This is a genomic window from Bacillus sp. ISL-7 (assembly GCF_018613065.1).
On the sequence record NZ_JAGGQW010000035.1, the window covers coordinates 115,343 to 300,973 of the forward strand.

The following is a 185,631-nucleotide window of genomic DNA, read 5'->3' on the forward strand; positions in this document are numbered from 1 at the left end:
GATCTTGTGGTTTTGCGAGTATCAATAACTCACTGAGAATGAGTTCAATTCTATCAATTTCCGATTGGATAATATCAAAGTAAGATTTATGGTCATTTAGCTTTGTTTCTATTAATTGAAGAAACCCTTTAATCGCAGTGAGTGGATTTCGTACTTCATGTGCAATCCCTGCTGCCAATTGGCCAGCTACATTTAATTTCTCAGCATTTAGTAATAGTTCTAGTGTTTTTTTTCGATCAGTTATATCCCTGATAATAACATGCCTTGCTCGTTTATTTTGAAATATCGTGGGAATTCCTTTTACTTCCGCCTCAAACACAGTGCCATCCAACCTGATCAATTTATATTCAAAAAAGTCTGTTGCATCCCCACGCGTTACTATTTCCACCCGTTCTTTAATACGCCCATGATAATCAGGATGGATGAGATCGACTATTTTCTTTTGTTGAATTTCTTCTTTGTTTGATGCTCCAAATAATCTTGCACCCGTTTCATTTATAAAAAGAATGTCATCTTCACAGGCAATGATTACGGCGTCAGGTGAATTGTCAACTAAATCCCGATAGGATTCTTCACGTTTTTCTAATTCTTCTTCTATATTCGTTTGAATTGATCCATTATAAGTTGCTTTTATTGAACTGCCCATCTTTATTTATCTATTCCTTCCCCAATAAAATAAAAGCCAAGATAGGAGTCATCCCATCCTGGCTTATGTCTAGCTCAATTGAAATTGTCTAGTTCACTTCCGCCTTTATGCTGTTGGTGATAATATTAGTACGATTACACTTTTATCGCGATAAAAATCCCAATCCACAAATATATCATTCACTTTCGTTTGTAGAATCGATTCAAAATTACCGCTATTATGTAATAATCGCTTCTCTAGATTCCGTTTCGCAATCCTTAATATCTCAAAGTTCCCTAAACGAATTAACTCCTTCTCAATTGGCACAAGAATTCCATTTCTAATAACTACCAGCGTTCTTTCATTTAATAAATAGGAAACGACCTCTTCAGGCGTTTTTTCCGCTTGAAGGCTTATTCTATTAATTTCTTGGTGAAGAGATTCTTGACCATGATAATTACAGGTTTTTTCATTATTAATTTCGATTTCGGTCGAGGTAGAGCCAATACAAACAAATAATCCACTTTTATTATGTAAATCCCAATCATAATAAAACTCATTAACTTCCATACTTGTCAAAATTTTAATATAGGCTTTAAACTCAGGGATTAATTTTTGCATCAACAAATCTCTTGTTGTTTGGATCATCGCTTCTTGGTGCTGCCCTAACAAAACACTTTCAGAAGGCGAAATAAAGTTTCGTAAATAAACAGTCAGTATCGTGTGATTATAGGAAACATAAACAGATTCGGGACCTTTGCCGAAGTTTTCACGGAGTGTTCTCCCAATATAACCCGCCAGTTCTGTTTGCACTTGTTTGTATTCCAAGAAAAACATCCTTTGATGAGATAAAAGCATTATTTCTTTTATCCTAGGTTTATTTTAAATGTCTATAACTAGATTATCAATTTATTTATAAAGATTTATTCGCAATTTTTGTAACAAATTCTTTTCGTTGACAATTTCGCACTGAATTCGTGGTTGTTATCACACACAACCTGAATAAAATTATTTCCTAGATTAACAATAACCTTAGTGTTACTTTTTAACACGAATCTTCAATGTGGAGGGATATGCTTTGAATATTCTCTTTAGCTTATTCTCAACCTTAATTATTATGGGGGTTAGAGCAGCCTTCTTATTTAGTCATACCACTTCCCGGCTAAAATTGTGGTTTAGAATGCCTGCTTTCAAGTAAGCATAAAAGTATTTTTCAAGTATCGCTGATCTGCATTGTAGACAAAAGGGTAAGCATTTTGTTTGCTTCCCTTTTTTATGGCTATCTATTCAAAATTAAACCGGCCTCCCCAAGAGGATGCCGGTCATAATTAAAGTTCTAGCTCTCCCATTCGAAGGAGCTCTACAACTGCTTGTGAACGCCCCTTTACACCAAGCTTTTGCATGGCATTTGAAATGTGATTCCGAACCGTTTTTTCGCTTATAAATAATTCACCAGCGATTTCTTTCGTTGTTTTGTCTTGTACTAATAACTCGAATACTTCTCTTTCTCGTTTGGTGAGTAACGGCTTGTGATTATAAACATTCTCCTTCAAGTACTGTAACCCTCCTTGCCTTCGCCAGTATGAACACGGGGTGGGTATATATTTAGTCAACATATCTTATGTGAACAGTTCTAATGTAGTGACTATATTTACAAACAGATGATTGGTTTTTATAAAAAAAACTCCTAGCGATTAGGAGTTTTTGGGCTTTGCATAAATAATGTATCGTTTTGGGGCATTTCCTATATAACTAAACGGGTAACAGGTTGTTAAGATTAATTCCTCTTTATTATGTTGGAGCGTAATAATGCTCGTATCATCAGACTTAACAATTTTGGTATCAATTATTTCATAAGTATAGGATCCATACGGCATTTCCATCTTCAGTGAATCGCCAATCTCAAGTTCCCCTAATTTACGAAAAACGGTGTCTCGATGTCCTGAAAGAACAATTTGTCCTTGATCACCAGGATAATAGGCTCCTTTATAATGGCCGACACCTTTTTCGAGATCATCGGGGTAGGTTCCTTCGATGATTGCTAACTCTGCTTTGATTTTTGGAATGGCTAAAAGACCAACTGTCTCCCCCATTTTTGGCGGCTTGCTGTTTACTTCCCTCTTTTTAGGGGCATCTTCAGGCTGGTCTGCAATTAGTTCCTTAGCTTGCTTGAGTGAAGCATGTGTTTGCGTTTTCACATCTATAAATTGCCAAAGCCCAATACCTACTAATATTAATCCTGTAAGAATAATTAACAGCGGAAATTTAGATTTCACCTGTATGTACCTTCCTTTTTCAACGAACTAACGTTATTAATAAGAGTATAACAAATCACTACTGAAAGAACCATTGCAATTGTAGCCCATAGACGACAAAAAACCTTCTTTTCAATGATAGAAAAGAAGGTTTTTTGAATCACATTTTAATTAAACGAAAAGTCTTCCGCCATTCTATGCGTGGTCGCTTCCAAAGAAGCTTCTGAAGGCTTGAATGGTTGTATCACGATTTAATGCAGCAATTGAGGTAGTCAACGGAATACCTTTCGGACAAGATTGAACACAGTTCTGTGAGTTACCACAGTTTGCAAGTCCGCCGTCGCCCATTATCGCTTCAAGTCTTTCTGCCTTATTCATTGCACCAGTTGGATGGGCATTGAAAAGACGAACTTGAGAAAGCGGCTGTGCCCCAATAAAGTTTGATTGGCTGTTTACGTTCGGGCATGCCTCAAGGCAAACCCCACATGTCATACATTTAGAAAGCTCATAAGCCCATTGACGCTTTGTCTCAGGCATACGTGGTCCTGGGCCCAAATCATAGGTACCATCGATTGGGATCCATGCTTTCACTTTCTTTAAGGCATCAAACATTCTACTCCGGTCAACCTGCAAGTCACGAACCACTGGGAAAGTTTTCATCGGAGCTAATCGAATCGGCTGCTCCAATTGGTCGACAAGTGCTGAACAGGCTTGACGAGGCTTCCCGTTGATCACCATGGAACATGCACCGCAAACTTCTTCAAGACAGTTCATATCCCAGGCAACAGGACTAGAATCTTGTCCTTTTGCGTTTAATGGGTTCTTACGGATTTCCATTAACGCCGAGATGACATTCATATTCGGACGGTAAGGAACCTCAAATTCCTCCTGATAAGGAGTAGTATTTTCGTTATCTTGACGTGAAATAATAAATTTAACCATTTTAGTTTCAGACATTCTTCCTACTCCCCCTTAACTTTTTGCGTAATTGCGTTCGCGTGGCTTGATCAATGAAACATCAACATCTTCATAATGGAAAGCCGGTGCTGATGAACTGTCAACAAATTTCGCCATTGTTGTTTTTAAGAATTCCTCATCATTACGTGTAGGGAAGTCAGGCTTATAATGAGCACCACGGCTCTCATTCCGGTTGTATGCACCAATTGTAATAACACGAGCCAATTGCAGCATGTTTTGAAGTTGACGAGTAAAGGCTGCCCCTTGGTTGCTCCATTTGGATGTATCATTAATATTGATGTTTTGGTAACGTTCTAGAAGTTCCTGAATTTTCTCATCTGTCTTTAATAGCCTGTCGTTATGACGAACAACCGTTACATTATCTGTCATCCATTCCCCAAGCTCTTTATGAAGAACGTAAGCATTTTCATTTCCATTTAGGGACATAATTGAATTCCACTTATCTTCTTGTTCTTTCACATGTCGGTCAAATACGGTAGAAGAAACTGCATCGGAACTCTTCTCCAAGCCTTTGATATATTTAACTACGTTTGGTCCTACAACCATTCCGCCATAAATGGCTGAAAGCAAGGAATTGGCGCCTAAACGGTTCGCACCATGCTGAGAATAATCACATTCACCCGCTGCAAATAGACCAGGGATGCTTGTCATTTGGTCATAATCAACCCAAAGACCACCCATTGAATAGTGAACAGCAGGGAAGATTTTCATTGGAACTTTACGAGGATCATCACCCATAAATTTTTCATAAATTTCAATAATCCCGCCAAGTTTAATATCTAATTCATGTGGATCCTTATGAGAAAGATCGAGGTATACCATGTTTTCGCCATTGACTCCGAGTTTTTGATTAACACAAACGTCAAAAATTTCGCGAGTAGCGATATCACGTGGTACCAGGTTTCCGTAAGCAGGATATTTCTCCTCTAAGAAATACCATGGTTTCCCATCTTTATATGTCCAGATACGGCCGCCTTCACCACGAGCCGATTCACTCATGAGGCGAAGCTTATCGTCACCAGGAATGGCCGTTGGATGGATTTGGATCATTTCACCGTTAGCGTAATAAGCACCTTGCTGATACACAATCGATGCTGCTGAACCTGTATTAATAACTGAGTTTGTAGATTTTCCAAAGATAATACCAGGGCCGCCGGTAGCCATGATTACAGCATCCCCTGAGAACGATTTAATTTCCATGGTTTTTAAATTTTGAGCAACGATACCGCGGCACACACCATCGTCATCAACGACTGCACCTAGGAATTCCCAGCCTTCGTATTTGGTTACAAGACCGGCAACTTCCTCACGACGAACTTGTTCATCCAAAGCATAAAGTAACTGTTGACCAGTAGTCGCACCTGCAAATGCTGTCCGGTGAAACTGTGTTCCCCCGAAACGACGGAAGTCCAATAGTCCTTCTGGAGTACGGTTAAACATAACTCCCATACGGTCCATTAAGTGAATAATACCAGGCGCTGCGTCACACATTGCTTTTACTGGAGGCTGGTTTGCTAAGAAGTCTCCGCCATAAACGGTGTCATCAAAGTGAATATATGTTGAATCGCCTTCACCTTTTGTATTTACAGCTCCATTAATACCACCCTGGGCACAAACAGAGTGAGAACGTTTAACGGGAACAAGAGAAAACAACTCTACAGGTGTTCCTGTTTCTGCAACCTTAATCGTTGCCATTAAGCCAGCTAAACCACCGCCGACAATAATTACCTTACCTTTACTCATTCGTGACTCACTCCCTTAATCCAAAATCCAATATTTTTCCGATCAATCATTAATTTGTTATACAAAAGCTAATAAAGTCGTTACTCCAACATAGGATAGAGCTAAGAAAATAACGATTGTCACGTATGTAGAAATAACTTGAGAACGTGGAGATACTGTGATGCCCCAGCTAACAAAGAATGACCACAATCCGTTTGCAAAGTGGAAAATTGCTGAAATAATCCCAATGACATAAAACGCAAACATAAACGGTGAGGAAAGAATATCTTGCATCATTTGAAAGTTAACTTCATTTCCAAACGCCGCTGCTACTCGTGTTTCCCATACATGCCATGTGATAAAAATAAGTGTAATCACACCAGACACACGTTGAAGCATAAACATCCAATTTCTAAAGAATCCATATTGGCTTGCATTGTTTTTGGCTGTAAAAGCAATATACAGCCCGTAGATTGCATGGAATAAAATTGGTAAATAAATAATTACAGTTTCTAACACGTAGCGAAAAGGAAGATTTCCCATAAAATTCGCAGCTTTGTTGAAGGATTCTACCCCAACTGTCGCATAGTGGTTCACAATCAGATGCTGGATGACAAAGATCCCGATTGGAATAACCCCTAGCAACGAATGCAATCTCCGATAAACAAACTCTCGATTACCTGCCATAAATTTACCCCCCTATAATGTTTAAAAAAATGATGTTCAGTTTCTAGCATTTAAGTTTCCTTATATGAAACCTAGCATCAGTGTGACAATAATGTGACATGTCCATTTTACTCCCATCATCTTAGAGCGTCAAGAAAACGGATACACATAACTCGCATAAAACTAAAATTTTTTAAATATATTGATATTATAATAATTTATATATTCTCGCTAAAAAAATGGGTTTTTTCTCAACATTTCTTGAATTCCTTCAATTAATTACCAAGAAATAACGGTTGTTATTATTTCTTTATCGGGAATGATAATTATCATGGAAAACAAGGTAAGATATTGCAAAATACTAAAAAAAATAAGCTATTTTTCATCCTATTTTCTAGAAAAACTGTACTGACACCTAACAAAAAGCGTATATAATAGAATGATAGAAAGAGGGGAAGCTTGTGAACGATAGTACAGTTGTTGTTGAGACTATAGATACCGATGAACCAAAAACCATATCTATTTTCGGGTATGAATTAATCAGAGAAATTCTTTTACCTGAGATTTTAGGAAAAGATACACCTGAAATTTTATATTGGGCCGGAAAACGCCTCGCACGTAAATTTCCACTAACTGATATTGCTCAGATTATGGATTTTTTCACCAAAGCCTCTTGGGGCCAACTTGAAATTAAAAAAGAAAATAAAACTGAAATCCAATTTGAACTAATGAGTCCAGTTATTGTCCCGCGTGTGAAATCAAAAGCTGAGCACTTTTTCCAACTCGAAGCCGGCTTCCTTGCCCAACAAATTGAACTTCAAAAAGAAGCCAATGCAGAAACCTTTGAACATCCTGTAAAGAAATCAAATAAAGTCCTTTTCACTGTTAAATGGGAAAAGAACTAAACGTGGGAAAAGGGTGTCAGGCACCGCTTCGGTGCCTGACACCCTTTTTTTATTTGTTTGCCAGTCCGAAGGCTTCGTGCAAGGCTTCTACTGCTTTTAACATATTTCTTTCTTCTACTACTGCTGATACTTTGATTTCGGATGTGCTGACCATTTTAATTTGGATGTTGTTAGCAGCGAGTACCTCAAACATTTTTGCTGCTACACCAGGATTAGAAATCATTCCTGAGCCAACAATTGACACCTTAGCTAATTTATTTTCTGCATCAATCTGCTCATAAGCAAGCACTGCTTTATTGTCTTCTAATACCTTTAATGTTTCTAATAAATCATTAGTATGGATAGAGAAAGACAAATTAGCCGTATCGCCCTCAGTAGTACTTTGAATAATAATGTCAACATTCAGGTGATTTTCCGCTAGTGTTGAAAAGATGGTAGATAGACTTGTTAATGAATTCGCCAATCCTAATACTGTTACTTTTGTTATTTCGTCTTCAAATGCGACACCGCGGACTACTAAGTTTTGTTCCATTGCTGCTTCCTCCTCAATAACTGTTCCTTCTACTCTCTCCATGCTCGAGCGAACCTCAAGCCGCACCTGATAGTTTTTAGCAAATTCTACTGCTCTTGGATGGAGCACACCAGCACCTAAATTAGCTAACTCTAGCATTTCATCGTACGATACTGATAATAATTTGCGAGCATTCTTGATATATCTTGGATCTGTGGTGAAAACCCCAGTAACATCGGTATAAATATCGCATTTATCTGCCTTTAAGGCTGCCGCTAATGCCACAGCTGTCGTATCAGAACCACCACGACCGAGTGTCGTAATTGCGCCTTCTTCCGTGATTCCTTGGAATCCTGCCACAATGACAACCTTACCCGTTGCGAGCTCCGTTTCAATTGCAGACGTTTTAATATTCGAAATGCGGGCATTTCCATGGACAGGTTCTGTGATGATTCCTGCCTGCCAGCCTGTAAAAGAGACGGCATCAAGCCCTTGCTGATTTAAAGCCATTGATAATAACGCAATGGTTACCTGTTCTCCTGTTGATAACAGCATGTCCATTTCCCGCTTATTTGGCTGTGCGGAAATTTCTTTTGCTAATCCGACCAGTGTATCCGTTGATTTTCCCATCGCAGAAACAACAACGACTACATTATTGCCACGGTCTGTCTCCTCTTTTACACAGGATGCAACATTTAGTATTCTTTCTACATTCGCAACGGAGGTGCCTCCGAATTTTTGTACAATAATCCCCATGTTTGTTTCTCCTTCTTTTAAGTGAATACCTTATTTATCCCCCAAAAAACAAAAAAGCAATGAGAAGGGCATCTCATTGCTTTAGAACACGAAAAAATATTCTCGCACCTACAATGTAAGATAGCTCTCCAAGACATTCGTCCTGACAATCCGGCATTTATTCAATACAGGACCAGCAAAGAAAGAAATGAGACTTTCTTTACTTCGGCGAACATTCCCTTTCATGATCCGTCTTAGAAGCCCATCCTTCTCAGAACCATTACTCTTGAAGCTCGCACCTCTACCTTCACTTTAATACGTAAAAGTGATAGTAAATTAAATTTTCACTTATTATAGCATGTTCTATTTTTTCTTACAATCACTAGGATTGAAGTTTTTTAATTAATTCTTCGGCTACATTCATAGGAATTCCGATATTTGTAAATTCCTCCATACTAGCCTCTTTCATTTTTTTCACAGAGCCAAATTGTTTTAGCAATAGCTTTTTTCGTTTCTCCCCGATTCCTGGAATATCGTCGAGCAAGGATTGAAAGGCACTTTTTCCACGAAGCTGACGATGAAACGTAATGGCAAAGCGATGGACCTCATCTTGAATTCTTTGCAGTAAATAAAACTCCTGGCTGTTTCGGCCTAATGGAACAATTCCCAAAGGATTGCCGTACAGCAGTTGGGAAGTTTTGTGTTTATCATCTTTGACGAGTCCCGAGAGTGGAATATCCAGTCCTAGCTCATTTTCCAACACATCTCTTACGGCTTCAACATGACCTTTACCACCATCGATGATGATTAAATCAGGGAGGGGAAGTTCTTCTTTTAAGGCGCGTGAATACCTTCTTCTTGTCACTTCACGCATGGATTCATAATCATCAGGTCCTTGTACGGTTTTAATTTTATATTTCCGGTACTCCCGATGATTTGCCTTCCCATCAATGAAAACGACCATGGCTGATACTGGGTCTGTCCCTTGAATGTTGGAGTTATCAAATGCTTCAATCCGGTGCGGAGTATAAATTTCGAGTAATTCCCCCAAGTTCTCGACCGCCTTAATGGTGCGGTCTTCATCCTTTTCGATCAAGGAAAACTTTTCATTTAAGGCAATTTTCGCATTTTTGATTGCCAATTGGACAATATCCTTTTTCTGCCCCCGTTGTGGCTGGAGCACTTTTACTTCAAGCAGTTGTTCCGCCAGACTCAAATCGACTTCATCTTGAATCAGGATTTCCTTCGGCTTGAAGTGATTAGCTTTCGAATAAAATTGTCCGAGGAAAGTTAGTATTTCTTCCTCAGGCTCATTATAGAAGGGGAACATGGAGACGTCCCTCTCAATTAGTTTCCCTTGGCGGACAAAAAAGACTTGCACACACATCCAGCCTTTATCGACTGCATAGCCAAAAACATCACGATCCGTAAAATCGTTCATGGTAATTTTCTGTTTTTCCATGATGGTTTCGATATGAATGATTTTATCACGGAACTCCTTCGCTCGTTCGAAGTCTAACTCTTCAGCAGCAGCTGACATTTTTGCCTGAAGCTCTTTTTTTATTTCCTTATAACCGCCATTCAAAAAGCGGGTAATTTCATCCGTCATTTGTTTATACTGTTGTTCCTGAATTTCATTGACACATGGTGCCAGGCACTGCCCTAAATGGTAGTATAAGCAGACCCGATCAGGCAGGGTTGAGCATTTCCGCAGCGGATAAATTCGGTCAAGAAGCTTTTTCGTTTCATTGGCAGCCGTCGCATTTGGGTACGGACCAAAGTATTTACCTTTGTCCTTTTTTACTTTTCTTGTAATGATGAGTTTCGGATGCTTTTCAGCTGTCAGCTTAATAAATGGATAGGTTTTATCATCCTTCAGCATGATATTGTATTTTGGATCGTATTTTTTTATTAGGTTGAGTTCAAGTAGAAGTGCTTCAATATTTGAAGAGGTTACAATATATTCAAAGTCCTCAATCTCATTGACTAGTCTAAGCGTCTTTCCATCGTGTGACCCAGTGAAATAAGAACGTACGCGATTCTTTAATACTTTTGCCTTCCCCACATAAATAATCGTACCCTGACGGTCTTTCATTAAGTAGCAGCCAGGTTGATCCGGCAGCAGCGTCAGTTTTTGCTTGATTATTTCATTCATTCCGGCCACTTCACTCCCGTATATATATAGTGTCTGTTAAAATTTTAAAGGAAAAGGCTCATAAATGAAAGTGGTAGTCATTTGCAAAAAAGAAAAACCTTAGCTGGATTGGCTCCAGCTAAGGTTTTGTCTTTCTATACTTACACGTGTTTTTCTAAAACACTTGCTAATGCATCTTTTGGTTGGAAACCGACTACTTTGTCTACCACTTCGCCATTTTTCATTACTAATAATGTTGGAATGCTCATAACACCGAAATTTGCTGCAGTTTGCGGGTTATCATCCACATCAAGTTTAGTGATTTTAACTTTTTCGCCCATTTCTAAGTCAAGTTCTTCAAGAACTGGAGCTATCATTTTACAAGGTCCGCACCATGGTGCCCAAAAATCTACGAGAACAAGGCCTGAACCTGTTTCTGCAGAAAAGTTTTGATCTGTTAAGTGTGAAATTGCCATTTATATTGCCCTCCTAATGATTACTGAATTTCTTACCGAAAGTATAACATCGTTTGGAAAATCAAGCTAATAAATTGCTTCATCGATCATTTTCCCCCGATTTACTTCAATTTATCCTTAAATAAAGGCGAGCGGAACCCTTCCGCTCGCCTTTATATTATGAGTGCACTTTCAGTTTTTTAAACTCTTCAGTTAGTAATGGCACCACATCAAACAAGTCGCCTACGATTCCGTAATCAGCTATTTTGAAGATATTAGCCTCTGGATCTTTGTTAATGGCCACAATTACTTTTGAGTTAGACATGCCGGCTAAGTGCTGAATTGCTCCAGAAATACCACAAGCAATGTAAAGGTCTGGTGTGACTACCTTGCCAGTTTGACCAATTTGTAAAGAGTAATCGCAATAGTCGGCATCACAGGCACCACGTGAAGCTCCTACCGCTCCGCCAAGGACATTCGCAAGTTCTTTAAGCGGTTCAAAACCATCTGCGCTCTTAACCCCGCGTCCTCCTGAGATAACCACTTTTGCTTCACTTAGGTCCACACCTTCGCTTGCTTTTCTAACCACTTCTTTAATAATGGCACGTAAGTCTTTGATGTCTACAGAAAGGGTAGAAACCTCGCCGCTTCTGCTTTCATCTTTTTCCAAAGGCGCAATATTATTTGGACGGACTGTTGCAAAGATTATGCCATCCGTTACAATTTTCTTTTCAAATGCTTTCCCAGAATAGATGGGTCTTGTGAACACGACATTTCCACCTGCAACCTCAACAGCAGTCGCATCTGATATTAAACCTGATGCTAATTTTCCAGCAATTCTTGGAGATAGGTCTTTGCCTAGTGAGGTATGACCTAACACTAACCCTTCTGGTTTTTCCTGGTCAAGCACGGCTAACAGCGCCTGAGCGTATCCATCTGAAGTATATAGATTTAATTTTTCATCTTCAACTACTACTACGCGGTCGGCACCGTTGTGGATCAACTCCGTACCTAAAGCGCTTACAGAAGCACCTACTAAAACACCAACCACTTCTCCGCCCTCAGCAACCGTTTTTGCTGCTGCAATCGCTTCGAAAGAAACATTACGTAATGAACCGTCACGAGCTTCTCCTAATACTAAAACTTTTCTTGACATTCCATATACCTCCTGAAAACATATTTGTAAAAAGTCGATTAAATTACTTTTGCTTCGGTATGAAGTAGCTGAACAAGTTCTTTTACTTGATCATTCAAATCGCCGGCTAATACTCTGCCTGCTTCTTTTTTAGGCGGCAAATAAATTTCGATTGTTTTTGTTTTTGCTTCCACATCGTCTTCTTCAAGATCAAGGTCGTCTAATTCTAATTCCTCAAGCGGCTTTTTCTTTGCCTTCATGATCCCAGGTAATGAAGGATAGCGCGGCTCATTTAGACCTTGTTGTGCAGTTACTAATAGGGGAAGGCTCGTTTCTATAACTTCGGAATCGCCTTCAACATCTCTGGTAACGGTTACATTTGTACCGTCGATTTCTAACTTTGTGATTGTTGTTACGTAAGGGATATTAAGTAGTTCCGCGACACGTGGTCCGACCTGACCTGTACCACCGTCAATCGCCACATTTCCGCCAATGATTAAATCAGCATCTTTATCCTTTAAATATTCAGCAAGGATTTTTGCTGTAGTAAATTGATCCCCATTTTCCACATCATCTTCTGTATTAATAAGGACGGCTTTGTCAGCGCCCATCGCAAGTGCTGTACGTAATTGCTTTTCAGACTCTTCCGTACCAACAGTAATGACAGTTACTTCTCCGCCCTTAGCATCGCGAACTTGGATGGCTTCTTCAATCGCATATTCGTCATAAGGATTGATAATAAATTCAGCACCGTCCTCATTGATTTTTCCGCCGCTAATCGTAATTTTTTCTTCAGTATCAAAGGTTCTTTTCAGTAATACATAAATATTCATGGTTTCCCTCCTAATAAAATTTCGAGCATTCGCTCAGTTTGAAAGATTAAGAAAATTTCCTAGAAAAAAAAGGGCTTCCTTTACAATTATACTACAAAGATACGTTTATTCACCTTTAAATTGTGGTTCCCTTTTTTCAATAAAAGCTTGAATGCCTTCTTTACCATCGCTAGAGACAAAAACTTGACCAAATAACTCAGATTCTCTTTTCGAACCTTCATAGAACTCTTCTGTTTTTGCATAATTTAATAATTCGATGGCTGCTTTAATAGAGCCTGGACTTTTCTTAGCAATTTTTCCAGCGAGCTTATACGCCTGCTCTAATACTTCTGCCTCTACATAGGCATGATTCGCTAAGCCATATTTTACGGCCTCAATACCTGTAATTGGCTCGGATGTGAACAGCATTTCAGCAGCTCTTGCCACACCTACATATTTCGGCAGACGCTGCGAACCGGCAAATCCAGGAATTAAGCCCAGTTGCAGCTCCGGAAGACCGAGTTTTGCGGTTTCACTGACAAGGCGAATGTGACAAGCCATAGCAAGTTCGAGACCACCGCCAAGCGCCGCACCATGGATTGCCGCAATGATCGGTTTTGGAAATTTTTCCATCCGGTCAAATAAATCCTGTCCAAACTTACCAAGATTAGAAAAACCTTCAGCTGAAGAAACCGTTGTAAATTCTTTAATATCTGCCCCAGCCGAGAAGAACCGCCCTTCCCCATGAATGACAAGGGCTCTAATTTCACGGTTTGATTCGATTTCATCAAGCACTGTCGACAATTCCCTTAAAAGACCTGAAGAAAGGGCATTTGCCGGTGGACGATCAATCGTGATCGTGGCAATACTGTCTTGATAGGACCATTTTAAATATTCCAAAATAACTCCCCCCTATTTTAAATTCTACCTGCTTCCGCAGCCATTGATCAAGAGGCGATGGACTGGAGACGCCAGTGCAAGCAAATCATACTTTTCCTCATTCATCACCCACGATGTAACGGTTTCATCAATTGTACCGAATATCATTTGCCGGGCCAGACGAATATCGAGGTCGATTGAAAACTCTCCTGTTTCTTTACCTTCAATAACAATCTTTTCGATTACCTTTAGGTAACCTTTTAGAACATCATTAATTCGGAGTCGCAATTCTATATTGGATTGCCGTAACTCCAATTGCGTTACGATCGCCATGTGATGGTCGTCAGAAAGCATACTAAAGTGAGCTTCTATCATCATTAATAATTTCTCTGCCGCCGTCCCTTTTCCTGCTATCATTGTATCTATTTTTTCAATGAAACTTCCCATTTTTTCTTCAAAGAGAGAGATAAGGATGTCTTCCTTGTTTTTAAAGTATAGATAAATGGTTCCATCAGCCACTCCTGCCTGTTTGGCAATTTTTGAAACCTGGGCTTGGTGATAGCCATTTTCTGCGATTACAATCACCGCAGCATCAATAATTTGCATGTATTTTGGTTTATTTTTTTTCAACTATATCCCTCCTTTGAAGAAAATTCTGTTACAGTTTATACTGTTGATCTTGACTAAATAAAAGAAAATATGAATGAATAATCATTCATATTTTCATAATAATTATTATTCGTTTATCTGTCAAGATATACTCTATACCTTTTTCATATTCCCAACAAAGGGACAGGCTTAATCTGTCAAAAAAAAGAGGAAGCAATTATGCGTGTTTTTGGTTTTCTGCTTCTATTTTTTGTTTTTCTTCTTCTACAAGCATCCTTCTTAAAATTTTCCCTACAGCTGTTTTAGGCAATTCTTTTCTAAATTCATATAATCTCGGGGCTTTATATGCAGCAAGATATTTTCTTGAAAATTGGTTCATTTCATCTGCGGTAACCGATGAACCTTCTTTTAAGACAATATATGCTTTTACCGTTTCTCCGCGGTACTGGTCAGGAATACCTGCTGCGACCGCTTCAAGAACATCTGGATGTTCATATAATACTTCCTCTATCTCTCTAGGATAAATATTGTAACCTCCTGCAATAATCATATCCTTTTTGCGGTCCACCACATAAAAGTATCCTTGTTCATCCATATAACCAAGGTCACCCGTATACAGCCATCCATCATGTAAGACTTCCTTAGTATCTTCTGGACGATTCCAATAGCCTTTCATGATTTGCGGACCTTTTATGGCAAATTCGCCTATTTCCTTTACTGGGACGGGTTCACCTGTTTCAATCGATACGATCTTTACCTCAGTATCAGGCCAAGGCACACCAATACTTCCCTTCACCCTTGGTACGTCCCATAAAAAGTTCGAATGTGTTACAGGAGATGCTTCCGTTAAACCATATCCTTCAACTAATTTCCCTCCTGTTACGGCCTCAAACTGCTCTTGTACTTCAATTGGCAACGCAGCTGAACCACTTATACAAGAATGAATGGATGATAAATCATATTTTCTTAGATCAGGATAATTCAATATTCCAATATAAATCGTCGGTGCACCAGGAAACAGAGTCGGGCGCTGTTTTTGAATGGTTTTTAATGTGGTCTCAACATCAAATTTAGGTAATAATATCATTTTATTTGCCTGCATCACAGAGAAAATAAGAACGGTTGTCATTCCATAGACGTGAAAAAACGGGATAATCCCGAGAACTGATTCCTCTCCTGGCTTGGATTTGTAAAGCCATGCCTGGCACATCTTTGTATTGGCTATTAAATTTTTATGTGTTAACATCACGCCTTTTGGAAATCCTGTTGTCCCTCCTGTATATTGGAGGAGTGCTACGTCTTCCTCAGGGTTGAAATCATAATTTCTTACTTTTTGAGGCTCCATTTTTAATATTTCCGAAAGTAAATGCGTGCTTCCTTTGTGTTGAACATTAACGACAATTCCATATTGTTTTTTCTGGATGTAGGGATAAATTAGATTTTTAGGGAATGGTAAGTAGCTCTTGATAGCGGTTACAATTACATGCTGTAATTCTGTTTGCGGCATCACTTTAGATACGCGTGGGTAGAGGATGTCGAGTGTGATGATGGCCTTTGCTCCCGAATCTTTCATCTGGTATTCAAGTTCACGTTCCGTATATAATGGGTTTGTTTGAACGACAATTCCGCCTGCCATTAATATGGCAAAATAACTAATTACAGCCTGAGGTGTGTTTGGAAGCATAATAGCAACGCGGTCACCTTTTGAAATGCCTAGGTTTCCTTGTAAATAACCAGCAAAATTCATTACTTCATTATAAAGTTTCTTATAGGTAATTACTTTCCCCATAAAATGAATGGCCACTTTTTCTGGATATTTTCGAACAGAATTCACTAAGTATTGCTGTACTGGCTCTGAGGAGTATTCCAGTGTGGCAGGAATTTCTTTTGGGTACAGAGCCAGCCACGGTTTTGATTCATACATAAGATCCCCCTTTTCTTTATGGATAATTTTAAAAATTCACACTTTTCTTTTATTATAGTACAGTATTTTACAATTAACAATTGAAGTTGTAAGAAAAGCGGAGGACTTATTTGTAAACCCTAGTTGTCCTCTCATCTAAAGACATCTGCGGACTTAACGTAATTGTTTAATCTTTATGTTCCATTTTCTGATATGCATACCTATTCAGTGGATAAATTTTTTAGATGTGACAGGAGTATACCAGAGGACTCCTTATAGAAAAATCCCCAATTTCGCAGTTGTAATCATTACAACTGCGAAATTGGGGATTAAGCCTTTTTGAGTTATTCTCTTGCTTTTGGATTAAAATAATAATTGTTAACTATGCTGATTGAACTTTATCTTTTTCAGATAATTGTTCTCCAAAGCTTCGTGTTAATAGACTTACAACAATCGTAACAAACACGTTTAAAATGAGGGCAATAATTCCTGTGTTTAATTCTTGTACCCCTTGAGGCAAAGACGGGAACAACGTGCCAATTGATGCTTTGGTAAGTGTTATATACCCTACTACGAACATTCCGACAATCATACCGGCAGCGGCTCCTTGTTTCGTTACAAAGGTTTTCTTCACTAAACAAGCGAGTAGCGCCGGGAATATTTGTGTAACAAAACTATAGGCCATCAAGAGTAAAGTAACAATTCCCTCTCCGCCATTTAAGGTAAAATATACTGAAATTAGTGCGATCACAGGGACTAACAATTTTGAAAGAGTTAATACTTGCTTATCCGTTGCTGATGGAATCATCACTTTATAAACATTTTTTGCTAGTGCACTAGAGGAAGTCATTAACATCATCGATCCAGGGACTAATGCTGTTAATAAACCCGCTGCCCCGATTACACCGACAAACCATGGATCAAATGTTTGAATAGAAACGCGGAGCAGAGCAAGATCGATTGCAGCTCCCTCTAAACCAGGAACTTGACCGATTGCGGCAAAACCGACTAAGAAAACAAAAAGCAGCATCACAACATAAAGCGGTGTGAATATAGCGTTCTTTCTAATGGCTTTTGCGCTCTTTGCCGAATACGCGGAAACGAATATATGAGGCCACATTATCGCACCAAGTACAGTCATAATAACGGTAGAGATCAACCAAGACATGCTTAATCCTTTATCAGGTATCGTTAAAAATCCTGGATTAGCCTCATTAATTTGCTCAAACATTGGCTGTATTCCTCCATAATAGTGAAAAGGAATATATAATCCGATAAAAATAACGATTCCAAAAATCATAATATCCTTAATAACAGCTGTCCAAGCCGAGCCGTGAATACCAGAAATCATTACATAAATGGTCACGGAAATTGCTGCAATCCAAATCGCAATAGTTGGAGAAATCGTTCCATATGAAGCTTCTGAAACAATAATCCCAAGCCCTTTTAACTGAAGGACGATATAAGGGATCATCGATATCACACCGATAAAGGTTACAAGTACTCCAAGATATTTACTTTTGTACTTACTAACAAAGTAGTCAGATTGCGAAACTAAATTATGGTCTTTTGCATATTTCCAAACGGTAGGAAATACCCAGTAGATTAAGACATATAAAAGACTTAAATAAGCGAGAATGTATAGAGCAGGCCCACCTTTTCCGTAGGCCCAAGAACTTGCACCAAGGAACGTAAAAGTCGTGAATGATTCACCCGCCATTAAAAGGAAGACAAAGATTGCACCAAAACCTCGTCCACCCACAGTCCACTGTTCAAGGTTCATTTCTTTTCCTTTCTTTGCCTTTATTCCTAAATAAAGTGCAAAAATTAAAAAACCAAAGATAACTAAAAGGGCAGAATTCATCCTATATCACCTTCCTTATTCGCAGGGTCAAGTTTATAAACGATTGCTAATATGATCGATGTCAAAATAACCCAGACCATAACCCAAAAAAATATAAATGGTAATCCTAAAATATATGGTTCTACCTTATTTACAAATGGCAGAACCCCTAACATACCAATAAACGGAAGCAATGAAAGCAGCGCAATTACAGGCTTCATTAATATTCCCCCTCGTATAAAGTTGAACGCCGCTCCCTCCCCAGTATGTTTTAACCTAAGAGGGAGCACTTATAACTTTTTTGTTAATTTAATTTACATAGGATTTACCTTGATTTACATTTGAATGTTCAGATAAATAATCAAAAACAGCACTTATAAATAGTTTTCCAATATTAATCATAGCCCGTTCATCAACATCAAATCTTGGATGGTGATGTGGGTATGTCGCATTGATTTCGGGGTTTGCTCCGCCAACCCAAATAAAAGTTCCAGGTACTTCTTTTACATAGTAGGCGAAATCCTCCATTCCCATCATCGCTTCTATATGCTGAACATTGTTTTCTCCAAACAATGCTGTGGCTAATTTTTCAATTCGTTTCGTTTCCTCAGGATGGTTCCATACAGCTGGGTAGCCTCGAGTATATTTAAAGTCGGCAGCTGCTCCAACCCCTTTGCATGCATTTTCGACAACTTGTCCCATTTGTTCCTCAATCATATCCCTAACATCTTCATCAAATGTCCGAACTGTCCCAATAATTCTCGCTTTATCCGGGATCACATTAAAACCGCTGCCGCTATTAAATGCTCCAACTGTAACAACTGCTGTTTTAATAGGATCAACTCGTCTGCTTACAATTTGCTGCAAATTCATGACGATCTGGCTGCCAGTTACAATCGGATCAATCGTTAAATGAGGAGTCGCTCCATGACCGCCTCTACCTTGAATTTCAATTTCAAATGTATCTCCACAAGCGCAGATGTACCCTTCTTTAATACCAATTGATCCGTACGGTTGCATAGAAGATACGTGTGCTCCGAAAATCACATCTACTCCATCTAAACAGCCATCCTCAATCATCGATTTCGCCCCGCCAGGTATCACCTCCTCGGCAAACTGATGAATAAACACAACATTTCCTTCTATTTCGTCTCTTACTTTACTTAGTACTTTTGCAACACCAAGTAAAGAGGCAGTGTGGATATCATGTCCACATGCATGCATTACACCTGGAACCTTAGATTTGTATTCAACATCTTTTTCGTCTTGAATCGGCAATGCGTCAAAATCAGCCCGCAAAGCAACAGTTTTCCCTGGCTTTCCTCCCCGAATCAATCCCGTAACACCTCTGCCGCCAATTCCTGTTTTCACTTCCAAACCTAAGTTAGTTAAAAACTCTGCTACTTTCTTCGGTGTATTCACCTCATGAAAAGATAGTTCAGGATGCATATGCAGATCTCTCCGAATTGCAACCATTTCTGAGTACAGTTTTTCCAAATCATCAAAAAGTTGTTGTTGCATTAGATAACCTCCTTTTATTGATAACAAAATATAAATTTTCTAACTTTTCTAATACTTGTAAAAATTATAAATTCACTATACAATTATTACAATGTAGGCTTTCACAATATATTGCCGAAATAATGTATGTTTTTACACTTGGGGGTTGTGATGGGACATGATAGAATCGGTCTTGTTTTTTTTAGAAAACAATTTCATTGATTCTTCTTTTCAAATTTGGGCAGGTCAGCAGCATGAGCAAAAACATATTTATAGTAGAGGCGTAAATGCACCATTATCACCACCTAGTTTTTCACTTTTAAAACCACTTAAAACTTATAAGATTCATAGGCAAAATGGGATGACCTTCCTCTTTTTTTACTATCCGGAAGATTTTCATATTTGTGTATGTATTTTCAAAGAAAATTTGCTAATTACCGATGAATCACTTGATCAGCTGCACTTTTTTTTCTATCCATTATATAGTCAGGAAATACTTCAAAAAAGAGATCATGAGTGGAAAATAGTGATGGAAACAACAAGATCCATTAATTCATCAATTAATACCGACGAGTTGTTAACGAATATCGTCCGAAATGCTATAAAGGTGATCCCTGCCGCAGATGCAGGGTATTTACAGCTATATGACGAGAATCGGGAACGACTTGTTCTAAAGGCCTCTGTTGGTTTCAATGAAAACATTAACTACTTCCAGCCAAAATGCGGCGAGTCCATTACCGGAATGACTTTTCTTGATGAAAAAACGAGAATTTACTATTCTAGAAAAGAAATATTGGATGCGATGAGCGAACAAAAGATTACGGAGGAAAATTACCGTTATATTATTTCTTCTATTGATGACCATTTTCTTAGAGGAGGTATTTGCGTAGCTGTTTCAATTGGAGAGAAACGAATTGGTGTCATGATGGTACACCAATTTTCCGCAAAAGGTAGGTTAACGAAGCGAGATATCATTTTACTACAAGGGTTTGCAGCACAGGCAGCGATTGCCATTCAAAATGCGGCTCTTTTTTCAGAAGTAAAGAAAAATGTAGCTGAGTTGACAGATCTAAGTAAGCAATTGAAAGAAAAGAATGCTGTGTTACAAATGCGTAATCAAGTTCATGAAACGTTAACGCAAATTTCACTAAAAAATAAAGGGGCAAAAACAATTATTTCAGAATTAAGCAAAATGATTGAAATCCCCATTTCTTTTTATGATTGTATCCAAGATGAGTTTTTCTGCAGCCACCAAAACCAGTATCATATTTTCAATACTGAAGAAGTGAGGAAAAGAATTAGTACGTATCAGTCCCCACAGTACGTTGAATTACATAAAGATAAGAATACCCATTATTATCTTTATCCAATCAAGAATGGAACAGCTTATTTCGGTTGCTTAATTGCTGCTACAAATCCGCTTAATAAAATGGATATTGTTACGATTGAACAAGGAGGGGCTGTCCTTGCGTTAGAATTAGTAAAAAAACATACACTCACAGATATTTATTATAAGAAAACGCATGAGTATTTTTCTGCACTCATTAAAAATACGAATCCACAATCGCTTTATCAACAAGGATCAGTTCTTGGGTTAATTCCAACGTCCTATATATGCGCTGGGGTATTTGAAATAAAAACATATCATGACTTGCAGCAGTTAGAGGCAAACATTCATCGCCTAGTATCGTTTATTAGAAAAAGCTTTTCAGCGACAAACTTATTAATCTATGGCTTTCATAATAAAGTCAATCTTCTCATCTCTTCTGATAATCCAATTACACAAACTAAAATAACAGAAAAACTCGGACATTTAATCACATTGTGGAAAAATAATGGAGGCCCGGACTTAACGGCTGGCATTGGTTTAACTTATAAAGGGATTGAAAATATTTCAAAGAGCTATGATGAAGCGGAAAAAGCGCTCGCCTATTTAAGGAATCGAAACAGCCCGAATATTATTCATTATGAAAACATTGGAGTAAACCGTTTATTTATCCACCAACAACCACAGGAAATCGATCAATTTTTACAGGAAACATTCGCACCGCTCTTGTCAGATAAGAACACTCGTGAACTCGAACATACACTCCTTACATTTATTCAATTGAACAGGTCAGCTGCTGAAACGGCAAAACAGCTTCATATTCATATTAATACCCTATACAAACGGTTAAAAAGGATTGAGGAACTATTATCGATAAGTTTTAACAACCCCGAAGATAACTTACAAATACAATTAGCATGCCATCTCAAAGGTTCATACAAAACAAATACTGCGTTTTAGGCCTAGTGACAGGGTTGCTGCTGCAATCCGCTAAGTATTTTACAATATATGGGGTGCTACCAGCGAAATTACTATAGTCCGCAATCAGCGAATTAATACCTGTCAAATGCTTTTGTTTTCGGTCAAGATTACTCTGGAAAACGATCTGAATGTATTTTCCAATAACCGTCAAAGTGGTCCTTTAATATTTGTTTGATGATTCCACTCTTTTAAACGACAAAAAAATCACCGCTGATATCTCTCAGCGATGATTTTGAGTTAAGCAAAAAACAACATATAGATCAAGCCGATTAGCAAAAATAAGCCGCATAATCCAAGAAGTACTTTAGCTAAGGTCTCCACTTTTTTATTCTCCCTTTACGTAATTCCTGCACCGATTACAATCGATAAGCCAATAGAAATAACCATCGAAATAAAACCAACTGCGCGGTTATCCTTTTGGATTTCTTCGTCAATTTTGAATTTTGGCGTTAAAAATTCAAAGATAAAATAACCGACTATTAATAGTATAAAGCCATAGATTCCCCAACCAACCATTGCAAGCAGCGAATTATTCTGCTCAATTGTATAGCGAAAGATATTGGCAACGCCCAAAATTTTCCCTCCGGTTGCCATCGCCACAGCTACATTACCTTTTTTGATTTCTTCCCAATTTTTATATTTGGTTACCATTTCAAAAATCGCTAAAAAGACAACCAAGCATAAAATCACGACGCTATAATTAGCAGCTATTTGGATATATTCATTCTCCCAAAACTGGTCCATTGCCAAAACTCCCCGGACATTATTTAAACTCCACGATGGTTACGCCAGACCCGCCTTCCCCCGCTTCTCCAAAGCGAATTTTTTTAACTTGACGATGGTTTCTTAAGTATTCCTGAACTCCCTGTCTTAATGCACCAGTCCCTTTCCCGTGGATAATCGAAACACGCGGATAACTGGATAGCAGAGCATCATCAATATATTTTTCCACCTTAAGGAGCGCATCTTCATACCTTTCCCCGCGTAGATCTAACTCCAGTTTAACAAATGAATCCCGACCTTTTACAATCGCCATCGGCTTGGTTTCTACTTGTTTCGGGGTACTCATATATTCGATGTCTTTTTCTTTTACTTTCATTTTGAGAATTCCGATTTGAACCTGCCATTCATTCGAAGAAACTCTGTCAACCAGCGTGCCTTTTTGACCAAAGGTAAGCACTTTCACCTCATCACCAGGCATATACGTATGTTTTTTCACTTTCTTATTTGCGAGCTTGGCTGATTTTGGGACTTCCGGTGCTGCTCCTTCTAGACGCCGCTTTGCATCAATTAATTCATGCTCCTTAATTTCTGCGTGCTTTTCTGTTCTCAGTTTACGCAGGTCGCGGATTACCTTGTCGGCCTCACTTTTCGCCTCTTCCACGATTTCTCCAGCTTTTTCTGCTGCTTTTTCGAGCATAGAGTCTTTTTTCTCGTAAAACTCCATCAGTTGGTTTTGCAGGTCTTGATGCAGCTTTTCAGCAGATTTTAAATAATCGCGGGCTTCCTCCTGCTCTTTTTCTGCCAGCCGTTTGCTGTCTTCCAAGGATGCGATCATCTTATCGATTTGGTTCGTATCTTCACTCACATGGGAACGTGCAGCCAGAATGACCCGTTCATTTAAGCCCAGCCGTTTCGAGATTTCAAAGGCATTACTCCGGCCTGGGACTCCTAGCAGTAGTTTATATGTAGGGCTTAATGTTTCAACATTAAACTCGACACTCGCATTTAACACACCCTCACGATTATAACCATATGCCTTTAACTCCGGATAGTGGGTCGTAGCAATCACCCTTGCCCCGCGTTTGTGGACCTCATCTAATATAGAAATAGCTAAGGCAGCGCCTTCCTGTGGATCCGTTCCCGCACCTAGCTCGTCAAATAACACAAGGCTATTAAAATCCACTCTATTTAAGATTTCGACGATATTGACCATATGGGAGGAAAATGTACTTAAGCTTTGTTCAATCGACTGTTCATCGCCAATATCAGCATACACAGCATCAAAGACGGCAAGCTCAGATCCGTCATAGGCTGGAACCTGCAATCCCGCCTGAGCCATTAATGTACATAAGCCCAGTGTTTTTAAGGTAACTGTTTTACCGCCCGTATTCGGGCCAGTAATCACAATAGTAGTGAAGTCTTTCCCAAGCATGATATCGTTAGCAACCACTTCATCGATCGGAATGAGCGGGTGTCTTGCCTTATATAAAGCAATTCTCCCCTCATTATTCATAATCGGCATCGATGCTTTTATTCGTTTCCCATATCTTGCTTTTGCAAAAATAAAGTCCAAATTAGCCAGGACTTCCACGATCACTTTGAGTTCGCTCTCATGCTCGGCTGCTTCAGCTGATAGTGCTGTTAGAATTCGATCGATCTCCAGCTGTTCCTTGACACGAATATCCTGCAGTTGATTATTTAACTGGACAATGACCTGAGGCTCGATAAACAGTGTTTGTCCGGATGCACTCTGGTCATGAATAATTCCGCCGTAGTGACCGCGATACTCCTGTTTAACAGGAATAACAAAGCGGTCATTACGAATAGTGACTATGGCATCGGAAAGCATTTTGCTGGCATTTGATGACCGAATCATACTTTCAAGTTTTTCCCGAACCCGTGACTCATTGGTCCTGAGTTGATGCCTTAATGAACGAAGCAGGTCACTTGCGCTGTCTAACACCTCGCCGCTTTCATCAATCGCTTGTTTGATCGATTGCTCGAGATTGGTGAGCGGAATAATCCGCTCTGCTTGTTCAGATAAAATCGGAATTTCTGTTCTTTCGTCAGCGAAATCCTCAATAAATCGTTTCATTTGCCGGCTGGCATGGATGGTGCTAGCAATTTGGACCAGTTCATGCGGACTTAATACACCGCCAATTACGGAACGTTTGATGTGTGCAAGAATATCATGGACACCTGAGAGTGGAACATTTCCTTTTACACGAAACACGGTTGCCGCCTCATCTGTTTCTGCTTGAAGTTTGACCACTTCATCAAAATCAGTGGAGGGGACTAAGTCCTTTATTTTTTTTCTACCAAGTGACGATGCAGCATTTTCTAAAAGCTGCTCTTTTACTTTAGTAAATTCTAATACCTTTAAAGCTTTTTCTTGCATGGAGATAACCTCCTTATCCTCGATTATGCAAAAATTCTAGCAGGTCATTTTTATCAAGTGCATTTATTACGGATGATTTTTTGATCCAGCCCTTTTTGGCTGCAGAAACACCGATTTCCATATGCTTTAATGTATCCATTTTATGTGCATCGGTATTGATGAGAATTTTCACCCCTGCTTCCTGTGCTCTTCGTAAATATTCAGCTGCAAGGTCAAGCCGGTTGGGATTGGCGTTTAATTCTAGCGCCGTATTGGTTTCTTTGGCGAGTTGGATAAGTAAATCAATATCGACATCGTACCCTTCGCGGCGGCCGATTTTTCTGCCGGTAGGATGGGCAATTAAATCCACATGAGCATTCGTCAACGCGTTTTTAAGCCGCTCCATAATTTTTTCCTTTGATTGGGAAAAAGCAGAATGTATGGAGGCAATAACGAAATCCATATCAGCTAGGAATTCGTCGTCATAATCAAGCGTGCCATCAGGAAGAATATCCATTTCCACACCGGCTAGAATAAGAAAATCGTCGAACTTTTCATTTAATTTTTTAATTTCTTCTCTTTGTTTTAAAAGTCTTTCACGAGTTAGACCATTCGCCACCTTTAAATACTGTGAATGGTCAGTAATCGCCATATATTGATAACCTCTAGCTCGACAGACTTGAGCCATTTGTTCGATCGAATGGGCACCATCACTCCAAGTGGAATGCATATGAAGGTCACCCTTGATATCTTCGAGCTCAATTAATTCCTCAGTAGCAGAGAACGTTTCTACTTCCCTACCGTCCTCTCTAATTTCCGGAGGAATGAATGGAAGATCAAAATGCTTGAAAAATTCCTCTTCAGAAGAAAACGTGCGAATTTCTCCCGTCTCCACGTTTTCCACGCCATACTCACTGATTTTTTCACCGCGTTCCTTCGCCAATTGTCGCATCCGTACATTATGTTCTTTTGATCCGGTAAAGTGGTGCAAGGTAGTTGTAAATTCTTCCGGCTTAACCAGACGGAAATCGACGGAAATATCATAATCATATCCAAAAACTACCGAAACCTTGGTATCGCCCGCACCAATCACTTCTTTTATATTTGGCAATTGTAATAGATGCTCGCGCACTCGTTCCGGTTCTTTAGTGGCGATAATAAAATCAAGGTCTTTGATCGTCTCTCTCATCCGGCGCAAACTTCCCGCACGTGAAAACCGATAAATATCAGGTAATTCGGTTAAGATTGCTTCAATTTGCTCTGCAATCGGAAGCATGTATGCTAACGGTAATCGATCCGGTCTTGAGCCGACATTGGCAATCGCACTTAGGATTTTTTCTTCTGTTTTTTTACCAAAACCAGCGAGCGCTTGTACTTGCCCTGCTTCACATGCTTCTTTTAAACTGGAAACATCAACGACCTTTAATTCTTTGTATAGTTTAGCAATTTTCTTTCCGCCAAGCCCCGGAAGCTGCAATAACGGGATTAGACCTGTTGGGACTTCCTCCTTCAACTCCTTTAATACCGAAGAAGTACCATCCTTTATGTATTCATCAATGACAGCGGCCGTGCCTTTACCGATTCCAGAAATAGCGGTAAAGTCTTCAATCTCTGTTACGTCGCGTTCGTCGGCTTCCAAAGCGTTAGCCGCTTTCCGAAAGGCTGAAACCTTGAAAGGGTTTTCCCCCTTTAACTCCATATAGACCGCAATCGTTTCTAGCAAACGAATGATTTCTTTTTTATTAACTTCCATTTAATTATCCACCTACCTATTATTTAGCATTTTCATTTTATCCTACTTTAAGGCATGAATAGAAAAACTTCTCTGCTACAGAGAAGTTAAAGCAGCTGTATATTCAATCCACATGCTCTTTATTTGCTGTGAAAGGATAGGAGTGTGATTCACAATTGCTTTTGCCATAATCGAATGATCCAAAGCATTTTGTAAAAATTCAATTGGTACCAGGGCTGAAATATATAATAAAATAAAAATAACTAAATATACTTCAATGAAACCAAAAAGGCCTCCTGCCCAAACATTTAACTGCCTAAGTACTGGTAAATGGGCAATAAAGTCAAGCATTGAACCAATAATTTGCAATAACACTTTTACAGCAACAAAGATAATAACAAAGGCGATCGCTCGGTAAAAAGCTGCCTCCATATTACTGCTATCAGTTAGAAGTTTTAATGTAGCAATATTTCCAAAGTTTGGATAAGGAATCCATAATGTTAACTTGGGGGCTAACTGTTCGTAGTATGAATTTGCCACTACATATGCAATAATAAAACCTATTAAATGAACAAGCTGCAGTATTAAGCCTCTTTTTAGGCCTATAAAGAATCCAATAATTAAAAAGATGATAATTGCTAAATCCAACATATTTTTTAGTCCTTTTCTTTTAGTTGTTCTGATTGAAGCCGATCCAATTGGTCTTTCATTTTGAGATAATCATTGACTGCGTTTACGGCTGTTAAAACGGCGAGTTTACTTGCGTCTAAATTTGGATTCTTAGAACTGATTTCGCGCATTTTATTGTCAACTAATGAAGCCACATGCCGGATGTGGCTTGGACTTTCCGTGCCCATAATAACGTAAGCTTGACCGTATATATCTACGGTTGTTCTATTTTTTTGATTATTCGACAACGTCCTGCCTCCATTCAGAGAATCCTACTCTATATCATAACATGAACCGTTATCTGTGGAAAAGTTAAAGCATATTTTATATTATTTAGAAATGTGGTGTTTGTAGTATGGGTAATGTTGTATTGAATTTAGAAATGAATAAGATAATGGAAATGAGAAACTTTTACGGGAAAAATTTATTAGATAAAAACATCCCTGGAAGTGTGTTTGCAGCGAAAACGGCTGCTTGTATGATCACAGCTTATAAATCAGGTAAAGTTTTATTTCAAGGAAATGATAGTGAAAAAGAGGCAGGTCGATGGGGCAGTGCAAGCGCCTCCTCAAAGAAGCCGAGCTCTTCCCATTCGAAATCTGTTGCGAAGGGTGACCTTCCAACTGGCATCGGACAAATGTCTGCTATTGGTTCCGATGAAGTCGGTACGGGAGACTTCTTCGGGCCGATTACAGTGGTGGCAGCCTACGTGAAAAAGGAAAATATCCCTTTATTAAAAGAATTAGGTGTCCGCGACTCGAAGGATTTAAACGATGAAAAAATCATTGCGATCGCAAAGGTCATTAAAGATATTATTCCCTTTAGTTTGATGACGTTAAAAAACGAAAAATATAATCAGGTTCAGCAGTCAGGCATGTCGCAAGGGAAAATGAAGGCAATTTTACATAATCAAGCGATCTTAAATGTGTTAGACAAAATTTCACCTGAGAAACCTGAGGCGATTCTCATCGACCAATTTGTTCAAGCTAGTACCTATTTTCAGCATTTAAAAAGCCAAAAAGCGATTGCCAAAGAGAATGTTTATTTTAGTACGAAAGCTGAAGGTATCCATTTGGCTGTCGCTGCTGCAAGTATTCTCGCCCGCTATGCCTTTATCCAATATATCGATAAACTTAGCGAGGCGGCCGGCTTTAAGATCCCAAAAGGTGCCGGGGCACAGGTGGATGTAGCAGCAGCCAAGCTGATTATGAGCAAAGGCCGCGACATCCTCCCATCTTTTGTTAAGCTCCACTTCGCTAATACCGACAAAGCGACGGCACTTGTTAATAAAAAACGAAAATGACATGTTTTTTGGAGTTGATGCGAATAGATTTAATAGAAACGGTGTTTGGAGGGATTATGGTGGCCAATCGACTAAGTGAAGCGGAGATTACTTCCGCTGTTGCGGGATTATCAGGCTGGAAACTGGACGGAAAATTGATCGTGAAAAAGTACCGCTTCCGTGAGTTTTTACAAGGCGTGGCGTTCGTGAATGTCATTGCCCAGCTCTCGGAAGAAAAAAATCATCACCCATTTATTGCGATCGATTATAAATTAGTGACACTAAGACTAACCTCATGGAACGCAGGCGGATTAACCGATTTAGACATGGTCTTAGCGAAAAACTATGACTCCATTTTTGAGAAAATATAATTTAATGCGGAATTTGAAGGAGGTTGTACTTTGGTGCAACCTTTTTTTGTGATTTTTAGCGATTTTTCTTAAAAATATGATATTTACTCTTTTTAAAAAGAACAATTTAAATAAAAAATGCACAAATTTACTACCATAATAGAAATTTTTAATTATATCAGCGCAAAATAGAGTTTTATCAGCGATTCCGAACCATTTATCAGCGATTATATATTTTTATCAGCGAAATCGAAGTTTACCATGGTAAAGTCTTCGGAAAGTAAATGCGTCCCTTTTTTGTTCCCGAAAAATTCAGATTTACAGAAAGCAGTAATCTTTTTGCTGTATCATGTGATTTTATTTGAGCAAACTCCCGAAACTGCTGATTTGTAATTTTCGAATCAAAGAGGAGAAAGTAATCTCTCAGGGTATTAATATGAGCATCTTTTGAAAATTTATCGCATGAAGAGCAGTACCATTTCTTTTTCACTCGAATAAGTGGAACATAATTGCAGTCAGGGCAGCAGACACCGGTTAATAAATCCGCTTTTTTAATTCCATACTTATTCAAAATATAACTTGTCGGTACCTTATTCAACTTTACAAGGAGTCGGCTCAGTTTTCGGAGATCTTTCGCATAAAGGAGAGGATTAGTATATTGTTTTTCAAAAAACTGAATTTTATTTATGAATGCATCTGACTTACATATTCGCGGCTTCACTTTATGAGCATTTTTCCCGGTGATGACATATGAAGCATATCCATTGCTGATAACTACTAGATAATCAACTGGAACCTTAGGAAATTTATGTTCTGCCATCAGTTTTTCTATATACACTTTATGCCTTTCTGATTGAGCAATCGGATCAGGGTACCCTTTTTCCTTGTCATTGATTATTTGGGTAAACTGCTCATTATCTGTATCAAATATTAATTTACCAGTCATATTTTTCACTTCAATTATTAGGGCGAATTCTGGTGTGAGGAGAAGGGTATCAATTTGGCAGTTGTAGTCTCCATCAGGAAGGTTTAAATCGTGAAGGATCTGGTATTTATCAATGGAAAGGAGACGTAAATAATAATCAAGACTCACCTCACCTTTGTATCCGGCATGCCTCCCCCCAAGCTCCTCTAAAATTTGCTGATACTTTGGGTAATTCAGAGGGAGACGCCGGCATAATGCCTCTAAAATTAGAATTACTAATGGAATTGTCCTTGCTTTTATGATCAAACCTAACACCCCTTTCATTTTACTACTATAATTCTGATCAAAGAATGAAATCCCTGCCGAATTTTAGCGAAATTTGTTAATAATATTTGTCTATTTATTTTTTCAGCGCGAATGATTAATTTATCAGCGAAGCTAGCCAATATATCAGCGATAACCCACCATATATCAGCGATAAATGCTATTTTATCAGCGAAGCGAAATTTCCCCCTCAGAAATACAAAAAAAGCCAGCCCGAAAATCTACACATTCGGGCTGGCTTCTATTAATTTAACCTCTTAGAACGGCTCCTGCCTTTTCTTTCAAGGTATTAAGCACTTTCTCATGAACCTTCGTTACCTCTTCATCAGTCAACGTACGCACTGGATCAACATATTTCAAAGAGAACGCGATCGATTTCATGCCCTCTTCCATCTTGTCTCCCTCATATAAATCAAACACGTTAACCTCTTTCAAGAGCGGTGCACCATTTGTTAAAATAATTTCCTTTAGGGTGCCTGACACCGTTTCTCTGTTTACCACAAGGGCAATGTCTCTTGTGATCGAAGGGAAGCGCGGGATGGCTTCGTACTGTAATGCTGGTGTTTCTGCTTCAAGTACTGCTTTTAATGAAAGTTCAAATACGTAGGTATCTTTCAAATCCAGCTCTTTTTGAACCGTTGGGTGGACTTGCCCGATAAAGCCGATTTTCTCACCGTTTAGGTGAATTTCCGCTGTACGGCCAGGGTGCATACCATCTATCTGTGCTTGAACAAATTGAACCTGTTCAAGAAGGCCAAGCTTAGCAAACATTCCTTCTAAAATACCTTTAACAACGAAGAAGTCAACAGTTTTCTTCTCCCCTTGCCAAGAATGACTGGACCAAATCCCGGTAACGGCTGCTGCTAAATGTTCTTTTTCAGTTGGAAGAGTGTCTGTGCCATTTGCTAAGAACACCGCACCTGTTTCATATACACCCAAACTATCATTTTGGCGAGCACTGTTATATTTTAATACTTCCAAAAGTTGTGGCATGATGCTCAAACGAAGGATGCTGCGCTCTTCACTCATTGGCATCGAAAGACGAATTGTATCCCGCTTTTCAAGCGCAAATTGTGCTGCTTTCTCCTCACTTGTCAGTGAATACGTAACAGCTTGGTATAAGCCTGCTCCCTCAAGATATTGACGAACCACACGGCGCTTTTTCTGATACTCAGACAAACCACCTGGTGTAGTTGATCCAATCGGCAACGTTTTTGGAATATTATCATAACCAAAAAGGCGAGCTACTTCTTCCAGTAAATCTTCTTCTATCTTAATATCTCCGCGGCGTGTCGGTGCCGTTACGGTGATGGTATCTTCTTCGATACTTACACCGAATTGAAGACGATCAAAGATTTCCTTCACGTCCTTCATCACAAGGTCTGTGCCAAGGACACGATTGATTTTTTCTAAAGTAATCGAAACAACTGCCGGCTCAACCGTCATTGTGTCTGCTTCAGCAGCACCTTCCAATACTTCACCGCCCGCGTATTTTGCCATTAGATAGGCGGCACGCTCTCCAGCAGCACGAACACGATTCGGGTCGACACCTTTTTCAAATCGAGCGCTCGCTTCACTTCTTAAACCATGATCTTTCGAAGCTTTTCTGATCGTAGCCCCGTTAAAGTAAGCTGATTCAAGTAAAACAGTCGTAGTGTCTGAAATTACTTCTGAATTTGCTCCCCCCATAACACCAGCTAGGGCAACAGGTTCAGTTCCATTTGTAATGACTAAATGATCAGCTGTAAGTGTACGTTCTGCATCATCGAGCGTGACAAATTTCTCCCCATCTGCTGCACGGCGGACAAGGATTTCTTTTGAACCTAAGCGGTCATAATCAAACGCATGGAGCGGCTGACCGTATTCAAGAAGAATATAGTTAGTAATATCAACCACGTTATTGTGCGGACGAATTCCTGCTGACATCAAGCGCGTTTGCATCCATAAAGGTGATGGACCGATTTTTACATTTTTAATGATTTTTGCCACATATAATGGGTTATCTTCTTTTGCCTCAACGACAATTTTCACATAATCAGATGCTTTTTCAGTTGCAGACTGAAGGTTCGTTTCCGGAAGTTTAACCTCTCTCCCAAGGATCGCCGCCACTTCATAGGCAACTCCTAACATGCTTAAGCAATCAGCGCGGTTTGGAGTCAAGCTCAGCTCAAGGATCTCATCGTCACGATTTAACATGGCAAGTGCATCAACACCCACTTCAGCATCCGCTGGAAAAACAAAGATTCCCTCAGAATATTCTTTCGGTACAACTTTTCCTTCCATCCCTAACTCAGTAAGCGAACAAATCATTCCGTTCGATTCTTCGCCGCGTAGTTTCGCCCGTTTAATTTTAAAATTACCTGGAAGAACTGCACCAACTGTGGCCACTGCAACCTTTTGACCTTGGGCCACATTCGGAGCACCGCAAATAATTTGGACCGGTTGTTCTCCGCCGACATCAACAAGACACTTACTTAATTTATCAGCATTTGGGTGCTGCTCGCGTTCAAGGACATGACCAACGACTACGCCTTGGATGCCGTCGTTAAGGATTTCTACTCCTTCGACCTCAATACCGCTTTTTGTAATTTTTTCAGCTAATTCAGATGCAGTTACTCCAGTTAAATCAATATAATCCTGGAGCCATTTATATGAAACGAACATGTCGTCATCCTCCTTTATTTTTATCAAACTTCAACGGCTTGGGTTGAAGCATTCAGTTTCACTCGTGTTTTGAAAATTGTTTTAAGAAACGAACATCATTTGTATAGAAATGTCTGATATCATCCACACCGTACTTTAACATCGCAATCCGCTCTGGTCCCATACCGAAAGCAAAGCCAGTGTATTTTTTAGAGTCATATCCAGCCATCTCCAGAACGTTAGGATGGACCATACCGGCACCAAGAATTTCGATCCAGCCTGTTCGCTTACAAACGCTGCAGCCATGACCACCGCAGATTTTACAAGAAATATCCATTTCTACTGAAGGTTCAGTAAATGGGAAAAAGCTTGGACGCAGGCGGATTTCACGATCTTCGCCGAACATTTTTTTCGCAAAAACTTCTAATGTTCCTTTTAGGTCACTCATGCGGATGTTCTCACCGACCACAAGACCTTCGATTTGCATAAATTGATGGGAGTGTGTCGCATCATCATTATCACGACGGTACACCTTTCCTGGGCAGATAATTTTGATAGGACCCTTGCCTTGGTGCTTTTCCATCGTACGAGCTTGAACAGGTGATGTATGGGTACGGAGCAGGATATCTTCTGTGATATAGAAAGAGTCCTGCATGTCGCGGGCCGGGTGCCCCTTCGGTAAATTAAGCGCTTCGAAGTTATAATAATCCTGCTCTACTTCAGGACCTTCCGCTACCTGATACCCCATGCCAATGAATAAATCCTCAATTTCTTCGATGATTCTTGTCAGTGGATGGTGGTTTCCAACCTTAACTGGTCGTCCTGGGAGGGTAACATCGATGCTTTCAGAAGCTAATTTTTCTAAAACAGCCGCCTCTTCTAACCCCGTATGTTTGGCTTCAATTTTAACGGCAATCGTTTCACGGACTTCGTTTGCTAATGCCCCCATAACTGGACGCTCCTCAGCAGAAAGCTTTCCCATTCCGCGTAGTACTTCCGTGATTGGGCCCTTTTTACCTAGGTAGGCAACACGAATGTCATTTAATTCTTTTAAGCTTACCGACTGTTCAATTTTTTGAATAGCCTCTTCCTGCAATTCCTTTAAACGTTCTTGCATGTCAATTCCTCCTTAATATTAATCAGTTGATCGGTGTCAGGCACCAATGAAAAAACAAAAAAACCCCATCCCTGGAAAGGGACGAGGTTTATAGTTCGCGGTACCACCCTTGTAAACACGTTATGTAAAGAAACATTGTGTTCGCTTCATTCGGATAACGGCATCTGCCGGTGCATCTTTACATTTTCGTTAGCGAAAATGGTCCCGATGCCAACTCAGGAGGTGAACTTCGCTTATCATTTCCATAAAAGTGCTTTCAGTCGCGGCACTTTCTCCCTAAATGGTCACTAAATAAGGTACTTTTCTCCGTCATCGTTCTTTAATATTCAATATTGTTCATTATTATATAATAATTTCCCTGTAAAGGTCAAACTAGTTTCCGCCTATTTTTTCAAATAATAGAGTAGAATCCCTGTTGCAACAGCAACATTCAAGGATTCACTTTTGCCGTAAATCGGGATATACAGGTTGGCTGTGGTGCTTGAGAGTATGTCTTTCCCGACGCCATTCCCTTCGTTTCCAACGATCAGGGCAAACGAATCACCAGTGGAAATGTCAGTATATGCAGATGCCCCTTCAAGTGCTGTACCGTATACAGGAATATTTTTTTCCTGAAGTTTGTCCATCCATTCATGAAGGTCGCCTCTTATTATCGGAAGGTGAAAATGGCTTCCTTGTGCCGACCTAAGGACCTTTGAGTTGTAAATATCCACACTTCCCCGTCCTACCACAACGGCGTCGATCCCTGCTGCATCTGCTGTGCGAATCATTGTTCCGAGATTTCCTGGGTCCTGAACGGCATCAATAAATAGGAAGGTCTTGGCATCTACCACTTCAGCATTTGCTATTCGGCAAACCCCATAAACTCCTTGTGGTGCCTCTGTATCTGTTAATGCATTCGATATCTCTTCCGTGACTTGTATTACTGGCGTCGAACCAGTATCGAAGCGGGAAGGTAAATCTACTTTTTCAGAAACGATGATTTCTACAATTTGCTCTCCTTGTTTTAGCGCTTCCTCCACTAAATGAAAGCCTTCAACTAAAAACGTTCCTGACTTATCCCGTTCTTTTTTGGTTAAAAGCTTTTTCCACTGTTTTACTTTAGGGTTATTTATCGATTCAATATATTTCAAAACCCGCTCTCCTTTTACAATTACGATGATTTTTTAATTATAGCCTAATAAAAATACATAATAAAACCAAAAGTAGAAAAACTATTTAAGAAATACAGGATAAAAAGGAGTGCATATACATGAATTTAAATTTACGTAATGCCATTGTTCACAATGTTTCGGGAAATACACAAGATCAATTAGAAGATACCATTGTTGATGCCATTCAAAATGGGGAAGAAAAAATGCTCCCAGGTCTTGGTGTTTTATTTGAAATCATTTGGAAAAATTCATCCGAAGATGAGAAAAAAGAAATGCTTACAACCCTTGAAAGCGGGTTAAAGTAATCATTTGTTGAAGCTGCCGATTACCCATCGGCAGTTTTTTATTTAAAAAAATCCCCGGCAAAGTTCATCCGGGGACCCCACAAAAAGTTATTCAAACGTAATTTTGTCAACAGTCTCTCGGTCTAAGCGCTTAATAACTTCGACAATCAACTTCACTGCGTTTTCATAATCATCACGATGGAGCATAGCCGCATGTGAATGAATATAGCGCGTCGCAATCGTAATCGGAAGCGCCGGAACCCCATGATGTGTCAAGTGGATTGACCCTGCATCTGTACCGCCGCCAGGAATGGACTCGAATTGATAAGGGATGTTCAATTCATCGGCTGTATCGGTCACTAAATCACGTAAACCTTTATGCGCTACTAGTGAGGCATCATAGATAACAACTTGTGGTCCCTTCCCCATCTTACTCATTGCTTCTCTTTCCGAAATTCCAGGTGTATCTCCGGCAATACCGACATCAACAGCAAAGCCGATATCCGGTTTGATTTTTGCAGTGGCTGTCTTAGCACCGCGCAACCCTACCTCTTCTTGAACATTACCTACCCCATAAACAACGTTCGGATGATCTACACCCTTTAATTGTTTCAGGACATCAATGGCAATTGCACAGCCAATCCGGTTATCCCAAGCCTTGGCTAATAGCATTTTTTCATTGTTCATCACTGTAAATTCAAAATATGGCACAACCATATCACCTGGACGAACGCCCCATTCAGTGGCTTCCTCACGGCTAGATGCACCAATATCAATAAACATGTCTTTAATTTCAACCGGTTTTTTGCGAGCTTCCGGTGATAAAATATGCGGAGGCTTAGAACCGATAATCCCGGTTACATCTCCTTTTCTTGTAACAATCGTCACACGCTGTGCAAGCATGACCTGCCCCCACCAGCCGCCAACCGTTTGAAAACGAAGGAAACCTTTGTCATCGATTTGAGTAATCATAAACCCGACTTCATCTAAGTGACCAGCCACCATGATTTTCGGGCCGCCCTCTTTACCTACCTTTTGAGCAATCAAACTGCCAAGTCCATCGGTTGTGATTTCATCAGCGAATGGAGCTATGTATTTTTCCATGACCTCGCGAACTTCACGCTCATTGCCGGGAATACCCTTGGCATCAGTTAACTCTTTTAACATCGTCAAGGTTTCATCTAGTTTTTCCATTATTTCGCCCCCTTTGTATAGGTACAATTTTATTATACAGAAGTAAATTGTAAAGTTACAAATTTCGCTCTGATTGGTTTAAATAACTCAGCATCCTTTGATTCTTTAAGAGGTTCACGGAATCTAGTCTTCATGGATAACATGTATCTTTATGGAGAATATTAAGTAAAAAGGAATACTTTGTTAAGGACGGGTTTGCTTTTGTATGTCATAAGCTTTTCTTACTGCAAAAGGGAGATAAATTAATGATTAAGGAAAAAATCAGTGCAATCCAGCTTTTTTATTTAATGGCAGGCTATGTATTAGGCACCGCGATGATTTTGGGATTAGGGGCAGACACGAAGCAGGATGCATGGATCTATATCTTAATCGGAATGGTATCCAGTCTATTATTAATGGTTGTTTATACGCAATTATCAACCTATTATTCAGGGGATACACTCGTTCAGATGCTTCCAAAGATAATCGGAAGGTTTCTTTCCTATCCCATTATCCTGCTTTATATTGCGCATTTTACCTATTCTGCTGCAAGAGCTTGCAGAGAATTGGGGGATCTGATTGTCTCAACCATCCTAACTAAAACCCCAATCTTAGTGGTAATAGGAAGCTTTATGGTGTTAATGATATATTGCTTGCTGGGCGGAGTAGAGACTTTGGGGCGAATGGCGGAAATCGTCTTTCCTATATATATTTTTGCTCTTATCCTGATTTGGCTTCTATTACTAAGTGTTGATCCATTTGATGTAAAAAATCTAACTCCTGTATTAGGTAATGGTGTAACGCCCCTATTGAAAAAAGCAGTTCCAACAGCCATAAACTTCCCATTTGGCGAAACCGTTGTCATTATGATGTTTTTTCCTTTTCTAAGTAATAAACAAAATATAAGAAAGATAGGATTGTTCAGTCTAATTATCGGAGGAATCCTGTTAACAGTTAATACTATTATGATGATTTCTACATTAGGACCGGAAATTTACAGCCAGGACCTTTTTACACTGCTTGCTGCAACTCAAATGGTTTCTGTTGCAGACTTTCTTGAGCGGTTTGATGCCCTAGTTATTTTAATGATGGTAGCAGGAGTATTTTTTAAGGTGGGAGGATTTACATTCGGTGCTTCCATTGCTATTTCTCAATTATTCAAGTTAAAACAAACTCGTTCCGTATTGATTGCACTAGGGTTAATTATTACCCCCTTATCGCTCATAAGCTCACCTAATTATGTTGAACATTTAGTTTTTGGATTTAAGTTTTATGTTCCATATTTTATGACTCTATTACAAATCATGGTGCCAATTTTATTACTTTTCATCGCAATGATTCGTAAAAAATTGGGCCTTCTATAGTCTCATTTAATCAATAAGGGTGGTACGTTCATTGAGAAATTTAAGACGGATTAAAAAATTAAATTCGACTATCCAAAATCAAAACCGAGACAAAATTCAGGAGGAAAAAGGAAACGATCAATTATCAGGGTTTCTTCAGGAAGATTTTTTACAGGTAAGGAAGTATTTTGAAGGGGCTTCAGATTTTAGATATCGTGAGCTTGAAATAAGCTCTACATACTCGGCTATGATTCTTTATCTCGATGGACTAGTGGGTATAGAAAGAATTGAATTAAATGTCATAACTCCTTTAGTCAAAAACAATGATGCATTCCTAAATAACCCTAAACCGACAATTGGTACCATAGTAGAAGAACTAAGTTCAGCTCAAGTAAAACAAGGAGAAACAATTCAGGAAGTGATTAATCATATTTTGTTAGGTGACACCGTTTTACTAATTGATGGTTTTAAACAATTCCTTTTTATTAGTGAACAAGCATGGGAAAAGCGCTCAATTGAAGAACCTTTATCCGAAGCAGTCGTTTTAGGACCAAGAGAAGGCTTTACTGAAAATATCCGAACCAATACAAGCATGATTCGAAGACGCTTAAAAACAACTAAACTTAAATTCGAAAGTATAAAAATCGGGAACCTTTCCCAAACCGAAGTAGTCATTTCCTATCTTGATGGGATTGCACAGCATTCAATCGTAGAAGAAGTTCGCAGTAGATTAAACCAGATTAATATCGATGCGATTGAGGACAGCGGCTACATTGTAGAGCTTATTGAGGATCATCCTTTCTCAGTGTTTCCGCAAATATTGCAAACTGAACGACCAGATCGAGTGGTCGGTAACCTTCTTGAAGGCAGGATTGGGATTATCGTTGAAAATAGCCCTTTTGCTCTTGTTGTTCCTGTGACTTTTTTTCAAATGATGAGTTCTCCTGAAGACTATTATGGAAAGTTTATCATGGCAACATTTATTCGATTCATCCGTTATCTATTTTTATTGGTTGCACTATTATTTCCCTCCATTTATATTGCTGTGACTACCTTCCATCAGGAATTACTGCCAACCAATCTTTTGTTTAGTGTTGCGGCTTCACGGGAAACGGTGCCCTTTCCAGCGGTTATCGAAGCCCTATTAATGGAAATAACCTTTGAAGCATTGCGTGAAGCAGGGTTACGATTGCCGCGTCCAATTGGATCAACCGTTAGTATTGTTGGGGCATTAGTAATCGGCCAAGCAGCTGTTGAGGCAGGAATTGTTTCTGCTCCATTAGTCATCGTTGTATCCACTACAGGCATTGCATCATTTATGTTTCCTAGTTATACCTTAACAGGAGCTATTCGGATCCTTCGGTTTTTAATGATTTTTTTATCCGCAACGTTAGGGTTTTATGGGATCTTATTAGGAGTTTTCTTTATTTTAGTTCACCTTGTTCAACTTCGTTCCTTTGGTGTTCCTTATTTGGCCCCTGTTGCCCCACTTAATTTTAACAACCTTAAAGACGTTTTTATTCGTGCTCCTTGGTGGATGATGAATGAACGCCCAGAACAAACAGGAAAAAGGAATTTGAAGAGATTAGGTCCCCGGAACCGTAAATACTAGTTCGTTTTAAAAGGACGGGATGTGCTTATGAAAGCGATTAGAAAGCTGCTAATAGTCGGCATAAACGTTTTTTTGCTTACAGGTTGTTGGAACCGGATTGAAGTGAATGATATTGCCATTGTAACCGCGATTGGATTAGACCTTGTTGAAGACGATATGATTCGCTTAACCCTTCAAGTAGCCATACCATCTAAGTTAGGACCCTCTGGAGGAAGTAATGGAGGAGGAAAAGAACGCAGTACATTTGTCATTTCAGAGAAAGGTGTGACCGTTTCTGAAGCTTACCGAAATTTACAACTGAAGCTATCAAGACGTGTATTTTTTTCTCAAAGCAGGATCTTATTGATCGGTGAGGCTTTAGCTAGGAAGGGAGTATCTAATATTATTGATTTTTATAAAAGGTTCCATCAATCTCGAATGAACAGTTTTATCATGTTTACAAAAGGAGAGGCTTCCGATGTTATTAAAAACATACCAAATTTAGAAAGTATTTCGGCAGAAGAAACAAAGGAACTTGCAAAGCTAAGTGTAGGTTTAAAGGTTTATGTCAGAGACTTTTTGAACATGCTTCTTACAGATGGATTAGAACCATATGCCCCTCAGTATAAATTAACTTCATTAGAAGTAGATACAAAAAATGAATCAGGAAAAACACAGGCTATTAATGGGGCTGCTGTATTTAAAAAAGACAAGCTAATAGGCTGGATGGATGAAACTGAAACCCGTGGAATTTTATGGCTTCGTAATGAAATAGAAGGAGGAGTCATTTCCATTGAAGTCCCAAAGGAAAAAGGCGGGGGAAATATTAGTTTTGATATTATTAGATCAAAAACCAAAATTCTTCCCCATCTTGAACATGGACAAATGAAACTTACTGTAAATGTTACCTCAGAACTGAGTGCAATTGAAAATTCTTCAAAGCTAGTATTATTTAATCCAAAAGTAATCGAAGAGACCCAAAAAAATATTGAAAAGGAGATAAAAGCCCGAATTCAATTGGTAGTAAATGGGGCTCAAAAAGACTTTCAATCAGACATATTTGGATTTGGCCATGCCGTTTACAGAGAATATCCAAAAGCATGGAATACGTTTTATAAGAAGAATTGGAACCAGGAGTTTTCACAAGTAGACGTAAGCATCCATTCAAAAGTTTTTATAAGAAGAATCGGCTTAAGTAAGTGAAGAAATACTTCATAAAAAAAATAGAAAATGTTCTAATCTTTTTTGGTATAAAAGGGGAACCATACCTATTTTTATTCTCAGAAGATTATCGATTAAAATAGTATGAAAAGGGACATTCTCACCTTATTGAAGAAATTTGATGCTGCAAAGCCCAAATTCTAATTAAGGAACGAATGTCCAATAATACTTTTATTGACCGGAAGAACCGAATCCACCTTCTGATCTACCCGTATCCGATAATATTTCTGTTTCTATAAGGTTAACTTTTAATACTGGGGCAATAACCATTTGGGCAATTCTCATTTGTTTTTCAATTGTAAAATCCTCTTTCCCATGATTAATAAGGATAATTTTTATTTCCCCTCGGTACCCTTCATCAATAGTCCCAGGACTATTAAGCACAGTTATGGAGTGATTTAAGGCTAGACCGCTTCTAGGCCTAATCTGCGCCTCGGTTCCTTTAGGTAATTCAATTTGTATACCCGTTCTTATTAAACCAGCTTCCCCTGCTTTGATTATTTTTTCCTCTATAGAAAATAAATCTAATCCAGCATCACCTTCATGCGCTCGATAGGGTAATAAAGCATCATCGTTTATTAATTTAACTTTCAATTTATATTCCATTTCGAACCTCGTTTCAAGAAATTTTTATGTAGCTTAATTGTTGATTAATATATTGTCTTGTTTTTACTATTGTTTAATAATCAAGCCCGCCAATTTCCATAAATGATAAAAGTGAAACTTTTTTCCTGATGAATCGTATTAGAAGGAAAAAAGGTGTAGGAGGCTTAGCCATGATATGGTTGTTGCGCTTCGTATTGTTGTTTTTCCTATTCTTCTTATTTAGCTATGTGTTAAAATCCCTTTTTACATCGAAACGAAAACTAGAAGCTGCCCGTAAACATAAACGTTTTTTATTAATTGATGATCAGGATGTCAGAAAAAATTTCTTACTTACTTATAAAGGTGCTATATTTGCTGGTGAGAAATACATGGGTGCTGCTGACAACACCTTTGACGTCGTCTCGATCATCATCTCGCCTGAAAATGCAGTCTCGCTAAAAGGGCTAGTTAAGGATGACTTTTTTTATATGGATAAAAAAATCCTTGAGTGTTATCCGAATGCTGAAATCCATTGGAAAAGTCCGGTGAAGGAATTTTTGCAGGATTAGCCGCCATTCATGCTCTTTTTAGAGCAGAAACTTAATGAGAAGAACGAGTTCGATTACTGCTAGGACAGGAAAACCAATTTTAAACGATGTATGCTTCGTTTTATGGCGGTAAAGCTGCATCCCTGCCGTCGTACCGACAGCGCCCCCAAATAATGCCACCAGCCACAAGGTCCTCTCTCGGATTCGGTACTCATGTTTTTTTGCCCGCTTCTTATCCTCCCACATAATCACGAGTCCTGCGATATTCATGATTAGATAGGCCAATAACCATATTTTCATATCCAATACCCCCTTATAGAAAAAGCCATCCTCATCAAAGAGAATGGCCTTTACATATGTCTAGCTCCAGCGCCTAAGCGCGCTTTTAGCTTTTCTAATTACTTGTTAATGTTTTGTTTTGCAGCGTTTGCTAATTCAGCAAATGCGTTTGCATCGCTTACTGCTAATTCAGCAAGCATCTTGCGGTTTACTTCGATACCAGCAAGCTTTAAGCCATGCATTAAACGGCTGTAAGAAAGACCGTTGATACGAGCTGCTGCATTGATACGAGTAATCCATAATTTGCGGAAGTCGCGTTTTTTCTGACGACGATCGCGGAAAGCATACATTAATGATTTCATAACCTGTTGGTTAGCAACTTTGTATAATGTATGTTTTGAACCGTAATAACCTTTTGCTAATTTAAGAACTTTTTTACGACGCTTGCGCGTAACTGTACCGCCTTTTACACGTGGCATGTAATTTCCCTCCAATATATAAATCGATCACTAAATTTTTACTTCATGTAAGTTAACATTTGACGAATGCGTTTGAAATCACCTTTAGAAACAAGGGATGCTTTGCGAAGCTTACGCTTTGCTTTTGTAGATTTGTTAGCAAATAAGTGGCTTGTATAAGCGTGGTCACGTTTAAGTTGACCTGAACCAGTTTTCTTGAAACGCTTTGCAGCGCCACGGTGAGTTTTCATTTTTGGCATTTGGGATATCCTCCTTATTACTTGTCGATTTTAGGTGCTAAAACCAGGAACATGCTCCGGCCATCCATTTTAGGATGGGATTCGATCGTTGCAACTTCCTTGCACGCTTCTGAAAAACGGTCTAACACACGTTGACCAATTTCTTTATGGGTAATCGCCCGGCCCTTGAAACGGATTGAAGCTTTTACCTTGTCGCCTTTTTCCAAGAACTTAATCGCATTACGTAACTTTGTATTAAAGTCATGCTCATCAATCGTTGGGCTGAGACGAACTTCTTTAGTAGTAATGATTTTTTGATTCTTCCGAGCTTCTTTTTCTTTCTTTTGCTGCTCGAATTTAAACTTGCCATAGTCCATAATTCTGCCGACTGGAGGCTTTGCATTTGGTGCTACTAGTACCAAATCAAGATTCACTCTTCCGGCAATCTCTAAGGCTTCAGTTTTGGTTTTAATCCCTAACTGTTCGCCATTTTGATCAATTAGGCGGATTTCGCGAGCGCGAATGCCCTCATTTAACAACATGTCTTTGCTAATAATTAGCCACCTCCAAGGTTTTATCACGAATACAACGTTTTGGTCAAGAAAATCATAAGGAACCCTTTTCAACCTAAACGTCTGACACCCTATTGAATCAACAGGTAGTAAAGCTTTTTAGCAGTGCTATTAAGTGAACAAACAAAAAAGTGCGGATGAATGCACCCACACTTTACAGAACATAAGTAATAAAACCAAAAAGTTCACGTAAACCTGCCAACTGCCAATTGCGTCAATCAGGTGAGAAGCGGGTGCTTCTTCTTTTCCCAAAAACAAGTATTCAATTTTCCACCTTAGTTAATATAACATAAGCAAAGACGTAATGTCAAACAAACTATTTCCTTTGACAACGAAATTTATTTTAGCAAGAAACTGAAAATTATTCAATATATTTTTTTATTATAAAAAAAGAAAGAGAGATTACTCCCTCTTCCGAATAAAAATTATCCTCTTTTCACTTCAGCAACGATTGCTGCTAAAAACTCTGAAAATGGCTTTGTTTCTGAGTTTTGTTCACCATATTTACGGACATTGACAGCTTGGTCTTCGACTTCTTTATCACCAACAACCAGCATATATGGTATTTTTTGCATTTGAGCTTCGCGAATTTTATAGCCGATTTTTTCATCACGGCCATCTAATTCGACACGTAATCCTTCATTTTGAAGTTGCTCCTGTACTTGCTTAGCATAATCATAGTGTGCACCAGGAGATACTGGAATAACCTGTACCTGTACTGGAGCCAGCCAAGTAGGGAAAGCGCCTTTGTATTCTTCAATTAAGAAGGCAACAAATCGTTCCATTGTTGACACAACGCCACGGTGGATAACGACTGGACGATGCTGCTTGCCGTCCTCACCAACATATGTTAAATCAAAACGTTCTGGTAATAAGAAGTCTAATTGAACAGTGGAAAGTGTTTCTTCTTTCCCTAGAGCTGTCTTAACTTGAACGTCAAGCTTAGGACCGTAGAATGCTGCTTCTCCTTCTGCCTCATAGTAGTTAAGACCAAGATCATCCATGGCATCCTTCAGCATCGATTGTGCTTTTTCCCACATCGCGTCATCGTCAAAATACTTTTCAGTATCTTGCGGGTCACGGTAAGATAAACGGAAGGAATAGTCATTAATATCAAAGTCTTTATAGACCGCTAAGATTAGGTTAACAACCCGTTTGAATTCATCTTTAATTTGGTCAGGACGAACAAAAATATGTGCATCATTTAAAGTCATTCCACGAACACGCTGTAGTCCTGAAAGGGCACCAGACATTTCATAGCGATGCATTGTTCCAAGTTCGGCAATTCGGATTGGAAGTTCACGATAGCTGTGAATGCTGTTCTTGTACACCATCATATGATGTGGACAGTTCATTGGACGAAGAACTAATTGTTCATTGTCCATTTCCATGATCGGGAACATATCTTCCTGGTAATGATCCCAGTGACCTGAAGTCTTATATAAATCAACACTGCCCATGACCGGAGTGTACACATGGTCATAACCTAGACGCTGTTCTTTATCAACAATATAACGTTCAACCACACGACGAATTGTTGCGCCTTTCGGAAGCCATAATGGTAATCCCTGTCCTACCAATTGGTTACTAGTGAAAAGGTTTAACTCTTTACCAATTTTACGGTGGTCACGTTCTTTCGCTTCTTCAAGCAAGCGAAGATGCTCAGCTAAATCCTCTTTCTTAAAAAAGGCTGTTCCGTAGATACGTTGTAACATTTTATTTTTGCTGTCACCGCGCCAGTATGCACCCGCAATGCTTAACAATTTAAATTCTTTAATTTTTCCTGTCGATGGAACATGGACACCACGGCAAAGGTCAAAAAAGTCACCTTGCTCATAGATTGTCACTGTTTCCTCATCAGGAATGGCCTCGATTAGTTCCAGCTTATAAGGGTCACCCGCTTCTTTAAATAGCTGAACAGCGTCCGCACGGCTTACTTCCTTGCGAACAATTTCAATATTTTCATTGACGATTTTCGCCATTTCTTTTTCAATCCTTGGCAGATCTTCAGGAGTTAATGATTCCTCAAGGTCCATATCATAATAAAAACCACCCTCAATAACAGGACCAACTCCTAAATTCACACCAGGATAAAGCCTTTTAATAGCCTGTGCCATTAAGTGTGCTGTACTGTGCCGTAAAATCTCTAAAGCATCATTGGAATCAGGGACGACGATTTCTATTGAACCGTCTTCATTAATTGGACGGCGAAGATCATAAAGTTGACCGTTCCATTTACCGGCAATCGCTTTTTTCTTTAGGCCGGGGCTGATGGAAGCGGCGATATCTTCCGTTGTTGTTCCACGTGGGAACTCCTTTACTGCCCCATCTGGAAACGAAATCTTAACAACGTCTGACATGGTAATTCCTCCTTTGTAATGAAGCGTCTTCGGGTCATTTTTGCCCAGAAAATTCGCTTTTGAAAAATAAAAAAACCCGTCCCTGGAATAGGGACGAGTTTTGATAAACACGTGGTTCCACCCAATTTTTCATTTTCGAATGGCACACATTGAAAATGACTTTGGTCAGTTAACGGCTGTAGCCGTCAACAATTACTGACTTCATAGAAAACATGAAGTGTTCACTGCTGAAGTTTAAAGGTGGTAAGTATTATTTTCGTGTTAGGAGGCTTTCAGCCCTGTCCTCCCTCTCTAGAAACCGTAAAAAATACTGTTATCCTTATCATTACTTTTGCTATGAATATTCTATGTACGTTATTATAATGACTAATTCCCTAAAAATCAAGGGACATCAACCTACAAAAACAAATTATTACAAAAATTCCTGTATCTCAAGCATGGTTTTCCGAAGAATTATTATCTGCCGCCCATTTTTTAACTTCACGGAGGGACGCAAACGATTTCACAGTTACTCTTTCTTCAAAGATGTTTTTGATTGTTCGAACTAAGGGTTCTTCTGGGTCTTTTGTATACAGAAAAATAGTTGTAGGCGCAAGCGATAAAAGTGGTGCAATGGAAGCAGAATCGACATAAACAGGATGATTAACAAGTAACTTTCGGTCAATCAATCTAATTAATTCAGCTCTTTTCATCTCTACAAACTGGTCGTTATAAAAAGTAATTTCCTCGTCAAACAATAAATGAAGAACGTCCATTTTGGGTTCCCTGTTCATTAAAAAGTCCCTGAGCATTTGCACAAACATTTGATACTCCTGCTCCATTTTATATTCATCAATGGCAATCTCAACATAACCTTCCAGTAACTGGAGGTATGGCCGCAAACGAAATTTATGAAAGGAGTCAAACGAAAAAGAAATATCATCCTGAAAGATATACTCGATAGCTGCTCTAATATTAGGCTCTTCATTTCTATCCTTCAAAAAGACAATCAGATCTTCTCTTTGACCTTCAAGAATGGAATAGATAATTTCCATTATTTGTTGCTGCACTTCTAGATCCTCATAAAAATAACGGTTTTTTAATATTTCCCTGAACCAATCGTCACGTTTTATGTTCGTAATAAATTCGTAAAATGCATTTTTAACCATAGTAGAAATTTCAATGGATAAGAAGCTACCTAAAAATTTTACTATATGTTGATCTTCTATTAGAAGAATAGTTTCTTTATCATAATTATTTGGTAAGTACTCCAGCAAGTGGTAATAAAACTTTTGAGCATCCAGCTTGCTTTGGAAGATGATTTCCGCCAACCAAATCCCCCCTTTAAGCCAATCTTTGTTAATATATATGGGGGACTTGGCTAAAATAGAAGTTAGCTGACAGTTGCTTTTGTTATTTACAGAAAAAAATCCCAAAAAAAGACTGCTGACCTGTTTCAGCAATCCGGAAAACACGTTTTATTCCCGTCTGTTTGGACCATCGACCATCACTGGCACACTCAGGGAGCGGATTCTCTCCATGATTCGTCGGGCTTTCATTTTCTCTTCTTCGCCCCGCTGGCTGTAGGTTAAATGATGCTCTAGCTCCCCAAAATTAAAGTTTGAGGTAAAAAATGTCGGCAGGCTTTCAAGCATACGGAACTGTAAAATTGGCCCTAAAACTTCATCCCTTGTCCAACTTGAGACAGCTTCTGCACCAATATCATCAAGCATTAGGATCGGTTCTCTTTTTAATGCTTCAATTTTTTCATTCAAAGTCGAATCAGCAATCGAACTTTTCATTTCCCTTAATAGTTCAGGGACATAGACAATCATCGAAGAAATCTGTTTTTTTGCCAATTCATTGGCGATTGCCCCTAATAGATAGGACTTTCCGACACCGAATTTCCCGTAAAGAAAGAGGCCCTTTGGTTTTTTACCTGCCTCATAATTCATTAAAAAGGTTGCGGCCTTATCTCCGGCATCCAGCCTACCTGAGTCTCCTTCAAAGTCTTCAAAGGTGGCCTCAAGTATGTCTCTTGGCACATATAGACTTTTGATTAGTTTTTCATTTTTCTTTTTTTCATCTGCCATGATTTTTCGAGGACAGCGTTTATAAACAACATCAATGGAGTTTCGGGATAATACCAATTCTGGGTGAAATCCCTTCATGAAATTGATGCAGCTATCCAGACTTTCACATTTGTGGCATTCCTTGCTTTGGTTCGTATACTCGTACAGTTTACTCATGCTTTTATCAATCATGGATTGATCAATCTCATTTTGATGTTGTTCTAAAAAGGCTTGAATATCCGGATTTTCAAGGACTTGCCTGCGTTGTTGCTCATATCGTTTTTGAAAGCTTTCATTAGAAGCTAATCTTTTCAATGTTCGATTGATTTTTTCCAATTTTGGTCACCTCCTATTTGCGAAACGCTTTTAACTTTTCTTCAATCGCACGCTTTTTCGCTTCAACTTCACTGTTGTTTCCTTGCGCGGGATCTTTGCCCGCATCTTTTGTACTTTCATCAAACCAGTCAGGAATTAATTCTGTCCGTATTGGTTTTTTATTAGTCGATCTTGTAGTTTTTTTACTTTCTGTTACCTTGTGTTCCTCATTCTTCGCGAGCTCCATCGCTTCTTTCACCGTTTTCACTTGTTTCCTTGCCCAATGACTAGCGATTGTCTCGACAAAACCCTTTGTAAATTTCATGTCCGTTTTTCTCATAACCACTTCAATTAGGACATTTACCACACCTGGGGGAAGTTTATATTTAATCATGATCTCTTCTAAGGTTTTCAAATTGGCATTCGAAGGTTCAACGCCGCCCGAGATTTCTTTAAAAACGATGAGTGGCGGGGTCGTCTCATACGAGCGAATTAATTTTTCTTCCTGTGTTTTAGGTTCGGTGATTTGAGTTTGATGAACAATTGGTTGTGTTCGGTTAATAAGACTCGGAAGCTGGTCGTAATTGACAAATTGATACCAATCACGAGCCCCCTTTCTCAAGTCCTCTATATCAATTTCTTCATGCTCATTAATAGCACCTAAGATGAAATTTTTCATTTCGATTGCATCTATTTGGTACAGAAATGCAAGATTACTAATTACACTTTTTACTTTTGGCGTTAGCGCTTTTTTGGGAACAAGTGATTCATTCAGCCCTGCAGTTAACAAATCAAAATCAAACGTGTCCACACCAATTTGGATCGGACTCGGCTCATTTCGACCGATAAACTGTTGATTTTCTTCCTCTTGTAATTCTTCGGAAAGGGCTTGAATATATTGCATACTGCCAGGTGCTGCTGATGCAAACACGTCCTGAAAGGCTCTTGTAACATCTACATACTCGTCTTCCCTTGGCTTTTGTTGATCACTAAAAAAGCGCTTCAGACGAGAGAAATGGTTTTTTCCAATTTTTCGATAAAGATAAATATTTAACATCCCATCTAAAAAGAATTGCTCAGGACTTAAAGGTGGATGCAGTTCATAGATGAAGGACCGTCCCCCTTCATCTGTTTTGACACGAGTCTTTAATAAACCAATGCCTTCTAGCTTCAATCTGGCTTCGTAAATATCCTTTAAGTTCATCTCTAAGAGATTCATCAATAAATGATGAGTGGAAGACTCAGACCAGAGCCGATTTTCCTCTAACTCCGCCCAGAGCGTCATATACAAACTAAAGCAAGTTGACCCAATCAAGGGCTGATATAAAAACGTCAGCACTTTACGGTCATACTCATGCAGCAGCCCATCAGCCGCAACTATATAACGGTCGATAGGGAGAATTTCCTGCCAATGCTGCGCCATATCACTCCAACCTTTCTTGTTATAAAATCAAAAAGAGCCAAAAACTCTTTAGCTCTTAAGATTTTTCTTTTTTGATTAATTCTTTTAATTCATCAATAAAAACATTAATATCTTTAAACTGACGGTAAACGGATGCAAACCGTACATAGGCGACTTCGTCCACGTGTGCCAGCCTGTCCATGACCATTTCACCGACTGCTTCACTTTTTATTTCAGAAATCCCCTGACTCCGCAGATCCTTTTCAACACCATGCGTTATATCTTCTAATTCCTTTAAGGCTACCGGCCGCTTCTCACATGCCTTAATCAAGCCACGTAATATTTTATCACGGCTAAACTCTTCTCGGGTCCCTTCTTTCTTGACTACAATCAGCGGGATCTCTTCAATCTTCTCAAACGTAGTAAAACGATACCCACATTCTTCACATTCGCGTCTCCTCCGTGTTGCTCGACCTTCATCAACTGGGCGAGAGTCGAGGACGCGTGTACCATAATTTTGACAAGATGGGCATTTCATTGTAATCAACTCCAAATCTACACTTTACTCCCGAACAAAAACGCTTACTTTCATCTTATAAAAAAGACTATCTTTATACAAGTAGTAGTACTAGGAGTTTTTTATTCCTATAAAGGTATGTAATTGATTAATTCGCTCGTAATAAGAATTAATCCGCTTTTTTAAATCGGGATAGGTGCCGAGTAAGGAAAATTTTTCAGATGAAATATTAAAGTCTACCGCTGTTTCCATTGGCTTTACTCCCACAATTGTAACAATTAGAAAGCAGGGGATGGGTTTACTGATTTCAACAGCAATTTCTCCATGTTCTTTAGAAACAGTGGTGACCCGGCAATCAGCATCTTCATGGAATAACTTTTCAACAGATGCAAATAATTGATTAAACATCGCCTTATAATAATGCGTTTTTAAGGAATCATCCTTAATCTGATCTGAAGTCTCAATTTGCTTTTTAAAACGAACAAATAGGTTACCTAACATAGCCATACTATTCCTCCCATGATGTAGCTTTGTTCTTATTGTACAACATTAGTCTAGAAAATATAAAAAGAGGTGTATGTATAAATACACCTCTACGTTGATTATTTTTATAGTGATTATAAAACCTTTGCCTGTTTTACATGAACAGGACCCATGCCACGCGGAATTTCAATATTTTCACGTGTTTGTGCATTTAATGCTTCAGCAATATAATCGGCCGCAACATTAGGATTCAAATCGCCGCAAGTGTATACATCTATGCTGGCATATCCATGTTCAGGGAAGCTGTGAATGGTAAGATGTGATTCAGAGATAATAACCACACCACTTACACCTTGTGGGGCAAATTTATGAAATGCTACTTCACGGATTTCCGCACCTGATCTAAGAGCTGCTTCAACAAAAGTTGTTTCAATAAAATTCATATCATTTAATTTTTCAAAGTCGCATCCCCAAAGCTCAGAGATTACGTGACGTCCCATTGTTTCCATATTCATTTTTCCCCCTCTAACCTTTTATGTTCTTTCTTGAAATCCTGTTATTGACGGTATCCGAGTAACTACCACGGGGGAAAGTTAGTCCAGAGAGGTCCTAACCCTTTAAGTAATTAATAGCTACCTGATTTCAAGAAGTTCACGATGACTAGTATACTTTGTTTATATTTTTTTTGCAACCTATCAATATAAAAAACTTTATATGTTAATTTTGTAACAAGGTTAATGGGCATGTTCCATTTTTCATTCGATAAAAAAACACTAAATCAAAGCTATTTTATGCAAAAAACACCCAAATGGCTCAAGCAAGGCAAAAAAAATGCTGTCTATCGACAGCATTTTATCCAACCTTTATTTGTGATGATTTTGCTATTTCCTCTGCAACATACATGGTGAGATCCACGACACGTGAAGAATACCCCCACTCATTATCATACCATGCTAAAACCTTTACTTTTCTTGTTCCCATCACCATTGTGGAAAGACCATCAATGATGGCAGAATGTTCATTAGTATTAAAGTCAACGGATACTAATGGTTCCATCGTCAAATCCAAAATGCCTTTTAATGGGCCATTTGCCGCTTCAATAAATGCGTTATTGACATCATCAAGGGTCACATCATGATTAAGATCAACTACTAAGTCAACAAGTGAAACGTTTGGTGTTGGCACACGAAGTGACATCCCATGTAATTTACCTTTTAAGTGTGGTAACACAAGTGAAATTGCCTTGGCCGCTCCTGTTGTTGTTGGTATGATAGATTGTCCACATGCACGAGCCCTTCGTAAATCTTTATGAGGGTTATCGATATTTTTTTGATCATTTGTATAGGCATGAATCGTTGTCATTAATCCGCTTTCAATGCCAAATTTTTCATCTAACACCTTTGCAACAGGTGCAAGGCAGTTGGTGGTACATGATGCATTTGAGATAATGTCATGATGATTGATATCAAGCATTTCTTCATTAACACCCATTACAATTGTGACATCCTCATTTTTCCCTGGTGCAGTTAAGATCACTTTCCTGGCTCCTGCTTCTAAGTGCAGTGCAGCCGCTTCACGAGCATTAAACTTTCCTGTCGCTTCTATAACAATATCAATACCAAACTCTCTCCAGGGAAGTTCCTCTGGATTACGACTGCTTAATAGTTTAATTCTTTTGCCATTGACGATTAACTCATCATCTAAAGGGATAACTTCTCCCTGAAATGGTCCATGATTTGTATCATATTTAAGTAAATGTGCTAATGTTTCCGCTGGATAGCTTGCATTTATGGCAACAACCTCAAGCTTATTTTCAAGGATCGCTTTTCTAAAAACCATCCTGCCAATTCTCCCAAATCCGTTTATTGCAACTCTCGTCTTCATTTTACATCCCCTTTTTTGCATTAATGTCATACTTAATACTTGTATTGTTGTAATTAGTATAACATATTTAGGTTTAATTGTGATGAATAAAATGCGGATTTTTAAAATGTTTTATAATTCAGGCAACTTAGAAACAGAAAAAAGAGAAGGTTGCCCTTCTCTCCCATTACTTATGATTATTTATATCGATGCCAAACTGGGCTAAAATTTCAAGAAGTTGTTTTTTTGTATCTGCGATCGAACCATTATTATCAATTACAGCATCCGCGAGCTTTATTTTTTCAGACAGGGGCATCTGAGAACGAACCCTTGCTTCGGCATCCTCTACTGATAGATTATTTCTCTTGATTAATCTTTTTAATTGTGTTTCATCGTCAACATAAACAAGTAACGTTTTATCCACCATATACGTAAGTTTACTTTCAAATAATAAAGGAATATCAAGAACAACCACTTCTTCACTGTTTTTTATTGCCTGATCGACTTGGTCCCTCATTCTTTTTCTAACCTCAGGGTGGACGATTTCGTTTAAAATTTGCCGTTTTTCAGCGTGATGGAAAATAATTGCGCCAAGCTTTTGCCTGTCAATTTCACCATCTTCCAATAAAATATCACGGCCAAACTCTTCAATAATCTTAAAATAAGCGGATTCACCTTGCATTACCGCTAGGCGTGATTCTATATCAGCATCGACTACAGTGATATCCATTTCTTTGAAAAAGTTTGAGACTGTGCTTTTTCCACTGGCGATTCCGCCTGTTAAACCGATAACTAATGACATGATCTTTTCCTTTCTAGATTCATAACTTCCATATTCCAATTATGATTAATAAAATCCCTGGCAAAAACGTGAACTTTTGGATCCAATCAAACTTATGAAAAAAAGTTCCGCTTTTTATCCCTAATAGAACAAATAATGAGCTCATAATCGCGACAGTAAATGCTAAATAAAAAGGAGAGAAACCAAGCATCGCTGCACCAATCCCGGCTCCAAAGGCATCCAGCGACAAAGCAAAGCCTAACATTAAAGCTTCGATCCCCGTAATCGTACCCGATTGGTCAAAGTCAGCCGACATCGGCTTTTTCAAGATGTTGATGGCTAATCCTAGGGATTTAATTTCAAAATTTACGATTGTTTTTTCATGTTCTAGTACGTCTTTTTCCTTTTCTGGTTTGAAAAATTGAAACAAAACCCATGCACCAAGAGCAATTAGAATGATTCCTCCTAGGCTTGCCGTAATACTTGGAGATAGAACTTTTTCAAGTCCATGCCCAATTGACACGGCAATCATTAGAGAAATAGCCGAGCAACTTGCAATAATAATCACTGATCGGATCGGCATGACCATTTTCCTTAGTCCATAGGTAAAACCCACGCTAAAGCTATCAAGGCTGAGAGCAAAAGCAAGTATGAGAAGTGAGAACAACTGAACCATGATGTCTAGGGCTCCTTCCTCCAAAATCATTACGATAGTATATGGCAGGAGCCTATCAAAGGTTAATATTATTCAATTCTCACTTTTTTTACTTTTTTCCCACTTAAATCTTTTGGCACTGCGGGCAGTAATGGGTTCCTCTGCCCCCTACGGTCGTTTTTTCTAATGGTGTTCCACATCGTTTACACTCTTCTCCTTTACGACCATAAGCGTATAATTCAAGCTGAAACATACCTATTTCCCCTTGGGAGTTAACATATGAGCGGATCGTACTTCCGCCCTTTTTGACGGCTTCGCTTAAGGTCGCAACAATTTCACGGTGAAGAAGGGCAAGTTCATTTTTATTTAATGTATTAGCAATACGTTCTGGGTGTATTCCTGCCCGAAAAAGTGCCTCATCCACATAGATATTACCGAGCCCCACAAAAAGTTTTTGGTCCAATAGAGCTGTTTTAATTTTTCGATTCGTTTTTTCAACCTTCTTAGTCAAGTACTCTACCGTAAATTCATCTGAAAAAGGTTCAGGACCAAGCCCTATGAGCGGTTCCGTTAAGAATTCGTCCCCTTTTTTGTATAAGTGCATCGTTCCAAATTTCCGAACGTCCCTATACCTTAATTCTGTTCCATCTGTAAAGTGAAAGAGTACATGTGTATGTTTATCAAAGGGTTCTTCCTTAGGATAAAGCCCATACTTTCCTTCCATTCTCAAATGCGATACTATCGCGAAATGATCCGTATAAATGATTAAAAATTTCCCTCTTCTGCCTACATCAACAATGGTCTCCCCTGCTAAAGCATCAACAAATTGTTCCACTTCAAGTGGGCTTTTAATGATTTTTGGCCAAAAGACGGTTATATCTTTGATGGTTTTATTGACAACTAATCTTTTTAACGTTTTCCTTATGGTTTCTACTTCTGGAAGCTCCGGCATTGCTGAGGGGTCCCCCTTTTATTTGGCGTCAAACCATGTTGGTCCATAGGCATAGTCCACTTTCAACGGCACCTTCAATTCGAGGGCATTTTCCATCACGTCTGGGACTAACTTCTTTAAAATTTCCAATTCGTCCTCAGGTGCTTCAAATATCAATTCATCGTGCACTTGAAGTAAGAGGCGCGTCTTTAAACCCTTGTCCTTTAAAGCATCGTCCATATCAATCATTGCTTTTTTTATGATATCAGCGGCACTGCCCTGAATTGGTGTATTCATGGCTGTCCTTTCTGCAAAGCTTCTGATGTTAAAATTACGAGCTGTAATTTCAGGAAGGTATCTTCTTCGCTGCATCAAAGTGGAGACATAGCCCTTTTGTTTTGCCGAGTGAATAATATCATCCATGTATTCTTTGACACCTGGATAGGTATCTAGATAACGATTAATGAATTGACCAGCTTCCTTCCTTGTAATTCCTAAGGATTGGGACAGACCATAATCACTGATTCCATAAACAATTCCAAAGTTAACAGCCTTTGCCTGACGCCTCATATTGGAAGTTACCTCATCTTTATTGACATGAAAAACTTCCATTGCTGTTTTTGTATGAATATCCATATCTTCTTTGAAGGCCTGAATCAGCTTTTCATCACCAGCAATATCCGCAAGGACACGCAGTTCGATCTGTGAATAGTCGGCTGCAAAAATGATCCAGCCTTCCTCTGATGGAACAAAGGCTTGGCGGATTTTACGTCCCTCTTCAAGGCGAATCGGTATATTTTGCAAATTAGGATCAATTGAACTTAATCTGCCAGTCGCAGTTAAAGTTTGTTGATACCTGGTATGGACTTTTCCCGTTTTAGGATTAATAACCTTCAGTAATCCTTCTATATAGGTAGATTGAAGCTTACCTAATTGTCTGTATAGAAGAATATGCTCGATGATTTCATGATCTTCTGCTAATTTTTCCAATACATCTGCTGAAGTTGAATGACCTGTTTTCGTTTTCTTAAACGAAGGAAGGTTTAATTTTTCAAATAAAATTACACCTAGTTGCTTCGGTGAATTGATATTAAACTTTTCACCTGCTAATTCACAAATCTTCTCTTCAATCTCGACGAGTCTCTCATTTAGCTCCTTACCCATTGCCTGAAGACGTTCCTGTTCCACCTTGATCCCGCACGATTCCATATCAGCCAAAATCAGCGATAAAGGCATTTCAAGCTCAGTAAATAATTCATATTGTTCATTTTTTCTTAATTCATCTTCTAGTTTTTCTTTAATATCAGACATTGCAAGGCTTTTCCGAACTAGATGTTCAGCGAGCTTAGACACTTCAGGGACTTTTCGTTTCGCCCCTTTCCCATAAAACGATTCATCAGATTGAATATTATGTAGATCGAATCTTTTCGTTATTGCAGCGAGGTCTTCAATGTTTTCTGAAGGATTTATGATATAGGAAGCCATTAGAATATCAAAATTGGCCCCTTTTAGATGAATATCATGTCTTCTTAATGAAACTTCAGATCGCTTGGCATCATAAACTATTTTCTTTTTACTCTCATCTTCCGCCCATTTTTTAAAAGCTTTTGACTGTAATGCCAAGTCAGTTGGCAAGTAGAAATGTCCTATTTCATTGACAAGAGAGAAACCGATAATCTCTGCATAATGATAATTATCATCCAGCATTTCAACGTAAAAATAATTAGTGTCTGCAAACAGTTCTTCTGTTATTTCAGTTGGAATATGAAAATCAATATCTTCAAGTTCCTGCTCTTCAATAGTGTCTGGACCTTCTCCAAGCTTGCCCAATAATGAATGAAAGCCTAATTCTTTAAATAAGGCTACTAATTTTTCGCGCGTAAAGCCCTCGTATGCGACGTTTTCTAAATCCACTTCGACAGGTGCTTGTCTTTCAATCGTAGCAAGTTCTTTACTCATTAATGCTTGGTTCTTAAATTCTTCAAGCTTCTCTTTCAGTTTGTTCCCAGTTACTTGTTCAACGGAGTTTAATAAATTTTCGAGGGTTGAAAACTCCTTCAACAATTTGATCGCTGTCTTTTCACCTACCCCAGGAACACCAGGAATATTATCGGAAGGGTCCCCCATTAACCCTTTCATATCAATGATTTGTTCTGGTGTAAGTCCATACTTTTCGGCTACATGTTCAGGGGTATATTCTTCAATATCTGTAATACCCTTTCGAGTAATTCCGACGGTTGTAGTGGCGGAAGAGAGTTGGGTTAAATCTTTGTCTCCTGAAATCACTTTTACTTCGTACCCATCCTTTTCTGCAGTTAATGAAAGGGTACCAATGATATCATCGGCCTCATAATTTTCAAGCTCATATCTGGAAATTCCATAAGCATCAAGAAGATCACGGATAAACGGAAATTGTTCGGATAGTTCGGGTGGGGTTTTTTGCCTTCCACCTTTATACTCACTAAAGGTTTTATGGCGAAAAGTAGTTTTTCCAGCATCAAATGCGACAAGTAAATGTGTTGGCTTTTCATCTTCAAGAATTTTCATCAACATCATCGTAAAGCCATATACCGCATTCGTGTGGATTCCTTTATCGTTATTAAGCAGGGGTAATGCAAAAAATGCTCGGTAAGCAATACTATTACCGTCAATCAGGACAAGTTTCCTTTTTTCCATTTATATCCACCTTCCAAAAATCATATCAAATATTTATGTAGTTCAATAATAAAGTCGCTTCCTTCACCCAAATTACTTCTAACACTTATGTTACCATGATGCGCTTCTATTAAGTGTTTTACGATTGCTAATCCAAGGCCTGTCCCACCCGAGTTACGACTTCTGGCACGGTCCACTCGGTAAAATCGTTCAAAAATACGTGGAATCTCTTCTTTACTAATTCCTACCCCTGAGTCTTTCACATGGATCCGTACGTTCTCACCATGTTCGAGAAGGATAATTTTTACGTCCCCTTCTGGCGGGGTATAGTTAATTGCGTTGCCGATTAAATTGATAAATACTTGTTTTAAACGGTCCGAATCGCCATTGATTAACACTTGATTTTGCTTGCTGTAAAATTCAAGCTTGATATTCTTTGCTTCTGCTTTTCCTGTAAGAATCGTGATTACTTCTTTTAATAACATATGCAAATCTATTTCTTGAATGTTTAATCTGAAGCCTTGCTGCTCTATTTTTGAAAGCTCTAACAGGTCTTGTATAAGTGTTTGCAGGCGATCACTCTCTTTTAAAATGATCGAAAGAAACGCTTCTAATGTTTCTTTATTGTTCATGGCACCGTCCAGCAATGTTTCAGTAAATCCTTTAATAGACGTTACTGGGGTTTTTAATTCATGCGAAACATTGGCGACAAAATCCTTCCGCATTTGCTCGAGTTTTTTTATTTCGGTTATATCATGAAAAACAAGCAGTACCCCTTTCCAAACATTATTTGTTCCAATTATCGGGACACCATACACAACAAAATACCTTCGTTCGATCAAAAAAGGCACAAGTAATTGTTCACTTACCTTCTTTTCAGTCCGAAAAACCTCTGCTACTAAATGACAAATTCCTTCATATTCAATCACTTCATAGTAGAGTTTATTTAAATAATCACTTGGATTCACCTGAAAAATATCAATAAACCCTTTATTAATGAGATTAATGTAACCGCGACTGTCTATTAAGACTAATCCTGCTCCCATATTTTCAATTAAAGCACTTAACCGGTCCTGTTGCATTTCTTGTGCTTTAACAAGTTCTTGGAGGTTTTCGGCAAGCATATTGATCGATGACCCAAGCATGCCGGTTTCATCCAATCGATCTACTTTTGTTCGTGCCCGGTAGTTTCCGTTTGCCAGTTCAACCGCTACATTTGTGGCGGCTTCAATTGGTTTTGTATACTTTGAGGTGATTCTAATGGATAGAAAAATAATTATTATTATTGCAATCCCTAGACAGATGGAAAGGACCCACAAGATTTCAACTTTAAAATGTTCATTTAGAGACTCTAGGTAATAGCTTTTAAAAAATTGGCCCAGCAATATTCCTAATCCAACTAAAACAGCCATAATTAATAAGATTAGTGTAATTAGCAGACCTTTTCGGTATTTGGTCATTCTCCTTTCGGCTCCTCCAATTTATAGCCCAAGCCCCGTAACGTTTTAATATAGGCCGGCTTTTTCGTATCCACTTCAACTTTCTCTCTTAAATGTGATATATGTACATCCACAATTCTAGTATCTCCAGCAAAGTCATAATTCCAAACAGCACTTAGTAATTGATCACGCGTCAAGACGCGGCCTTTATTTTGCGCGAGATAAAGAAGTAATTCAAATTCCTTTAAGGTTAACTCCAAAAGTTTTTCGTTAAAATAAGCCTCATATTTTTCAGGATCGATTCTTAAATTAGCGATCACTAGTTGACCCGTCTCTTTTTCACCTACGTCAATTGCCTCCGTTTGGACTTGTGTCCTCCTAAGAATTGCTTTCACGCGGGCGATCACTTCTCTAGGACTGAAAGGCTTAACCATATAATCATCTGCACCAAGCTCTAAACCTAATATTTTATCGAGCTCATCATCTTTTGCAGTTAACATTAAAATCGGAGTCATTATACTCTTTTGACGGAGCTGCTTACATACTTCCATTCCATCCAACTTCGGTAACATGAGGTCTAATACAATGATATTAGGGTCTTGTGTCTCTGCAAGATGTTTCCCCTCTTCACCATCCATTGCAGTAATCACTTCATACCCGGCCTGCTCCAAATTATATTGAAGCAAAGTAACAATTGACTGTTCATCATCGACAACAAGTATTTTATTTTTCATAATATCCCCCACTAAATAAGTTACCTCCATTATAATAATAAAAATTACATATTATCTAGTTTTACAAAAATTTAACATTAAAGGAATGTTCACATACCCATCGAAACGAGTTTGAATTTATTTAAAATAATTAACAAAATATCCACTTTTGGTGTCAAATTTCGCCATAATTTTTTATAAAATTAACTATGAAAGGGAGTGGAATATGGCTTACAAACCACGTTTTGAAACAAGTGAATTATTGATCCTAAGAATTTTGAATAAACGAATGAATTTAACAACTGAGGAGCAGCTGCATTATAAAAACAAGGAAAAAGGCTTTGAAGGTGAAGTTCAGTTTGATTTATTAACAGAGAAGCTTCAATGTGAGTGCTTCATTTTAAACGATCTGCTGCTTGAGGTTAACAATTCTAAATTCCAAATTGATACCACTATTATTTTTCAAGAAACGATTTACCCTTTTGAGGTAAAAAATTATGAATGCGACTTCATTTTCAAACCTGACAGGCTTAAGAGGATTTCCGGTAAAGATTATAAAAATCCACTAGACCAATTGAAACGCACCAAATTCATGCTCCGCCAGTTACTGCAAAATCTAGGATATAATATCCCCATTGAGGGAACCGTTGTGTTTATTAACCCCGAGTTTACATTATATCAAGCGCCCCTAAACGAACCCATTGTTTATCATTCACAACTACATCGATTCATGAAAAAATTAGATATGCAGCGCTCAAAACTAACTAGTCGGCATAAGAAGCTAGCTGACAAGCTTATTTCCTTACATCAAGTTGAATCACCTTATAAAAGGCTACCACCATATAAGTATGAGCATCTAAGAAAGGGGTTTACTTGTGCGAAATGTAATTCATTTTCACTTTTTGTAAATGGAAATCATTTAGCGTGTAACCAATGTGGGCACCAGAAAGGGATAGAGTCGGCTGTTTTGTGCAGCGTGGAGGAAATTAAACTACTATTTCCGGAAAAGAAGATTTCCACCAATTGTGTTTATGATTGGTGTGGGGAGGTTGTGTCTAAAAAGAAAATCAATAGGATATTAACAAGATATTATAAAAGAATGGGGCGAGGTAGGTTTTCTTACTATGTTGATAAATGAATGTAAGCGACTAGACCCACTGTTTTCCTTTAGGGTTATGTTTTTTAATTAATTACAACTCATGAGGACAACTTTGGCTCTTCTCTTGCGGTATTTGTCCTCATGAACCCCTCATGAGGACAACTTTAGCTCTTCTCTTACATTTTTTGTCCTCATGAACTCCTCATGAGGACAACTTTAGCTCTTTCCAAACCTTTTTTGTCCTCATGGACCACTATTGAACACAGGTATTACTTAGTGATCCAGTTTTCCAGCATCATTTCAGTAAAAATACTGGATCCTTATCAACTTTATTAAAAATTATCCAGAGTCCTACCATGTATTTCCTCCAAACGATGTGGAGGACAAACTTTAACCCTTCCCAGTATGACAGTTTCATTTTTTTCATTCATTCCAATGACACTGATCACAATGGTATGCTCATCTCTTACAACCTCAATCACTTCAAACAAAAACTCGACGGTTCCATAATGATATACCGGCTTAGGAAACTCAATTTCTTGGCTTAAGATATGGCTCCCAGGACCGGGTAAATATTTTGAGATGGCAGAGGTTATCATTCCCGTAAGCATAATACTAGGAACGATTGGTTTTTCAAAAGGAGTCTGTGAAGCATAATCATGTTGAATATAGAGAGGATTGGCATCGTCTGTTAATCCTAAATAAAGAAGGATATCCTTGTCTTCTATCTTTTCAGACATAGACAATTTTTCACCGACAGTAATTTCTTCAATCCTTCTGCCTAACTTTCTTTTTTTACCTAAAAGCATATAACTCCACCCCTGTTGTAAGCGATTTCATTTGAATGCAAAGAAATTCGGGGAAACCCTTGCAGCCCCGAATTTCTCTATTATAATTTTTTATGCTAACACTTGCATTACATTGCGAACGGATTCCGCTGATTTATCTAATGCAGCTTTTTCGTCAGCAGTTAACTCAAGCTCAATTATTTTTTCAATACCATTTGCACCAAGGATCGTTGGTACTCCGAGGTAAATGCCATCGTAACCAAATTCGCCTTCAAGATAAGCAATGGAAGGAATCACTCGACGTTGATCTTTAAGGATTGCTTCACACATTTCTACTAAAGAAGCTGCAGGCGCATAATAAGCACTTCCATTACCTAGAAGGTTTACAATTTCACCGCCGCCTTTTCTTGTGCGTTCTACAATTGCTTCTAGACGGTCTTTAGGAATTAATGTTTCTAATGGAATACCACCAGCATAGGAGTAGCGTACAAGAGGAACCATATCATCTCCATGTCCACCCAATACAAATCCTGTAATGTCTTTAACAGAAAGATTTAATTCTTGAGCAACAAATGTGCGGAAACGAGCACTATCTAGAACCCCAGATTGACCAATTACACGGTTTTTAGGGAATCCTGATTCTTTAAATACAGTATATGTCATTGCATCTACTGGGTTGGTTAGAACAAGAATCGTACAGTTTGGAGAATACTTTACAATCTCCTGTGTAACACTTCTCATTACCTTCTGGTTTGTCTGGACTAAATCATCGCGGCTCATTCCAGGTTTGCGGGCAATACCAGCAGTGATAACGACAATATCAGAATCCCGAGTATCTTCATAATTTGAAGTACCTGTAATATTAGAATCAAAGCCTTGTACTGGACTCGCTTCAAGCATATCTAACGCTTTACCTTTTGTTGGGTTTTCCATTTGCGGGATATCAACTAGAACTACATCGCCAAGTTCCTTTTGTGCCAGTAAAAATGCAGTGGTTGCTCCTGTAAATCCGCCGCCGATAACAGATACCTTTTTACGTTTTAATGACATTTTAATTCTCCCCCTTGAACTTTTTAATGTTTCACTTGAATCTAGAAAAGGCAGAAGGGGCTATTTTTATTATTAACAGCCCGCATCTGCTCTCCACTTTCCCTTCTTATTCCATGTTCTTAATTAGCTCGTCACCGAATTCAGAAGTTTTTACTTCAGTTGCTCCGTCCATTAAACGAGCAAAATCATAAGTTACAACTTTAGAAGCAATTGTTTTTTCAACAGATTTAATAACCATTGTAGCCGCTTCATTCCAGCCTAAGTGCTCAAGTAATAACACACCTGATAAAATGACAGAAGAAGGGTTTACTTTATCAAGACCCGCATACTTAGGTGCAGTACCATGTGTTGCTTCAAAAATTGCATGTCCTGTTTCATAGTTGATGTTGGCGCCTGGTGCAATACCAATACCGCCTACTTGCGCTGCAAGTGCATCAGAAATGAAATCTCCGTTCAAGTTCATTGTTGCAACCACATCAAACTCACGTGGACGTGTAAGGATTTGCTGTAAGAAGATATCAGCAATAGCATCTTTTACGATGATTTTGCCTGAAGCTTCTGCATCAGTCTGAGCCTTATTAGCAGCTTCAGAACCTTGTTCCGCTTTAATGCGGTCATACTGTAACCATGTAAATACTTTGTCGCCGAATTCCTTCTCAGCAAGCTCATAACCCCAGTTTTTAAACGCGCCTTCAGTGAATTTCATGATATTTCCTTTATGCACGAGTGTAACGGATTTACGGCCTTCTTTAATAGCATAATTGATCGCTGCACGTACTAGACGGCTTGTTCCTTCTTCCGAAACTGGTTTAATACCGATACCTGAAGTTTCAGGGAATCTGATTTTCTTAACACCCATTTCGTTTTGTAGGAAGTCAATAACCTTTTTAACTGCTTCAGTACCTTTTTCATATTCAATACCCGCATAAATATCTTCAGTGTTTTCACGGAAAATAACCATATCCGTATCTTGTGGGCGCTTAACAGGGGAAGGAACACCTTCGAACCATCTAACTGGACGTAAGCAGACAAACAAATCTAATTCTTGTCTAAGAGCAACATTTAATGAACGAATTCCTCCGCCAACAGGAGTGGTTAATGGACCTTTAATGGCAATTAAATACTCTCTGATCACGTCAAGCGTTTCACTTGGAAGCCATTCACCTGTTTTGTTAAATGCCTTTTCTCCAGCTAAAACTTCTTTCCAAATCAATTTACGCTCGCCTTTATAGGCTTTTTCAACTGCTGCATTTAAAACTCGCTCGGAAGCTGCCCAAATATCTGGACCGATACCATCACCTTCAATAAATGGGATGATTGGATTATTTGGTACATTTAATACTCCGTTTGTAACCGTGATTTTTTCGCCTGACATAGTTGATTCACCCTCCTATTATGTAAAAGAAAACTAAAAAACTTACACCCTTTGTCTTATCAAAGGTTAGAGAGGTTAGTCTCTAACCTTTTCATACATATCTATTAGACCAATTATTCTAACAAAAGTAAAATATTAGCCTCGTTGCTCGATTGGAACATATTTTTGCATTCCAGGACCAATATAATCTGCACGCGGTCGAATTAACCGGTTGTTCTCATATTGTTCAAGAATATGTGCAAGCCATCCTGATACCCTGCTGACAGCAAAGATTGGTGTCATTAAGTCATGATCAATCCCTAAACTGTGATAAACAGAGGCTGAATAGAAATCCACGTTAGGTGGCAAATTCTTTTCACCTGTGACAATGCTTTCAATTTTTTCAGACATATCATACCAATGTGGTTCGCCCGTTAGTTCAGTTAATTTTTTAGACATTGCTCTTAAGTGCTTGGCACGTGGGTCACCTTGTCGATATACACGGTGGCCAAAGCCCATGATTTTTTCTTTCTTCTCAAGTTTACCACGGACGAATGGCTCTACATTTTCAAGCGTGCCAATTTCTTTTAGCATTTTCATTACAGCTTCATTTGCCCCACCGTGAAGTGGTCCTTTTAGGGCTCCAATTGCGGCAGTTACTCCAGAATAAACATCTGATAACGTAGCTACACAAACACGTGCTGTGAATGTAGATGCATTCAATTCATGGTCCGCATGTAATACGAGCGCTTTATTTATTGCTTCTTCAGCAATTGGTTCTGGTTCCTTGCCAGTTAACATGTATAAGAAATTCGCTGCAAAGCTTAATTCCTTTTTAGGAGGAATTGGCTCAAGTCCTTTTCTAACACGTGCAAATGTTGCAACAATGGCTGGCATTTTTGCTTGAAGGCGAATTGCTTTTCGGTAATTTGATTCTGTGTCCATTAAATCAGCTTCTTCGTCATATAAACCTAAAAGGGAAACGGCTGAACGAAGGGCTGCCATTGGGTGGACCTTTTGGATTGGGTACATTTTAAAATGCTCAATTACTTCCTGTGGAAGTGCTGCATTCTCAGAAAGTTGTTTTTTCAATTCTGTTAACTGCTCTGCATTTGGCAGCTTTAAGTGCCATAATAAATAAATTACCTCTTCAAAACTAGCATTCACAGCTAGATCATCAATGTCATAGCCAACATATGTTAGCGTGTCATCAATAATTGAACTGATTGAGGAAGTTGTTGCCACTACCCCTTCTAAACCGCGTGTTACTGTCATAGTATATCTCTCCTTCACATTCTAAATTTCCCCACACCTTTTTAAAAAATTATTCCCCTTATTCCATCCTTTAAGTTGACTGAGCGATTGCTCGGGTAAAAAGCAAATAGTTAAAATGAGATTCCTTTTAGAGGCACAAATTGATTTATAAACAATTCAGCATATCTATTTGGTTTATGTAAAAAAGGATACGCTTACAAGCCTATTATAAACAATTATCAGATTTTTGTGAATGAAAAGGAACCGAAAAATGCAAAAAAATATTATTTTACAAAAAATCTAGGTAAAAAAACTAAAAATTCTCATTGCTGTATAGGCAATTCCAGCTCCAATTAGAGGGCCAACTGCGACCCCTTTAAAAATTGACACAGATAAAATAGTGCCAAGAACTAGTGCTGTTGTAATCTGTGGATCATCTGCTAGTAACTTAACCCCTCCTTTTGCCAGCATAGCGACAATCATGCCCGAGATCAGGGCAATCCAAGCATATGATGATTTAAATGCTCCTGTTAAGTCTTTAAAACCAATTTCTCCACTTGCAATCGGGACTAATACCGCAATTGTAATAATTGTGACACCCCAATTAATACCTTTGGACTGTATAAATGAGAATGCCTTTGTATCCAATCCTACTACCTTTAAGGTAATGAGCACTGCAATGGCAACCAGTAAGGAACTGTTTTTCGCAATAAAACCAATAACGAGCAATAACAGTAAAAATAAAAATGACTCATTTAGCATGTTCTCACCATCCCATTTCCAAATTATCGTAACATAATACCTGCTAAAGCATGAAATTAATGATTACAATAAGTTTCTGTTCAATCTCCTTGCGAATCCTTCAAATAAAATGTTCGTAATATTTTTAAGACTATTATATTTATCTGGAAAAGTTATGCAGTTTATTTCATAAAATGTTAAACTAGAACTACCAAACATACATATAAAGGAGGTTTGTCTTTGAATCTAAAGTACTTATACCGGACAATACGATTCTTAATTGTAATAGGTGCTATTGTTTTGGCGCTTTACTCTTTTTACTTTCTGTCAAAAGTGACCTATCCATTTTTAATTGGACTAATTATTGCGTTTATGATTAATCCACTTGTAGATATTTTTGAAAAAAAGGCTAGAATGCCTCGTGTATTAGCTGTTTTTATTGCACTTATTCTTATTTTTGCCTTATTTGCAGGTTTAATTACACTACTAATAGCCGAGATTGTCTCTGGTGCAAATTATTTGTCTACGGTAGTCCCCGAACATCTAGATACGTTAATTGAATATATAGAGAAATATTTTACTGCTCAAATTCTTCCGATATATGATCAATTAACAAGTGTGTTTAATAAACTTGAATCAGGGCAGCAGGATACGATTATTGGAAATATACAGAATGTTGGGACGAGAATTGGCTCAACCGTTGGCAATTTTATTCAGAACCTATTTGGTATTATCCCAAATATCATCGCTTGGCTTCCAAATGCAGCTACCGTATTAATCTTTTCCTTATTGGCTACTTTTTTTATCAGTAAGGATTGGTACCGTTTATCGACATTGGGCGGCAGACTCTTACCTGAGAAAGCAAAAACAAGCAGCCGGTCAGTTTTTGTTGATTTAAAAAAGGCGCTGTTTGGTTTTATTAAAGCCCAATTAACACTGATATCGATTACCACGGTTATTATTCTAATTGGCCTACTTATTCTTCGTGTTGATTACGCGATAACTATCGCTTTAGTAACAGGAGTAGTGGATGTTATTCCTTACCTGGGTACGGGTGCTGTTTTTGTCCCATGGATTATTTATGTGGCGATTGGAGGCAATACAGGTCTTGCCATTGGCTTAGGGGTTCTTTATATTGTTGTCATCGTTCAACGGCAAGTCATGGAGCCCAAAATCCTTTCTTCTAATATTGGACTTGATCCATTAGCCACACTGATTGCGTTATTTGTCGGTTTTAAAATGATTGGTCTTTTAGGATTAATTGTTGGCCCCGTCACCCTTGTCATTATTAGCACCTTGTATCGTGCGAATGTTTTTAATGATTTATGGGTTTTTATTAAAGGAAAAGAGGTTTGAGACTTCTTAATAAGAAAAGTCAGCCCCAATTGGATGCTGACTTTTCTTATTTTATGATTTTAATATTTCCTTTATTAATCCGTCTTCGCCACGCTTTGAGGATTAGAAATTTTATCGGCTTTCTGGTTGGCGGGAAAAGAAATAGGAACCCAGTAACATCAGTGATAAATCCTGGCGTTAATAAAAGTGTTCCGCCAATTAAGATACAAATTCCATCTAATAGAGCTTCGCCTGGAATCTGACCGTAGCTTAGTTGTTCCTGCACCCTTCTGATTGTCTGGAGTCCCTCTCTTTTAGCTAAATACGCCCCAATGATTCCTGTTAATAAAATTAGGGCAATGGTTGGCCAAACACCGATAGCTTTACCTGAAAAAAGTAAAACACCAATATCCATAGCAGGAATTACAATGATCAATAAAAATAAATAACGCATAGATTGTCCCCTTTCAAACGGCTTATTCTTATTATATTACCAATGGGGATGATTTTGTGGTTATTAAAAAAAGAAGGGGTCTCCCCTTCTTTTTTCCTTATCTCTTATAGGACACTAGCATGACCGTTGTAGATAACTCCACTAGTAGCATCTACGGTTATTTCTTGGCCATCTTTAAACAATTCTAAGGCATTATCTACCCCAACAACAACTGGGATGCTTAGGTTTAGTCCAACCACTGCTGCATGGCTCGTTAATCCACCCTCTTGGGTAATAACGGCCGCACATTTTTCAAGTGCTGGCACCATATCACGGTCCGTACCAATTGTCACAAGAATCGAACCTTGCTTTACTTTTTCTAAAGCTTCTTTCGCATCATGGGCAACTACCACTTTCCCAAAGGCTGACCTACGGCCAATTCCTTGCGCTTTTGTAATAATATCGCCGACAACATGGATTTTCATTAGGTTTGTTGTACCGGCTTCACCCACTGGCACACCAGCTGTAATGACAACTAAATCACCACGGTTAACGATACCGCTATTTAAGCTTTCTTCAACGGCAATATCTAACATTTCGTCTATTGAGGTAGCGACTCTCCCAAATTGCGGGTAAACACCCCAAACAAGGGATAAACGGCGGCATACATGTTCAACGGAAGTTACCGCAACGATGGAAGCTTTTGGACGATATTTAGAAATCATTCTAGCAGTATGGCCGCTTTCAGTAGGGGTAATAATTGAATTTACTTCAAGATTTAAAGCAGTATGTGCAACAGATTGTCCAATCGCATCTGTAAGATTATGTTCTGTATCTTTACTGCGGCTTGAGAGTATTTCTTTATGATCTAAAGCTGATTCTGCTCTGGAAGCAATATTGTGCATCGTTTGGACTGCTTCAACAGGATATTGTCCAGCAGCAGTTTCACCAGAAAGCATAATTGCGTCAGTCCCATCAAAAATCGCATTCGCTACATCACTAGCTTCTGCACGAGTTGGTCTAGGATTTCTCTGCATGGAATCAAGCATTTGAGTCGCAGTAATAACTGGTTTGCCCTGCGCATTACATTTCTTAATTAACATCTTTTGGACAAGTGGAACTTCTTCAGCAGGGATTTCTACGCCAAGATCTCCACGAGCAACCATTAAGCCATCAGAAATTTCTAAGATTTCGTCAATGTTATCGACGCCTTCCTGGTTTTCAATCTTAGGAATAATGTGGATATGTGTAGCATTATTTTCTTCTAATAACTGACGGATTTCTAAAACATCCTTTGCACGTCGAACGAAAGAGGCAGCAATAAAATCAACACCTTGTTCAATTCCGAAAAGAATATCTTGAGTATCTTTTTCTGTAATTCCAGGCAGGTTCACTGATACACCTGGAACGTTAACACCTTTTTTATTTTTCAATGTACCGCTATTTAAAATTTTGGTATGGATTTCATTTGCCGATTTATCCACATTCGTTACTTCTAAGCCAATTAAGCCATCATCTAAAAGAATCTTTGAGCCTACATGGACATCTTCAATTAGCCCTGGATATGTAACTGAAAACTTTTGAAGCGTTCCTTCTACTTCGGTCATGGAAACGATAATATTTTCTCCAGCCGTTAGCTCAAGTGCACCGTTTTCCATGTTGTTTGTCCGAATTTCAGGACCTTTTGTATCTAATAGTATGGCAACGATTTTGCCAGTTTGTCTGGATGCTTCGCGAATATTTTGGATTCGTGCACCATGTTCTGCAAAATCTCCATGTGAAAAATTTAATCGAGCTACGTTCATACCCGAATTGATTAATTGTGTTAATTTTTCAACGCTCTCACTAGCTGGACCAATTGTACAAACGATTTTTGTTTTTCGTAACATTCTTATTTTTCCTCCCGTATTAGAAAAGCAATTTTGCCATTTCTTAAATTCATAATTCCTTAAATCGATAATTCCATAGAAAGTTTGTAAAGATCATGATCTAAAGTATGGTGTCGGCCAAGCGCTTCAATAATGTCATAATCTACAAGCTGATTCTTTTCAATCCCTACTGCTCGGCCGCCTTTCCCTTCAATAAGGAGCTCAACTGCTCTTGCTCCTAATCTGCTTGCAAGAACTCTGTCAGCTGCAGTTGGTGAGCCGCCGCGTTGAATATGACCTAAGACAGAAACTCTCGTATCAAAGTTTGTTGCCTCCTGAACTTGCTTCCCAAGCTCAACACCACTGCACACACCTTCAGCAACAACAATAATACTATGCTTTTTACCGCGTTCCTGCCCTTTTCGAAGTTTTTCAACGATATCATTCATGTCATAGCCTTCTTCAGGTATTAATATCGTTTCTGCGCCGCCAGCAAGCCCTGCCCAAAGAGCAATATCCCCAGCGTTTCGCCCCATTACTTCAATAATAAAAGTTCTTTCATGAGAAGTCGCAGTGTCACGAATTTTATCTAATGAATCTATAACTGTATTTAAAGCTGTGTCAAACCCAATCGTAAGTTCTGTCCCAGGAATATCATTATCAATCGTACCCGGAACCCCAACGCACGGATAGCCATGTTCTGTTAACGCTTTTGCCCCACGGTAAGAACCATCTCCACCGATAACCACTAGGCCTTCAATTCCATGTGCTTTTAGCTGCTCGATCCCCTTTTGCTGTCCTTCTTTTGTTTTAAATTCTGGGCAGCGTGCCGATTGGAGCATTGTCCCGCCGCGCTGAATAATATCTCCAACAGAACCAAGTTCAAGCTTTTTAATATTTCCAGAAATTAATCCCGTATAACCACCATAAATACCATAAACCTCAAGATTGTGATAAATTGCTTTCCGAACCACAGCACGAATGGCTGGATTCATCCCTGGGGAATCTCCACCACTTGTAAGTACTCCTATTTTTTTCATGGTTACCACCTCAATTTTTAATTTAAAAAAATATGTATATCCTCATTTGAAAGAGAAAATAAAGTTACGAACTTATTAAAAATTACTTCTTTTATTATTTACTTAAAACCCTCGAATATTTATAAAATAACATGAAGAAATAACTATAACAACCTTCTGGTATTAGTAATTGTAATAGGCAGAATAGTCTATTAACTGGAAACGCTTTATTCACTCTTGTAAGCGTCATCAACAAACTTTTTATGGATTTCTGGTGAACATTTTGTGAATTAAACAAAAAAAAGTGCCCATCGTTATGAGCACGTTAAATTAATTAACCCCGATGTATTCATTGGCAATTGCAAACTCACCAATAGTCCTGAAACGGTTGTAACGATCAGCAATTAATTCATCTTCTGAAAGCTTAAGCAGCTGCTGCAACGCTGTCTTAAGTACATTATCAATTTCTTCTGCTTGCTTGATTGCGTCTCTTTGGGCACCGCCCTTAATTTCGGGAATGATCCCATCAATGACGCCTAGTACTTTTAAGTCCGGTGCGGTTATTTTCATTGTTTCGGCTGCATTTTTAGCCAGAGCTGCATCTTTCCATAATATTGCCGCAGCACCCTCCGGTGAAATAACCGAGTAGGTTGAATTCTCCAGCATATAGATACGATTACCAACTCCAAGTGCAAGAGCGCCGCCACTCCCGCCTTCACCAATCACTATACAAACCACTGGAACCCTAAGACCAGCCATTTCAAACAAATTACGAGCAATTGCTTCACTTTGCCCGCGTTCTTCTGCTGCCTTTCCAGGATAGGCACCCTTTGTATCAATGAAACAGATAATCGGTCGATTAAATTTATCTGCTTGTTTCATTAATCGAAGTGCTTTTCTGTAGCCTTCTGGATGTGGCATTCCAAAGTTTCTGCGAATATTCTCTTTCGTGTCTCTTCCGCGCTGATGACCAATCACTGTTACAGGTAATCCTTTATATTTAGCAATTCCGCCCACTATTGCCTCATCATCAGCAAAGGTTCGGTCGCCATGACATTCAAAGAAATTCTCAAACAGATAGGGAATATAATCTAGCGTTGTCGGCCTGTTCGGAAGACGAGCAATTTGTACCCGATCCCAAGGCTTAATGTTTTCATAGATACTCTGCTCAAGCTTTTCAAGCCTAGTCTCTAATTTGCTAATTTCTGAACTTAAGTCAACATCAGCGGTTTTGGTGAACTCTTTTAAATCAGTGATTTTCTTTCTCAGCTCGATGACCGGGCGTTCAAATTCTAATTCTCCTACCATCTGAGCACACCTCCAGGTTGATGGATTTCTAGAATGTTTGTGACTTTCTCAACTAAGTCATTTCGAACGATAATTGCATCCAACTGACCGTGTTTTAACAGAAACTCTGACGTTTGAAAATCCTCAGGCAATTCTTCGCGGATGGATTGTTCAATAACTCTCCGTCCAGCAAATGCAATAAGCGCACCTGGTTCAGCTAGGTTGAAATCTCCCAATGATGCGAAGCTCGCAGATACACCACCAGTTGTCGGATGCGTCATAATCGAAATGATTAATCCACCATTATTACTAAACCTTTTTAAGGCAACACTTGTTTTTGCCATTTGCATTAAGCTTAAGGCACCCTCTTGCATCCTCGCTCCACCTGATGCGGTAAAAATAATAAACGGAACATTTAACTCATCCGCTTTTTCAATAGCTAGCGTAATTTTTTCGCCAACAACTGAGCCCATGCTTCCCATTCGGAACGATGCATCCATAATGGCGAGAACAATTTTATGACCGTTAACTGTTCCAATTCCAGTGACAACAGCCTCGTTCAATTTACTCTTTTGTCGGTCTTTTTCAAGCTTTTCAAGGTAGTCAGGAAAGTTTAATGGATTTTTTGAAATCATATTATCATTCATTTCCATGAAACTTCCTTCATCTATGAAAGTGTCAATCCGTTCTTTTGAATTCATTGGAAAATGATGACCGCAATTCAAACATATTTTTAAATTTTTCATTAATTCTTTTGTATACATAATCTTCTTACATGAAGGGCACTTTGACATAATTCCTTCAGGAACATCATTTTTTGCAGTTTCCGTCGGTATTTGAGCATATTTCTTCTTTTTTGTAGGATTTTTTGAAAAAAGATCTTTTAGCGCCAAAAATTAAACCTCCCTTGTGTTACGATAACTCTGGCAAGTTTCTCCAATTAATACTATTTAGAAGTTTTTCTATTCATACTAAACTTCATACATCCATTGTGGTCAGACCACCATTGAAATAAAAATACCCTATCTTAGGGCTTGGTTAACCTACACTATAAATTAAAATGGGTTCAAAATCTGTTAGTATTTGTCGTTAAAAACAGACAAATTCCGTAGATTGTAATATGCAGATAGTGTTTTGACTTCATTCTTTTCAGACAGGGCCTCAATTAGTAATAGATAGTCTTGACGAGGATTGACGATTTTTTTTGATTCAAGCGATTGGTAATACTCTTTTAAAATAGACCAAATTCTAGAGAAAAGATGGTTATCAGCGATCTCAATAATTTGATAAAAAAACTCATCATCATTTACGTTGTTATCTTGATTTGCCCATTCTTTCAAATTCACTATATTTTTGTTATCTATTTTTTGCAAAGCTAATCTTAGGCAGTCCATCTCAATATAACACTTTGTCTCAAATACATCACGTTTCGCTTTTTCATCCTGTAAAATAAATGTACTAAGAAGCTGGACGAGATGATTGCCCCGAAAGTCGCGAATAAACGTCCCTTCGCCCCTCCGTGTTTCAATTAACCCAAGCAATTCTAATGCCCTAAGTGCCTCTCTAACGGAAGAGCGCCCGAAATTCAGGCGCTCCGACAACTCTCGTTCAGATGGGATCTTATCTCCGGATTGTAATCCATCGATTGTAATCATTTCTCGTAACTGCTTAACAATCTCTAAATATACCTTAGTATTGTTTCCCACTAACGTATCACTCACTTTTGCCAATAATTGCGAGCCTCTTTGTTTTTTCCTTTATTTCTTCAGGATCAACCTTAATGCGGGCAACCCCGGTTTCCATTGCTGCTTTTGCGACTGCTGCTGCAACATCTGGAGCAACTCTCGGGTCAAAAGGTCCGGGAATGACATAATCGGCATTCAGCTCATCTAGACTGATTAAGTTGGCAATAGCTTCTACAGCCGCGACTTTCATTTTTTCATTTATATGGGTGGCACGAACATCGAGTGCCCCACGGAAAATTCCTGGGAATGCGAGAACATTGTTTACTTGGTTTGGAAAATCTGAACGGCCTGTTCCAACCACTTTTGCTCCTGCTGCTTTTGCCTCATCAGGCATAATTTCAGGGTCCGGATTGGCCATAGCAAAAATAATAGAATCTGGATTCATTGATGCTACCATTTCTTTTGTAAGTGCACCTGCAACTGAAACTCCGATAAAAACATCCGCACCCTTAATTACATCTGCAAGGCTGCCTGTTAGGTTATCTCGGTTTGTATATTTCGCTACTTCAGCTTTAACTGCATTCATACCCTGTGGACGCCCTTCGTAGATGGCGCCTTTTGTATCACACATAATTATGTCCCTAACACCGTAACTATATAACAATTTAATAATGGCAATTCCCGCTGCACCAGCACCGTTTGCGACCACTTTAATTTCTGTCATTTTTTTGCCGATAAGCTTAAGTGCATTGACAAGACCTGCAACCGTAACAATTGCTGTCCCATGCTGATCATCATGAAATATTGGAATATTTGCTTCCTTTTTTAATCTTTCCTCAATCACGAAACAATTTGGAGCAGCAATATCTTCAAGATTTACGCCTCCAAAAGTAGGTTCAAGTAATTTTACAGTTTCAACAATTTTGTCAACATCAGTTGTGTTCAAACAGATGGGAAAAGCATCAACACCAGCAAAGCTTTTAAATAGTACTGCTTTACCTTCCATAACAGGGAGAGCTGCCTCAGGTCCAATATTACCAAGTCCAAGAACAGCGGTGCCATCGGATACAACTGCAACCATGTTCCCTTTCATGGTATATTCGTAAACCAATTCTGGTTTCTCATAAATATCTTTGCATGGCTCTGCAACACCTGGTGAATAAGCTAAACTTAAATCATGTGCATTTCGGACTAAAACTTTTGATTTCGACTCTAACTTTCCCTTATTAATTCGATGCATATGTAATGCTTCTTCCCGTAAAGTCAAGATAGTTCACCCCTCAAATTTTTACAAAAGATTATTTAACATCCCGCTATATGTAGTACGATTTTTTTGGTGGTCAGACCACACTTGTCTCATTATCACTATAACATATCTTCGAAAGTTGTAAAGAATTATTCCTTCAAAACAACATTTTTTGGACCTAGCACATTTCTTAATAATTGCAGTAATTCAGTGGTAGGATTGATATTATTTTCTGACCCCAGTCTAATTGTTTTCCGGTTTTTTTCATAGTGTAAGATCACCGCTGCTGTTCCTTGATGTTCGTTTAGCAGCTGATTTAATTGCTGAAGAGAAGATTCATCCTGTTTATCCTCAACTATTTTCAAATATAAGACTGACTGTTTAACAGTTTTAGTTTGTAACCACTCTTCTAAGTTTGAAACTTGTTGAATGATAAATTGCTGCTTCCCTTCACGTTCTTCTATTTTCCCTTCAATCAATAAAAATTTCCCGTGCCCTAATAGATGCGAATATTTTTTGTAAACATTCGGGAATGCCACTGCTTCCATTTCGCCGCTTGCATCACTTACCGTTAAAAAGGCCATTGAATCGCCTTTCCTGGTACGAATGGATTTCATAGAGGTGATATAAACGCCTGATGAAATCCTTTGGGTTTGATTTTTGATCCCAAAAAGGGCGTGTGCCCCTGCATGTTTGAGTTGCTCTTCATAAATAGAGACCGGATGGTCCGATAAATAAAAGCCAAGTGCTTCTTTTTCAAATGTCAGCTTATTCTCCAGACTTATGGGATCGACTTGCATATAGTTAGGCTTTGGTATGAATTCTTCTTCGAATAAATCAAATTGGTTATTTTCAGATGGTTTAAATATTTGTGCATGCTCCATCGCAACATCTAAACTAGCGAGCAGAACGGCACGATCCTCACCAAATTCATCAAAGCAGCCAGAATGGACCAGGAACTCAAGTGTTTTTCGATTGATGGCTTTTGAGGAAACCCGAATGCAAAAATCAAATAAGTCTACAAATCTTTTCTTTTTTCTTGCCTGAAAGATCTCTTTTAAGGCGGCAGCCCCTACGCTTTTAATGGCTGCTAAGCTGTAACGTATTCCTTCCTGTTCTACTTGAAAGGAGTAACCACTATTATTGATTGATGGAGGCAGGACCTTGATGTCCTTTTGTTTTGTTTCCATGATGTATTGAGCTATTTTCGTATCATTTCCGATTGCCGATGTAAGCAGGCCGGCCATAAAATAAACCGGATAATTTGCTTTTAAAAAAGCTAACTGGTATGCAATCATACTATAGGCAACAGCGTGGCTTCGGTTAAAGCCATAATTAGCAAAACGAACAATTAAATCGTAGATGTCATTGGCTAGTGTTTGTTCATACCCTTTTCTTAGCGCTCCCTGGACAAAATGACTCCGCTCTTTATCAAGAATCTCCTTTTTCTTTTTCCCGACCGCTCTTCTTAAAAGGTCGGCTTCACCAAGTGAAAAACCAGCCATTTTCGAAGCAATTTGCATGATTTGCTCTTGGTAAACAATGACGCCATATGTATTCTCAAGGATAGGCTCCAAATCAGGGTGTGGATATTCTACTTTCTTTACGCCGTGTTTTCTATCAATAAAGAGTGGGATATTTTCCATTGGTCCTGGACGGTACAAAGCATTGACTGCCACAATATCTTCAAATCGGGAAGGTTTTAAGCGGGTTAGAACTTTGCGCATCCCTTCAGATTCCAGCTGAAATATACCTGTCGTTTCTCCGTCTGCTAACAGGTTGAAGGTCACAGTGTCCTCTAATGGAATCGAGTTGATGTTTACTTTCTTACCAGTTTTTCGATAGATAGAAGATAAAATTGAATCGATTAATGTAAGGTTCCGTAAGCCTAGAAAGTCCATTTTCAAAAGGCCGATTTCTTCGAGATGTTCCATTGAAAATTGCGTTAAATATACATCGTTAGACCCGTGTTGAATGGGGATTAAATCAATTAGCTGCTTCTCACTTATCACCACCCCAGCTGCATGGGTGGAAGTGTGGCGCGGTAGACCTTCTAGTTTTAAAGCCGTTTCAAAAAGCCGTTGATTCATCGGGCTTTCCTTAATAAATCTTCTAAGTGGTTCCGATTCTTTATAGGCTACTTGCAGGTTTATTCCTAATCGCGACGGAATCGTCCTTGATAAATGTTCTAGTTCCTTTGAATTTAACCCGAATACCTTACCGACATCCCTTAATGCAGCTTTTGCTGCGAGGGTTCCAAATGTTACGATTTGTGCGACATGTAGTTCACCGTATTTCGCCGCAACGTAATTAATCACCTCATCGCGCCGATGATCTGGAAAATCAATATCAATATCTGGCATCGAAATTCGCTCAGGATTTAGAAATCGTTCAAACAATAGATTATGCTTTAATGGGTCCACATCAGTTATGTATAAAACATAAGCAACAAGCGACCCTGCTGCCGAGCCCCTTCCTGGACCTGTTAGAATTCCCTGCGCGCGGGCATATCTCATAAAATCCCAAACAATTAAAAAGTAGTTGCTAAATTCCATTCGCTTAATAACTGATAGTTCATAGGACAAACGATCAAAATATTCCTGAGATGGGGCAGAAAAACGTTCGCTTAATCCCTGTTTGCATAACAATTCCAAATACTCCGAAGCTTGCATTCCATTCTCCGTTGGGAATGCTGGCAGATAAGTCTTATTTAGTTCAATGTTAAAGTCGCATCTGTTTGCAATCCTGAGTGTATTTTCTAATGCATCCGGGACATCAGAAAAGCAATCCACCATTTCACTTGCAGTTTTTAAATAGAACTGATCGTTTTCCAACTTTTCTCTGTGATCGTCCTGCAATTTATCGCCATTTTTTATGGCTAACAAACACTCTTGGGCAAACATATCTTCTTTTTCTAAATAATAGACCTGATTTGTCGCTACCAGCGGGACATTCATTTCTTTTGAAATCAAGTTAAACTGATTTCTGATGGTTGTTTCTTGTTCGAGTTGATGATTTTGAATCGCTAGAAAAAAGCAGTCTCTGCTGAAGATGGTATCTAGTTTTCTTATTATATTTCTGGCAATTTCTTCTTCACCATTTAAGATGGACTGCTCAATTTCACCTTCTAGTCCAGGTGTGATTGCTATAAGCCCTTCCGAATAATGTTTCAACCATCTGAGCGGAATCCCATGATCCGTTTTTGTTTGAACCGTACTAGATATCTTTAATAGATTTTTATAGCCATGATCATTTTCTGCGAGTAAGACCAATGGATAAGACTCGTTATTGTTGTTTTCACTTTCTACATCCACAGTTAACCCGATGATGGGTTTAAGATTATTTTTCTTACACAACTTATAAAATTCAATTGTTCCGTACATGACGTTTCTGTCGGTTAAGGCGATCGCAGAAAAGCCTTTTTTTTGTGCATTTTCAATTAAATCCGGGACAGATGCCGTACTTGTTAATAAACTATATGCACTATATACATGTAGGTGAATAAAAGACATATTGTCACACCCTTAATTCCATAATCTCTCCCTTTATTATAGAACGTTATTGATAAAAAAGAAAATATGTTCTCATTTTTAAAAAACATATTTGTAAATGTTTGTCCATATAAATGAGTATTGGGATTGATTATGGGTAAGGGCGGTTGACGAGATGAAAGAAATTGGTTTTTTTCCTGCTTTTATAGAAAGTTACTTTATTGCCTTAGGTGTGGTACTTGGTGGTTCGCTTATTGGTGGGATAGCCTCATTTCTAACCGGACAGCCACCGCTAACGACCGTTTACCGCTTATCATCAGCGCTTCGAATTTGGGCGATTGTTTCGGCGATTGGCGGGACATTTGACGCGGTTTATACGTTTGAAAGAGGCTTATTTGATGCGAATACAAAGGATCTTTTTAAACAATTTTTATTAATACTCTCTGCCTTAGGCGGGGCCCAGACTGGTGCCCTCCTGATTAATTGGTTAACCCAGGAGCATATCTCATCATGAGAATCCCGCCATTATATCGAAGACCTTCCTGGCAGCGTTTTTTTGGAGGAATGGCCGTAGGCGGTGTGATTAGCTGGTGTATTTTTTTATATATTTATGGGGTTTGGCAGGAAAAGAACACCGAATTAATTCGGACACAAGCGAAGGAAATTATTGACCTAAACGGAGAGAAAAAAATTTGGCAGGAAGAATATAAAGAAATTAATAAGCGAAATATTGAACAGCTTACAGTCCAGAAAATCAACATTAGAATTGCAAACTGGGAAAAATATAAACTTGATTCTTTAAGTGTATTAGAGACAGAAGACTCGGTTAGAGATGATATTAGCATGATGATTGCAAAAGATATCGAAACCGTCTACAAAAGTAAGGACCTTTTGAAAAAAATTATTGAAAATAAACCGATTAAAATAAATGATAAAAGGTATAAACTAAAGGTTAAAGAAATGGTTTTTTATACAAACCTATCGATCCAATTAGAGATTCATTTTGAATAATAAAAAATCGACCCTCACTCTCACAAGGGCCGATTTTTCTATTTATTAAAAGAATAATTTTCACATACTTCGTCAAGTGCTTTTAATACATCGTCCACTTCGTTCCAAGAATAGATGGATGCTCCTGATGCCAGTGGATGTCCCCCACCTTTAAACTGCCTTGCAACTCCATTGATTACAGGACCCTTTGAACGCAGACGTACCCTTATCTGTTCTGCTTCCTCGATAAAGAATACCCATGCCTTTATTCCTTTTACATTTCCTAATGTTCCAACTAAGAGGGATGCCTCTGCGGGTTTTGCATTGTATTCTTGTAATAGTTCTTTTGTTAGCTTAACGGAGGCAACACCGTTATTCTGTAACTCAAAATTTTGGAGTATAAAACCGTTTAACTTAATGATATTGGTATCCAATTCATACATCTTGTCAAATAGCTCAGTCCGTGAAAAATTATAATGAATTAGTTCCCCAGCATACCCCAGTGTTTTTTCCGTCGTACTCGGGAAAAGAAATCTTCCAGTATCACCGACAATGCCAGCGTATAACAATCTCGCTGCTGCATCATTCATTTTTAGCCCTTTGTCTTTTCCGTTTAAATAAAATTCATAAATCATTTCGCTGCAAGAGCTAGCGCTTGTATCCACCCATAATAAATCACCATACGGGTCCTCATTTGGATGATGATCAATTTTTATTAACTTTTCACCCAGAGAATAACGCTTGTCACAAATCCTTTCAGCATTTGCGGTATCACAAACGATCACTAATGCACCCTTATATACTTCATCTTCAATCACATCAAGCCTGCGCATGTAATGAAGGGTTGGTTCCTCTAGACCAACGGCATAAATCTTTTTATTTGGGTAGGATTCTTGGAGAATCGCTGCCAATCCACCTTGTGAACCGTAGGCATCGGGGTCTGGACGGACGTGACGATGAATAATGATGGTTTCAAATTGTTCAATCTCTGCTAAAATCTGCTCAATCATGTGCAATGCTCCTTTACCAACTAATAAACCAAATGTGGTATTTTTTTGTTTTTACAGTTACAATAATAGAAGATTTTCTATGCTTGGAGGAAATAATATGTTTGTACTTGTTGTATTAATTGCTATACTATTTGCTTTCTATCTATTTTATAAAACAAAATACATCAGAAGCAACCGTTTAGTAGAAAAGAAATGGCTTGCTGCTAAATCAAATATTGCCCTAGGGCTTTTTGTCTTTTTATTTGGAGTTAATCACTTGTTATTTATTTCCGAAACAACGGTTATGTATATAGTTGCCGCTGTATTTATTGTTTATGGAGCATTATTCAGCTGGATCGGTTTCAAAAAATATAAACATTACCTTCCATTCGCAATCGAGGAAGCAAAAAATTTTGAACTGCAAAAATAATTATTGAAGCCGCTTCTCCATTAGTGAAGCGGCTTTTTTTATTGATATAAATTTGATAGCTGTCTAATTTCTATCAAGCAATTGACACATCATCATTGCTTTTCCAACTAATATTCCTTCATTGAAAACTTCTACATCCACTTTTCCAAATTTACGTCCGACTTCAAGTACTTTCGGATAAATTTCTAATATACTCTCCATTTGAACAGGTTTAATAAAGTAAATAGTCATATTTTCAACGACAAGATCGCCTTTTTTATAACTCCGTAATACACGGTTTGCTGCATCAGAGACAATCGTTGTAAACACACCGTAAGAGATTGTTCCAAGTTGGTTGGTCATTTGCGGGGTTACTTCGCAAGAGTAAACCTCTTCTCCTTTTGCTTTTCCCTGCATTAATACCATTTGATTTGTAACGATATCGTCGAGAGTTTCCCCGACCTGTGGCTGCCGCTGGTTCATTTGTAATGCTTTTAAAACATCCTGCCTGCTAATAATACCTTCCAAACGGTTTGAGTCATTTGTAACAGGAAGTACTTCAATTCCTTCCCAGACCATGGTATGTGCAGTTGAAGCCACACTTGTCTTCCCATTTACCGACATGGGGTGCTTGGTCATAATTTTATCGATGGATGCTTCTAAATCCTGACCTAAAATGTCCTTACTTGTCACCATCCCTTGAATCTTCATGTTTTGGTCAACTACTGGGTAGCGGCTGTGTGCAGTTTGTTGGTTAAATTCATGCCATTTTGACACCTTATCCGTCGTTTTTAGATAAAAAGTATCAGCAAGAGGGGTTAAAATATCTTCGACTAAAATAATTTCTTTTTTGATTAATTGGTCATAAATCGCCCGGTTAATCATGGTTGCGACCGTAAACGTATCATAGCTCGTTGAGATGACCGGTATTTCTAGTTTATCTGCTAGCTTTTTGATATAATCGTCAGCATCAAATCCACCGGTTATGAGCACAGCGGCTCCAGCTTTTAAAGCAAGTTCATGCGCCTGAGTCCGGTTCCCGACTATTAATAGGTTACCAGCCTCAGTGTAGCGCATCATGGCTTCTAATTTCATGGCACCAATAACAAATTTATTTAGGGTTTTATGCAAGCCCGTTCTTCCGCCCAATACCTGACCATCAACAATATTTACTACCTCAGCAAAAGTGAGTTTTTCAATATTCTCTTTCTTTTTCCGTTCTATTCTAATCGTTCCAACTCGTTCGATGGTACTTACATATCCTTTATTTTCCGCTTCTTTAATCGCACGGTAGGCTGTACCTTCACTAACGGACATCGCCTTGGCAATTTGTCTGACAGATATCTTTTCCCCAATAGGGAGACCATCAATATATTGTAAAATTTGTTCATGCTTAGTTGCCAAGACCTTCACCCTTTATAGTCAAATTCCAATTATTCCATTTAGAATAACCCGGATTACATATAATTTTTATTATAGAGTGTTGAAAGCCTTGATTCAATGCGGATTCTTACATTACTCTTAATTCTCAATGATAGAACCTAGATTTCTTCCTAGATCGTCGCTCCGATTGAAGTTTATGTCCTTGCTTTTTGGGGCTATAAAGAAGGCCAGTAAGATTTCCAGCGATAACGATTAAGGCAAATGAGAGCCAGGCTAATGAAAATATCCCTTGAGCCCCATCAGCATAAATAGATAATCTTGGTGCTCCATAATAAAGCAAGATGCCACAGAGTAACAGGCAAAGTAAATATCTGTTCTTTTTCAATTTTATTTCCTCCTCCTAAAAGACTGCTTGTTCCATATTTATGCATAGTGGAAGGAAAAAAGTATGTAAATCGACTAAGAACAATTAAATTTCGATGGCTTCGCCTGGTTGGAGTACTTTACCGTTTTTATCTTCCAGCATCTCAATAAACTTAAACGGGTCTTGTTTGATTGGCGGGAAGGTATTGTAGTGGATCGGCACAACTGTATTAGCTTTTAACAGCTTTGCTGCGTATGCTGCATCTTCAGGCCCCATTGTAAAATTATCACCTATGGGCAGGAAGGCTACTTCAATCGGATGGCGCTCACCAATCAACTTCATATCTGAAAATAACCCCGTATCACCAGCATGATAAATCGTCTTTCCTTCATTCATAAATAAGATTCCAGCAGGCATGCCGCAATAGATGAGTTCATTATTTTCTGTTGTAAAGCTTGATCCATGGAAGGCTTGCGTTAGTTTAACTTTGCCAAACTCAAATTGATGGGCACCACCGATGTGCATACCATGGGTATGAACTCCCTGCCAGCTTAAGTAAGTAGAAATTTCGTGGTTAGCAACGACAAGGGAGTTATTTTTCTTTGCCAGCTCAACCGTATCCCCGACATGGTCATTGTGACCATGCGATAAAATAATGACATCTGGTCTTAGTTCCTCCACCTTCAAGTCCGTCAATTGATTGCCATTAATGAAGGGGTCAATTAAGATGGTTTTCCCGTTTGTTTGAATTTGTACAACTGAATGTCCATGATACGAAATTTTCATTCGACTTGCTCCTCTCGGTTTTCATATAGTATATACTTCCATACGATAACTGGAATTCCTTCCATATCTCTAGTTTAATCCTAATATATTGATTTTAAGCAAGGAGAAGTATAAGGTGGTCAGTTAGTTTACATTTCAAGTTTTAATTGATAATCTCATCATAGGACATGAATTACATAGGGGGAGTAAAAATGAATCAGCGATTAAATAAGCTTCAAACATGGATGAGAGAAAACGATATTGAAGTTAGCTTCCTAACCTCATCAGAGAATGTATTTTATTTAAGCGGATATTACACCAATCCACATGAACGCTTGCTCGCACTAGCAGTCTTTCAAACAGACGAGCCCTTCCTTGTTTGCCCAGGGATGGAAGTCCACGATGCCAAACGTTCTGGCTGGGACTATGAAATTCTCGGTTATAGCGACATTGACAATCCGTGGGAAATGATTCTAAATTCCATCAATAAAAGAATAAACGGCGTGTCAAAAGCAGCTATTGAAAAAGAACATATGAATGTAGAACGTTTTGAACAACTCTCAAAGTTATTCCCGCAGGCATCATTTGTTTCTGCTGAAGAAAAATTACGAATGCTTCGAATGATTAAGGATGCCAAGGAGTTAAAAACTATTGAAGAGGCCTGTGCCCTTGCCGATTACGCAGTTGAATTCGGTGCTAATGAAATCAAGGAAGGCAAAACGGAGTTGGAAATACTTAATGCCTTAGAATACGCCCTAAAACAAAAGGGTGTGACCGAAATGTCGTTTTCGACAATGGTGCTTACCGGAGCAAATGCAGCTTCTCCACATGGAAACCCTGGAGAAACAAAAATTCAAAAAGGCGATCTAGTTTTATTTGATTTGGGTGTGGTCGTTGACAGGTATTGTTCTGATATCACTAGAACGGTTGCTTATGGGGACATTAATGACAAGCAAAAGGACATCTATGACACCGTATTAAAAGCCCAGCTTGCTGCCATTGAAGCAAGCATTCCAGGGGTTCGTGCGGCCGAAGTGGACTTAACTGCCCGTCGAATCATTGCTGAAGCCGGATTCGGAGAGTATTTTCCACACCGCCTTGGGCATGGTCTCGGGATAAGCGTGCATGAATACCCATCATTAACTGAGACAAATGACCTTATTATTGAAGAAGGTATGGTATACACGATTGAACCAGGTATCTATGTACCAAATGTGGCTGGCGTTCGAATTGAAGACGATGTGTTTATTACCTCAGACGGGGCAAAAGTCCTCACAAAATTCCCAAAAGAGTTACAGATCATTAAATAATTTCTTTTGGACTTTTTTTACATTGAAATCTGTGAAGAGTTGGTATATTATATAAATACAAGCTGCGTTGTTCGTAGTCATAATAAAGTTTTAACCTTTAAGCTGTAAAAGGGAGTTTAACCATTGGAGCTCGAATGACAAGCCTCTGTCTATAAGACCTGGAGGACATGCAGAAAAGTTTCTGAGAACACCCACTTTGAGGAGTGGTGGTTTAAAACTTTCTTATATTAATACGGCAAATGCGGCTACATATTTAGTTTTATTAAACCAGTTCCTTTTTAGGAGCTGGTTTTTTTTTGAACAAACATGCGCGATTTCGGGTAACCAATACCACAGATTACAGACACACATACATATGAAGAACAAAACTTAATAAAATTGCGGAAGAATTGTCTATTATACCGCCGATAAAGGACAAAACTCATAAAAAAACCGAAAAATTGTCCTTCATAACGCCTATAAAGGACAAAACTCACTAAAGACCGGAAAAATTGTCCTTCATAACGCCGATGAAGCGTGAATGAACAAACCCCTCTTCTTTTCTATTTTTCCAGCAATGTTTTGGTATCTAAAAATTCAAGTCCATGTGCGTCTGCGACTGCTTCGTAAGTTACATACCCGCCTAGTGTGTTGATACCCTTCAATAATGCTTCATTGCTAAGACATGCTTGTTTGTATCCTTTATTTGCAATTTGAACCGCATACGGTACGGTTACGTTTGTTAACGCAATGGTTGATGTTCTTGGTACCGCACCTGGCATATTGGCAACAGCATAATGGACAACATCATGCTTCACATAGGTTGGATTATCATGAGTAGTAATCCGATCAGTCGTATCAAAAATACCGCCTTGGTCGATTGCAATATCGACAACGACACTGCCAGGTTTCATTGATTGAATCATCGCTTCCGTTACAAGTTTCGGTGCTTTGGCCCCCGGAATAAGAACAGCACCAATGACCAAATCCGACTCCCTTACTGCTTCGGCAATATTATAAGGATTGGACATTAAGGTTGTCACATCGGATCCAAAAATATCATCTAATTGACGAAGCCGATCTGGATTTAAATCAATAATGGTCACTTTTGCCCCTAAACCAATCGCCATTTTAGCCGCATTCGTTCCAGCCACACCTCCGCCAATAATAGTTACCGTTCCTCTTTGGACTCCTGGGACACCGGAAAGAAGAATACCCATCCCTCCATGAACCTTCTCAAGAAATTGAGCACCAATTTGAGCAGCCATTCTTCCAGCGACCTCACTCATCGGTGTTAATAATGGTAAACTTCTATTAGGTAACTGAACCGTTTCATAGGCTATACCCACTACTTTTTTATCAATCAATGCTTTGGTTAATTCTGGTTCAGGTGCAAGATGTAAGTATGTAAATAATATTAAGCCTTCTCGGAAGTATTTATATTCACTAGGAAGCGGCTCTTTAACCTTCATTACCATTTCCATGGACCATGCTTCTTCTGCTGTATCTACTAATTTTGCACCAGCAGTTTCATAATCCTCATTTAAAAAACCAGAGCCTAGCCCTGCTCCTTTTTCAATAAAAACCTCATGACCAAATTTCACTAGGTTGACCACTCCAGCAGGTGTCATGGCCACACGGTTTTCATTATTTTTGATTTCCGTAGGTACTCCGATCCGCATGTGTTTTCCTCCAAGTATTATTATTCATAGAAAAATAGACCAAGCCAATTTTATTATAACCTTTTTCATAAGTTAGATGTATTCTCATTGATGATAACAAATACACATTTTAATTCCATAAAAAATATAGTAAAAGCTTTGCCGATTATGGCAAAGCCTTTGTTTTAATGATTCATTAATACCAAGGATAATAAGGGTATGGGTACAGGTATGGGTACGGTGGATAGTACGGATATCCGTAACCGTAACCGTATCCGAAACCTGGAGCTAATAAGGCACCTGCTGCTAACCCAGTTAAGAATGGGAACCCAAATCCAAAACCAAATGGTCTGCCGAAGCCAAAACCAAATGGTCTTCCAAACCCAAATCCAAATGGTCTGCCGAAGCCACCAAATCCAAATCCTGGACGGCCAAATCCACCAAATCCAAATCCTGGACGGCCAAATCCACCAAAGTGTCCGAATCCTCCATGGCCGAATCCACCAAAGTGTCCGAATCCTCCGTGGCCGAATCCCCCATGAATTCTTTCATCTTCTGGGTTCATCACATCATATTGCACATCAATGTTATTAGGCATTCCATACATTTCTGTACTCATAATTCTCCTCCTCAATTCTAATTTATTGGCACATTAAAGAATATGCAAGTGTATATGCATATTCTTGGGTATTTGCCTGTAACCTTAAAAATTCCCAAGACACATGTCCAGAAAAAAAGACTGCCCAATATTGGACAGTCCCTCAGTTTCTATACATTTTTTACTTAGCGCTCTGTACCAGAAAAATCTTCACTATCAGCAATCGCTGTTCCTTCCTCAATAAAACCACTAGTATACGAATTCATAATTTGTTGACTTACTTCAATCGTACCCTGTTCGTCAAACTCAAACAAAAACTTTTTATTCTGGTCATGGTTTACCATCCGACAATCTCCTTTCCTTTGTAAACTACCTCTTTATTGTTCGAAAAATTGCAACAGTTATTCCTTGTTAAATAATGTATAATTTAAGTAAGGAGATGATAAATCACGGGACTTAAATATCAGAATATTTTAGTCGCTATTGATGGATCAAAAGAAGCAGATTGGGCTTTTAAAAAGGGCATTGAAATTGCCAAAAGAAATGACGCCACCCTATTATTAGTCCATGTTATTGACACTAGGACGTTTGCTTTAATTGAGGCTTACGATACAGTTATTGGTGATCGGGCAGATAAGCTTGCAAAAGATATGCTTGAAAATTATCTAAAACAAGCGGAGGATGCAGGATTAACAAAAGTGCAATATGAAATAGACTACGGCTCTCCTAAAATAAGAATTCCTAGAGATTTGGCTAAAAAGCACAATGTTGATTTAATTCTCTGCGGTGCTACTAGATTAAATGTAGTGGAAAGGTTCTTTATCGGCAGTGTTTCTGAACATATCACCCGATATGCAGCTTGTGACGTTCTCGTCGTACGCACAGACAAAGATTCCGAATAAATATGAAATTTTCAAAAGCACGCAGCCATGATGCTTCGTGCTTTTTTATACACTAAATTGACCTTAAAAATAGGTTTGTAGAGAATGGTTTATACATGTATAGTATAATAAAATACTAATAAATAGATTGGAGGCAACTATATGAAAGAATATTTTTCATTTGATGATCGTCTTGGTATCCAGCTCCCCGATTTAACAATGGAATTGGCTGATTACTGCATAGAAACACAGGAAGAGATTCTCTTATATTGGGAACAAGTTCGCGGCTCTATCCCGGACCGGATTGGAGAACTAGAAAATCAAATTAATCAGAAACAAGCACTTCTTTCGAATGAAAGTAATTTCCCTCGCTCCTGTCAACTGAACACCGAAATTGCGGAACTAGCTTCGATTATTAATGATTTATGGCTATGGTACCGAGCAAACGAAGTTCTTTCAACAAAAGTCCATCAATAAAAAACTCCCTTTCCATCGAAAAAGGGAGTTTTCTCTATTAAAGGTCTTTTTGTATTTCTCTCACTACATGGCCAAGTTCAGGTAAAATTAATTTATTCATCGCTAGTTTCACTGCACCAGTAGAGCCTGGGGTGGAGAATACAGCTTTATTTTTTATCACCCCCGCAATGGCCCTTGAAAGAATTGCAGCGCTGCCAATATCGTCTTGATAGCTCAACATCCTGAACAATTCTCCAAATCCAACAATTTCTTTATCTAGTAAATTTTGGACAGTTTCTATCGTTACGTCTCGCTTTGCAATCCCTGTGCCGCCATTTGTTAAAATGACATCAATTTCTTCTCTTGAACAGCCCTTTACTAATTCATCATGAATTGGTGCGGCCTCATCTTTTACTATCACGTAATCTATAATTTTGTGACCTGCTTGTTCAAGCAGTTCCATCATCAGTTTACCACTTTTGTCTGTTTCGCTATTTCTTGTATCACTAACGGTGATTACTTTACAATTTACCGTTTTTGGGGCTTCCTTTTTATGTTCATGAGTACTCATCCAATATACTCCTCTTTTTCTTTTAGGTAACGAAGTTGATAATATTTATGCGCTAAATCAGTTACCTTTCTCGTTAACTGATAATTGGCGCCTGCACCAATCGCCATACTGACAAGCGGGATACCTTGTATCACCTTTTTTCGGAACAATGTAATAACCAACGCTTTCAATAGTTGCTGTACTGGTTGTTCAATCCATGTAATATCAATAATTTCTTCATTTCCTTTATAAAAATAATAGTCATCCCGATTCTCCAATTCATCCATCAACAAGGTCCATCCCTCTAGTTGAAGCCTTGGCGGCAATGTTGCCGTATGAAACACCTTCAGAGAGGTCATCATTTCAAACGGGGTATTAACCTCAATCCCATAGGTCATTGCAATTAATTGGACGGCCCTTAAATTAATAACGGCTATTGCTGGTATGTCTGTGCTTAGAAGAAGTGGACCACCAGTCCCAGCTAAACCACCTTGAGCAAAAGAGTATAGACGATGCCTCGCAATTTGCTGCTCTGCAATGTATTGTAATTGCTCAATTTTTAATTGGCGTAAGTCTTCTACTTTTTCTAAGTCTTTATGAAATATCCGCCCCGCAGAAAGAATTCTCTCCTTTGCATCCATCTGTAGCTGCGAGCCTTGTATCATACTATGTAAATGAAACAGCCAACTATCAATAACAGTAAAGAAATGCCGTTGAACCTTTTTGGGTAATAATAAGAATGATTGTTGCAGATATTTTTCATAAGTTAATTGGAAATCATTGGGCTCAAATTCACGTAAATTTCTTTCCCAATCCTGTATTTCATTCAAGACCTTTACTTCACGGTCTGTTAATGGCATGATCGATTCCCCTCCACAGCAAGGCTTTCTATTTCCAGTATATCACAATGAAATAAAAGGATAAAAAGGCAAAAGCCATTAAATTAGCTTTTGCCTTCTGTTTATTAAAGAGTATTTGCTAAGCGAACGACGTCTCTAGCAATCATTACTTCTTCATTAGTCGGTATAATTAATACTTTAACTGGTGAGTGTGGATAGTTGATGAATGTTTCTTCGCCTCTCACTTTGTTCAAAGCAGGGTCCCAATAAACACCCATAAATTCAAGGCCTCTTAAGATTTTCTCCCTAATCGTATCACTATTTTCACCGATACCAGCTGTGAAAATAATTGCATCTACACCATTCATTCTTGAAGCATAGGAACCAATGTATTTATGGATACGGTTTGCAAATACATCTAGAGCAAGTTGAGCGCGGTCATTACCCTTTTTTGCTTCAATTTCAATATCCCTTAAATCACTAGAGAAGCCTGACATAGCGAGCATACCACTCTTTTTATTCAAAACATCAAGGACTTCATCCGCTGTTTTATTTGTTTTCTCCATAATATAAGGAATGAGTGCAGGGTCAATATTACCTGAGCGAGTTCCCATCGTTACCCCTGCAAGTGGTGTGAAGCCCATAGATGTATCAATCGACATACCGCTTTCAATCGCAGCAATACTTGCTCCATTCCCTAAATGACACGAAATAAGGCGAAGTTGTTCTACGGGTCGACCTAGTAACTCTGCAGCACGTTGTGAAACATATTTATGTGATGTTCCATGAAAGCCATACTTACGAATGCCATACTTTTCGTAATACTCCATTGGCAGGCTATACAGGTAAGAACTTTCTGGCATCGTTTGGTGGAAAGCCGTATCAAAAACAGCTACCGCAGGAACATTTGGGAGCACACTCATGAAAGCTTTAATTCCTGTAAGATTTGCTGGGTTATGCAAAGGTGCAAGTTCTGATAATTCATCAATTTTCTTTAATACTTCATCTGTGATAAGCACTGAGTCATTAAATGTTTCACCACCATGGACTACTCGGTGTCCCATTCCAACAATCTCATCAAGTGATTTGATAATCCCTAAAGTGGTTAGTTTATCCAAAAGCATTTTAACCGCGACTTCATGATCAGGAATATCACTGATTTCTTGGATTTTCTCTCCATTTACTGTAATATTAAAAATCGAATCATTCAATCCGATTCTTTCAATTAATCCTTTTGTAATAACATCTTCGCTTGGCATTTCAAACAATTGAAACTTCAAGGAAGAGCTTCCTGCATTAATTGCAATAATTTTTGCCATTTTTGTTACCGCTCCTTTTATATAACAACACTGGTTTGGAGTAATTTTTGTTAGTACAACATTATTTTGCTCAAACCGCTCTTGATTATTTCCTTCCTCATTTAATCATTGTGTATATTATATTTCAAGGTATAATTCGCATGGCAACGTTTACATTACGAATGTTAATATATTCACATATTTCGGTAATTTTATAAGATTTATAACACTCAGAAAAAAAGAATGAGCAGGGTTTAAACCCTGTTCATCCTTTGTTCTCTTGGAACCATTTTTCCATTTTAGATAGTATTTTATCCATTTCTACTGCATTCGAAAGGCTAGGCAAATCGACAAGTAATGCCTGCTTTGGCGGTTGCACGCCTAAACCCTTTTTTTGGAGGATAATGATACTCTTAGCTGTATTTTTATTATTAAACATGCTCGTGGGTAATTGTAACAATCCTTGCACAATGACATGCTCTTTAAAGAATTCACTTAGTTGAGAGGCTTGTTCACTTTCAAATAAACCATTAGGAATAATAAAGAATAAATACCCACCAGGTGCTGTATACATGACACTTTGCTCAATGAATAAATGATGGGAATAGGTATGTCCCTCATCTGCCTTTACTTGATACTCCGCTGCTCTGACATCATTCGGATAATACCCAACAGGTAAATCACCGATGACCGCATCTACGGGGTCGATAAGCAGTGGCTCAAGGCTGTCTTGATTGAAGAGTTGAATAGGGTGCTCTTGTAAATTTGCATTAACATAGGCAAGCTTAATTAACAGGTCATCAATCTCCACACCGACAGAATCTACTTTTTTTTGCAGGTGATTTAATACAGTTGTTAACAAATTACCGGTTCCTACTGCTGGGTCAAGCAAGCGGAATGTTGACTGTTTCATAAATCTATTTACTAAATAACCGACAAGCATCCCCACTGTATCAGGTGTCATTTGATGGTTAGGCTGAACACTTTCTTTCATCCCTTTTAAAATGACAAGCTGATATGCCTTTCGAAGTTCTTCGTTTGAAAATTTGTTTAAATTGATCTGTTCATATTGTTTCTTAATCCTTTTTTCTGTTAGTTCGCTGACCTCAGCCTGAAGGATAGAGCCATGAAATAAATTCTCGCCAGTTTCTGCAAGTGCCTCTAAATATGTACAATTAAGTTCTTCCTGTAAAAGAAGTGCTGTTTCATTAAATAACGTAAAAAGTTGTTCTACTGGAGAAACGTTCATCTTTTCCCCTCCCTCTTTAAATTCCTTATCCATTTTAATCGAGTATAGCTATTTTATACAAGTTTTAACCAAACAAAAAGGCCTCGTAATACCGAGGCCTTCTGCTTTACTATTTTGCAGCCTTTGCAGCTTCAATTGCTGCTTCGTAGTTAGGGTGGTTTGTTGCTTCACTAACATACTCAACATATGTCACTGTATCACTTGAATCAACAACAAATACAGCACGAGCCAATAGTCTTAATTCTTGGATAGCAACCCCATATGCTTCTCCAAAAGAAAGGTCACGGTGATCAGATAACGTTTGAACGTTTTCTATTCCGCTTGCAGCACACCAGCGCTTTTGTGCAAATGGTAAGTCCATGCTTACAGTTAAAATTTTCACGTTGCCTAAGCTATTTGCTTCTTCATTAAACCGGCGTGTTTCTGCATCACACACACCCGTATCCAAAGATGGGACGGAAGTAATTAAACGCACTTGACCCTTTGTATTCTCTAATGTTACTGCTGATAAGTCATTCGCTAGGACTGTGAAGTTAGGTGCTTTGTCCCCTACCTTTACTTCATTGCCTAATAGAGTAATTGGGTTTCCTTTAAATGTTACATTTGCCATAATACATCCTCCTTTGTCGTATCCAAGTTCAAGCGATTGTTGTAAACCACTTCACTTCAAATATGTACAGTGTAAATATATCTTTTCAATATCTATTTTGCAATTATTTAGACTTATGAAAATTGCTAGCGCCCCGTTTAGCGACATGAAAAAAGTTAATCTTCCTAGTCTTTTGGAAGATTAACCTTTCCTACTATAATTCAAGCTCTTCTTTTGGTTTATGCTCGTTTTTAGATCCTTGCGAACTATTTTGCTGTTGCCCTTGGTCCTTTTTTGAGAACATTTGCTGAACTTTATCAATCGCTGAAGGAGCAAGTTCAAGTATTTTCTCATACAAATGGGTGCTTTCATCTAAATGCAGCATTTTTACTCCATGAGAGTTGACAATTAAAAAAGCAATTGGGGTAATAGAAACACCGCCCCCGCTCCCTCCCCCAAATGGATGGGATGAACCTTGACTTTGTCCTTGACCTTGTTCTTTTCCTTGTCCTTGACCTTGACTTTGAGACCCTTGGAGCTTAAATTCACTACCACCTGCAGCAAATCCAAAGCCTACTTTCGATACTGTCAAAATAACACTGCCGTCTGGGGTCTCAACTGGGTCCCCTATAATCGTATTAACGTCAATCATTTCTTTCAAACTTTCCATTGCAGTTGTCATCAAACCTTGAATTGGGTGGTCAGACACGGCTGTTTCCTCCTTTTTCAAACGGATTTTGTTTTATCATTTGCAAAATTAGTTTTCTTTTTAAAGTGCGGAAGTCCGCCCTTCCAGAATCTAAACAGTTTTAATCCTGCTAGAATAGCATACCCGATACGAAACTGAATAATACATGTAAATCTTGTTTGAATTACGGCAGCTTGAAAGTGTGGGGTAACCGATATTTTGGGCATTTCTTTAAGTTTGAAATAATGACTGAGAAGCCCTATGATGCTCCCCTTAAAGGCCCATATTGCTCCGGTTATTGTCCCAGTGTGCGCCGCATCTCCGAGACCAATCAGCGTATTCCATTCTAAGCCTTTCATTGTGACCTTCCGAAAAAACTTCCTGACAATACGATGTAATCCGAACACATGATTGAATAATTTTTTGGCATTTGATGCATTAGTCTCCACCTCATCTGTTGTAATATGATTCGTGTCTTGTTTAGTTGATTCTCGTGCGGAATCTCCCATTTTAGTATTACTTTCTACAACTATGCTAGGAGAATTATCATCCACTTTTATTAACGGAACTTTTATTGTATATTTTATTAACCCGAACCAAATCTTTAATTTTATCTTTAGATCGTCATTGTCATTATGATGATAATAATTAATAAGGATTGTTAATTTAGTAAAAAGAATGAGAATGAATAAGAGCAATAGAATGGACAAAATCAGGAGCACCCAAAACAATTTCAATCACAACCTTTCAGCGGGTAGTATTTGCTTTTATATAAAAAAATAAACCTACCAACAATTGTTGATAGGTTTATTTTCACCGTTCCACATGGATAACTGTTGTGTCAGTGAAGAGATCATGCAAGCCCTGTTTTTTTGGTAAAAAAGCGACTATGATATATCCGAAGATAATCGTTGCTGATATAAATCGGCCGATCCATTCACGAAAGAGTATGGTTCCCCAGGTCAATTGATCATTCTTTAAATCGACTACCTTCAATCCAAACACCATTTTCCCAAGGGTTTGATTAAGATATTTTGTCATCAAGACGAAATATAAATAAAAGATGACCGCCGATGAAATGGAGACTGGCGCAAACATATTGGTTTCTGATAAAGGAATATCCAATAATCGAAATATAGGTTTAATTAGCAGCCGAATAATGCTTCCCACAACCACTAAATCAAGCAGATACGCCCAAAAGCGCATCCAGAAGCCCGCATAACGAACGGTATAATTTTCCTTTCTGTCAGTCGTGGTTTCTTGATATTCATTTATTTCCATTAATTAGCCCCCCTATTCTGCATACAGATACATGAGACGTGGAGAATTCGGCTTCGAAAGTATTTGCATTAATCCAGCCATTTCAACGTTTTCACCCATTAATTTCTTTGCCTGCATAGTAAATAAGGAACCCAAACCAAGAGAATCTGAATAACGAACCACCTGCGCCCCTTTGAGCTTTTCTTGTTTTTTCATAAGATTCACTACATCGTCTAAGTAGCCGAACCCATCGATTAGGTGTAAATCCTTCGCTTGTCTTCCATCGTAAACACGGCCGTCAGCAATTTTTTTCACCTGGGCGATGGGCAAGTTACGCCCTTCTGAAATCACTTTGACAAATCCTTCATAGGAATTATTGATCATCGACTGTAATATTTGCCGTTCTTCATCTGTCATTTTTCTTGTTGGGCTCATAATGTCCTTATGCTTGCCACTTTTTATGGTGACAAAATCTACCCCATACTTATCGGCAAGACCTTCATAATTGATGCCTTCCATAATAACCCCAAGGCTGCCCGTCATCGTCTCAGGACTTGCATAGATCTTTTTTGCTGCAGTTGAAATATAATATCCTCCTGATGCTGCCATTGAACCCATCGAGATATAGACTGGTTTTTTACTGTTTTTTTGAATTTCAACGAGTCTATCGTGAATTTCTGCACTTTCAACGACACCACCGCCTGGTGAGTTGACCTTTATTATTATCCCTTTTACAGAATCATCTTTTTTTATATAGTTTAACTTTTTCATAAAATCCTGATGATTGTAGCCTGCACTTTGTAGGAAGGAACCAGTTTCACCAGTGTCCTGTATGACACCATTGACATCGAGAATCACAATTTTCTTTAATTCGTTCCCTTCATTGACAACCTCTTCTGTAAAAGGTTGCTCAGCTGATGCCATAAAGTCGGTAAAATCAGTTTGAATCCCTTTAAAAGTAGTAGCTGATAAAAAATTAATTACCACAGAAACAAAAAATAACGCTGCCGCAATCCCTAAAGCAGCCCACCGTTTTCCATTCATAGATAAGTAAGTCCCCCTTTTTCTTTTAGTCTAAAAGTTATCCTGCTTTTATATTGTTTCAATAAAATGCTAAACTAATTTCAGACTAACATTATTTTAGCAAAGATTATTTTTGGGGTGGGTAATCATGTTACAATTATCTCATCTTTTTCCAGGGGGTACATAAAATGGAAAACAGGCGCAATATTTACTTTTATCATAAACGGGATGAGGATATGCTTTCAAAAATCGCTCCTCTTTTTGATGTGGCCGACCGTTATGGTTTTACGATTGTCACTGATTACCGAAATGCTAATATCATTGCCAGTGTTGGAGATGACGGAACATTTCTACAAGCCGTCAGGAAAACCGGCTTCCGTGATGATTGCCTTTACATGGGGATTTCAACTAAAGATAGCTTGAATATGTATTGTGATTTCCGAATTAATGATATTTCAAAAATGATTGACGCTATTATTACAAATGAAAATTTAAAAGTCCGTCGTTATCCATTAATTGACGTATCCGTTGATGGTCAGGGTACTTTTACTTGTTTAAACGAATTCAGCATACGTTCTTCGATCATAAAAACACTAGTTGTAGATGTCTTTATTAATAAGCTCCATTTAGAAACCTTTCGCGGGGATGGGTTGATTGTTGCGACACCAACCGGAAGTACTGCTTATAATAAATCGGTGAAGGGTTCGATTGTTGACCCTCTTATCCCCTGCATGCAGGTGAGTGAAGTAGCATCCCTAAATACAAATCTTTACCGAACACTAGATTCCTCCTTTATTGTTGGAAGTGAACGAACACTTACATTCAATGTAATATCCGAAGGCAATGATTATCCTACCATGGGGATGGATAATGAAGCATTAAGTATTCGTCCGTTGAGAAAATCAGCATAAGAATAAGTGATAAAAAGTTAAAAACACTAAAGCTTAAGGACAACTCCTTCTGGGAAAAAGTGAAACGGACTTTTTTATAAAAAAAGCGGAAGCGCCCGTTTAGCGAAGTAATAAGTTTTTCTTAAGAATAGAAAAACCTTATCCTATTAAAGGGATAAGGTTTTTGCTTATATGCTCGTGCTCTTTTCTTTTCGCAAATGTAACCATTGTGGAGACAATAGTTTTGTTTTTGAAAGGGAATAAATTGTTAACGCAGACCAGATGAACATAAAGGATAGAAGTTGTATTTTTGAAAAATGTTCATGATAGATAAATACCCCTAATAATAAGGTTAATGTAGGTGCAATATATTGGAGAAATCCTAATAAAGATAAGGGAATTTTTTGTGCTCCTTTTGCAAAATATAGAAGCGGCACTGCTGTTGCAACTCCTGCACCGATTAAAAGCAGATCGGTTTGGATCCCTGATGTTATAAAGGAATTGGATCCATTCATAAATAAGTAACCAATATAAATGGCGGCAACAGGTGTAACAACAAGTGTTTCTAATGTTAATCCGACTGCAGAATCAACGTTTATTAACTTTTTCGCTAAACCATACACTCCAAAGGATAGGGCCAAAGAAATGGCAATCCACGGAAACTGCCCATGCGAAATAGAAATAATCAATACCCCTATTGCAGCTAAAATGAAAGAGACGTATTGATAAATAGTTAATTTTTCCTTAAGAACAATCATTCCTAATAAAATACTAATTAATGGATTGATATAATATCCAAGGCTAGCTTCAATCATATGACCACTATTAACCGCCCAAATATAAATGAACCAATTCACACTTATTAATAAGGAGGCAATCGTCAGGGCATACATTTGTTTTTTATTCTTAGTAAACCCTTTAATGGTTTGGAGAAATAGTCCTAATTTTTTTGTTAGGAAGAGAATGATGATCATAAAAATAAACGACCATAAAACACGGCTCGCTAAAATTTCCTTTGCATTAACATTGTCTAAAAGCTTCCAATAAATCGGCAATAATCCCCACAGCAAGTAAGAAAAGCCGGCATAAATGACTCCTTTTTGCGTTTCAGTCTTTTTCATCTGTTTTCGAGCCCCTATTCTTTCTAGTTTCGAAATAATTTCTATTATAACTCGAAACATCGTGAAATGGGGAATTTTTTGCTTCCAATAAAAAGCAGACGGAATTCCGCCTGCTTCCTTGAAATATTAAACTAAACTTGTTTAGCCGCCTCGAGTTCCTTTTTGCGGAGTTCAATTCGACGGATTTTCCCTGAGGTTGTTTTTGGAAGTTCACTCAAATATTCTATTTTTCTAGGGTACTTATATGGAGCTGTAAGTGTTTTGACATGCTCCTGCAAGTTCTTTGTTAATTCTGGGTCCGTTGAATCAATATCCTCTTGTAAGACCACAAATGCTTTGACAATAAAGCCACGAATTTCATCCGGGCTTGCCACGACGGCACATTCCTTTACAAATGGATGTTTAACGAGCGCATCCTCCACTTCAAATGGTCCAATTGTATAGCCCGAGCTAATGATAATATCATCACCGCGGCCTTCAAACCAGAAATAGCCATCTTGATCCATTTTGGCTTTATCGCCTGTTACATAATAGTCACCTCGGAACTGCATTGCCGTTCTTTCTGGATCTTTATAATAATTTTTGAAAAGAGCTGGAGTTTCTACATGGACGGCAATATCGCCCACTTCTCCGACAGCACAAACTTGGCCTTCTTCGTTAATGATTTCAACTCTATTTCCAGGTGTCGGCTTGCCCATGGATCCAGACTTCAATTCCATCCCTTTTGTAACCCCTACTAGCAAGGTATTTTCGGTTTGTCCATAACCGTCACGGACATCAATATTAAAATGCTTTCTAAACGTATCAATAACCTCTCTATTTAAAGGTTCACCTGCTGAAACCGCACTATGAAGATTTGGCAATTGATAATCAGCTAAATTATCTACCTTCGCCATTAATCGATATTCGGTAGGTGTACAACAAAGGACATTGACATCATATTTTTGAAGAAGGCTCAAATATTTTTTCGGATCAAATTGTCCGTTGTAGACTAATCCTGTTCCTCCTGAGCCAAGTACCGATAGGAAGGGACTCCAAATCCATTTTTGCCAGCCTGGACCTGCAGTTGCCCAAACCGTATCACCGTCTTCAATGCAAAGCCACTTTGATGCAGCTGTTTTTAAATGAGCATAGGCCCAGCCGTGCGTATGAACAACACCTTTAGGATTCCCTGTTGTGCCGGAGGTATAGGACAAAAATGCCATATCGTCTCTAAACGTATCTGCGAGAACCAATTCTTCTGATGCAGCTTTCATCTCTTCGTCCAAATGAACCCAGCCATCTTCAGACCCTCCGATAGTAAATTTAACCAAAGCTTGTGGTGCCGATATATTTTTAAATTGATCAACGAATGGATAATAACTAATGATTCCCTTAACATCACCGTGTGTAATACGATACTTCAAGTCTTTTTCCTTTAACATTTCAGAGCTTGGAATGACAACCATTCCAGCTTTTAATGCCGCTAAATAAACAACATATGCTTCAATCAGACGGGGCACGATAACAAGGACTACGTCACCCCTGTTTAAACCATTCTTGGCGAAAACATTCCCCGCTTGGTTAACCTTCTTCATTAATTGCTGATATGTAACTTGTTTTGTCTCTCCAGTCTCATTCTCCCACTTCAATGCGACTCTGTTCGGTTCTTTGGCAAAACGCTCCATTTCAGAAACAAGATTATACTTTTCTGGCGCAATTAAATCTTCCCGCTTCATACTTCTCCCCCTTAACTTTTTCGTATTTATCCCACCAAATTAATTATACAAAATTATTTAAAAATTTTAAATTGTTTTTATTTTAAAAACATATTTCACTATCTTGAGCATAAAAAAGAGAGCGGGGGAAGCCCCACGCTCTCTGTAGCCATCGTATTTATTTTTTATTAACGAGAGAATCCGCCGCCTAATTGAGATTCAGCCATTGCTACTAGACGCTTTGTGATTTCACCACCAACAGATCCGTTGGCACGTGAAGTAGTATCAGCTCCAAGATTTACACCAAATTCAGAAGCAATTTCATATTTCATTTGGCTTAGAGCTTGTTCAACACCAGGAACCAATAATTGATTTGAGTTGTTGTTGTTTGCCATGTGATATCACCTCCTTGTGAGTATAGAATGTGTAGAACTTAAAAGCTTCATTCTATTTTACAATTGGTAATTGTTCACAAAATATTCTAATTTTACCTTTTTAAAATAATTCACTAAATTCTGAGTGCTGCTTGTCATCAGGCTTAATTACAAGTGTCTCTGTCTCTTGCACCGCTTCATGAATGAGTGGCTCGAAATCAAAGAAGCTTTCATAATGCTGAACCTTTTCCCTTTTTGGCTTTGTTTTTGGAGAAGCTGGGACAAAGATGGTACAGCAATCCTCAAACGGCCTATTCGAAATTTCTAGTGTATCAATTTCAATTGCGATTTTAATGATATCCGTTTTATCCATCGTAATCAATGGCCTCAAAAGAGGCGTATTTGTTACATCATTGATTGCGTACATACTCTCAAGCGTCTGGCTCGCAACCTGCCCCAGGCTTTCACCGGTAATTATAGCAAGACCTTCATGTTTTTTCCTAATCTCATCCGTGATTCGAAGCATCATCCTTCTCGTAGATGTCATCGAATAATTTTCAGGTACTTGTTCGCGAATTGTTTGCTGAATATCAGTAAACGGGACAATATGCAAGGTCATCGATCCATATATTTCAGCCAGTTTTTTTGAAAGGTCAATGACCTTTTCCTTCGATCTTTCACTTGTAAATGGGGGGCTGAAAAAATGAACCGCTTCGATTTCTAGTCCCCTCTTCATTGCCATATAGCCGGCAACAGGGCTGTCAATTCCACCTGAAAGCATGAGCATGGCTTTTCCACTTGATCCAATCGGTAGTCCACCGGCACCCTGTATGGTTTCGCATGATAGGTAAATGGCTTCCTTTCTGACTTCAATCCGTAAATTAATATCCGGATTTTTCACATCCACTTTGAGTCCAGAGATTTGTTGCAACAAATGACCGCCAAGGGTGTGGTTAATTCCGTCCGTATCCAACTCAAATGTTTTATCAGATCTTTTCGGAGTAATTTTGAAGGTTTGACCCTTCTTGTATAGGGAGCGCATCATATCTAGTGAAGTCTGTTTTAATACCTCAATATCTCTTTCCAGCTTAATGGCCGGACTAAAGGATTGGATACCAAATATATTCTTCAATTTTCCAATAATTGCTTCGCTGCTTTCACCATTTAATAAGACATACATCCGATCACGGCTTGCTTCTACTTTAATTTTTGGAAAGGGAGCAAGAGCAATTCTAACACTTTTTCTTAATTTTTCTACAAATTGATTGCGATTTCTTCCTTTTGTCGATATTTCACCGTAGCGAATGAGTATACGATCATATTCCATTTATTTCATAACCTTTCGTAATTGGTTTGCGGATTCTTGAAATGTAACTAGAGCTGTCACTGCCTCTTCTCTGGTATTCTCAAATGAGAGACTAATCCGGATGGCACTTTCAGCTTGCGTTTCATGAACGCCCATTGCGAGAAGCGTTTTACTTGGTGATTTCTTTTTTGAGGAACATGCACTTGTGGTGGATACAAAGATACCTTTCCGCTCAAGTGAATGAATGAATACTTCTGATTTTATTCCCTTTAATGAGAAATTTAAAATATGGGGTGCTGCATGTTCAGTAGGTGTATGAATTTGAACACCTTCTATTTCTGCTAACCCCTTCCTGAGCAGGCTGTGGATATTCTTCATTCGTTCCATCTCTGCTTCGCCTTTCATTAATGTCATCCTAAGTGCCTTTGCCATCGAAACGGCGCCTGCCACATTTTCTGTACCGCTTCGAATCTTCCGTTCCTGATTGCCGCCAGAAAATAATGGAGCAAGTCTCACACCCTCACGGATAAAAAGGGCACCGGTGCCTTTTAAACCATGAAATTTATGACCGGATATCGAACAAAGATCCACTCTGTTTTTATAGAGAGAAAGGGGAATCTTTCCTATTCCTTGAACTGCATCAACATGAAATAAAATTGTTGGATGTTTTTTTAATAGGTCTCCAATTTCTTTAATTGGCTGAACCGTCCCCACTTCATTATTCACCTGCATAATGGATATTAAAATGGTATCTTTTCTTATCGCTTTTTCAAGATCCGAAACATTAATTCTTCCAAACCTGTCAACAGGCAAGTAAGTTATCTCAAAACCCTCCTGTTCAAGCTGTTCCATTGCGGCTCTTACTGATGGATGTTCAACACTTGATGTAATCAAGTGCCGACCTTTATTTTTATGTAATAAAGCAGATCCTTTTATCGCTATATTATTACCTTCCGTTCCCCCGGAAGTAAAATAAATTTCAGATGGCTTTACTTTTAAGAGCTTGCTTACTTGTTCCCGCGCCTGGGATAGCAGCTTCTCTGCCAGTCCCCCCATACTGTGTAGTGAGGATGGGTTCCCATAATATTCACTAGACACCGTAACAAACGAATCTATAACGTCTTTAAACGGTTTTGTCGTTGCACTATTATCAAAATAAATCATTTTTTCTCCTCCGAACTCTTACAAAAATAAATCTTATCATAAAGACAAAAAAAAGAATAACAAAAAACCGATTCAGCGAAAATGGCACTGATCGGTTTTTTGTTATTTATTCTGTTACAAATGTGGCTTTTATTTTTTTCAATGCATCTGGGTCAATAACATCAAGTGTTGCAGCCGCTTGTTCTAAAGCCTCTTGATATTCATAGTGTCTAAATGCCATTTCTGCTTCCAATAATCCTTTGGCTACATTTGGATATTGGCTTTTATAACGATTTCCATATTGAATGGCTTTTTCCGCTAACATCACATTTTCTAGCAGTTCTATCGTTGAATTGGTAAGTTTCTCCACCGTTAATACAGCAATTTCTAAATATTGATTGAGAGCAGAAATGTTAAGTGGCTTTTCTTCAAGCTGGTATCTCACATTTTGAATACTTTCATTTGTATCCTCAAATAAATACCTATAATCTTCTGGTAAGCCAGGGACATTACTCTTAGTGACGAGACGAACCGTCTCTCCAACTTTCTTGGTAAGTTCTTTAAGCTTTTCTCTTGCTTCAAATTCATCTTTCCTAAGGGCTTGAAGTTTTAAAGCAAAATCTTGCTGCCCTTCTCGAATGATATCCAACTGTTCTTTTACTTGAGCTAACTCTTTACTAATCACCGATTGTGCTGTTTCGTTTAACTTTAGTTTTTCAATCAGAATCTCAAAATGTTTATAAACAATGGAAAGTTCTTTTTCGAGCTGTCGCTGAGTTTCAAAGTCACCTTCAGATAGCTGATAACTTTCTTGAACATGAATGACTTCACTGGAAAGATGACTATTTTCCTCATAGGCAGAAATGAGAAGTTCACTTGCTATTTTTTCATTTTTTTGGACAAAATGCTTGGCGTGTACTTCTTTTTCCAATAAATCGAAAAGGACATCAATTCTTTCCTTTATTTCTTTTATACATTCTACTGCCTCATCAATCTTCGCTGCTTCGATAAGCTCTAGATTCTCAGCCAGTTTCTCTTCTAAGCGTTTGATTTCTTTTTCCAAATTAATATGTTCTAAATAGTATTCTTGACCAGACATTTCACGGTATCCGTCAAGCATATCTGAAAGCTGATTTGGCAGAAGTGATTGACATTCAATTAACAGCTGCGGAATCAAGTCCATATCTTTTTTAATCATTCCAAGCTGACTATGAATCATTAAAACTACTTCACGGGCTTCAAGATAATTACCATGTTCAGTTTTCTCATCAAATTCCTGAAATTTTAGTGAAACGCCGTTGAGTTGTTCCTCTAAGCACTTTTCTGAACTGCCAAAGCTGTGACGATGGGCAAGCAGCATTTTTTTTGATTCCCGATACTGCTCTTTTAGCTCTTCAATTTCAACTCGGTTCTTTTCCTCGCTGCCAACCAATTCATGTAACTCTTCTAATATACTTTTTATTTGATCCTCAGTTTCTTGTAACTTTGCTCCAATAGCTTGCTGGACACCTTTCGCTTTGCTAAATCGGTACTTATCTATGTACTCTTCGGCATCAAAAAGCATTTCCTCTAAATCAGGCAGCTGTACCGTTACCACATCGTCCCATTGATTTCGCCAACGTTCGAATAGTTCTTCAGTTTGCCCTGTCATATTAAGCAGCTTCACTTTTGACATTTCATCCAGTACTGGACGATTCATTAAATCGATTTTCCATCCTTCCAATCGATCCATTTCCTTAAAGTACTTTTTCTTTATTAAATACCCAATTACAAATAAGGCTAGTAAAAGGATAAAAAATCCAATGAAATATTTCACAAGTAAGCCCCCTATTTCCCAAAACATTCTTTCAAATTCCAGTTTTCATGCATCTATTATAAAAAAATCTCTTAATGTTCGATTCAATGCTATTATGATACCATGTTAACGACATTTTTTGACTATTATTTTCAATTTTTTTGTAAAATAAATGAAAACTCACCAATTGGCGAGTCTGATAGGACGGTTCATGAGGCGCAGTTGAATTTATGCTTTCCTATTAACTAAAAAAAAATAGCGATTGCCGCTATTTTATGACTGCACTCATTTTCATTGGTACATCCGAGCATAGTGTTTTATCAATCCACAAATTAATATCCTTTAAATATTTCTGCTCAAAAAATGGTTCATTTGGAAAGACATACAAGACTTCCCTCATATAATGTGTATTCATAAATGGCATCATCAATAATCCTTTAAGTTGAATAATTAAATAAGGAATCGAGTGGGGGCGGAATTCATTCCATTCAAAACCACGCTCAAATACTAATTGAAAATAGTATTTTTCCTTAAGTAAATAGGTTGACATGATTTCGCGAACCACTTGCGAATCCATGGACATTTCCCGATAGACAAGACTGGCTAATTTACTATTTTCACATTGATAATGAAGTAAATCAGTGACAATTCGCTTTAAACACTCCTTTGCTCCCTTGTCTATCGATGCGTAGGCTTCTTCCATTTTACTAATATACTGTTCAAAAAAATGCGTAAAGCAATATTCTAGCAGACCTGGTTTATTTTCGAAATGGTAGGCAATCGTTGCCGTATTTACTTTTGCCAGTCGGGCGATATCCCGAATTGATGTTCCAGAGTATCCATTGGACTTAAACAATGTTATAGCGGCCTTAACAATTGCTTCTTTAGCATTTTTCTTCATAAATTGTCCCCCCTTCTGGTATACCCAAAAATCCCCTTACATTATAATTCTTTGTTATAACACAGATTCCTTTATGAAAAAATCGACAAAGTCTGCTCATTTTCTTGTAAATTTGATAAAATAATAAATAAAATTGTTGAAACAAAGGGGAAATACCATGTTTAACGTCGAAATGTATACTGCGAGCCGCGAGGAAAATTATAATCTTGTTAAAAAACAACTGCATGCTCTTATTCACGATGAGAACAATCAGATTGCAAATCTCAGCAATGCCAGTGCCCTTTTGAATCAATTTCTAGACCGAATTAATTGGGTCGGATTTTATTTAATGGATACGAATCAACAACTAGTATTAGGACCATTCCAAGGTCTTCCTGCATGTGTACGTATTCATTTGGGTAAGGGTGTATGCGGGACATCTGCTTTGAAAAAAGAGACCGTTCTTGTAGCAGATGTTCATCAGTTTCCCGGCCACATTGCTTGTGATGCAGCCTCCCAATCCGAGATTGTTATCCCTCTCATTAAAAATGAGCAGCTAATTGGAGTTTTGGATATTGATTCACCTGAAAAAAATCGTTTTGATGCACTTGATCAACAAATGTTGGAAGAATTTGTTGCAATTCTAGTTGAACATATATAGAAAATAGCACAGAGAAATTCTCTCTGTGCTTTTTCTCTTTAAATCCTTTCCAGTGCCTGATCCAGGTCTTCTTGAATGTCCTCCCATGCTTCTAAACCAACAGATAGACGCAGCAAGTTATCTTCAATCCCCATTTTTTTTCGTTCCTCCTCTGGAACCACGGCATGGGTCATCGTTGCAGGATGCTGAATCAATGTTTCTGCGTCTCCAAGACTTACCGCAATTTTTATTAATTGTAATTGATTCATAAACTGTTGTGCCGATTCCTTGGATCCCTTTATCGTGAATGATATGAGACCGCCTGATTGTTTCATTTGTTTTTTCGCGATCGAATAATCTTGGTGTTCTGGATCGCCAGGGAAATACACTGATTCAATTTTCGGATGACTTTTCATAAATTCAAATAACCTCTGGGCATTTTCACAATGGCGGTCCATGCGCACTGGAAGTGTTTTAATCCCCCTTAACAACAGCCATGCATCAAAAGGCGAGATAATCCCCCCAATATCTTTTTGGGTCGTCCGTGACACCTGCCTAATAAACTCCTTCTCCCCAATGACAAGACCCGCTATAACATCGCCATGTCCACAGATATATTTTGTTGCACTATGAATGACAACATTGCATCCGAGAGTAAGAGGAGTTTGTATATATGGGGAACAAAATGTGTTATCCACAACAACGGGAATCCCTTTTTTATTTGCCACCCTCGCCACCAATTCCAAATCTACCAGCTTCATTGTAGGGTTTATTGGCGTTTCAATATAGATACAAGCCGTATTAGGGAGGATTTCTTGATCTAATGCTTCTGCCGATTCCATTAATGAAAAGTCGTGTTCAATCCCATATTTCCCTTTTAATAGTTCCAACAATCCGAAGGTACAGCCGTATACTCCTTGTGAACAAAGGATATGATCACCTGTTTTTGTTAAGGCCACTAGCACTGCACTCACGGCCGCCATTCCTGACGAAAAAGCCAAGCCTGCCTCACCTTGTTCAAGGACTGCCATCCGTTCTTCCAGTATTTTCACCGTTGGATTTCCCAAGCGTGAATAAATAAATCCCTCTTCTTGCCCAGCAAACCTTCTTTCCCCTTGTTCCGCACTGGTAAATGTAAAGGTAGATGTTTGATATAACGGGGGAACTAAACTGTCTTGATGTTCGTCTGGCCGGTAGCCTGAATGAATAACTTCCGTTTCAAACCGTGATTTCTTTTTCCCCATTTTGGATTCCTCCTGTTTGAAAACGTTTTCATACTTATAATATATTATGTTGATTGGGGGAATATCGTTAGAGAATTCATAAATGAATGTCCTAACTAACCATTATATTGTTTCCTTGAATGACCACTTTGTTCTTCCCAGTTCCTTTAGCAATATACAAAGCTTCATCTGCTCGTTTAAATAAGAAATTATAGGCATCGATCCGTTCCTTATGCCAATAAGAAACACCACAGGACACTGTAATATGCGGGTCGGAGCATTCGGATACCTTTTTAACTAATCTTTCAGCGATGGCTGCTCCTCTTTCTAAAGGGACACCAGGAAGATAAAGGGCGAGTTCTTCCCCACCCCAGCGGGCGCCTATATCTTGCCCGCGAATATTTCGTTTAATAAGGTTTGCAACCTGAACCAGAACTTTATCTCCAACCTGATGGCCGTATGTATCATTTAATTCTTTAAAATTATCAATATCGAGAAGAATAAAGGTACCTTCTTCACTCTCTTTCATTGACCACTGGATTTTTTCATCCAAAAATTTGCGGGAATGGAGCTTTGTAAGGTGGTCTGTGATTACCATATGCTCTAACTCTTCTCTGAGCATTGAATTGGTAAGCGCTAGCGATGAATGATGAACTAGTGACTGCAGGAGCTTAAATGTGTCAAAGGAAAAGAAATAAGGCTTTTGATGCATCACAATGGAGAAACCTTTTAATTTTTCGCTCTGAATCATCGGAATCGCAAGAATCGAATGAAAGCTTGTCATACTTTTTATGTTTTGGAGATTGATATCTCCTATAAATAAAGGATTTTTTTCCTTTTCGATCTTTTCCTTTATATAATCAATGTAGAGTCGGGCCTGTTTAGTGTAAAAGTATGAAGTGGAACCTGGGAGTATTTTTACATTTGCTTGTTCATTTGAGAATAAGAAAAAGCCAACTTCTTGTGCATCAATGGAAGTGATGATTTGTTCTGACATATATGTCATCGTATCAACCATGCGTAGGTTAGAATTTAAACAATGGGAAGTTTCGTTGATTAATTGTAAGTTGGAGATTTCCCTCTTTGACTGTTGATAGAGGTGGGCATTCTCCAAAGAACCTCCCGCAGAATCTGCCAATAATGTAAGAAACTCCACCTCATATGCCGTAAATTCAGTCGTATCTGCTGCAATTATCTGCAAGACTCCATAGGTTACCTTCTTCCCTTTTAATGGGGCATAAATAAGTGCATGTTTATCAGGGGGGGAATATTCAAATTGAATCTCCCCGGTTGCATAAGCATTGATAGCAGCAATATTTTCACTATCATATTCACGCTCAATAATCGGAAGGTCGCTGTGGCTTTGAGTATCCTGTGAAAGCAATAAGGAAAATGAGTAGTCAGGGTACACTTCCTTAAGCGCTACGCATAATTCTCCCAAGATGAAATTCACATCAAGGAACGAATGAAGTTTTTCTGTAATTTGTATTAATTGTTTATATCTATTAACTTGCATGTGTAAATCACATTCGAGAATATCCATATAGGTTTCACCCGATCTAATTCCAGATATATACATAGTACCCTAATTATAGTTAATTTTCAGACACTTTGGCGACAGTTATTTGTATAATTTATTAACTTTATTAAAATAATCTTTCCGATAATTTTCTCCTGTATCATCATCCCCAAAAAATATTCTTGACTTTACAGGAATAAAAATTATATAATACTCCTTGTGTAAAATATTGCAGCCTATGTGAAAACTTTATTCGTCTCATTTTATTCCTCTTAAAGGTAGATTGCCTTTAAATGATGGTGTATCTTGTAACCCTTAGCTGCTAGGGCGAAGGTGCATGAAAATAAAATGGCTTTAAAGCGTCTCATAACGGTTTTTATTTTACCAAAATAAAAACACTAAGGAGGAGTCATTCATGGCTCGTTATACTGGCTCTAGCTGGAAAATTTCCCGTCGTCTTGGAATCTCTCTAAGCGGCACAGGTAAAGAATTAGAAAAGCGTCCGTACGCTCCTGGACAACATGGTCCAAACCAACGCAAAAAGCTTTCTGAATACGGATTACAATTACAAGAGAAGCAAAAGCTTCGTCATATGTATGGCGTAACTGAGCGTCAATTCCGTAATCTTTTTGATAGAGCTGGCAAATTAAGCGGCGTACACGGTGAAAACTTCATGATTCTTCTTGAATCACGTCTTGACAACGTTGTTTACCGTTTAGGTCTTGCTCGCACTCGTCGTGCAGCTCGTCAATTAGTAAACCATGGCCACATCTTAGTTGATGGCGCTCGTGTAGATATCCCATCATACCGCTTAAAAGCTGGTCAAACAATCAGCCTACGCGAAAAATCTCGCAATCTTGATGTTGTAAAAGAAGCTGTCGAAGTTAATAACTTCGTTCCTGATTTCTTAACATTTGATGCGGACAAATTAGAAGGTACTTTCACTCGCTTACCAGAGCGTTCTGAATTACCTGCTGAAATCAACGAAACTCTTATCGTCGAGTTCTACTCACGTTAATTGATTTGCTTATTAAATAGCAATCACAAAAACCCTAGAAACAGCGTTATATCAGCGCTTCTAGGGTTTTTTGTTTTTACTATGTTTAGTAGAATTTTGTATTCTCCCCCAAAGAGATGGGGGCAATTTTGGTGGAAGTTTTAACAAAATTATTCAAGTGGACAGACCCATACTATTTTGTAAAAATCCTACTAACAATAGTCATCAATAACGATGTTCTATGAAGGGATCGAACCGGTGAGCAAAAGACAGGCTATTTGCTTAGGACAACTTCCTCCCGTTATACATACGATGCAGTGTAGTTAATAACTTAATTTAAGGGGGAGAATTTTTTTTATGGGTAAAGACCTCACGAAATATTTTCAAGATAGAGTAATCAAGGTTGATCGAGGCGGACCAGAATCCAGAGTTGGGATGTTTATGCATGCAAGTGAAGATTACCTCTGCCTTCTCACGGAAGAAGATGGGATCGTCTACCACAACACTAAACATATTAAAAATTTTACAGATAATCTGAAAGAGCAGTTTAAATTCGACGTTGATGTTCCGAAGGATTTCGAATTTAAAAAAGCTAAAAATTTCAAAGACCTGCTTAAATCATTGGAATATCGTTGGGTAATTATCAATCGTGGCAGTACTGAGACGGTAGAGGGGGTACTCTGTGAGGTAAAAAATGATTTAGTTCATTTGGTCAATAATGGGGAAATCGTTCGCATTGCCATGTCCCACATTAAAAATGTTAGTTATGGAGTAAAAATTAAAAAGGCGAAATCGGAAAAACATGAGTCACGTCAAAAATCAAACGATAAGAGTGGAAATAACAAAGATAACACCAATAATAGCCCTAAGAGAACTTCACAAAAATTACATCAAAAATCAAACGATAAGAGTGAAAATAACTACAATAACATCTATTGTAGCCCTCAGGTAACTTCGCAAATATTATGTCAAGAATCAAACGTTGAGAGTGAAAATTACAACAATAACACCAATAATAGCCCCCAGGGAACTTCGCAAATATTACGTCAGGAATCAAACGTTGCGAGTGAAAATTACAACAATAACACCAATAGTAGCCCTCAGGGAATTTCCCAAATATTACATCAAGAATCAAACGTTGCGAGTGAAAATTACAACAATAACACCAATAATAGCCTTCAGGGAACTTCCCAAATATTACGTCAAGAATCAAACGTTGCGAGTGAAAATAACATCAATAACACCAATAATAGCCCTCAGGGAACTTCGCAAAAAACATCTTTTGAAAATGAACTTGATGTGTCAGTTCTTTTATCCTCATTAATCTCATTGGAAAAGATTTTACGAAGATTAAATTTTTAAAGTTTCTCACTCATAGTGGTTCGCAGAGTAGTTGAAAATGAAGGGACACTGTCAACAAAAACGCTTGATAGTATCCACTCATTAAATAAGTTATTTCTTCATGGAATTTTGTTTTTGCCCAAGCCTTTTTAGTTTTAATAATATTTAGTGCGAGTGTCAATTTTCACACTTTCCTCTGATTGAAGCGTCTAACGCTTCTTTTTTCTTCTTCTTTTTGACTATTAAGACATAAAGAGACATTATCGCTCTCCTCTTTTTTAACGATTGAGCAGGGTCTTCTTAAGTATTGTCATTTTTCTAATCTTGAAGATACTTATTTTCATGGTAAAAGATGAAAAAGACAAACAATTTAAAGACAGGCCATTTGCTTAGGACAAGTTCCTCCCGTTAAACATATGATGCAGTGTAATTAAATTACTTTAAGGGGAGATTTTTTATATGAGTGAAAACCTAATGAAATATTTTAAAGATACAGTAATCAAGGTTAATCGAGACGGATCGGAATCCAAAATTGGGAAGTTATTGGATGAAAGAGACGATTATATCGTCGTTCTTACAGAAGAGGATGGAGTCGTTTATTACAAAACTCAATACATTAAAAGTTTTACAGAAAATGTGAAAGGGAAGTGGGAATTCGACGTTGAAATTCCTGAGAATTTTAAAAATGCTGATAAATTCAAAGACCTACTTAAATCACTGAAATATCATTGGGTAAAAATTAATCGTGGAAGTTCTGAAATGGTTAAGGGGGTACTTTGTGAGGTAAAAGATGATTTTGTTCATTTGGTTGCTAAAGAGGAACTCGTTCGCATTCCCATCTTCCACATTAATAATGTTAGTTATAAGAGTAAAAATTGAAAAGATGAATCCGAAGAACATAAGTCACGAGGACATGAGTCACGTTAATAAGGTTAAAGCCCTCATACCCATTGGTATCAGGGCTTTTTCTATCTTCGATTGACCCATTTGATAGATTTCCTATATAAAAAGGCAAGTATTATATAAATGACAACTACGATAGCCGCAGTCGATAATCTTTCTTGTAATATCCCGTCTGCATATAAAACAGGACCAAGTCCGAAAAATGTAACAAGTGCGATGAGAATAATAAATACGGCGTGTAATGAAAATTTCAATATATTCACCCCCATTTTCGTTCCTTTTATATTAGACGAAATAAATTAACCCGTTGTTACACCGATATCCTTATAGCAAAAAAAGGGCTTTGATTTCCAAAGCCCTTCTTTTATTAGTATTTAATTAAGGTATACTTCTTTTTACCTCTTCTAATAATCGTAAACTTTCCTTCAATTCGATCGGATTCTGCTAAGATATAAGCGTTGTCCGTAATTTTTTCACCATTAACAGTAACAGCACCATTTGAGATGTCTTCACGTGCTTGACGCTTGGATGGAGAAATTTTCGCTGCAACCAAAAGATCGACCAAATTCTCCTCATTTTGTGATGTATAAGCTGGTACATCTTTAAAGCCCTGCTCGATTTCCGCACCTGAAAGACTTCTTACATCCCCGCTAAATAACGCCAGGGAAATTTTAATTGCCTGTTGCAAGGAATCTTCACCATGTATCAAACGAGTCAGTTCTTCAGCTAATACCTTTTGTGCCTTACGAAGATGCGGCTCTTCCTGAACAGCTTTTTCTAATTGTTCAATTTCCTCATGCGAAAGGAATGTAAAAATCTTTAAGTATTTCACCACATCCGCATCAGCTGTATTAATCCAGAACTGGTAGAACTCATACGGGGTAGTTTTTGCAGGATCTAACCAAACTGCACCACTTTCCGTTTTCCCAAACTTTGTACCATCTGCTTTTGTCACAAGCGGAATGGTTAACCCAAATGCCTTCGAGCCTTCTGGCTGAACTTTGCGGATTAATTCCAATCCTGAAGTTATGTTCCCCCACTGGTCACTTCCGCCAATTTGTAATTTACAGTTGTGATGCTCATATAAATGAAGAAAATCCATCGCTTGTAAAATGGTATAGGTGAATTCTGTAAACGAAATACCCGTCTCAAGCCTTGATGCAATGGTATCCTTCGCCAGCATGTAATTGACACCGATATGTTTGCCGATATCACGCAAGAAGGTAACGACATCCATTGAGCCAGCCCAATCATAGTTATTAACCATGATTGCTCCGTTTTCACCTTCAAATTCGAAAATAGATTCAAGTTGCTTTTTGATACCTGCTACATTATCCTGCACTGTTTCTAGTGTTAACAACTTTCGTTCTTCACTTTTACCACTCGGATCACCAATCAAGCCTGTTGCTCCTCCGACTAACACAATCGGACGATGTCCATGCTGCTGAAATCTTCTAAGTGTTAAAAATGGCAGCAAATGGCCGATATGCATACTATCAGCAGTTGGGTCAACACCACAGTATAAAGAAATTTGCCCCTTGTTTAATGAATCCTTCAGACCTTCTTCATCCGTTTGCTGGTAGATGATTCCTCTCCATGCCAAATCCTGTAATAAATCCATCCTATTCCCTCCAATTTGGTAAAAAAATAAAAACGCCCCTGCAAAAATGCAGGGACGTAAATTTACGCGGTACCACCCAGCTTGAGGAAAATTCCTCCAACTCAAAAAATTAACGGTTTAGACCGTTCTCCGCTACAAAAAAATCATTTTCACAGAGAAAGCTCAGGGGAGTAATTCATTCTTCTATATGTATCAGCTTTCACCACCGCTGACTCTCTTGAAACAGGGATAGAAGAACTACAGTTGGTTCCCTTCACAGCTTTTTTATTAAATTAATGTATAGCTTTTTTTACCATATTTCAAGTTCCCTGTCAAACTTAACTGGAAATTTCAGATAAATGTAGAACTTTGTCAGTTTTTATACCTTTGGTATGCTATAATGTACTTGATTTTAGATGAGGTGATACTATAGATGGTTGAAAAATTACAAGCATTGATAGAAAAAGCAAAATCCGTGCTGAACATATTTACCCATAAAAGAACGGTTAAAAGTGCACGAATCACATATCAAGTAGTTTGGAATCTGTTACTCCTTGTATTAACAGTCGTCATTCTTGGCGGATCATTTGCGACAGGTGTTGGTGCGGGTTATTTTGCTTCACTTGTAAAAGATGAACTTGTTCGCTCGTATGACAGCATGAAAAAAGATATTTATAACTATACGGAAACTTCTGAGTTATATTTTTCGGATAATGTTTATCTTGGTAAACTTCACACCGACTTGGAACGGGAAGAAGTAAAATTGGACGATGTATCAAATGATTTAGTCAATGCGGTTGTTGCAACCGAAGACGAATACTTTTACAAGCATAAAGGTGTTGTCCCAAAAGCAGTATTTCGGGCCGTCTTTCAGGAAGTGACAAATTCTGCTGTTCAATCCGGCGGCAGTACGTTAACACAGCAATTAATAAAAAATCAAATCTTAACAAATGAGGTCTCGTTTCAAAGGAAAGCCAATGAAATTTTACTTGCTCTTCGTTTAGAGAAATTTTTTGATAAAAAAGACATTCTCGAAGCTTATCTTAATGTGTCTACCTTAGGAAGAAATTCGTCTGGACGAAACATTGCGGGTGTCCAAGCAGCTGCAAAAGGGATTTTTGGTAAAAAGGCGAGTGATTTAACACTCCCGCAAGCTGCATTCATTGCAGGATTGCCTCAAAGCCCGTTTGGATATACCCCGTTTACACGGGAAGGGACGATAAAAGAACCTCAATATCTGGAACCCGGTCTCACACGGATGAAAACCGTCCTAAAGAGAATGTTTGACGGCGGCTATATTAACGAGCATGAATATGCGCAAGCCTCTGCCTACGATATTAAAAAAGATTTTATCAAACCGGTTGCAAATCCACTGGAAAAATACCCATGGCTAACAGTCGAAATTGAAAAGCGGTCGATTGAAGTCCTGACCACTGTCTTAGCAAAAAATGATGGGATTTCAGAAAAAGAGTTAAAAAACGATGACAACCTTGCTTATAAATATCAAATATTAGCTAGAAATGCTTTGCGTCAAAATGGATACCAAATTCATTCGACAATAGATAAAAAAATATACGATGCGATGCAAAAAGTTAAGGACAATTATCAATATTACGGACCCGATAAGCCACAAGAAAAAAAGGATCCTGAAACTGGAGAAATAAGAACAGTTATGGAACCTGCTGAGGTTGGGGCGGAACTGATCGAAAACAAGACTGGAAAAATTATCAGTTTTGTCGCTGGAAGGAATTATGACGACCAACAGCTTAATCACGCAACCAGTGCCATCAGACAAAACGGTTCTACCATGAAACCACTTCTTGTCTATGCACCAGCGATTGAGTTAGGAAAAGCAGCTCCGGGAACACCGCTGCCAAATGTAGCGTTAAGTCTTGCCCCCGGCAGAAGTGATCCTTGGCCGCAAAACTATGACTATCGGTATAGCGGACTAGTTTCAGCAAGATATGCATTAGCGAAATCCTATAACGTACCAGCGGTTAAGCTTTACAAGAGTATCGTTGATCAACGTCCCGCCACGTATCTTGAAAAAATGGGATTTACCTCTTTAAGAAAAGATGATTATACCAATCTAGCTACTTCGATTGGATCGATGACAAATGGGGTAACCATCGAAGAAAATACGAACGCATTTAGTACCTTTGCTAATGATGGGAAATTTATTGATGCCTATATGATTGATAAAATTGTCGATAAAAATGGCAAGGTTATCTATCAGCACGAAGTGAAACCTGTTAATGTCTTTAAGCCGCAAACAGCCTATTTAACGATTGATATGATGCGTGACGTGGTAAAGATGGGAACGGCAGCAGGAGTTAGAAGCAAACTAAATTTCAGTGCGGACTGGGCTGGGAAAACGGGGACAGGAAATCAATATATTGACTCTTGGTTCGTTGCTTCAAACCCTAATGTCACCTTTGGTCTTTGGAGAGGGTATGATACACCAAAATCGCTCCAGACATCCGGTATGTCTTATAGTTCACGGACCAATAATTTATGGGCTCAGTTAATGAACGCTGCCTATAAAATTAAACCTGATCTAATTGCTCCAAAGAAGACATTTAAAATGCCAAAAGGAATCGTGCAACGTTCTTATTGTGCAGTTTCCGGAATGCTGCCTTCTGAGGCATGTTCAAAAGCAGGGTTAATCGAATCAGATTACTTTAATGTCAATAATGTACCAACAAGAGTTGATGATAGCTTAATTGAAGGAAAATATGTTATGGTTGGCGACAAAAAATATTTGGCCTTGGATTCTACACCAAAAGAGTTTGCCCAATTTGGTCTCATTTTAAATCCTGATTTTATCAAACGCATTGTTGGAAGTAACTTCCATAATTATAGACAACTAATTCCACAGAAAGAGCGCTGGGGGAAAATTCTCGTATCAAGTGCAAAAATGTCCGATAACGGGAAGAACCCCGACAGTGTCAGCTTAAAAGTAGAAGGAAATACATTAACATGGTCAGCATCTGGTGATAATGATGTTGTCGGTTACCGAGTCTATCAAGGTGGATTAGTTTCAGCAAAGGTAGGAAGTGTGATCAATGGCTCAAAACGATCATTTCAAACTGGTACTGGTACCTATTATGTAACGGCGGTCGATATTGCTGGTAGAGAGTCTGCCCCATCGAATCTGGTTGAGGCTGGAGTAATAGTAACACCACCACCTGTAGATCCTACTAAACCTGCGGTACCGAAAGATCCTGCTAAACCTGGTGTACCGAATGGCCCCGCTAAACCTGGTGTACCGAATAGCCCTGCTAAACCTGGTGTACCGAATGGCCCTAATGTTCCAACTAAACCGACTGATCCAACAACAACACCGTAAATATTTAAAACCGCACCGATAGTTGGTGCGGTTTTTTCTGTTCTTGAACACTAAAAAGCCAGGCATCTGCCTGGCTCTAGTCATTGTTTTTTCCCTATGAAAAACGGGTCTTTAATCTTCCATTGTAGAAAGGTCACCTGTTGGCAGGTTTAGTTCCCATGCCTTTAACACACGTCTCATGATTTTCCCGCTTCTTGTTTTCGGCAGCTTATCACGGAAATCAATTTCCCTTGGTGCTGCATGAGCGGCAAGACCTCTTTTCACAAATTGCCTAATTTCTTCTTTTAGTTCGTCAGTTGGAGCATAGCCGTCTCTGAGTGCAATGAAGGCTTTAATAATTTCACCACGAACTGGATCTGGTTTACCGATGACACCGGCTTCAGCAACGGCAGGATGCTCAACAAGCTTGCTTTCTACTTCAAAAGGTCCTACGCGCTCCCCTGAGGTCATAATAACGTCATCGACACGGCCCTGGAACCAGAAATAGCCCTCTTCATCCATGTAAGCAGAATCGCCTGAAACGTACCAGTCGCCTGGCATAAAGTAAGATTCATATTTCTCTGGATTATTCCAAATTGTATTCATCATGGAAGGCCAGCCTTTTTTAATCGCGAGGTTCCCCATCCGATACGGCGGAAGTTCATTCCCTTGATTATCAACAATCGCTGCTTCAACACCTGGAATCGGTTTCCCCATTGAACCTGGTTTAATTTCCATACAAGGATAGTTACTAATCAATTGCGCACCAGTTTCTGTCATCCACCAGTTATCATGAATTCGCTTATTGAATACTTTTACCCCCCATTTAACAACTTCAGGGTTTAATGGTTCCCCGACGCTTAGAACATGACGGAGACTGCTTAGATCAAATTTCTTAACCAATTCATCACCTGCACCCATTAACATTCGGAATGCTGTAGGAGCACTGTACCAAACGGTTACACCAAAGTCCTCAATCATTTGATACCAGGATTCTGGACTAAATCGACCGCCTACAATTACGTTCGATGTCCCTGTTAACCACGGCCCAAAGATACCGTAAGAAGTACCAGTTACCCAGCCTGGGTCAGCAGTACACCAATAAACATCATCCTCTTTTAGATCGAGCACCCATCTAGCTGTTTGGTAATGCTGAAGCATGGCATTATGTACATGCAATACGCCTTTTGGTTTTCCTGTTGAGCCTGATGTATAGTGCAGGATCAAGCCGTCCGTTCTGTCAACCCATTCAATTCGAAGATCCTTGCTAGCGGCTTCAAATTTTTTCAAAAAGTCAATATATCGGCCTTGTTCATCAACTTTATTACCGATAAGGAAAATATGCTTCAGTGCAGGCAGGTCTTGAACAGGTACCCGGTCCAACAGTTCAGGTGTCGTGACTAAAACTTTCGCTTCACTATCTTGCAGACGGTCCCTGACAGCCCCTTCCATGAATGCTTCAAATAAAGGACCAACAATAGCCCCAAGCTTGATTGCACCCAAAACGGTAAAGTAAAGTTCTGGAGAGCGCGGCATAAAAATAAATACACGGTCACCTTTCTCTACATCCCCGTAAGTTTTTAACACATTGCCCGCTTTGTTTGATAGATCTTTCATTTCTTTAAAGGTGTACTTCTCATTTCTTGAACCATCACGATAGTATAGTGCAACTTTATTTTTCCGGAAGGTTTTCGCGTGACGGTCAATGGCCTCATACGCCATATTGACAAGCCCCGTTTCACTCCATGTAAATTCCTTTTCTGTTTCCTTCCAGTCGAAATGCTTGTACATTTCTTGATAATTACCCAGATTATGATCCCCTTGCACAACTGGCAACGCTTCCACTTTCATTCAATCTCCCCCTTTGACCTTATTTTAAATTATTATAGTACAAATAATAACTATTCACAATTTTAAAAAAAGTACTATATTATTATTTTTTATATTTATACATAAAATGTCAATATTTTTTTACTATAAGACAGAAAATTTTGTAAAGTTACTTTTCTGTAATAGATTTTATGTATAATAGAATTATATTAGAAAGATTTTTCCAGGGTAGGTGACCGTATGGAACACAAAATGACATACAATGCCAAACAATTAAAAACACCTCACGGGTCTATAATTGTTGAAGGGCCTATTACTTCAGATAAACTTGCTGGCTATGAATTTCACGAAGACCTCACTGCCTTCCGCCCTTCTGTACAGCAGCATCAGGCTTTAATTGGTATTGCTGAGCTTCCAGAAGGTAGAATTATTATTGCAAGGAACAGAAACACCATTGTCGGATATGTTACTTTTCTATATCCTGACCCGCTTGAACGATGGTCAGAAGGCAAAATGGATAATTTAATCGAATTAGGTGCCATCGAGGTGATTCCTCAATTTAGGGGATGTGCAGTCGGGAAAAGCCTATTAATTGTCTCCATGATGGATGATGCGATGGAAGATTATCTTACCATCACAACTGAGTACTATTGGCACTGGGATTTAAAAGGTACCAAACTAAATGTGTGGGAGTATCGGAAGATCATGGAAAAAATGATGAATGCGGGCGGCCTTGAGTGGTATGCAACCGATGATCCTGAAATTTGTTCACACCCTGCTAATTGTCTCATGGCTAGGATGGGAAAAAGAATCGATATGGAAACCATCCAAAAATTTGACCGTCTAAGATTTATGAACCGGTTTATGTATTAATCATTTTCCTGATATTTGGTTAGGTAAGGGGGATTTTCTTATGATAGTAGAACAAATCATGAAAATAGATGTTGCAGTACTTCTGCCAACAGATACCATTGCAGATGCAATCCAATTAATGGAGTCAAGAAAAATCCGCCATATTCCTATAATTAATGAGGAGAAACATTTAGTTGGTCTTGTCACTGTTTCGAAAATACATGAAGCAACTCCATCTATTTTTCATGCCAATGAGCATCCAGAGGATATGAAAAAGCCACTTGAGGCGATTATGGAACGAAATGTCATTACAGGCCATCCTCTTGATTTCGTCGAGGAAGTGGCAGGTCTCTTCTATGAGCATAAAATCAGTTGTCTGCCGATCATAAATAACCGGGAATTGGTTGGAATTTTGACCGAAACAGATTTGCTGCGGACATTAGTTGAATTAACAGGGGCCCATCAGCCAGGATCACAAATTGAAATTAAGATTCCTAATCTTGCGGGTAAACTCAGTGAAATCACTGCTGTTATTAAGAACCGGAAAGCAAATATATTGAGTGTATTAGTTTACCCTGATAAAACAGATGAGCAATATAAAATACTTGTGATAAGATTGCAAACTATGAATCCCACTGTATTAATTCAAGACCTTAAACAGGCTGGCTTTCATGTATTATGGCCAAACCTTCCGGGGATTTCAATATGAGCGATAAGTGTTCCTTTATTTTTTCAGACGAGCTGCTGAAATATAAATTTAGCAATCAGCATCCTTTTGACCAATTCCGGCTTAAGTTAACAGTAGACCTACTAGAGAAGATTAATGCTCTTAATCCAGACGATGTCATCCCGCCAAGAATGGCATCTACGGAAGAGTTAGCCTTAATACACGACCTAAGTTACATAGAAGCAGTAAAAAAGGCGGGGAATGGCCAATTGCCACAAGAGATAGCAGAAAACTATGGCCTTGGGACGGAAGACACTCCTATATTCCCTAGCATGCATGAAGCGAGCGCCTCAATTGTTGGGGGGACATTAACGGCCGTCGATCAGGTTATGACTGGAAAGGCACTTCACGCTCTTCATCTTGGCGGAGGATTGCATCACGGATTCAGAGGAAAAGCATCTGGATTTTGTGTTTATAATGATAGCTCGGTCGCCATCAAATATCTTCAAGAAAAATATAATGCTCGTGTCTTATATGTGGACACCGATGCACATCATGGAGACGGGGTTCAATGGTCCTTCTATGATGATCCAAATGTATGCACCCTTTCGATCCATGAGACAGGAAGATATTTATTTCCAGGTACAGGCAATGTAAATGAGCGCGGTCAAGGGTTAGGCTATGGCTATTCCTTTAACATCCCCGTGGATGCTTTTACCGAAGATGAATCGTGGCTGCAGGTCTACACACATGCGTTTAGAGAAGTGGCTGAGTTTTTTAAACCGGATGTGATTCTAACCCAAAATGGTGCAGACTCCCATTATTTGGACCCCTTAACACACCTTTCTTCAACAATGAAAATCTATCGAGAGATACCAAGGCTTGCTCATGAAATTGCCCATCAGTATTGTAAAGGGAAGTGGATTGCAGTCGGCGGCGGCGGTTATGATATCTGGAGGGTAGTTCCAAGAGCATGGGCCCTTATTTGGCTGGAGATGATAGAAAACTCGAACTGTTATGGCAGTTTACCTAAGGAGTGGTTAGCTTCCTGGCGGAAGGAAGCTCCTGTTTCGTTACCAAAGGAATGGGACGATCCAGACAACTTTTATACTCCCATCCCTAGAAAAGCAGAAATTACCGAAAAGAATTTATTAACCCTCGAAAAAGCACTTTATCCGATTCGAAGTCAGCAAAAGAGCGAATCCGTATAAAAAAGTGGGGTGGCCAACATGTGGCCACCCCATTATTTTATTTTGTAGATTGTCGCTGTTCAATCCGATGTGGGAGAACCACAATTTGTTCTGACACCTTTTCTTTGTTCATTAATTTGGTTAAGAGCCGCATTGCAACCGCGCCAATATCATATAATGGCTGAACAATGGTTGTAAGCTGCGGGCGCACCATTAGTGATAGCCTTGTATTGTCAGATGTGATAACCTCAAAATCTTCAGGGACCTTATAGCCTTTGTCCTCTGCACCATGGACAACGCCTAATGCCATTTCATCAGAACCCACTAAGATGGCTGTAGGTCGGTCTGCCACTTCAAGTAGTTTTTCTATTGCTTCAATCCCAGAATCGTACGTATAATCACCTTCAACCACAAGTTCTTCATTATAAGGAATGCCGGAATCTTGTAATGCCCTTTGATACCCTCTCAACTTCTTGAACGTATTTTTAGGTTCATGAAGTGGTCCAACTACAAAGGCAATATTCTTATGACCTTTTTCTATAAATTCCTTGATTGAGTCATATACCGCTTCTTCATAATCAATATTTACTGAAGGTATCTTGTTTGATTCTTCAATCGATCCTGCCAACACAATCGGTACCGGTGATTTTTCAAATTCCTCCACATGTTCGGCTGTAATATTACCACCCATGAAGACTAATCCATCCACTTGTTTACCGAGCATCGTATTAAGCAAATGTAATTCTTTATCTTTGTTTTGGTCGGAATTACTTAAAATGATATTGTACTTATACATCGTTGCAATATCTTCAATCCCACGGGCTAATTCGGCAAAAAAGATATTTGAAATATCTGGAATAATAACTCCAACTGTAGTAGTTTTTTTGCTTGCCAATCCTCTAGCGACAGCATTTGGACGGTAGCCTAATCTGTCAATTACTTCTAACACCTTTTTGCGGGTCACCGGCTTTACATTCGGATTTCCGTTAACCACACGGGAAACGGTTGCCATTGAAACACTGGCTTCTCTTGCTACATCATAAATAGTAATATTCACTTAACACACTCTCCTAAAACGAACATCGTTTTCTTTATTTTACATCAGCTTGTATAAACTTAAACATTTAGTTTTTGTTTTTGTTTGTGAGAACGTAAACAATCTTTAATATGTATTTTAATGATACGACAAGAAGATTAAAGCCGCAATTGCATTTGTCAACATTTTTGCTAAATAGCTAAATATTATCAAAAAAACCTCCTGCAAAGGAGTTGCAGAAGGTTTTTCATAAAACTATCTACTTGAAATTAGAGTCGAACATAATTGGATGCAAGCAGTTCATTATAGAATTTATCAAACTGATTAAGATCCATTTGCTGCTTTTGATCCGAAAGTGCCACTGCTGGATCTGGATGAACCTCTGCCATAACACCATCTGCACCAATTGCTATCGCGGCTTTCGCACATGGCAATAATAAGTCTCTTCTACCTGTAGAATGCGTTACGTCAACCATTACAGGTAAATGTGTTTCTTGCTTTAAAATAGGTACTGCTGAAATATCTAGAGTGTTTCTTGTAGCACGTTCGTAAGTCCTTATGCCACGCTCACAAAGGATGATTTGCCCATTCCCTTGTGCCGCAATGTACTCAGCAGCATTGATAAATTCTTCGATTGTAGCCGCAATCCCTCTTTTTAACAGAACAGGTTTTTTGACGGAACCTGCTGCTTTTAACAGTTCAAAGTTCTGCATATTACGTGCCCCAATTTGAATGACATCGATATAGTCACAAGCCATTTCAAGATCAGCTGGGTTAACAATTTCACTAATAACAGCCATATCAAATTCCGTTGCAACACGTTTCAAGATTTTTAATCCCTCAACACCTAGCCCTTGAAAATCGTAAGGAGATGTTCTAGGTTTGTAAGCTCCGCCACGTAATAGGTTTAATCCTTTTTCTTTCATTGCTTTTGCTACAGTTGCCACTTGCTCATATGACTCGACTGCACATGGACCAAAAACGAAGTGTGGTTTACCATCGCCAATATTTTCACCCTTTAAGGTAACAATGGTGTCTTCAGGCTGCTTTTTTCTTGAGACGAGTAAGGCTTTACTATGGTCATCCTGTTGCAGGTCAAGACCAGCTTTAAAAATCTCTTTAAAAATATGATCAATGGTCGAATTTTCAAAAGGGCCATCATTATTCTCTTTGATAATATCAAGCATTTTTCTTTCACGGACTGGATCGTAACGGTAAACCCCTTGGTTTTCTTTAACCCGCCCTATATCCTGAACGAGCTGTGCTCTTTCATTAATTAACCTCAACAATTCTAAGTTTAGTTCATCGACACGCGACCTCAATTGTTCTAATTCAATTTTTTTGCCCATCCTTCGTCCCCGTCCTTCCTTTGCTAATCAGAACTCTTTAAAATAAAGCTCTGAATGCCTTTTTTTCTTCTGTCATTATAATATCGGCTCAAGTTTAAGAATTTAAATATTATAACAATTTAATAATTAGGACTTATTATAGCGGATAAATATTTGTTTGTCACTTGTTTTTTCTTTAATGATTAAACGCTTTTAAGCACTAAAGCATTTGTAATATATTATGATTGATTTTCACCAAAAGCACCTGTCAAAGAACGACTTGTTATTTTCCAGTGTGAAGCATTCCATAAAGGCTCTCCGTTTGAAAACAAGATGGTTTGTGGCGATTCATGTTTGATTTGGAATTTCTCTGCTACTTCATTGGACAAGGGGCGAGAATCCTGAACAGCTAAGAAATAAGTGGGTACAGCTTGATTTTCATTTGCAAATTTTTCATATTCTTTATATGCAGCATGGCTAATCGGACACGTTAGGCTATGCTTTAAGAGAAAAAACGAACTCTCCTTTTTTAATACTTCATCAAATTGTTCAATTGAATCAATTTTCTCTAACATGTGTACATACCTCCAGAAAATAAATAAACGGTGAAGTAATTTTATCACTCCACCGTTTTTATAACAAATAAACAGATTTAGCTTGCGACTAATTTTTATACTTTAACCTTATTTTCTTCCTCATCAAAGGCTTTTTCTGCTTCTTCCAGCTTTTTTCTTATTTCTGAGCTATCAAGTGGTCCAATTTCGATTGACTTCTTCGATTCTATCTTTTCTTTTGGAGTATGAAGAGGAATATAGTTTAATTCTCCTTCTTCTTTCAATTCGTCTTGGCTCGTTATTTTTCCTTTTACCTTGTTCAATAGTTCTTGGGATTGTAGGACAATTCCTTGGGAAAGGCTGGATCCTTTGGACGCTAATTCATTGCTTTTTGTCATTACATTTTCACGCATGGCAGCTGTTTTATCGAAGATCGTTCCAGCTTGGTTATTAAACTTATTGCGAAGATCCTTTCCGGACTTGGGAGCCAAAAGCAGTGCCGCAGCTGCACCAACCACTCCTCCGATAATTGCTCCCAGCAAAAAGCTATTGGAAGACTCCTCATTTCGAGTTTGATTCGTATCCCGTGAATCATATTCTCTATTAGGCATTTAATTTCCTCCTCTTTATTCTAATGGGATCTAACCTTCTTGCCCTCGTCTAAGCTTACCCTGTTTTTTTGTTGCTTCCTAGCTTGCCACTTATCCTTTAATTCAAGAATGATATGACTCCATTGAACAATTTGCGAGACCTTTTCTTTACTTTCCTCTATTTGTTTATCTACAGATTGAGTAATGTTTTGTAAAGTCCCATTAAATTTAGTGACGGTTGTACCTACGTCTTTTACGGCTCCAACCACACTATTTAAACTATCGGATTTCTCCTTAATATCGTCAGCTAGAGCGTTTGTTTTTTGTAAAAGAATCGTGGTTTCTGCTGTAACACCCTCCAACTGTTTTTCTAATCCAGATAATGTCTTCGAAACGTTTGTAAGTGTAACTTGAAATGATTTAAGTGTTGTCGATAAAAATATGACAAGTACAAAAAACGCAATCGCTATCAAGGCTACGCTTAAGTATAAAATAATTTGCATCGTGCACCTCCGCCTTAATCCTATCAATATGTATTACCCATCAAGTATAGATATAAACCTCGCTAATTATCTTATACTACTTCCATAAAATTGTCTTCATTTCCTGCCGCTTCTAATAAAAATTTAATCTCGGATTGGGAGCAGAATTTTATTTTTCAACTTTCGGCCTTTATTCGGTTACAATATGTGTGTACTTACTTAATTCTGTTGGAGGCGTAAAAATATGAAAGATCCACGTATTGAGAAACTGGCAAAAAATCTAATTAATTACTCGGTACAGCTTCAGAAGGGAGAAAAAGTTTTAATTGAAAACTTTGGACTTCAGCGTGAACTTGTGACTGCCCTCGTGAAGGAAGCCTATCTAGCAGGGGGATACCCTTTTGTGCTCTTAAAGGACCACCAAGTGGATCGCTCTCTTTTATTAGGTGCACAGGAAGAGCAATTTAACATGATGGCAGAATTTGAAGCAAATGTGATGAGCAAAATGGATGCATACATAGGTCTTCGTTCGGGTGATAACATCAGTGAACAATCAGATGTTCCTGATGATAAAATGAAAGTCCATGGAAATACCATTGGTAAAAAGGTTCATCGTGACATCCGTGTTCCTAAGACCAAATGGGTTGTACTTAGATATCCTACTTCGTCCATGGCCCAATTAGCAAAGATGAGTACGGAAGCATTTGAAAACTTTTACTTTGATGTTTGTAACCTTGATTATGGAAAAATGGATAAAGCAATGGATAGTCTTAAGGAGCTTATGGATCGTACTGACAAAGTACGAATTACTGGTCCAGGAACGGATCTAAGCTTTTCCATTAAGGATATCCCAGCCATTAAATGTGCAGGACGGTTAAACATTCCTGATGGTGAAGTTTATACTGCGCCTGTTAAGGACTCCGTTAATGGGGTTATCACTTATAACACTCCATCTCCGTATCAAGGCTTTACATTTGAAAATGTGAAGCTGACTTTTAAAGACGGGAAAATTGTAGAAGCTGAGTCTAACGATTCTAGCCGTATCAATAAAATATTTGATACGGATGAAGGGGCCCGCTATATAGGGGAATTTGCCATTGGGGTAAATCCTTTTATCCTCAATCCAATGCAAGATATCTTGTTTGATGAAAAGATTGCTGGCAGCTTCCATTTTACACCTGGACAATGCTATGATGATGCCTTTAATGGAAACCATTCAAATATCCACTGGGATATGGTTAATATCCAACGTCCTGAGTATGGCGGTGGGGAGATGTATTTTGATGAGGTATTAATCCGCAAAGATGGTCTGTTCGTTATTCCTGAATTAGAAGTGTTAAATCCTGAAAACCTTAAATAAAAGAAAGGATGCCAACATTTGCTGGCATCCTTCTTTTTATTTAGTTAATTGTTTTTCGTAAGATTCTTGGAATTTTTGAATATCTCCAGCACCCATGAAAATAATTACACTGTTTTCATGTTCATTTAGTACGGATGTATTTTCTTCGGTAATTATTTCGGAACCTTCAATTCGGTCCTGGAGATCCTTGATTGATAGTTTTCCATGATTTTCACGAGCAGAGCCGAAAATCTCACACAAATAGGCTTTGTCCGCCTCACGTAAACTTTTCGCAAAGTCTTCTAAGAACGCTTGAGTGCGTGAAAAAGTATGTGGCTGGAAGACCGCCACAATTTTCCGATCCGGATATTTTTGCTTTGCTGCATCGATAGTTGCTTTAATTTCAGTTGGATGATGGGCGTAATCATCAATTAAAATCTGTGTCCCAATTCTTTTTTCGGAAAATCTTCTTTTTACACCTTGGAAGGTAGTTAATTGGTCCTTGACTATCTCTACATTTGTTTCTTCATAATGGCACAATCCAATAACAGCAAGTGCGTTTAACACACTATGATCACCAAAGGTTGGGATGGAAAAATTATCATAGAATGTATTACGAATAAATACATCAAAGCTCGTTCCACTTGTTGTTTTCACAATATTTTTGGCTTGATAGTCATTCTCCTCGCCAAAACCATAAAACAAGACAGGGACCTTTGCTTGGATTTTTTGAAGCTGTTCATCATCGCCATAAGCGAATATTCCTTTTTTCACCTGAATGGCCATCTCCTGAAATGCCGAAAAGACATCATCAATATTAGCAAAGTAATCGGGATGATCAAAATCGATATTTGTCATAATCGCATAGTCAGGAAAATAAGACAAGAAGTGCCTTCTGTATTCACAGGCTTCAAATACAAAGTATTCCGAGCCCTCTTTACCTTTACCAGTTCCGTCACCAATTAAAAACGAGGTAGGTTTAGCCCCTTCAATCACATGGGCGAGTAAACCTGTTGTAGACGTCTTACCGTGCGCACCGGTGACCGCAACACTAGTAAAGTTCTGCATAAAGTCACCCAAAAACCGATGGTATCGCACAATAGGGAGACCTAGCTTCATCGCCTCTTGAATTTCCTCATGGGTATCTGGAAAAGCATTTCCTGCAATAATCGTCATTCCTGGCTTGATATTCTCCTTTTGAAAGGGAAGGATCGTTATCCCTGATTGTTCAAGGGCCAGTTGTGTAAAAAAGCGCTTTTCGACATCGGAGCCTTGCACTTTAAATTTCATATCATGTAGAACTTGTGCGAGTGCACTCATTCCAGACCCCTTTATACCTACAAAATGGTAAATAGTCATAGAAGAACCTCCAACAACGTCTATCTGTATAACAGTATATGACATCTGTCTGTATTTGCTAATAAGAAAAACTGAGTGCTATTGCACCCTAAAAAATTCAGTTACTTGTAAAAACATATTTAATAATTATAACATTGTTCATCCTGAAAAACTATTTGCGGACCTAAAATCTTGACAGCCGCACTAGTCAGTCCACTATATATTATTTGTTCCTGTCATTAAAGAATACTATAAACTAATTATTTGCACTAGCATCTTGAATTGACTCTAAATCGGCTAAGGTAATTAAAACCTCACGTGCCTTGCTTCCATTTGCGCTGGTAATATACCCATGGGTCTCAAGCATATCCATTAACCTTGCCGCTCGGTTGTATCCTATTTTAAACCGCCTTTGCAGGCTTGAAGTGGAAGCACCGCCTTGGTCAATAATAAATTCACAGGCTTCATAAAAAAGTTCATCTTCATTTTCGGTTACTTGTGCTTTTTTTAATAGTTCTTCTTGCTCGAACAAGTACTCTGGCTCCCGCTGCTCTCTCACATGACCCACCACTAGATCAATCTCTTCATCCGATACAAACGTTCCTTGCAGACGGACGGGTTTAGAGGAGCCGTTTTCTAAAAATAACATATCGCCGCGTCCTAGCAACTTTTCAGCACCGCTAATATCAATAATCGTCCGCGAATCGACCTGAGAAGAAACAGAGAAGGCGACTCGTGTCGGAATATTGGCTTTAATTAATCCAGTTATCACATCCACCGAAGGTCTTTGTGTTGCCACGATGAGATGTATACCGCAGGCTCTAGCCTTTTGAGCAATCCTGCATATTGCTTCTTCCACATCTGCTGGGGACATCATCATTAAATCGGCTAACTCATCTATGACAATAACAATGAATGGAAGTTTATCTGAATACTGTTTATGTTTTATAGCCAATTCATTAAAGCGGTTAATGTCACGAACGCCTGTATGGGCGAATAGTTCGTAACGTCTTTCCATTTCATCTACAGCCCATTTTAATGCAGCTGTTGCCGCCTTTACATCTGTTATAACTGGACTAACAAGATGTGGAATACGGTTATATGGAGCAAGTTCCACCATTTTTGGATCAATCAGCAAAAGCTTTACATCTTCTGGGCTCGCCTTAAATAGCAAGCTAACCAAAATCGTGTTAATACAAACGCTCTTTCCTGACCCGGTCGCTCCTGCGATCAATCCGTGGGGCATCTTCTTTAAGTCAGTTACAATCGGTTTTCCGGCAATATCAAGGCCAAGTACCGCTGTTAATGGTGACGTTGATTCTTTAAAGATGCTGCTTTGAATAATTTCGTTAATGAATACAGGTCGCGACTTTTGGTTTGGAACTTCGATTCCAATGGTATGTTTTCCGGGAATAGGTGCTTCAATCCGAATATCTCTTGCGGCAAGGCTTAACTTGATATCATCACTTAAGTTAGTTATTTTATTTACCTTTACACCCGGCTCCGGCTGAACTTCAAAGCGGGTGACGGAAGGACCTTGTGTCACATTAACAACACTTGCACCTACATTAAAGTTTTGTAAGGTTTCGTTTAAAATCTCCTCTTGCTCTAGTAACCATTTGGTATCATTCACCACCGTAACAGGAGGGTTAAGTAAACTATCTGTTGGGAATACATAATAGCCATCATCCGTAGGTATCAGACTCTCTTTTTCCTTGATTGGGAAGAGGTCAATTACTTGACTAACCTTCTCTGCCTGCTTATTCTCAGTGGGGACCTCAGACGGCTGTTCGAGCCCTCTTTTTCGTTTTCGCTCTTCCCATTTCTGTTTATCTTGTTTTAACATCATCACATTAAATGGCAAATTAGATCGCTTCGGTGCGGGCGGTTCAGATAAAGCCTCAACTACTTCCGCTTCCTCAATGGATTCTGTTGAAACTGCAATTAATTCTTTTACTTCCTCTATTGAATCTTCTTCCTGTGTTACTTCTTCTGTTGATTCCTCTTCCTGTGTTACTTCCTCTGTCGCTTCTTCTTGTGTTACTTCCTCTTCAACTTCAACCAATTCTATCTGAATTTCTGCCATTGGAATTGGAACAATCTCTTCGATCGTGTGTTCCAGCAGTTCAGATGAAGGCTTTTCTTTGTTAAGGCCCACTTGTTCTACTTGATTAATTTCTAACCAAGTTGTTTCCACCTCTAGCTCTTCATCGTTTACAAATGGTGCAGTTTTCTCCGTTTCGATCGTCGTTTCTTTTGAAACAACTAAACTATCAAACCGATTTTCAACATCATCGTTTAAAAAATGGCTTAATTCATGCTCGACTATGATATCCGTATTCTTAGGCCGCTGATTAAATCCAAAAACAGGCGAAGGAATTTCTGTTGGTTGGAAGGGACCCCTCTTTTTAGGCAGCGGCTCTTGTTTGCTTTTAGGCACTTCCTTTTTGACTGTTTGAACCACAGACTTTTCCGTCATTTTTCTTTTTTCCGGAAGCCGCTCTGTTCGTTTTTGACGCAATGTTTCTTCCTTCACTTTCTGAGTTACCTTAGGAATGGGTGTATAAGAAGGACGATTGCTTCCCTTTGGGTATTGATAGGATATTTTTGTATCCAAATCCTTTAGATTTTCATATTTGTTTAGTAACGGCGGACCTTCATGTTTATGTATAATATAACTGTCAAATTCTTCATCATCTTCCTCTTTTTTTAATCTTTGAAAAAAGTTTTGGAACCAGCTCAAAACTATCACTCTTTCTACTTTCAACTTTCACTATCACTCTATTTTATCAGTTTTTCATATTTTTTCGACATAATTCTTTGAAATGAGTCAAAATACATAAAGACTAAATATCGTGCAATGAAAAAAGATCACCTTTCTTGATGTGATCCTTCTTCTATTTTAATTATTTATTTTTTCCTAAAATAAAAATAGGTTCTAATTCACCATTTTCATATAAAAATGAAAGGGCAGTGATTGGTACATGACCGTTTGCGAAAAAGCTCATTGCCATTTGCGCTAGAACATCGTAGCCTCTGTCATTACGAATATCAGCGATAATTAATACATCCTGATGTGGAACAGCAAGTACCATCGTACCAGTAATTTGCTTCTCCATTTCATTTAAGAATCCCTTATTTAGGATCCTGCTTGCATCGTATCCATCATTGGTATTGAGGAAGTAAAAACTATTGCCAGCCACTTGGTCTTCTTTTAAAGGAGTCGAAAGGGATCTTACATTAAATAAGGCAATTTCCTTAATCCTTTTAGCTTCCCAGCCCTCTTTAGCCATGATACGTGAGTCAATTAGCCGATACGTACTGCCTTGATCATACGCATAATAAATTTTTGTTTCCGCTGTGTGGTCGTCAACTAAGAATGGCACACCCTCTTCTGCTTCTGATGGGAAAGAAGTGGAGCGGATAACGGGAAAGATTTTTTTCTCATGATTGGTTAATTGAATGTCGTCCTCCATCGCACGGAGCCCTTCTTCGATATAATAAACGACTTCATCAATGGCTTTTTCCTTTTCACTATGCCATTTGGCAATAATCCCAGGTAATGCTACTGTTATACCTTTACCGGACACTTTACTTTCAAATCGAAGTTGGTCCTTCTCACGGTCATAAGTTATTAAACGATCTTTTCTAGCCAAGCGCTGTTCTAATTCACTTTTCATTTTTCTGCTATCCATTTTCATCTTTTAATCCCTCCATTTTAGGAGCTGCACAGCTTATTTTACAATAAAAACCCTCCATCTCAAAAGGTGATGGAGGGTTTCGGACTTTTTTATTTCAAACCCGAAATAAAACCTTCAATTTCTTCCTGCGTTTTTCGGTCCTTACTTACGAATCGACCCAGCTCTTTCCCATTTTCAAAGGCAATAAAGCTCGGGATCCCAAAGACGTCTAATTGCTGACATATATCAATAAACTGATCACGGTCTACATGGATGAATGTATACTCATTAAATTTGGACTCTACTTCCGGTAGAACCGGCTCAATCACGCGACAATCGGGGCACCAGCCTGCAGAAAACATGAAGATCGTTTTCCCATGATCGCGCAGCTGTTCAAATTGTTCAACTGATTCTAAATTCTTCAAATTCAACACCTCCATTTGAATATATGACCTTTTTCGTAACATCTTCACAAATCATATCAGTCCTGCAGCATTTCAGTCCAATTATTTGCTCCTTTGATATTGTCCCACTAAAAGGTTCATAACATGAGTAAACATTTCAGAACGATTCACTATTCCATTTGTAAAAATCCCGACTGCACCTTCTTGTTTCCTTACATTTTCCTTTTTCGCATAATCTTCCATAACCGGTCCGAGTTCTTCACCCGCCCTTAATCGAATGGCTATTTCTTCAGGCAGCAGGAGTCTTGCTCCACCTGCAATAATCGGCTCCCTCCCAATTGATACAAGAGCCCCCCAGTTACAAATAAGCAAACCGTAACTCGTTTCCTGGACGCCTCCCTCAAGTCCAATCCCAATATCCCCATTTCCCTGCTTTAAGGCAGTTGCCGCTCGATTAATGGCTCCTCTAATCGTTTCTTCGTCGGAAAAAGGCTGCTCGCTGACACCCGATGGGATATCTAAGGAAACATACTCATCTTCATGAGAAAAACTGTTTTTTACTGCAGTAATTTTAGCTGGGTTCTTTGAACCAATGATAATTTTCATTCTAGTAACTCCTTTAGACATAGTAAAAGGAGGCATATTGTAAAATGCCCCCCATTAAATTCAGCTGTTGGCTTTAATGGAATCGACCGTTGTTTGGTCACAAGCCTTGACTAATTTAACAATTAACTCTTTAGCCGCTGCATAATCATCAACATGAACAATGGAGGCATGCGTATGAATATACCGAGAACAAATACCAACAACAGCACTTGGAACGCCCTCATTTGATTGATGAACACGACCGGCATCTGTTCCACCCTGTGAAACAAAATATTGGTAACGGATATTATGTGTTTCCGCTGTATCTAGTACAAACTCTCTCATCCCGCGATGGGTGACCATAGACCGGTCAAGGATCCTGAGCAAGGCCCCTTTGCCTAATTGGCCAAACTCTTGTTTATCTCCTGTCATATCATTGGCAGGACTTGCATCCAGTGCAAAGAAGAGGTCAGGTTTAATCATATTGGCGGCAGTTTGGGCACCACGTAAGCCTACTTCTTCTTGCACCGTTGCACCTGAATAGAGAGTATTTGGCAAGGTTTCGTCTTTAAGTTCTTGAAGCAATTCAATCGCTAAACCACAGCCGTAGCGATTATCCCATGCTTTAGCTAATATTTTTTTCGGATTAGCCATTGGAGTAAATGGACAAATAGGCAAAATCGCCTGTCCTGGCTTAATCCCAATTCGTTTTGCATCTTCACGGTCATCTGCGCCGATATCGATCAGCATATTTTTAATTTCCATTGGTTTGTTGCGTTTTGCATCGTCCAATAGATGTGGTGGAATGGAACCAACGACACCAATCACCGGACCATTATTTGTCATTACTTGAACCCGCTGAGCAAGAATAACCTGACTCCACCATCCGCCAAGCGGCTGAAAACGAAGCATTCCATTATCCGTTATAGAAGTAACCATGAAGCCCACTTCATCCATATGACCGGCCACCATAACAGTTGGACCAGTCACCGTACCTCTTTTCACCCCAAAGATGCTGCCAAGATTGTCTTGAACAATTTCATCTGAGTATTGTGACAGTTGTTCTCTCATGAATTTTCTTACTAAGTGTTCATTTCCAGAGGCACCTGGAAGCTCTGTTAACGTTTGAAAAAGCTTTAAGGTTTGTTCATTCATTTTTTTGAGGCTCCTTTGGATTTCTTTGGTAGTTTATGTAGATATTTTTATATTACAGAACTTCGATTTCTCTTTCCAACAATTGAATTTAATATTTGTCATATTATGTTCCTCATAGCAAATACGATATACTAAAGAAGAGAATTCTCGATAGTAATCTTTTCCAAATTTATTTTTTTGGAGGTCCTGTTATGAATTGGAAGTCGTTTTTCCTCGGTGCAGCAGTTGGTATTATCGGTGGGTTTGCTGCTAAAGAAATGGTTAACTGTAAGACCCCTGTTTCACCTGAAAAAGTATTAGAGCAAGTCAAAAAACAATTTAAGCAGAATGGTCCGATTAGCGGGTCATGGATACATATGGAAGCAGAGCCGTATGAAAAGCAGCAGATTAATTATCGTGTTTACAAAGGTGGTATTTCTAAAAACAACAATGGCACAAACGAACAATTTGAATTCATTGCAGATGCCCGAACGGGAACTTTATTAGATGTGCGTAATTTATCAGTGGAACTTGTATCATAAGATTAAGCGTAAACGCGCCTTGTACAGAGGCAAGGACATTAGGACATTTTTGCTTTCCCATCCCAATTTTTGTCCTCATGAACCCCTCATGAGGACAGTTTTCGCTTTCCCGTTCCTATTCTTGTCTTCATGAATCTCTTATGAGGAATCTAAAAGCATTTCCGTTCTCATGAATGGTACCTTCGGCTATTTTCACCCTACCTTTCCCTCTTGATGCTCTCCACTATTTGCTTTCCGTTAGCGTCCCACTTCACTACCCGGTAATAGGCATCATGATAAAAGCTAAACCATGCATTTTTTTTAAAGCCGTATGGCAGCCATTTTTCCTTTGCCGCTATTGAGGTCATTGGGTAATCATCATAGGCCATTACCCATAATACCGGTTGGTGGGCATGTGTTGCCATCAGATCTGCCATATGAATTAACATTTCCCCCTCGTCCTCTACGACAAGGATAGAATGTCCATCACTATGGCCCCCCGTATGGACCATTGTAATCGCCCCTAAATTCCAGTTTTCCTTGAAAGGAACCACCTGTGATTCAATGGCTTCCCAGTTTTCTTTCCAGTATGTATTTTTCGAACGAATATTGGGGTTACGCATTTCGTCCCATTCTACTTGTGAGGTAATAATTTGTGCATTGGGAAATGCGGAAACATATTGATCATTTTCAAACTTGGTTAGGCCGCCGGCATGGTCAAAGTGCATATGGGTCATCAGGATGTAATCGATCTCCTCTGCTTTTAACCCTAATTTTATTAATGATTCATCAAGCTCCGATTCCTTGGTGACTCCAAAATTTCTTAATTGCTTTTCCGATAACTTTCCTTTTCCAATACCGGTTTCTACTAAGAAATTCTTTCCATCCATTTGAAGTAACATGGGATCTGTTGGCAATTCAATTTGATTTTTCTCATTGGGTGGATATTTCTTGGACCATAACCCTTTTGGAACAACCCCAAACATGGCACCACCGTCTAAATTGGTTACCCCTCCAGATAACCACTTCAATGATACGCCGCCTATTTTTAATGTTTCCAACTTTCCATCCCCCTTTGTACCTTTTTCTATATATTAACATTGACTAACTATTTAGAGAAACGAAAAAGGACAGTTCAAAATTGAACTGTCCCTAAAATTTAGTTTTGATACTTTACTTCACAACGATAAATGCGACTTCCTTTTTCTGAAAATTTCTCTTCATACTCTGTCATGATGTTACCTTCATAATCACTTTTATGAAGATCTAGACTAATGTACTTTAATAATAAACCGTACTCCGAAAAGCTCATTAAAGAATTTTCAAATAACCCTTGGTTGTCGGTTTTGAAATGGATTTCTCCACCATCAACCATAATATCCTCATAAAGCTTCAAGAAATCCTTATATGTTAATCTTCTTTTTCTATGACGATATTTTGGCCATGGGTCAGAAAAGTTTAAATAGACCTGATTCACATCATTCTTTGTAAAGTATTTTGCTAAATCATTTGCATCTACGTTAAGAAGCCTGAGGTTCGGTAAATCGGCTTCAATTAAGCGGTCCAATGCTGTAATGATGACACTGTCGTATATTTCAATCCCAATATAATTAATCCCCGGATTTGCTTTCGCCATTTCCGTAATAAATTGACCTTTTCCTGTGCCCACTTCAATATGAAGTGGATGATCGTTTTCAAATACTTCATGCCATTTTCCTTTATATTGTTCTGGATTGGCAACTATATATTGGGGATGCTGTTCTATTTTTTCCTTTGCCCAAGGTTTATGTCTGACTCTCATTTATGACACTCCTAAAAATAATATTGTTTACTACATATCATGCACCATTTGTCCTTACAAGTTTAACTATATGGAAATAAGATGATGCATAAACAAAAAAAGAATTCACAACCTAACAGTGTGAATTCTTGTTTTTAAATAACACTTGAGAGGGTGTACATTCATGCCATTAAGTCATGGTGACCAAGTTACATTATTAAAAGATATATTAAACAATCATCAAACAGATTGCTGCGGGTCCGTTTCAGAATGTGAACAACTGGAACGCTTAGTAAAATCCCTAATGGTTAATACACAGGTTGATCAAAATGTTAAAAATATCTTACAGGAAGTATATCAGTACAGCCAACATGGTGTTGGCACAGCAGATTTAGATCAACACATCTTATCAAACCAAGAAAATTTATCCAATTGGGTTAGCGATATTGGTCAGTTTTCTTAACTAGAGAATTCCATCTAAGAACTTTATCCATTTGTTCATTTCTTCCAAGCGATTTTTATTTTTATACCATTGGATAGAAGAAAGAGTTTGAATGGTCACATACCATTTCATGCGCAGTTTTAGGTTATCTGTCAGCTTTTTTCCGTATAGCTTAAGCCAATCCTGCCAATTTTCTTCGGGAATATACCAATAAAGGAGCAGCCCTAGGTCAATGGCGGGGTCGGCAATCATTGCCCCGTCCCAATCAATCAAGTACAACTGGTTGTCTTCTGCAAGCAGCCAATTGTTATGGTTGACATCACCATGACAAACCACCTTTTCATCGCAATAAACATTTAAAGCTTCTTTTTTTAAAAAGTTCATTGCTTTTTGCGATTCAGGCATTAGGAGTACCTCTTCATCTAACTCGTTTGCAACTCTTTGCAATAACGGTTCAGGATGCATTGGAGAGCTCTCTAATCGACTTAACATTCCTAACATTGGCTCGGAGCAATGAATTTTCTTAAGCAGTTTCGCCACGAGTTCTTGGTTCATTTCAGACGGCTTTAACTCTCTGCCGGGAAGCCACTGCTGTGCAGTTATGACGTCTCCACTTTCCAACCGTTTTGTCCAAACAAGCTTTGGGACGATGCCTTCTGCTGAGAGTACAGCAAGGAACGGAGAAGAATTCCGCTTTAAAAAAAGCCTTTGGTCTTTATATTTCGCATAAAAGGCTTCACCTGTTTTGCCTCCAGCAGGGGTAATTTCCCATTCTTGTCCTAGTATATGATCCAAAATTGCTCACCTTCAATTTATGCCGTTCTAATGGGCTTATTCCCCTTATTTCTAAGAGGTAAAACCTGCGCTGCCGGAAGGTCCTATATTACCACAGTTTCATTAACAGCTTTTTATTTTTTTAGAAATAAAAAAAAGCTATTGAAACCATTGCACACAATAGCCATCTTAATAAATTTTATCTCGGATTACCTTTTTTCGTCAAGTAAATCTGAAGAAACTATTTTTTTAGCAAAACATTTATGGAAACTGGCTCCATCAAAACTTCGCCACCATGCAAAATCTTTTTAGAGGAAATTTCAGCTTGTTCATGGTCAACTAAAACAGCCCAGTCCCCTTCTGGTATCGAAATTGCTTGCTTCTTTGACGAAGGGTTAATTAATAAGATTACATCATCTTCCCTATTAAACAAATACCCCAACATCGGTGCAGCTAATGGTAATTGTCGTATATTTGCACGGATTTCAGCAGAAGTTCTCATTCGGAAAGAATAAAGAGATTTACGGATTTGAATAAGTCCTTTAATATATTTTACGTTTTCTTTATATATTATCTTTCTATCCCAATCAAGTTGATTGATTGGATCAGGAGAACGATAACTATTTCCATCACCCTTTTTTGTTCGCAAAAACTCTTGGCCGCTGTGGAGAAATGGAATTCCTTGTGATAATAAGACAATACTCGTTGCGAGACGATGATATTTTATTCGTAAAGAATCCTCTGCATCAGGGAGACAAGCAATAAGTTTATCCCACATTGTATGATTATCATGGCACTCAACATAGTTCACTGATTGGAAGGGTTCATTAAAAAGGGCCACCCCCTGTTTCGTAAAACCGATACTGCCCGTTATAACCTCATTTGCGGCTTCAACGTAGTGCTCATTTCCTAAGGCAAAACCTTTATCAAACAAGTTAAATGAACTACCTTTTATACAATCACGATATTTATCATTGAATTGAGCTATTTTTGGCATTTTTGCCTGATTTGCTATTGTTGCTTTCCGCTCAACTGGAAGAGGTGTGTTGAGACTCCAGCCTTCACCGATGATGATTGTTCCTTTTGACAGACTGTCGCACACTTTCCTTACTTCGTTCATAGTCTCTACATCCAATATCCCCATCAAATCAAAGCGAAAACCATCGATATGATATTCCTTCAGCCAATAACGAATCGAATCAACAATATATTTTCTGACCATTTTTCGTTCTGATGCAATGTCATTCCCAACCCCTGTACCATTGGAAGGGAGTCCAATTTCGTTATGACGGAAATAATAACCCGGGACCACCTTTTCAAAGGAGGAATTCTCACGGATGTAAACATGATTATAAACCACATCCATAATCACTCGAAGTCCAAGACTATGAACTTGATCAATTAACTGTTTTAACTCCATGATTCTTGAATAGGGATTGGCAGGATTCGTTGAATAGCTTCCTTCGGGAGCATTGAAATGGAGAGGATTATATCCCCAATTATATTCATTATTTGGTTGCAGTTCATCGACGCCAGCAAAATCATGGAAGGGGAGGAATTCTATATGGGTAATACCAAGGTCTTTTATATAAGATAATCCTGTAGGTTCATCGTCGATCCCTTTTGTATTTAGCTCACCTGCACCTAGATAAAGTCCTTTATTCTTTACACCACTTTTAGGGTGGATCGTTAAGTCTCTGATATGTGTTTCATAAATGATTGCATCTACGGCATTTTCAATAGCGGGTAAGTTTGGACGCGGCCTATGTGTTTTCTCAAGCCTCACAATCACTCCAAACTCGCCATTGACCGTCACAGCCTTAGCATAAGGATCTGTAGCCTCTCGCCATTCTTGATTAACAAGGATGAGGAAACTATATTGATAGAATTCTAATTCACGGTTGACAGTAACAGACCATATGCCGCGATCCTCTCGTTTCATTTTTACAATTTCTGAAAAGCTGCTATTAGCAGGACGTAACTTTAATTTAACTTGGGTGGCGGTTGGGGCCCATAGCTTAAAACAGGTTTGGCCAGCATGAAACGTAACACCAAGGTCATTACCGTCATAATAGAATTTCTCGTCAAAGGCGTCCGTTCGAATCACTGCACCAATATGCAGGTCTGTTTTCCCGCCATGTTCATCTATAATCACATATTGTTTTTCAAAGGAATAGTCTTTTGAAAATTCACAAATATATTTCATATTATTATCTATTTGACTCTTCTCGATGATTTTCAAGGGATGTTCTTGAAAATCACTAGAAATTAAGAAAGCGGATGACAAACCGTGATGATAGGAAAGTGGTAGAAGAATCGTAATGATCTTCATCTCATCTAGATAGGCAAAGAAATTTCGGTCAGTAGCAATCATTCGAGTCCCTCTCTTTCAACTCCACTTCTTCCGGACGTTTTATTCTCGACAACACTTCCAAAGCTCTTGCTTGAAGATGTATATTCAAAGGAGTAAATCCAATATGCTCCCCATCTGCGTGAACAAAAAGGGCTGAAGGGGATTGGATAGAAACATCCTTTCCTGTATAAGTTTTCACTTCTTTAAAATAGATGTGCTTCCCCCAAAACACACTGATAAAAACGAGTAAAAGCTTCCACCTTGATAATCGTTTAACAACGGTTATATCAAAAAGTCCATCATCAGGCTCGGCCACAGGGGCAATTTTCATTCCACCGCCATAATATGGTTGGTTGGAAACCGTTACAAACCATGTTTGTTCAAATATATGCTTTTCTCCGTCAATTGATAAATCAATTGTTGAGGTTTTATAAGTAAATAATTTTTTTAATAGAAAATAAACATAAACCAACCTGCCCAACGAAAGTTTATTGAGTAATGCCTTCATCCGGGATTGATTAACTTCATAAGAAATGATTGCATCAAACCCAGCACCCACATTGTTAATAAAATAGTGCTGATTCGAATCATCTATGGTAATTTTCCCAATATCAATAGGCAGACCTTTATGTTTCGCGAGGCGGAGAATCACTGCTAATGCTTCCACGGGGTCGACAGGAATTTGAAATCCTCTGGAAAAATCATTTCCAGACCCACCAGGGATAAATCCCAGTGTAATATTATTATCCTTCACTGCTCCATTTACCACTTCATGCATCGTTCCATCTCCGCCAACAGCGATGATCATCTTTTGCTCAGGGTTCTTTAACGTAATTTGGCTGGCAAGGATATTTGCATGGCCTGGATATTCGGTAAAGAATGCAAGGTAGGAAACCTGTTCAACTTTGAGTTGCTGTTCTACCCGTTCCCAAATCTTAAAGCAGTGGCCATTTCCAGCTTTTGGATTAATAATAAAGTAAATTTGTTTCATATTACCAACCCTTATTTTAATTTTATGTTTTTGTGTAATTTAAAGGAAATACTTTTAGGGCTTCATACTTGGGTGTTTTATTAAGGTTTGTCCGATATAATACTACTTCACTTGCTTCAAATGAGAGAGGGTTAGGCTGAAGATCTTCCCATAAATCAAGCATTGCCTTTTGGAAAGGATGGACCCCGCCCCACTTTCTAGCAAGTGTTATATGAGGTCGAAAGGGTCTGGTTTCAAGTTGAAACCCTGCATTCTCACAAGCAGAAAACACCTTTTTTCTGATGGCTTGTAAATGTTTGCTTTCATCGGTATCTGCCCAAAAAACACGAGGAGAATCAGCACTTCCGAAAAATCCAAGTTTGTTGATTTTCAGGGTGAAAGCTTTCTCATCTTTAAGGGCATCCTTAACATTATTTTCTGCAAGTGCAAGTTTATCAGGTGGAGCACTGCCTAGAAATGCTAGGGTTATATGCAAATCTTGATAATGAACCCAGCGGCTAAATGGGATTCGTTCCTTTATTTTTTCCATATGTTCTTGCATCGTTAATTTTGTTTGTTCTGGTATTCTTACGGCAAAGAAAAAATGAGATCGATGTTCCATTGTTATCTTCCTTTCTTTAGTTAATTTTAGTCTATTTTGTCCTAAATGTATCTATTAGCAAACAGACAATTACCCGATATTTTTTACATAGAGCATAAATTTATTTATTATTAGATAGGAAACTATAATTTTAGAACTTATTTCAAGGTATTGAAAGGAAGGTCCCTATGAAAGTAGTCAACAATATCGCTGAATTAATCGGAGATACACCATTAGTGAAACTAAATCGATTAGCACCAAAGGACGGGGCCTCGGTTTATTTAAAACTGGAGTACTTTAATCCCAGCAAGAGCGTTAAAGACCGGGCAGCTTTTAATATGATTATCGAAGCAGAAAAGGCTGGAAAATTAACAGCAGGTTCAACGATTATTGAGCCGACCAGTGGAAATACAGGGATTGGCCTTGCCATGAATGCTGCTGCTCGCGGCTATAAATCGATTATCGTGATGCCCGATACGATGACACAAGAACGAATCAGCATCCTAAGGGCATACGGGGCTGAGGTTGTCCTTACACCTGGGGCTGAAAAAATGCCAGGAGCCATCCAAAAAGCACTTGAATTAGCAAGTGAGATTCCAAATAGTTTTGTCCCTATGCAATTTGAAAATCACGCAAATTCAGATGCGCACCGCTTCACTACTGCTGTTGAAATTATCAAAGCGATGAAGGAAATCGGTAAACCGCTGGCAGCTTTTGTCGCAACAGCTGGAACTGGAGGAACCATCACTGGCACAGGGGAAACATTAAAAGAGCATTATGAAAATTTATCGGTCCATGTTGTCGAACCGAAAGGCTCGCCTGTTTTATCAGGCGGAAAACCAGGTAAACACAAGCTGGTTGGGACAAGCCCAGGTTTTATCCCAGTTATTCTTAATCAAAATGTCTATGATGAAATCCATCAAATCAATGATGAAGATGCCTATGATATCGCACGTCGGTTGGCTGTCGAAGAAGGAATTCTAGTCGGACCATCCTCTGGCGGTGCTTGCTTCGCCGCATTAGAAGTTGCCAGACGGTTAACTCCAGATGATGTGGTCGTTTGTATTGCATGTGATACGGGGGAACGATACTTATCCAGTGATTTGTTTCAATATTAATTAGAAAAGACGTGGACACTCCTGTGTTCACGTCTTTTTTCTAATTAAGGGTTTTATCTTTAAGTGCTCCGCATTGTTTTTCAATTTCTTGCTCAAATGCTTCTTGCAGCCTTCGTGTAACAGTGCCTGGTAAACCATCCGCAACTCTCTTACCATCCACTTCAATAATCGGCATCACCTCTGAAGTAGTACTTGATAGGAATACTTCATCAGCATTGGCCAATTCATCAAGTGTAAATGTTCGTTCCTTCACCACAATATTATTACTAGTACAAATCTGCAATATTACATCCTTTGTAATCCCTTTTAAAATTAAATTATCCGACGGATGCGTAATAACAAAACCATTTTTGACAATATAGATATTCGACGAACTTCCTTCCGTAACATTGCCGTTGCGATGTTGGACCGCCTCAAAGCAACCTTCAACAGCCGCTTTTTGTTTTGCTAATAGATTGCCAAGCAAATTCAAACTTTTTATGTCACAACGCAGCCAACGAATATCTTCTGTTACGATTGTTTTTACTCCCTTCTTCAAACTTTCCAAAGGTCTGAGCGCTTCCTTTGTATAAGCTACAAGGCTGGGAGTTATATTTTCCGCCGGAAAAGCATGATTACGGGGTGCGACTCCTCTCGTAATTTGCATATATATGGTCCCTAACTGAAGATTATTTTTTGCAACAAGTTCTTCTAGCAATTTCGTTAATTGCTCCATAGTATAAGGAAGTACAATCCCAATACTATCCAAGCTTTTCACAAAACGATTCATGTGTTCAGTTCCTGTGAACATTTTTCCGTTGTAGACACGGATAACTTCGTATACACCATCACCAAATTGATAACCGCGATCTTCCACATCAACCTTTGCTTCTGAACGCTCAATAATTTCCCCATTCAAGATTGCAAATTTCATTCTTCTATATCCCCTTTTTATTTGTTATTCATTCATGGCCAAATCAAAATAAATCCTGTGTGTCCGTAATCAGGGACTGATTTCTTTTTTCAACTTCACTCATCCAATCAATCTTCGTCAGATGTAAATCCCCCTATCGTTGATGAACTCACTTCCACCATAACAATATCATTATTGTAAATATTTTATCAATTTTGCTTCAATAAACGTTGTTTTTTTATTATACAAAAAATAAATCAACCAATTTAACTAAAAATTCAAATAATTAGTCATAATCCATACATTATCGCCCATAACCTATAGTAAGAGTATGGTAAGGGAGGGCGATAATCCGAACAATTTTTGTAAATTTTAGATGTTTATTTTGTAAAATTAAGTATATTGGTGGAAATTTTTTGATTTTGTGGTTACAATAAAGTTAGATGTATGACATCTAAGTATCCACATTAATCATCCACAAAAAGGAGATGTCTGCGCGGAAAAGAAAACTACATATTCTTGAAGAGGAATCTTCAAATAGGCTGTCGGTAGCAGGGTATTGCCATGGGTTTGAAAAAAGGATAGGGAGTGGTTCTTTGAAACCTTCAACTAACCGGATGTTAAACCGCATCAAATGTATCTACATGTTTATCCGCAATAACGGCACTGTTTCTACGCAAGAACTTGTAGAGGAATTTGGTATCACTCCTCGCACCATACAACGAGATTTAAATGTCTTAGCCTATAATGACTTGGTAATTAGCCCAAGCCGTGGAAAATGGACGACAACACAAAAGAGAGTAAAAATGTCTTCTTAATAAAAAAATAAATTAGCATAATTTCATAAAAAAGCACGCGAGCCCATCTCGCGTGCTTTTTGTTTGTCTAAAATCAATGGTGCTCATGTACTTGGTTCGTGATTTTTTGATATTCCTGTTCACTTAGGATCCCTAGTTTTCTAAAAACATAGGAATAAATGAAAATCCTCCGTTGCAATCGAGGGGTTACGAACATATTAATCATCTCCTGCCTTAATTAATTATATTCGCCATTTCAAACAATGTTTCCTTCAACCAAAAAAAATTCTTATGGATAATATTTTAACCCCATAGCAAGAACACGCTGGGAGGGAGCTGAGCCACTATACTTGTGTAGAAACAGTAATATGGGTTGATCTAAAATCTTCAACACTAATTGACAGTTTTCAATAGTATGGTAGTATATTAATATCAAAAAATACTTTAGCGCTTAAAAGCGTCTAAGCAAAAAAGATAAGTGGGTAGGAATAACATGAAAAATAATCATCAGAACTTACAAAAAGGATTATTACCGAGGCATGTCCAGTTTATAGCCTTAGCTGGTATGATTGGTACGGGGATTTTTAAAGGGAGTTCCGACACTTTGGCGATTGCAGGACCGAGTGTTGTAATTGCTTATTTAATTGGCGGTCTTTTACTATTTATCATAATGGCTGCCTTAGGGGAAATGGCGCTTGCTTTTCCAAATTTAAATGTACAGCATTTAGTAAACAAAGCATTTGGATTCCAAGTTTCGTATATCGTGGGATGGCTTTACTGGATCAACTGGATTCTTGTTACGGTTGTTGAATTATTAGCAGCGGGAAGTTTCCTACAATTTTGGTTTCCTACAATACCATTATGGGTGTTAAGTTTCCTTTGCGCAGTTATAATCGTAGGAATTAATTTAACTCAAGTAAAAAATTATGGGGAACTTGAATTTTGGTTTGCTGGAATTAAAATCATAGCGCTGATAGCGTTTATTATTTTAGGCTTTTCACTCCTATTAGGAATTATTCCAAGCTCGATCCAGGATCCGCTCGCTAACTACACAGCACACGGCGGATTTTTCCCGCACGGAATGGGTGGAACTTTCAGCGCCTTTTTAGTGGTCATGTTTTCGTATGGTGGTGCGGAGTTAATTGGGATCGCTGTTACCGAGACAAAGGATGCTGAACGAGTATTGCCAAAGATTATTAAAGGGGCAGTTTGGCGTGTTATTATTTTTTATATATTACCAATACTAATCATTTGTGGACTCATGCCTTGGGACAAGGTTACGGGTGCAGACAGTCCCTTCGTTCAGGTCTTCAGTACAACAGGGTTACCCGGAGCAGCACATATTATGAATTTTGTCCTGCTGACAGCCGTACTGTCCGCTGCAAATTCAGGTATTTATGCGACATCCAGAACGCTGTTTTCTATGGCACAAAGTGGCGTTGCGCCTAGGGGGTTAGCAAAACTCTCTGCAAAGGGAATTCCATTAACAGGAATAATGCTAACAAGTATATGTATACTAGCAGGTGTTTACCTAGCCTATCTAACACCTAGTGAGGTAATCGGCTATCTCATGACCATTCCAGGGTTTACAGTCATGCTCCTCTGGATTAGTATTTGTGCTGCACAGTTAAAACTAAGACCACTTTACAAAAGTCAACCGGCATTTAACGTAAAATGGTTTCCATATACGACCATCTTCGCCATTGTATCTTTAAGTATTATCTTTATTGGATTTGTGTTTAATCCAAATAATCTAATTGGTACGACCGTTAGCTTGGTAACAATTGGCTTTCTAATCATTCTCTCTTTTATTGTTAGACGAAATGGTACGAATGAAATCATCGCTTAAAAAATAATACAGAAAAGGCCATCAATTCACTTGCTGGCCTTTTTTGCTTTTTCAAAGAGAAAGCTTTGAAAAGTACTCGATCACATACTGACGAAATTCTTGTCCCGCCTCAGATAAATAACGCCTCTTTGACCAGCCTAACCCAATGGTCCTTTGGCATTTTGGTTCAATGATTCTCAGTTTGTTTGGAAAGGGATTCGTATGATGGAGCCACGAAATTTCTGGAATAAAAGCAATCCCTAAACCTTGTTTAACTAAATCCCCTATCACCCCCGGCTCATCTCCTTCAAAAGCAATGTTTGGAACAAATCCTGCCTTACGACAAAATTCATCTGTTAAGTTTCTAAATCCGAAACCAGCATTCATACCGATAATAGGCTCGTCCTTTACTTCATTAAGAAAAATTTCTTTTCTCCTTGATAAACGATGTTCTGGGGGAACAATTAAGTAGATTTCTTCAGTCATTAGCGGTTCCCAGACGATATCCGTCCCCTCAATAGGCACGGATGAAATACCAAAATCAATCTCCGCCTTTTCCAGCCGGCTTTTCATTGAGGAGGTTGACTCTAGGACTTGTTGAAATTTAATTTCAGGAAAAAGCTTTAAAAAAGAACTCAATAACTCAGGAAGGACTCTTGGAATACTGACCGCTAAAGTAATTTGCGTTTGCCTTTGATGAGATCTTTCCGCAATTTCTCTTTTCCCTTCATTTAATTCTAAAAATATCCGATTCACTCGATCTAAAAAGAGTTTTCCGTAGTCGTTTAACCGGAGCTGTCGATTTTTCCGATCAAATAATGGAACACCCAAATCTTCCTCTAATCGTGCTATGGTTTTACTTAAAGAGGGTTGGGCAATTTGAAGTTCTTCTGCGGCTTTGGTCATATGCTCAAGTCTGGCAACTGTTTGAAAATACTGTAATTGTAAAAACTCCATCAATTATGCCCCCTTATCAATAGCTTGAAAGCTACTAAATAATAACTAATTATATATTATACAATATACGTAAAAGTATTTATCATTGTGGTTATGTAAAAAACTTAAATGTAAAGGGGTCATTATGAAAGGAATTCACTTAGTATTTAGGGATTTAAAGATGATGTGGCATCATAAGCACGGAAGGATTGCCTTAGTGTTCCTATTAATCGTTCCGTTAATTTATTCTGGTTTCTTTCTTGCTGGTTATTGGAATCCCTATGGACGGTTAGATCAACTTCCTGTCGCTGTCGTCAATCTAGATCATGGATCGATGATGGATAACAAGTCGATTGAGGCAGGTCAGGAATTTGTCAAAAACTTAAAAGAAAACAAGGATCTCAAATTCTATTTCCTCTCTGCAAAGACCGCAAACCAAGGTTTGAAAGACGGGAAATATTATATGGTTCTGACGATTCCAAAAGATTTTTCACAAATAGTTAGTACATTAATGGATGAACATCCCGAGCAGGCAAAACTAAATTTTAAAATAAATCCAGGAAAAAACTTTGTTGCCTCACAAATTAGTACGACCGCAACGGAAGAAATGAAGACAAAAATAGCAGCTAGCATCACGAAATCCTACGCAGATGGCGTATTTTCAAAGTTTGTTGAATTAGCAGAAGGCTTACGTGATGCCGGCGATGGTGCTTCAAAAATTAATCAAGGAACAATCGATGCTAAGAATGGAATGATCCAGCTGTCAGATGGTGTCGACCGCTTAAATGATGGTGCAAAAAAGTTAGAGGATGGAAGTCAGCGGCTTTCAAACGGTCAACAAAAATTGACTCATGGGCTTGCCGGTTTAAAAGAGGGCTCACTAGCACTTTCTAATGGCATGGAAAAGCTTTCTGAAGGTCATGCAAGTGTAGAAGTTGGGATGGAACAATTAACAGAAGGCATGCAATCTTTGGCTTTGAATAGTGAAAGGTTATCTCAAGGTCAAGCAGGGGTGAAAAACACGACAGATGAATTATCGAAAGCAGTAGAACTATTTTTACAAAATCACCCTGATATGAAAAATGATCCTACCTTCCAACAAATTGCTGCCATGTCAACCGGCCTATCAAAAGCAGCTGATTCATTGAGAAGTGGTCAAGTCCAACTTGCTCAAGGGGCAAACAAATTAGTTCAAGGACAAACAAAAGTTCAAGATGGTATGACAAAGCTTGGCGATAAAATGGATGATGCTGCCACCGGGGCAAACAAATTATCTGAGGGAACCGTACAATTTTCCAATGGTTTCGTTCAATGGAAAAATGGTTTTTCCTCTTTAAATAATGGAATAGTTGATTTAGCAAACGGTGGAAGTAAATTAAATAACGGCACCAATCAGTTAGTAGATGGTTTGGATCAATTGAGCGTTGGTTCAGACGAGTTAGCCACAAAATTAAATGATGCTGCTATGCAAACGTCTAGTATCCATAATAATAACCAATTAACCTCGATGTTCTCAGAACTTCCGAATTATGGGACTGGAATTACCCCCTATTTTCTATCTTTAGCATTTTATGTAGGTGGAATAATGGCAGCTAACATCCTTCCATTAGGACGCAGACAAGATCTTAAGGTTAATGGAACAGAGCATTTTATTAATAAACTCGGACTTAAGTACTTAATCGCATTAATACAAGTGTTATTTGTCGATTTGGTAGTCCTTTTCGGATTCAAAGTACATGTGGTAAGTGTTCCCTTGTTTATTGTATCCAGTGTCATTGTCTCCTTAACCTTCATGACGGTCATCCTTATGTTAGTGACATTGTTTGGTGTTGCAGGGAAATTTATGGCTGTCACACTATTGGTTTTACAATTAGCTACATGTGGTGGAACATTCCCGGGTGAATTGAGTAATCCTATCCTAAGCAAGATCGGTAATGTTTTACCAATTGCCCATTCATTACGGAGCTTTCAAGATGTTATCTCCCTAGGGGATTGGTCCCAACTACAACAGCAAATACTAATCTTACTTTTCTACCTAGTAATAGCGGGGGGGATTGGATGGGTGACAAGTCATCTGCAACATTCCAAGACTGCCGTGGAGACCTCTCATTAAAAACTAAAAAAGTGATACCCAAAATTTACATGGGTATCACTTTTTTATTCTTTTTTGTCTTCTGGCTTTTCAATTGCCGGATGGAGATGTTTGATTTCCTTCACATCCGACTCAACAAATAGCCGAAGTGCTGAGAGCTTATTTTCCCAGAATAACTCAAAATATTGGAGCCAATCCTTTAGTTCGTTTAAAGGCTCCGGCTCAAGTTTGTACCTTGTTTCCCTGCCGGCTTTCCGTTCCTTAACCAGCCCGGCATCAGCTAATACACGTAAATGCTTGGACACAGCGGTTCGGCTTATCGGAAAGTGTTCACTTATCGCCGTGACAGGCATCTCTTCCTTGCTAAGAAGTTTTAACAGCTTTCGCCTTGTTGGATCAGCGATGGCTTGAAAAACATCATGCTTTGCCGATGAAGCCGCCATTTATGCCTCAACATATGCTTGCAATTTTTTCACAAGACCTGCCCAGCCCTGATTCATGTTATCGCGGATCGGAGTATGCGGAGCACCGAATTCTGTAACTTTGTTAGCGTCCCAGCCACCATGGATAAGAGTTAACTCTGTTTTATCATCCAGTTCTTTTAATTCAAAAGTTAGTGTCCAATCTTTTCCCCAATTAAATGAAAGTTTGTTAGGCGGATCGACATGTGTTACCTTACATGGCGACATACCAAATTGCGCTGCATTTAAGTGAAATTCATGACCTTCAACTGGTTGAAGGTCATTAGGCATGAACCACGCACCCAGACCTTCTGCTGTAGCTACTGCATCCCATACTTTAGCAATTGGAGCATTGTAAACGACTGTATACTTTATATCTTCTAATGTTGCCTGTGACTCATTTCCCATTTTAATTGCCTCCCCGAATTGTGCTGCGATTATTACTTCATTACGAAACCATTTGGTTTCACATTAAGACTATATAACACCATTTGGTTGCACGTCAAGCATTTCTTTTTTAAAAGAAAAACGGTGACTTCACATTAAGTAAAGTCACCGTAATTTTCATTCAATATACTTTCATCCCATAATTATTACAAATCAAAATATAGGATAAGCAGTAAAATATGCTACTTTTAATATTAATCAATCTGCTAACTTTCCATATTAAAATAAAAATTGGGGTAATAAATATGATAAATACTCAATATTTACGAAGAATTAATCTGAAAAGAGATGAAATTTCTTCTTTTAATAAATATCCCTTTAACCTGCCCAGTTTGCGAGGCTTAGACGAACTAGCTTTTCATCCGAATGTTACTTTCCTGATCGGGGAGAACGGCATGGGTAAATCCACCCTGCTTGAAGCGATTGCGGTTGCTCTTGGTTTTAATCCAGAAGGCGGCTCTTTTAATTTCAATTTTTCAACCTATGATTCACATTCTCCTCTTGCAGACTATCTCAAAGTAATAAAGGGTATCGAAAAACCTAAGGATGGATTTTTTCTGCGCGCTGAAAGTTTTTATAATGTTGCTTCTAATATTGAGGATCTGGATAAAGGAGGCGGCGGAAGAAGGGTCATTGAATCATTCGGAGGTGTTTCCCTGCATGGACAGTAGCATGGTGAGGCCTTCTTTGCCACGTTTCTTCATCGGTTTGGCGGTAATGGGATATACATTTTAGATGAACCAGAAGCAGCCCTCTCCCCACTGCGGCAGATGTCGATGCTGACAAGGATTCATGATTTGGTGAAAGAGAACTCCCAATTTATTATTGCTACCCATTCGCCAATCATCATGGCTTATCCTAGTGCGAAAATCTTTGAATTTACAGAAGAAGGAATTATTGAAAATACACTTGAGGAAACGAATCATTATCGGATTATGAAACAATTTTTTGATGATAAAAATAGAATGCTGCATCATCTGTTAGATGATTAAAAATTTGACTTTGAAAGGCTGCTTTCTCAATCACCATTCGTTTCGGTCACGTAGACACCTTCTACGTGACCCTTTTTGCTTCAACCACTGTTTCGGTCACGTAGACGCCTTCTATGTGACCCTATCCTTGGCTAGACACCTGGTTCGGTCACGTAGACACCTCCTACGTTACCCTATCCTTGGTTAGACCCCTGGCTCGGTCACGTAGACACTTCCTACGTTACCCTATCCTTGGTTAGACCCCTGGTTCGGTCACGTAGACACCTTCTACGTGACCTATTCTTAGTTAGACCCCTGGTTCGGTCACGTAGACACCTTCTACGTGACCCTATTCTTGGTTAGACCCCTGGTTCGGTCACGTAGACACCTTCTACGTGACCCTATTCTTAGCTAGACCCCTGATTCGGTCACGTAGACACCTTCTACGTTACCCTATCCTTGGTTAGACACCTGATTCGGTCGTAGACGCCTTCTATGTGACCCTATCCTTGGTTAGACACCTGGTTCGGTCACGTAGACACCTCCTACGTTACCCTATCCTTAGTTAGACACCTGGTTCGGTCACGTAGACACTTCCTACGTTACCCTATTCTTGCTTCAACCACTGTTTCGGTCACGTAGATACTCCTACGTGACCCATTATGACTCTGTTCCAGTAACATAGATCCTTAATTAATGACTTTTCCTTCGGCTCCATTACTATTGGATAATATTTTTCCCATAAAAGATTTCATCCATCTCAATCTTTAATCGCTCCGTGATTTCAATATGTTCATCAGGTGAAAGCTTATCTTTTGTATATCCAAACAAATAGTTATTTAAATCGAATTCACGCAGCTTGCATTTTGTGTGAAAAATATGTTCCTGATAGACATTAACGTCAATCATATCGAATAATTCGCCGACATCTTCAGGGATGTAATTCTGAATCGAATTTATTTCATGATCAATAAAGAGCTTATGCCCTATCTTATCCCTTGTAAAGCCGCGGACCCGATAATCAATTGTCATCACATCTGTTTCAAATGATCGAATTAAATAATGAAGGGCCTTAAGGGGCGAAATTTCCCCGCATGTCGAAACATCAATATCTGCCCGAAATGTGCTTATTCCTTCATCAGGGTGGAATTCCGGATATGTATGAACCGTGATATGACTCTTATCTAACTGAATCACCACCGATTCCGGCAGCGGTCCAGGAGATTCCTCAAAGGACTCAGACGGCGCATTCGCAACTGGACCCTCTGATACCAATAGAGTCACGCTCGCCCCGGCTGGTTCAAAGTCCTGACTCGCCACATTTAACACATGGGCACCGATTATATCTGATACGTGGGTTAAAATTTTTTGCAGCCTGTCTGCACTGTATTGTTCATCTATATACTTCAGATAGGCTTCACGTTCTTCCCTCGTTTTTGTAAAACAAATATCATACATATTAAAACTTAACGATTTCGTCAAGTTATTAAAGCCGTGTAACTCAATAGCCTGCTCGTGTGTAAGTCTCATGACAGTTCCCCCTTAAAATTAAGGTATCCTTTGCAAGTAAATATTATTAAGATACCCAGAGTTCTACCTAGTTACTAATTTTTTAAAAAAGTTCCCTTTCTTAATTATAATTATTATCATTTAATATTTACTTTTAAATAATATGTGATATAATTAATTCAGATAAGAAATTAGGAGGAATGCTAAAATGACCGTTGAACAAGTAATCAACCAACAAATTGCAAACTGGAATATACTATATACTAAATTACATCGTTTTCACTGGTATGTGAAAGGTCCTCACTTCTTTACCTTACATGCCAAATTTGAAGAATTATATGAGGAAGCAGCAGCGACAATTGATGAGTTTGCTGAGCAATTATTAACCATTGGCGGCAGTCCCAGTTCTACCCTTAAAGAATATCTTCAACTTGCAACCATTGAAGAAACCAGTGAAACATTAACTGCTGAAGAAATGGTTCAGACAATTGTCCATGACTTTTCCTTAATCATTGATGAATTAAAAGCTGGGATGGAAGTTGCTGAACAAAACAATGACGAGGTAACCAGTGATATGTTTTTAGGCTTACTCGGTAAACTCAATAAACATAACTGGATGTTACAATCTTTCCTACAGGCTTAATTGAAAATAAACGTTATATCTAGGACAAGCTGATTGCTTGTCCTTTTTTTCATGCGATTGAGTTTAATTTTTCCAAAATGAAAGGTCTTTGCTATTATTAAATCAAGAATAGATTAAATAAAATATGGGAAGTGAAACCCCTAATGAAGTTGTTAACACCTATCTTGACAGTCATTTTCTCTTTTTCTACACTATTAACTGCTTGTGATTCGGAACAGATTCATCCAAGTAATAATGTACAGCAAAAGCAAAATGGCCTACAGCCTAAGGAAATAAACCAATCCTATTTAAAAAAGCTCGATAATATTAAGGATTTGGCTCAAAAAGGAATGGTGAAGGATTGTCCATTTAATGCGCTTGATCGCACAATCGAACAAGTTAACTCTGAATGGGGTGAACCCGACAAGGTTGATCAGGCAGGTTCTGGCACCTATGCCACCTATGACAATAAAAACATCGTTTTAGGCTATAACAAGGCAGGAGAAATTTTCGACGTTCGTTCCTATGATGCTGACCTCAAAGAAATTACAGACAAGATGGTGATCAGATCATTCGGGCAGCCTACGGAAATACGAGACAATAATAATGAAAATATTTATGTTTATGAATTGAATCAGGAAATTCAGCTTAAGTTGATTTTTCCGAAAAGTAGTAATGTGATTGATCATATTTCTGTTTTTAACCCAAAAAGATCTACCATCACAGCATCAAATAACGAATACATCCTTGATGTAAAAGGAAACTCCAATCAGTTATCAGAATCAGCTTGGGCTTCGATGCAAAAATGGCGGAAAGATATCGTCCTCTTTGCTAAAAACCAAGAGGGTGTTTATATTAATGGCCCTGATAAAAAACAGGTGGCCCTAACGTTTGATGATGGACCTGATGAAGTAATCACACCGGCAATCATTGAGATTTTGGCAAACCACCATGTAAAAGGAAACTTCTTTTTTATTGGCAGTAAGGTTAATAAGCATCCTGATGTTGTAAGGGATGCCTTTAAAAATGGAAACCTAGTCTTAAGCCATAGCTTTAATCATGTGGAATTAACCAAATTAGGCTTAAGCGCTACTAGACTCGAAATTGATCAAGCTGGGAAAGCAATTAAATCAGTTATTGGCAAGGAGCCGGCTATTCTTCGTACACCATATGGAGATACAAATGTACAGGTGGCAGAGGTTGCAAAACAAGAGGGCTATTCCATTGTCCTCTGGTCCATTGATACCCTGGATTGGTCCCAAATGGATTCAAAAAATATCATTCGCAATGTGATCGATAATCTTCGAAACGGTGACATTATCTTAATGCACTCCGATTCCGATAAGAGTGAGACCAAAAAAGCCTTACCACTCCTCATAGAAGAATTGCAAAAAAGAAATGTTGAAATTGTCGATTTAGAAACAATGTTGAATGTGAAGGCCTATCAATAATCAACCAATAAATGAGAATATGGATTCGCTGATTGAACTTATTAAAGGCAAGAAAATTTCATATTCACGCTTTAATAACGTTATTTCATAGCGAAATTTTTTATTAAAAGGAAAAAGCAGCTATTTTTTTAGCTGCTTTTTCCTTTTTAAGATTATTTTACTTGATATTCTCGCAATAATTCTACTTCTTCGTCTGTCAGTTCCCGATATTCACCTAACTCCAGTGTCTCATCCAACGGCAAGGGGCCCATTGAAATCCGTTGGAGATAAACCACTCTTTTACCAACAGCTTCAAACATTCTTTTCACTTGATGAAATTTACCTTCCGTGATGGTTAGCTCAATGTCAGAACGGATAGCGGATTTTATTATTTTCAACTCACCTGGCTTTGTTTCGTAGCCATCATCTAAGGTAACTCCATTAGCAAACGCCACAACATCTTCTTCCGTCACTTCACCATCGATGACAGCAAAATACGTTTTCGGAACATGCTTTTTCGGTGAAAGTAATCGATGTGCCAACTGACCGTCATTGGTGATCAGTAGTAAGCCTTCTGTGTCCTTATCCAATCTGCCAACAGGAAACGGTTCATAGACCTGATCCTCAAGTTCTAATAAATCGATAACCGTTTCAGTAGAGCTATCTTCTGTCGCTGATAAGACCCCTTGAGGCTTGTTCATCATTAGATAGATAAATTCTTTATATTCAATAACCTCACCATTTAAAGTCACGGTTTGTTTGGTCGTATCCACATGCTGTTTTGCATCCTTGACTACCACATCATCAACCTTGACCGCACTACTTTTTAAAAGCTGCTTCACTTCTTTTCGGCTGCCATAGCCAAGATTAGCTAGCATTTTATCAATTCTCAACTGTCCCATCTCCTTTTTAAGAAGATTTTTAAAATCTTAACCTTAGTTTTTGCTTGATTCGATCGACCCTGTCACCAAATAAACGGTTCACTAGTCCTGATTTCAGGCCCAAGTAAAAATAGATGACGGCGCCCACTCCGGCACTTATCACGATAAGCAAGACGGATTGACCCTTTGATGCAGGAGAAAGGAATAGTAATAGTAATTTATAAACAATTTCTGTTCCTGCCCACATCAATCCTGCGAAGATGATAATTAATAAACTCCTCCGCCATACCAGCCGGAAACGATAGCCGGAGAATGTCTTAATCACAATTAAATTAATGACAATCGCTGCCGTATAACCAAGCGCGGTGGCGAGAACGGCCCCTCTTGTTTCAAACATTTTAATTAATGGAATGTTTAGCGCAAATTTTATTAATAAACCCACAAGCAAGCTTAAGATGGTAAAGCGCTGTTCGTTAATTCCCTGCAATATGGCTGCTGTGACAGAATAGAGTGAAAAAAGAATCGCAACAGGTGCATAGGCGCCTAATACTTGTGTCCCTAGATTATCATGCTCATAAAAAGCTGTGTAAACCGGTTCGGCCAATAACGAAAGACCGATAGCAGCCGGTAATGTTAAATAGAGCAAAACTTGAAAGGTTTGGTTTAATTGCCGGTCCATGTTTTTCTGATCATTCTCTACAAATGCCTTTGTAATACTCGGTATGAGTGTTAAAGAAAAGGCCGTTGCAAGTGATACAGGAATGATGACAATTTTATGTGACTCGAAATTTAATATACCAAAGGCCGCATCAGCCACCTGCTTTGCATTGCCCATTACGGACATCGCCCGGTTGAAGGTAATTTGATCGATAAATTGAAATAACGGATTGGCAATCCCGACAAAAACGAAGGGCGCTGCGTATAAAAGAATTTCTTTATAGATTTCCTTTAAAGAAATTTGGCTGGTCCCTTTATCATGTTCAAGTAGCTCGTCCAAATAGGGTTTTCTTTTATACCAATACCAAAATAAAACAACTAATCCTCCGATAGCACCGACAAATGCTGCAAAGGTGGCAACGCTAACTGCCGAAACAATAGTGCCATGTAAAAATTTCAGAACAACATAGGCTCCTGCAAGTGTAAAAATAATTCGTACGATTTGTTCAACAACCTGTGAAACAGCCGAAGGTCCCATTGATTGATGTCCCTGAAAGTAACCTCTGATTAAGCTCATAATTGGCACAACGATCAATGCAAAACTAACAGCCCGAATAACCGTCGTAACATTGGCCAGTTGTCCTTTACCAGGATGACTTAATTCAGCTAACATAGGTGCAGCGGAATACATCACTAAGAATGCCACAACCCCAGTCAACAACATAACCACTAGTCCCGATTTAAAAAGCTTTCGGCCAACGGCATACTCTTCAAGTGCATTATATTTTGCAATGAATTTTGAAACAGCCAGCGGTACACCCGCCGTTGCAATACTGATAAAAATGGTATATGGGACATATGAAAATGAATAAAGCTGCGTCCCGTGTTTCCCAACAATTTGATAAAACGGAATAACATAAATTAATCCAATAACCTTAGATAGTATTGTTCCAAACGTTAAAATAAATGTTCCTCTTAAAAGCTTTGACTGCATAGAATCCCTTCCTACCCGAAGAAATACGTGCGCTTCTTCACAAATAATTCGACTTTTTTTGCACACTATTAGTAGTTTACAACTTCTTTCTCTCAGACGCTACTAACTTCCAAGTTAAATTTATGAAAAAAGGTCACATTCGTTTTATTTTGATGATAAATGTTTATAATGGAGTGACGGATTAAAGTAAAGTTGGTGGAAATATGGATTATGATGTAATTGTCATCGGCGGCGGACCTTCTGGGTTAATGGCGGCCATTGCAGCTGGTGAAAAAGGCGCAAAAGTACTATTAATTGATAAAGGAGACAAACTCGGCAGAAAGTTGGCTATTTCTGGAGGTGGTCGCTGTAATGTGACCAATCGCCTGCCAATCGAGGAAATCATCAAGCACCTGCCGGGGAACGGTAAGTTTTTATATAGTGCTTTTTCAATCTTTAGTAATGAAGATATTATTAAGTTCTTTGAAAAATTAGGTATCGAATTAAAGGAAGAGGATCACGGGCGGATGTTCCCCGTTTCCAATAAGGCTCAATCTGTCGTTGACGCCCTATTAAATCAGTTAGAAAAGCTTCGTGTCAGGATTTTCAAAAATAGCCCTGTAGAGGACCTTTTCTATGAAAATGGAACCGTTTCTGCCCTCTTGTTGAAAGATGGTCAAAAATTATCAGCTAAATCGATCGTGATTGCCGTTGGGGGAAAATCAGTTCCACATACAGGTTCAACTGGTGATGGGTATGCCTGGGCGAAGAAAGCCGGTCATACGATTACGGATTTATTTCCAACTGAAGTCCCTGTCACCTCGAGCGAACCATTTATTAAAAATAAAGCCCTTCAAGGTTTATCACTAAGAGACATTGACTTAAGTGTTTTGAATCCGAAAAGTAAGCCGATTATCTCGCACCGCATGGATATGATTTTTACCCATTTTGGAATCAGCGGACCTGCCGTGCTACGCTGCAGTCAGTTCGTAGTCAAAGCTATGAAAAAGTGGAATTTAAAAGAAGTAACCATGAGCCTTGATGCCTTACCAGACAAAAAAGAGGAAGAAGTTTTTCAAGAAATTCTTGCGCTTGTTAAAAGTGAGCCTAAGAAAAGCATTAAAAATACACTAAAAGGGCTAGTCCCTGAACGATATCTTCTATTTCTATTAGAACAAAATGGGATTGACCCATCTGAGCAAGGCGGCACGATTTCCAATGAAAAAATTCGTAGTTTTTCTAAGAGCTGCAAGCAATTCCTGATAAAAGTAAATGGCACCTTGCCTCTTGAAAAAGCTTTTGTCACTGGCGGCGGTGTGTCTGTTAAAGAAATCGAGCCACAAACGATGGGCTCAAAATTAATGAACGGTTTATATTTTTGCGGTGAAATCCTTGATGTACATGGTTATACAGGCGGGTATAATATTACCTCTGCCCTTGTAACTGGAAGATTAGCTGGTACCAATGCAGCCCTGTCTGCAAAAAACAAAAAGGTCTGACTATTTGTCAGGCCTTGTAAATTATCATCGCGGAAAAACAATAAATCTGCTCCTCTTCTTCTTCCTCCGGCATTGCTGCCACATTATATTTAATATCGAGCAGGCTTGTTTCATCTATCCCTCTTAAAAACCGATTCATTTCCTTTTCTAAATCCTTCTCATGCTCCCGATCAAACAATTTAACCTGTATCACTTTTCTCTCTCCCTCTCTTTTTTACTATCATTATTAACAACTTATCTGAATTTTAAAAATAAGCAGACTGAAAAATTAAGGTTATTTTAAGATTCAACTTGTAAACTCCTTTTTAGAAAGACAGTTTCACCTATAGGAAGGAGCATTAAAAATGGATAAAAAACAAAAAATCTCTTGGGGCGTTAGTTTTGGGAGTTTGGCATTAGTAGCTGGAATGGTATCCTATCTTAGTCTATCAAATGGCGATCAAGCGAGCAATCAAGTCTCACTTACTCAAGGGCAATCCTCAAATAATAATTCTAATCAGCAATCACAGGATAGCTTTAATACACAACAACGTACTGACCATGGCAGCGACTTTGATCAATCCTTTGATGACAGTAACTCATCGCAATACAATCAAAATGATGATTCTAGTGATCAGTACTCGAATAATAATGATCAATTCAATGGAAACAGTAATCAACAGGATCAATTTTCAAATGGCGGCGGACCTGAAATGGGACATCAAGGCGGCTTTGACACGACTACAGGTGGAACCTGATGTTTACCTACCAGTTCCCCTCCATGAGTACTATTGTGAATATCTCTATTAATCATGAGTTATTTGCCAACGATATGATGCCCATCTACAAGCTATTTGAATTGATAGAGGGTACGTGCAGCCGTTTCCGCTCCGATAGTGAACTATCAGGATTAAATCAACAAGTTGAAAAAGAAGTCATCGTTAGCGATGAGATGTTTTCAATCTTATCAGACGCTCTTCGATTTTTTGAAGAAACGGAAGGTATTTTTAATCCTAGCATTCTATCGACGCTTGAAAACCACGGCTATTCAAAATCGATTGAAATGATAAAGGGGAAAGAGTTAGCAGTAACTCCCCCTTCATCAATGGCTGCGATAAGTTCGCAACCTTTTATACTAAATGAAAGTAAACGGTCCGTAACCCTATTATCAAAAATCGATCTTGGGGGAATGGCCAAAGGCTGGGTGATTGATCGTGCCGCACTGCTTTTAGATAGGTTGAGCTATGGCTTTATCAACGTGGGTGGTGATATACGCATTTTCGGCACGTTGCCACGACCATTAAATATCGGGATCGAGAGTCCATTTGCCGAACCAACGATGATTTCTTCGATTCAGGTTCAAAATGGGGCGCTTGCGACGTCCACAACCATGAAAAGAACATGGCGGATCAATGGAGAGTGGACGCATCATTTGATTGATACTCGAACAGGAAAACCTAGTAAAAGTAAGATTGTATCGGCAACAGTGACAGCCCCTACTGCTTTGGAAGCTGACGTTTGGGCAAAAACGGTTCTTTTACTTGGTAAACAGGCTGGTCAAGAGTGGATAAATAGAAAAAGTGTCCAGGCTGTGTTAATTACTAAAGACGGAGATATTTGGGGAGGAGGAGAGTAACTTGGAAATGTTTGAATGGTATATGATCCGCGCTACAGGTTTGGTAGCTTACCTTTTACTTTACTTGTCTGTCATCATTGGACTATACTCTCAAGTTCAGAAAAAGCGAAAACAAAAGGTCACTTCTTCCCTATTTTTGCATGAATCACTGTCTAATTGGGCCCTTTATCTTGTGGGTGGCCACGTTGGATTTTTACTAATCGATTCATATATCTCGTTACAATGGGTAGAGATACTCATTCCGTTTAATACGGACTATAAACCCTTGCCAATGGCGCTTGGCACACTATCCCTTTATTTCTTAATTATGACGATCGTTACCTCCAAAGCACGAAAAAAAATAGGATATCAAAAATGGCGGAAATTACATGCATTGAATCCGATTCTATATATATTCGTTACGATACATGGTTTATTGATTGGTACAGACATTCAAGGAGCCGTACTTGCTGCAGTCAATATCCTGCCGCTTATCCTTTTAGGAGGCATGTTGATGAGAGATAAACCTAAGGTTGAGGTCACGCACTAACAAAGAAAAGGGCTTATTTTCAAAAAAAAAACCGATTCCAACGTGGAATCGGTTATTCTGTATATTCTGTTTCTCCAGTCCATGCGAGCATGCCGCCAACCATATTTCTTACCTTATAGCCCTGTTCCTGTAGATAATAGCAAACATTCCCACTGCGGGCACTTGAGCGGCAAATAAAAATATATTCCTTATCCTTGTCAAAATAGTCGAGATTAGCAGGAATGTCGCCCATGCGAATATGCTTAGCCCCTGGTACCATCCCGAATACTACTTCTTCATTTTCCCTTACGTCTACAAGCTCAAGTTTTTCCCCTGCCTCAAGCTTCTTTTCTAATTCTTCTGGTGTAATCGTTTGAATTTCTTCCATCTAGTCCATCCCCTTCAGGAAAACAGCCCCAAGAAAGGGGCCGTTCTTTTAATTTGCAACAATATTAACAAGCTTTCCTGGAACTGTAATTACCTTGCGAATTGTTTTTCCTTCAATTTGTTCCTTTATATGCGCATCTTCCATCGCAATGCCTTCAAGTGACTCTTTGCTTGCATCTGTTGGTACCATAAGTTTTGTCTTTACTTTACCATTTACCTGGATGACAATTTCAACTTCTTCATCCACTAGTTTTGCCTCATCATATGCAGGCCATGCTTCGTAAGTTATCGTTTCACTGTGTCCCAACTTCTCCCAAAGCTCCTCAGCGATATGCGGGCAAACAGGTGCAAGCAATTTAACGAATCCTTCAATATTCTCTTTTGGAAGTACAGTTGCCTTATAGGCTTCATTAATGAATACCATCATTTGTGAAATGGCCGTGTTAAACCTCAAACCTTCATAATCCTCAGTCACTTTTTTCACGGTTTGATGATACACTTTTTCCAAACTAGAGGTTTCTTCATTTGCTTGAATCTTTGGATTTAATTCTCCATTTTCCTCAACCAATAAACGCCAGATCCGATCTAAGAAGCGACGGGAACCATCCAACCCATTGGTCGACCAAGCAATCGATGCATCAAGCGGTCCCATGAACATTTCATACAAGCGAAGGGTATCAGCACCGTGGCTGCCAACGATATCATCAGGGTTTACTACATTCCCTTTTGATTTACTCATTTTTTCATTTCCTTCACCTAAAATCATTCCTTGGTTAAATAGCTTTTGGAATGGTTCTTTGGTAGGAACCACACCGATATCATACAAGAATTTGTGCCAGAAACGCGCATAAAGTAAATGTAATACCGCATGTTCGGCACCGCCAATGTAGATATCAACAGGAAGCCAATGATTTAACTTTTCCTGTGAAGCAAGTGCTTGATCATTTTTCGGATCAATATAACGTAAATAATACCAGCAGCTGCCTGCCCATTGTGGCATTGTGTTCGTTTCGCGGCGTCCCTTTTTACCTGTTTCCGGATCCACAACATTCACGAAATCAGAAATAACTGCAAGTGGTGATTCTCCTGTCCCTGAAGGACGAATTTCAGTGGTTTTTGGTAACATCAGTGGAAGCTGGTCTTCCGGAACTGCTGTCATTGAACCATCTTCCCAATGGATAATCGGAATTGGTTCACCCCAATAACGTTGACGGCTGAACAACCAATCTCTTAGGCGGAAGGTTACTTTCTTCGTTCCTATCCCTTTTTCTTCTAACCAAGCAATCATTTTTTGAATGCCTTCCGTTTTATCCAAGCCATTTAAAAATTCAGAGTTAATATGTTCACCATCGCCTGTGTAGGCTTCTTTGTCAATATCACCACCAGCGACAACTGCTTTAATAGGAAGGTTAAATTCTTTTGCGAATTCATAGTCACGCTCGTCGTGTGCAGGAACCGCCATAATCGCACCAGTTCCATAGCTTCCTAACACATAATCAGCAATCCAAATTGGCATTTTCTCCCCATTGGCAGGATTGATGGCATAGGCGCCAGTAAATACGCCTGTTTTCTCTTTGGCAAGATCCGTACGTTCTAAATCGCTCTTCGTTTTAACTTTGTCTAAATAGGCGTCAACCGCAGCACGCTGTTCAGCTGCTGTTATTTTTTCAACAAAGGAATGTTCAGGTGCAAGCACGGCATACGTAGCACCAAATAAAGTATCAGGGCGAGTAGTGAAGACAGTGAATGTCTCCTCATGTCCTTCGATTGAGAAGGTAACTTCCGCACCTTCTGAACGGCCGATCCAGTTGCGCTGCATTTCCTTCAAGCTTTCAGGCCAATCAAGTTCTTCAAGGTCTTCCAGTAAACGGTCTCCGTATGCGGTGATTCTTAACATCCACTGCTTCATCGGACGACGTTCAACTGGGTGCCCTCCGCGTTCACTTTTGCCATCAATGACCTCTTCATTTGCTAGTACCGTTCCAAGTGCAGGGCACCAGTTTACCGCTACTTCATCAATGTAAGCTAGGCCTTTTTCAAATAGTTTTAAGAAAATCCATTGGGTCCATTTGTAGTATTCAGGGTCAGTCGTATTGACTTCACGATCCCAATCATACGAGAATCCTAATGATTTAATTTGCCGGCGGAATGTATTGATATTCTGTTTTGTAAATTCCGCTGGATCGTTACCCGTATCCAATGCGTATTGTTCCGCTGGTAGGCCGAACGCATCCCAGCCCATTGGATGAAGAACATTGTATCCCTGCATCCGCTTTAAGCGGGAAAGAATGTCGGTTGCTGTGTAGCCTTCAGGGTGTCCAACGTGCAGTCCTGCCCCTGACGGATATGGAAACATATCTAAAGCGTAAAATTTTCTTTTATCAAATTCTTCGCTTGTTTTAAATGTTTTTTCTTCTTCCCATTTCTTTTGCCACTTTTGTTCGATTTGATTATGGTCGAAACTCATAATGCTCTTCCTCCTAAAAAAAAATAAAAAACCCCTCATCCCTAAAAGGGACGAGAGGATTGTATGTATCTTCCCGCGGTACCACCCACATTAGTGCTGACTGCACTCGCTTCATTCATCCTTAACGCGGAAAACGGCAAGCCTTACTATTCCTTCACGCTTGCAACTCAAAGGCGAGTTCATGATGTACCCGGTTGACTTCCACCAGCCGTCAACTCTCTATTTGCGGGTATGAATCATTACTACTCCTGATCACTGTCTTTTCAATATTAATATAAAGTATTACGGTTATTGTATTAAATTTTCAGTAAGTATGCAACCCAAACAATCGCCTAGATTCAGGATAGACAAAATTTCCACCTTTTAAACAAAAAAACAGTGGGAGCATATGAACCCCCACCGTCCTCCCCACACGGACAAATCCTATATTTGTCCATGGATGGTGCCTGACACCATTTTCGTTTTTAAACTTCGATCATATAGTAATGTTGTTATGATTGCGATTAGGAATAACACAATCAAAACTATGAATAGTGCTGACATGTTATACATGTCGACGATCATTCCTCCCATTAAGGGTCCAACCATTCTTCCACCTGTTGCTGTACTGTTGACGATTCCTTGGTAGAAGCCTTCACGGCCCTTTGGGGCTAAGTCGAAAGCAACTGTAGGCACAGCCGGCCAGATGAACATTTCACCGATTGTTAGGATGATCATCCCGACAAGAAATCCTGAGAATACCGTTGCCTTCCCTGCGACTAAAAATGAAACAATAAAAATACCAATGCCAATAATCATTTGTAGTTTGAGTGAGGCGGTTAGATGTTTCAACACACTATTTAAAAGCGGTTGACCAACGACAATGAGGGCTCCGTTTATCGACCATAATAAACTATATTGCGTTAAAGAGATATGGATTTCCTGTGTATACGACGCAATCGTCGTTGGCCATTGTACATAGGCCACCCAGCACAGCAAATAACCTGTACACAGTATCAATAAGGCATACAGATTTTTTCTGTTCGTAACGGTTGGAACATTTATATCGATCGTTCCTTGTTTTCCTGAATCCACTAAGATTCCCTTATAGCCAAATACCGCTATGAGTAAAAAGAGGACGTACATGACAGTATTTGCAAGGAAAATTAGTTGAAAGGAATGAGCTGCAACAATCCCTCCAAGAGATGCACCCAAGGCTACTCCAAGGTTTTGGGCAACATAAATGGCGTTAAAGGCTTTACGCCCGCCTTCTTTCCAAACTGATCCTGCCATGGCATACATCGATGGAAAAATAATTCCCGTACCAAATCCAATAATGATTTGGAAGACAATATATGCTAGCCAGCCGTGCCAGAATGTTAAGCCAACAAGGGCTGCAAGCGTAATACTAATTCCTAAAATAATAGATTTGTAACCGCCAATTTTATCGAATAGGCTTCCGCCATAAAGGTTTCCGATCACACTAGCGGCGGAATTTAACATTAAAACAATTCCAGCTACGGATAAGGACTTCCCTAAATGGTCGTGAATATAGATTGTATTTAAAGGCCATAAAAATGAAGAGCCTGTTACATTAACGATCATTCCAATTATTAAGAGCCATAAGGCACGTGGCATAAAAAACGCCCCTTCACATTTCACTTTTCAATTTCCAAAGATTTATTCTAATGCTTTTTCAAGTGGGGTGCAATTCTTTTTCTTTTCCATATAAAGGAGGCTATGATACGGCGTATAAGATAGAAAATTCGTGAAATATGGAATAACTCTGTAGATTCTAAAGCTGATTCTGAAGCTAGTATAAAAAGTGGACACCGGTAGTGGCGTCATGTTTAAATCATATACAACTATAAAAAGGGCGGGTAAAACATGGCGAAAAATCAGAAAAAATATCCAATTGAATTTAAAGAGTATGTTTCTAAATTGGTGGTGCTAGATGGTCGGAAACAGGTAGATATTTGTAATGAACTGAAAATCCCTTATGACACTCTTCAAAAATGGGTCAGTGCTTTCCGTAAGAAACAACAGGAAGCGGAGAAAGCAAACCAGAAACAGTTACTCACAGCTTCCGAATACAAGGAATTGTTTGAAGCAGAGAGATTAAAAAGACTTGAGATGGAAGAGGAAAACGCCATCTTAAAAAAGGCCATGCACATCTTCACGCAAGAAAAGAGTTAAGGTTTGTTTTCATTCAGTCCCATAAGAATGAACATACCATTGTGAAGATGTGTAAAGTAGTGGGTGTATCAACCTCCGGTTATTATGTGTGGGAAAAGCGCCAGGGTCGGGATGAAACCGAAAAAGAAAAGTGGAATTTTTTATTAGATGAGCGCATTAAGTTTCATTTTTATGATAATCTATCTTCATTTGGTAGTCCCAGGATCCATGATGAAAGGCTTGTAAATCGGGACAATATGATCGTTTCCCAAAAGACAGTAGCTAACCGCATGAGAGATTTAGGTTTGTTCGCTACCAAGCCAAAGAAGTATATCAATACAACCGATTCAGATCATGAAAAGCCGGTGTATCCAAATGTTTTAAATCGGAATTTCAAACCTAAGGCTCCTAACCGTGTTTGGGTAACAGATATCACCTACATCCACACTGGTGAAGGGTTTATTTACCTTAATCCAGTTTTAGACTTGTTTTCTCGTCGTGTCATTAGTTATGCCATTGATGACTGTATGGACAAAACATTGCCACTTCGTGCCCTAAAGGAAGCGGTCGCTTTGCGTAATCCAGCTAAGGGATGGATTCATCATTCAGATCGTGGGTCTCAGTATTGTTCAAACAAATATATAGAAGAATTAATGGCTGCTAAAGCTACAATCAGTATGAGCAGGAAGGCTACACCTTATGATAATGCTTGTGTTGAATCATTTTTTGCGTCATTGAAGAAAGAGTATCTTTATAAGTTTGTGTTTCATACAAAAGCTGAGGCTATCGCAGCTGTAGAATTTTATATCCATTTCTATAACAGGAAACGAACACACTCCACGCTTGGATACGCCACTCCTATGGAGTACGAACTGGCGTATGAACTGGCGCAAAATAAAGATGCCAGTGAGAACCAAGTATCTTCTGCCTGAAGGGAACAATTGTTTTTTTAATTGTTCCTTCAGGCAGAGGTCTCCAAGCGAAGTGAATACGAAGCGCGGAAGAAAAGAATACGCCACTTACTGGTTAAAAAATGTCTTTTTTATTGACAGAAGTCCAGATTCCGCCATCCGTTCCATATATTCCGCCAAATCCACGTTTATTCCGCCAAACCCTATAATTCAATTCCGACATTACTTGAATCGATAATTCCTCCCACACTTAAAATGCTGCTATTTTCAGCAAAGCTCTTAGCGGGAAATAGAAAGGCAAGGATTATACTGACAATCAATATGTATTTATTCATATAATTACTTCCTTTCACCACAAGGTAAAAAATGTGAATTCGATCACATAAAGTTCAAAAAAGGGAGGTTTTAGGCGAACCATTCTTATGCCGTATTTATCGAACAAAAAGTAAGATTTTGAGATAAATTTTGTTAATCCATACCTTATTTAAACCATGATATAAAAGGGGAAACTGTGACGGCACATCACAAATTAAACAACACTTGTTACCAAATTATGAACGAGGTTTTCCTTCTATTTTCAAGGTGCTTTTGTTGAAAAATTAGTATTTCAAGTGATTTTTAACACTTTTTAGTAATTTTCCGGTATATTATTCGCGAAAAAAAAAGACCCCTCAACGAAAAAAAATGAAGGGTCCTTCCTTATATTAAGATGATTGATCTTTTTCTTGGTGAAATTTGGATTTCACCGGCTGCCCGCCTGTTTTTTCATAGTTCTTCTTTGCTTGTTTTACAAGATCGAAATCTTGTCCGAGTTCCAGATCTTGATTATTAATTCCATTCCGTGTTTTCTGTTCAGGGTTTTGTTGCTTGGAACGCTTTTTCAAAGGTTTTCCCCCTCTAGAATCATTGTGTTCTGAAGCTGCTGAAGCTGGAGTCTCATTCTATGGAGTTGGTCCCTTTGCTGCGAATTAGCACTTTGGGCCATTTTAGCAATGTCCAGATAAGTATCTTCAAGCTGTTGCAGTGCCTTTGTGTAATCATCATCATTATAATGCTCTTGAAGGCTGCTTTGTTTGTACTGTTCCTCGGCATAGCGAATTGCATCCTCAACCTGCTGCATTAAGTTGTCCATTGAGTCGCGAGTAGCCATCTTTAGAACCCCCTTCTGTAATAACTCAATCCCCTTGAATCTATAGAAGCATAATGCTTCATTTCTTATTGTGTTCTCCATTCTTTTTCCTATAACATAAACAGTTGGATAAATTTTACCAACCCTGTCCGTTAATAATTACATTTGGATAAGCTTGTCACATCGTGATAAAATTGATGTTATGTCTTTTACTTTTTATAAAGGAGGTTTTCTGATTGATTCAGACTAGACCTTTTCCATATGCTTCTGATGATAAACGTTACCATACATGGAATTACCACCTTCGTGGGCAATTTGGTCATAAGGTGTTTAAGGTTGCACTCGACGGGGGTTTTGACTGCCCGAACCGTGACGGCACTGTGGCACACGGGGGATGCACATTTTGTAGTGCTTCCGGATCAGGTGATTTTGCTGGTAATCGCGTGGAAACCTTGGAAACACAATTTAACGAAATAAAAGAAAAAATGCACACGAAATGGAAAGATGGCAAATATATGGCCTACTTTCAGGCATTTACAAATACCCATGCACCTGTAGATGTTCTCCGCGAAAAATACGAATCAGTTCTAAATCAGGAAGGCGTAGTGGGTTTATCAATCGCCACTCGTCCTGATTGTCTGCCCGATGATGTGGTCGAGTATTTAGCGGAATTAAACCAACGCACCTATTTATGGGTTGAATTAGGGCTTCAAACGGTTCATGAGCGGACTGCCTCACTTATTAATCGTGCCCATGACTTTCAGTGCTATAAAGACGGCGTTACTAAGCTTAGGAAACATGGCATTCGCATCTGCTCTCACATCATTAATGGTCTGCCGCTTGAATCATATGACATGATGATGGAAACAGCGCATGAAGTTGCCAAGTTAGACGTGCAAGGAATAAAGATTCATTTGCTTCATTTGTTAAAAGGAACGCCCATGGTCAAGCAATATGAAAAAGGAATACTTGAGTTTCTGTCCCAGGAAGACTATGTAAACTTAGTATGTGACCAATTAGAAATTTTACCACCAGAAATGATTGTTCACCGAATCACAGGAGACGGACCAATTGACTTAATGGTTGGACCCATGTGGAGTGTAAACAAGTGGGAAGTCTTAAATGCGATTGATGCTAAAATGAAAGAAAGGAACAGTTGGCAGGGTAAATTTTATCAGGGGAACTTGGTGTAGTAACAATGAACATAGATAAGATTCTTCCATTTGCGAAAAGTCTACTCATTAAAGCGGTTAAACCTGGGGATGTCGTTATTGATGCGACAGTAGGAAATGGCTATGATACTGTTTTCTTAGCAGAGCTTGTTGGTGAATCAGGGCAAGTATTTGGATTTGATATTCAGAATGAAGCCATTGTTGCCAGCAAGGAACGTCTGAAACAGAAGTGCATGTTAGAGCGAGTCACGATTTTTCATTCAGGTCATGAACATCTATCCCAATTGATTCCCGACATCCATCACGGTAAGATTTCAGGTGCAATTTTTAACTTAGGTTATCTTCCTGGCAGTGATAAAGCAATTGTAACCCGTCCTAAAACAACGATTGCTGCCATTCAACAACTATTAGAGATCATGGCACCTGAAGGAATCATCGTGCTTGTTATTTATCATGGTCACAAAGGCGGTGCCGAGGAGCGTGATTCTTTGCTTGCCTATTGCCAGCAAATGGACCAGAAAACGGCACATGTGCTCCAATACCAATTTATTAATCAACAAAATCATCCAGCATTTATTATTGCGATTGAAAAAATATAACTAACCAGGCTCGCGCCTGGTTTATTTTGTCATTAACCTTGTTACAAATGCCGGTACTGATTTTTGCACAGAACGGTAGGCAAGACCATTGAAATAAAAGAAATAGCTAATCCAGCCGCCCGACTTGATAATGCCTTTTGCCAGTTTACGGACGTTTTTCTGTTTGCGGACCTTGGCATCTGATAAATAAATTCCTAACAGACCACGATTAATCAGGCGATGGAAGTTCTTATGCGGAAGGTATTCCGTGTGCCGGTCAGCTTCAACCACAAAATGCTTCAACCGCTGAAAAAGTTTTTCCTCACTTTGATAATAGGAACAAAAATTCAAGTCCCCTCCCGCGATGTCCTCCTCTTGATCAATAAAATAATCCAATAAAATATGTAAGCCCTGAATATATGGAAAGTACCCATTCCTGATATTTTCTGCATCACTCAGCTGAAAATCATCACGAAGCGCATAGGATATGAGGCAAAAAATTCCTAAGGTAGAACCGGAACATGCCGAGAATTCATACCATTCCATTTCAGGCAGCTGGTATTGGTTGGTTTGAAACCATTTTTCAAGACGAGGGACTCTCTCCTCTTGAGTTACATGCTTGTGAATTTGTAAATCACAATAGTATTGGCAAAGCTCAAGCAAGTAATCTTTGATTCCATCATAATTATTTACTTCTCTTAAGACAGAACGACAGGTTTCCGATAAATCATACAAATAATTATCATCATCCTGATCCACGCGGAGCCGGTAATAGTTTTTTTTGCCAGCCTGTAGAACAAATGCATCTGACATCGATTCATGGAGTGCTGCAAAATCCTCAGGATCAAGGGAGGTACTTCTGTCACAAAGATTATCTAGATAATCACTGATGGTTTGATAGGCAACGATAAATTTTATGGCTTTTTTATAGTCCTCTTTAGCAGTTAGTGCGAGGATGGCTCCACCTTCACAATGGAATGTTTTATGCTCAATGCTTGCGAGAGCTTGGGTTCTTAGCTCCGCATTCGGAATGTTTTCAGCACGGCTTTTCCAATAAGCCAATTCTTTGTGTACTGCTGGAAGTATTTTGCGATATACCCTAGACATAAGGGTGATTGGCATCATTGAAACCGACAACCTTTCTAAACAATATAACCTATTGCTTTTAATTGACTTAAAACAAAATCCTTTGCATACTCAAATACCTCTTCCCGCTCTGGTTCATTAAAGATTTCATGGTAACATTTCGGCCATTCCTTAAATCTTTTTTCAGATAATGGAACATGATTGAACCATTCTTTTACGGTGCCTTTATTTACAATTTTGTCATCTCCACCTTGCATGACAAGCATGGGAATATCCTGTATTTTTTCAAGGTCTTGAAATGCCTCTTTTATCGCCCCTACCAGTTCCCGATACCATCTGATCGATACCTTGGTAATATAGAGAGTATCATTTGAATCGGCTTCCCTTACTTCTTCGTTTCTTGTCGCCATTTGGACCGTCAATCCGGAATTCATCCGTAGTGAAGGGAAAACCACATTCAGACCATGCGATAGAATATCTAAAAATTTTGAAGGGGTATGAACTAACCCTAAACATGGGGAAGAAAGAATGACTCCAGCAATATTCAATCTTTCTTCCTGTAATAGACGGATTGAGATCAAGCCGCCCATACTGTGACCAAGTAAAAAGACAGGTAAATCATAACGATAAGCAGCCTGTATCCAATCTTTCACCTCGAAAATATATTCATCGAAGGAATTAATATGGCCGCGGTTTGCTCTTGTTGTCATCCCTTGCCCCGGAAGATCTGCCATAATGATATGGAATCCAGCCGAACGCCACATTTCAATCAGCCAGCCATAACGGCGATGATGTTCCATAGCTCCATGGACGATCACGATTACAGCCTTCGCTTCTCCTTCTGCTTCCCACTTCCACATAGTTTTCCCCCCTGGAATTAGTAATTACCTATTGTTGGAAAGTTTCAAACTATCTTTAGTCCTTTTTTAATAAAAAAGACAAATTTTTTGTGAATCACTTCATACTTCCGATAAAATAGAATCATCATGTAAAAGGAGCGAGAATAATGATTTATCCATTTAAAGGGAAGTATCCCCGCATAGCTGATACTGCTTATATTGCCGACTATGTAACGATTACCGGTGATGTTGAGATTGGCGATGAATCAAGTGTTTGGTTTAACACCGTTATCAGAGGGGACGTAGCCCCAACCATTATTGGTAAGAAAGTAAATATACAAGATAATTCTATCTTACACCAAAGCCCCAATAACCCGCTAATTTTAGAAGATGAAGTAACGATTGGTCATCAGGTTATTCTACACAGTTGTATCATTCGAAAAAAAGCGTTAATAGGAATGGGTTCCATCATTCTTGATAATGCTGAAATCGGCGAGGGTGCTTTTATTGGAGCCGGCAGTCTGGTTCCGCAAGGGAAAAAAATTCCCCCTAATACCTTAGCATTTGGCAGACCGGCAAAAGTTATTAGAGAATTAACACCAGAAGACATAAAAGATATGGTAAGAATCTCTACAGAATATGCAGAAAAGGGACAATATTATAAGTCACTTCAAAAATAAAAAAAGCAAAAGCACCCAAGAAATTTGGGTGCTTTTACGATTAATTTTTCGATGTTTGCAGGGCCTTTTCTAGTGCGTAATCACGTTGAAAGGAATAGATATCTTCAACATATACTTGATGCCATACCATGAACATCAGCACAGTCCAAATCTTCCTGCTGTTATCGGCTTTACCTTGGCAATGGTCTTCAAGCAATTGAAGCACATATGATTTATTGATCAAATGATCCGTATTGCTTTCGCGGATGATCTTCTTCGCCCATTCGTTCATTTCATCCTTTAACCAATGACGGATTGGTACAGGGAACCCTAGTTTCTTCCGATCAAGTACATGGGCAGGTACAACACCTTCGGCTGCTTTACGTAAGATATACTTCGTCGTTCCATGCACTGTTTTCAGGCTGGTCGGAATTTTTGATGCCACTTCGAAGACCGCTTTATCAAGGAATGGCACACGAAGTTCTAAGGAATGAGCCATCGTCATTTTATCGGCCTTCAGCAAAATATCGCCGCGCATCCATGTATGGATATCAATATACTGCATCCGGTCAACAGGATCATAACCACGCGATTCAGCGTAAAGCGGCTTAGTTATATCAGTGTAATCTAATCCCTCACGATAGACATTTAGTAGTTCGCGCTTTTCTTCTTCGGTAAACATTTTCGCATTACCAATGTAACGTTCTTCCATTGGAGTTACACCGCGTTCGATAAAGCTTTTTCCTCTCATTCCCTCAGGCATCATACCCGCTATCCCTTTTAAAAGCACTTTTCCTGCTCTCGGAATTTTATTAAACACCTCTAAGGATTGCGGCTCGTGATAAATATTGTAGCCGCCAAATAATTCATCTGCACCTTCACCTGAAAGAACAACGGTTACGTGCTTTCTCGCTTCACGGGCAACAAAATAAAGCGGGACACAAGCAGGGTCTGCCAGCGGATCATCCATATGCCACATAATTTTTGGAATTTCATTCATATATTCCTGCGGTGAAATCACATAGCTGATATTTTCGACACCAAGCTTCTCAGCTGTCTCTTTTGCGACATCAATTTCACTGAATCCATTATGCTCAAAACCTACCGAAAAGGTTTTAATCGCAGGGTGATATTCTTTTGCAATCGATGCAATAATCGAAGAATCAATCCCGCCAGAAAGGAATGAGCCTACTGGAACATCACTGCGCATGTGCATTTTTACAGAATCGAACAGGACATCTTTAATTTCCTTGATAAAGTCAGGCTCTGATTTGTGAACTGGTTTAAAGTGTGCTTTCCAATATCTTTTGATTTCCATTGGTGAGCCAATCTTTTTGGTAAAAAAATGACCTGGCTCTAATTTCTTAATACCATCAGACATGGTGGTTGGTTCAGGAACAAATTGGTAGGTCAAATAATGCTGCAAGGAATCATAGTTAATAACATCATTTTCGAGCCCCAATAGAATACTCTTTTTCTCAGAGGCAAAAAATGTTCTTTCACCATCTTCAAAATAAAAAAACGGTTTAATCCCGAACGGATCACGCGCGCCATAAAGAGTTTGTTCTTGTTTATCCCAGATGACAAAGGAGAACATTCCGCGTAGTTTTTCGACGGCTTTTTCCTTCAAATGGCTGTAGAGTGCAATAATAACCTCGGTATCAGAGCTAGTTGAAAAGGTTAATCCTTCGCTCAATAGTTCCTCGCGCAGTTCCACATAGTTATAAACTTCACCATTAAAGATAATCCAATATCGTTCATTTTCATACGTAAGCGGTTGATGACCACTCTCAATATCAATGATACTTAAACGGCGGAACCCAAATTGGATATGATCATCATAATAAAAACCATCATCATCCGGCCCGCGATGAGTTATAATATCGTTCATATTTTTAAATTGTTGTTTTTGCTCATCACTATAGTTTTGTGTTTTGTCGTGTACACAACCGATAAAACCACACATTATGTACTTCACCTCATTCTAAATATCCTTTAAAAGGACGTATTGCTCCAATGCGCAAACGCCTTGCGCTGGTGCTAGACAGAAAAACATACTCTCTAATACTACCACTTTTTTTATTAAAATTGCACTGTGAACAATAGGCAAATTAATTATCATCATTTTTTACTTCTTTTGACCTGCCTAAACATTACATTTTATTCACTAATTGAATTACTATACAGGTAAATAGACGGAGAAATAAAAACGGGAGCTACATGTAGAATGTAACCCCCATAACGTTTTATAGATTTGCTTGTTGGCGTAATGTATCTACTTTATCTGTGCGCTCCCAAGGAAGATCCACATCTGTACGGCCAAAATGACCATAAGCTGCTGTTTGTTGGTAAATTGGGCGACGAAGATCCAACATATTAATGATACCTGCAGGACGAAGGTCGAAGTTTTCACTTACTAAATCAACTAACACGTCCTCGCTCACTTTACCTGTCCCAAACGTATCAACTGCAATCGAAACGGGTCTAGCAACTCCAATTGCATAGGCAAGTTGAACTTCTACCTTATCAGCAAGGCCAGCAGCAACGATATTTTTGGCAACATAACGTGCGGCGTAGGCAGCTGAACGGTCCACTTTTGTAGGATCCTTACCAGAGAATGCACCACCGCCATGGCGAGCATATCCACCATACGTATCTACGATGATTTTACGGCCTGTTAAGCCAGCATCCCCTTGTGGTCCGCCAATAACGAAACGGCCGGTTGGATTAATAAAGTATTTTGTCTTTTCATCGATTAATTCTTTTGGAACTACCGGATTAATAACATATTCCTTCAAGTTACGTTGAATTTGCTCTAATTCAACTTCAGGATTGTGTTGAGTGGAAATAACAATCGTATCAATGCGTACTGGTTTATCGTTCTCATCATATTCAACCGTTACTTGTGTTTTTCCGTCTGGACGTAAGTAATCAAGAACCTTATCTTTACGTACTTCTGTTAAACGGCGAGCAAGTTTGTGCGCTAGTGAAATAGGAAGAGGCATAAGCTCTTTTGTTTCATTACAAGCAAAACCAAACATTAAACCTTGGTCCCCTGCACCAATTGCTTCGATTTGTTCATCAGACATTTGACCTTCACGCGCTTCCAAAGCTTGGTCAACACCCATGGCGATATCTGGAGACTGTTCATCAATAGATGTTAAAACAGCACAGGTTTCTGAGTCAAAACCGAATTTCGCGCGATTGTAGCCGATGTTTTTAATCGTTTCACGCACAATTTTTGGAATATCCACGTAGGTAGATGTGGTGATTTCTCCTGCTACTAGCACTAGTCCTGTTGTTACTGAAGTTTCAGCCGCAACACGGGCATTAGCATCCCTTGCTAAAATAGCATCTAAAATGGAATCAGAAATTTGGTCACAGATCTTATCAGGATGACCCTCAGTAACTGATTCAGAAGTGAACAAACGACGTTTTGTTGACATCTGAATTCCTCCTATAATATGAGATAATCGAGGTTTTAGAAAGGTTACAGGAATACTTCCTTAAACATCGAGAATTTGATACGGTACTCATTCCCTTAGTATGTAATTAACAAAGGATTTTTATTAGAGACTCTTTTCATAAAGGACTTATACAAAACAAAAAACCTTACCAGAGAGGAAAGGTTGTTCCGGGCCTTTCGCTCTTATCGTTCAAGGTCAAAGCCTTGCGTCAGATTAGCACCTTCGCATCCTGAAAAGGACCTTTTAAGTGGTCAATCTTTTCATACTGCAGGTTGCTGGGTTTCATTGGGCCTGTCCCTCCACCAGCTCAGGATAAGAGAGTATCCGTTCAAATTAGAATAATATCACACTGCCCAACAATGTCAATGAATTTTTTAAGAAATGTTTTTCAACAAAATGGGAAATATACGAAATATGTTAGTTTCTTTTATAAATTTTTTTTATATCTTCAATTAAAGTTTTATAATATATAAATCCAGTTAAATAGGATACATCAATTCAGCTAATGTGTTATACTTTTTATATTATTAACAATCTAAAAACAAATAAAGGAAGGTCTCATTAAATGAATTCTGTTGATACTCCTAATGAATTAAATCAATTGTTAAATGAAAGTCATGTTCATGTGCAATTATCTGTTCCTCAATTAGTTGAGAAAGTCTTAACCCGTCATGAAGGAGCATTAACTTCTACGGGAGCAATTAGTGTCGCTACTGGAAAGTATACTGGCCGGTCTCCACAGGATAAATTCATTGTTTTAGAAGATTCAACTAAAGACAAAATTGAATGGGGCACGACCAATCAACCAATTTCAGAACCGGTTTTTACAAAGCTTTATCAAAAGGTCATTAATTATTTACAACAGAAAAATGAGATCTTTGTTTTTAAAGGATTTGCGGGTGCTGATAAAAAATCACGTTTATCCATCCAGGTGGTAAATGAATTAGCGTGGCAAAATTTATTTGTACACCAGTTATTTATTCGCCCGTCGGATGCTGAACTACTTACCCATGATGCTGGATTTACCGTTATTTCTGCACCTAATTTCAAGGCAGATCCGGCTATCGATGGTACCAACTCGGAAGCATTTATTATGATTTCTTTTGAAAAAAGAATTGTTTTAATAGGTGGTACAGAATACGCAGGGGAAATGAAAAAGTCAATTTTTTCTGTAATGAATTATTTACTGCCTGAAAACAATATTTTTTCGATGCACTGTTCTGCCAATGTTGGGATTGAAGGCGATGTTGCTTTATTCTTTGGCTTGTCTGGAACTGGCAAAACAACCTTATCAGCGGATTCCAATCGTCGATTAATTGGTGATGATGAGCACGGTTGGTCCTCTAATGGTGTCTTTAATATCGAGGGGGGCTGCTACGCAAAATGTATCAATCTTTCTCGTGAAAAGGAGCCACAAATCTTTGATGCCATCCGCTTTGGAACTGTCCTAGAAAATGTAACATTGAATCAGGAATCAAGAATCCCTGATTATGATGATGGAACGTTGACCGAAAATACACGTGCCGCTTATCCGATTCACGCAATTGATAATATTGTTCAACCAAGCGTCGCTGGCCATCCAAATACGATTGTCTTTTTAACCGCTGATGCATTCGGAGTATTGCCTCCAATTTCAAAATTAACAAAGGAACAAGCAATGTATCACTTTTTAAGTGGCTACACCTCAAAACTAGCCGGAACAGAGCGTGGAATAACGTCACCACAAGCTACCTTCTCCACTTGCTTTGGTGCTCCATTCCTGCCTCTGCCTGCGACTCGTTACGCAGATATGCTCGGTGAAAAAATACTTGAACACAATGCCAATGTTTTTCTAGTCAATACTGGCTGGACCGGCGGCGAATATGGGGTCGGTAATCGAATGAAACTTACCTACACGCGCGCTATGGTTCAAGCTGCTCTTGAGGGAGAATTAAACCATGTGGAGACGGTCAAGGACGAGATCTTTGGATTAAATATTCCGCTCCATATTGCAGGTGTACCAGACGAAGTCCTACAGCCGATTAAAACTTGGTCGGATTCGCAAGCATATGAAAAGAAAGCAAAAGAATTAGCCGCAAAGTTCCGCGAAAACTTTAAAAAATTCACTAATGTTTCACGTGATATTGAAGAAAAAGGCGGACCAATAGCATAATATAGAAAAGCCCATATCGATTCGATATGGGCTTTCTTACCAGATAAGAAGGTATAAATTTCGACTTTGAAAATTGTCCAGCTCCAGCGCCCTAGCGGCTAGTGTCCTTCGCTCTCCGCCCTACGATAAGTAAACATCGAATCTCCTTCGGCTCTTCGTGTTTCCTTTATCTCAGTTGGAGCGCTCCAGGCCATACGCCGCTGAACAGGGCGCCTGCGCTTTTCTTACATTAGTTAGTCGAATTTAATGATATTAATTGATAGGTTATGGTCGTGCTGTTATTTTGCAACTCGACTTTTTTTATCAATGCGGTACCACTTGAATCACTATCGATTGTTTTTCTTACATCAATCGGAATCTCGATTGGATAAAGTCTGTACCCTTCTTTTTCTAGCAAAAAGACGTTTTCTTCCACTCGTTTCTCTCTACCTTTAGTTACTATCATCGTATTTAACTCAAGAGGCATACCCATAAACATCCGCTCCTCTACTTGTAATACCTATATATTATCATCTTTTACGGTGACTTTTCATCCACTTCGTTAAATCATTCACGACTTTTCTATTTACTGCTGGTGGGAAGTAATGTGTAAATTCGTTAAAATACCATGCTTCGACTGGTTTTTCTACTAACCTCAGCCTTCTTTCAAGACGATACGCGTGCTCCACCGAAACATTTCCGTCTTTAGCACCATGGATAATCAGGACAGGGGCTTTGATTTTTTCTATTTGATAAAGAGGGGTCCTGTCTTGATACCGTTCCGGAAATTTCTGAGGGGTTCCGCCAATGACCCTCTTCATCATTCTCCGTAAATCTTTACGTTCCAAATAGGTGAGAGACATATCACTGACCCCGCCCCAGCTGACAACAGACGCGGTCTCAGGGAATTCAATTCCTGTCAAAAGCGCCATTACACCACCCCGCGAGAACCCAAATATATGTATTTCACGTACTCTGGGAATAGATTTTAACAGCAAAAAGGCGGAAAAGGCGTCTTCCCTGTCGTCCCCGGCAAAATCCTCATTGCCTTCCCCACCTTGATTTCCACGATAATAAGGTGCAAAAACAACAAAGCCCTCAGCTGCGAACTGGGCAATCCTTGCTGGTCGAACTTTACCAACATTTTTAATGCCGCCGCGTAAATAAAGGAATCCATCATACTCACCTTCCCCAATCGGTTCCGCAAGCATGCCTTTCACTCGTAATCCATTGGAAAGGTAAGTGATTACTTTTAATTCAATATTTGGATTTGGAGAAGGAAAGCGCGTGATATCAACAATCTTTCCGTCATTGTATTGGCTCATCAGCAAAACTTCCCTTTTTTTATAAAATTTATTCTCTCTAGGCATTCACACATTTTTCTCCTCTTCATACGATATCTTAGGCAATTAGCCCAGATTTTTTATGATAAATAAGGAGGCTCGCTTCATGAAAAAATCGTTAAAGTTCAGTTTCTCCTTTCTGCTCATCACTATACTTATGTTTTCACTTGTCGCTTGTAATAGCTCCACAAAAAATGAAACAAAGAAACTTGAGAAAGTTCGAATCGCTGAAGTTACCCGGTCCATTTTCTATGCCCCGCAGTATGTTGCCCTAGCCAAAGGATTTTTCAAAGCTGAAGGTTTAGACGTCACGCTAACAACAACACCCGGCGGCGACAAAACCATGACCACTCTGATTTCTGGGGGGGCCGACGTTGCCCTAGTTGGTTCAGAAACATCGATTTACGTTTATGCCCAAGGAGCAAACGACCCCGTCATCAATTTTGCACAATTAACCCAGACCGATGGTACTTTCCTCGTTGCTAGAGAAAAGATTGATAATTTCTCATGGGACCTCTTAAAAGGAAAAACCTTCTTAGGGCAACGTAAAGGCGGCATGCCACAGATGGTCGGTGAATTTGTTTTAAAGAAGCATGGGATTGATCCTCAAAAGGATTTGAACCTAATCCAGAACATTGATTTCGCCAATATTGCCAATGCCTTTGCTTCTGGAACGGGCGAATTTGTGCAATTATTTGAGCCAACGGCAAGTATTTTTGAAAAAGAAGGAAAAGGTCATATTGTTGCTTCCTTCGGTAAAGAGTCTGGCCACGTACCATATACTACGTTTATGTCCAAGGAAAGCTATATGAAAGAAAATAAGGGAACGATTGAAAAGTTCACACGAGCAATTTACAAAGCTCAACAATGGGTAGAGTCGCACAGTGCTGAGGAAATTGCAAAAGCGGTGGAACCGTTTTTTCCAGATACAGATTTAGAAATTATGACCACTGTTGTTGAGCGTTATAAAAATCAAGGATCTTTTGCAACAGATCCTATCCTTGACCAAGAGGAGTGGAACAATCTACAAAACATCATGAACGAAGCAGGAGTACTGCCAAAAGAAGTAGATCATCAAACACTTGTAAATACAGAGATAGCTGAAAAGATAATAAAAGAATAAAGGAAAGGGAGGCCGTCCTTATGAGCTTTTTGACCGTTCAAAATATTCATCACACCTATTTTACTAAAGCCTCTGCCACCACGGCCCTCTCCGACATTTCATTAACAGTGGAGGAGGGCGAGTTTGTCTCCCTCCTCGGCCCAAGCGGCTGTGGTAAGACGACTCTGCTTTCCATTATTTCTAGTTTGCTTAAACCAACGCAAGGTACTGTCTTGTTAGAAAAAAAGCCGGTAACTACCGCAAAAAACCAAATCGGTTATATGCTCCAACAAGATTATTTGTTCCCTTGGAAAACGATTGAAGAGAATATCCTGATCGGTTTGAAGTTATCAAAGCAGTTGAACCAAAAAACAAGATTGGCTGCCCTTGGCCTGTTAAGCCAAATCGGATTAACAGGGGTGGAAAAACAGCTTCCTAGGCAGTTATCTGGGGGTATGAGGCAGCGGGTGGCTCTCGTCCGGACGCTTGCCACAGAACCAAAACTGCTTATGCTTGATGAACCTTTTTCCGCTCTCGATTATCAAACTAAGCTTAAATTGGAGGATTTAGTATCACAAACATTAGATGAATTTGGAAAAACAGCTATTCTCGTTACTCACGATATTGGTGAGGCTATTGCCATGAGCGATCGCGTTTTTCTGCTTTCACCAAGTCCAGGGAGAATCTATAAAACATTTACGATGCCGGAGGAACTAAGAAATATATCCCCATTTGAAGCAAGGAATCACGAGGCATTTTCAAGTATCTTTCAAACCATATGGAAGGAGTTGGAGTCTCTTGAGCCAGAAAAAGAATAAGCTGGAACTCCTCCATAAAAATTATATTCAATCACTGCAGGTTGAAAAAAGATGGGTCGGATTTTATCAGGCGATCATTTTTATCGTCTTTTTCTCTAGTTGGGAATTGTTTAGTCAAAAACAGTGGATTGACCCGCTTCTTTTCAGTTCTCCCTCAAAGATATGGAACTTACTCCTGGAAAAAATCCAGGATGGTACTTTAGTTAGCAATATTGGGGTAACCTTAACGGAAACCGTCCTGGGATTTATTCTAGGCACACTACTGGGTACGATATTAGCTGCTATCCTCTGGTGGTCACCAATGATTTCAAGGGTGCTTGATCCTTATCTTGTTATTTTAAATGCCATGCCGAAAGTCGCATTAGGGCCCATTTTGATTGTGGTGCTAGGTCCTGGGTACTCATCGATTATTGCCATGGGCGCGATTATCTCAATTATCATTACCACCATTGTGGTATACACCTCATTTAAAGAGGTGGATCCGAATTATCTTAAAGTACTCCAAACTTTCGGAGCTACTCGTTGGCAATGCTTCAAAGAAGCTATCCTCCCTGCGAGTTTTCCAACGATTATTTCTACTCTTAAGGTAAATGTCGGTCTGTCTTGGGTCGGTGTGATCGTAGGTGAATTCCTAGTATCCTCTAGAGGACTTGGATACATGATCATTTATGGCTTCCAAGTATTTAATTTTACACTTGTTTTCTTATCACTTTTGGTTATCGCGGTATTTGCTACCATTATGTACCAGCTTGTTGAATTATTAGAGAAAAAAATTATCAAAGAATAGTGGATTGTCATGTACTTTCTGCTATTCTTTTTCGTGCTTTTGAATGAGTTTAACGCATTGCTCGACGACTTGGTCTTTCATAATAAAGCTGTAATCATCCCCAAATCGCTGTTGCAATATATCTCCTTTAACAACAACAGGACCATTGGTTTCGTGGTAACTAGTCGTTTCTTCAACCCTAGCGACCTTTCCCCAAAAGACAGCCTTCACATAAGACCTCATCGGGTCGGTAAATTTATACTCAGCAATAAATTTTAGCTCACCTAGGATTGCACCTGTCTCTTCATAAGTTTCTCGGTGGGCTGCCTCCTCAAGAGTTTCCCCTGATTCCATTTTTCCACCCGGAAATTCAAGTCCTCTTTTTTTATGGTTCGTCAATAGCCACTCTTCCCCATATTGGCAAATAACTAACACATGTTTTGCTGCCTCTTCGAAAGCATTTGGTAAAAACGACAATTCTACTGGATTCCCATTTTCATCTAAAAATCGCATCATCTAATTTCCGCCTCAACTATTTTATACTTAATTATAATAAAAAAAAGAAAAATCCTAAAGTTAGGATTTTTCTTACAGGTGAAAATTTTATTTTGGTAGAATATTCATACTTTCAATATGATTTTTTGCTTCCTCGTCACCAAGTTTATGCAACATCCCATATACTTGCTGAATCGTACTGTCATATGCATCGTTTTCACGGTCATAATGATACTCAACATAAGGCACATGGGCTCTAATGAAGTTTTTCCACTCGGTGGAATAGTTTTGGTCAAAAAGCTCGCGCAGCTGGGTTATTTCTTCATTATCTGCCTGTATTTTATAGCTCCAGGTTGAACTTGTTGCACTTTGAGATATTTCACCGCTTCCAACATCTATATAATAGGTCTTCTTTTGCTGATCCATTATGTCATCCCCTTTTACTCATTAGTAATTTGCAAATAGAAAAAATTTATTCTTTGTCAAATTTCGATTATTTTTTTAGAAATGAATACGCTATAATAAACATACAATCAAAGAAACAGATTTTTCTGTTAATTTACAAACGGTTAAGGTAGAATTATTTTATACTTATAAGGGAAAAGAATAACTAGGAGGTGTATCGAAATGAAATTAGTTGATGAGTTGTACGAAATGTACCGAAACAAGCTAACCGGTGATGAAGAGGATATCGACATGCTGGCATTTGCCTTTTTAGAAGAGATGTCACATGAGGATCTACTTGCTTTAATCCAAGAAATGGATAAGCAGGAATTATACAATTTAATGGGTATTTATTTAATTGAAAGTTTGAAAGGTAAATTTGCCCAAGAAGAGTACGGACAACATCGCACAAATACTTATCATCCTCGAAATATTCATTGATTGTACATAAAAACATAAGGAAGGAAGTTCAAACACGGGCTTCCCTTTTTCTTTTCTCAAGAAAGCATCCATTTATGCTACAATAAAGAAAAAAGGAGGCATTCACACGAATGTATGTAGTAGCTGTTATTTGTATTATTATTGTTATCATTGTCCTTCTTCTAGCCGTGGGCACCACTTCTAAAGCCTACACATATAAACATACTGTGGACCCAATAGAAAATAATCCATATCTTGACCAAGAGAAGGACCAAGAACATAATCAGGATCAAAATAAAGCTTAAAAAAATTCCTATTCAAGTAGAATAGGAATTTTTATTATTTGTCTAGCTTCAGCTTATCTAATTAAGCAAATACCTGTTTAAGGTCTTCCTTGCTTTGTTCAAGCCAGAAACGCATTAAACGTTTAGCGCCTTCCAAATCATGCAGTTTTGCTTGGCCGCATTGTCGTTCATTTGCAGCAGGAATTTCGACGATTTTAACTGCAGCCTTCATTGTATCCTCAAGAAGATCAATGATTTCCTCCACAGTCGGCTCGCCGCTGACAACAAGGTAATAGCCGGTTTGGCAGCCCATTGGTGAAATATCGATAATATCAAAGTGATCATACTTCTCGGAGTGCTCACGAAGATTAAAGGCAAGCAAGTGCTCTAGTGTATGAATGACATCAGGTTTCATCGCCTGTTTATTGGGCTGGCAAAAGCGAATATCATATTTATTAACAACACCGTCACTTCCAACTTTGTGGACCCCGCAATGTCTCACATAAGGGGCTTTAACAGCGTTATGATCTAAATCAAAGCTTTCAACTGAAGGCATCGATATCACTCCTTTTTTTATCTACCATTTATCATACAATAAATTCCGAGTTTTTTCATCCACTTACATACAATTAACAATTTAGACGATATTATTTATTTATGGTATCTTGTAGTTAATTGTAGTTAAGGAGAGATTGGCATGTTAAAAAAAGCCTTCCTAGCGATTATACGTTTTTATCAAATTGTTATCTCACCTATAAAACCGCCGACCTGCCGTTTTTATCCTACTTGTTCCCATTATGGGCTGGAAGCGATTGGGCGGTTTGGTGCTTTAAAAGGCGGCTGGCTCACTATCAAAAGGATATCAAAATGTCATCCCTTTCATCCTGGTGGCTTGGATCCTGTTCCTGAAAAAGAGAAGCTTTAATTCTTATTGCCATCAACAATTAAATCAAGCTTTCCTGTCTTTGGGTCGATGACCAATCCATGAACAGGAACACCCTTTGGCATTAATGGATGATTTTTTATGATATCTACACTGTGCTCAACACTCTCGGTCACATTATCAAATCCATGAAGCCATTTTTTAATGTTGATGCCAGAATATGTAAGCGTATCAATCGTTTCTTCTGATATTCCACGCTCCATCATACTCTCGATCACTGGTTCAGCTTTAAGACCGCTCATGCCGCAATCATAATGGGCAATGACTAAAACCTCTTGAGCCTTCAATTGATAAACAGCAATCAGTATACTTCTCATCACACTTCCAAAAGGGTGTGACACTAGGCCGCCGGCGTCTTTTATGAGCTTCGCATCACCATTTCCCAAATTCAATGCTTTCGGCAATAATTCCAATAGTCTGGTATCCATACATGTAAGAATCACCATACGTTTATTAGGAAATTTAGTTGTTTCATACTTTTCATATTCGTGGTTCTCCACAAATTTTTTATTATAGTCTAAGAGCTCATTCAATAATGTAGGGTTACTCATGATAACCATCCTTTCTATTGTTTCTTTCTAAGCATACCTAATTTTTAATGATGAAACAAAATTTTTTACTTGCTTTTAAGGAATTTTTTTTGTAAGATACAAATGGAAATCGGAATCGTTCCGTATTATACATTCGTAATCATTCAGAATTCAAAAAAAATTTCGATATTAAATCGTAATTAATCCGATTTAATAATATATTGAAGGAGTCTTTATGAAAAAAATCATCCTTTTCCTTTCTTTTCTGTTACCATTAAGTCTTCTGTTGTCCGCGTGTTCAAATAGTAAAGACCATGTACAAAAAAAGAAGGACCAGTTAACTATTTATACAACAGTATTCCCACTTCAATATTTTACTGCACAAATTGGTGGAAAATATGTAAATGTAAAAACGATCTATCCCCCTGGGGCAGATGAACACACATTTGAACCATCCCAAAAGGATATGATGAATTTAGCCGATTCCGACTTATTTTTCTACATTGGACTTGGACTTGAAGGATTTGTGGAAAAAGCAAAGGGAACATTGAAAAATGAACATGTAACATTAGTCCCAACGGCTGAGGAACTAAAACTCCCAAAAAGCGACGATTCACATGAAGAAGAACATGACCATAGCAATTCGGATGTCAACCCACATGTATGGCTTGACCCCATTTATTCAAAGGAAATGGCTGCTGTCATCCGTGATTCATTAATTAAACAAATGCCGCAGCACAAAGAACTATTCAATGAGAATTTTAAACAACTTGCCCAAAAGTTAGATGAACTAAATACTAAATATAAGCAGACGCTTACACATGCGAAGCATAAAAAGATTATCGTTACACATGCGGCGTTCAGTTATTGGGAAAAACGTTATGGGATTGAACAAATCAGCATATCTGGTCTTTCGACTGCTAATGAGCCAACCCAAAAGGAATTAGAAAAAATTATTTCTGTAGCTGAACATGATGGTATACACTATATGCTTTTCGAACAAAATGTCCAATCAAAACTTGGAAAAATTGTTCAAAAAGAAATTGGGGCAAAGGCATTACACATTCATAATCTTGCTGTTTTGTCTACCGACAACATCAAAAACAAAGAAACCTATTTTTCATTAATGAATAAAAATCTTGAATCATTAGAAATAGCCTTAAATAACTAAATTTAAAGATGAAATGAACCAGGCAGCTTTTGACCTGGTTCATTTTTATATATTCTCTTTTAAATTTGGATGTTGATTTCCGCTTCAGACGCTTCGCTTTCCGCGGGCGGTCCGGGGAGCCTCCTCGGCGCTAAGCGGAGGGCACTGAAAAACTTACGTTTTTATTTTTTATGGTTGAACAAAAGACAAAAAAAGCAACTTTCTTCCGAAATAGAAGATAAAGTTGCTTGTT

180 protein-coding genes, 1 other RNA gene, 2 pseudogenes, 2 riboswitches and 5 other annotated features (1 of these 190 running past the window's edge) are annotated in these 185,631 nt (G+C 38.7%); of the genes and pseudogenes, 54 read left to right on the top strand and 129 right to left on the bottom strand.

Annotated features, from left to right (window positions below; all coding sequences use genetic code 11):
- The 7 genes from J7E66_RS13835 to J7E66_RS13865 form a co-directional block, all read right to left on the bottom strand.
- Positions 1-646 carry the 5' portion of an ATP-binding protein gene (locus J7E66_RS13835; protein ID WP_215000927.1) on the bottom strand. The gene continues 500 nt to the left of window position 1, outside the view, so 646 of the gene's 1,146 nt are visible here — the first part of the coding sequence; the start codon lies at positions 644-646; the stop codon falls past the left edge of the window.
- Between the two features lie 105 nt (positions 647-751).
- Complete coding sequence (locus tag J7E66_RS13840) at positions 752-1,453, bottom strand: Na-translocating system protein MpsC family protein (RefSeq protein WP_251032918.1); 702 nt, start codon at positions 1,451-1,453, stop codon at positions 752-754.
- 500 nt (positions 1,454-1,953) lie between these two features.
- Positions 1,954-2,178 carry a spore germination transcription factor GerE gene (gerE, locus tag J7E66_RS13845; protein ID WP_026563391.1) on the bottom strand — a complete coding sequence of 75 codons (225 nt, stop codon included), beginning with the start codon at positions 2,176-2,178 and terminating at the stop codon, positions 1,954-1,956.
- 141 nt (positions 2,179-2,319) lie between these two features.
- Complete coding sequence (locus J7E66_RS13850) at positions 2,320-2,901, bottom strand: class D sortase (RefSeq protein ID WP_215000930.1); 582 nt, start codon at positions 2,899-2,901, stop codon at positions 2,320-2,322.
- Positions 2,902-3,075: 174 nt separating this feature from the next.
- Entirely contained in the window at positions 3,076-3,837 is a 762-nt protein-coding gene (gene sdhB / locus J7E66_RS13855) for a succinate dehydrogenase iron-sulfur subunit (protein WP_215000932.1), read from the bottom strand.
- A gap of 15 nt (positions 3,838-3,852) precedes the next feature.
- Positions 3,853-5,601: a succinate dehydrogenase flavoprotein subunit gene (gene sdhA / locus J7E66_RS13860; protein ID WP_168245261.1), complete on the bottom strand. Its 1,749-nt coding sequence runs from the start codon at positions 5,599-5,601 to the stop codon at positions 3,853-3,855.
- A 57-nt stretch (positions 5,602-5,658) separates the two neighbouring features.
- Complete coding sequence (locus tag J7E66_RS13865) at positions 5,659-6,267, bottom strand: succinate dehydrogenase cytochrome b558 subunit (RefSeq protein ID WP_088089182.1); 609 nt, start codon at positions 6,265-6,267, stop codon at positions 5,659-5,661.
- A gap of 440 nt (positions 6,268-6,707) precedes the next feature.
- On the opposite strand from J7E66_RS13865, the gene J7E66_RS13870 reads away from it, so the two are divergent.
- Positions 6,708-7,151: a YslB family protein gene (locus J7E66_RS13870; RefSeq protein ID WP_215000934.1), complete on the top strand. Its 444-nt coding sequence runs from the start codon at positions 6,708-6,710 to the stop codon at positions 7,149-7,151.
- A gap of 49 nt (positions 7,152-7,200) precedes the next feature.
- On the opposite strand, the gene J7E66_RS13875 is transcribed toward J7E66_RS13870, so the two are convergent.
- The 11 genes from J7E66_RS13875 to J7E66_RS13925 all read right to left on the bottom strand — a co-directional run bounded on the left by J7E66_RS13875 (position 7,201) and on the right by J7E66_RS13925 (position 19,688).
- Complete coding sequence (locus tag J7E66_RS13875) at positions 7,201-8,418, bottom strand: aspartate kinase (protein ID WP_215000936.1); 1,218 nt, start codon at positions 8,416-8,418, stop codon at positions 7,201-7,203.
- A 113-nt stretch (positions 8,419-8,531) separates the two neighbouring features.
- A riboswitch (Lysine riboswitch) is annotated at positions 8,532-8,709 on the bottom strand.
- Positions 8,710-8,779: 70 nt separating this feature from the next.
- Positions 8,780-10,552, bottom strand: a complete 1,773-nt coding sequence (gene uvrC / locus J7E66_RS13880; protein ID WP_215000939.1) for an excinuclease ABC subunit UvrC — start codon at positions 10,550-10,552, stop codon at positions 8,780-8,782.
- A gap of 140 nt (positions 10,553-10,692) precedes the next feature.
- Positions 10,693-11,007 carry a thioredoxin gene (gene trxA / locus J7E66_RS13885; protein WP_088089186.1) on the bottom strand — a complete coding sequence of 105 codons (315 nt, stop codon included), beginning with the start codon at positions 11,005-11,007 and terminating at the stop codon, positions 10,693-10,695.
- Between the two features lie 157 nt (positions 11,008-11,164).
- Positions 11,165-12,142: an electron transfer flavoprotein subunit alpha/FixB family protein gene (locus tag J7E66_RS13890; RefSeq protein WP_215000942.1), complete on the bottom strand. Its 978-nt coding sequence runs from the start codon at positions 12,140-12,142 to the stop codon at positions 11,165-11,167.
- Between the two features lie 38 nt (positions 12,143-12,180).
- Complete coding sequence (locus tag J7E66_RS13895; protein ID WP_168245266.1) at positions 12,181-12,954, bottom strand: electron transfer flavoprotein subunit beta/FixA family protein; 774 nt, start codon at positions 12,952-12,954, stop codon at positions 12,181-12,183.
- 105 nt (positions 12,955-13,059) lie between these two features.
- A complete protein-coding gene (locus J7E66_RS13900) occupies positions 13,060-13,833 on the bottom strand; it encodes an enoyl-CoA hydratase (protein WP_215000944.1) in 774 nt (257 codons plus the stop codon).
- 24 nt (positions 13,834-13,857) lie between these two features.
- Positions 13,858-14,442, bottom strand: a complete 585-nt coding sequence (locus J7E66_RS13905; RefSeq protein WP_215000947.1) for a fatty acid metabolism transcriptional regulator FadR — start codon at positions 14,440-14,442, stop codon at positions 13,858-13,860.
- 196 nt (positions 14,443-14,638) lie between these two features.
- The gene (locus J7E66_RS13910) at positions 14,639-16,345 is read right to left on the bottom strand and encodes an AMP-binding protein (protein ID WP_215000950.1); all 1,707 of its coding nucleotides are present in this window, start codon (positions 16,343-16,345) and stop codon (positions 14,639-14,641) included.
- A 361-nt stretch (positions 16,346-16,706) separates the two neighbouring features.
- Positions 16,707-18,188 carry a sodium:solute symporter family protein gene (locus J7E66_RS13915; RefSeq protein ID WP_215000953.1) on the bottom strand — a complete coding sequence of 494 codons (1,482 nt, stop codon included), beginning with the start codon at positions 18,186-18,188 and terminating at the stop codon, positions 16,707-16,709.
- Positions 18,185-18,388, bottom strand: coding sequence for a DUF3311 domain-containing protein (locus J7E66_RS13920; RefSeq protein ID WP_215000956.1), 204 nt, complete (start codon positions 18,386-18,388; stop codon positions 18,185-18,187). The genes J7E66_RS13915 and J7E66_RS13920 overlap by 4 nt, the downstream gene beginning before the upstream one ends.
- 88 nt (positions 18,389-18,476) lie before the next feature.
- A complete protein-coding gene (locus tag J7E66_RS13925) occupies positions 18,477-19,688 on the bottom strand; it encodes a M20 metallopeptidase family protein (protein ID WP_215000959.1) in 1,212 nt (403 codons plus the stop codon).
- A 157-nt stretch (positions 19,689-19,845) separates the two neighbouring features.
- Between J7E66_RS13925 and J7E66_RS13930 the strand changes: the two genes are divergently transcribed.
- Entirely contained in the window at positions 19,846-21,954 is a 2,109-nt protein-coding gene (locus J7E66_RS13930) for a helix-turn-helix domain-containing protein (RefSeq protein ID WP_215000962.1), read from the top strand.
- 357 nt (positions 21,955-22,311) lie between these two features.
- Here J7E66_RS13930 and J7E66_RS13935 read toward each other — a convergent pair whose 3' ends face one another.
- From J7E66_RS13935 to zapA, 5 genes are all read right to left on the bottom strand, one after another.
- Positions 22,312-22,719, bottom strand: a complete 408-nt coding sequence (locus tag J7E66_RS13935; protein ID WP_215000965.1) for a DUF350 domain-containing protein — start codon at positions 22,717-22,719, stop codon at positions 22,312-22,314.
- Between the two features lie 19 nt (positions 22,720-22,738).
- On the bottom strand, positions 22,739-25,096 hold the full coding sequence (locus J7E66_RS13940; protein WP_215000968.1) for an endonuclease MutS2: 2,358 nt from the start codon (positions 25,094-25,096) through the stop codon (positions 22,739-22,741).
- A gap of 13 nt (positions 25,097-25,109) precedes the next feature.
- Complete coding sequence (gene polX, locus J7E66_RS13945) at positions 25,110-26,828, bottom strand: DNA polymerase/3'-5' exonuclease PolX (protein ID WP_215000971.1); 1,719 nt, start codon at positions 26,826-26,828, stop codon at positions 25,110-25,112.
- Positions 26,829-26,903: 75 nt separating this feature from the next.
- Positions 26,904-27,458, bottom strand: a complete 555-nt coding sequence (locus tag J7E66_RS13950; protein WP_215000974.1) for a CvpA family protein — start codon at positions 27,456-27,458, stop codon at positions 26,904-26,906.
- 5 nt (positions 27,459-27,463) lie between these two features.
- Positions 27,464-27,724 (bottom strand): cell division protein ZapA, encoded by a 261-nt coding sequence (gene zapA, locus J7E66_RS13955; protein WP_215000976.1) that lies wholly within the window; start codon positions 27,722-27,724, stop codon positions 27,464-27,466.
- Between the two features lie 107 nt (positions 27,725-27,831).
- On the opposite strand from zapA, the gene rnhC reads away from it, so the two are divergent.
- Together rnhC and J7E66_RS13965 are read left to right on the top strand one after the other, a co-directional pair.
- On the top strand, positions 27,832-28,779 hold the full coding sequence (gene rnhC, locus J7E66_RS13960; protein ID WP_215000979.1) for a ribonuclease HIII: 948 nt from the start codon (positions 27,832-27,834) through the stop codon (positions 28,777-28,779).
- 56 nt (positions 28,780-28,835) lie between these two features.
- Entirely contained in the window at positions 28,836-29,129 is a 294-nt protein-coding gene (locus J7E66_RS13965) for a 4a-hydroxytetrahydrobiopterin dehydratase (protein WP_215001218.1), read from the top strand.
- A gap of 235 nt (positions 29,130-29,364) precedes the next feature.
- On the opposite strand, the gene J7E66_RS13970 is transcribed toward J7E66_RS13965, so the two are convergent.
- From J7E66_RS13970 to J7E66_RS13985, 4 genes are all read right to left on the bottom strand, one after another.
- The gene (locus J7E66_RS13970) at positions 29,365-30,339 is read right to left on the bottom strand and encodes a nuclease-related domain-containing protein (RefSeq protein ID WP_215000982.1); all 975 of its coding nucleotides are present in this window, start codon (positions 30,337-30,339) and stop codon (positions 29,365-29,367) included.
- Between the two features lie 267 nt (positions 30,340-30,606).
- Positions 30,607-33,021 carry a phenylalanine--tRNA ligase subunit beta gene (pheT, locus tag J7E66_RS13975; protein WP_215000985.1) on the bottom strand — a complete coding sequence of 805 codons (2,415 nt, stop codon included), beginning with the start codon at positions 33,019-33,021 and terminating at the stop codon, positions 30,607-30,609.
- 58 nt (positions 33,022-33,079) lie between these two features.
- On the bottom strand, positions 33,080-34,117 hold the full coding sequence (pheS, locus tag J7E66_RS13980; protein ID WP_215000989.1) for a phenylalanine--tRNA ligase subunit alpha: 1,038 nt from the start codon (positions 34,115-34,117) through the stop codon (positions 33,080-33,082).
- Positions 34,118-34,191: 74 nt separating this feature from the next.
- Positions 34,192-34,439, bottom strand: a binding site (T-box leader).
- A gap of 61 nt (positions 34,440-34,500) precedes the next feature.
- A complete protein-coding gene (locus tag J7E66_RS13985; protein ID WP_215000991.1) occupies positions 34,501-35,250 on the bottom strand; it encodes a TrmH family RNA methyltransferase in 750 nt (249 codons plus the stop codon).
- A 119-nt stretch (positions 35,251-35,369) separates the two neighbouring features.
- On the opposite strand from J7E66_RS13985, the gene sspI reads away from it, so the two are divergent.
- A complete protein-coding gene (gene sspI, locus J7E66_RS13990; RefSeq protein ID WP_088089203.1) occupies positions 35,370-35,576 on the top strand; it encodes a small acid-soluble spore protein SspI in 207 nt (68 codons plus the stop codon).
- Positions 35,577-35,663: 87 nt separating this feature from the next.
- On the opposite strand, the gene J7E66_RS13995 is transcribed toward sspI, so the two are convergent.
- Complete coding sequence (locus J7E66_RS13995) at positions 35,664-36,749, bottom strand: M42 family metallopeptidase (RefSeq protein ID WP_215000993.1); 1,086 nt, start codon at positions 36,747-36,749, stop codon at positions 35,664-35,666.
- A gap of 245 nt (positions 36,750-36,994) precedes the next feature.
- Here J7E66_RS13995 and J7E66_RS14000 point away from each other — a divergent pair, with 245 nt between their 5' ends.
- The 3 genes from J7E66_RS14000 to J7E66_RS14010 are packed head-to-tail and all read left to right on the top strand — an operon-like array spanning position 36,995 to position 40,865.
- Positions 36,995-38,092, top strand: a complete 1,098-nt coding sequence (locus tag J7E66_RS14000; protein WP_215000996.1) for a GerAB/ArcD/ProY family transporter — start codon at positions 36,995-36,997, stop codon at positions 38,090-38,092.
- A 31-nt stretch (positions 38,093-38,123) separates the two neighbouring features.
- Positions 38,124-39,683 (top strand): spore germination protein, encoded by a 1,560-nt coding sequence (locus J7E66_RS14005; RefSeq protein ID WP_215000999.1) that lies wholly within the window; start codon positions 38,124-38,126, stop codon positions 39,681-39,683.
- Between the two features lie 27 nt (positions 39,684-39,710).
- A complete protein-coding gene (locus J7E66_RS14010; protein WP_215001002.1) occupies positions 39,711-40,865 on the top strand; it encodes a Ger(x)C family spore germination protein in 1,155 nt (384 codons plus the stop codon).
- Positions 40,866-41,054: 189 nt separating this feature from the next.
- On the opposite strand, the gene dut is transcribed toward J7E66_RS14010, so the two are convergent.
- A complete protein-coding gene (gene dut, locus J7E66_RS14015) occupies positions 41,055-41,489 on the bottom strand; it encodes a dUTP diphosphatase (RefSeq protein ID WP_215001005.1) in 435 nt (144 codons plus the stop codon).
- A gap of 170 nt (positions 41,490-41,659) precedes the next feature.
- Here dut and J7E66_RS14020 point away from each other — a divergent pair, with 170 nt between their 5' ends.
- Positions 41,660-42,037 (top strand): sigma-w pathway protein ysdB, encoded by a 378-nt coding sequence (locus J7E66_RS14020; protein ID WP_215001008.1) that lies wholly within the window; start codon positions 41,660-41,662, stop codon positions 42,035-42,037.
- A gap of 18 nt (positions 42,038-42,055) precedes the next feature.
- On the opposite strand, the gene J7E66_RS14025 is transcribed toward J7E66_RS14020, so the two are convergent.
- The 18 genes from J7E66_RS14025 to J7E66_RS14110 form a co-directional block, all read right to left on the bottom strand.
- Positions 42,056-42,316, bottom strand: coding sequence for a DUF1294 domain-containing protein (locus tag J7E66_RS14025; RefSeq protein WP_168245285.1), 261 nt, complete (start codon positions 42,314-42,316; stop codon positions 42,056-42,058).
- A 98-nt stretch (positions 42,317-42,414) separates the two neighbouring features.
- Positions 42,415-42,774, bottom strand: a complete 360-nt coding sequence (rplT, locus tag J7E66_RS14030) for a 50S ribosomal protein L20 (protein WP_168245286.1) — start codon at positions 42,772-42,774, stop codon at positions 42,415-42,417.
- Positions 42,775-42,812: 38 nt separating this feature from the next.
- Entirely contained in the window at positions 42,813-43,013 is a 201-nt protein-coding gene (rpmI, locus tag J7E66_RS14035; protein ID WP_066258063.1) for a 50S ribosomal protein L35, read from the bottom strand.
- Positions 43,014-43,030: 17 nt separating this feature from the next.
- A complete protein-coding gene (gene infC / locus J7E66_RS14040) occupies positions 43,031-43,549 on the bottom strand; it encodes a translation initiation factor IF-3 (protein WP_168246258.1) in 519 nt (172 codons plus the stop codon).
- A gap of 134 nt (positions 43,550-43,683) precedes the next feature.
- Positions 43,684-43,815: a sequence feature (ribosomal protein L20 leader region), on the bottom strand.
- A 174-nt stretch (positions 43,816-43,989) separates the two neighbouring features.
- Positions 43,990-45,924: a threonine--tRNA ligase gene (thrS, locus tag J7E66_RS14045; protein WP_215001010.1), complete on the bottom strand. Its 1,935-nt coding sequence runs from the start codon at positions 45,922-45,924 to the stop codon at positions 43,990-43,992.
- 86 nt (positions 45,925-46,010) lie between these two features.
- Positions 46,011-46,259: a binding site (T-box leader), on the bottom strand.
- 96 nt (positions 46,260-46,355) lie between these two features.
- A complete protein-coding gene (ytxC, locus tag J7E66_RS14050) occupies positions 46,356-47,234 on the bottom strand; it encodes a sporulation protein YtxC (RefSeq protein ID WP_215001012.1) in 879 nt (292 codons plus the stop codon).
- A gap of 147 nt (positions 47,235-47,381) precedes the next feature.
- Positions 47,382-48,311 (bottom strand): primosomal protein DnaI, encoded by a 930-nt coding sequence (gene dnaI, locus J7E66_RS14055; protein WP_215001014.1) that lies wholly within the window; start codon positions 48,309-48,311, stop codon positions 47,382-47,384.
- A gap of 13 nt (positions 48,312-48,324) precedes the next feature.
- Positions 48,325-49,713, bottom strand: coding sequence for a replication initiation and membrane attachment family protein (locus tag J7E66_RS14060; protein ID WP_215001016.1), 1,389 nt, complete (start codon positions 49,711-49,713; stop codon positions 48,325-48,327).
- A gap of 55 nt (positions 49,714-49,768) precedes the next feature.
- Positions 49,769-50,230 carry a transcriptional regulator NrdR gene (nrdR, locus tag J7E66_RS14065; protein ID WP_144564449.1) on the bottom strand — a complete coding sequence of 154 codons (462 nt, stop codon included), beginning with the start codon at positions 50,228-50,230 and terminating at the stop codon, positions 49,769-49,771.
- A gap of 90 nt (positions 50,231-50,320) precedes the next feature.
- Positions 50,321-50,716, bottom strand: a complete 396-nt coding sequence (locus J7E66_RS14070; RefSeq protein ID WP_215001018.1) for a hypothetical protein — start codon at positions 50,714-50,716, stop codon at positions 50,321-50,323.
- 110 nt (positions 50,717-50,826) lie between these two features.
- Entirely contained in the window at positions 50,827-51,201 is a 375-nt protein-coding gene (gene speD, locus J7E66_RS14075) for an adenosylmethionine decarboxylase (RefSeq protein ID WP_088089215.1), read from the bottom strand.
- 343 nt (positions 51,202-51,544) lie between these two features.
- Positions 51,545-52,576, bottom strand: a complete 1,032-nt coding sequence (locus J7E66_RS14080; RefSeq protein WP_215001020.1) for a glyceraldehyde-3-phosphate dehydrogenase — start codon at positions 52,574-52,576, stop codon at positions 51,545-51,547.
- Between the two features lie 166 nt (positions 52,577-52,742).
- Positions 52,743-53,357, bottom strand: coding sequence for a dephospho-CoA kinase (coaE, locus tag J7E66_RS14085; RefSeq protein ID WP_215001021.1), 615 nt, complete (start codon positions 53,355-53,357; stop codon positions 52,743-52,745).
- 19 nt (positions 53,358-53,376) lie between these two features.
- Positions 53,377-54,012: a sporulation membrane protein YtaF gene (gene ytaF / locus J7E66_RS14090; protein ID WP_215001023.1), complete on the bottom strand. Its 636-nt coding sequence runs from the start codon at positions 54,010-54,012 to the stop codon at positions 53,377-53,379.
- A 103-nt stretch (positions 54,013-54,115) separates the two neighbouring features.
- Positions 54,116-54,943: a DNA-formamidopyrimidine glycosylase gene (gene mutM / locus J7E66_RS14095; protein ID WP_215001024.1), complete on the bottom strand. Its 828-nt coding sequence runs from the start codon at positions 54,941-54,943 to the stop codon at positions 54,116-54,118.
- Positions 54,944-54,961: 18 nt separating this feature from the next.
- Positions 54,962-57,598, bottom strand: coding sequence for a DNA polymerase I (polA, locus tag J7E66_RS14100; protein ID WP_215001026.1), 2,637 nt, complete (start codon positions 57,596-57,598; stop codon positions 54,962-54,964).
- A gap of 20 nt (positions 57,599-57,618) precedes the next feature.
- Positions 57,619-59,037 (bottom strand): two-component system histidine kinase PnpS, encoded by a 1,419-nt coding sequence (gene pnpS, locus J7E66_RS14105; protein WP_215001028.1) that lies wholly within the window; start codon positions 59,035-59,037, stop codon positions 57,619-57,621.
- Positions 59,034-59,750: a response regulator transcription factor gene (locus J7E66_RS14110; RefSeq protein ID WP_215001030.1), complete on the bottom strand. Its 717-nt coding sequence runs from the start codon at positions 59,748-59,750 to the stop codon at positions 59,034-59,036. The genes pnpS and J7E66_RS14110 overlap by 4 nt, the downstream gene beginning before the upstream one ends.
- Before the next feature lie 205 nt (positions 59,751-59,955).
- Between J7E66_RS14110 and J7E66_RS14115 the strand changes: the two genes are divergently transcribed.
- Positions 59,956-60,867 carry a nuclease-related domain-containing protein gene (locus J7E66_RS14115; RefSeq protein ID WP_215001032.1) on the top strand — a complete coding sequence of 304 codons (912 nt, stop codon included), beginning with the start codon at positions 59,956-59,958 and terminating at the stop codon, positions 60,865-60,867.
- 293 nt (positions 60,868-61,160) lie between these two features.
- Here J7E66_RS14115 and J7E66_RS14120 read toward each other — a convergent pair whose 3' ends face one another.
- From J7E66_RS14120 to J7E66_RS14140, 5 genes are all read right to left on the bottom strand, one after another.
- On the bottom strand, positions 61,161-61,637 hold the full coding sequence (locus tag J7E66_RS14120) for a MaoC/PaaZ C-terminal domain-containing protein (RefSeq protein WP_215001033.1): 477 nt from the start codon (positions 61,635-61,637) through the stop codon (positions 61,161-61,163).
- A 90-nt stretch (positions 61,638-61,727) separates the two neighbouring features.
- Positions 61,728-62,666 carry a malate dehydrogenase gene (gene mdh, locus J7E66_RS14125; RefSeq protein ID WP_215001035.1) on the bottom strand — a complete coding sequence of 313 codons (939 nt, stop codon included), beginning with the start codon at positions 62,664-62,666 and terminating at the stop codon, positions 61,728-61,730.
- Positions 62,667-62,772: 106 nt separating this feature from the next.
- Positions 62,773-64,041: an NADP-dependent isocitrate dehydrogenase gene (gene icd / locus J7E66_RS14130; protein WP_215001037.1), complete on the bottom strand. Its 1,269-nt coding sequence runs from the start codon at positions 64,039-64,041 to the stop codon at positions 62,773-62,775.
- A gap of 135 nt (positions 64,042-64,176) precedes the next feature.
- Positions 64,177-65,295: a citrate synthase gene (gene citZ / locus J7E66_RS14135; protein WP_215001039.1), complete on the bottom strand. Its 1,119-nt coding sequence runs from the start codon at positions 65,293-65,295 to the stop codon at positions 64,177-64,179.
- A gap of 279 nt (positions 65,296-65,574) precedes the next feature.
- Positions 65,575-66,036: a DUF441 domain-containing protein gene (locus tag J7E66_RS14140; protein WP_215001041.1), complete on the bottom strand. Its 462-nt coding sequence runs from the start codon at positions 66,034-66,036 to the stop codon at positions 65,575-65,577.
- A gap of 219 nt (positions 66,037-66,255) precedes the next feature.
- Here J7E66_RS14140 and ytvI point away from each other — a divergent pair, with 219 nt between their 5' ends.
- Entirely contained in the window at positions 66,256-67,371 is a 1,116-nt protein-coding gene (ytvI, locus tag J7E66_RS14145) for a sporulation integral membrane protein YtvI (RefSeq protein WP_215001042.1), read from the top strand.
- A gap of 46 nt (positions 67,372-67,417) precedes the next feature.
- Here ytvI and J7E66_RS14150 read toward each other — a convergent pair whose 3' ends face one another.
- From J7E66_RS14150 to dnaE, 8 genes are all read right to left on the bottom strand, one after another.
- Positions 67,418-67,804: an FxsA family protein gene (locus J7E66_RS14150; RefSeq protein ID WP_214731903.1), complete on the bottom strand. Its 387-nt coding sequence runs from the start codon at positions 67,802-67,804 to the stop codon at positions 67,418-67,420.
- 104 nt (positions 67,805-67,908) lie between these two features.
- Positions 67,909-69,672 (bottom strand): pyruvate kinase, encoded by a 1,764-nt coding sequence (gene pyk / locus J7E66_RS14155; protein WP_215001045.1) that lies wholly within the window; start codon positions 69,670-69,672, stop codon positions 67,909-67,911.
- Positions 69,673-69,731: 59 nt separating this feature from the next.
- Positions 69,732-70,691 (bottom strand): 6-phosphofructokinase, encoded by a 960-nt coding sequence (pfkA, locus tag J7E66_RS14160; protein WP_215001047.1) that lies wholly within the window; start codon positions 70,689-70,691, stop codon positions 69,732-69,734.
- A gap of 309 nt (positions 70,692-71,000) precedes the next feature.
- Complete coding sequence (accA, locus tag J7E66_RS14165; protein ID WP_215001049.1) at positions 71,001-71,978, bottom strand: acetyl-CoA carboxylase carboxyl transferase subunit alpha; 978 nt, start codon at positions 71,976-71,978, stop codon at positions 71,001-71,003.
- On the bottom strand, positions 71,972-72,850 hold the full coding sequence (gene accD / locus J7E66_RS14170) for an acetyl-CoA carboxylase, carboxyltransferase subunit beta (RefSeq protein WP_215001050.1): 879 nt from the start codon (positions 72,848-72,850) through the stop codon (positions 71,972-71,974). The genes accA and accD overlap by 7 nt, the downstream gene beginning before the upstream one ends.
- 183 nt (positions 72,851-73,033) lie before the next feature.
- Positions 73,034-73,687, bottom strand: a complete 654-nt coding sequence (locus J7E66_RS14175; RefSeq protein WP_285289221.1) for a FadR/GntR family transcriptional regulator — start codon at positions 73,685-73,687, stop codon at positions 73,034-73,036.
- Positions 73,671-74,909: an NADP-dependent malic enzyme gene (gene ystJ / locus J7E66_RS14180; RefSeq protein ID WP_215001052.1), complete on the bottom strand. Its 1,239-nt coding sequence runs from the start codon at positions 74,907-74,909 to the stop codon at positions 73,671-73,673. Before ystJ ends, J7E66_RS14175 begins: the two co-directional genes overlap by 17 nt.
- A 128-nt stretch (positions 74,910-75,037) precedes the next feature.
- Complete coding sequence (dnaE, locus tag J7E66_RS14185) at positions 75,038-78,400, bottom strand: DNA polymerase III subunit alpha (protein WP_215001054.1); 3,363 nt, start codon at positions 78,398-78,400, stop codon at positions 75,038-75,040.
- 154 nt (positions 78,401-78,554) lie between these two features.
- Here dnaE and ytrH point away from each other — a divergent pair, with 154 nt between their 5' ends.
- Together ytrH and ytrI are read left to right on the top strand one after the other, a co-directional pair.
- Positions 78,555-78,893, top strand: a complete 339-nt coding sequence (gene ytrH / locus J7E66_RS14190) for a sporulation membrane protein YtrH (RefSeq protein ID WP_088089236.1) — start codon at positions 78,555-78,557, stop codon at positions 78,891-78,893.
- On the top strand, positions 78,890-79,390 hold the full coding sequence (gene ytrI / locus J7E66_RS14195; RefSeq protein ID WP_215001056.1) for a sporulation membrane protein YtrI: 501 nt from the start codon (positions 78,890-78,892) through the stop codon (positions 79,388-79,390). Before ytrH ends, ytrI begins: the two co-directional genes overlap by 4 nt.
- A gap of 38 nt (positions 79,391-79,428) precedes the next feature.
- Here ytrI and J7E66_RS14200 read toward each other — a convergent pair whose 3' ends face one another.
- Positions 79,429-80,379 (bottom strand): DHH family phosphoesterase, encoded by a 951-nt coding sequence (locus tag J7E66_RS14200; protein WP_168245311.1) that lies wholly within the window; start codon positions 80,377-80,379, stop codon positions 79,429-79,431.
- Positions 80,380-80,476: 97 nt separating this feature from the next.
- On the opposite strand from J7E66_RS14200, the gene J7E66_RS14205 reads away from it, so the two are divergent.
- The gene (locus J7E66_RS14205) at positions 80,477-80,788 is read left to right on the top strand and encodes a YtpI family protein (RefSeq protein WP_168245312.1); all 312 of its coding nucleotides are present in this window, start codon (positions 80,477-80,479) and stop codon (positions 80,786-80,788) included.
- A 63-nt stretch (positions 80,789-80,851) separates the two neighbouring features.
- On the opposite strand, the gene J7E66_RS14210 is transcribed toward J7E66_RS14205, so the two are convergent.
- From J7E66_RS14210 to J7E66_RS14220, 3 genes are all read right to left on the bottom strand, one after another.
- A complete protein-coding gene (locus tag J7E66_RS14210; protein WP_215001058.1) occupies positions 80,852-82,171 on the bottom strand; it encodes a CBS domain-containing protein in 1,320 nt (439 codons plus the stop codon).
- Between the two features lie 124 nt (positions 82,172-82,295).
- Positions 82,296-82,535: a hypothetical protein gene (locus J7E66_RS14215; RefSeq protein WP_088089241.1), complete on the bottom strand. Its 240-nt coding sequence runs from the start codon at positions 82,533-82,535 to the stop codon at positions 82,296-82,298.
- A gap of 84 nt (positions 82,536-82,619) precedes the next feature.
- Complete coding sequence (locus J7E66_RS14220; RefSeq protein ID WP_215001060.1) at positions 82,620-83,300, bottom strand: metal-dependent hydrolase; 681 nt, start codon at positions 83,298-83,300, stop codon at positions 82,620-82,622.
- Positions 83,301-83,491: 191 nt separating this feature from the next.
- Between J7E66_RS14220 and J7E66_RS14225 the strand changes: the two genes are divergently transcribed.
- Both J7E66_RS14225 and ssrS read left to right on the top strand, forming a co-directional pair.
- Entirely contained in the window at positions 83,492-84,589 is a 1,098-nt protein-coding gene (locus tag J7E66_RS14225; protein ID WP_215001062.1) for a M24 family metallopeptidase, read from the top strand.
- Positions 84,590-84,645: 56 nt separating this feature from the next.
- Positions 84,646-84,841: non-coding RNA, 6S RNA (gene ssrS / locus J7E66_RS14230), on the top strand.
- A 290-nt stretch (positions 84,842-85,131) separates the two neighbouring features.
- On the opposite strand, the gene ald is transcribed toward ssrS, so the two are convergent.
- From ald to J7E66_RS14245, 3 genes are all read right to left on the bottom strand, one after another.
- Complete coding sequence (gene ald / locus J7E66_RS14235; protein ID WP_215001063.1) at positions 85,132-86,250, bottom strand: alanine dehydrogenase; 1,119 nt, start codon at positions 86,248-86,250, stop codon at positions 85,132-85,134.
- A gap of 175 nt (positions 86,251-86,425) precedes the next feature.
- Positions 86,426-86,848 carry a hypothetical protein gene (locus J7E66_RS14240; protein ID WP_215001065.1) on the bottom strand — a complete coding sequence of 141 codons (423 nt, stop codon included), beginning with the start codon at positions 86,846-86,848 and terminating at the stop codon, positions 86,426-86,428.
- A 164-nt stretch (positions 86,849-87,012) separates the two neighbouring features.
- Positions 87,013-87,171 carry a hypothetical protein gene (locus J7E66_RS14245; RefSeq protein ID WP_215001066.1) on the bottom strand — a complete coding sequence of 53 codons (159 nt, stop codon included), beginning with the start codon at positions 87,169-87,171 and terminating at the stop codon, positions 87,013-87,015.
- A 102-nt stretch (positions 87,172-87,273) separates the two neighbouring features.
- Here J7E66_RS14245 and J7E66_RS14250 point away from each other — a divergent pair, with 102 nt between their 5' ends.
- On the top strand, positions 87,274-87,729 hold the full coding sequence (locus J7E66_RS14250; RefSeq protein WP_215001221.1) for a universal stress protein: 456 nt from the start codon (positions 87,274-87,276) through the stop codon (positions 87,727-87,729).
- A 141-nt stretch (positions 87,730-87,870) separates the two neighbouring features.
- Positions 87,871-88,185 (top strand): DUF4391 domain-containing protein, encoded by a 315-nt coding sequence (locus tag J7E66_RS14255; RefSeq protein ID WP_215001068.1) that lies wholly within the window; start codon positions 87,871-87,873, stop codon positions 88,183-88,185.
- Positions 88,186-88,222: 37 nt separating this feature from the next.
- Here J7E66_RS14255 and J7E66_RS14260 read toward each other — a convergent pair whose 3' ends face one another.
- The 9 genes from J7E66_RS14260 to sppA form a co-directional block, all read right to left on the bottom strand.
- Positions 88,223-88,735 carry a MogA/MoaB family molybdenum cofactor biosynthesis protein gene (locus J7E66_RS14260; RefSeq protein WP_215001070.1) on the bottom strand — a complete coding sequence of 171 codons (513 nt, stop codon included), beginning with the start codon at positions 88,733-88,735 and terminating at the stop codon, positions 88,223-88,225.
- Complete coding sequence (locus J7E66_RS14265) at positions 88,732-89,574, bottom strand: EcsC family protein (protein ID WP_215001072.1); 843 nt, start codon at positions 89,572-89,574, stop codon at positions 88,732-88,734. Before J7E66_RS14265 ends, J7E66_RS14260 begins: the two co-directional genes overlap by 4 nt.
- Before the next feature lie 104 nt (positions 89,575-89,678).
- Positions 89,679-90,872, bottom strand: coding sequence for an acetate kinase (locus J7E66_RS14270; RefSeq protein ID WP_215001074.1), 1,194 nt, complete (start codon positions 90,870-90,872; stop codon positions 89,679-89,681).
- A 244-nt stretch (positions 90,873-91,116) separates the two neighbouring features.
- On the bottom strand, positions 91,117-92,100 hold the full coding sequence (locus J7E66_RS14275) for a class I SAM-dependent methyltransferase (RefSeq protein WP_215001076.1): 984 nt from the start codon (positions 92,098-92,100) through the stop codon (positions 91,117-91,119).
- Positions 92,101-92,209: 109 nt separating this feature from the next.
- On the bottom strand, positions 92,210-92,710 hold the full coding sequence (tpx, locus tag J7E66_RS14280; RefSeq protein ID WP_215001077.1) for a thiol peroxidase: 501 nt from the start codon (positions 92,708-92,710) through the stop codon (positions 92,210-92,212).
- A gap of 193 nt (positions 92,711-92,903) precedes the next feature.
- Complete coding sequence (ytfJ, locus tag J7E66_RS14285; RefSeq protein ID WP_215001079.1) at positions 92,904-93,398, bottom strand: GerW family sporulation protein; 495 nt, start codon at positions 93,396-93,398, stop codon at positions 92,904-92,906.
- Between the two features lie 17 nt (positions 93,399-93,415).
- On the bottom strand, positions 93,416-94,087 hold the full coding sequence (locus J7E66_RS14290; protein WP_251032919.1) for a DUF2953 domain-containing protein: 672 nt from the start codon (positions 94,085-94,087) through the stop codon (positions 93,416-93,418).
- Positions 94,088-94,190: 103 nt separating this feature from the next.
- Positions 94,191-94,658, bottom strand: coding sequence for an RDD family protein (locus J7E66_RS14295; protein ID WP_215001083.1), 468 nt, complete (start codon positions 94,656-94,658; stop codon positions 94,191-94,193).
- Positions 94,659-94,670: 12 nt separating this feature from the next.
- A complete protein-coding gene (gene sppA, locus J7E66_RS14300) occupies positions 94,671-95,681 on the bottom strand; it encodes a signal peptide peptidase SppA (protein WP_215001085.1) in 1,011 nt (336 codons plus the stop codon).
- A 167-nt stretch (positions 95,682-95,848) separates the two neighbouring features.
- Between sppA and J7E66_RS14305 the strand changes: the two are divergent.
- Positions 95,849-96,651: pseudogene (locus J7E66_RS14305) on the top strand (NAD kinase).
- An 87-nt stretch (positions 96,652-96,738) separates the two neighbouring features.
- Here the strand turns inward: J7E66_RS14305 and rarD are convergent.
- The 7 genes from rarD to refZ form a co-directional block, all read right to left on the bottom strand.
- Positions 96,739-97,671, bottom strand: coding sequence for an EamA family transporter RarD (gene rarD / locus J7E66_RS14310; RefSeq protein WP_215001086.1), 933 nt, complete (start codon positions 97,669-97,671; stop codon positions 96,739-96,741).
- A 131-nt stretch (positions 97,672-97,802) separates the two neighbouring features.
- The gene (gene mbcS / locus J7E66_RS14315; RefSeq protein WP_215001088.1) at positions 97,803-99,389 is read right to left on the bottom strand and encodes an acyl-CoA synthetase MbcS; all 1,587 of its coding nucleotides are present in this window, start codon (positions 99,387-99,389) and stop codon (positions 97,803-97,805) included.
- Between the two features lie 167 nt (positions 99,390-99,556).
- Entirely contained in the window at positions 99,557-99,763 is a 207-nt protein-coding gene (locus tag J7E66_RS14320) for an alpha/beta-type small acid-soluble spore protein (RefSeq protein WP_088089259.1), read from the bottom strand.
- Between the two features lie 100 nt (positions 99,764-99,863).
- Positions 99,864-101,069, bottom strand: a complete 1,206-nt coding sequence (gene thiI / locus J7E66_RS14325) for a tRNA uracil 4-sulfurtransferase ThiI (protein WP_215001090.1) — start codon at positions 101,067-101,069, stop codon at positions 99,864-99,866.
- Positions 101,070-102,212, bottom strand: coding sequence for a cysteine desulfurase family protein (locus tag J7E66_RS14330; protein WP_215001092.1), 1,143 nt, complete (start codon positions 102,210-102,212; stop codon positions 101,070-101,072). It abuts the gene before it with no gap.
- 106 nt (positions 102,213-102,318) lie between these two features.
- Positions 102,319-104,007, bottom strand: a complete 1,689-nt coding sequence (gene ezrA / locus J7E66_RS14335) for a septation ring formation regulator EzrA (protein WP_215001094.1) — start codon at positions 104,005-104,007, stop codon at positions 102,319-102,321.
- 247 nt (positions 104,008-104,254) lie between these two features.
- On the bottom strand, positions 104,255-104,887 hold the full coding sequence (refZ, locus tag J7E66_RS14340; RefSeq protein ID WP_088089263.1) for a forespore capture DNA-binding protein RefZ: 633 nt from the start codon (positions 104,885-104,887) through the stop codon (positions 104,255-104,257).
- A gap of 157 nt (positions 104,888-105,044) precedes the next feature.
- Here refZ and J7E66_RS14345 point away from each other — a divergent pair, with 157 nt between their 5' ends.
- The gene (locus tag J7E66_RS14345; protein ID WP_215001095.1) at positions 105,045-105,527 is read left to right on the top strand and encodes a GAF domain-containing protein; all 483 of its coding nucleotides are present in this window, start codon (positions 105,045-105,047) and stop codon (positions 105,525-105,527) included.
- A 38-nt stretch (positions 105,528-105,565) separates the two neighbouring features.
- Here J7E66_RS14345 and megL read toward each other — a convergent pair whose 3' ends face one another.
- Together megL and J7E66_RS14355 are read right to left on the bottom strand one after the other, a co-directional pair.
- Positions 105,566-106,750, bottom strand: coding sequence for a methionine gamma-lyase (megL, locus tag J7E66_RS14350; RefSeq protein WP_214732631.1), 1,185 nt, complete (start codon positions 106,748-106,750; stop codon positions 105,566-105,568).
- 91 nt (positions 106,751-106,841) lie between these two features.
- Complete coding sequence (locus J7E66_RS14355; RefSeq protein WP_251032921.1) at positions 106,842-108,272, bottom strand: sensor domain-containing diguanylate cyclase; 1,431 nt, start codon at positions 108,270-108,272, stop codon at positions 106,842-106,844.
- A gap of 391 nt (positions 108,273-108,663) precedes the next feature.
- Between J7E66_RS14355 and rpsD the strand changes: the two genes are divergently transcribed.
- From rpsD to J7E66_RS14370, 3 genes are all read left to right on the top strand, one after another.
- Positions 108,664-109,266: a 30S ribosomal protein S4 gene (rpsD, locus tag J7E66_RS14360; RefSeq protein WP_088089267.1), complete on the top strand. Its 603-nt coding sequence runs from the start codon at positions 108,664-108,666 to the stop codon at positions 109,264-109,266.
- Positions 109,267-109,602: 336 nt separating this feature from the next.
- Complete coding sequence (locus J7E66_RS14365) at positions 109,603-110,607, top strand: hypothetical protein (protein ID WP_215001099.1); 1,005 nt, start codon at positions 109,603-109,605, stop codon at positions 110,605-110,607.
- A 438-nt stretch (positions 110,608-111,045) separates the two neighbouring features.
- Positions 111,046-111,465, top strand: coding sequence for a hypothetical protein (locus tag J7E66_RS14370; RefSeq protein ID WP_215001101.1), 420 nt, complete (start codon positions 111,046-111,048; stop codon positions 111,463-111,465).
- A gap of 89 nt (positions 111,466-111,554) precedes the next feature.
- On the opposite strand, the gene J7E66_RS14375 is transcribed toward J7E66_RS14370, so the two are convergent.
- Both J7E66_RS14375 and tyrS read right to left on the bottom strand, forming a co-directional pair.
- Entirely contained in the window at positions 111,555-111,743 is a 189-nt protein-coding gene (locus J7E66_RS14375; protein ID WP_215001103.1) for a DUF6954 family protein, read from the bottom strand.
- A 113-nt stretch (positions 111,744-111,856) separates the two neighbouring features.
- On the bottom strand, positions 111,857-113,110 hold the full coding sequence (gene tyrS, locus J7E66_RS14380; protein WP_215001105.1) for a tyrosine--tRNA ligase: 1,254 nt from the start codon (positions 113,108-113,110) through the stop codon (positions 111,857-111,859).
- A 47-nt stretch (positions 113,111-113,157) separates the two neighbouring features.
- Positions 113,158-113,376: a binding site (T-box leader), on the bottom strand.
- Between the two features lie 146 nt (positions 113,377-113,522).
- Here tyrS and J7E66_RS14385 point away from each other — a divergent pair.
- Complete coding sequence (locus J7E66_RS14385) at positions 113,523-116,438, top strand: transglycosylase domain-containing protein (protein ID WP_215001107.1); 2,916 nt, start codon at positions 113,523-113,525, stop codon at positions 116,436-116,438.
- Positions 116,439-116,549: 111 nt separating this feature from the next.
- Here J7E66_RS14385 and acsA read toward each other — a convergent pair whose 3' ends face one another.
- A complete protein-coding gene (gene acsA / locus J7E66_RS14390) occupies positions 116,550-118,268 on the bottom strand; it encodes an acetate--CoA ligase (protein ID WP_215001109.1) in 1,719 nt (572 codons plus the stop codon).
- 219 nt (positions 118,269-118,487) lie between these two features.
- On the opposite strand from acsA, the gene J7E66_RS14395 reads away from it, so the two are divergent.
- From J7E66_RS14395 to J7E66_RS14405, 3 genes are read left to right on the top strand one after another with little or no spacing between them, the layout of a single operon-like run.
- Positions 118,488-119,120, top strand: coding sequence for a GNAT family N-acetyltransferase (locus tag J7E66_RS14395; protein ID WP_215001111.1), 633 nt, complete (start codon positions 118,488-118,490; stop codon positions 119,118-119,120).
- Positions 119,121-119,160: 40 nt separating this feature from the next.
- On the top strand, positions 119,161-119,808 hold the full coding sequence (locus J7E66_RS14400; RefSeq protein WP_168245346.1) for an acetoin utilization AcuB family protein: 648 nt from the start codon (positions 119,161-119,163) through the stop codon (positions 119,806-119,808).
- A complete protein-coding gene (locus J7E66_RS14405) occupies positions 119,805-120,977 on the top strand; it encodes an acetoin utilization protein AcuC (protein WP_215001113.1) in 1,173 nt (390 codons plus the stop codon). Before J7E66_RS14400 ends, J7E66_RS14405 begins: the two co-directional genes overlap by 4 nt.
- A gap of 37 nt (positions 120,978-121,014) precedes the next feature.
- Here J7E66_RS14405 and ccpA read toward each other — a convergent pair whose 3' ends face one another.
- The 5 genes from ccpA to J7E66_RS14430 all read right to left on the bottom strand — a co-directional run bounded on the left by ccpA (position 121,015) and on the right by J7E66_RS14430 (position 124,967).
- Positions 121,015-122,013 (bottom strand): catabolite control protein A, encoded by a 999-nt coding sequence (gene ccpA, locus J7E66_RS14410; protein ID WP_215001115.1) that lies wholly within the window; start codon positions 122,011-122,013, stop codon positions 121,015-121,017.
- Positions 122,014-122,261: 248 nt separating this feature from the next.
- Positions 122,262-123,341, bottom strand: a complete 1,080-nt coding sequence (locus J7E66_RS14415) for a bifunctional 3-deoxy-7-phosphoheptulonate synthase/chorismate mutase (RefSeq protein ID WP_168245349.1) — start codon at positions 123,339-123,341, stop codon at positions 122,262-122,264.
- Between the two features lie 218 nt (positions 123,342-123,559).
- Positions 123,560-123,895, bottom strand: coding sequence for a bacillithiol system redox-active protein YtxJ (gene ytxJ / locus J7E66_RS14420; RefSeq protein ID WP_215001117.1), 336 nt, complete (start codon positions 123,893-123,895; stop codon positions 123,560-123,562).
- Between the two features lie 95 nt (positions 123,896-123,990).
- Positions 123,991-124,485 carry a YtxH domain-containing protein gene (locus tag J7E66_RS14425; protein ID WP_215001118.1) on the bottom strand — a complete coding sequence of 165 codons (495 nt, stop codon included), beginning with the start codon at positions 124,483-124,485 and terminating at the stop codon, positions 123,991-123,993.
- Between the two features lie 20 nt (positions 124,486-124,505).
- A complete protein-coding gene (locus J7E66_RS14430) occupies positions 124,506-124,967 on the bottom strand; it encodes a DUF948 domain-containing protein (RefSeq protein WP_215001119.1) in 462 nt (153 codons plus the stop codon).
- Between the two features lie 223 nt (positions 124,968-125,190).
- Here J7E66_RS14430 and J7E66_RS14435 point away from each other — a divergent pair, with 223 nt between their 5' ends.
- Complete coding sequence (locus J7E66_RS14435; protein ID WP_088089281.1) at positions 125,191-126,306, top strand: aminopeptidase; 1,116 nt, start codon at positions 125,191-125,193, stop codon at positions 126,304-126,306.
- Between the two features lie 36 nt (positions 126,307-126,342).
- Here the strand turns inward: J7E66_RS14435 and murC are convergent, their stop codons facing one another.
- From murC to J7E66_RS14465, 6 genes are all read right to left on the bottom strand, one after another.
- The gene (murC, locus tag J7E66_RS14440) at positions 126,343-127,644 is read right to left on the bottom strand and encodes a UDP-N-acetylmuramate--L-alanine ligase (RefSeq protein WP_215001120.1); all 1,302 of its coding nucleotides are present in this window, start codon (positions 127,642-127,644) and stop codon (positions 126,343-126,345) included.
- Positions 127,645-127,879: 235 nt separating this feature from the next.
- Complete coding sequence (locus tag J7E66_RS14445; RefSeq protein ID WP_215001121.1) at positions 127,880-130,366, bottom strand: DNA translocase FtsK; 2,487 nt, start codon at positions 130,364-130,366, stop codon at positions 127,880-127,882.
- 163 nt (positions 130,367-130,529) lie between these two features.
- Positions 130,530-131,318, bottom strand: a complete 789-nt coding sequence (locus tag J7E66_RS14450; protein ID WP_215001223.1) for a DUF1444 domain-containing protein — start codon at positions 131,316-131,318, stop codon at positions 130,530-130,532.
- Positions 131,319-131,413: 95 nt separating this feature from the next.
- Complete coding sequence (locus J7E66_RS14455; RefSeq protein ID WP_214719066.1) at positions 131,414-131,728, bottom strand: thioredoxin family protein; 315 nt, start codon at positions 131,726-131,728, stop codon at positions 131,414-131,416.
- An 81-nt stretch (positions 131,729-131,809) separates the two neighbouring features.
- Complete coding sequence (locus tag J7E66_RS14460; protein WP_215001122.1) at positions 131,810-132,313, bottom strand: DUF84 family protein; 504 nt, start codon at positions 132,311-132,313, stop codon at positions 131,810-131,812.
- A 60-nt stretch (positions 132,314-132,373) separates the two neighbouring features.
- On the bottom strand, positions 132,374-133,447 hold the full coding sequence (locus tag J7E66_RS14465) for a M42 family metallopeptidase (protein ID WP_215001123.1): 1,074 nt from the start codon (positions 133,445-133,447) through the stop codon (positions 132,374-132,376).
- A 191-nt stretch (positions 133,448-133,638) separates the two neighbouring features.
- Here J7E66_RS14465 and J7E66_RS14470 point away from each other — a divergent pair, with 191 nt between their 5' ends.
- Complete coding sequence (locus J7E66_RS14470; protein ID WP_215001124.1) at positions 133,639-133,968, top strand: PepSY domain-containing protein; 330 nt, start codon at positions 133,639-133,641, stop codon at positions 133,966-133,968.
- Positions 133,969-134,165: 197 nt separating this feature from the next.
- On the opposite strand, the gene J7E66_RS14475 is transcribed toward J7E66_RS14470, so the two are convergent.
- Positions 134,166-135,008 carry a YtnP family quorum-quenching lactonase gene (locus tag J7E66_RS14475; protein WP_215001125.1) on the bottom strand — a complete coding sequence of 281 codons (843 nt, stop codon included), beginning with the start codon at positions 135,006-135,008 and terminating at the stop codon, positions 134,166-134,168.
- A gap of 98 nt (positions 135,009-135,106) precedes the next feature.
- A complete protein-coding gene (trmB, locus tag J7E66_RS14480; protein WP_215001126.1) occupies positions 135,107-135,748 on the bottom strand; it encodes a tRNA (guanosine(46)-N7)-methyltransferase TrmB in 642 nt (213 codons plus the stop codon).
- A gap of 163 nt (positions 135,749-135,911) precedes the next feature.
- Between trmB and J7E66_RS14485 the strand changes: the two genes are divergently transcribed.
- On the top strand, positions 135,912-136,190 hold the full coding sequence (locus J7E66_RS14485; protein WP_088089290.1) for a YtzH-like family protein: 279 nt from the start codon (positions 135,912-135,914) through the stop codon (positions 136,188-136,190).
- Here J7E66_RS14485 and J7E66_RS14490 read toward each other — a convergent pair whose 3' ends face one another.
- From J7E66_RS14490 to thpR, 4 genes are all read right to left on the bottom strand, one after another.
- A complete protein-coding gene (locus J7E66_RS14490; RefSeq protein WP_215001127.1) occupies positions 136,191-136,964 on the bottom strand; it encodes a phosphotransferase family protein in 774 nt (257 codons plus the stop codon). It abuts the gene before it with no gap.
- A 220-nt stretch (positions 136,965-137,184) separates the two neighbouring features.
- Positions 137,185-139,317, bottom strand: coding sequence for a type I pullulanase (gene pulA / locus J7E66_RS14495; protein WP_215001128.1), 2,133 nt, complete (start codon positions 139,315-139,317; stop codon positions 137,185-137,187).
- Positions 139,304-140,287, bottom strand: a complete 984-nt coding sequence (locus tag J7E66_RS14500; RefSeq protein WP_215001129.1) for a diacylglycerol/lipid kinase family protein — start codon at positions 140,285-140,287, stop codon at positions 139,304-139,306. Before J7E66_RS14500 ends, pulA begins: the two co-directional genes overlap by 14 nt.
- Positions 140,288-140,309: 22 nt before the next feature.
- Positions 140,310-140,888, bottom strand: a complete 579-nt coding sequence (gene thpR, locus J7E66_RS14505; protein ID WP_215001130.1) for an RNA 2',3'-cyclic phosphodiesterase — start codon at positions 140,886-140,888, stop codon at positions 140,310-140,312.
- Positions 140,889-141,055: 167 nt separating this feature from the next.
- Between thpR and cysK the strand changes: the two genes are divergently transcribed.
- A complete protein-coding gene (gene cysK / locus J7E66_RS14510) occupies positions 141,056-141,985 on the top strand; it encodes a cysteine synthase A (RefSeq protein ID WP_215001131.1) in 930 nt (309 codons plus the stop codon).
- Positions 141,986-142,025: 40 nt separating this feature from the next.
- On the opposite strand, the gene dat is transcribed toward cysK, so the two are convergent.
- Positions 142,026-142,898: a D-amino-acid transaminase gene (gene dat / locus J7E66_RS14515; protein WP_215001132.1), complete on the bottom strand. Its 873-nt coding sequence runs from the start codon at positions 142,896-142,898 to the stop codon at positions 142,026-142,028.
- A gap of 575 nt (positions 142,899-143,473) precedes the next feature.
- Here dat and J7E66_RS14520 point away from each other — a divergent pair.
- Together J7E66_RS14520 and J7E66_RS14525 are read left to right on the top strand one after the other, a co-directional pair.
- A complete protein-coding gene (locus J7E66_RS14520) occupies positions 143,474-143,695 on the top strand; it encodes a DeoR family transcriptional regulator (RefSeq protein WP_066260326.1) in 222 nt (73 codons plus the stop codon).
- Between the two features lie 472 nt (positions 143,696-144,167).
- Positions 144,168-145,523: an amino acid permease gene (locus J7E66_RS14525; protein WP_215001133.1), complete on the top strand. Its 1,356-nt coding sequence runs from the start codon at positions 144,168-144,170 to the stop codon at positions 145,521-145,523.
- Positions 145,524-145,574: 51 nt separating this feature from the next.
- On the opposite strand, the gene J7E66_RS14530 is transcribed toward J7E66_RS14525, so the two are convergent.
- On the bottom strand, positions 145,575-146,459 hold the full coding sequence (locus J7E66_RS14530) for a LysR family transcriptional regulator (RefSeq protein ID WP_215001135.1): 885 nt from the start codon (positions 146,457-146,459) through the stop codon (positions 145,575-145,577).
- A gap of 124 nt (positions 146,460-146,583) precedes the next feature.
- Here J7E66_RS14530 and J7E66_RS14535 point away from each other — a divergent pair, with 124 nt between their 5' ends.
- Entirely contained in the window at positions 146,584-148,551 is a 1,968-nt protein-coding gene (locus tag J7E66_RS14535) for a YhgE/Pip domain-containing protein (RefSeq protein ID WP_215001137.1), read from the top strand.
- Between the two features lie 44 nt (positions 148,552-148,595).
- Here the strand turns inward: J7E66_RS14535 and J7E66_RS14540 are convergent, their stop codons facing one another.
- Positions 148,596-148,973: an ArsR/SmtB family transcription factor gene (locus tag J7E66_RS14540; RefSeq protein WP_215001139.1), complete on the bottom strand. Its 378-nt coding sequence runs from the start codon at positions 148,971-148,973 to the stop codon at positions 148,596-148,598.
- Complete coding sequence (locus tag J7E66_RS14545; protein ID WP_168245371.1) at positions 148,974-149,399, bottom strand: SRPBCC family protein; 426 nt, start codon at positions 149,397-149,399, stop codon at positions 148,974-148,976.
- 284 nt (positions 149,400-149,683) lie between these two features.
- Here J7E66_RS14545 and J7E66_RS14550 point away from each other — a divergent pair.
- A pseudogene (locus tag J7E66_RS14550) lies at positions 149,684-150,430 on the top strand (AAA family ATPase).
- A gap of 699 nt (positions 150,431-151,129) precedes the next feature.
- On the opposite strand, the gene speD (J7E66_RS14555) reads toward J7E66_RS14550, so the two are convergent.
- Positions 151,130-151,939, bottom strand: coding sequence for an adenosylmethionine decarboxylase (gene speD / locus J7E66_RS14555; RefSeq protein ID WP_215001141.1), 810 nt, complete (start codon positions 151,937-151,939; stop codon positions 151,130-151,132).
- Between the two features lie 187 nt (positions 151,940-152,126).
- Here speD (J7E66_RS14555) and J7E66_RS14560 point away from each other — a divergent pair, with 187 nt between their 5' ends.
- The gene (locus J7E66_RS14560) at positions 152,127-152,561 is read left to right on the top strand and encodes a Dps family protein (protein ID WP_215001143.1); all 435 of its coding nucleotides are present in this window, start codon (positions 152,127-152,129) and stop codon (positions 152,559-152,561) included.
- Between the two features lie 143 nt (positions 152,562-152,704).
- Positions 152,705-153,991 carry a DUF4309 domain-containing protein gene (locus J7E66_RS14565; protein ID WP_215001145.1) on the top strand — a complete coding sequence of 429 codons (1,287 nt, stop codon included), beginning with the start codon at positions 152,705-152,707 and terminating at the stop codon, positions 153,989-153,991.
- 152 nt (positions 153,992-154,143) lie between these two features.
- On the opposite strand, the gene J7E66_RS14570 is transcribed toward J7E66_RS14565, so the two are convergent.
- Together J7E66_RS14570 and J7E66_RS14575 are read right to left on the bottom strand one after the other, a co-directional pair.
- A complete protein-coding gene (locus J7E66_RS14570; protein ID WP_215001147.1) occupies positions 154,144-154,872 on the bottom strand; it encodes a 16S rRNA pseudouridine(516) synthase in 729 nt (242 codons plus the stop codon).
- Between the two features lie 19 nt (positions 154,873-154,891).
- Entirely contained in the window at positions 154,892-156,502 is a 1,611-nt protein-coding gene (locus J7E66_RS14575) for a putative polysaccharide biosynthesis protein (RefSeq protein ID WP_215001149.1), read from the bottom strand.
- Positions 156,503-156,705: 203 nt separating this feature from the next.
- Here J7E66_RS14575 and J7E66_RS14580 point away from each other — a divergent pair, with 203 nt between their 5' ends.
- A complete protein-coding gene (locus J7E66_RS14580) occupies positions 156,706-157,980 on the top strand; it encodes a BaiN/RdsA family NAD(P)/FAD-dependent oxidoreductase (protein WP_215001151.1) in 1,275 nt (424 codons plus the stop codon).
- 7 nt (positions 157,981-157,987) lie between these two features.
- On the opposite strand, the gene J7E66_RS14585 is transcribed toward J7E66_RS14580, so the two are convergent.
- Positions 157,988-158,173 (bottom strand): sporulation protein Cse60, encoded by a 186-nt coding sequence (locus J7E66_RS14585; protein WP_168245378.1) that lies wholly within the window; start codon positions 158,171-158,173, stop codon positions 157,988-157,990.
- A 151-nt stretch (positions 158,174-158,324) separates the two neighbouring features.
- Between J7E66_RS14585 and J7E66_RS14590 the strand changes: the two genes are divergently transcribed.
- From J7E66_RS14590 to J7E66_RS14600, 3 genes are read left to right on the top strand one after another with little or no spacing between them, the layout of a single operon-like run.
- The gene (locus J7E66_RS14590; RefSeq protein ID WP_215001153.1) at positions 158,325-158,717 is read left to right on the top strand and encodes a hypothetical protein; all 393 of its coding nucleotides are present in this window, start codon (positions 158,325-158,327) and stop codon (positions 158,715-158,717) included.
- Positions 158,717-159,595, top strand: coding sequence for an FAD:protein FMN transferase (locus J7E66_RS14595; RefSeq protein ID WP_215001161.1), 879 nt, complete (start codon positions 158,717-158,719; stop codon positions 159,593-159,595). The genes J7E66_RS14590 and J7E66_RS14595 overlap by 1 nt, the downstream gene beginning before the upstream one ends.
- A gap of 7 nt (positions 159,596-159,602) precedes the next feature.
- Positions 159,603-160,124: a ferric reductase-like transmembrane domain-containing protein gene (locus tag J7E66_RS14600; protein WP_251032930.1), complete on the top strand. Its 522-nt coding sequence runs from the start codon at positions 159,603-159,605 to the stop codon at positions 160,122-160,124.
- A 52-nt stretch (positions 160,125-160,176) separates the two neighbouring features.
- On the opposite strand, the gene J7E66_RS14605 is transcribed toward J7E66_RS14600, so the two are convergent.
- The 3 genes from J7E66_RS14605 to J7E66_RS14615 form a co-directional block, all read right to left on the bottom strand.
- Positions 160,177-160,491: a rhodanese-like domain-containing protein gene (locus J7E66_RS14605; RefSeq protein WP_215001165.1), complete on the bottom strand. Its 315-nt coding sequence runs from the start codon at positions 160,489-160,491 to the stop codon at positions 160,177-160,179.
- Positions 160,492-160,539: 48 nt separating this feature from the next.
- Complete coding sequence (gene leuS / locus J7E66_RS14610) at positions 160,540-162,957, bottom strand: leucine--tRNA ligase (protein WP_215001167.1); 2,418 nt, start codon at positions 162,955-162,957, stop codon at positions 160,540-160,542.
- Between the two features lie 43 nt (positions 162,958-163,000).
- Positions 163,001-163,222: a binding site (T-box leader), on the bottom strand.
- A 158-nt stretch (positions 163,223-163,380) separates the two neighbouring features.
- Positions 163,381-164,574: an MDR family MFS transporter gene (locus J7E66_RS14615; RefSeq protein WP_215001168.1), complete on the bottom strand. Its 1,194-nt coding sequence runs from the start codon at positions 164,572-164,574 to the stop codon at positions 163,381-163,383.
- 249 nt (positions 164,575-164,823) lie between these two features.
- Between J7E66_RS14615 and J7E66_RS14620 the strand changes: the two genes are divergently transcribed.
- Positions 164,824-165,132: a transposase gene (locus tag J7E66_RS14620; protein ID WP_215001170.1), complete on the top strand. Its 309-nt coding sequence runs from the start codon at positions 164,824-164,826 to the stop codon at positions 165,130-165,132.
- A gap of 11 nt (positions 165,133-165,143) precedes the next feature.
- Positions 165,144-166,043 (top strand): IS3 family transposase, encoded by a 900-nt coding sequence (locus tag J7E66_RS14625; RefSeq protein ID WP_308162510.1) that lies wholly within the window; start codon positions 165,144-165,146, stop codon positions 166,041-166,043.
- Positions 166,044-166,225: 182 nt separating this feature from the next.
- On the opposite strand, the gene J7E66_RS32315 is transcribed toward J7E66_RS14625, so the two are convergent.
- The 3 genes from J7E66_RS32315 to J7E66_RS14635 all read right to left on the bottom strand — a co-directional run bounded on the left by J7E66_RS32315 (position 166,226) and on the right by J7E66_RS14635 (position 167,172).
- Positions 166,226-166,357, bottom strand: a complete 132-nt coding sequence (locus J7E66_RS32315) for a hypothetical protein (RefSeq protein WP_285289222.1) — start codon at positions 166,355-166,357, stop codon at positions 166,226-166,228.
- 369 nt (positions 166,358-166,726) lie between these two features.
- On the bottom strand, positions 166,727-166,906 hold the full coding sequence (locus tag J7E66_RS14630; RefSeq protein ID WP_088089318.1) for a glycogen biosynthesis protein GlgD: 180 nt from the start codon (positions 166,904-166,906) through the stop codon (positions 166,727-166,729).
- Complete coding sequence (locus tag J7E66_RS14635) at positions 166,903-167,172, bottom strand: YtzC family protein (protein WP_088089319.1); 270 nt, start codon at positions 167,170-167,172, stop codon at positions 166,903-166,905. The genes J7E66_RS14630 and J7E66_RS14635 overlap by 4 nt, the downstream gene beginning before the upstream one ends.
- Positions 167,173-167,387: 215 nt before the next feature.
- Between J7E66_RS14635 and mnmL the strand changes: the two genes are divergently transcribed.
- Positions 167,388-168,344 carry a tRNA modification radical SAM protein MnmL/YtqA gene (gene mnmL / locus J7E66_RS14640; protein WP_215001172.1) on the top strand — a complete coding sequence of 319 codons (957 nt, stop codon included), beginning with the start codon at positions 167,388-167,390 and terminating at the stop codon, positions 168,342-168,344.
- A gap of 5 nt (positions 168,345-168,349) precedes the next feature.
- Entirely contained in the window at positions 168,350-168,922 is a 573-nt protein-coding gene (gene mnmM / locus J7E66_RS14645; protein ID WP_215001174.1) for a tRNA 5-(aminomethyl)-2-thiouridylate-methyltransferase MnmM, read from the top strand.
- 21 nt (positions 168,923-168,943) lie between these two features.
- Here mnmM and J7E66_RS14650 read toward each other — a convergent pair whose 3' ends face one another.
- Entirely contained in the window at positions 168,944-170,038 is a 1,095-nt protein-coding gene (locus tag J7E66_RS14650; protein ID WP_374103849.1) for a tetraprenyl-beta-curcumene synthase family protein, read from the bottom strand.
- 5 nt (positions 170,039-170,043) lie between these two features.
- Entirely contained in the window at positions 170,044-170,847 is an 804-nt protein-coding gene (locus J7E66_RS14655) for an alpha/beta hydrolase (RefSeq protein ID WP_215001178.1), read from the bottom strand.
- Positions 170,848-170,993: 146 nt separating this feature from the next.
- Between J7E66_RS14655 and J7E66_RS14660 the strand changes: the two genes are divergently transcribed.
- Positions 170,994-171,506, top strand: coding sequence for a gamma carbonic anhydrase (locus J7E66_RS14660; protein ID WP_215001180.1), 513 nt, complete (start codon positions 170,994-170,996; stop codon positions 171,504-171,506).
- Positions 171,507-171,546: 40 nt separating this feature from the next.
- Here the strand turns inward: J7E66_RS14660 and asnB are convergent, their stop codons facing one another.
- Both asnB and metK read right to left on the bottom strand, forming a co-directional pair.
- Positions 171,547-173,451: an asparagine synthase (glutamine-hydrolyzing) gene (gene asnB, locus J7E66_RS14665; RefSeq protein ID WP_215001182.1), complete on the bottom strand. Its 1,905-nt coding sequence runs from the start codon at positions 173,449-173,451 to the stop codon at positions 171,547-171,549.
- Between the two features lie 280 nt (positions 173,452-173,731).
- Positions 173,732-174,931 (bottom strand): methionine adenosyltransferase, encoded by a 1,200-nt coding sequence (gene metK / locus J7E66_RS14670; protein WP_215001184.1) that lies wholly within the window; start codon positions 174,929-174,931, stop codon positions 173,732-173,734.
- A 200-nt stretch (positions 174,932-175,131) separates the two neighbouring features.
- A riboswitch (SAM riboswitch) is annotated at positions 175,132-175,271 on the bottom strand.
- Positions 175,272-175,517: 246 nt separating this feature from the next.
- Between metK and pckA the strand changes: the two genes are divergently transcribed.
- Positions 175,518-177,104 (top strand): phosphoenolpyruvate carboxykinase (ATP), encoded by a 1,587-nt coding sequence (gene pckA / locus J7E66_RS14675; protein ID WP_215001186.1) that lies wholly within the window; start codon positions 175,518-175,520, stop codon positions 177,102-177,104.
- A 229-nt stretch (positions 177,105-177,333) separates the two neighbouring features.
- Here the strand turns inward: pckA and J7E66_RS14680 are convergent, their stop codons facing one another.
- Both J7E66_RS14680 and J7E66_RS14685 read right to left on the bottom strand, forming a co-directional pair.
- Entirely contained in the window at positions 177,334-177,576 is a 243-nt protein-coding gene (locus tag J7E66_RS14680) for a DUF2584 domain-containing protein (protein ID WP_168245394.1), read from the bottom strand.
- Positions 177,577-177,613: 37 nt separating this feature from the next.
- Positions 177,614-178,408: an alpha/beta hydrolase family protein gene (locus J7E66_RS14685; RefSeq protein WP_215001188.1), complete on the bottom strand. Its 795-nt coding sequence runs from the start codon at positions 178,406-178,408 to the stop codon at positions 177,614-177,616.
- Between the two features lie 175 nt (positions 178,409-178,583).
- Between J7E66_RS14685 and J7E66_RS14690 the strand changes: the two genes are divergently transcribed.
- Genes J7E66_RS14690 through J7E66_RS14700 form a run of 3 tightly spaced genes read left to right on the top strand, consistent with a single transcriptional unit; the run spans position 178,584 to position 181,133 of the window.
- A complete protein-coding gene (locus J7E66_RS14690) occupies positions 178,584-179,549 on the top strand; it encodes an ABC transporter substrate-binding protein (protein WP_374103852.1) in 966 nt (321 codons plus the stop codon).
- Positions 179,550-179,569: 20 nt separating this feature from the next.
- Positions 179,570-180,346 carry an ABC transporter ATP-binding protein gene (locus tag J7E66_RS14695; RefSeq protein ID WP_215001192.1) on the top strand — a complete coding sequence of 259 codons (777 nt, stop codon included), beginning with the start codon at positions 179,570-179,572 and terminating at the stop codon, positions 180,344-180,346.
- Positions 180,327-181,133, top strand: a complete 807-nt coding sequence (locus J7E66_RS14700; protein WP_215001194.1) for an ABC transporter permease — start codon at positions 180,327-180,329, stop codon at positions 181,131-181,133. The genes J7E66_RS14695 and J7E66_RS14700 overlap by 20 nt, the downstream gene beginning before the upstream one ends.
- 21 nt (positions 181,134-181,154) lie before the next feature.
- Here J7E66_RS14700 and ytkD read toward each other — a convergent pair whose 3' ends face one another.
- The gene (gene ytkD, locus J7E66_RS14705) at positions 181,155-181,628 is read right to left on the bottom strand and encodes an RNA deprotection pyrophosphohydrolase (RefSeq protein WP_215001196.1); all 474 of its coding nucleotides are present in this window, start codon (positions 181,626-181,628) and stop codon (positions 181,155-181,157) included.
- An 87-nt stretch (positions 181,629-181,715) separates the two neighbouring features.
- Positions 181,716-182,033 carry a hydrolase gene (locus J7E66_RS14710; RefSeq protein ID WP_215001198.1) on the bottom strand — a complete coding sequence of 106 codons (318 nt, stop codon included), beginning with the start codon at positions 182,031-182,033 and terminating at the stop codon, positions 181,716-181,718.
- A gap of 201 nt (positions 182,034-182,234) precedes the next feature.
- On the opposite strand from J7E66_RS14710, the gene J7E66_RS14715 reads away from it, so the two are divergent.
- The gene (locus J7E66_RS14715) at positions 182,235-182,492 is read left to right on the top strand and encodes a DUF6154 family protein (RefSeq protein ID WP_066258317.1); all 258 of its coding nucleotides are present in this window, start codon (positions 182,235-182,237) and stop codon (positions 182,490-182,492) included.
- A 110-nt stretch (positions 182,493-182,602) separates the two neighbouring features.
- Positions 182,603-182,776, top strand: a complete 174-nt coding sequence (gene ytzI / locus J7E66_RS14720; protein WP_214733186.1) for a YtzI protein — start codon at positions 182,603-182,605, stop codon at positions 182,774-182,776.
- Between the two features lie 61 nt (positions 182,777-182,837).
- Here the strand turns inward: ytzI and J7E66_RS14725 are convergent, their stop codons facing one another.
- Positions 182,838-183,311, bottom strand: a complete 474-nt coding sequence (locus tag J7E66_RS14725; protein WP_215001200.1) for an S-ribosylhomocysteine lyase — start codon at positions 183,309-183,311, stop codon at positions 182,838-182,840.
- A gap of 141 nt (positions 183,312-183,452) precedes the next feature.
- Here J7E66_RS14725 and yidD point away from each other — a divergent pair, with 141 nt between their 5' ends.
- Positions 183,453-183,680 carry a membrane protein insertion efficiency factor YidD gene (gene yidD, locus J7E66_RS14730; RefSeq protein ID WP_214717689.1) on the top strand — a complete coding sequence of 76 codons (228 nt, stop codon included), beginning with the start codon at positions 183,453-183,455 and terminating at the stop codon, positions 183,678-183,680.
- On the opposite strand, the gene J7E66_RS14735 is transcribed toward yidD, so the two are convergent.
- Positions 183,677-184,249 (bottom strand): beta-class carbonic anhydrase, encoded by a 573-nt coding sequence (locus J7E66_RS14735; RefSeq protein ID WP_215001202.1) that lies wholly within the window; start codon positions 184,247-184,249, stop codon positions 183,677-183,679. The genes yidD and J7E66_RS14735 overlap by 4 nt on opposite strands.
- 214 nt (positions 184,250-184,463) lie before the next feature.
- On the opposite strand from J7E66_RS14735, the gene J7E66_RS14740 reads away from it, so the two are divergent.
- Positions 184,464-185,399, top strand: a complete 936-nt coding sequence (locus J7E66_RS14740) for a metal ABC transporter solute-binding protein, Zn/Mn family (RefSeq protein ID WP_215001204.1) — start codon at positions 184,464-184,466, stop codon at positions 185,397-185,399.
- Positions 185,400-185,631: the final 232 nt, after the last annotated feature.

What these genes read in the sequence shown, in the direction of transcription:
- speD (WP_215001141.1), bottom strand. Translation starts at nt 151,939, where the DNA reads ATGAGACTTACACACGAGCAGGCTATTGAGTTACACGGCTTTAATAAC.
- J7E66_RS13925 (WP_215000959.1), bottom strand. Translation starts at nt 19,688, where the DNA reads ATGCAACAACAACTTTTTGATGATTTGGAAAAACTGTACTCAGAAATG.
- J7E66_RS14120 (WP_215001033.1), bottom strand. Translation starts at nt 61,637, where the DNA reads ATGCTTTTAGGTAAAAAAAGAAAGTTAGGCAGAAGGATTGAAGAAATT.
- trmB (WP_215001126.1), bottom strand. Translation starts at nt 135,748, where the DNA reads ATGAGAGTCAGACATAAACCTTGGGCAAAGGAAAAAATAGAACAGCAT.
- J7E66_RS14400 (WP_168245346.1), top strand. Translation starts at nt 119,161, where the DNA reads ATGATAGTAGAACAAATCATGAAAATAGATGTTGCAGTACTTCTGCCA.
- J7E66_RS14600 (WP_251032930.1), top strand. Translation starts at nt 159,603, where the DNA reads ATGTTTGAATGGTATATGATCCGCGCTACAGGTTTGGTAGCTTACCTT.
- J7E66_RS32315 (WP_285289222.1), bottom strand. Translation starts at nt 166,357, where the DNA reads ATGAATAAATACATATTGATTGTCAGTATAATCCTTGCCTTTCTATTT.
- J7E66_RS14415 (WP_168245349.1), bottom strand. Translation starts at nt 123,341, where the DNA reads ATGGGCAAAAAAATTGAATTAGAACAATTGAGGTCGCGTGTCGATGAA.
- pulA (WP_215001128.1), bottom strand. Translation starts at nt 139,317, where the DNA reads ATGATTGCTACTGACCGAAATTTCTTTGCCTATCTAGATGAGATGAAG.
- J7E66_RS13915 (WP_215000953.1), bottom strand. Translation starts at nt 18,188, where the DNA reads ATGAATTCTGCCCTTTTAGTTATCTTTGGTTTTTTAATTTTTGCACTT.
- J7E66_RS14525 (WP_215001133.1), top strand. Translation starts at nt 144,168, where the DNA reads ATGAAAAATAATCATCAGAACTTACAAAAAGGATTATTACCGAGGCAT.
- J7E66_RS14590 (WP_215001153.1), top strand. Translation starts at nt 158,325, where the DNA reads ATGGATAAAAAACAAAAAATCTCTTGGGGCGTTAGTTTTGGGAGTTTG.
- J7E66_RS14635 (WP_088089319.1), bottom strand. Translation starts at nt 167,172, where the DNA reads ATGGCTACTCGCGACTCAATGGACAACTTAATGCAGCAGGTTGAGGAT.
- thpR (WP_215001130.1), bottom strand. Translation starts at nt 140,888, where the DNA reads ATGGAACATCGATCTCATTTTTTCTTTGCCGTAAGAATACCAGAACAA.
- thiI (WP_215001090.1), bottom strand. Translation starts at nt 101,069, where the DNA reads ATGGAATATGATCGTATACTCATTCGCTACGGTGAAATATCGACAAAA.
- rplT (WP_168245286.1), bottom strand. Translation starts at nt 42,774, where the DNA reads ATGCCACGTGTAAAAGGCGGTACAGTTACGCGCAAGCGTCGTAAAAAA.
- mbcS (WP_215001088.1), bottom strand. Translation starts at nt 99,389, where the DNA reads ATGAAGCGGGAAGATTTAATTGCGCCAGAAAAGTATAATCTTGTTTCT.
- J7E66_RS14070 (WP_215001018.1), bottom strand. Translation starts at nt 50,716, where the DNA reads ATGGCTATGTTAGGTAACCTATTTGTTCGTTTTAAAAAGCAAATTGAG.
- J7E66_RS13940 (WP_215000968.1), bottom strand. Translation starts at nt 25,096, where the DNA reads ATGCAAGAAAAAGCTTTAAAGGTATTAGAATTTACTAAAGTAAAAGAG.
- J7E66_RS14530 (WP_215001135.1), bottom strand. Translation starts at nt 146,459, where the DNA reads ATGGAGTTTTTACAATTACAGTATTTTCAAACAGTTGCCAGACTTGAG.
- J7E66_RS14140 (WP_215001041.1), bottom strand. Translation starts at nt 66,036, where the DNA reads ATGCTAAATGAGTCATTTTTATTTTTACTGTTATTGCTCGTTATTGGT.
- J7E66_RS13930 (WP_215000962.1), top strand. Translation starts at nt 19,846, where the DNA reads ATGATAGAATCGGTCTTGTTTTTTTTAGAAAACAATTTCATTGATTCT.
- pfkA (WP_215001047.1), bottom strand. Translation starts at nt 70,691, where the DNA reads ATGAAAAAAATAGGAGTACTTACAAGTGGTGGAGATTCCCCAGGGATG.
- sspI (WP_088089203.1), top strand. Translation starts at nt 35,370, where the DNA reads ATGAATTTAAATTTACGTAATGCCATTGTTCACAATGTTTCGGGAAAT.
- J7E66_RS14565 (WP_215001145.1), top strand. Translation starts at nt 152,705, where the DNA reads ATGAAGTTGTTAACACCTATCTTGACAGTCATTTTCTCTTTTTCTACA.
- J7E66_RS14615 (WP_215001168.1), bottom strand. Translation starts at nt 164,574, where the DNA reads ATGCCACGTGCCTTATGGCTCTTAATAATTGGAATGATCGTTAATGTA.
- polA (WP_215001026.1), bottom strand. Translation starts at nt 57,598, where the DNA reads ATGGAAAAAAGGAAACTTGTCCTGATTGACGGTAATAGTATTGCTTAC.
- J7E66_RS14275 (WP_215001076.1), bottom strand. Translation starts at nt 92,100, where the DNA reads ATGAACGTTTCTCCAGTAGAACAACTTTTTACGTTATTTAATGAAACA.
- J7E66_RS14025 (WP_168245285.1), bottom strand. Translation starts at nt 42,316, where the DNA reads ATGAAAATATGGTTATTGGCCTATCTAATCATGAATATCGCAGGACTC.
- J7E66_RS14690 (WP_374103852.1), top strand. Translation starts at nt 178,584, where the DNA reads ATGTTTTCACTTGTCGCTTGTAATAGCTCCACAAAAAATGAAACAAAG.
- J7E66_RS14110 (WP_215001030.1), bottom strand. Translation starts at nt 59,750, where the DNA reads ATGAAAAATAAAATACTTGTTGTCGATGATGAACAGTCAATTGTTACT.
- megL (WP_214732631.1), bottom strand. Translation starts at nt 106,750, where the DNA reads ATGGGGAAAAAGAAATCACGGTTTGAAACGGAAGTTATTCATTCAGGC.
- ytxJ (WP_215001117.1), bottom strand. Translation starts at nt 123,895, where the DNA reads ATGTTAGAGAAAATTGATTCAATTGAACAATTTGATGAAGTATTAAAA.
- J7E66_RS14295 (WP_215001083.1), bottom strand. Translation starts at nt 94,658, where the DNA reads ATGGAAATAAATGAATATCAAGAAACCACGACTGACAGAAAGGAAAAT.
- speD (WP_088089215.1), bottom strand. Translation starts at nt 51,201, where the DNA reads ATGGAAACAATGGGACGTCACGTAATCTCTGAGCTTTGGGGATGCGAC.
- J7E66_RS14345 (WP_215001095.1), top strand. Translation starts at nt 105,045, where the DNA reads ATGTTTAACGTCGAAATGTATACTGCGAGCCGCGAGGAAAATTATAAT.
- J7E66_RS14685 (WP_215001188.1), bottom strand. Translation starts at nt 178,408, where the DNA reads ATGAGCCAATACAATGACGGAAAGATTGTTGATATCACGCGCTTTCCT.
- icd (WP_215001037.1), bottom strand. Translation starts at nt 64,041, where the DNA reads ATGTCAGGCGAAAAAATCACGGTTACAAACGGAGTATTAAATGTACCA.
- J7E66_RS14080 (WP_215001020.1), bottom strand. Translation starts at nt 52,576, where the DNA reads ATGAAGACGAGAGTTGCAATAAACGGATTTGGGAGAATTGGCAGGATG.
- J7E66_RS14470 (WP_215001124.1), top strand. Translation starts at nt 133,639, where the DNA reads ATGAATTGGAAGTCGTTTTTCCTCGGTGCAGCAGTTGGTATTATCGGT.
- accA (WP_215001049.1), bottom strand. Translation starts at nt 71,978, where the DNA reads ATGGTAGGAGAATTAGAATTTGAACGCCCGGTCATCGAGCTGAGAAAG.
- tyrS (WP_215001105.1), bottom strand. Translation starts at nt 113,110, where the DNA reads ATGGATTTATTACAGGATTTGGCATGGAGAGGAATCATCTACCAGCAA.
- J7E66_RS14405 (WP_215001113.1), top strand. Translation starts at nt 119,805, where the DNA reads ATGAGCGATAAGTGTTCCTTTATTTTTTCAGACGAGCTGCTGAAATAT.
- thrS (WP_215001010.1), bottom strand. Translation starts at nt 45,924, where the DNA reads ATGTCAGACGTTGTTAAGATTTCGTTTCCAGATGGGGCAGTAAAGGAG.
- J7E66_RS14595 (WP_215001161.1), top strand. Translation starts at nt 158,717, where the DNA reads ATGTTTACCTACCAGTTCCCCTCCATGAGTACTATTGTGAATATCTCT.
- J7E66_RS14740 (WP_215001204.1), top strand. Translation starts at nt 184,464, where the DNA reads ATGAAAAAAATCATCCTTTTCCTTTCTTTTCTGTTACCATTAAGTCTT.
- dat (WP_215001132.1), bottom strand. Translation starts at nt 142,898, where the DNA reads ATGAAATTTGCAATCTTGAATGGGGAAATTATTGAGCGTTCAGAAGCA.
- J7E66_RS14655 (WP_215001178.1), bottom strand. Translation starts at nt 170,847, where the DNA reads ATGTGGAAGTGGGAAGCAGAAGGAGAAGCGAAGGCTGTAATCGTGATC.
- metK (WP_215001184.1), bottom strand. Translation starts at nt 174,931, where the DNA reads ATGTCAACAAAACGTCGTTTGTTCACTTCTGAATCAGTTACTGAGGGT.
- mutM (WP_215001024.1), bottom strand. Translation starts at nt 54,943, where the DNA reads ATGCCGGAGCTTCCAGAAGTAGAAACCATAAGGAAAACGTTAAAAAGA.
- rarD (WP_215001086.1), bottom strand. Translation starts at nt 97,671, where the DNA reads ATGAAAAAGACTGAAACGCAAAAAGGAGTCATTTATGCCGGCTTTTCT.
- J7E66_RS14450 (WP_215001223.1), bottom strand. Translation starts at nt 131,318, where the DNA reads ATGGATAGCAGAAAAATGAAAAGTGAATTAGAACAGCGCTTGGCTAGA.
- rpsD (WP_088089267.1), top strand. Translation starts at nt 108,664, where the DNA reads ATGGCTCGTTATACTGGCTCTAGCTGGAAAATTTCCCGTCGTCTTGGA.
- J7E66_RS14500 (WP_215001129.1), bottom strand. Translation starts at nt 140,287, where the DNA reads ATGAAACAAATTTACTTTATTATTAATCCAAAAGCTGGAAATGGCCAC.
- J7E66_RS14460 (WP_215001122.1), bottom strand. Translation starts at nt 132,313, where the DNA reads ATGAAAATTATCATTGGTTCAAAGAACCCAGCTAAAATTACTGCAGTA.
- citZ (WP_215001039.1), bottom strand. Translation starts at nt 65,295, where the DNA reads ATGACAGTAACACGCGGTTTAGAAGGGGTAGTGGCAACAACTTCCTCA.
- J7E66_RS13865 (WP_088089182.1), bottom strand. Translation starts at nt 6,267, where the DNA reads ATGGCAGGTAATCGAGAGTTTGTTTATCGGAGATTGCATTCGTTGCTA.
- polX (WP_215000971.1), bottom strand. Translation starts at nt 26,828, where the DNA reads ATGGAAGTTAATAAAAAAGAAATCATTCGTTTGCTAGAAACGATTGCG.
- J7E66_RS14370 (WP_215001101.1), top strand. Translation starts at nt 111,046, where the DNA reads ATGAGTGAAAACCTAATGAAATATTTTAAAGATACAGTAATCAAGGTT.
- pckA (WP_215001186.1), top strand. Translation starts at nt 175,518, where the DNA reads ATGAATTCTGTTGATACTCCTAATGAATTAAATCAATTGTTAAATGAA.
- mdh (WP_215001035.1), bottom strand. Translation starts at nt 62,666, where the DNA reads ATGTCATTAAAACGTAAAAAGGTATCTGTTATCGGCGGCGGATTTACA.
- J7E66_RS13890 (WP_215000942.1), bottom strand. Translation starts at nt 12,142, where the DNA reads ATGTCAAGAAAAGTTTTAGTATTAGGAGAAGCTCGTGACGGTTCATTA.
- J7E66_RS13950 (WP_215000974.1), bottom strand. Translation starts at nt 27,458, where the DNA reads ATGTTGGATTTAGCAATTATCATCTTTTTAATTATTGGATTCTTTATA.
- ytkD (WP_215001196.1), bottom strand. Translation starts at nt 181,628, where the DNA reads ATGATGCGATTTTTAGATGAAAATGGGAATCCAGTAGAATTGTCGTTT.
- J7E66_RS14115 (WP_215001032.1), top strand. Translation starts at nt 59,956, where the DNA reads ATGGCTTACAAACCACGTTTTGAAACAAGTGAATTATTGATCCTAAGA.
- J7E66_RS14260 (WP_215001070.1), bottom strand. Translation starts at nt 88,735, where the DNA reads ATGAGTACTCATGAACATAAAAAGGAAGCCCCAAAAACGGTAAATTGT.
- J7E66_RS14735 (WP_215001202.1), bottom strand. Translation starts at nt 184,249, where the DNA reads ATGAGTAACCCTACATTATTGAATGAGCTCTTAGACTATAATAAAAAA.
- J7E66_RS14385 (WP_215001107.1), top strand. Translation starts at nt 113,523, where the DNA reads ATGGTTGAAAAATTACAAGCATTGATAGAAAAAGCAAAATCCGTGCTG.
- J7E66_RS13995 (WP_215000993.1), bottom strand. Translation starts at nt 36,749, where the DNA reads ATGGAAAAACTAGATGAAACCTTGACGATGTTAAAAGAGTTAACTGAT.
- ytzI (WP_214733186.1), top strand. Translation starts at nt 182,603, where the DNA reads ATGTATGTAGTAGCTGTTATTTGTATTATTATTGTTATCATTGTCCTT.
- J7E66_RS13965 (WP_215001218.1), top strand. Translation starts at nt 28,836, where the DNA reads ATGGTGGCCAATCGACTAAGTGAAGCGGAGATTACTTCCGCTGTTGCG.
- ytaF (WP_215001023.1), bottom strand. Translation starts at nt 54,012, where the DNA reads ATGGTTCAGTTGTTCTCACTTCTCATACTTGCTTTTGCTCTCAGCCTT.
- J7E66_RS14240 (WP_215001065.1), bottom strand. Translation starts at nt 86,848, where the DNA reads ATGAGTACAGAAATGTATGGAATGCCTAATAACATTGATGTGCAATAT.
- J7E66_RS14680 (WP_168245394.1), bottom strand. Translation starts at nt 177,576, where the DNA reads ATGGGTATGCCTCTTGAGTTAAATACGATGATAGTAACTAAAGGTAGA.
- J7E66_RS14435 (WP_088089281.1), top strand. Translation starts at nt 125,191, where the DNA reads ATGAAAGATCCACGTATTGAGAAACTGGCAAAAAATCTAATTAATTAC.
- J7E66_RS14220 (WP_215001060.1), bottom strand. Translation starts at nt 83,300, where the DNA reads ATGAAAATTTCGTATCATGGACATTCAGTTGTACAAATTCAAACAAAC.
- J7E66_RS14425 (WP_215001118.1), bottom strand. Translation starts at nt 124,485, where the DNA reads ATGCCTAATAGAGAATATGATTCACGGGATACGAATCAAACTCGAAAT.
- coaE (WP_215001021.1), bottom strand. Translation starts at nt 53,357, where the DNA reads ATGTCATTAGTTATCGGTTTAACAGGCGGAATCGCCAGTGGAAAAAGC.
- J7E66_RS13935 (WP_215000965.1), bottom strand. Translation starts at nt 22,719, where the DNA reads ATGGACCAGTTTTGGGAGAATGAATATATCCAAATAGCTGCTAATTAT.
- leuS (WP_215001167.1), bottom strand. Translation starts at nt 162,957, where the DNA reads ATGAGTTTCGACCATAATCAAATCGAACAAAAGTGGCAAAAGAAATGG.
- J7E66_RS14000 (WP_215000996.1), top strand. Translation starts at nt 36,995, where the DNA reads ATGATTAAGGAAAAAATCAGTGCAATCCAGCTTTTTTATTTAATGGCA.
- J7E66_RS14485 (WP_088089290.1), top strand. Translation starts at nt 135,912, where the DNA reads ATGCCATTAAGTCATGGTGACCAAGTTACATTATTAAAAGATATATTA.
- acsA (WP_215001109.1), bottom strand. Translation starts at nt 118,268, where the DNA reads ATGAAAGTGGAAGCGTTGCCAGTTGTGCAAGGGGATCATAATCTGGGT.
- J7E66_RS14535 (WP_215001137.1), top strand. Translation starts at nt 146,584, where the DNA reads ATGAAAGGAATTCACTTAGTATTTAGGGATTTAAAGATGATGTGGCAT.
- refZ (WP_088089263.1), bottom strand. Translation starts at nt 104,887, where the DNA reads ATGAAGAAAAATGCTAAAGAAGCAATTGTTAAGGCCGCTATAACATTG.
- J7E66_RS14660 (WP_215001180.1), top strand. Translation starts at nt 170,994, where the DNA reads ATGATTTATCCATTTAAAGGGAAGTATCCCCGCATAGCTGATACTGCT.
- J7E66_RS14725 (WP_215001200.1), bottom strand. Translation starts at nt 183,311, where the DNA reads ATGCCTTCAGTTGAAAGCTTTGATTTAGATCATAACGCTGTTAAAGCC.
- J7E66_RS14365 (WP_215001099.1), top strand. Translation starts at nt 109,603, where the DNA reads ATGGGTAAAGACCTCACGAAATATTTTCAAGATAGAGTAATCAAGGTT.
- J7E66_RS14695 (WP_215001192.1), top strand. Translation starts at nt 179,570, where the DNA reads ATGAGCTTTTTGACCGTTCAAAATATTCATCACACCTATTTTACTAAA.
- uvrC (WP_215000939.1), bottom strand. Translation starts at nt 10,552, where the DNA reads ATGAATGAAATAATCAAGCAAAAACTGACGCTGCTGCCGGATCAACCT.
- J7E66_RS13895 (WP_168245266.1), bottom strand. Translation starts at nt 12,954, where the DNA reads ATGAATATTTATGTATTACTGAAAAGAACCTTTGATACTGAAGAAAAA.
- J7E66_RS14570 (WP_215001147.1), bottom strand. Translation starts at nt 154,872, where the DNA reads ATGGGACAGTTGAGAATTGATAAAATGCTAGCTAATCTTGGCTATGGC.
- J7E66_RS14560 (WP_215001143.1), top strand. Translation starts at nt 152,127, where the DNA reads ATGACCGTTGAACAAGTAATCAACCAACAAATTGCAAACTGGAATATA.
- sppA (WP_215001085.1), bottom strand. Translation starts at nt 95,681, where the DNA reads ATGAATGGAAAACGGTGGGCTGCTTTAGGGATTGCGGCAGCGTTATTT.
- sdhB (WP_215000932.1), bottom strand. Translation starts at nt 3,837, where the DNA reads ATGTCTGAAACTAAAATGGTTAAATTTATTATTTCACGTCAAGATAAC.
- J7E66_RS14395 (WP_215001111.1), top strand. Translation starts at nt 118,488, where the DNA reads ATGGAACACAAAATGACATACAATGCCAAACAATTAAAAACACCTCAC.
- J7E66_RS14060 (WP_215001016.1), bottom strand. Translation starts at nt 49,713, where the DNA reads ATGGCGCAGCATTGGCAGGAAATTCTCCCTATCGACCGTTATATAGTT.
- cysK (WP_215001131.1), top strand. Translation starts at nt 141,056, where the DNA reads ATGAAAGTAGTCAACAATATCGCTGAATTAATCGGAGATACACCATTA.
- J7E66_RS14205 (WP_168245312.1), top strand. Translation starts at nt 80,477, where the DNA reads ATGTTTGTACTTGTTGTATTAATTGCTATACTATTTGCTTTCTATCTA.
- J7E66_RS14575 (WP_215001149.1), bottom strand. Translation starts at nt 156,502, where the DNA reads ATGCAGTCAAAGCTTTTAAGAGGAACATTTATTTTAACGTTTGGAACA.
- rnhC (WP_215000979.1), top strand. Translation starts at nt 27,832, where the DNA reads ATGGGTAATGTTGTATTGAATTTAGAAATGAATAAGATAATGGAAATG.
- ytrH (WP_088089236.1), top strand. Translation starts at nt 78,555, where the DNA reads ATGAAAGAAATTGGTTTTTTTCCTGCTTTTATAGAAAGTTACTTTATT.
- pnpS (WP_215001028.1), bottom strand. Translation starts at nt 59,037, where the DNA reads ATGACCAAATACCGAAAAGGTCTGCTAATTACACTAATCTTATTAATT.
- rpmI (WP_066258063.1), bottom strand. Translation starts at nt 43,013, where the DNA reads ATGCCAAAAATGAAAACTCACCGTGGCGCTGCAAAGCGTTTCAAGAAA.
- pyk (WP_215001045.1), bottom strand. Translation starts at nt 69,672, where the DNA reads ATGTTACGAAAAACAAAAATCGTTTGTACAATTGGTCCAGCTAGTGAG.
- J7E66_RS14245 (WP_215001066.1), bottom strand. Translation starts at nt 87,171, where the DNA reads ATGGTAAACCATGACCAGAATAAAAAGTTTTTGTTTGAGTTTGACGAA.
- J7E66_RS14225 (WP_215001062.1), top strand. Translation starts at nt 83,492, where the DNA reads ATGAATCAGCGATTAAATAAGCTTCAAACATGGATGAGAGAAAACGAT.
- pheT (WP_215000985.1), bottom strand. Translation starts at nt 33,021, where the DNA reads ATGTTCGTTTCATATAAATGGCTCCAGGATTATATTGATTTAACTGGA.
- mnmM (WP_215001174.1), top strand. Translation starts at nt 168,350, where the DNA reads ATGAACATAGATAAGATTCTTCCATTTGCGAAAAGTCTACTCATTAAA.
- murC (WP_215001120.1), bottom strand. Translation starts at nt 127,644, where the DNA reads ATGACTATTTACCATTTTGTAGGTATAAAGGGGTCTGGAATGAGTGCA.
- J7E66_RS14200 (WP_168245311.1), bottom strand. Translation starts at nt 80,379, where the DNA reads ATGATTGAGCAGATTTTAGCAGAGATTGAACAATTTGAAACCATCATT.
- dnaE (WP_215001054.1), bottom strand. Translation starts at nt 78,400, where the DNA reads ATGTCTTTTATTCACCTACATGTATATAGTGCATATAGTTTATTAACA.
- trxA (WP_088089186.1), bottom strand. Translation starts at nt 11,007, where the DNA reads ATGGCAATTTCACACTTAACAGATCAAAACTTTTCTGCAGAAACAGGT.
- pheS (WP_215000989.1), bottom strand. Translation starts at nt 34,117, where the DNA reads ATGCAAGAACGTTTAAAGGAATTGCAGGAAGAGGCTATTCAAAAAATT.
- asnB (WP_215001182.1), bottom strand. Translation starts at nt 173,451, where the DNA reads ATGTGTGGTTTTATCGGTTGTGTACACGACAAAACACAAAACTATAGT.
- J7E66_RS14430 (WP_215001119.1), bottom strand. Translation starts at nt 124,967, where the DNA reads ATGCAAATTATTTTATACTTAAGCGTAGCCTTGATAGCGATTGCGTTT.
- J7E66_RS14620 (WP_215001170.1), top strand. Translation starts at nt 164,824, where the DNA reads ATGGCGAAAAATCAGAAAAAATATCCAATTGAATTTAAAGAGTATGTT.
- J7E66_RS14355 (WP_251032921.1), bottom strand. Translation starts at nt 108,272, where the DNA reads ATGGATATTCTCGAATGTGATTTACACATGCAAGTTAATAGATATAAA.
- J7E66_RS14265 (WP_215001072.1), bottom strand. Translation starts at nt 89,574, where the DNA reads ATGCCATTAACAGACCGTGAAGTAAAGGTCTTGAATGAAATACAGGAT.
- J7E66_RS13910 (WP_215000950.1), bottom strand. Translation starts at nt 16,345, where the DNA reads ATGTATGAATCAAAACCGTGGCTGGCTCTGTACCCAAAAGAAATTCCT.
- J7E66_RS14465 (WP_215001123.1), bottom strand. Translation starts at nt 133,447, where the DNA reads ATGAATGAACAAACCTTAAAGCTTTTTCAAACGTTAACAGAGCTTCCA.
- J7E66_RS14150 (WP_214731903.1), bottom strand. Translation starts at nt 67,804, where the DNA reads ATGCGTTATTTATTTTTATTGATCATTGTAATTCCTGCTATGGATATT.
- J7E66_RS14605 (WP_215001165.1), bottom strand. Translation starts at nt 160,491, where the DNA reads ATGGAAGAAATTCAAACGATTACACCAGAAGAATTAGAAAAGAAGCTT.
- ytrI (WP_215001056.1), top strand. Translation starts at nt 78,890, where the DNA reads ATGAGAATCCCGCCATTATATCGAAGACCTTCCTGGCAGCGTTTTTTT.
- J7E66_RS14715 (WP_066258317.1), top strand. Translation starts at nt 182,235, where the DNA reads ATGAAATTAGTTGATGAGTTGTACGAAATGTACCGAAACAAGCTAACC.
- J7E66_RS14540 (WP_215001139.1), bottom strand. Translation starts at nt 148,973, where the DNA reads ATGGCGGCTTCATCGGCAAAGCATGATGTTTTTCAAGCCATCGCTGAT.
- dut (WP_215001005.1), bottom strand. Translation starts at nt 41,489, where the DNA reads ATGGAATATAAATTGAAAGTTAAATTAATAAACGATGATGCTTTATTA.
- J7E66_RS14580 (WP_215001151.1), top strand. Translation starts at nt 156,706, where the DNA reads ATGGATTATGATGTAATTGTCATCGGCGGCGGACCTTCTGGGTTAATG.
- J7E66_RS14270 (WP_215001074.1), bottom strand. Translation starts at nt 90,872, where the DNA reads ATGGCAAAAATTATTGCAATTAATGCAGGAAGCTCTTCCTTGAAGTTT.
- J7E66_RS14010 (WP_215001002.1), top strand. Translation starts at nt 39,711, where the DNA reads ATGAAAGCGATTAGAAAGCTGCTAATAGTCGGCATAAACGTTTTTTTG.
- tpx (WP_215001077.1), bottom strand. Translation starts at nt 92,710, where the DNA reads ATGGCAAATGTAACATTTAAAGGAAACCCAATTACTCTATTAGGCAAT.
- sdhA (WP_168245261.1), bottom strand. Translation starts at nt 5,601, where the DNA reads ATGAGTAAAGGTAAGGTAATTATTGTCGGCGGTGGTTTAGCTGGCTTA.
- J7E66_RS13875 (WP_215000936.1), bottom strand. Translation starts at nt 8,418, where the DNA reads ATGGGGATTATTGTACAAAAATTCGGAGGCACCTCCGTTGCGAATGTA.
- J7E66_RS14255 (WP_215001068.1), top strand. Translation starts at nt 87,871, where the DNA reads ATGAAAGAATATTTTTCATTTGATGATCGTCTTGGTATCCAGCTCCCC.
- yidD (WP_214717689.1), top strand. Translation starts at nt 183,453, where the DNA reads ATGTTAAAAAAAGCCTTCCTAGCGATTATACGTTTTTATCAAATTGTT.
- ald (WP_215001063.1), bottom strand. Translation starts at nt 86,250, where the DNA reads ATGCGGATCGGAGTACCTACGGAAATCAAAAATAATGAAAACCGTGTG.
- nrdR (WP_144564449.1), bottom strand. Translation starts at nt 50,230, where the DNA reads ATGAAATGCCCATCTTGTCAAAATTATGGTACACGCGTCCTCGACTCT.
- J7E66_RS14710 (WP_215001198.1), bottom strand. Translation starts at nt 182,033, where the DNA reads ATGGATCAGCAAAAGAAGACCTATTATATAGATGTTGGAAGCGGTGAA.
- J7E66_RS14330 (WP_215001092.1), bottom strand. Translation starts at nt 102,212, where the DNA reads ATGATTTATTTTGATAATAGTGCAACGACAAAACCGTTTAAAGACGTT.
- J7E66_RS14545 (WP_168245371.1), bottom strand. Translation starts at nt 149,399, where the DNA reads ATGGGAAATGAGTCACAGGCAACATTAGAAGATATAAAGTATACAGTC.
- J7E66_RS13920 (WP_215000956.1), bottom strand. Translation starts at nt 18,388, where the DNA reads ATGAAGCCTGTAATTGCGCTGCTTTCATTGCTTCCGTTTATTGGTATG.
- J7E66_RS14020 (WP_215001008.1), top strand. Translation starts at nt 41,660, where the DNA reads ATGATATGGTTGTTGCGCTTCGTATTGTTGTTTTTCCTATTCTTCTTA.
- J7E66_RS14320 (WP_088089259.1), bottom strand. Translation starts at nt 99,763, where the DNA reads ATGGCAAACAACAACAACTCAAATCAATTATTGGTTCCTGGTGTTGAA.